We start from the raw sequence: 224758 nt of genomic DNA, 5'->3' as shown, positions 1-224758 counted from the left end.
GTGCCCGTGACGCCGCCGAGCGTGTCGAGCGCCCGCGCGATGCCGAAGTCGATCACGCGTGGTCCCACGGGCGACAGCAGCACGTTCGACGGCTTGAGGTCCCGGTGCACGACCCCGGCTCCGTGGATGGCGGTCAGGGCGGTGGCCACGCTGACGGCCAGCGCGTCGAGACTGGAGCCGCGCAGGGGGCCGGACTGGAGCACGGCGGCTTCGAGGTTCGGCCCGGGGACGTATTCGGTGACGACGTAGAGCTGGTCGCCGTCGAGGGCGGCCTCGATCACCGCGGCCGTGCAGAACCTGCGCACCCTGCGGGCGGCGTCCGCCTCCCTGCGGAAGCGCATGCGGAACTGCTCGTGCTGGGTCAGCTCCGGGTTGATCACTTTGACGGCGACCCGCTGCCCAGCGGGGTCCTCGGCGAGATGGACCGTGCCCATGCCGCCGCGCCCCAGCACGCTGACTAATCTGTAGCGCCCGATGTGGGAGGTTTCGCCGCTCACGCCGCGCAAGCTTACCGATACGCCGCGAGCCACGCAGGTGGACGTGTACGCCCCTGTACGAGGGAAGAAGCCGGGGTGGCGACCCCGGCGCACGACTTGCGCGGGACGCCTTAAGAACATATGTTCGACCTATAAGCACACCCGTCTTCCCCCGGGTGGCTCAGCATACGACCAGAGCCGCGGGGAGAAAGCGTCTTGAGCAGACTCTATGGCGATCCGATAGAGGTGTGGACCAGGGACGGGGAGCCGACCCAGTTCGTCTGGCGCGACCGGCTCTATCTCGTCCGCCGGGTCCTCGACCACTGGGTGGTCGCGCGCGAGTGGTGGAAGACCGGCGACGGCGACCCGGGCGAGCGCAAGTTCTGGCGGGTGGAGGCCGGCCCCGGGCGCGAGGTGGGCTCGTACGAGCTGCGTTACGACACCGCCGGCAACGGCTGGCTGCTCCTGAGGGCGTGGGACTGATGGCGCCGCCGTTCCCGCACCTCAGCGTCTGCTCCGCGTACTCCATGCGCTACGGCACGGCCTTCCCGCAGGCGCTGGTGAGCCGGGCGGTCGAGCACGGGATGGACATCCTCGCGCTGACCGACCGCGACGGCCTCTACGGCGCGGTCAAGCACGCCCAGGCGTGCGCGGACGCCGGGATCTCCGCGGTCTTCGGCGTCAACCTGGCGCTCGACGTCCTCCCGCCGCTGCCGGGGCTCGGGGTGCCCGGGCTGGACATGCCCGGACGCCGCGCGCCCCGCCCCAAGACCGGGCCGAACGCCGAGGACCGTGTCACGGTGCTGGCCCGCGCCAAGGGCTGGTCCCGGCTGTCCCGCCTGGTCACGGCCGCGCACTACGCCGGCGAGCGCGGCACGCCCAAGGTGAGCCGCGAGCTGATCGGCGAGTGGGCCGGCGGGCGCGATGACGGGCACGGCGGCGACCACGGGTTCGGCGCCGAGGACGGGCTCGTGGTGCTGCTCGGCCCCAGGTCCGACGTGGGCCGCGCGGTGGCCGAGCGGCGCGACGAGCAGGCCAGGACGCTGCTCGGGCTCTGGCGTGCCGCGGTGCCCGGCGTGGTGATCGAGCTGGTCGACCAGTACGGCTTCCGCGACGCCACCACGGCCGTGCACATGCTCGGCCTGGCCGAGTCCATGGGCGTCCCGGCGGTGCTGACCAACGCGGTGCGCTACCTCGACCCGGCCGACCACCAGGTCGGCGACGTGCTCGACGCGGCCCGCCAGCTCGTCCCGCTGCACCCGCGCCACCTCGACCGCATGACCTCCCACGCCTATCTCAAGAGCACCAAGGAGATGTGGCAGGTGGCGACCAAGGTCTGCGGCGCGGACCAGGAGCGGGTGGCGCGGCTGCTGTTCACGACCAGGCGGCTGGCCGAGGCGTGCGCGGTGGAGCCGGTCGAGCTGCTCGCGCTGCGGAGCGACCCGCCCAACCTGCACCTGCCCGAGATCGGCCGCGACCCGGTGCCGCTGCTGCGCCACCGGGTGGAGGACGGGCTGATCAGGCGCGGCCTCGACCGCTCCGGCGAGGCCAGGCGGCGCCTCAGGGACGAGATGGCCATCATCGAGCGCAAGCGCCTGTCCGGATACTTCATCGCCGTGGCCGGCATCACCGACATGATCCGCGGCAGGGGCATCCGCTGCGCCATCCGCGGCTCGGGCGCGGGCAGCCTGGTCAACTACCTCATCGGCATCGGCGAGGTGAACCCCATCGACCACGGCCTGCTCATGGAGCGCTTCCTGTCGGAGGGCCGCGTCGGGCTGCCCGACATCGACGTGGACGTGGAGTCGGCCCGCCGCCTCGACTGCTACAAGGCCATCTTCGAGCAGTACGGCGAGGCCCGCGTGGCCTGCGTGTCCATGATGGAGACCTACCGGGCGCGCAGCGCCATCCGCGACGTCGCGGGGGCCATGGGCCTGCCGCCGCACGAGATCGACGCCATCGCGAAGGCGTTCCCGCACATCAGGGCCAAGCAGATCACCGCGTCCCTCCACGACCTGCCCGAACTGCGCGAGAGCCGGCTCGGCGAGGCGGGGCTCGACCGGGTGTTCCGGCTGGCGGAGAAGCTCGACGGGCTGCCCAGGCACATCGCGCTGCACCCGTGCGGCGTGCTGGTCGGCAACGGGGGCCTGCGGGACAGGACCCCGGTGGAGCGCAGCCTGCTGGACTTCCCGATGTCGCAGTTCGACAAGGACGACGTGGAGGAGGCCGGGCTGCTCAAGCTCGACGTGCTGGGCGTGCGGATGCAGTCCGCGATGGCGTACGCGCTGAGCGAGATCAAGCGGGTGGACGACGTCGTGGTCGAGCTGGACAGCCAGAGCGGCGACGAGTCCGGCGTCCAGTACGTGCCGCACGACGACCAGGACACCTACGACATGATCTGCGCCAGCCGCACCCTCGGCTGCTTCCAGATCGAGTCTCCGGGGCAGCGCGAGCTGGTCGCCAAGCTGGAGCCGCGCAGGATGCACGACCTGATCGTGGACATCTCGCTGTTCAGGCCGGGCCCGGTCAACTCCGACATGGTCACCCCCTACCTGGAGGCCAGGCACGGGTGGCGGAAGCCGAACTACCCGCACGAGAGGCTGCGGGACGCGCTGAAGGAGACGCACGGCGTCGTGGTCTTCCACGAGCAGGTGCTCAGGATCATCGAGGTGATGACGGGGCGGGACCTGTCGTTCGCCGAGATGCTGCGGCGCACGCTGGCCACGCCGGAGGGGCGGGAGCTGGTGCGCAAGACGTTCGTGCCCATGGCCAGGGCCAACGGCTTCGACGACGCGGCCGTCGAGCGCGCCTGGCAGGTGCTGGACGCGTTCGGGGCCTTCGGCTTCTGCAAGGCGCACGCGGCGGCGTTCGCGCTGCCCACGTACCAGTCGGCCTGGCTCAAGCGGCACCACGCGGCGGCGTTCTTCGCCGGGGTGCTCACGCACGAGCCGGGCATGTACCCGCCGCGCGTCATCATCGACGAGGCCAGGCAGTGCGGGATCAAGATCCTGCCGCTCGACATCAACAAGTCGGGCAAGGACTGGCAGGTGGAGCGGCTCGGGCTGCGCGTGCGTCCCTCCTCGCTGAAGGGCGCCTCCACCCCGGTGCGCAAGGAGTTCAGGATCGGCGAGATCGGCAAGGGGTACGCGCTGCGGGTGCCGTTCTCGGCGGTCAAGGGGGTGAGCGAGGCCGAGGTCGAGCGCATGGTCGCCGGGCAGCCGTACACGTCGCTGGCCGACTTCTGGGACCGTGCCCGGCCCTCCCGGCCGACGATCGAGCGGATCGTCCAGGTCGGCGGGCTCGACGCGCTCCACGACCTGCACCCGGGCGGGCCCCGCTGGCGTCCGGGCGAGCTGACCCGCCGCGACCTGATCGCCCAGGTGGGGACGCTCGAGCGGGGCTCGTCGATCGGCGTGCGGTCGGGCGCGCCCGCCTCCAGGCGCTACGCCTCGCGGCCCGCCGGCGCGGCGGAGCCGTCGGTGCAGCTCCCGCTGGGCTTCACCGAGCACCTGCCGCCGGGGGAGCTGCCCGAGATGACGGAGACGGAGATGGTCGAGGCAGAGCTGGAGATCCTGGGCATCGACATCAGCCGCCACGTCATCAGCTTCTACGACGAGCTGCTCGACGGGCTCGCGGTGGTACGTTCCAGAGATCTCCTGAAGCAGCGCAACGGAGCGGTGGTGCTGGTCGCGGGGGTCAAGGTGGCCACGCAGACGCCTGCCGTGCGCTCGGGGCAGCGGGTCATCTTCACCACGCTCGACGACTCGACAGGGCCGATCGACCTGACGTTCTTCGAGTCGGTGCAGGGACGGTGTGCGGCGACGGTGTTCGGCTCGTGGCTCATGCTGGCCAAGGGGGTGGTCAGGCGCACGGGGACGCGGGCGGTGTCGCTGCGGGCGGTGGACTGCTGGAACCTGGCGGACCTGGAAAGGCTCTGGCGGGCCGAGGGCATCGAGGCGGTCCGCGCGCTCCTCGCCGAGCCGGCGGCCAAGGCGGCGGGGGTGACGGGCCGCAAGATCGAGTACGCCAACGGCTTCCGCCTCTCGCCCTACTCCGACCTCGGCCCCGCCGTCACCGACCCGCCCAGGCGACTCTGGCACGCCAGCCCCGGCAGCTCCGGCCCCACAGCGGCCTGACGCGCCGCCTTCCCCGCACCGGGGCGGTGAGGCGTGGGGCGGTGGCGGGCGCGTCAGTCCGGGCGCGGGGCCGGGTCGGCGGTCACCGAGCGGAGCAGGGGCCGACTCAGAGCCCCGGCGGCGATCACACCGGCGAAGCCCACGACGACGCAGCCCACCAGCGTGAGAACACCCACCATGCTCATCCCGCCGATCATGAACGGCACCGCGCAGAACACCCCCACCAGGATCGCCCCGCCCCCCATCACCGTCAGCGGGATGAGCGTCTCCGCCCGCCGTGCCCGATCGAGCACCTCCAGCGGCGTGCCCGCCAGCCGCAGCAGCCCGTACGTCTGCCGCCGGTCCAGCACGGACGACGCGGCCGTGATCCCCGAGCTGGCGATGGCCACCAGGAACGACACCGAGAGCACCACGATCGTGCCCACCCGGACGTCGGAGAGGATCTGGATGCCGAACCGCCCGTCGTCGGTCTCCGTCGTCGGGGTACGCCCGGGGACGAGCCCGGCGAGCGCGGTGCGTGCCCGGTCGATCGTGGCCGTGTCGGCGGAACTGCCCAGGGCGGCGACCACGACGGGCGCTGAGGACCGTCCGGTGGCCTTCACCGACGCGGTGATCCCGGCCGCCCGCAGCCGGTCGCGGGCCTGGTCGGCGACGGCCGCCCCCTGCGCGGCGGGCGCGGAGATCCGGAGCTGGGGAGGCGCCTGGCCGTCCTCGAACACACCGGGGCTGAGCAGGCCGAGGAAGCCCGCGACGAAGCCGGTCAGCGCGACGCCGCTCACCGTACGCCAGGCGGAGCGCGGATCGTCGACCAGCCGGCGGCCCGCCAGCAGCCGCGCGGGCGCCCGGGCGCTGCGGGCGGTGATCCGGCCGATCATGCCGACCACCCACGGGCCGGCCAGATTGACGCACAGGAACGCCAGCCCGAGCGCCGCCGCCACGAGCGCGGCGCTGGTTCCCCTGGTCAGCATCGGGAACACCGCCAGCACGGCCAGCAGGACGATCACTCGCAGGAACCGCATGCCGGGCGGCGTCTCGCGCTTGGCCACCCCGAGCGGGCTCACCACGACCCGCCGCAGCCCCGCCACCGCGGACAGGCCCACCAGCAGCGGCACCGCCACCAGCAGCGCGGCCAGGATCAGCGGGGAGGGGAACAGGTCGGAGACGAACGACGGGCCGCCCGCGATCGGGATGCGGGCCAGCAGCGGCGCGGCGACCGCGTAGCCGACGGTGCCGAGCAGCGCGCCCGCCAGCGCGACGATCGCCGCCTCGGCCACCGTCATACCGACCACCTGGCCCGGCGTCGCGCCCACCAGCCGCAACGTCGCCAGCCGCTGGTCACGCCGGGCGACCGTGAGCCTGGCCGCCGCGCCCCCGAACACCAGCAGCGGCACCACCATGAGCACGCTCGCGATCAGCGTGAGCACGCGGTACGCCTCGGAGTCCTCCGACGGGGCGCCCGCGAGATCGGCCACCCGGGCCGGGCCCTTGCCGATGATCCAGTCGTCGCTGCGCGGCGCCGTCATCTCGGGCGCGTCCGGCTTGTGGCCGACGACAGCGACCAGCTCGTCCGGATAGACCAGCGCCTCGTCGCCCAGCACGCCCTTGGGGTCGGGGTAGCGCTTGGCGAGCTGGTCCGCCGGGAGCTCCTTGGCCAGCTCGGCCAGCGCGGGGGAGAGCCACACCTCGCCGGGAGCGGGGAAGCGGGGCAGCCCGGGCGGCGCGTGCACCCCGTTCTTGAGCGCGGCCAGGTCGACGACCGTGATCGCCCGCTCGCCGACGAAGTCGAAGCGGGCCGCCTCGATCGCGACCGCGCCTTCCTTGGCGGGTACGGGATTGCGCCAGGCGCCGCGGTCGGCCCTGGCCTCGAAGGCGTAGTTCGCGGCCACGGCGAACAGCAGCAGCGCCGTGGAGACGGCGACGGCGCCCAGCGTGAGCCAGGTGCCCAGCATCCCCTTGCGGCCGGCGCCCTTGAGCAGCCGCCAGGTCAGGTCGAGGTTCACGCGCGCACCCCGCTCGCGGTCATGAGCTGTCCGTCACGGACCTCGACCGTGCGGTCGCACCAGGCGGCCACGTTCGGGTCGTGGGTGACGACGATCAGGCAGGCGTGGTTGTGCTTGGTCGCCTCCACGAGCAGCCGCATCGTGTCCTGCCCGGTCCGCTGGTCGAGCGCCCCCGTGGGCTCGTCGGCGAACACCACGGCCGGCTTGGTGACCAGCGCCCTCGCGATGGCCACCCGCTGAGCCTGCCCGCCGGACAGCTCACCCGGCCGCCTGGTCTCCATGGAGTGCAGGCCGAGGGGCGCGAACCACTCGCGCGCCTGGCGTACCGCCTGGACCCTCGGCACCCCGCCCAGCATGAGCGGGAGCGCCACGTTCTCCTCCGCGGGCAGCTCGGGCAGGAGCTGGCCGAACTGGAAGACGAAGCCGAAGCGGGTGCGCCGCAGCGCGCTGCGCTTGCGCTCGCCCATCGCGTCGATGCGCTGGCCGAGCAGGTGCACCTCGCCCGCGTCCGGCTTCATGATCCCGGCCAGGCAGTGCAGCAGGGTCGACTTGCCGGAACCGCTCGGCCCCATGATCGCCACGGCTTCGCCGGTCCGTACGGTGATGTCCACGCCGCCCAGGGCGACCGTCTGCCCGAACCTCTTGGTCAGGGTCCGTCCAACAAGTACGTCGTTCATGACGTACAGACTTCCGGCGCGGCAGGGGGCGGCGGATCGGCCGTGCGACCATTTCCGCCTCGGCCGAACGGACGATCCTTAGAGTTGGGGTCGTGACTATTCGGGTTCTCATCGCCGATGACCAGCAACTGGTACGAACCGGCTTCCAGATGATTTTGGCCGCTCAACCGGACATGGAGGTCGTCGCCGCGGTGGCCGACGGCGCCGAGGCGGTGTCCGAGGCCAGGCGGCTCAGGCCGGACGTGTGCCTGCTCGACATCAGGATGCCCAAGCTCGACGGGCTTGAGGTGACCCGGGCGCTGGCGGGTCCCGGCGTGGAGAACCCCCTGCGGGTGGTCATCGTCACCACGTTCGACCTGGACGAGTACGTCTACGGAGCCCTGCGCTCCGGTGCGACCGGCTTCCTGCTCAAGGACAGCGGCCCCACGCTGCTGATCGAGGCGGTCAGGGCCGCCGCGGCGGGCGACGCGCTGGTGTCCCCGTCGGTGACGGTACGGCTGCTGCAGCACCTGGCCCAGCCCAAGCGGGCCGTGCCTGCCATGAACGACCCGCTGACCGACCGCGAGCTGGACGTCGTGCGCCTGATCGCCAGGGGCCGCACCAACCAGGAGGTGGCCGCGGAGCTGTTCGTGTCGCTCTCCACGGTGAAGACGCACCTGGGCAGCATCTTCGCCAAGCTCGGTGTCCGCAATCGAGTTGAAATCGCAGCTTGGGCGTGGGAATCCGGTGTCGTGAGCTGATTAGCAGCGGGGCTCCCGGGATAAAAGTGAATCAGAACCTCAGCGCATGGCCCGGGGGGAGAACAACGTGCGCTACACACAGGCACCACCGACAAGAGCCGCCTTTGCCGTATATGTGACGCTTGCCGCCCAGGTCATCTCCCTCGGTGCCCTCGTGATCTTCGAGCAGATCCGTGGCCGTCACCTCGCCGCCCAGCTCGCCGCCTTCGGGGGCCGCCCGCAGGGGGCCGACGCGGAGGCCGTGGTGGGGGCGGTGACGGCGTTCGCGGTGCTCCTGATGCTGGTGGCGGGCACCTCGATAGCGGCGGCCGCCGCCTACGTGACGTGGCTCGTGCGGGCCAGGCAGGCCAACGACCGCTCGGCGACCTCCGGTCCCGTGGCCGCCGCCTGGTTGATCCCCGGCGTCAACCTGGTGGCGCCCGTGGTGCTGCTGGACGAGGTGTGGCACGGCACCAGGCCGCCCGCGGGGCGCCGGGGGCGGTGGGTGGCGATGCTGGCGGCGTGGTGGCTGACCTGGCTGGCCACGCTCGCGCTCATCACGATCCGGGTGCCGCTCGCCTCGTCCGCCGGCGGCCTGACGGGGGTGGGCGTGCTGGAGCTCGCCTGCTCGGCGGTGGCCGCCCTGCTCTGCGCGGGCACGGTACGCGAGCTGACGCGGCTGCAGCGCGCCGCCCGCGCTCCCCGGGCCGCCGAGCCCGGCACCGTGCACGCGTTCTCACCGCAGCAGCCCCACCCGGCGCCCGGCTCGACCCCGATCGGCCGCACCGGCTGATCCTGGGCGGTGTGCGTGTGCGTGTGCGTGTGCGTGTGCTCAGCCGAGGACCAGGTCGCGGATGAGCTTCAGCGAGGGCTCGTCGCGCGGGCCCATGACCAGGAGGCTCGTGACGGGGCTCTTGTGCCAGAGCTCCAGACGTTCCTTGATCCGCCCGGGCGGTCCGACGAGCGAGATGCCGTCGGCCAGCTCGTCCGGAATCGCCCGGAACGCCTCGTCCTTCCGTCCGGAGAGGTAGAGCGATTGGATGTGTTCCGCCGCTTCGGCGTAGCCCATCCGGCCGATGATGTCGGCATGGAAGTTGCGGTGCCTGGCCCCCATGCCGCCGATGTACAGCGTGAGCATCATCTTCACGCCGTCCAGCGCGGCCCGTACGTCGTCGGAGATGACCACCATCACCATGGCCGCCACGTCGAAGCCCTCGGAAGCGCCCGCGAGCGCCTCGCCGTACATCTCCTCGATCTTGGAGGGGAACGCGAACAGCGGCAGCCAGCCCTGTGCCATCTCGGCGGCCAGGGCGACGTTCTTGGGCCCTTCCGCGCCGAGGTAGACGGGGATGTCGGAGCGGAGCGGATGTGTGATGAGCTTGAGCGGTTTGCCCAGGCCGCCCGCGAGCGGGAGCGGGTAGTGCGGGCCGTCGCTGGTGACCGGCTCCTCGCGGCGCCAGACCTTGCGCATGATCTCGATGTACTCGCGGGTCCTGGCCAGGGGTCTGGCGAACGGCTGGCCGTACCAGCCCTCCACGACCTGAGGGCCCGAGGCGCCCACGCCGAGCAGCAGGCGGCCGCCGGTGAGGTGGTCGATGGTCATCGCCGTCATCGCCGTCGTGACGGGTGGTCTGGCCGACATCTGGGCGATCGAGGTGCCCAGCTTGATCCGGCTCGTCCGTGCTCCGTACCAGGCCAGCGGGGTGAAGACATCGCTGCCGTACGCCTCTGCCGTCCACACCGAGTCGTAGCCGAGCCGCTCCGCCGCGAGCACCGACTCGGTCGCGTCGTCGGCGTGGCGCTGCCAGTAGCCAAGGTTCAGGCCGAGTTTCATGTGACACCTCCGGAATTAAGTTCTATTACGGCCGCCTCGGCCTCACGTGTCAATGGTGGATCTTGCGGGGAAGTGACACTCTGTGATCAAAGGTCTGTGTCGTCTCGCCTGCCTTCTGCTTCTCCTCCAGACGGCGGCCGGGACCGCGATGGCTGAGGGCAAGTCCCGGCCGAACATCGTGCTCGTGATGGCCGACGACCTCGAAACGGGGACGTTGCCGTACTTTCCGAACATCACCCAGCACCTCGTACGCCAGGGCGCCTTCTTCGACCGCTTCTTCGTGACGAACTCCTGGTGCTGTCCGTCCAGGTCGTCGATCCTGCGTTCCCAGTACGTCCACAGCCATGGCGTTCTGACGAACACCGCCCCCGAAGGAGGGTTCGACCGCTTTCACGAGCTAGGTCTGGAACGTTCCACTATCGGGACCTGGATGCAGCAAGCCGGATATCGCACGGCGCTGATGGGCAAATACCTCAATCACTACCCCGGGGGAACGGCCGAGGAGTCGTTCGTGCCGCCCGGGTGGGACGAATGGGACGTACCGGTCCGCGCCCTCTACGAGGAGTACGGCTACCGGCTCAACGAGAACGGCGCCCTGTTCGACTACGGCTGGACCGAGCAGGACTACCTGTCGGACGTGCTGGCCCGCAAGGCCGCCGACTTCATCGCCGGCTCGACGGAGAAGCCGTTCTTCCTGTATCTGGCGCCGATCGGCCCGCACAACCCGGACAATCCGGCCGTCCGGCACGCGAACGCGTTCGCCGGGAGCACGGCGCCGCGGACACCCTCGTTCAACCAGGCGGACGTGAGCGCCGAGCCGCTCTGGCTGCAGGCAAGGCCCGAGATCTCGCAGGAGGGCATGGACGAGATCGACGAGCGCTACCGCGCCAGGATGCGGGCCATGCTCGGCGTGGACGACCTCGTCGGCTCCGTGGTGACGGCGCTCCAGCAGGCCGGCCAGCTCGACAACACCTACATCTTCTTCACCTCGGACAACGGCTTCCATCTCGGTACGCATCGGCTCAGGCAGGGCAAGACCACCCCGTTCGACGAGGCGATCAGGGTCCCCCTGGTCGTCCGCGGCCCCGGCGTCAAGGCGAGCTCCATGATCGATCAGCTGGGCTCGACGGTGGACCTCGCGACGACCTTCGCCGAGCTGGGCGGGGCCACCGTGCCGCCGTTCGCGGAGGGGCGGTCGCTGGTTCCCCTGCTGAAGGGGCGGCCGCCTGCGGAGTGGCGCGCGAACGTGCTGGTCGAGTTCAACAGGCCGGCCAACGCGGCGTCGGCCGCCCAGACTCCGGTGCCCAACTATCGGGCATTGCGTACGGACCAGTACGCCTATGTTGAGTACGGGACGGGCGAGAAGCAGCTCTACGACCTGCACGACGATCCGTACGAGCTGCACAATCTGGCCGCGGGCGCCGATCCCGCGCTGCTGGCCAACCTCGAGGCCCGGCTGTCGGCGATGGCGGCCTGCTCGGGCGCCACCTGCCGGCAGGCCGACATGCGTCAGTGACCGAAAAGCGAGGGGTAGGCGTGTGCCAGGTGCTCGGAGACCGCCCGTGCGGCCTCGCCCGCCTCGCCGCGCTCGATGGCCTCGAGAATGCGTACGTGGTCGGCGCGCAGGATCGACGTGTCGCCCAGGCGCTGCACCGCTTCGACCGAGTACCTCCGCATCGAGTCCCGGAGTGAGCGCATGATGGCGGCGATGAGCCGGTTGCCCGACGCGTCCGCTATCGCGCAGTGAAAGGCCGTGTCGTGCTCCACGAACTCCTCCGCGGACTTCGCCGCGTCCATCCCGGAAAGAGCGGCGGCGAGCGCGGATGTGTCGGCCTGTGTGGAGGCGGCGTGGACGGCGGCCCACTGCTCGATCATGTGGCGGGCGTCGATGACCTCGCGCATCTCCAGACTGGCCAGGCCGAGGTGGAGCCTGAGCAGGTCCGACAGCGCCGTGTCGGGGCGCGAGGTGAGCACGGCCCCCGCGTCCGGCCCCCGCCCCACCTGCGAGGACACCACGCCCAGCGTCTCCAGCACGCGCATGGCCTCGCGTACCGAGGAGCGGCTGACGCCGAGCTGCTCGGCGAGCTGGCGTTCGGCGGGCAGCCGGTCGCCTGCCGTGAGCCCGTCCTCGGTGATGCGCCGCTCGATCTGTGCGAGGACCTCCTCGAACGTCCGCGTTCGCTTGACGGGACGCCAGCCGCCTTCGTCCAACGGAGCCCCCTCATGGTGGCCGGAAAGGAAGTGGTTCGATATGGTCTGACCATACTGTGGTCGGACCATACCTTGGAAGGAGGGTCGTGCGAGTCGCCCTTTTCATCACGTGTGTGAACGACACGCTCTTCCCCGGCACCGGCAGGGCCGTCGTGTCGCTCCTGCGCAGGCTCGGCTGCGACGTGGACTTCCCCGCCGCCCAGACGTGCTGCGGCCAGATGCACGTCAACACCGGCTACCGGGAGGAGGGCGTGCGGCTGGCCCGCCACTTCACCGAGGTGTTCGCTGGGTACGACGCCGTCGTGGCGCCGTCGGGGTCGTGCGCGGCCATGGTCCGGGAGCAGTACCCGAAGCTGGCCAGGCCGGGCAGCAGGGGAGCGGCGGCCATCGCGGAGGTCGCGCCGAAGGTGTACGAACTGTCCGAGTTCCTGATCGACGTGCTGAAGGTTGAGGACGTCGGCGCATATTTCCCGCACCGGGTGACATATCACCCGACGTGCCACTCGCTCCGCGGCCTCCACCTCGGCGACCGGCCCACCAGGCTGCTGAAGAACGTACGCGGCCTGGAGCTGGTCCCGCTGCCGGGGTCGGAGGAGTGCTGCGGTTTCGGCGGCACGTTCGCGGTCAAGAACCCGGCCGTCTCCGCGGCCATGGGCGCCGACAAGACCCGCAACATCCTCGACACCGGCGCCGAAGTGCTCTGCGCGGCGGACAACTCGTGCCTGATGCACATCGGCGGCACGCTGAGCCGCCAGAAGACCGGCGTCAGGACCATGCACCTGGCCGAGATCCTCGCATCCACGGAGGAGGCCCAATGAGCGCCACGTTCCTCGGCATGCCCGGAAATTTCCCTAAAAACGCTGCTAAAGCCGTTCATAACTCGCAGCTCCGCTACAACCTCCGCAAAGCCACTCACACCATCCGAGGCAAGCGCGCGAACGTCGTCGGCGAGCTGCCGGACTGGCAGGAGCTCCGCGCGGCCGGCAAGGCGATCAAGGACCACACCCTCCGCAACCTCGACCGCTATCTGATCCAGCTCGAGGAGGCGGTCACCAGGGCGGGCGGCACCGTCCACTGGGCCAGGGACGCCGCCGAGGCCAACGCCATCGTCGCGGGCCTGGTCAAGGCCACCGGCGAGACCGAGGTGGTCAAGGTCAAGTCGATGGCCACCCAGGAGATCGAGCTCAACCAGGCGCTGGCCGAGCAGGGCATCACCGCGTACGAGACGGACCTGGCCGAGCTGATCGTCCAGCTCGGCGACGACTTCCCCAGCCACATCCTGGTCCCGGCGATCCACCGCAACCGGTCGGAAATCCGCGAGATCTTCCTGGAGAAGATGCCCAAGGTCCCGCCGCACCTGACCGACGACCCGCCCGCGCTGGCCGAGGCCGCCCGGCTCCACCTGCGCGAACGCTTCCTCAAGAGCAAGGTCGCGATCTCCGGGGCCAACTTCATGGTCGCCGAGACCGGCACGTTGGTCGTGCTGGAGTCGGAGGGCAACGGCCGCATGTGCCTGACCCTCCCCGAGACGCTCATCAGCGTCGTCGGGATCGAGAAGCTCCTCCCCTCCTGGCGGGATCTGGAGGTGTTCCTCCAGCTCCTGCCGAGAAGCTCCACAGGCGAGCGGATGAACCCCTATACGAGCATGTGGACGGGCGCCGTCGAGGGCCAGGACTTCCACCTGGTGCTCCTCGACAACGGCCGCACGGACGTGCTCGCCGACGAGGTGGGCCGCCAGGCGTTGCGCTGCATCCGCTGTTCGGCCTGCCTGAACGTGTGCCCGGTGTACGAGCGCGCGGGCGGCCACGCGTACGGCTCGGTCTACCCGGGCCCGATCGGCGCCATCCTCACCCCGCAGCTCAGAGGCATGTCATCGGACCTGGACGCCTCGCTGCCGTTCGCCTCCAGCCTCTGCGGCGCCTGCTACGAGGTCTGCCCGGTCGCCATCGACATCCCCGAGGTCCTGGTGGACCTGCGGGCCAAGGCCCCGCACGCGGCGGCGGAGCGGGCCGGCATGAAGGTGGCCGGCTGGATACTCAACGACCACGAACGGCTCGCCAAGGCCCAGCGTGCGGCGAGTCGCCTGCGCGGGCTCATACCGAAACGTCTGCCCGGGCCGATGTCGGCGTGGACCGACACCAGGGACATGCCGGAAATTCCGGAAGAATCCTTCAGAGACTGGTGGGAGCGCAATGAGCGCGCGTGAGGAGATCCTCGCACGGATCGGCAAGGCGGTCGCGGGTGCGGCGGACGTCGAGATCCCCCGGCACTACCGGACGGCGCCGCAGGTGGAGGATCTCGTAGGCCTGTTCGCCGAGCGGGTGGACGACTACCGGGCCATCGTGCACGTGCTCCCCGCCGCCGAGGTACCCGCGAAGATCGACGAGGTCGTCGCAGGCCGCCGCATGATCGTCCCGGAGGGGTTCGACCGCGAGGGCGGCTGGACCGACCTCGACACCGCCGACGGAGTGATCACGTACTGCGCGGTGGGCATCGCGGAGACCGGCACGATCGTGCTCGACCACGGCCCCGGCCAGGGCACGCGGGCCCAGACGCTGGTTCCCGACTACCACCTGTGCGTGGTGCGGGCCGACCAGATCGTGGGCGGGGTGCCGGAGGCCGTCGCCCGGCTCGACCCGGCACGCCCGCTCACCTGGATCAGCGGCCCGTCGGCCACCAGTGACATCGAGCTGAACCGGGTCGAGGGCGTGCACGGCCCCCGTACCCTCGAGGTGATCATCAGTACCTGAGCACGGCCGCCACGTCCTTGACGGCGTCGGAGAACCACAGCTCCGCGTCCGTCATCGCGGCGGCCCTGGCCAGGGCGGCGTCCGAGCGCTCCTTGACCGGCTCGTTCACGCCCCAGCGCTGCAGCTCGTTCGGGTCGGTGGCGAGCTGGGTGCCGCCCTCGCCGATCCAGATGGGGTTCGGCAGCTCGCCGGGTGTGAGCACCGCGTGCACCCGGCCCTCGCGCAGTGCCTGCGCGACGCGGGCCATCCCGTGGGGCCCCGACATCTCCTGGTGCCGCTCCAGCAGCTCGGCGCGCCTGCGGTCGAGCCACTGGTCGAGCGCCCGCTCCACGTCCTCCTCGAACTGCCCGTGGTCGGCCCGGCTGCCGTGCTCGACCATCATGACCCGGTCGGCGGACTTGGTGCCAAGATGGTGCAGCAGGTACGAGCGGGACTTCGGCTCGCCCGCGACCAGGACGAGCTCCGCGCCGATGCGGCGGACCTGCTCGTCGACCTCGTGGGCGACGGCCACGGCGTTCTTCTCCCAGGCCTCGTCCACCGCGCGCTCGTACCGCTTCTGCGACCAGCCGCCCTGCGCGGTCTTCTGCAGCGGCCAGTCAGCCGCCTCCACGACGGCCCGGCGCGGCGACCCGCCGCCGAACACCGTCAGCTCGGCCCCGGCGTGGTCCACGATGACCCGCAGGTGCGGGACGTTCTCGCCGCGCATCATGAGCATGGGCGTGACGTGCGGCAGCGGCGACCAGCTGCCCAGGTCGTACGGCGCCCTGGAAAGCGCCTCCGACAGCACCACGTCGCCGTGCGTGCCGAACATCGCCCGACCGGGTGCGGGCCGCTGGGACTCCTCCTCCAGCGCCTCCAGGGTGGCCTTGTCGGCCTCGTCCTCGAGCTGGTCACGCACGCCACGCCAGTGGGCCTCGCGCTCCGTCCCCGTGTACGCGCCGAAGTAGACGGACGCGTACGGGCCGCTCCGCTCGTACAGCGGTCGGATGAAGTCGAGCCGCACCGCTCACCACCTCCGCTTCTCGACGCCGAGACCGAGGGCCTTGGCCACTTCGGCCACGTTCGCGTACCGGCGGTCGGGGAGGGATCGCGTCATGTCCGTCACCTCATCCGGTGCGCCGGCGCTCTCCGCGTGCTGCACCAGATCGTCCTTGGACGCGGGCCAATGCGCGTCGCTCAGCCATTTCGCGAGGTCGCTGCGGATGTCGACGCCCCGCTGCGTGATGCCTGACGGGGTTCCGGGCTCGTGCCCCGGCGGGTACGACTGCTGCGGTCCCTCGCCGGGTGCAGGCATGGCCTCGGGCTCCTTCCATTCCTCGGCGTGCGTGCTGCCGCCGCCGCGGACCATGCCCTCGGTCTCGTGCTTCTGCTGCTCGTCAAGGCGTGGACCGTGCTTGTCGCTCCGACGTTGCTCCATAGTCCCCTCACTCCTCTCAATTGCGCCCCTACCCCCGCTTTCGTGGGCAAACATCGCGAATGTGTACGCTGCCGAGCGTGTTCGACGCTGATGTGAGCATCGCCACAGAACGGTTGACGCTCCGGCCGTTCGGCCTCAAAGACGCCGCCAGGATCCGCTCGATCGTGCGGTCCGGCGCCCGGTTCCTCCCGCCCGGCGCTCCCGTGAAGACGTCCGGCATCACCCCGTGGCTGTCGAGCGGCGTGCACGAGCTGCGCCGCTCGGGTCAGGGCCTGCACCTGGCCATGGTCGACGCCGAGGGCCTCATCGTGGGTGCGATCAGCCTGTTCAAGACCTCGTGGACCACGGGCACGACCGAGGTCGGCTACGGCGTGCACCCCCTCTACCGAGGCCGCGGCTTCGCCACCGAGGCGGTGCGAGGGCTGGTGAAATGGGCGTTCGGGACCGTCGGGCTGCGCAGGGTCGACCTGACCGCCAACCTCGACAACCTCGCCTCGCTCCGCGTGGCGCTGAAAGCCGGCTTCACCTGGGAGGGCGTGCTGCGCGCCGCGGTGCTGGAGGACGACGGGGCGCACGACCTGGTCATCTTCGGCCTGCTTCGCGACGACGGCAGCCTGCCCTGCGCCGCGCTGCCCAGGACGGAGCTGCGTACCCAGAGGCTGCTGTTGCGGCCGCCGTCCGCCGAGGACGTGCCCGACCTGGCCGCCACCGCCGCCGACCCCGTCACCCAGGCCAACACGGGCGTGCCGCCCGGCTACACGCAGGAGCACGCGCGGGCGTTCATCGACTATTCCGAACGGATGCGGATGAAAGGCGCGGGCATCGGCTGGACGGTCGAAGAGCTGGAAACCGGCCGTTTCGCCGCGAACCTCGACGTCAGGGACCTCGACTGGATGAGCCGGACGGCCGAGGTCGGCTACATGACCGCGCCGTGGGCCCGTGGCAGGGGGTACGCGGGCGAGGCCGTCGTGGCGATCGCGCGCTGGCTGTTCGAGCGGCACGGCTTCCGCCGGCTCCAGCTCCGCGCGGCCGTGACCAACACGGCCTCCCAGCGGGTGGCGGAGAAGGCGGGCTTCGTCCGCGAGGGCGTGGCCCGCTCCTCACTCGGCGGCGAAGACATGATCGTTTACAGCCTCATCCCGTCCGACCTGGCCTGAGGGGACACCGGACTGACCCTCGTACCCTTTGTGAAACCCCTCCGCACCCGTCACCCTTGTGGTGAGGACGGTGAGGCGCAATGATCACGGTGGTCGGCTGGGACGGGCACGAGTTCTCGGCCAGGGCGGTGGCCAAGCTGCAGGAGGCGAGGCTCGTCGTGGGCCCCGACGCCGTGCTCGGGCAGCTCAAGCTCACCGCGCCGACCGTGGCCGACGACTCGCTGCTGGAGGTCCTCGACGACCACCTCGAGCACGGCGAGGGCCCCGTGGTCGTGGTCGCGGAGGGCGATCCCGGATTCTTCGGCGTGGTCCGCCGGCTGCGGGCGCACGGACTCAAGCCGGAGGTGGTGCCGGCGATCTCGCTCGTCACCCGCGCCTTCGCGTGCGCCGGCCTCAGCTGGGAGGACGCGCTCGTCGTCGCCCCGTCGGGCCCGAGCCGGCTCGACCGGGTCGTGAACGCCTGCCGCGCCCACCCCAAGGTCGCGCTGCTGGTCGCGCCGGGCGTCGGCCCCGGGGAGATCGCCAGGGAGCTGGCGCCGACCACGCCGCGCGCGCTGATCGTCTGCGAGGACCTCGGAGGCCCCGACGAGCGCGTCACGCACAGCCGCATGGGGGAGGCGACGACCAGGCCGTGGAAGGATCCCGACGTGGTCCTCGTCATCGACCCGCTGCACCGGTCCAAGGAGCCGGGCTGGGTGGCGGGTGCGCAGCCGGGCCCGGCCGAGTGGGCGCTGCCGTTCGAGGGCGCGCTTCCGGCGGAGGTGCGCGCGTTCATCCTGGCCAAGCTGGGTCCCCGGCTCGGCGACCTGGTCTGGGACGTGGGCGCGGGCGCGGGTGAGATCGCCGTCGAGTGCGCCAGGATGGGCGCGGCCGTCATGGCCGTCGAGCGTGACGAGGAATCGTGCGCCAGGCTCCGCGCCAACGTGCTCCAACACGGCGTCAAAGTGGCTCTGACCAGGGGCCAGGCACCGCCCGCGCTGGAGCCGCTGCCCGACCCCGACGCCGTTTTCGTGGGTGGCGGCGGCATCGACGTCGTGCTCGCCTGCGCCGCGCGCGGCCCGCGTACGCTGGTGTGCGCGCTCCGGAAGGTCGAGCAGGTCTCGGCCGTGCTCGAACGGCTGCGCGAGCACGGCTACCGTAGCGAGGGCACCCAGATCCTGGCTTCGAAGCTGACGCTCGACCCCGACGGCTCCCACCGTCTGACCGCCTCCGACCCCGTGTTCGTGGTGCACGCGACACCCGCACACACAGCGTGACCTGTTCCCTACCGGGGCGCATCGGTTATCCTCGCGTGTCTTTGTCTACTGGACCGGAGATTCCCTCACGATGAAGCCGCCGCTCCTGCTGATCGGGCAGGGCTCACAGGACGACGCCTACGCCGCGGAGTTCGGCAGGTTCGTACACCGGCTTCGCTGCCGGCTCGACCAGTCGGGCGCCGACGTCTCCGGCGGTTACCTGGAACGTGCCTCTCCCCGGCTGAGCGACTCCGTCGCCTCCCTGGTCGCCAGGGGACACCACCGGCTCGTCGCGCTCCCCCTGAGCCTCAGCAGGATGGGCGAGGAGTTCCCTGCCGCGATGGAGCTGGAGCAGAAGCGGCACCCGACCCTGATGTACGACTACGGCCGCCCCCTCGGCCCTGACCCCCGCGTGCTGTCGCTGCTGGCCGAGCGGCTGAACGAGGCGGCCATCGAGATCTCCAAGCCCCGCTCGCTCGAGCTCGTGGGCGCCAGGCCCCGGCTCCGCGCGGTCGACTCGCCCCCGGCCGACGACCCCCTCGCGCAGGTCGAGCCGGGCGAGACGGCCATCGTGCTGGTCGGCGAGGGCTCCACGGACGCGGTGGCCAACGCCGAGATCCACCGGGTCTCCCGGCTGTTCTGGGAGACCCACGCCTACGACTTCATGACCGTCGAGACCGCGTTCGTGTCGGTCACCCCGCCCGGGGTGCCCGGCGGGCTCGAGCGCTGCCGCCGTCTGGGGGCCAAGCGCGTGATCGTGGTGCCGTACCTGCTGTTCGCGGGCGGCATGCTCGAGCGCGTGTGGGCCCAGGCGCTGGCGTACGGCGCCGGACACCCCGACCTTGACATTCGCTGCGCCGAGGTGATCGGCGACTGCGAGACCCTGGCCGACGTCGTGATCGACCGATACGAGGAAGCGCTCCAACTCGTCCCGTAAGTGGAGGTTTGCCGTGCTCGCTGAGACGCTCGCCGCGATCCGCCCCGCCGATCCTCACGCCATGGCGGAGGCTCAGGCGTACCAGGACCGCCTCACCAAGCCCCGCGGTTCGCTGGGTCAGTTGGAGGAGATCGCGGTACGTCTCGCCGGCGCGGCCGGCGTGACCCCGCCGCCCATGCCCGAGCCCGCCGCGCTGGCCATCTTCGCCGGCGACCACGGCGTGCACGCCCGCGGCGTCACCCCGTGGCCGCAGGAGGTCACGGTGCAGATGGTGGCCAACTTCCTGGCCGGCGGCGCGGTCGCCAACGCCTTCGCCGCCCAGGCCGGCGTGTCGGTCACGGTGGTGGACGTGGGCGTCGCCGCCGACCTGCCCGACGGGCCCGGCCTGGTCAAGCGCAAGATCGGGTACGGCACCGACGACATGTCCAAGGGCCCCGCGATGAGCGTCGACCAGGCGGTCAGGGCTCTGGAGACCGGCATCGGCGTGGCCCGCGACCTGGTGGCGTCCGGCGCCCGCTGCCTGATCACCGGCGACATGGGCATCGCGAACACCACGGCCTCCGCCGCCCTGATCGCCGTGTTCGCCGGCCGGGACCCGGCCGAGGTGACCGGCAGGGGCACCGGGATCGACGACGAGATGTACCAGCACAAGGTGGACGTCGTCCGCGACGCCTTGCGCACGAACGGCCTGTCCGGCTCCCTGATCTCGCCCAGCGAGGCGCTGCGGGCGCTGGCCGCGGTCGGCGGGTTCGAGCACGCGGCCATCGCCGGCCTCATCCTGGGCGGCGCCGCGGCCCGCGTGCCGGTGATCCTCGACGGCGTCATCGCCGGCGCCGCCGCGCTCGTGGCCGCCGCCCTCGACCCCGCCGCGCTCGACCACTGCGTGGCCGGCCACCGCTCGGCCGAGCCCGGCCACGCCGTCGCCCTCGACCACCTCGGGCTGCGCCCGCTGGTGGACCTCGAGCTGCGGCTGGGCGAGGGCTCGGGCGGGCTGCTCGCGCACCCGGTGATCTGCGCCGCCGTACGGGTCATGCACGACGTGGCCACGTTCGACTCCGCGGGAGTGACTGAGAAGCCCGTGTGAGGAGTTGACCATTGTCCCGATACGGCCCCATGTACGGCCCCGACATCACGTTCCTCGGTGTGGACCGTTGCGATCTCGGCGAACCGGCCTCGTACGAGGACGCGGACGTGGTGATCGTGGGCGCCCCCTTCGACGGCGGCACCAGCAACCGCCCCGGTGCCAGGTTCGGCCCGATGGCGCTGCGCCAGGCCTGCTACCTGCCGCACGACGGCTCCAGGCCCAGCCTGGCGCTGCGCGTTGACGCCCTGCGCGACCTGCGGGTGCTCGACGCGGGTGACGTCGAGTGCTATTCGGGCGACGTCGAAGGCTCGCTGGCCGCGATCGAGGAGGCCGTGCACCGCGTGGCCGCTTCGGGGGCGATCCCGCTGGTGCTCGGGGGCGACCACACGGTCGCGCTGCCGGACGCGCGCGGCACCGCCAGGGCCCACGCGCCCGGCCGTACCTCGATGATCCACTTCGACGCGCACGCCGACACCGGGAACATCGAGTTCGGCCATCTCTACGGACATGGGCAGCCGATGCGGCGGCTCATCGAGTCCGGCGCCATCCGTGGCGACAGGTTTCTCCAGATCGGGCTGCGCGGCTACTGGCCGGAGCCGGAGACGCTGAGCTGGATGGCCCGGCAGGACATGCGCTCGTACGAAATGACGGAGATCGTGGCGCGCGGGCTGGAGGAGTGCCTGACGGAGTCGTTCGCGATCGCGCTCGACGAGTGCGACCAGGTCTTCCTGTCCGTGGACATCGACGTCTGCGACCCCGGTCACGCGCCCGGCACCGGGACGCCCGAGCCCGGCGGACTGACCGCCAGGCAGCTGCTCGACTCCGTCCGCCGGATCTGCTACGAACTGCCCGTGGCCGGCATGGAAGTGGTCGAGGTGGCGCCGCCCTACGACCACGCGGACATCACCGCGTACCTCGGGAACCGGGTTATCCTTGAGGCGCTGTCAGCGATGGCCAGACGCCGTAAGGACGAGCAGGGCGGGCCACGCTGGGATCCGCGGCAGCCCCTTCTCGACGGACGTTAACCCGTGCGCAGCAAATGACGCAGTCAGAGCCGGTAGGTTTACGTCCTAACACAAACCTTCGCGAACGGGAGATTCCCCCCATGGGTCCCTACCTCCTCGGCCTGCGGCTTTCCGGCCGCCGGGTCCTCGTCGTGGGCGGCGGGCGCGTCGCACAGCGGCGGGTGCCCGCGCTGCTAGAGGCCGGTGCGGAGGTCACGGTCGTGTCGCCGAGCGTGACGCCGGCGCTCGACGACCTGATCGCCGCCGGCAGGGTCACCTGGCACGCCCGGCCCTACGAGGTCGGCGACTGCGACGGGGCCTGGCTCGTACAGGCCTGCACCGACGACAGGACCGTCAACACCGCGGTCGCCGCCGAGGCGGAGGCCAAGCGCGTGTGGTGCGTACGGGCCGACGACAAGGACGCCTCAGCCGCCTGGACGCCCGCCACGGGTCGGGTCGACGAGATCAGCGTGGCGGTCACCGCGGGCGGCGACCCGCGCAGGGCCGCCGGCATCAGGGACGCGGTCGTGGGCGCGCTGCGCGACGGCACGGTCGACGCCCGGCGAAACCGCACCAAGCCGGTCGGTGTGGCCCTCGTCGGCGGCGGTCCCGGCGACCCCGGCCTGATCACGGTGCGCGGGCGGCAGCTGCTCGCGCAGGCCGACGTGGTGGTCGCCGACCGGCTCGCGCCCCGGGCGCTGCTCGACGAGCTGGCCCCCGACGTCGAGCTGATCGACGCCGCCAAGGTCCCCTACGGGCGGTCGCTGTCCCAGGAGACCATCAACGAGCTGCTCATCGACCGCGCCAGGCAGGGCAAGTTCGTGGTCCGGCTCAAGGGCGGCGACCCGTTCGTGTTCGGGCGCGGCGGCGAGGAGATGATCGCCTGCGCCCGCTCCGGCATCCCCGTGCTGGTGGTTCCCGGCATCACGAGCGCCGTCGCGGTGCCCGCCTCCGCCGGCGTCCCCGTGACGCACCGGGGGGTCAGCCAGGAGTTCCACGTGATCTCCGTGCACGTGGCGCCGGACGATCCCAGGTCCACCGTCGACTGGCCCGCGCTGGCCCGTTCCCACGGCACTCTGGTGCTGCTGATGGCCGTCGAACGGCTGCCCAACGTCGTCGAGGCGCTCCTTCGAGACGGACGTTCCCCGGAGACTCCCGCAATGGTGGTACAGGACGGTACCCTTCCGACCCAGCGGGCGGTCATCGCTTCGCTTTCCACCGTGGCCGACCGCGTGTCCGCGGCTGGGATCCGGCCGCCGGCGATCGTCATCGTCGGCGACGTCGTGAGGGTCGGCCAGGAGGTCGAGATGGTTCGAGCGGAGCGCTTGCCGTGAACACGGCCATGGATGACGGGCGGCAGGAGGCGCCGGGGGAGCAGACGTTGAGCTTCCACGCGGTGCGTGACGAGGACGTGGCCGAGGGCCCGGACGACGACGGCTTCGACGCGTTCGGCACGAAGGGGGCACGGAAGGCCGCGGGCGGCGGGCGCGCTGCCAACCAGCCTCCGGCTTCGGAGGACACCGAGGCTCCGGAGGGAGCTGCTGCTGCTCCGGACGAACCACCGGCTTCCGCCGAGCCGACCGACTCCCAGGTGACGGACTCCGAGGCGACGGACTCGAAGGCGGCCGACTCCGAGCCGGCCGACTCCCAGGTGACGGACTCGAAGGCGGCCGACTCCGAGCCGCTCGGTTCCGACGTGACGGACTTCGACGCGGCCGACTCGGAGGCGACGGACTCCGAGGCCGCCGACTCAGAGCCGACCGACTCCGAAGCGACCGACTTCGAGCTCACCTACCCCGCTCTGGGGGCTTCGGAGCCGACGGACCTCGAGCCGGCCGTGGCGCCGGATCCGCCCGTGTCCTTCGAGTCCGCCGACACGGCGGACCAGCCCACGCCCGATCCCGCCGCCGCAGCCGATGACGCCGTGTCCGAGGAGCCCGTTGCCGGCGTGGCTGAAGGCGTGTCCGCAGGGTCCGACGATCCCGCCGAGGCGCCCGAGTTCGAGCCGCCCTCCCTCTTCGTGAAGCCCGCCGCGCTCGGCGGCCCCGGAGCCCGCAAGGCGCCTGCCGTCGTACACGACGTGCCCCTCGCCGGGGACGTGCTGGACGAGCCTGATGCGCGGGACGAGGCGGAGGAGCCGAGCACCGAAGAGCAGCCCGCCGAGGAGACCCAAGCCGCGGCACCGGACGACGAGCAGGCGCAAGCCGCGGCGCCGGAGGACGAGCAGGCGCAAGCCGCGGACGCCGAGCCCCAGGTGGGGCAGCAGCGCCGGGAGGAGCTGCCGCCCGAGGCCGCCGAGGCGCTGATGGCGGCGCTCGACACGCTCAGGGACACCGTCGCCGAGCTGCGCTTCGGCCTCGACCTGCCCGGCGTCGAGGAGGCCAGGCAGGCGCGAGCCGAACTCCTGGCCCAGCTCGAGGACTACGTGCTGCCGCGGGTCAGGACCAGCACCGCCCCCGCCCTCATCGTGATCGCGGGCTCCACCGGCGCGGGCAAGTCCACTCTGGTCAACACGCTGGCCGAGAAGAACGTCTCACGCACCGGCGTACGCCGCCCGACCACCGGCGTCCCCGTCCTGGTCTGCCACCCGGACGACCGGGAGTGGTTCGCGGAGGGAGAGCTGCTCGGCGGCCTCCAACGTCTCGACAAGCTCTCCCCCGAGGCCGGAATGGGCAGCGTGGTCGTCGTCGCGACCGAGAAGCTCCCGCAGGGCGTCGCGCTGCTCGACACCCCGGACATCGACTCGGTCGTCGAGGAGCACCACGAGATCGCCCACCGCATGCTCGACGCCGCCGACCTGTGGATCTTCGTGACCACGGCGGCCCGCTACGCCGACGCCCCCGCCTGGAACCTGCTGAAACTGGCCAAGGAGCGCGGCGCCCGCCTCGCGATCGTGCTGTCGCGGATGCAGCCCAGGTCCTCCGAGGTCGTTCTGAAGCATTTCGTACGGATGCTGACCGAGTACGGCCTGGGCGAGATCGACAGGTTCGTCATCAGTGAGTCGAAGGTCACCGACGGCAGGCTGCCCGACAGCGAGGTCACCGACCTGCGGCTCTGGCTGGCCGAGCTGTCGGTGGACGAGGCGCGCAGGGCCCAGGCGGTGCGCGAGACGCTCAACGGGGTGCTCAACAGCTTCCGCACCCGCGTACCCGCGCTGGCCAGACACCTCGAGGGCGAGGTCGCGTTCCGGACGGAGCTGCGCAGCGACGTGGAGGCGGCCTTCCGCAGCGCGCTCAGCGAGATCGACAAGGCGTCGAAGAACGGCTCGCTGCTGCACGGCGAGGTGCTGGCCCGCTGGCAGGACTTCGCCGGCTCCGGCGACCTCATGCGCTCGCTGCAGCTGCGCAAGCGCGGCCGGGCGGCCAAGCAGGCCCCGGAGCGGGTGCTGGCGTTCAAGGCGGCGATCCGCGCCGGGCTCGAATCGGTGATCGTCGCCGCCGCCAACCGCGCCTCCGAGGAGGTGGCCGCGCGCTGGCGGCACCGCTCCGAGCTGGGCGCCAAGCTCGGTGATGGCCTCGACAGGCCGTCCGACAATCTCGTACGTCACACCGGCCGTGCCATCGCGTCGTGGCAGGAGCACCTGAGCGAGTTGGTGCGCACCGACGGTGTGGCCAAGCGGTCGGTGTCGAAACTGGTGTCGTTCGATCCCGACGCGCTCGCGTTGATCTTCACAGTGGCGATGTTCAGCGGGAGCAACGGCGAAGGGGTGCCGCACCGGCTGGTCAACGCCCTGCTCGGCGCGGAGTCCCTGCGGGGCATCGGCGCCAAGGCGCTCAGCGATCTGCGCGCCAGGATCGGCATGCTGTTCGACGAGGAGTCCATGCGTTACGTGCAAGCCCTCGACTCCGCGGGCATTCCAGACGAGTCCGCGGCGACCCGCCTCTACCAGGCGTCGTACAACCTCGAGGTCGTCCGATGACGACCATGACCACCAGGCCAGGGCCTGCTTCACGGCTGTCCGCGCTCACCAAAGTGGTCGAGCACGGTCCAGGGCGGCTGGACAGGAAGCTGCTCAACGAGGCCAACGCGCTGCTGCAGCAGGCCGGCGAACGGCTCAAGCTCTCGTCCGAGCACACCGTGGTCGCCCTAGCGGGCGGCACGGGCAGTGGCAAGTCGTCGCTGTTCAACGCCATCTCGGGGCTCGAGCTGTCGCCCACCGGCGTACGCCGGCCGACCACGGCCCGCACGCACGCCTGTGTGTGGGGGCTGGAGGGAGCCGGGCCGCTGCTCGACTGGCTGCAGATCCAGTGGCGGCACCGCTTCTCCCGGGCCAGCGCGCTCGACAAGGGAGACAGTCAGCTCCACGGGCTGATCCTGCTCGACCTGCCCGACCACGACTCGATCAGGGCGCTCACCGACACCGAGGCCGACCGGCTCATCGGCCTGGCGGACCTGGTGGTGTGGGTGCTGGACCCGCAGAAGTACGCCGACGCGTCCACGCACCGCCGCTACGTGACGGAGCTGGCGGGGCACGAGGCGGTGACCGTGTTCGCGCTCAACCAGGCCGACAAGCTCACCAAGGAGGAGCTGGCCGAGCTGGTCATCGACCTCAACGACCTGCTGCGCCGCGAGGGCGTCGAGCATCCCAGCGTCGTACCCACCTCCGCGGTCACGGGCCGGGGCATCGAGAGCCTCAGGAGCGTCATCGCGACGGCGGTCGCCCGCCGGCGTGCCGCCATCCAGAAGCTCGAGGCTGACCTGCACCGGCTGGAGCAGCGTCTCAGCAAGGCGATGCCGCTGGGCGAGGCCCTGTCGGCGCCGTCCACGGTGGACGAGGCCCGCCGCATGGGGCTGACGGACGCGCTGTGCGACGCGGTGGGCGTGCCGGCCGTGGGCGAGGCCATGGAGAACGTCTACGCGGAGCGGTCGAGCCAGTGGGTCGGCTGGCCGTACCCGCGGTGGTTCTCGAAGTTCCGCTCGGACCCGCTGAAGACCCTGCGCCTGCAGGACGTGGGGGAGGAGATCCGCGGCATCACGACCGGCTCGGTCACCGCGCAGTCGGCCGAGGTCGCCAACGCCGTGCAGGCGCTCGCCGACGGGCTGTCCGTGGGGATGCACCCCGTGTGGCGGAGCGCCGTGCACCAGGCGGCCAGGTCCCGCGTGGGCCAGCTCCCGCAGGCCCTGTCCGAGGACCTCGCGGAGGTGGCGCCGCAGCTCGACCGGGTGCCCGCGTGGTGGCGGGTGCTCCAGGTGTGGCAGTACGTCCTGGTGGTGGCGTTCGTGGCCGGACTGGCCTGGCTCGGGGTCGGCCTGCTGATGCCCGGGCAGTTGCCTCCGGCGCTGGAACTGCTGGGCGACAGCGCGACGTTGCCGTGGGTGGGGCTCATGATGGCGTCGGTGCTGGGACTCGGGGCCTTGTCGGGGATCGCGTCCCGCAACTTCGTCGAGCTCGGGGCCTCTCGCGAGCGTGAGCGGCTCGAGCGCGAGATGAGGCGGCGGGTGGGGGCCGTGTCGGCGACGATGGTCGTGGAGCCGGTGGAGCGCGAACTGGCCCGCCACCACGCCTTCTACACGGCCATGAGAGACCTGTCGGCCTGACGCCACGTGGCTGTGGGTGCTGCGACCACCGTCACTACGGCGGATGTCTCCATCCACAGCCCCGGCGAACTGCGACGCCTCCATCCACAGCCTCGGTGAACTGCGACGCCTCCATCCACAGAACGGCGTTCCAGAGCCCGGAAGCAGTCCTTCCCCCGGCACCCTTTTCCCAGATCGCGGGCAGCAGGCCCGCCGCATGGGAGGCACGGGATGAACGACATCTACATCACACTCACCGGCAACGTCGCAGCAGAGCCGAGGCAGTACAGCTTCGAGGACGGCAGCAGGGTCACCTCTCTGAAGGTGTTCTCCTCCCACCGCTACTTCGACAAGAAGACGGGCCAGTGGACGGACGGCGAGCGGGTGTGCTTCACGGTCCGCTGCTGGCGCGCGTTGGGAGACAACGTCGCCGCCTCCATCCGGGCAGGACACCCTGTGGTGGTCTCGGGCAAGTTGCGTATCCGTGAGTTCGGCCCGGAGGGTGATCGCCGTTTCGTGCCCGAGATAGAGGCCAGCGCCGTGGGGCACGACCTGCGCTGGGGCACCGGCGTCTTCGCCAAGCCGGACCGTTCTGGGACGGTGTCGATGAGCAAGGAGATGCGCGACCGCCTGGACGAGGAGACCCGCGACTGGGCCATGGGCAGCACCCGCAGCCTCAGGAGCCTGCCCCGCTCACGCTCCACCACGGAGGCCAACCCGTTCCACACCCTGGAGACCGACAGCTCCCTGGGGACGGACTACGACGCGGCACGCACTCTGACCACGGAAGGCGACACCCCGCCGTCGCCGGGTGCGGCCGTGCGTTCCCTGAACGAGGAGGTCGGCACTCTGCGTCCGCTGAACGGAGAGGGCAGCCCGGCACGTTCCTCGGGAGAAGAGGGCAGCCCGGCACCTTCCTCGGAAGAGGAGGACGGCCTGGCACCTTCCTCGGGGGACGGCACAGTACGCATCCTGGGTGCCGAGGCTGACGAGACGACGCCCCAGATGGATGGCGACGCGGGCGAACTGGCGATGGCGGAACGAGTAGCGGCGTAGGGCACGTCATCACGTGCAGGGGGCATCGACCGCCAACCCGGTGCCCCCGCACCATCGGCACAGGGCATCGCAGCGGCGCAGAACGACCTGGAGGGGGCCGCGAAAGGAGAAGCGCTGGTGGATGCAGCGCAGGGATGCAGAAACGCAGAGAAGGGTTGGATGGAGGGGGGAGGAGGGGGCACCGGCCGTGGTTCCCGTTGACTGACCCCGAGGGCGGCCGGCCGATGGTGTTGTTACTCACGGCAGATGGCCAGAGCATCTGTTCAGGTCCAGATCACGCCCCGCACCATGGTTGCTCCTTTCCAGCACGGCTGTCCAACACGGCCTGCCCTCGGCATGAGCAGGTGTGTGTAGTCATTGCCAACGTATCCGTTCCCATCGCACATCGCACACTCCGCAATTATTGTGTTACACATCGTTAGTCTGAGAGGAGACGAGATGGCGGCGACCAGTCACGCCTCGATCAGATCTGGCGACGGTGTGTCAACCCTGGCGGGTCGCTGGCCGCTGCTGGGGCAACGTCGCCCTCTCGTGGTCTACTTGTGCGCGATCGTCGCTCTCGATCTGGCAGCGATCATGGTCTGCGCCGTGACCACCGTCTTCCAGTGGCGTGACATGCTCACGTTCGGCGCTCTCATGGCATGTGGCGCGGTCTGCATCGAGGCCACCCGGAGGCTGGGCATGCCCGCCGGGGTCTCGCGGGACCTGCTGTCGGCGTGGTGGCTACCGGTGGCGCTGCTTCTGCCGCCGCTCTACGCCATTTTCGCGCCGATCGTGCTGCAGGTCCTGCTGCAGATGCGGGTGCGGGCTACCGTTCTCTACCGCCGGGTGTTCACCTCGGCCGCCATCGGGCTGGCCGGGTGTACGGCCTCCGTCGCGTTCCACCGGTTCGTCAATGATCCGTGGGTGCTGTCACAGGGCAGCGGCCCGCCGATCCTCTACGCGGTGGCGGCGGCCGTGCTGTTCGCCCTGCTCAACATCGCCCTCATCGCGATCGCCGCCCATACCGCCGACCCCGACATCGCGTGGCGGGACGTCCTGTGGAACCGCGAGAGCCTGATGCTCGACATCGTCGAGCTCTGCCTGGGCGTCACTGTCTCGATCTGCTGCGGCCTCAACCTGTCCCTGCTGATCCTGGCCTTGCCGCCGGTGGTGCTGCTGCAGCGCAGCCTGCTCCATGCCCAGCTCCAGGCCGCCGCCCGCACCGATGCCAAGACGGGCCTGCTGAACGCCGCCGCCTGGCAGCGCGAGGCCGACACCGAGATAGTCCGGGCCCGCAGGACCGGCGGCACCCTGGCGGTCCTGATCATCGACATCGACCACTTCAAACGGGTCAACGACGCCCACGGCCACCTGGTCGGCGATCAGGTGCTGGTGGGTGTGGCGTCCACGTTGCGCACCCAGCTACGGGACTATGACGTGGTGGGCAGGTTCGGGGGTGAGGAGTTCGTGGTCCTGCTGCCCGGCGCCGACGGCCGCGAGGCCCGCCAGGTCGCCGAACGCCTCCGCGCCCTCATCGGCCACATGGCGATTCCCGTCGACGACCACCTCGTCAGGGTGACCGTCTCGGCCGGGGTGGCTTTGATGAGCGTTCACGGAGACGACCTGATCGACCTGCTGGCCGCCGCCGACCTGGCACTGTACCGGGCTAAGGAGCTGGGACGGGACCGCGTCTGCATCCCGGTCGTCCAGACACCGCCCCCAGGCTCCCTCCCCAACGACCCCAACCCTTGACCCGTCCCCAGGTACGCCGCTTCCTGGGGCGGTTGCCCAGGGATGCCGTTTTCTGCCTCGCTCCCACAAGCACGCCGCCTTCTGACTCCACCCAAGCGCGCCGCCTCCCGACTCCGTCCCCCTCGGGCACCGACTCCTGACCTGGGGCGGGATCGCCCACTCGGGCCACGCGTTGCCCTGCACCGATCCTCAATGGCGGGATGCCGATTTCGTGTCGATGCCCGATGCCCGATGCCCGATGCCCGATGCCCGACGCCGGACGCCGGACGCCCGATGCTCGAGGCCCGACGGGCGGATGACGGCCGGATGACGGCTCCGCGTCATGTCCGACCTCGCGATGTCGGCGCCGTCCCCATGTCTGACGGTGGGATGTCGGCTGCGTTCCTGTCTGACGGTGGGATGTCGGCTCCGTCCTCATGCCCGCTCTCGCAGGCGTCGTACTGAGCAAAGGGCCGCTTTCCCGCCATCGGCACATCCAGCGCCCAGCCATGGAGCCGGTGGGCTGTGGTCGCTCTTGCAAGGGTGTAGCGGGAGGAGCGGCAGAAGCCTGGGTGCGGAGCCCCTAAGCTAGAGGGCATGCCGGAGTACATCTACACGCTGCAGCGCGTGCGCAAGGCGCACGGCGACAAGGTTGTCCTTGACGACGTCACGCTGTCGTTCCTGCCCGGAGCCAAGATCGGCGTCCTGGGGCCGAACGGCACCGGTAAGTCGACGCTGCTCCGGATGATGGCCGGCCTGGAGCAGCCGTCCAACGGCGAGGCCAAGCTCATGCCGGGCTTCACAGTGGGCATGCTCCAGCAGGAGCCGCCGCTCAACGAGGAGAAGACCGTCCTCGGCAACGTGCAGGAGGGCGTCGCCGAGACGATGGCGATGCTCCAGCGCTACAACGAGATCGCCGAGCAGATGGCCACCGACTACAGCGACGAGCTGCTGGAAGAGATGGGCAAGCTGCAGGACCAGCTCGAGCACCGCAACGCGTGGGACCTCGACAGCCAGCTCGAGCAGGCCATGGACGCGCTGCGCTGCCCGCCGCCCGACGCCGACGTGACGAAGCTGTCCGGTGGTGAGCGTCGCCGGGTCGCGCTGTGCAAGCTGCTCCTCGAGGCCCCCGATCTCCTGCTGCTCGACGAGCCGACCAACCACCTCGACGCCGAGAGCGTGCAATGGCTGGAGCAGCACCTGGAGAAGTACGCGGGCACGGTCCTGGCCGTCACCCACGACCGCTACTTCCTCGACAACGTCGCAAACTGGATCCTGGAGCTCGACCGCGGCCGCGCGTACCCGTACGAGGGCAATTACTCGACCTACCTGGAGGCCAAGGCACAGCGCCTCAAGGTCGAGGGCCAGAAGGACGTCAAGCGGAAGAAGCGCCTGGAGGACGAGCTCGAGTGGGTCCGGTCCAACCCGAAGGCCCGCCAGACCAAGAGCAAGGCCCGACTCCAGCGGTACGAGGAGATGGCGGCTGAGGCGGACAAGTACCGCAAGCTGGACTTCGAAGAGATCCAGATCCCGCCGGGCCCGCGCCTGGGCACCACGGTGATCAGGTCCGACGAGCTGACCAAGGGCTTCGGTGACCGGCTGCTGATGGAGGGGCTGACGTTCGATCTGCCGCGTAACGGCATCGTCGGCGTCATCGGCCCCAACGGCGTCGGCAAGACCACGCTGTTCCGCATGATCACCGGTGGCGAGACGCCCGACACCGGCTCGATCACGGTCGGCGACACGGTCAAGATCTCGTACGCGGACCAGAGCCGCGGCGGCATCGACCCGAACAAGAACGTCTGGGAGGTCGTCTCCGACGGGCTCGACCACATCAAGGTCGGAAACGTGGAGATGCCGTCGAGGGCGTACATCGCGGCGTTCGGGTTCAAGGGCCCCGACCAGCAGAAGAAGGCGGGGGTGCTCTCCGGCGGCGAGCGCAACCGGCTCAACCTGGCGCTCACCCTCAAGCAGGGCGGCAACGTGCTGCTGCTCGACGAGCCCACCAACGACCTCGACACGGAAACGCTGTCGTCGCTGGAGAACGCCCTGCTCGACTTCCCGGGCTGCGCGGTGATCACCTCGCACGACCGGTGGTTCCTCGACCGCATCGCCACGCACATCCTGGCGTGGGAGGAAGGGTCGAACTGGTTCTGGTTCGAGGGCAACTTCGCCGACTACGAGAAGAACAAGATCGAGCGCCTCGGTGCTGACGCCGCCCGCCCCCACCGCGTCACGTACCGGAAGCTCCACCGCGACTGAGCCGCCCCGCCCGTGCGAGCACGGGCGGGACCGCGACTGAGTCTGAAGGTCGAAACCTCACCTCTTGTACGGCAGAAGGCGGGGCGGCATCATTCGCCGCCCCGCCTTCGTCGATCCTGGACGGAGTGGGTGAGCCTACGCTCGGCCTGTGAAGACGGATGCCCATGGTGCGGTGCCGCGCCTCGGACATCCGGAAACGATCCGCGCCGTCGCGCTATCCGCGCGTCCGCCGGGAGATCGCGACGCCGATCAGGCAGAGGGCCCCTCCGGCAAGGGTGAGCCAGCCGGGGATCTCGCTGAGCAGCGCCCACGACATCAACACCACCAGGGTGGGGACGAGGTAGGTGGTGGCGCCCATGTTCCCCGCCGTGGTCCTGGACAGGGCGTAGGCCCAGGTGGTGAAGGCCAGGGCGGTGGGGAAGACGCCGAGGAAGACGACGTTCAGCGTTGCCGTCGTCGGAGCCTGGGCCACCTGGCTCACCAGCTGCCCGGCGAACGGCAGGCAGGCGATCGCACCGATCGCGCAACCGAAGGTGGTCACCTGCAACGCGGAGGCGTGCCGCAGCGCGGGCTTCTGCGCCAGGATGGCCACCGCCCAGGACAGGGCGGCCACCACGCACAGCGCCACGCCCAGGATCGAGGAGGCGCCGCCCTCGGACTTGGAGAGCCCGACGACGACCGCGCCGGCGAGCGAGACGGCCATGCCGATCAGCAGCTTGCGGGGGAATCCCTCGTGCAGGAACCAGCCGGCGAGCAGCGCGATCAGCAGGGGCCCGATGTTGATGACCATCGCGGCGGTGCCCGCTTCCACCTGCGTCTCACCCCAGTTCAGAGCGACCATGTAGACGCCGAACCACAACACCCCGGACACCACGATGCCGGGCCACGCCTTGCGCGCGGGCCACCCCTCGCGCCGCGCCACGAGGATCACACCGAGGGCCAGCGCCGCGACCAGCAGCCGCCCCAGAGCCAAGGCGCCAGGAGAGTAGAACTGCCCGGCGCTGCGGATCGACACGAAGGCCGACGCCCACAGCACGACCGTCACACCTGCGGCGGCGAGCGCCCGCCTGTCCATCCGCGTTTCCATGACCTCTTGCATGGACGAAACGGTATCGGAGTGATGATTCTGGCTAAAACGAACTGTCGTCGTCCGCAGACCCCGGCAACCAGGCGCGCGGGCAGGGAGATCCCTTCGGAAGGCGAACCAAATTCGTAAAATCCAGAAATGTAGGGTCAGCCTGCCGCAAGGCCACATGTCCCGGGCGGGTACGGTGGCGGACGTGCCTGAACGTTCCCAGCCCCAGCGACATGTCCACCCTCGGACGGTGCGATTCGCCGACGTCGACTCCCAGGGCCACGTGAACAACGTGCGTTTCCTCGACTACCTCGAGGACGCCCGCTTCGGCATGTTCCACATCGACCCGTACGTCGCGGGCGAGGAACCGTTCAAGGGGCTGGTGGTGACCCGCCACGAGATCGACTACCGCCGCCCGCTCGGGTTCCGCGCCGACCCGGTGCGGGTCGAGACGTGGGTGACCGAGATCAGGGCGGTGCGGTTCTCGCTCCAGTACGAGATCCGCGACGACAGCGAGGTGTACGTCACCGCGAAGTCGGTCCTCGCCGCCTACGACGTCGAGCGGGCCGGGCCGCGCAGGCTCACCGAGAGCGAGCTGACCTATCTCAAACGCTTCTCGTGAAGCGCTGGCTGATGCTGGCGCTGGGTGTCAACGCACATGCCAGCGTCACCTTAGGTCTCTTCGGCCTGCCCCTCGTCATGCCCGAAATACAGCGACATTTCGGGGTTCCGTTGCCAGTGGCGGGCATCATCGCGAACGCCCCGGCCATCGGCATCCTGGTGACCCTCGTCGCCTGGGGCGCGCTGGCCGACCGGCACGGCGAGCGGCTGGTCCTGGGCACGGGCGTGGGGCTGGCGGCCGTGCTGTTCGCCGCGGTCGCCGTCGTCGGCCAGACGTGGGCGGTGATCGCGCTGCTGGCCATGGCCGGTGCGGCGGGCTCCGCCGCGATGGTCGGCGGCGGCCGGATCGTGCTGCGCTGGTTCGAGCCGCCGGAGCGCGGCGTCGCCATGGGCCTGCGCCAGGTCTCCTTCACGTTGGGCATGGCCGTCGGCGCGTTCCTGCTGCCGCCGGTCGCGCGGGCGCACGGACTGCCCGGCGTGCTCACCGTCTGCGCCGTCGTCAGCCTGCTGGCCGCCGTGCTGGCCGCGCTCTTCCTGGCCGAGCCGCCGCACGAGATCTCCGGGTCCGGCACGGCGCCGGCGGGCACGCCGTACCGGCAGCGGGCCTTGTGGCGCGTGCATGCCACCAGCGCCCTGCACGTGGTTCCGCAGATCGTGGTCAGCACGTACGGAGTGACCTGCCTGGTGCGCCTGTACGGCTGGGACAGCGTGACGGCCGGGCAGCTGTTCGGGGTGGCGGCCATCGGCGGGGCCGTCGTACGCATCGCGGTCGGGCGCTGGTCCGACAGGACCGGCCTGCGCATGCGGCCCCTGCTGCTGATCACCTTCGCGAGCCTGGGCGTGCTCGCGCTGCTGGTCGCCGGCACGCTCGCGCGCACCTGGCTCGGGCCGGCCATGCTCGCGCTGGCCGCGGTGATGACCGTGGCCGGCAACGGGCTCGCCTACCTCGCCGCCGGCGAGCTGGCCGGGCCCGCCTGGGCGGGCAGGGTGCTCGGCACCCACAACACCATCCAGAACACCGTCTCCCTGGCCGCCACGCCGCTGGCCGGCGTGGTGATCGTGCACGTGGGGTTCTGGGCGGGCTTCACGGCGGGTCTGACGTGCGCGCTGCTGTCGCTGCCCGTCATCCCCTTCCGCGGCGAGCGCCCACGAGGGTCATGAGTCGCGCCGCAGCCACACCGCTGTGTCGGGCGGCAGCAGGCCCCGCTTGAGCGGCCCGCTCGACAGCACCACGGCGTCGTGCTCGGGCAGGTGCACCGGCCCGAGACCGCAGTTGATCGCGCAGGTCAGCGCCCCGCGGGTGAAGAAAAGCGCACCCTCGGGGGAATCCAGCCACTCCAAGGTATAAGGAATTGATTGTGCCAGGTCACGGCGGCATGCCAGGGCCCGGCGGTAGAACTCCAGCGTCGAGTCGGTGTCCCCCTCCTGCTTCTCGACACTCAGCTCCGCGAACGTGGCGGGTTGCGGCAGCCACGGCTCGACCCCGCCGGGCGAGAACCCGTACGAAGGGGCGTCCACCGTCCACGGGAGCGGCACCCGGCACCCGTCGCGCCCGGGCAGCTCCCCCTTCGACTGGAAGAAGACCGGGTCCTGCCTGGCCTCGTCGGGCAGGTCGATCACCTCGGGCAGCCCCAGCTCCTCGCCCTGGTAGAGGTAGGCGGAGCCGGGCAGGGCCAGCATCGTCAGCAGCGCCGCCCTGGCCCGCGCGAGGCCCGTGCCGGGGTCGGCCGCGTCGTAGCGGGTGCGGTGGCGTACGACGTCGTGGTTGGACAGCACCCATGTCGCGTACGGCACGGCGGCCAGCGTGTCGTCGATGACCTTCTTGAACGCCGTCGGCGACCAGGGCGCCTGCAGCCAGGCGAAGTTGAAGCTCTGGTGCAGCTCATCGGGGCGTACGTAGCGGGCGAGGTCCTCGGAGCTGTCCGTCCACACCTCGCCCACGGCCATCCGTTCGCCCGGATAGCCGTCCAGCAGCCTGCGCCAGTCGCGGTAGACGTCGTGCACCTCGGGCTGCCCCCACACCGGCGAGATCGACTTGAACGACTGGTCGCCCACGTTGGGCAGCCCCTCGGCCTTGTAGAGCCCCATCGCCACGTCGATACGGAACCCGTCGACGCCCCGGTCCAGCCAGAACCGCAGGATGTCCAGGAACTCGGCGTGCACCTCGGGATTGCGCCAGTTGAAGTCGGGCTGCCCGGGAGCGAACAGATGCAGGTAATACTGCCCGTCCGGCACCCTCGTCCAGGCCGACCCGCCGAACGTGGACTGCCAGTTGTTGGTGGTGTCGCGGAAGATGTACCGGTCGCGCCGCTCGCCGCGCAGCGCCGCCTGGAACCAGGGATGCTCGGACGAGCTGTGGTTGGGCACGATGTCGACCAGCACCCGAAGCCCGTGGTCATGGGCGTCCGCGACCAGCGACTCGAAGTCGGCCAGCGTGCCGAACAGCGGATCGACGCCACGGTAGTCCGCCACGTCATAGCCGCCGTCGGCCATGGGGGAGGGGTAGAACGGTGTCAGCCAGATGGCGTCGACGCCCAGCCGCTGCAGGTACGGCAGGCGCTCGCGCACCCCGGCCAGGTCGCCGACGCCGTCTCCTGAGGCGTCGGCGAAGCTTCGGACGTAGATCTCATAGACGACGGCATCACGCCACCAGGGGATTTCCATGTGGCGTGTCATGCCCGTTATGTAGGTGAGTTCACCAGGCTGTGGGCCGCGTAGACCAGATAGTCCCAGAGCCTGGTTTCCTGCTCCTCCGGCAGGTCGAGCGAGTCGACCGCGTCACGCATGTGCCGCAGCCACGCGTCCCGCTCGGGCTCGCCGATCACGAACGGCATGTGCCGCATGCGCAGCCTGGGGTGGCCGCGCTCCTGGCTGTAGGTGTTGGGCCCGCCCCAGTACTGGATCAGGAAGCCCCGCAGCCGGTCCTCGGCGGCCGCCAGATCGGGCTCCGGGTAGAGGGGTCGCAGCAACGGGTCTTCCGCGACCCCCTCGTAGAAGCGGTGCACGAGGCGTCGGAAGGTTTCCTCGCCACCGACGGCGTCGTAGAAGGAGGTCTCGCTCACGTTCATAGACTATGCGGTGGCGACCAAGGCGATGCCGGCGGTGTCGAGCGCGGCCTTGACCATGATCCTCAGCTCTCTCGATACCTCGGGCTGCGCCGAGGGCAGCGTCTTGGCGGCGATGCGGAAGACCAGCGAGCTGTCGGAGAGCTGCTCGACGCCGAACACCTGCGGCTGCTCCACGATCTTGCTCTCGCGCAGCTCGGCGTCGGCCCAGATCTCCTCGGCCACGTGCTCGAGCAGGGCCCGCACCTTCGTGAGGTCGGTGTCGTAGGCCACCGGGACGTCGACGTAGGCGCGCGACCAGCCCTGCGACTCGTTGCCGACCCTGGTGATGGTGCCGTTGCGGACGTACCAGACGCGGCCGTCGACGTCGCGGAGCCTGGTGATGCGCAGGGTGACTGCCTCGACCGTGCCGACCGCGGCGCCGGCGTCGATCACGTCGCCCACGCCGTACTGGTCCTCGAGCAGCATGAACATGCCCGCGATGAAGTCCTTGACCAGCTCCTGCGCGCCGAAGCCGATGGCCACCCCGAGGATGCCGACGCTGGTCAGCAGGGGCGCGATCGGGATCGTCAGCCGGTCGAGCACGGTCAGCGTCGCGGTGCCCAGGATGACGATGGAGGCGACGTGCTTGAGCACCGAGCCCATGGTCTCGGCCCGCTGCTTGCGCCGCTCGTGCAGCAGCGCGTCGATGCCGTCGGGAACCGCGTTCTTGCGGAACCTGCTGGTGATCGACCCGCCCGTGGCCGCGCGATTGACCACTCTCGTGATGATCCGGTGCACGAGATTGCGGAGCACGAACGCGAGCATGATGATCAGGACGATGGTGATCGCGACGGCCACCAGAGGCGCCCAGGTCGCGTTGTCGAGCAGCCCGGCGAACGCGGAGCAGATCGGATCGTTCTGACAGGTCCCGCCTATTGCTTGGGTCACTTTGTCCACGTCTGACAGTAGCCCGGGATAAGCGAGTGGTGGCGACTGTGTCACCAGCGGTAGCACTGGGTGGATCCCCCTCCGGAAGCGGTTCGGTCGGCTGCTTGGACCGTTTCGATCCAAAAATACAGCCGGCCGGACCGCCCGCCGTCACATCACGCCGGGGAAGACGGGGTCGCCTGCTCTCTGGGCCGCGGAGGGAGAGAGCGGACGCTCCGATGACGGACGGCTCGGGACGGGACACGCACCCGGAAGCATGTCCCGTGCCGGTTCCGGGAGGGATCCCCCGAACACCCGCCCGGCGGACCGGGCGGGTGGCTCTTATACGGGCGCGGCACACCGGGCCGCGCCTGGGCCGGAACCGACGGGGCGACCAGGGCTCCCGCATGGGGGACGCCCTCCGCACCGGCCGCCCCGCCGGCTCCGTTGACGCCGTCGTGGGTGCGGTGAGCCGTGGTGGCTGCGCTCCACCCGGGTCACCGCGTCGTCACTCCCCCACGGCGGCCAGCACGCGTGCGACCTTGGTGGCCGCGCCAGCCGGGTCGTCGGCCTTGTGCATCCGCTCGCCCCAGGACCAGCAGTACCACCAGTCCTGCATGTCGGATGTGCTCGTGGACCGACAGGTGACGTTCTCCGACAGGCTCGTCGCGTTCGGGTTGATGACCCGAGCGAACATGCGCCCGCCCTGTGTCTGGACCACTCGTGCGAGGAGTCCGTGGGCGCCGAGCTCTGACACGAGACGCTTCAGATGCTCGAAGTTGTCGTCCCCCACCGTTCGTCCCCTCCCTCTGGGAATCTGGCTGGTGCGCCAAACATGGCTCATGTCAACGGTGCGCGCAACGGGGGTCCGCGATCACAGGGAGTTGCTTCTCCCTCATGGGTTGTAAGAAACAGTCCCTCGGAGGACGATCCTTAACCGTAGGCTTGGGCACGGGCGTTTCCATCTTGCCGACATTGGTTCACACTCATGGGTAGGCGCACAGCGACGTGGACGCTACGCTGAGTCACCAGTTGTGGACCGGTCGAGACACGCGCGAGAGGGGCCGGGATGGCCGGCAGACAGCACAGGGAAACGGAGATAGCCCGGCGGATCAGAGCCAAGGGTCTGGCCGCGGGGCGCACTTCGGCCCAGATAGCTGACGAGATCCATGAGCAGTGCACGTCGCAGTTCGGCACCAGCCGCATCAAGGCACACCGCCTGTCGTACGGCATCGCGTTGGCAGACGTCGTCGAGCAGATCAGAGCCCTGTTCGAGCGGGACGAGAAGTCGATGCCCGGCATCGGTGAGACGCTGCTGTCCGCCTACGAGAGCGGGCTCAAGCGTCCGGGGCCCGAATACATGCACTACTTGTGCACCGTCTACCGGGTCGAGCCGCACGAGCTCGGCTACGACGGGCCGTGCATCTGCGGCCGCGGGCACCGCCTGCAGGCGGTGCCCACCCTCGAGGTCGCCACGGCGCCGTTATTGCCGACGGAGCGCGAGCTGGTGCTCAGGCCGATGGTCACCGAGCCGGACGCCGAGGAGGACGAGAACATCCTCCGCCGCACGATGCTCGACCTGCTCAACCCCGAGACCAGCTCGGCCACCACGCTCGACGGGCCCGTGCTCGGCGCGTGCGAGGGCATCAGGCGCCGGATGGACGAGACGCTCGTGTCGGCCACCGTGTCGGCCGCGATGCTCGACCAGTGGGAGGAGGCCACGCTCAGCTTCGGCCGCCAATACACGACGACGGCACCGCTGCGGCTGCTGTGCGACGTGCTGCTCGAGATGAGCGCCGTGCGCACGGCGATGTCCCGCCGCCAGCCCATCGACCTGCACGACCGCCTGCTGCGGATGGCGGCCCAGCTGGCGGGGCTGAGCGGCATGATCATGATCAATCTCGGTGACCACCGGCTGGCCCGCTCCTTCTTCAGGACCGGGCGCACCGCGGCCGACGAGACGGGCGACCGCGCGCTGCGCGCCTGGATCACCGCCCGCGAGTCCCTGGTCCCCCTTTACTTCGGGGACGCCCGCGAGGCGCTCAACCTGGCGAAGAAGAGCCGCGACCTGGCCGGCGCCACGCCCTGCCCCGCGCAGGCCATGGCACCGGTCGTGGAGGCCAGGGCGCTGGCCATGCTCTCCGGCACGGAGAGCAAGAAAGAGGTCGTCGATCAGGCCAAACGCGCGCTGGCCAGGGCCAGGACCGCCTTCTCCCTCATGCGGCCGGAGCACCAGGAGGACATGGCCTTCGGCTACACGGAGAAGCAGCTCTACTTCTACCAGGGCGACGTGCTCACCAAGCTCGGGCAGACGCTGGAGGCCGAGGTGGTGCTCGACCAGGCGCTGGAGCAGTACCAGGACCACATCCTCGACCAGACGCTGATCCGGCTCGACCAGGCCCAGTGCCGCATGATCGAAGGCGAGCTCGACTCCGCGCTGGACATCGGCATCAATGCGCTGCGGATGATCGGTGACGAGTATCTGACCGACTTCATCATGCGTCCCGCCGTTGCGCTCGAACAGGCGCTCACCAAGCGTGACGCCAGCCATTCCAAACTCGAGGAGTTCAGGGCCGAGTTGCGCAGGCCCAGGGCCCAGCTGAAGGGGGGCGGTGCATGAAGTTGGAGATCCGACGCTACCGCTGGTCCGATCTCGACACCATTCTTGCGCTCCACCGCATCTGCCTCGCCGAGGTGGGGCTGATGCCGGGCGACGGCGTCTACTACGACGACGACTTCCCACGCATCCAGGAGATCTACGTGGCCTGCGGCGGCGACTTCCTGGTCGGTGAGATCGCCTCACGGGTGGTGGCCATGGGCGGGCTGAAACCGGTCGACACGTGCACGGCCGAGGTCTGCCGGCTGCGGGTCCATCCGGAATACCAGCGGCGCGGCTTCGGCGCGGCCATGCTGCACGCGCTGGAAGGTCGGGCGGTGGAGCTCGGCTTCGAGCGCGTCAGAGGCGACACCACGCTCAACCAGGGGGCCGCACTGGCGCTCTATGCGCGCCGGGGATGGCGCGAACTCTCCAGACAGCGGGTCGGTGACCTGACCGTCGTCTACGGAGAGAAACGGCTGATCCCTCCCGCGGTCATCGAGCTCTGAGATCCCTTCGCACGCAGGCCCCAACCCCACCCCTCCGGGGCTGTGCGGCCGTCGTCCCCGGTGACCACTCCCGGGCCCTCCCGGCGTGACTCTCCGCCGGTGTTCCTTCCGTCACTTGCCGCATCGGGCAGCGATCGTCGTCTCACAAAACGACCCCCTTCTCTCTGCCGCGGATATGGATGTACGAACCCGCGGGTGAGGCTCTTAACACCGAGTTGTAGAGGAACCTCACCGGCTGCTCCCTGTACATCTGCGGCTGCGAATAGTAGTGAGATGCTTTGGCCATGGCAGTCGTGCCCGCTCCCCGCCCCCTCTTGGGAGCTGTGCTTCTGTTGTTCGTCAGCGCCGCCTGGGGGTCGGCCTTCCCGCTGATGAAAGATCTCATCCACCGGTTAGCTGTAGAGGACCTGCTCGCCGAGCGCTACCTGATCGCCGCGCTCACGCTCCTGCTCATCCGGCCGGGCTGCCTTCGGGGGCTGCCGCGTAAGACGTGGATCAACGGGGTCGTTCTCGGGGTCATGTTCGGAGTCGGCCAGGCGGGGCAGGCCGTCGCGCTGCACAGCCTGCCGTCCTCACTGTCCGGCTTCGCCGTCGGCTGCAGCGTGGTGATCACGCCCATCCTGTCGCTCGTCCTGTTCAAGGCGAAGGTGCAGCGGCGGGTCTGGGCCGGGGTGGTGCTCGCGCTGGCCGGCATGACCATGTTCACGCTGCTGCGCGGGGTGGAGGACCACGAGATCTCCGTGCTGGCGCTCGGGGTCACGCTCACCGCCGCCGCCCTCTACTCCGGCCACACGCTGCTGCTGGCACACCTGTCCAAGTGCGGGGGCTTCCACGCGTACGCGCTGACCGTGATCCAGCTCTTCACCATCGGCCTGCTCACCGGGGTCGTCGCCGTGCGGGACGGGATCTCCGTGCCGACGAGCGGTCCCGACTGGCTGATACTCGGGCATCTGGCCGTGGTGTCGTGCGCGCTGGGGTTCCTGGCCCGCTCGTACGGGCAGGCGCACGTGCCCGCCGTGCCTAGCGCGATCCTGATGTCGTCGCAGCCCCTCTGGGTGGCCGCGATCTCGGTGATCTGGTTCCACGAGCCAGTGGGCTGGAGCATGGTCATCGGCGGGAGCCTGATGGGCGGCGCGATGCTGCTCGCCCTCCCTTCAAGGACCGCGTCCCGGGGAAAGGAGCGCTCCCGCGGCGACCGGGAACTGCGCGCCATCACGGCGCGGGCGGCCAAGGCGCTGGCCGATCTGAGGATCAAGCGAGAGGATCAATTGCGGCTCGACGGCGGGTCCGCTCCGTACATCGACAAAAGTGCCTGCGTGAACGCCGCGTCGTGCCCCTGGCACACCCGTTCGCTCAAAGGCGGCGGGGAGCCCAGCCTCGAGCGGCTGATCGAGCGGGCCACCGTCATCGTGCGGGCCCGGAACCTGCCCGGCGTGGGATGTTGCCAGTCGGTCACCCTGCTCGGGCGGTGCCTGTGTGACCTGATGGAAGAGGCCGAGCAGACCCGGACGAAGGCATTGCCCCGCTGGTTTCGTTCCCAATAGGTTACAAGTATCAATCAAAAGGCCAGCGCTTTTTATCCTTTGACCTCTCACTTATTCACCATAAAGCTCCTAATAATGGTTGATTAACCCTATGTGAGAGGTACGTCATGAAGCGCATCGTTGTCCGCAAGCCAGGCACCGCGCGGCTAGGGGGGACCTCCAGCGTCATTCACAAGGGGTGACTGAAGAGAGGTCCCACCTCAGAGTCCAGGGCGAACCGCCCGCTCAAGTGAGGGCCGCGCGGCTGATGACACCGTTGATCGACGGACATCGCCGGTTGCGCGGCCCTTACACAGTCGCCGCCGCCCTTCTGCGTCACCTGGTGCCGCAGGCTCTGGAACGGGACGGTGACCTGGTGGCGGCCCATGACATCGAGATCAGGGCGGCGGCGCCCGAGCTGGCCGACCTCGTGCCGGTCAAGCAGGCCACGATCGACGCCGGCCTGTCCGACGACGAACGCATCCTCGTGCCCGCGCCCCGCCGTACGCTGCGGCTGGCCAACGGGCTCACGGAGTTCTTCCGCGACGCCGTACGCCCTGGGCAGGCGATCGCGGTGTGCAACGGCGCCGAGGCCGACCCCACGGACACCGAGCTGCTCGACGTCATGATGCGGCGCATCCCGCCGGAAACGCTCGCGATCACGTTGTACTCCGGCGGCCCCGAGCCCCCGCCCGACACCCGGGGCGCCGACGAGCTGTGGGCCCTGGTGGACCGGTGCACGCGCGACGGCTTCCTGCACGCCGCCGCCGAGCTGGGGGACTGCGGCATGTCACGGACCGAGCCGGGCGGCGGCCGCTGGTGGCGCTTCGCCCAGCGCACCGCGACCGCGCTCGGCGGGCTCGGCCGCGCCGATGACGCCCGGGCGGTGTGGGACCGGGTGCGGGCGGCCAGCCAGGACCCGGCCATGCACGCCGCCGGAGCGTACGGCACCGCCATGCTCGACGCCCGCCAGCCCGACCCCGCCCGCCGCGACCTGGGCAGGGCCAGGCGCTGGATCAACGAGGCCATCGCCATCTCCACCCTGCTGCCGGACCCCATGGAACGGGCGTTCAAACTGGGCTTCGACCGCAACGGCCTGGCGCTGGTCGAGCTGCGGGAGGGCCGGCTGGGCGCCGCCCTGTCGCTGGTCGAGTCGGCCATTGAGCTGGCGCGCGAGCTGGGGGACCGGCATCCGCTGCACAGGATGGTGCTGCTGGCCAACCGGGCGCAGCTCCTGGCCGCGCTCGGGCACGTCAAGGAGGCGCTGGAGGATTACACGGCCGCAATCAGGTTGGACCCGGCCTTTCCCGACTACTACCTGGAGCGGGGGAACCTGCTGTTCAAGCTCGGCCGGCACGAGGAGGCCCTGGCCGACTTCGAGCGGGCCATCCAGGCCGGGCCGCCGCTGCCGGAGGCGTACTACAACCGGGCGGAGCTGCGTACCGTGCGGGGCGACATCGAGGAGGCGCTGGCCGACCTGGGCCGGGTGATCGAGCTCGACCCCGCCTACCTGGACGCGTACATCAACCGGGCCGGGCTGCTGGCCGCCGTGGAGCGGGACGAGGAGGCCAGGGCCGACGTCGCGGCCGGGCTCGTGCTGGCGCCAGGGAACCCGCATCTGCTCGCGGTGCTGGGGCAGCTGGAGACGGCGGCGGGGCGGCTCGGGGAGGCCCGGGAGGCGCTGGACGCGGCGGTCGATCGCGCGCCGGGGCTCGCGGCCGCCTGGGGGAACCGCGGCGTGTTGCAGTACGCGGCCGGGGACCTGGAGGGGGCGGTGGACGACCTTTCCCGGGCCATCGAGCTGCAGCCCGAGCCCGATCTCTACACCAACCGCGCCGTCGCCCTGCGTGCCCTGGGCCGCGACGCCGAGGCGGAGCTGGACGAGCGCCGGGCCGGCCGCCTCTCCTGACTTTCTTCGGCACTATTGGCTTTATGTGGGGGCGAATGGGGCGGGCGGCCGCGGTGTGCGCCGCCTTGGGGGTGCTGTGGTGGGCCACCGTACGCCTGGCCTGGGCGGGCATCGGCTGCGAGGACTGGGGATGCCTGGTGCCGGCCGTCGGGACCGTGGTGGTGATCACGCTGGCCCTGCTCGCCGGGTCGGCGTTCGCGCTGGAGCGGGTCGACGTGCGGCCGGGGCGGCGGGTGGCGCTGGTGGCGGCCGGGGTGCTGGTGGTGTTCAGGCTGGTCGGCGAGGCGCTGCCGTCGTGGACGTCCTCGTTCGCGCACGCGGTCACGGCCGGGGCGGTCTTCGCGGGCGCGGGGGCGGTGGCGGCGTTCGGCACCGAGCCGCGTGTGGCGCGGCGGTGGAAGGTGACGACCGCGGTGGGCGTGATCGCGCTGATCCCCGCGGCGCTCGTGGTCTCCTGGGCTCGGTTCGGCGCCTGACACCGACGGATCTATCGGAGCGTTCCGCTCCGTCCCCATATCCTGACGGCATGAGCACGCGCGGGCGGCAGGCCGAGGCCAGACGGAACGACCTGCGGCTCCTGCGGGCGGCGCACGAGGTGTTCACGACGCAGGGGTTCGACGCGCCGGTCTCGGCCATCGCCAAGGCGGCGGGCGTGGGCATGGGCAGCCTCTACCGCCGCTACCGCACCAAGGAGGAGCTGTTCCAGCGCCTGTGCGTGATCGCCATGGAGCGCGGGATGGAGGCTGCCGAGGCCGGGCTGGCCGAGCCGGATCCTTGGAAGGGCCTGTGCCTGTACGTGCGCACGTGCGTCGGCTATAGGGCGGGCGCCCTCGCGCCGGTCGCGGGCACCATCACGACCACCGAGGAGATGTGGCGTACGGCGCGCAAGGCCACCGAGCTGGCCGACCGGCTGATCACCAGGGCCCGCGAGACCGGCGTGCTCAGGAGCGACGTGACCACGCTCGACATCTCGCTGCTCATGGAGCAGTTCAGCCACCCGGCCCCCGGGGGTGAGCATCCGCACGCCAAGGAGCGCCTGCTGACCATCGCGCTCGACGGCCTGCGCGCGCCGGGCGCGACCGAGCTGCCCGGCGAACCGCCCGGCATGGAGTGGTACGAAGGTCGCTGGGGGAGCGCCCCTTAGGTCTACGGTTAGAGGCGTGGGCTTCAACGAGCTGCTCAAGGACCTCGATCCCGCCGCCAGCGTCCAGGCCGCGGGCATCAGGCGCGGCTATGGCGGGCCGCCGGCCCGCACGGTGAGCGTCACCTCGGGCCTGGCGCGGCTGCGCTGCGCGTCCCTGCTCAAGCCTCTGTACGCGTGGGTCAGCGCGGCCCGCATCCCCGACGCCGACCAGTGGCGGCGGCACGCCGAGCCCGCCGTGGTCGTGTCCTCCAACGCCGACACGCTCAACCTGTGGCTCGCCGTGGGCCCGCGCGTCATCCTCGACGACCTCCGGCAGCGCACCGGCGTCGCGTGGTCGCCGCCCAACGGCGACCCTTCCCGGTTCGGCTCGGTCGAGGTGGCCGCCGACGAGGTGGCGTCCGCGTACGCGGTGCTCGCCCAGGCCGCCGTCGCGGGCGACTCGGTCGCGGAGACGATCCTGGGATGGATGCGGCAGGTCAGCGCGTCGCAGGCGTTCGGCGTCCGTGAGGCCATCCGGTCGCCTGGGGCCGGGGTCAAGAGCGGCTGGTACGGCGCGCCGGACGAGACGTGCCTGCGCACGCACACCGTGGCCGTCCTGCCCCGGGGCGGCACCCGGGTCGCGGTGGCCGTCGGGATGACCGCGCTGCCCTACACCGACCTGCGTGAGCGCGAGGTGTACCAGGAGAGGGTGGGCAAGGGGCTGCCCATGGAGCCCGAGCACGAGAAGGTGGCGGGCACGCTGCTCCGCGAGCTCCTGGTGACGACGCTGGAGGAGCTCGGCCACTTCCGCGACGGCCCGGCCCATTCCCACAGGGCAACCGCCTGATTCCTACTTCGCAAGAGGGTTATCGTGATATTTACTGTTCTGGGGGGTTGCGGGGCTTGGCCCGCGGCCGGGCAGGCCTGCAGCGGATACGTGCTGGAGGCGGAGGGGTTCCGCGTCTTCATCGACCCCGGGTATGCCACCCTGCCGCGGCTCCTCGAACGCATGCGAGCCGACGAGGTGGACGCGGTGCTGGTCACCCACAGCCACCCCGACCACTGCGCCGACCTGAACCCCCTGCTGCGCGCCCGCGCGCTCGCGGACGTCCCGGCTCCGGCGTTGCCGGTGTACGCCCCGCCGGGCGCACTTGACGCCGTGCTGGCGCTGGACAAGCGGCGCATGCTGGCGGACAGCTTCGTGGCGCACGACCTGAGCGCCGGCGTGCCGTACGAGATCGGCCCTTTCCGGCTGGACGCCTTCGACCTGCCGCACCACGTGCCGAACGCCGGTCTGCGGCTGAGCGCGGGAGGCCGCGTGATCGCCTACACCGGTGACACGGGGCCGTCCGCCGCGCTGGTGGCGCTGGCGGAGGAGGCGGATCTGCTGGTGGCCGAGGCGACATATCCGGAACGGGTGCCGGACGAGGATGCGCCGTATCTGTCCAGCGCGCTGGACGCGGGACGTACCGCGTCGTCGGCGGGCGTGGCCCGCCTGCTGCTCACCCACCTGTGGCCCGACACGCCGTCCGAGCCCGCGCTGGCGGCGGCGGCCAAGTCGTACGGCGGCGACCTGTCCGTCGCCGCGGCGGGCACCACGGTGCGCCTGGGCTGAACGGCGGAGGGTGCGCCTGACCTAACGCGTGAGTTTCTCGATCACCTCGGCCAGCTCGGGCGGCTCGACCCCGTCGGGCAGCTCCTCGGCCCACGTGTGGCCGCGGTAGGTCTCGCGCTCCTCCTCGGTGAGCTCTTTCGGAGCCACCTCCGGCCGGGCCTCGTCGAACGTGGCCAGGAAGAACGGCTCGGTCTTCACGTAGCGCACCCCGAGCCACGTGGAGTCGCGCGCCACCTCGACGAACCGCTCCTGGACCGCCGATCCCGGCAACCCGGTCTCCTCGGTCAGCTCGCGCCTGGCCGCCTCCAGCGCCGTCTCACCGGGGTCGATGCCGCCGCCGGGCGGCTCCCAGACGTCCGTGCGGCCGACCGTGTCGTACCAGTGCAGCAGCAGCACCCTGCCGTCGCGATCCAGGCAGACGACGCGAGCGGCGGGACGGTCGCTGCTTCCTGCTGTCTCTGCGGCGCTCACCGCACAGACGCTACACGGCGCTTCAGGCGTCGGGTCGCTCCTCGTCCAGGACGAGCGCGAGCAGCCCGGGGAACCGGCCGTCGAACTCGTCGCGGCGGAGGCGGTTGAGCCGCCGGGAGCCCTCGTCGCGCTGCTCGAGCAGGCCCACGTTGCGTAACACCGAGAAGTGATGGCTGAGCGTGGACTTGGCCACGGGCAGGTGGGCGAACGTGCCGCAGGCGCGCGCCCAGTCGGGGACGCCCGCCAGCTCCCGCACGATGCGGCGCCGGATCGGATCGCCCAGCGCGTCGAGGGCCTCCTGCAGCGAGACCTCGAGCGGGGACGCGTGCGTCAGACTGCGTGTCCTGTTCGACCGCGGTCGAACATCGGTGTAGTGTTCCATCTCGATCGAACATCCTACGCGAGGGGAGCGGCCGTGGACATCGGGCGCGTCGGAGTGTGGCATCCCATGATCAGCAAGGCCCCCGCCGAGGAGGCGCGGCGCGCGGCGGCCCGGGTCGAGGAGCTGGGCTACGGCTCGCTCTGGGTCAACGAGGGCGTGGGCAGCAAGGAGCCGCTCGCCATGTCCGCCGTCATCCTGGCGGCCACCGAGCGCCTCCCGGTCGGCACCGGCATCGCCAACCTCTGGGCCCGCGACGCCACGGCCATGGAGGCAGGGCGGGTCGCGCTGGCCGACGCCTTCCCCGACCGCTTCCTGCTGGGCATCGGGGTCAGCCACGGCGCCCTCGTCACCGGCCGCGGCCACGACTACGCCAAGCCCCTCACCGCGATGCGCTCCTACTTGGAGGCCATGGACCAGGCCGCCCACACCCTGCCCACACCCGCATCCCCGGCCCCCAGGATCCTCGCCGCCCTGAGGCCCAAGATGCTGGAGCTCTCCAGAGACCAGGCCGACGGCGCCCACACCTACTTCGTCCCTCCGGAGCACACCTCCCAGGCGCGTCAGATCCTCGGGCCGGGTCGCCTGCTGATCCCCGAGCAAGCGGTCGTCCTGGAGCCCGACCCCGCCCGCGCCCGCGAGATCGCCCGCGCCCACCTGGCCTTCTACCTGAAGCTGCCCAACTACCTCAACAACCTGCGCACGCTGGGCCTCACGGACGACGACTTCGCCGACGGAGGCAGCAACCGCCTGGCGGACACCATCGTGGCCTGGGGCGACGCGGGGGCCATCGCCAAGCGCGTCCAGGCCCACCTCGACGCGGGCGCCGACCACGTGGCCATCCAGCCGCTCTCCCCGGAGGCCCCCGACCTCGCCCACGCCCTGAGCCAACTGACCGACCTCGCGGGACCTCTGGGCCTTCAGCGCCGCTCGGGTCACGTGGGTCTTTAGCGCCGTTCGGGTCGCGTACGGCGCGGGTTGCGTGGGTCACGTAGTCCGCGCCACATCGCGGGGCTCGAGCCTGTCAGCGTTTCATCGCGCCGTCGGCGATGGCGTCCGCGGCGTTGCCGATGGCCACCCCGACGATCTCGAGGCGGCGTACCAGCTCCCGCTCCTTCATGGCGTCCGCCGTCAGCTCCCCCGAGAAGATGCGCGAGATCTCGTACTGGTACATCCGCCGGATGGCCCCGCCGGCCTTCTTCGCCTCCAGAGCGTCGCGCACCACGGCGGACGGACGGGAGGCAAGGTCGCGCACGGAGCTCTCCAGGGCTTCGATGCCGACGATGACCTGGTCGAGCAGGGGAGTGAAGCGGATCTGGTCAGGGACCCGATACAGGTGCGATTCGCGGACGAAGTCCCGCAAGGAGTCCAGCACGTCGTCGATCGCACGCGACAAGCGGAACAGGTCCTCCCGGTCGATGGGCGTGACCACGGCGGTCTTGAGCTCCTCGATGAGACGGGCGCGTTCCTCGTCGCCGAGGTGCTCGATGGCGCGCATCTGCTCGTGCGCCCCCGTCCGGCCGACCTCGCCGCCGATCATGGCCATCGCCAGCCAGGCGCCCTCCTTGGTGGCCTTGAGCTGGCCGAGCAGGGCCTCCGTGAGGGCGCTGTCCATGCGGCCGGTCAGGAGGTCGCGGATCCGCCGCAGCCGCTTCACCGCCCGGCCCCCGTCGAAGAGCGAAGGCGCTTCACGTTCGCCGTCCCTTCATGTGACTCCCATGCTCGCGAACCCCTGCACGAGCACCGCCAGCGACCAGCCCAGCAGCGCGCTCGCCGGCAGCGTCAGGCACCAGGCGATGACGATCTTGACGGTGGCGTACCAGCGGACCCTGCCGCTGCCCTGTGCCACACCCGCGCCGATGAGCCCACCGGCGATGGTCTGGCTCATGCTCACAGGCATACCCACGGCCGCGCACGCGATCACCGACACACCGGCGGCCAGCTCGGCCGCCACTCCGTGCGGGGGTCTGGAGGCGATGAGCTCGCGGCCGAGCGAGCGGCCCGCCTTGGGGAGCCCGTACAGGGTGCCGAGCGCGAAGAGGGCGGCCGCCAGCGACGTGTACGGCAGCGGCGCGTCCGAGAACCCGAACGCGACCATGAAGACGGCCAGCATCTTCTGGCCGTCGTTGGCCGCGTACGCGACGGTCTGCAACAGGAACCCCGCCTGGTGCCAGCGCCACAGTCCGTGAGGCGAGGTGGTCACCAGGAGCACCCGGATGAGCACCCAGGCCAGCGACCCGCCCACCAGGGGCGCCGCCACCCCGAACGCCAGCACCAGCAGCACCGACCGGGCCGAGACCGGCAGCCCCCAGCCCAGCCCCGCCCCGGTGAGTCCGCCCACGATGGCCAGCGTGAGGCTGGTGGGGCGGCCCTTCGCGCTCAGCCAGGCCACCACCACCAGCGACGAGATCACCGCGATGGTCATCGCCGTCGCCCCGCCAGGCGCGTGGAACGAGGCCAGCCTGGTCACGAACGTCACCGCCACCTGGTGCGTGACCAGCGGGGCGGTCGCGACGAGCAGGACGAGCACGAGGACGCCGGTGGCCGGCCGGATCGTGGGCAGCTTGAGCCCGGTGGCGAGGAGCGCGCCCCCGTCGTTGATCCCGGACACGACGGCGAAGAGGCCAGCGACCACGATCAGTACGACGGCACCCAAAGAGACGCGCTCCATCCCGGCTCACGGGCACCCCCTCATGACGGAAGGACCGGGCGCCCCTCCATCAACCCGTGATGCTCGATAACTACCCGGGATCGGGGTGGATGATGGACGATCGGCCGCGGAGCTCCGTCGGGTACTCTCTGTGATGGCCGTACGCCCGGCACCTGGCCACAACCGGTCATGCGGCGGCCGACGACCCCCGACCCTGCGAGAGTGAAGGCATGAGCAGCTCCGCCGAATACATCCTGACCCTGTCCTGCCCCGACCGGCCCGGTGTGGTGGCCGCCGTTTCCGGCCTGCTCGCCGGAAGAGGGTGCAACATCATCGAGAGTCAGCAGTTCGGGGACCGGGTCGCGCAGCGCTTCTTCATGCGCGTGCAGTTCGCGGGGCCGCTCGGCGAAGACGAGCTCAACGGCGCCTTCGCGGCGCTCGCGCCGGACTTCGCCATGGAGTTCAAGCTCCGCGACGTGGCCAGGAAGCCGCGGGTGCTGATCATGGTCAGCAAGTTCGACCACTGCCTGAACGACCTGCTCTACCGGGTCAGGTCCAAGGCCCTGGACATCGAGATCGTCGCGGTCGTCTCCAACCACCCCGACCTGCGCCCGCTCACGCAGTCGTACGGGATCGACTACCACCACCTGCCGGTCACGCCGGGGACCAAGCCCAAGCAGGAGGCCGAGGTGCTGGCCCTGGTGGAGCACTACCAGGTGGACCTGGTGGTGCTGGCCCGCTACATGCAGGTGCTGTCGCAGGAGCTCTGCGAGAAGCTGGCCGGGCGGGCGATCAACATCCACCACTCGTTCCTGCCGTCGTTCAAGGGCGCCAAGCCGTACCACCAGGCCCACAACCGCGGCGTCAAGCTGATCGGCGCCACGGCCCACTATGTGACGTCCGACCTGGACGAGGGGCCGATCATCGAGCAGGAGGTGGCCAGGGTCAACCACAGCCACGCTCCCGAGGACCTGGCGGCGATCGGGCGCGACGTGGAGTGCGTGACCCTGGCCAGGGCGGTCAAGTGGCACGCCGAGCAGCGGGTGCTGCTCGACGGACACAAGACGATCATCTTCCCGCGCTGACGCGCGCACGGCCGCTCCGGGGTTACCCCGTGACCAGCAGCTTCCCTCTCACGTGCGTGTGTTCCAGGTCCCTGTACGCCCGCACCGCCTCCGCCAGCGGATAACGGCGGGTGGCGGTGGAGGGCAGGACGCCTTTCAGTACGAGGGCGGCCACCTCTTCCAGGTCGCCGGGACGGGCGTTGGTGTAGACGGTCTCGAAGCCGGTCGCCGGGGCGGGGGCGGGGAAGGCGATGTTCAGCAGGCGGCCTCCCGGGCGTACGACCCGGGCCACGGCAGGCAGAGCGGGCCCCGGAAGGGCCAGGTTGATCAGAGCGTCGATCCCGCCGGGGTGGCGGCTCAGGGTCTCGGCGGCGACGTCGGCCGAGCGGTAGTCGATCGTCTCCGAGGCGCCCAGGCCACGGACATAGCCCTCGTCCGCGGGCAGAGCGGTGGCGATCACGTGCACTCCCTGCGCCGCCAGCAGCGGCACCACCGCGCCGCCCACTCCGCCGGCCGCCCCGATGACCAGGGCCTTCATCCCCAGCGTGAAAGCCCCGGCACGCAGCAGGGGAAGGGCGGTCAGCGCGGCGATGGGCAGGCTCGCGGCGTGCTCGGCGGAGAGCCCGGCCGGCCGGAGCGCGAGGGCGGGCGTGTCGGCGTCGAAGACCGCGTACTCGGCGACCGTGCCCGTAGTGAACGACGGCGGCGTGGACACCAGACTCGCCATGCCGGCGGCCGCCCGCGCCTGGCCGAGTCCGAATATTTCGTCACCTGGGGAGAATCGTTCCACCGCCGGTCCGACGGCCGTGACCGTACCGGCGAAATCGCTTCCGAGGACGTGCGGGAACTCCAGCGGGACCGCTTCCTTGAACGCCCCGCTCACGACCCTGAGGTCGGCCGGGCTGAGCCCGGCCGCCGCGATCCTGACCTGGATCTGGCCGGGCCCCGGCAGCGGGACCGGCACGTCCGCCACCTCCAGGACCTCCACCCCGCCATAACCCCTCGCCACCACTGCCTTCACGGAACCTCCAATAAGCGGACCGGTTGGTCAGGTTAAGCATAATATGACCGTGCGGTCCGGTTGCGGTAGGGTACTGGTGTGGCGAACATGCGGGCGGACGCGGTGCGTAACAGGCGGCGGCTGCTGGACGCGGCGGCGGCCGAGTTCGCGGAGCACGGCATGGAGGTCTCGATCGCGCGCATCGCGGCGCGGGCGGGCATCGGCAAGGGCACGGTGTTCCGGCACTTCGCCACCAAGGAGCAGCTCATGGCCGCGATACTCAGCGACCAGCTCGACGCGCTGGTGGCCAGGGGCGAGGAACTGGTCGAGAGCGCGGGTCCCGGGGAGGCGGTGCTGGATTTCATGGCCGCCGGGGTGCGCCTGCGGTCCTTCTGCGTGGCGCTCACCGCGGAAATGCGCGAGGAGCTGCAGGTCAGGGCCGCGAGCGAGCGGCTGGCCGCGGTCGCCGAGTCGCTGACGGCGCGGGCCAGGCGCGCGGGGGCCGTGCGGGGCGACGTCACCGGGCACGACGTCCTGCTGCTGATCAACGCCGTCGTCCAGGCGGTGGCCCCGCTCGGCGACGCGGCCCCCGAGCTCTGGAGGCGCTATCTGGGCCTGGTCTTCGACGGCCTGCGCCCCGAGGCCGCCCACCCTCTCCCTGTCCCCGCCCCGCGGTCCCTGGCCCCCGACTGAGCACCCCGCCTGCGGCGGGCCAGTGCGTGAAGGGTTCGCAGAGCCTCAGAATGCCGGGCCGGTCGCCGAGAGTCGTGGGCGAACGTGACCTGGCGTCGTGTCGCCCAGCACCCGGAATTCGCGGTTCATGTGGGACTGGTCGTAGAAGCCGCATTCGGCCGCGACCGCCGCGATGTCCCGGCCCGACTGCAGCAGGCGCAGAGCTCGGCCGAACCTGATCACCCGCGCCGCGGCCTTGGGCGGCAGCCCGACCTCGTCGTGGAACCGGGTGACGAGATGCCGGCGACTCCAGCCGAGCGACTCCGCCAGCGACGCCACGCTCAGGCGTCCCCCCGACTCCAGCAGGCGTGCCCATGCCCACGGCACCTCGGGCCGTACGGAGGGCGCGGCCGAGAGCCGCGCGCACAGCAAGGAGTCGACCAGCGCCAGCCGCTCCCGCCACGACGGCGTCGAGGCCAGCCGGTCCAGCGCCGCGACGGCCCACGGACCCGGCAGGTCGTCGAGAGGCAGCACGAGGTTCGTCAGATGCCGCATCGGCACGCCGTACAGCTTCCTGGCCCCGAACGGCGTGAGCATCACCTCCACGCCCTCGCAGGGCCCCACCGCGCGCGTGACCGTGAAGCGGTCGCTGAGCCCGCCGGTGAACGACGTGACCCGCCGCCCGCCCGCCTCCATCGGCGCGCCGAACGCGAGGATGAGCACGGCCCCCGGCATCGCCGTCTGCGAGCGGACGACGGGGGCCGCGTAGTGCTCGCGGTACGCGCACAGCCGCGTCACGTAGGGCCGCAGCGCAGCGCTGGGGTCGGCCTCGACCATGGCCAGCCCCAGCTCGCTCATGCCGCCGAGATTACAGCCCCGTGTGCCGCGCGAGGAAGGTGAGCGTGTCGGCCGACAGATCGACCGTCCTGCTCACCGACCGCGCGCCGTGCCCGACCTCGGTCTCGTTGCGCAGCAGCACCGGGCGGTCGCCCGTCGAGGAGTGCTGCAGCGCCGCACACATCTTCCACGCGTGCAGCGGATGCACGCGCGTGTCGGACTGGAAGACGGTGAAGAGCGTCGCGGGGTACGACACCGCCTCCTTGACGTGGTGGTAGGGCGAGTAGCCAAGCAGCCAGCCGAACTGCTCGGGGTCCTCGGCCGTGCCGTACTCGACGTTCCAGGTGGCGCCGAGCCCGAACTTCTCATATCTGACCATGTCGAGCAGCGGCGCCGAGCAGACGACGGCCGCGTACAGCTCGGGACGCTGTGTCAGCGCGGCGCCCACCAGCAGGCCGCCGTTGGAGCCGCCGGAGATGCCGAGCTGCTCGGGCGTGGTCACGCCGGTGGCGATGAGGTGCTCGGCGGCGGCGTGGAAGTCGTCGAACACGTTCTGCTTGTTGCCGAGCATGCCCGCGCGGTGCCAGTCCTCGCCCTCCTCGCCGCCGCCGCGCAGGTTGGCGATGGCGTAGACGCCGCCGGCCTCGACCCAGGCCAGGACGGACGCGGAGTAGCCAGGGGTCATCGACAGGCCGAAGCCGCCGTAGCCGTACAGGATGGTCGGCCGCGGACGCGGGGTGTCGTCGGCGGGGGAGATGACGAGCATGCGGACATCGGTGCCGTCCTTGGACCGGTAGACGACCTGCGAGGCGCGCACGGGGGGCACCTCGACCGCGCCCGGGGAGGCGGCCCAGAGCGTGGTCTCGCCGGTCCTGGCGTCGTAGCGCTGGACGGTGGGCGGCGTGGTGTTGTCGGTGTAGCCGAACCACGCCTCGTAGCCGCCCTCGGGGCGCTCGGTGATGCTGCCGATGGAGCCGAGCCCCGGCGTGGGCACCTCGCCGACGCGCTCGCCGGTCTCCAGGTCGTGAACGGTGATCTCGCTGATCGCGTGGCGGGTCCAGCCGACCAGCATGACCGGCCGCTCCAGGTCGTCGAGGATCGCGAAGTCGTTCAGCACCGCCTCGGGGTCCTCGGGGATCAGGTCGCGCCAGGTCTCGAAGCCGGGCGCCGTCGGGTCGGTGACGCACACGCGGCCCCTGGACGCGTCGCGGTCGGTGTGGACGTAGAGCCTGCCGTCGCGGCCGAACACCAGCCCCACCTGCGCGTCCACGCCTTCCTGGACGACCCGCAGCTCGGGCCGGTCGAGCGGGGACGCGGTCAGGTCGGCCACCCAGATGTCGTTGCGCGGCGCGGTGCCCTCGTGCGCCGACACCTGCAGCCAGCGCCCGTCACGCGAGACGGAGACGCCGTAGTAGTTGGTCATCTTCAGGCCCTCGCCGAAGATCATCACGTCGTCCTCGGTCGAGGTGCCGACGCGGTGCAGGTAGACCCGGCGGTGGAACTGCGTCTCGTTCTCCGGCACCTCGGTGCTGGGCAGCCTGCGTACGTAGTAGAAGGCCTCCCCGCCGGGCAGCCAGGCGATGGGGGAGTAGCGGCAGCGGTCGATCGGCCCCTCGATCCGCGTGCCGGTCGCGACGTCGATCACGTAGAGGATCGACTCCTCGTCGCCGCCCACGGAGATCTGGTACGCCAGCAGCCGCCCTTCCTTGTCGGGCTGCACGGCGTCCAGCGTGGTCAGCCCCGAAGGGTCGATGGCCATCGGGTCGATCAGCGCGCGCTCGGTGCCGTCAGGCTCGACGACGTAGTAGACGGCGTGCTCCTGGTCGGGCGTGCGGCGGGAGAAGAAGTGGCGCCCGCCGCGCCAGGCGGGCGCGCCCACCGAGCCGGATCTGAGCAGCTCGGCGATGCGGCTCTTGAACCGCTGCTCCCCGCGCTGCCGGCCGAACAGCTCGGCCTGCGCGAGCAGCCATCCCTTTGTCTCTGGACTGTCCGGATCCTCGAGCCATCGATAGGGATCGGGCACGGGCGTGTCGTGCAGGATGTCGACGGTGTCTTCGCGGCGTGCGGTCGGGTACGGCTCCAGCTTCATGCTCGGAACCCTACTGCCAAAGGACATGCGTAAAGCGCTGGTGAAGCGGGCATAAAACGTATCGCGTGTCCCTCTGGTCCATTCCGGCTAGAGGTTTTTGGGGTGGCGGGGACCACGCTGCAGACGCCAGACTTGGTGACAGGACGGTGCCGTGGTGACCATCCGCTGGACCGTCCGGCGGAGGTCCACGTGACGGAAGCAGTAGTGCCCCAGGAGGGGCCGACAGCCGGGACATGCCGCGGCATGTCCCCTTTGATACGCGCGCAGCAGGAAGAGGCCCGATGATGCGCCAGGTCCTGCTGCTCAATGCCACCTACGAGCCCCTGACCACCCTCTCGCTGCACCGCGCGGTGGTGCTCGTGCTGCGGGAGAAGGCCGATGTCGTCCACCGCGACGGCAGGGGAGCGGTGCTCCGCTCCGCGAGCCGCACGCTCGACGTCCCCTCGGTGATCAGGCTCCGAAGATATGTCCGCATTCCCTACCGGTCCCGCATCCCCCTGACCCGGGCCGCCCTCATGCGGCGCGACGACTACCGCTGCGCCTACTGCGGGCAGCGGGCCGAGACCATCGACCACGTCATCCCGCGGTCCAGGGGCGGCACCCACACCTGGGAGAACTGCGTCGCTTCCTGCACCACCTGCAACCACAGAAAGGCCGACAAGTACCTCGAGGAGCTGGGCTGGACGCTCCGCTTCGACCCGTCGGTGCCGAGGGGCGCCCACTGGAGGCTCATCGGCGCCTCGCTCGCCGGAGATCCGCAATGGGCCCCTTACCTCGAGGCCGCGGCCTGAAAACCGCTTTGTCGCTGAGGGCCGCTGCCTGACACCATGAGCAGGCATGTGGAGCTTTACCTCAGACGTTGAGGAGTACGCCGCGGTCGCCGAGCCGTTCCTGCTCGGCGACCCCGTGCGTAACACGGTCGCGCTCACCGTCCTGGCCAACCTGCGGGCCGGCATGCCCGTCAAGGATCCCCGGTTCGGCTGGTGGACGGTCGACGGTGAAATGCGGGGCGCGTTCTTCCACACGCCGCCGCATCCCGTCGGGCTCGCCGACATGCCCGTCGAGGCCGTCGCGCCGCTCATCGGGGCGCTCGGCGGCGCGCTCCCGGCCGTGGTGGGCCGGGTCGAGCTGACGGCGGAGGCCGAGCGGGTGCTGGGCGCGCCCGAGCGGGTGGTCCCGGAGCGCCTCTACCGTCTCGGCACGCTCGACGTGCCCGACGTGCCGGGCCACGGCAGGCTCGCCGTGCCGGCCGACTTCCCGCTGCTCGTGAGCTGGTATCACGCGTTCGGTGACGAGGTGCGCATGCCCGACGCCGACGTGGCCGACCGGGTGGCGCAGCGGCTGGCCGCCCGCGAGCTGTTCGTCTGGGAGGCGGGCGGGGCGCCGGTCTCGCTGGCCGGGCTCTCCCCGGCGGCCGGCGGGGTCTGCCGCATCGGCCCGGTCTACACGCCGCCTTCGTGCCGCAGGAACGGCTACGGCTCCGCGGTGACGGCGCACGCCAGCGCGGTCGGTCTGGCGGAGCGCTGCGACGAGGTGGTGCTCTTCACCGACCTCAACAACCCCACGAGCAACGCGATCTACCAGTCGATCGGCTACGAGCCCGTGTCCGACTACGCGCACCTGACCTATTCTTAGTCACATGCCGCGTTACGACTTCCGCTGCCGCGCCTGCGGCTCCACGTTCGAGGTCTCCCGTCCCATGTCGGCCTCCAACGACCCGGCGAGCTGCCCCGAGGGGCACGACGACACGGTGAAGCTGCTCTCCACGGTCTCGATGACGGGGGGCGCGGCCGCGCCCAAGGCGAGCGGCGGCGGCTGCTGCGGCGGAGGGTGCTGCGCCTCCTAGAACACCTTGGACGCGCTGACGGTCTCCTCGGGCCCTGTCAACGCGTCCACGGCCAGCCGGGCCAGCCGTTCGACCGTGGCGATACCCGTCTCCATGGTCGGGCTGCGCTCCGACAGCACCGCGATGAGCAGCTCGTGCCCGCGTACGTCGAGGCGGCCCACGCTGTTGATCGTCCACAGCCCGCCGTGCGCGTCGGCCGGCAGCCATCCGTTCTTGAGCGCCACCTCGCCTCCGGCCGCGCTGACCCCCCACGCCTGCGACGGCTGCACGGACGACATGAGCTTCAGCGCGTAGCGCCGGTCGGGGGCCGGCAGCGGCCCCTTCGGGTCGGTGAGCTGCTCCAGCACCTTCACCTGGTCGGACGGGCGGCTGAGGGTCGTTCCCCAGTAGAGGCTCGGTCCCGGCTCCGTGTGCTCGACGCCGAGCCGGCGCAGGACCCTGGCGAACCCCTCCCGGCCGCCGATGGTCATGTAGAGCTCTCCCGCGCAGTCGTTGTCGCTGTCACGGATCATCCGGGAGGCCAGATCGCGCTCGTAGTCGCTCAGCTCACCGCGCTTGGTGAGGAGGAACGCCAGCAGGATGTCCACCTTCATCACGCTGGCCAGCATGAACGGCGTGCGCTCGCGGAAGGCGTACCTGGTGCCGGTCGTCCGGTCGTAGACGGCCAGCGCCGCGCGGCCGGGACGGTCACGCAGGTAGCGATCCAGGCTCTGGTCGAGAGCGCGCCGCGCGGCAACGGGCAGCACGCTCTCGACGACGACGCCGACCGGCTGCCGGACGGGAGCGGCCGGGGGCGGTACGGCGATCGACGGGGCGGCGCAGCCGGCCACGGCCAGCAGGACAGAGAGCGAGAGCCTCCGAACACGCATGTGCGGGAGCCTGCCACTCACAATCCCAAAGACCGGGGGCGCGGCTGGTCAAGCGGAGGCCAGTTCCTACGCGGCCCTGGGGCGCTTTCTCCGCTGGAACGGGAGGAACCGGTCAGCCAGGTGCGGGCGGGACGGTGTGAGCGTGGGTTCGACCGCGATGATCCGGTCGAACCTGAACGCCCTGATCGCCCGGCGCATCCTGCACACGCCGACCAGATACCAGTATTCGCGGTGGACTAGGCACGTCACCGGCTCGACGTCGCGCGTGGAGACGGTGCCCGAGGCGTCGCGGTAGTGCAGGCGGATCATGAGGCGGCTGGTGATGGCGTCGGCCATGAGCCTGGCCCTGGAGGCGACCTCCACGGGCAGCGGCTCCGTCAGGGTCGTGAGCGTGGTGGCGATGACGTCGTCGTCGAGCTCCAGGTGCTCGAACGCGTGCTGCAGGCCACGCCGTGCGGTGACGGCCTGGGGGCCCGCTCCGAGGTGAGCGAGGGAGAGGGCGAGGGCGGCGATCTCGGCGGTCGTCAGCGGGCGAGTATCGTGCTTCACGACTGTCGTCATACCCCAAGAATAGGGACCACGACCGACATTTTTCGAAAGCCTGTGCGGCAGGTGACAGTCTTATCGCCTGCCGCATAGGCCATAGTCACTTCGACAACTGGGACAGATCGCGCGAGGCGCCGGTGGACGCGGACGTCGTCATCGCCGCGTACGCCTGCAGCGCCACGCTCACCGGCCGGTTGCGGTCGCGCGGCCGGTATCCGCCCAGGTCCGCCAGGAGCCGCTCGCGCCGCGCGGCCAGCTCGGCCTCGGGCACCCGCAGCTCCATCGACCGGTTGGGGATGTCGATGTCGATGATGTCGCCGTCCTCGACCAGCGCGATCGCCCCGCCCTCGGCCGCCTCGGGGGAGGCGTGGCCGATCGACAGGCCGGAGGTGCCGCCGGAGAAGCGGCCGTCGGTGATGAGCGCGCAGGCCTTGCCGAGCCCCTTGCCCTTCAGGAAGGACGTCGGGTAGAGCATCTCCTGCATGCCGGGGCCGCCCTTGGGGCCCTCGTAGCGGATGACCACCACGTCGCCCTCCTTGACGCGCCCGCCGAGGATGCCCTCGACCGCCTGCTCCTGCGACTCGAACACCACCGCGGGGCCGCTGAACTTCCAGATCGACTCGTCCACCCCGGCCGTCTTCACCACCGCGCCGTCACGCGAGATGTTGCCGTAGAGGACGGCCAGACCGCCGTCGGCGGTGTAGGCGTGCTCACGGTCGCGGATGCATCCGGCCGTGCGGTCGAGGTCGAGGTCGTCCCAGCGGTTGTCCTGCGAGTACGCCTTGACCGTGCGGACGTTGCCGGGGGCCGCGTGCCACAGCTCGACGGCCTCGGGCAGCACCGTCGGCGACTTCGCGTCCCAGGAGGCCAGCATGTCGGCCAGCGTGCCGCCGTTCACGGTGGGCACGTCGCGGTGCAGCAGCCCGGCCCGGTCGAGCTCGCCCAGGATGGCGGGGATGCCGCCGGCGCGGTGGACGTCCTCGATGTGGTACTTGTTCGTGGCCGGAGCGACCTTGCAGATGCACGGTACGCGCCGCGAGATCTCGTTGATCTCCTTGAGCCCGAAGTCCACCTCGGCCTCACGGGCGGCGGCCAGGATGTGCAGGATCGTGTTGGTCGAGCCGCCCATCGCGACGTCGAGCGTCATGGCGTTCTCGAACGCGTCGCTGGTGGCGATAGAGCGCGGCAGCACCGACTCGTCGCCGTCCTCGTAGTAGCGGCGGGTGATCTCGACGAGCTGGCGCCCGGCGTCCTCGAACAGCTTCTTGCGCGCCTTATGCGTGGCCAGGATCGTGCCGTTGCCCGGCAGCGCGAGCCCCATGGCCTCGGTCAGGCAGTTCATGGAGTTGGCGGTGAACATGCCGGAGCAGGAGCCACAGGTCGGGCAGGCGCTCTCCTCCAGCTCCAGTAGCTCGGCGTCCGAGACGGAGTCGTCAGCGGAGGCGATCATCGGGTCGATCAGGTCGAGCTTCTTGCCGGGCGTCTTGCCGGCCTCCATGGGGCCGCCCGAGACGAAGATCGTCGGGATGTTCAGCCGGAACGCGGCCAGCAGCATGCCCGGAGTGATCTTGTCGCAGTTGGACACGCAGATCAGCGCGTCGGCGCAGTGGGCGTTGACCATGTACTCCACGGCGTCGGCGATCAGCTCGCGCGACGGCAGCGAGTAGAGCATGCCGCCGTGGCCCATCGCGATGCCGTCGTCCACGGCGATCGTGTTGAACTCCCGCGGGATCGCCCCGGCCTCCCTGATCGCCGCGGACACCACGTCGCCGACTTCCCGGAGATGCACATGACCCGGAACGAACTGGGTGAAGCTGTTGGCCACCGCGATGATCGGCTTGCCGAAGTCGCTCCCGGCTACGCCGGTCGCCCGGAGCAGGGCCCGGGCACCGGCCATGTTCCTGCCGTGGGTGACTGTACGTGACCTGAGGGCGGGCATTGGGCATCTCCCATCGCTAGCGAGTCTTCACATGTTACGGCCACCTGCCCGGCGACTGAGACACGTGTCCACACATCGGACGGCTGGTTACCGGATCGAGTCCTGAAGAGCGTGGCTAAACGGGGAGCCGTACGGCGGCGAGCTGGGTCGACTGGGCCACCAGTCGCCCCTTGTCGTCCCAGATGTGGGCCGCCTCGTCCATCCGGTCGCCCCCGACGTCCGTGGCCGACATCCGCACCCTGATCGGCCCGGGAGCGGGCAGCCTGCGGATGTACGCCGACAGCTGGATCGTCGGCACCCACCCGGACAGCCCCAGGTCGAACGAGACGGGCGGCACCGGGTCGAGCGCCACCAGCAGGCTCAGCGGGTCCCAGTCCGAGCCGTCGGCCAGCCGCTGCCAGCTCGCGATGACGCCGCGCCTGGTGGGGGCGCCGAACGCGAAGGACAGATGCTCGGGAACGATGCGCTCCTCGATCACGGACATCAGCGGCACCGTGAGGTCCGTGCCCGGGGGATCGGTCGGGGCCAGGAAGCATTCGTCCTCGGGAGGCAGCTCGACCGGCCCGTGCGCCGACCACCAGGGGTCAGAGTCGTCGAGCAGGCCGAGTGTGATGTGCGACTCGACGCGCGTACGGCCGTCCTGCACCAGAGCGGCTCTGACCTGCGCCACGCTCCTGCCGACCCGGAGCGTCTCGACGCGCGCCAGGGCCTCGCCGGGCTCGGGCGGCTCGATGAAGGCGCCGCTGACGGCCGTGACGTGCGGATGGCCCGCGCCCGCCCCGCTCTCGGTCGCGGCCCTGGCGAGCACGGCCAGGAGGTAGCCACCGTGCAGCCGGTCGCCGACGCTCCACTGGGCGTCCAGCACGGCCTCGAACTCGCCGTCGCCTCGAGCGGTCAATGCGGTCGCTTCTCGAAAATTCCCCATTTTTCGTGCTCCTCTCCGCTGGAGATCAGGTTGACACCGTCAACCTGACGGCGTCAACCTGAGACCATGACCATCACCAGACGCGTGCGCGCACGACGCGGAGAGGGAGTGCTCCTGCGGGAGGAGATCCTGCGAGCGGCGGAGAAGCTGCTGGACGAGTCGGGCAGCGAGGACGCGCTCACGCTGCGCGCGGTAGCCATGCGCGCGAGGGTGTCCACGCCGTCGGTCTACATGCACTTCGCCGACAAGGGCGCGCTCGTCGAAGCGGTGTGCCTGCGGGTCTGGGGCGAGTTCGGCCGGATGTTCACCGAGAACCTGGGCGGCGACCCGTTCCTCGCCCTGGGCAAGTGTGCGCGCGCGTACGCCCGCTTTGCCCTGGACCACCCGGTGCAGTACAGAGTGCTGATGATGCGGGCCTCGACGGGACCGGGCGTGCCCCCGGCCGCCGCCGAGTGCTTCCGTCACATGGTGAACGCGGTCTCGGCCTGCGTGGAGACCCGTGTGCTCGAGGGCGATCCAGAGGAGCTCGCGCTGGGCCTCTGGTCGGCCGTGCACGGCTGCGTCTCCCTGCTGATCGCCCAGCCGTCGTTTCCGTGGCCGCGTGACAGGGAGGCGCTCATCGACCAGATCGTCCGCATGGCCGGCTTCGGCACCGCGCTGTACTCGCGCCTGCCGCAGCAGCTGCCGCCGAGCGCGGAGCTGGCCAGGGCCCTGGACGACTTCGGCGCCCGGCTGGTGCCGGACGCCGGGGAGCCGGAGATCTAGTCGTCGCCGTACCGGGCGGGGAGGACCTGGGCCGCGATGTCGTAGATCCGGTCGATCTCGCTGTTGGTCAGCGCCCGCTCCCGCTTGGTGATCCACTTGCGGGCGCGGTCGCCCTGGTAGACGTCCACGCCGCGAATGGTCATGATCTTCCACGGCACCGGGGGGCCGTAGATGGCGAGCGAGGGCACGACCGCCACCTCGCGGCCGAACGACTTGGTGATCAGCTCGCTGGCCTGCGACGCCTCCCATTTGGCCTCGGCGAGGCGGGCCTTCTTGTCGAAGGGGCCGTGGAAGAGCTTCTTGCCCATCTGCACGCGTACGGGCAGCCGCTTGTCCCACTTCTCGGAGTCGACCGCGTACACACCGGTCGGGCCGACCACGAGATGGTCGATCTGGGCCTCGCTGTTGGGGATCGCCCTGGCGTGGAGCGTGCGGTAGCCGCTGCGCTCGAGCTTGCGCAGCTGCGCCTCCGTGCGGCGCTCCGCCACGGACGTGCGCCGCCAGGCGGGCACGGACGAGTGCGAACGCGCGCGATAGAACGCGTCCAGGATGGCCGCGACCACGCCCGCGGTCACGCCCACCCGCCAGTCGCCCACGAGGAAGCCCACCACCACGGCGACGGCGATCGCCAGCAGCGCGCGGTTGCGCAGGCGGCGAAAGCCCGGTTGTTGCAGCAGGTTACGTACGGACGCCCGTTCGACGGGCGCGTACGTGGAGGTGGGCGCCGAAGGCTGCGCGGCGGCGGTCTGCTCGCTCTCAGGCCGGTCGCTCACCCAGATCGGTGACGCGTTGTGACCGTCTTCTCGCTGGTTGTCGGAGTCCACGTAACTCACCGTAGCTCGGAGATCGGAAAGATTCCTAGTGTTGCCCTGTCCATAGTTTTATGGCCCAGCTCATCGTGTTCCACGCGCGTTATGCGGGTATGTTCTACATTCTTCTCTAGAGAAGTCGTCTCACTTTTGATCTTACCTGGTGGACACTCCCAGGGTGGGTCTGGCCCGGTGCGCGCATCGGGATTACGTTCGTTGTGTGCACAGCGCGGGCGAGATTCTGCTCTTCCTCATCGGGGTTTCGTTGGGGCTGTTCGTGTTGATCAGCCTGCTGGTCATGGTGCCGGGGCGCGGCACCCAGCGCCGGGCCGAGTCGGGCCCGGTGTGGCTGGGCGGTCCGTCCAGGAGCGAGCGCGGCGTGAGCACCTCGGGCCTGGTGCTCGCCGACCGGACGGCGCACTGGGCGGAGGTTCCCGAGCACGACTGGGTGGCCGCCGCCGAGACGGCCGAGCCCGGCAGACACGTCGGCGGGGCCTCCGCCGGATGGTGAGGTGACGATGCGAGGACTGAGCGTCGCCCAGGCCGACGACGTCAGACGGGCCCTGCACGCCGCCGAACGGCGCAGCGGGCTCAGGTTCGGCGTGTTCCTCGGTGAGCCGGTGGGCTCGCGCCGCCACTTCGCCGAACGCCTGCACGCCGCCCTGGGCGAGGAGGCCGGCGGCGCCGTGGTGATCTTCGTGGACCTGCGCGGCCGCGCCCTGGAGATCGTGACGGGCGAGCAGGCGAGGAGGCGGCTGCCGGACGGGGCCTGCCGGTTGACGGCGATGTCGATGGCCACGGCGTTCAGTGTGGGCGACCTGGTGGGCGGCCTCCTGTACGGCATCGCCGCCCTCGCCGAACAAGCCACCGCCCGCCACTGACCCCCACGGCGGGCGGCCGGTCAGGGGCGTTCGAGCAGTTTCACGATGTGCTCGCTGACCCCCTGCAGCAGCGTCGCCGGTTCGATCGGCGCGCCCGCGATGGCCGAGAACAGCGCGGGCAGCCCAGGCAGCGGGAACCCGTCGTCCTCGAGCGCCGAGGCCCCGACGGCGTTCTTGTCGAGCGCGGCGCGGCTGCGTTCCCAGGCGTCGAGCACCTCCTCCGGCGACGGCACCCCGAACCCGTGCCCCACCGGAGCCGCGTGCCGCAGCCGCACGAGCGGGGTGTCGGCGAAGGTGAGGGCCGTACGGGCGCGGACCTGGAGGTCGGCGCGCGGCACGGGCGGGATCCAGTCCATGGCCGTGCACGGGTTGCGGCAGGTGGCGACGCAGACGGCGAGCGCGCCGGCCACCTGGCTGTGCTGCCGGTCGAAGTACGCGCGCCAGCCCTCGCCCGGCTCCGTCGCCACCCGCAGCGTCCGGTTGGTGGCGGACTGCTCCGACTTGGTGTGGTCGCACTCCCGATCGCCGATCACACCGAAGCGGCTCCCCGGCGCGCTCAGCCCGTCGGGCCAGCGGGCGGGGTCGCCGGCGTGGCCGAGGTGAGGCTCGAAGGCCAGCAGCGGCAGGTATTCGCTGGCGATGTGGACCGCGGCGATCATCGTGCTCAGCTCGCGACGGTGCCACCGTACGGCGATCACCTCGAGCAGCAGGCCGTACGCGGGCCGCAGCGAGTCGAGCGCCCCGCGGGGCTGCTCGCGCGGTGTCTGCGGCATGTGGCACGCCCGCGCACGCCGCCGCAGGTCGGCCGGGACGCTCCTGGCCTCGGCCGCGAAGTCCTCGGCGTCGAGCGAGAGCAGCCGGTGGCCGAACTCGCACACCTCGGCGACCTCCGCCACCGGCGCGAGCGCGCCGAGGTCGGCGAAGGCGTAGCGGCGGGCAAGGGCGACGAACAGGTCACGAGTCGAGTCCACCCGACGACTCTCTCATGGCCGGCGAGCGGTGAGGGATCCGCCGGATCTCACCCAGGACACGGGGAGCGGATGCACTGGATCTCTCCCGCCGGGCCGCTGGCTGTGGGTTCGGCGGTCGGGGGCGGCTCCTCGGGGCCGGGCGTGGTCGGCTGCTCGGTCGGCTCGGGCTGCGAGGCGGTCGGCGTGGGGTTGGTGGTGGGCGTCCTGGTCGGGGTCGTGCTCACCGTGGCGCTGGGGCTCGGCACGTGCGTGGCGCGGGTCGGCTTGGAGGTCGGGACGCGCCTGGGCGGGGGGGTGGTGGCGGGCCGGGTGGCGTTCGACGGCGGCGGCGGGGAGACGGTGGCCGCGGGGGAGTCCGCGGGCAGCGGCACCTCGCCGGTCGTCGGCTGGGCGGGCCGCAGCCAGACCGAGCCCGCCACGGCCGCCGACACGACCACGGCCGCGGCCATGGTGAGCACCGCCCGCATCGCGCGGCGGGGGCGCGGCGTGGGCGGCGTGTCCGGAGCGGCCAGCGCCTTGCGCGCGGCCTCCGACATCAGCGTGGCCGTCATCCAGCGCCGGTCGGGCGTCTTCTCCAGCGCCCGCGACACCACCTGACGCGGCCCGGGAGGCACGCCGTCGGGCAGGCGCGGCACGGGGGAGTTGAGGTGCTTGAAGATGATCTGTACGGGCGTGTCGCCCTGGAACGGGAGCTGCCCCGTCAGGCATTCGTACGCCACCACCCCGAGGGCGTAGACGTCGACCGCGGGCGTCACGTCGCTGGCCGTGGCCATCTCCGGGGCGCAGTAGCCGGCCGAGCAGAGCATCGTGCCCGTGGCCGTCAGGTGGCCGGCCGAGACCGAATGGGCGATGCCGAAGTCGGTGAGCACCACGCTGCCGTCGAGCCTGACCATGAGATTGGCCGGCTTGACGTCACGGTGGACGATGCCCTGCGCGTGCGCCGCGGCCAGCGCGTCGCCGACCTCCGCGATCAGCCGCATGGTCGCCGCGGAGCCGAGCGGGCCGCGCCGCAGGACGCGGTCGAGCGACTCGCCCTGGATGTACTCCATGACCAGGAAGCTCACCTGGCGGCCGTCGACCTCGCAGACACCGTAGTCGTAGACGTCCACCACGCCCGGGTGCCGGAGGGTGGCCATGGCACGGGCTTCGTTCTGGAAGCGCTGGGTGAACGTCGGGCTCTCGCTCAGCGCGGGCATGAGCACCTTGACCGCCACCGCGCGCCCGAGGACCGTGTCGTCGGCACGCCAAACCTCGCCCATGCCGCCGCCGCCCAGGCGGCCGGCGAGCACGTAGCGATCATTGAGGGTGGTCCCGGCGCCTAGCACGTAACCGAGGCTAACATCGCACCTCAGGTGCCATCGTCAACTCTCTGAACCCGCTCCAGGGCACATGGGCCCCCGTCAGTGCCGGGGACCCATGAAAGCGGCGCGTCAGGCGGAGGCGACGTCCTTCTCCCGGTTGCGCAGGGCCCGGCTGACGCCGTCGGCGCCCTCCAGGATGAGCCGCCGCAGGGCCTGCGGCGGCTGCTCGGCCGCCAGGTAGCCCTCGGCCGCCTTCACCGTCTCCGGCTCGATCAGCAGCGCGGGGAAGCACCCCACCGCGAACGTCGACGCCTGGTCGAACGTCCACTCCCGGTAGATGCGCCCCACCTCGGCGAAGTACTTCTCCCGGTACGGCTCCAGCAGCTCGGGGTGGAGCGGATCCTGGAACCCCAGGATCGTCGTGCGCGCGATGTGGTTGGCCAGCTTGCCGCCCACGACCCGCTCCCAGGCGGCGGCCTTGGCCTCGGCCGTCGGGATCGCGGCCCGGCACTGCGCCGCCGAACGCTCACCCTTCGCCGTAGGGTCCCGCTCGAGCTCGGCGTCGATGTCGGCCTCGCCCAGCCGTCCGCCGGAGACCAGCGCGCCCGTGAGCGTCCAGCGCAGGTCGGCGTCCACGCTGAGCCCCTCGGGGACCTCGGAGCCGTCGAGGATGCGCTGCAGCAGGTCGAGGTCCGCGTCGGAGACGGCCACCGGCGCGAACGCCTGCAGGAACGCGAGCTGCTGGTCGGAGCCGGGATCGGCGGAGCCGAGCAGCGAGCGCAGCTCCGTGGCCAGCACCGCCAGGCCCTCGGACTCCCAGGCGGGGTCGGCGTACTGCTGCACGGCCAGGCGCGCCTGGCGCAGCACCGCCTGCAGGACCGTGATGTCCTTGAGCGTTCCGGCGCCCGAGGTGACCAGCTTGACGTAGTCGCGGGTGGCCATCTCGCCGTCGCGGGTCATGTCCCAGGCCGCCGACCAGCACAGGGCCCGCGGCAGCGACTCGGCGAAGGCCGTGATGCCGCCGTCGACCAGCGTCCGCATCGACCGCTCGTCGAGGCGGATTTTCGCGTACGTCAGGTCGTCGTCGTTGAGCAGCACCAGGTCCGGCTGCTCCTCGCCGACCAGCTGCGTCACGCTCGTACGGGCGCCGACCACGTCCAGCTCGACCCGCTTGGTCCGCTTCAGCTCGCCGTCCACCAGCGAGTACAGGCCGATCGCGACCCGGTGCGAGCGGAGCGTCGGGTGCTCGGCGGGCGCCTCCTGCAGCACCTCGAAGCTGGTGAACCGGCCGCCGGACACCTCGAACGAGGGCCGCAGCGTGTTCACCCAGGACGTCTCCAGCCACTCCTTCGACCAGGACGACAGGTCGCGGCCGGAGGTCCGCTCGAGGGCGTTGAGCAGGTCCTTCAGCTCGGTGTTGCCCCAGGCGTGCTCGGCGAAGTAATCGCGTACGCCGGCCAGGAAGTTGTCCAGCCCGACGTACGCGACGAGCTGCTTGAGCACCGAGGCGCCCTTGGCGTACGTGATGCCGTCGAAGTTGACCTCGACCGCCTGCATGTCCGGGATGTCCGCGGAGATGGGGTGGGTCGAGGGGAGCTGGTCCTGGCGGTAGGCCCAGGACTTCTCCACGTTCGCGAACGTGGTCCACGCGCCCTTGCCCCACCTCGTGGCCTCGGCCTGGGCGAGGATGGACATGTAGGTGGCGAACGACTCGTTCAGCCACAGGTCGTCCCACCAGCGCATGGTGACGAGGTCGCCGAACCACATGTGCGCCATCTCGTGCAGGATCGTCTCCGCGCGCCGCTCGACCACCGCGTCGGTGACCCTGGAGCGGAAGACGTAGTCCTCCAGGAACGTGACACAGCCCGCGTTCTCCATGGCGCCGGCGTTGAACTCGGGCACGAAGCACTGGTCGTACTTCCCGAACGGGTAGCGCACCCCGAACACCCGGTGGAAGAAGTCGAAGCCCTGCCTGGTGACCTCGAGGATGTTCTCGGGGTCGAGGTGCTCGGCCAGCGAGGCGCGGCAGTAGATCCCCAGCGGGATGCCGTCGTGCTCCGAGGTCACCTTGTGGTACGGCCCGGCCACCAGCGCGGTGATGTAGGTCGAGATGACCGGGGTGGGCGGGAACTCCCACCGCTTGGCCGCCGGCACCGTGCCGTGCTTGCCGCTCTGCTCGGGCAGCTCCGCGACCTTGGAGGCGGCGGCGTTGGAGACGACCTCCCAGTCGGCGGGGGCCAGCACGGTGAGCTGGAACGTGGCCTTGAGGTCGGGCTGGTCGAAACAGGCGTACATGCGGTGCGCGTCGGCCGTCTCGAACTGGCTGTGCAGATAGACCTTCTTGTCCACGGGGTCCACGAAGCGGTGCAGGCCCTCGCCGGTGCGCATGTAGCTGCAGTCGGCGTCCACGCGCAACTCGTTGGACTCGGCCAGCTCGGGGAGCGGGAAGCGCCCCTTGTCGGCGTCGTAGGCGGACACGTCGAGGTCCTGGCCGTTGAACGTGACCTTGCGAACGTTGGCGCCGTGCAGGTCGATGAAGGTGGACTCGCCCGGGTGGCTGCTGGCGAAGCGGACCGTCGTGACGCTCTCGAAGCGCTCGTCTCCCTCCGTCAGGTCGAGTGCCACCTCGTACGACTCGACCTTCAACAGCCGGGCACGCTCACGAGCCTCGTCCCGGGTCAGGTTGCCTGCCAAGTTGCGCTCCTTTTCACCACTTCATCGAAGTTTGCCGGTATGTACCCGTGATGGGAATATGCCTTGGTCCACCTCAGGTTATGGCCCCACGTGACTGAAAAGATTCCCGTGGACCTGTGGTTCGATCCTGCCTGTCCCTTCGCATGGGTGACGTCACGGTGGCTTCTCGAAGTCGAGAAGGTGCGCCCCATTGAGCCGCGCTGGCGCATCATGTCCCTCTTCGTGCTGAACGAGGACAAGGACATCCCCGACGAATACCGAGAGTCGACCAAGCGTGCCATGGGCAACGTCCGCCTGGTGGCCGCGGCCGCGGCCAAGCACGGCGAGCAGGTCATCGGCCCGCTCTACACCGAGCTCGGCACCCTCCTCCACAACCAGGGCCTGAGCAAGGAGCCGGAGCGCCTGCGCGAGGTCAGGGAGCGCGCGCTCGAGGCCGCCGGACTCGAGAAGGAGCTCGCCGACGCCGCCGACTCCGAGGAGTGGGACGACGCCATCCGCGCCTCGCACAACGAGGGCATCGACCTCGTCGGACAGGAGGTCGGCACACCGGTCATCCGCGTCGGCGCCAACGCCTTCTTCGGTCCCGTGATCACCAAGATCATCCGGGGCGAGGACGCGGGCAGGCTCTGGGACGGCGTGCTGGCCGTCACGTCCTTCGACGACTTCTTCGAGCTGAAGCGCAGCCGGACCAAACGGCCGCAATTCGACTAAGGGCATCATTTGCCCGGGGCCAATCATCGTACGCTGACGGAAGAACACTGCTTGCGGTGTAGAAGACTCATCCTTTGATCAGGATGAGCCCTCTCGCCGTCCTGAGATCCTGACAGGATGGTGCTATGCGTCAGCTGTACATAGGCGGCTCCTGGACCGCTTCCGCGTCGGACGATGTCATCGAGGTTGTCAACCCGGCCACGGAAGAGATCATCGACCGGGTGCCCGCAGGATCCCCCGACGATGTCGAGGTCGCCGCGGCAGCTGCCAGGAGAGCCTTCCCCGGCTGGGCCGACATGGCCGCCTCGGAGCGCGGCAAGCTCCTCGGCGCCGCCGCCGAACTGCTGAAGCAGCGCTCCGAGGAGATCGCGAAGACCATCGCGACCGACATGGGCGCGCCGCTGGGCTTCGCGCTCAAGGTGCAGACGCTCATGCCGGCCACCGTGCTGTCCTCCTACGCCCAGCTGGCCGAGAGCTATCCCCGCGAGTCGCGCATCGGCAACTCGATGGTGGTCAGGGAGCCGATCGGGGTGGTGGCGGCGATCACCCCGTGGAACTACCCGTTGCACCAGATCGTGTGCAAGGTGGGCCCGGCGCTGGCCGCGGGCTGCACCGTGGTGCTCAAGCCGAGCGAGGTGGCGCCGCTGGCGGCGTACGCGCTGGCCGAGATCTTCGCCGAGGTGGGCCTGCCTCCGGGCGTGTTCAACCTGGTCAGCGGGCGTGGCCCGGTCATCGGCGAGGCCATGGCCGCGCACCCCGAGGTGGACATGGTCTCCTTCACCGGCTCGACCGCCGCCGGCCGCAGGGTGGCCTCGCTGGCCGCGGAGTCCGTCAAACGGGTCGCGCTCGAGCTCGGCGGCAAGTCGGCGAACATCATCCTCCCCGACGCCGATCTGGCGCTGGCCGTCAAGGTCGGCGTGGCCAACTGCTTCGTCAACGCCGGTCAGACCTGCTCGGCGTGGAGCCGCATGATCGTCCACCGCGACCAGTACGACGAGGCCGTCGGGCTGGCCGTCGAGGCGGCGCGCGGTTACCGCGTCGGCGACCCGTTCGACGAGTCGACCAGGATCGGCCCGCTGGTGTCCGCGACCCAGCGCGACCGCGTCGTGCGCTACGTCAACCGGGGCCAGGAGGAGGGCGCCAGACTGGTGGCGGGCGGAACCGAGCGGCCGCACGAGCGTGGCTACTACGTCGAGCCCACGGTGTTCGCGGCGGTGGAGCCCGGGATGACGATCGAGCAGGAGGAGATCTTCGGGCCGGTGCTGTCGCTGATCCCGTACACGACCGAGGACGCCGCCGTCCAGATCGCCAACGGCACGAAGTACGGCCTGGCCGGGGCTGTCTGGTCGGGCGACGAGGACCGCGCGGTCGCGGTCGCCCGGCGGTTGCGGACGGGGCAGGTGTCCGTCAACGGCGGCCGGTTCAACCCACTGGCGCCGTTCGGCGGCTACAAGCAGTCGGGGGTGGGGCGCGAGCTCGGCGAGCAGGGCCTGGAGGAGTACCTCGAGACCAAGGCCATGCAGTTGTAACCACCGCTGTCTGCAACCCTCGCCACACGTCGTCCGCTGGGGTGCGCAAAGCCACGCGCCGCCGTGTGCTCGCGTCCGATGGGGCCCGGCCACGAGCCGGATTCGGTGCAGCACGGTGACAGGGCAGGGCGCCGAGGGCGCGCCGGAGGTACGCGGCGCGCCCGGGGACGGTCAGACGAGGAGGCCGCCGCTGGCGGTCAGGTTCTGGCCGGTGATCCAGCGCGAGTCGGGCCCGGTCAGGAAGGCGACCACGGCCGCGATGTCGTCGGGCTGCCCGAGCCGCTGCAGCGCCGTGAGCGCCGCGGTCTGCGTCAGCGCCTCCGGCGGATTGGTGCCCCGCAGCAGGTCGGTGTCGGTGGCGCCGGACGAGATCGTGTTGACGGTGATCCCCCGCACGCCCAGCTCCCGCGCCGCCACCTTGGTGAACTGCTCGACGGCCCCCTTGCTCCCGCAGTAGAGCGTCAGGGCAGGCGCGGGCACCTGGGTGTTGAGCGTGGAGATGTTGACGATGCGCCCGCCGTCGCGCATCACCCGCGCGGCCCACTGCATGGCGAGGTAGACCGACCGGGTGTTGACCGCGAACACCCGCTCGTACTCCTCGTCCGTGACCTCCGCCATGAGTTTCTGCCCGAGCACGGCGGCGGCGTTGTTGACCAGGATGTCGAGGCCGGGCAGTCGCGACTCGGCCTCGCCGAACAGCCGCGCCAGGTCCTCCTTGCTGCCCAGATCCGCCTGTACGGCGTGCGCGCCCGTCTCCTTGGCGACCTGCTCGGCGGCCTCCGCCGAGCGCTCGTAGCAGAAGACCACCTCTGCTCCCTCGGCGGTCAGCCGCTCCACGATGGCCCTGCCGATACCTCTGGATCCCCCTGTGACCAATGCGCCCTTGCCGGAAAGTATGCTCATCCGCCCAACCTAAGCTCTGAGCATGATCTTGCGCGCTTCGTTTCGCGGCAGGCGATCGACGTAGAGCTTGCCGTCCAGGTGCTCGGTCTCGTGCTGGAAGCAGCGTGCCAGCGAGCCGCGGGCCTTGATCCGTACCGGGCGCTGGAGCCTGTCGATGCCCTCGACGGTCACGCCCGCGGCGCGCCCGACCGAGGCGTAGATCGGCTGGCGCGTCTGGCGGTCGGGCACGGACAGGCAGCCCTCCTCGTCCAGCACCTCTTCGTCGTCGTCGACGGTCAGCACCGGGTTGATCACGTGGCCCTTGCGGCCGGCGATGTCGTACACGAACAGCCGCCGCGACACGCCGATCTGCGGGCCGGCCAGGCCCACGCCGTTGACCGCGTACATGGCCTGGAACATCTCGTCGATCAGCCGGCGCAGCTCGCGGTCGAAGTCCGTCACCGGGTCGGCGGGCGTGCGCAGGACCGGATCGCCGATGACGCGGATCTCACGCATGGGTCTCTACTTTCGTAAGGAGTGGACAACGCTAGGGGTCCTTACTCTAGTCAGCGAGTACCATCGGCGGCGCCTGTGGAAGACTGGGCGGGTGCGTGTCTACATCGGTGCCGACCATGCCGGCTATGAGCTCAAGAACCACCTCGTGTCCTGGCTCAAGGACCACGGTCACGAGGTGACCGACTGCGGTCCTTTCGTCTACGACCCCGAGGACGACTACCCGGCGTTCGTCCTGCGCGCGGCCGAGGGCGTCGCGGGCGACCCCGCGAGCCTGGGAGTGGTGATCGGAGGCTCGGGCAACGGCGAGCAGATCGCCGCCAACAAGGTGCGCGGCATCCGCGCGGCCCTGGCCTGGAGCGAGGAGACGGCCCGGCTGGCCCGCGAGCACAACAACGCCAACGTGGTCAGCGTCGGCGCGCGCATGCACTCCGTCGAGGAGGCCACCAGGTTCGTCGAGGTCTTCCTGGCCACGGTCTTCTCCGGCAGCGAGCGGCACAGCAGGCGCATCGCGCAGCTGACCACGTACGAGACGATCGGCCAGCTGCCCTCGCTGCCCTAGCCCTTGCGCTTGGGGTCGCGTTTGGGCATCTCGTCGCGCAGGGGCCGCCGGTCGGCGGCCTCCTGCTGCTCCTTCGACGGCCTGGACACGTCGCGGGCACGCATGGCGATGGTCGCGGTGATCGGCAGGCTTTGCAGGGCCATGCGTCCGACTCTACGTCAGAACACCAGACCCGCCCACGGTTTCGGGCTCCACGACATCGCGGTGGCCAGCGCGCGCACCGAGCCGGTGGAGTGCTCGCGCAACAGGCCGGCCTCCAGCGACTCGGTGAGCATGCCGGCGCCCAGGTACGCCGAGCCGAGCGCGGCCACCGGCAGCGTCACGTCAGGCTCGTCCTCGACCGGCTTGCACTCGGCGCCCGTCGGGTCGGCGGTGAGCCGCCAGCGCTTCGCGTTCCATGGGCACACGTCGTCCTCGACCTCGATCACCACGTTCACCGCCGCCGAGTAGGCGCGTGAGGTCAGCGCCTTGTCGACCTCCACGAGGCGTACCCACAGCTCGTCGAACACGCTCGCGCGGAGCTGGCGCTGGTCGGCGAGGAGCGCGATCAGCGGGTCGTCCACCGGTCTGGCGCCCGAATCGACCTTGGCGACCAGGTCGCGGTCCAGGATGCCGCGCCAGAGCAGCGCGTAGGCCGCCGGGTCGGTCGCCTCCAGCTCCGTCAGCTTCAGCTCTCCGGAGGCGATGCCGTCGGCGTCCCAGCCCGCCTTGACGCGGAACAGCGCATAGCCACGCAGGCCGCCGTCGTCCTCGGCGAGGAGACAGCGCAGCGGCCCGTCCCCGCGCTGGTCGGCGTCCTCGTCGGCCAGGACGTCGTCCCAGATCGGGGGGTTGCGGTCGTAGCGTCCGGGCCGCCGGGTCGCCACGGAGGCGAACAGCCTCTCCAGGTCCGCGCGTACGTCGGCGGGCACGGCCACCCTGATCCGGAGCGACGGGTCCGTAGGAGCGTGCCCGACGAATGCCGAGCGGGTCTTGTCGATGCGGAAGAACAGGCTCTGGGAGGCGCGGCCGTAGCCGTACCGGCCGTAAATGCCGGACTCGGAGGCGTACAGGGCGGCCACGCTCTCGCCGTGCTCACGGATGTCGGCGAGCTGCCTGCGCATCAGCGCGGACAGGACGCCGCGGCGGCGGTGCGAGGGCAGCACGCTGACGCTCGTCACCCCCTCGACGGGGAGCCGGCCTCCGGGGACCGTCATCGTGAAGCTCTGGAGGGCGGCGACCCCGGCGATCAGATCGCCGTCGAAGGCCGCCAGAGTGCGGTCGAACTCGGTCTGGGCCTTCCACCGCTCCGCCTGCTGCGGGTGCGGCCTCGAGTTGAACCCCTCATCGAGAACCCGCGTGTACGCCGGCCACTCGGACTCGTCAATCGGACGGATCGGGTACGTCATTCGTCCACGGTAGGAGCGGGCAAAGAGGTAGAGCCACCCAATATCCGTGCTTAATGATCAAGGCATTGGTCAAGTGGGCTGCCCAAACACGGGTCAGACCGATACAGTCAGGGCCATCATGAGTTCCCGTCCGGCGCCGCTCATCCCGCCACGGGTCCGTGCGGTCCTGGTGCGGGTGCCCTTTCTGGTGGCTGCTGTGCGGTTCGTCCGTCGCGGACCGTTGGCCCGTGACCGCAACCTGCTCATCACGCTGACCACGCTGGCGCTGGTCATCGGGGTCCTGGCGGCGAAGGTCTCGACCGAGTGGTTCTCGCCGTCGCTGCTCATCCTGGTCACGCTGGTCGGCGGGCTCCAGCTCCGGCTGCGCAGCCTGATCAAGCTGCTGGTCGGGGTCGGGCTAGCGCTCGGCTACATCGCGATCACGCTGGGCGTGAGCCGCATCGGGCTGGGGCTCACGGTGACGGTCGGGTTCACCACCGTGCTCGCCGTGCTGATGGCGCGCACCAGGGGCAAGCTGGGCGTTCAGGGACTGCGCGGCGACGCGATGCTGCTGGAGCTGCGCGACCGGCTCAAGAGGCAGGGCGAGCTGCCCCCGATGCCCAAGGACTGGGGCGCCAAGGTGGTGCTCAAGCAGGCCGGCGGGTCCTCGTTCGGCGGCGACTTCCTGGTCTCCATGCGTGACGGCAACTCCGTCGAGATCGCGCTGGTCGACGTGTCCGGCAAGGGGGTCGACGCGGGCACCAGGGCGCTGCTGCTGTCGGGCACGTTCGGCGGGCTGCTGGGGTCGGTCGACGACTTCCTGCCCGCGTGCAACACGTACCTGCACCGGCAGCGGGGCGACGAGGGGTTCGTGACCGCGGTCCATCTCCGCCTCGACCTGGAGACCGGCGACTACACGATCACCTCGGCCGGGCATCCGCCGGTGGTGAAGTTCGACGCGGGCACCGGCAACTGGCAGGTCGCCTCGGCCAAGGGCGTCGTGCTCGGCGTGGTGCCCGACCTGCACTGCGAGCCCGACAGCGGCACCCTGCGCAAGGGCGACGCGCTGCTGCTGTTCACCGACGGGCTGATCGAGCAGCCGGGCCGCGACATCGACGCCGGGCTCGACCGGCTGCTCGGGGAGGCGGAGCGGCTGCTGCCCTCCGGGTTCCGCGACGGCGCGAGGGCACTGGTGAACGCGATGGCCTCGGGGCACAGCGACGACTGCGCGCTCGTGCTGATCTGGCGTCCGTGAGCTCGATGCTGTAAAAGGCGCAGAGCCGTGACAGGCGGCCTGTTCGACTACTCTGGGGCTGTCGGACCCTTCGTCCGCCCCTGTCGTCGGTTACGGAGCGCGCATAGATGAACTGGCTCTATCTCGTGGGGATCGTCATCTTCCTGCTCGGACTGATGTTCTCCATCGCCTTGCACGAGATCGGCCACCTGGTGCCCGCCAAGATCTTCGGCGTGAAGGTGACCCAGTACATGGTCGGCTTCGGCGCCACGGCCTGGTCGCGGCGGAAGGGCGAGACCGAGTACGGCATCAAATGGATCCCGCTCGGCGGCTACATCCGCATGATCGGCATGCTGCCGCCCCGCCCCGGCGACGACCCCGGCAAGCTCAGGAGCAGCTCTACGGGGCCGTTCCAGGGCCTCATCGAGTCGGCCCGCGACGCCGCGCAGGAGGAGGTCCGCCCCGGCGACGAGGACCGGGTCTTCTACCGGAAGAAATGGTGGCAGAAGGTCATCATCATGTCCGGCGGCCCGGCGATGAACTTCGTGCTCTCGTTCATCTTCTTCACCATCCTGCTGGTCGGCATCGGCCTGCCCACCTTGGCCCCGATCGTGTCGCCCAAGACCAACACGTGTGTCATCCCGGTGTCCGAGCAGCGCAACGTGTGCAAGCCCACCGACAAACCCACCCCGGCCGCCCAGGCGGGCATGAAGCCCGGTGACCGCATGGTCTCCTTCGACGGCCAGAAGATCAACTCGTGGGACGACGCCACGCGCCTGATCCGCTCCCACGGCGCCGGACCCGTCGCGGTCGGCATCGTCCGCGACGGCAAGCCGATGACGCTCAACGTCACGCTCATCGCCCAGGACCGGCCCAACCTCCAGGACGTGAACAAGATCGACAAGAATGTCGGCTTCCTCGGCGTCCTGCCCACCGAGGTCATGCAGAAGCAGAGCATCGGCCAGGTGCTCGGCTACATGGGCGAGCTGACGGGCCGGGTGGCGGGCTCGATCGTCAACCTGCCGCAGAAGATGGTCGGCGTCTGGCACGCGGCCTTCTCCGGCGAGAAGCGCGACCCCGAGGGCCCGGTCGGCGTCGTCGGCGCGGGCCGCATGGGCGGCGAGATCCTCGCCTCGGACCTGTCCAACGAGAAGAAGATCGCCATCTTCGTCAACCTGCTGGCCGGCTTCAACCTGGCGATCGGCATGTTCAACCTCATCCCGCTGCTGCCGCTCGACGGCGGCCACATCGCCGGCGGGCTGTGGGAGGCCGTCAAGCGGGCGTACGCGAAGATCATGCGACGGCCGGAGCCGGGTTATGTTGACATCGCGAAGGTGCTGCCGCTGACGTACGCGATCGCGTTCGTCATGATCATCATGGCCGGCCTGCTGGTCTACGCCGACCTGGTCAACCCCCTCACACTGACCGGCTGACGACTCCGCGGACACCCTGAAGCGGCTGCCGCGGCTGGATCTTGGTGGATAGGGTCCGGTCTGTGCCCGCACCCCCAAGCGCCGCCTGCTGGGTTTCCTCGTCCTTGGCCGGCTGGCGCAGGGCGTCGCCGCGAGCGGCATGGGGACGGTACTCGCACTGCTCGGCGCGCTGCTGGTCACCGGCAACGTGCTCCGCTCGACGAGCCGGCCGCTGGCCGAGCGCGTGGGTCATCGACTCGAAGACGGCCCTGCGTCGACGCGAGATGTCGGTCTTCCTCGGGTGGGCGGCGACCGCGTCGGTGGTGTACGTGGCGGTGGCCACCTCCGGCGAGGTGTCGGTCGGCCGGATCGCCGCGACGATCGGCGCGGTCTCCGCCATGTTCGTCATCTCCATGTCGAGCCAGGGCTGCGCGACCTGTACGCGGCGAGTACCAGCGGCACGCTCGCCCCGCCCGACCGGCTCCACGACGGCATCACCCTGTCCGGCGTGGACTTCTCGTACGGCGGCCCGCCCGTGCTGCGCGGCATCGACCAGCATCTCCCGTCCGGGGCCACGGTGGCGCTGGTCGGCGACCACGGCAGCGGGAAGACGACCCTGGTCAAGCTGCTGTGCGGATTCCACCGGCCGACCGGCGGGACCGTCACCGTGGACGGGACACCCCTCACCGAGCTGGACGCCGCGGCCTGGCGGGAACGCGTGACCTCGGCCTTCCAGGACTTCAGCCGCTTACCCTTCCTGGCCCGCGAGGCCGTCGGCGTGGGCGACGTGCCCAGGATCCACGACATCGAGCAGGCCGCCGAGAAGGGCGGCGCCGCCCAGGTCTTCGCCCGCCTCCCGGAGGGCGAACAGACCCGGCTCGGCAAGGCCCTCGGAGACGGCGTCGAGCTCTCCGGCGGCCGATGGCAGAAGATCGCCCTGTCACGGGCGTTCATGCGGCCCACGCCGCTCCTGGCCCGCTTCGCCACCATCCGGATGGCCGACCTGATCGTCGTGCTCGACGGCGGACAGATCATCGAATGCGGCACGCACGCCGAGCTCATCGACCTCGCGGGCCGGTACGCCCGCTTGTACGACCTCGAGGCATCCGCCTACCAGTGACGACCGCGTTCAGACATTCAGAAGGCCCGTTGAGCCGGGCGGGGCGACAGGACTGAACCTGCGGCTTCGCGGAAACGAGTGTCAGTAAGGGCCCCTACTATCCGGACTGACTGTTGATCAAGCGTGACCACCGCTTCCGGCTGAAGGGGCGCCCCAGCATGACAAGTATCTTCACCGTGTCCGTCGACTCGATCGACGGCTCGACCCTCCGCGGAAGGGTGCACATCATCAACCCCGACGCTCCGTCCGTGCCGGAGGAGATCGTCTTTCCCCTGTCCCTCCTGGTGGACGCCTGGGCTCACCTGGACAAGGGGTTTCTGCACAACGAAGCCGATGAGGAGGACGGAGACCGATACCCCTTCACGGAGGAGGAGGGCAAGGGCATCACGGCAGGCATGCGCCTGAAGGGCGAGTTCTCAAAACTTTGGGAACTCATTCTCGGCAAGCACATACGGGTCACCGAAGACGGATACCTGCTCGCGGAAGACGGCAAGACCGTGCTCGAGCCCAGGCGTCAAGCGAAAGACGTGTACCAGCTGGGCGGCGGCCGCGGCTATGACGGAATCTCCCACTACGTCACGACGCCCGGCGACGATGAGGAGTTCTCAGAACGTGCCGCTGAAATCATCACCTCTTACGACATCAGCCCCTACCGGAACCTCCCGCTACTGAGTGAGGTCGCAGCGCTGGAGCATCCGAACGAGCCCTGGGAGCTGGAGGGGCCGGACGGCCCTGCCGATCTGGAGGAGTATGGCGTATGGGAGGTGTTGGAGGACCGCTCCTTGGCCGAGCTGCCTTATGCAGAGATTGTGGTGACGGTCTGCGACACGGGCTATCTGGAGCACATGGTCGCCGGTATGCGCTGGGCGACGACCATGACAGGGCATGTGTGCTGAGACTCATAAAGTTCTGGGCATGGAGCAAGTCTGAGGCAACTCAGTCACGCAGAAGCCCGCTCCCGATCAAGGGAGCGGGCTTCGCGCCGGTCACGCTGGTCGGGGCGACAGGATTTGAACCTGCGACTTCTTGCTCCCAAAGCAAGCGCGCTACCAAGCTGCGCCACGCCCCGCCTCGCCGAGTGCGCATACGCTCCGGGACTCCGGTACGCTTACGCCCTGACGACCGGATGAAGTCTAGACCAGAGTTCGACCGGTTCGCGCGGACGTAGCTCAATGGTAGAGCCCTAGTCTTCCAAACTAGCTACGCGGGTTCGATTCCCGTCGTCCGCTCCACAGGCGAAAGGCCAGGTCAGCCCCATGAGGCGACCTGGCCTTCGTGATCTCCGCTACTTCTTCCCGATCTTCCGTGCCCGATGCCCTTTTTCCATGCTCCTTCCGTGCCCCGTTCAGCGCCTTGCCGAGCGCCTGTGCGATGGCCTGGGCGCGGTCCTGTGTGGCGTGCTGGGTAGATCAGTGCCGCTCGCGTGGAGGAGCGCCTCATACGGGTCATCCGCTCGCAGAGGCTCGCTCCTGTGGACGCCGCGAGGGTGTTTCCCGCGTGCATCACATCCAAGACCGGCCTCCGCGTGGATCTCCGGCTCCGGGAGCAGCATCGTAGGTGGCCGCGGTATGGGCGGATCGAATCAGTGGTCATCGCCGCGTAGGTCGATGGTGACCGCGTGGTGGGTGACGCGTTCGTCCCATCGGGTCAGAGCGCGGCGGGCTGTCTCTTCGACCACGGCTTGCTCGGGGTCCTCGCCGGCGAACGCGCGTACGTCGTCCATGCTGATGAAGAATGTGATCGAGGTGAACATCACCTCGTCGCCGTCATGGTGGCGGAGCAGGCGGGCACCGCAGAAGCCGGGGACTTGCTGGAGATGTTCGGCTACCTCGGTTCTGTAGTGGTGCTGGTAGTCGTCGGCTGTGGCTTTCGAGGCCCATCCTCGCCATGTCCGCGCGATCATTGCTGTACCTGGCCCCTTCCGTGGTTTGCTGGTGGCATCAGGCCGCCCTGGCGGCGCTGTCGGTGGTTCTCGCACGATCAGTCTGCCGCGCGCAAAACGCGCTCCGGCGCGGACCGGGGCGACCAGGTAGGGGTGCGTTCACGGCGTGCCGACTGCCGCCTTACGGCGAAAAGGCGTTGCAGGAGGAGACTGAGACGCGGAACGCTTCCGGCGTGAAGATGCACGCCAACCAGCTGACGGTGCCGCCGGAGACGGTACGCACATTGGTGGATGAACAGTTTCCTGAGTGGCGGAGCCTGCCGATCGCAGCCGTCGCCTCTCATGGGACGGTTAACGCCATTTTCCGCATCGGCGACCGCTTCGTAGCACGGTTCCCTCTACAGGCCGGGCACGTCGACTCAACTCGGCGCTGGCTGCGGGCCGAAGCCGAAGCAGCCCGCGAGCTGGCAGGTCGCACGCGGTTCCCCACGCCTGAGCCCGTCGCGCTCGGTGAGCCCGGCGCGGGGTACCCGCTCCCCTGGTCGGTGCAGACGTGGCTGTCCGGCGCGGTGGCCACCGACGAGGACCCGAGCGAGTCGGTCGCGTTCGCCCACGACCTGGCTGATCTCATCAACGGCCTGCGCGCAATCGATACACGTGGCCGCACGTTTGCCGGCAAAGGCCGGGGAGGCGACCTGCAATCCCATGACGTGTGGATGGAGACGTGTTTCAAGCACAGCGAACAACTCCTGGACGTTCGCCGGTTTCGCCAGATATGGACAGATCTTCGAAGTCTGCCGCGCACATCCGCCGACGTGATGACTCACAGTGACCTCATTCCCGGAAACGTGCTTGTTTCCGCTGGTCGGCTGGCTGGGATTCTCGATGTCGGCGGCTTCGGGCCGGCTGACCCTGCTCTGGATCTTGTGAGTGCCTGGCATCTGCTTGAGGCCGGGCCGCGGCAGGTGCTCCGCCACGACCTCGAGTGCGACGACCTTGAATGGGAGCGAGGCAAGGCGTGGGCCTTCGAACAGGCGATGGGCCTCGTCTGGTACTACCTGGAAACCAACCCGCCCATGAGCCAGATGGGTCGGCGAACCCTGGAACGCATCCTGGCAGACCAATCGCAACGCTGAGGTTCCGATCCGCTGTAAAGCCGTCGCCAGTGGACGCGCGTGCCCGTCGGGCGGATCGGCGATCCGCATCACCGTTTACGGGCCAGCAGTTGCACGGCTTGCGACGGGTGACCGTTCATCGTGACCACGGAGGTCCGGCGCTCTTCCAGGAGGTCGAAATCACGCAGCAGGGCGTGCAGCTCGGCCATGTCATGGTGTCGCACCACCGCGCCGTCATCGGTGGCGAACACCCCGTACGGGGTTCTGAACCGCTGGGCATAGGCGGCGTAGCGGTCCCGGTTCCGCTCGTCGTCCTGGAGCACCATGTCACTGATGTAGAGGAGCCCACCGGGTGCCAGGACGCGGACGAGTTCGGCGATGAGCGCCCGCTGTGCGTCGTCGTCGGGAATGCACGTCAGCACCGCGAACAGCAGCACGGCGTCGAAGCTCGCCGACGAGTACGGCAGGCTGGGCGGCGACTCCAGCACCTCGAGACGCAGGTCAGGGTGTGACTGGCGGCCGCGGGCGATCAGAGCGGGGGACAGGTCCACGCCGGACACGTCGGAGAAGCCGTGGCCGCTCAGCTCGGCCATGACGCGGCCGTAGCCGCAGCCGTAGTCCAGGATTCGAGCCTCCCGGCCCACGGTCGCCAGCCAGTCGAGGTTCACCGGATGGGTGAACGTCTTCTCGGCTCCGACGGTGTCCCAGTACGCGATCTGGCGACCAAGGTCCTTCATAGCGGAAATCCCCTCATATGCGCGTCGGCCTATACTCCGGGGAATGGTGCCAGAGACGGTCTTCGGGGTCCCCACACGGCACGAGGGCGACCCGGAGCGGGTGGCCGTGCTCCTGCCGGGTGGCGCGTACGTGCCCGCCCGCCCTCTCCTCCACTTCGCCCGCGTGGTGCTCGTGCAGCACGGCTGGACCGTGCAGGAGGTCTGGTGGGAGCCGCCGGCGGGAGACGTCTTCGCCGAACGCGAGGCGTGGGCCGTCGAGCGGGCACGGGAGGCGGTGGCGGCCGAGAGCGCCGCTCAGGTGCTCCTGGTGGGCAAGTCGCTCGGCACGCTCGCCGCACCCATCGCCGCCGAACGGGGTCTGCCCGCCATCTGGCTCACGCCGTTGGTCACCTTCGATTCCGTCGTCGGCGCGCTGCGGCGGAGCGAGGCTCCCACGCTGCTCGTGGGCGGGACAGCCGACAAGTCGTGGGACGGAGAGGTCGCACGGGGCCTGGGGCACCCGTACCTCGAGGTCCCGGACGCCAACCACGGCATGGAGATCTTCGGCGACCCGGTCGCCTCGGCCCGGGCGCTCACGGACGTGACAGAGGCCATGCACCGGTTCGTGGCGGGGCTGCGCGCGTAGACATGCGGTGGCGACCGATCTCCCGTGACGCGCTCGTCGAGGAGCTGGCCGAGAAGGTCGCCGCGCACCAAGGGTGGGTGCGGGTGGCCGTGGACGGCGCGCCGGCCGCGCGTCCCGAGACGCTGGCCGACGAGCTCGTCGCGCCGCTGCGACTGCGCGGGCGGCCCGTGCTGCGGGTGTCGGCGGGCGATTTCCTGCGGCCCGCGTCGCTACGGCTGGAGCACGGCAGGACCGACCCGGACGCCTTCTACGAGGACTGGCTCGACGCCAAGGCGCTCACGAGGGAGGTTCTGGAGCCCCTGGACCCGGGCGGCTCCGGACAGGTGCTGCCGCGGCTCTGGGACAGCCGCGTCGATCGGGCGTACCGGGCGCCGTACCAGGAGCTGCCCCCGGGAGGGGTGGTGATCGTCGATGGGACGCTGCTGCTGGGACGGGGGCTGGCGTTCGAGATGACCGTGCACGTGTGGCTGTCGGCCGGGGCGCTGGAGCGCGGGTCGCCCGAGGACGAGCTGTGGCGGCTGCCCGCATACCAGCGGTACGAGCGGGAGACGCGGCCTCAGCAGGCCGCCGACATCGTGGTCAGGGCCGATCACCCGAACAGGCCGGCAGTCCTGGTCAACGAGAGCTGATCCCGGGTGGCCGCCGGAAAGGCGGCCACCCGGTCAACGCGCCGTGGGGCGCTTGCCGTGGTTGGCCTTCTTCTTCTTGCGTGCCTTGCCCTTGCGTGAGCGCCTGGCCATAGCTCGCCTCCGACGATCGGCTGGAACCCAGAGCGTCTCCCGCCGCGATGACCTGCGCAAGCGCGGCACGCGAACTCACATTCCCCAACAATTCCGTGTCATAATTTGGTGGAATCTGTTGGAAGGAACGGGCGTGCTCGCACAACAGCGTCAGCAGACGATCCTCGAACGCGTGCGCAGCAACGGCGGCGTCCGGGTGGCGGACCTCGTCCGCGAGCTCGGCGTCTCCGACATGACGATCCGCCGCGACCTCGAGGTGCTGGCCGAGCGCGGGCTGCTGGAGAAGGTGCACGGCGGTGCCACGGCACTCGGCCCCGGCTCGACCGAGGAGCCGGGCTTCACCGCCAAGTCGGCCCGCCAGCAGCAGGAGAAGGAGGCCATCGCGCGGCGCGCGGCCGGCCTCGTCCGGCCGGGCACGGCCGTCGCGCTCTCGGCAGGGACCACCACGTGGGCGCTGGCCCGCCACCTGATCGGCGTCCCCGAGCTGACGGTGATCACCAACTCGATCCCCGTCGCCGAGGTCTTCCACCGCAACCCGCGATCGGACCGTACGGTCGTGCTGACCGGCGGCGTGCGGACGCCGTCCGACGCCCTGGTGGGCCCGGTGGCCGTGGCGGCGATCCGCCGCCTGCACGTGGACACGCTCTTCCTCGGCGTGCACGGGATGAGCGCACGGGCCGGGTTCACCACCCCGAACCTGCTGGAGTCGGAGACCGACAGGGAGTTGGTCGCGGCCGCCGGCAGGCTGGTCGTCCCCGCCGACCACACCAAGTGGAACACGGTCGGCATCAGCACGATCGCGGAGCTGAGCGAGGCCGACGTGGTCATCAGCGACGCGGGGCTGCCCGAGGACGCACGCACGGAGCTGGCCGAACGGGCCGGAGAACTGATCATCGCGGAGGGCTCGCCTTGAAACGCACCATCACCCACCTGGCCGACGGCCGAGAGCTGATCTACTTCGACCGGCGTGACGACGCCGACAGGAGCGCGCTCGACCGGAGGACGCTCGACCCCCGGCCGGTGGCCTCCGAGCTGCGTTACGACCCGCTGACCGAGGAGTGGATCGCGATGGCGGGGCACCGTCAGACGCGTACGTTCCAGCCGACGGGGTCGGCGAGCGAGTGCCCGCTCTGCCCGTCGTCGGACACGCGGTCGTCGGAGATCCCGGCGTACGACTACGACGTGGTGGTGTTCGAGAACCGATTCCCCTCCTTCTCCGGAAATTTCGGGACCTATCAGGATGTGGGCGGGTTGAGCGAGGTTCGTCCTGGAGCGGGGAGGTGCGAGGTGGTCTGTTTCACCTCTGAACACTCGTCCTCCTTCTCCAGGCTCTCCGACGACCAGGTCGAGCTGGTCATGGAGGCATGGGCCGACCGTACGGCCGAGCTGTCCGGGATCGAGGGCGTGGAGCAGGTCTTCTGCTTCGAGAACCGGGGCGAGGAGATCGGCATCACGCTCGCCCACCCGCACGGCCAGATCTACGCCTATCCGTACGTCACGCCCAGGACCAGGCTCCAGCTCGACGCCGCCAGGCGCTACACGAAGGGCAACCTGTTCGCCGACGTGCTGGCCGCCGAGCGGGCCGAGGGGACGCGGGTGGTGGCCGCCAACGAGCTGTGGACGGCGTTCGTGCCCGCCGCCGCGCGCTGGCCGTACGAGGTGCACATCTACCCGCACCGGCAGGTGCCCGACCTGGCCGCGCTGTCGGAGGAGGAGCGCAAGGCGTTCGCACCGCTCTACACCTCGGTGCTGCGGGCCTTCGACGGCCTGTTCGGCGTCGTGATGCCGTACATCTCGGCCTGGCACCAGGCGCCCGTACGGCGGGACCGCGATCTGGCGTACCTGCACCTGGAGCTGTTCAGCATCAGGCGGGCGCCGGGGAAGCTCAAGTTCCTGGCCGGGTCGGAGTCGGCCATGGGGGCTTTCGTGAACGACGTGCTGCCAGAGGAGGCCGCGCGTATGCTTCGATCACAAGTAGATCACTATTAGATTTCTAGTTAGGGTCGCATTGCTCGTGATCTACCACTAACATCCCTTTTGCACCGGTTGTCACGACCGTTGCACGCCTAATCCCGGGCGTGTCGCCCGGGAGCCGGGGACCCACCTAGTTCTGGGGTGAGTCCGACCATGTGTCGGTAGGGCACCTCCGCGCCCGAACCCGTCAGCTAACCCGGCCGGCAGAGGGAGAGGAACATTCCACGTGGCGGCTGTGTCTCCGCTGTCCCCCGTGACTCTTGCCATCGGTCTCATCACCGCCGCCGCTGTCGCCTTCCTTCCGGCGACCGCGGCGTCGGCGGCCCCCAAGCCGTCGGAGGCCCAGCTCCGCGCCCAGCTCAAGCAGCTCAACAGCAAGGTCGACAAGCTCATCGAGACGTACAACCTCAAGCGCGTCGAGCTGGCCAAGGCGCAGCAGGCCGCCAAGGCCGCCAAGGAGCGCCTGGCCGTCGCGGAGCAGACGCTGGCCACGGCCGAGCAGCGGGTCGCCGACATCGCCAGCATGCGCTACCAGAGCCACGATCCCTCGGTGCCCGCCGTCCTGCTCTCCGCCGACAGCGGCGGCGTGGCCCTGCTGGAGCAGCTCACAGCCGAGCAGCAGGCCGTCGTCCAGGGGGTGGCCAAGGCCCGCGACGACAAGAAGAGCGCCTCAGACCAGGCCGCCGCGCTCGCCACCCAGATCAGCGCGGACGCGAAGCAGGTGTCCGCGCAGCGCGAGGAGGCCCAGGACGTCATCGACGACATCCAGAAGAAGCTCCAGGACCTGGTGCCGTTCGGTCCGGGCCGCAGCGCGAACGGCAGCTGGGCGCCGGAGCTGCCCACGGGCTCGGACAACATCACGGCCCGTACGCGGCTGATGAAGGCGGAGGTGGGGAAGGCCTTCAAGCTGCCGTTCGAGGTGGGCTGCTTCCGCGCGGGCTCAAGCGGCGAGCACCCGCTGGGACGGGCCTGCGACTTCATGATGAGCACCGGCGGCACGACGCCCTCGGCCGCCAACAACGCCCTGGGCGACCGCATCGCGGCGTGGGCGCTCGAGAACAAGGACAAGCTCGGCGTCAAGTACGTGATCTGGAAGCAGCGCATCAACATGGGCTCGGGCTGGCGGGCCATGGCGGACCGCGGCAGCATCACCGAGAACCACTACGACCACGTACACATCTCCATGAACTGAACGCGGTCCGGCCGCCTCCAGATAAGGTCAACCCCCATGAACGACCCTCGGACACCCCCACCGCTCACCGGCGACGAGCGGACCGTGCTGAACAACTGGCTCGAATGGCACCGTGCCACCCTGGCCTTCAAGTGCGCCGGTCTGTCGGACGAGCAACTGCGCGTGCGCGCCGCCCCGCCCTCGACGCTGTCCCTGCTCGGGCTGGTGAGACACCTGGCGCACGTCGAGCGCGTCTGGTTCCGCCGCGTGCTGAACGGCGAGGACATCCCCAGGCTCTGGGACAAGGACCGCGACAACGACGCCGACTTCAACGACGTGGACACCGCCTCGGTCAAGGAGGCCTTCGCGACCTGGGAGGAGGAGATCGAGCTCGCCCGCGCCATCTCGGCCGCCAAGCCGCTGGACGCCGTCGCCGACCGCAACGGCCGGGACTGCTCGCACCGCTACATCCTCGTGCACGTGATCGAGGAGTACGCCAGGCACAACGGCCATGCCGACCTGCTGCGCGAGCTCATTGACGGGGCGACCGGAGACTGACGGCCCTGACGGCGGGGCCATCCCGGTTCCGCCGTGACAACTGAATCAGGGTTCGGTGCGGAACAGGGCCCAGACGGCCTTGCCGCCGCGGGCGAGGGGGTCCCAGCCCCAGCACTGGCTGTACGTCTCGACGATGTAGAGGCCGCGCCCGTTCTCCGAGATGAAGTCCGGCTCCTTGGGGCGCGGCACCTCGTCACTCGGGTCTGCCACGGCCAGCAGCACGTGCGGCTGTACGCGCATCAGCAGGAGCTCGATCTCGCGCCGGCCCGCCGCGTACATCGCGTAGCGGACCGCGTTCGTCACCAGTTCCGACACCACCAGCGCGGCGTCGTCGCTGAGCTCGTTCAGCCCCCAGCTCCGCAGGGTCGAGCGGGTCACGTCCCTGGCCGTCTTCACGGAATCGGCCTGGAAGGGCAGCGGGCACGCGGTGGTGTCCGGCTTCCCGCCCATGAGCAGGCAGTCGAAGCCCACCTCTCGGGTGATCTGCAAAGCATCGGCAGTGGCCAGAGGATCCTCCACCATGCCGCCGATACCTCCCCGTTCAGCCCGAGTTAGTGCATGTTTGGCCCAATATGCACTAAGCCATCATGGGTCACGATCGCGGCAGCTGCAAGACCCAAATGCACGTGCAGTTGCATTGTGCAGCAGCAGGCGGCGTTTTGGGGCATTAGTCTCCTAATCGGACACGAGGTTGAGACCTTGTCATACCCGGCAATGTGGTGTCACTGTGTGTGCGGACCTTGATAGGAGGCAAAGTGACGCAGAACCAGCCGGGTTCCGGACCGACGGCGCTGCGCATCCTCCTGGGCTCCCAGCTGCGCAAGCTCAGGGAAGCAAAGAACGTCACTCGTGAGGAGGCCGGCCACCTCATCCGGGGCTCGGAATCCAAGATCAGCCGCATGGAGCTGGGCCGAGTGGGGTTCAAAGAACGCGACGTGGCGGACCTGCTGACCCTGTACGGGGTCGTGGACAAGCAGGCCCGTGCCGCCGTACTCGACCTGGTCGCCACCGCCAACGAGCCGGGTTGGTGGCACCGGTTCAACGATGTCCTGCCCACGTGGTTCCAGGCGTACGTCGGCCTTGAAGAGGCCGCCGCCCGGATCAGGACCTACGAAGTCCAGTTCGTGCCGGGACTCTTGCAGACCAAGGAGTACGCAAGGGCCGTCGTGACCGCCGGATCGGCGGGCATCGGGGCCGAGGAGATCTCCAGGAGGGTGGATCTCCGGCTGGAGCGCCAGCGGATGTTCGAGAGGCCGGACGGCCCCGTCTTCTGGGCGGTCATCGACGAGGCCGCGCTACGGCGCCCCATAGGCGGCGTCGAGGTGATGCGGGCCCAGATCGAACACCTCGTCGAGCTGATGCGCCAGCCCAAGATCACGATCCAGATCATGCCGTTCAGCTTCGGCGGGCACAGCGCGGAGGGCGGGGCGTTCAGCATCCTGCGCTTTCCCGACCCCGACCTGCCCGACGTCGTCTATGTCGAGCAACTCGCCAGCGCGCTGTACCTCGACAAGCGGGAGGACGTGGACCGGTACACCGAGGTGATGGAGCGGCTCTGCGCCGTGAGCACCACCCCGGACGAGACGGTCGGGCTGCTGCGGACCATCGCGGACGAGTTCTGACGACGCGCTGCGCATGATCGTGGACGACTTGTGGCGGTGAGGGCGTCGTTGTTGGGTATGCATCTGCCCTAGACTGGCCTTCGGCGTTGGATCCCGCCGTGGCGGAGCATGCCCAACGCCGCACATGTGGGCGCGGCGCGTGAGCCGTACCGATGGACGCGCCCGCGATCACTCGTAGCTTGATCAAGGAGACCATTCCGTGAAGACCGCTGTCGAGGAGCTAAGCCCGACCCGGGTCAAGCTCACTGTCGAGGTGCCGTTCGACGAGCTGCGCCCCAGCATGGATGCGGCGTACAAGAAGGTCGCGCAGCAGGTGCGCGTCCCCGGGTTCCGGCCTGGCAAGGTTCCGGCCCGCATCATCGAGCAGCGCTTCGGCCGGGCGGTGGTGCTGGAGGAGACCCTCAACGACGCGGTGCCCAAGCTGTACGGCCAGGCCGTCGACGAGCTCGACGTGTTCCCGGTCGCCCAGCCCGACATCGAGGTCACGAAGATCGACGACGGTGAGCAGATCGAGTTCACCGCCGAGGTCGACATCCGGCCCAACTTCGAGGTGCCCGACTACCAGGGCCTCGAGGTCACGGTCGACTCCGCCGAGGTCTCCGACGAGGACGTCGACAAGCAGCTCGACTCGCTGCGCCAGCGCTTCGCGACGCTGACCGGCGTCGAGCGCGCGGCCGCCAACGGCGACTTCGTCGTCATGGACCTCCGCGCCGAGATCGACGGCACCAACATCGAGGAGCAGCAGGCCAGCGAGGTCTCGTACGAGGTCGGCGCCGGCTCCGTGCTCCAGGGCCTCGATGCCGCGCTCGAGGGCATGTCCGCGGGCGAGGAGAAGAGCTTCAAGACCGAGCTCGTCGGCGGCGAGAACGCCGGCGAGGAAGCCGACGTGATCATCACCGTCAAGTCGGTCAAGGAGAAGGTCCTGCCCGAGCTGGACGACGAGTTCGCCCAGCTCGCCAGCGAGTTCGACACGCTCGACGAGCTCAAGGCCAGCATCCGCGAGCAGGCCCGCCGCAACAAGCTGATCGACCAGGTCGTCCAGTCCCGCGAGAAGGCCCTCGACACGCTGCTCGAGCAGATCGAGATCCCGCTGCCGGAGAGCGCGCTCAAGGCCGAGGTCGATGCCCGCAAGCACAACCTCGACCACCAGATCGCCGAGAGCGGCCTCAGCCGCGACGCCTTCTTCCGCCTCTACCAGACGACGGAGGAGGAGCGCTTCGACGAGTTCGACAAGAACTCCGCGCGTGCGCTCAAGGTCGGCTTCGTGCTCGACAAGATCGTCAAGGCCGAGGAGCTGGGCGTCTCCGAGCAGGAGCTGACCAACTTCGTGGTGCGCCGCGCCATGGAGATGGGCGTGCAGCCCAACGAGCTGGCCAAGCACCTGGCCGACAACGACCAGCTGACGCTGGCCATGGTGGAGATCGTCCGCGACAAGGCCAAGGCCGTCCTGGGCGACGCCGCCAAGGTCGTGGACAGCGACGGCAACGAGGTGGACCTCAAGGCCATCTACACCGAGCTCAACGGTGAGGAGGTCGTGGAGGAGGAAGCCGCGGCCGACGAGGACAAGCAGGAGGCGTAGCCCCCTCCGCCGACGGTGCGGGCCCTTGGTCCGCGCCGTGGTGGACTGTGGTCCTGAGCCCCCGAACCAGCCGGTTCGGGGGCTCCGCCTTTTCTCAGGGCGGGCGCGGGACCACCGGCGCCCTGCGGCCAGGGGCGCGGCTACGCGCTCGTCCGCCTCCTGACGGGGGATCGGAGGGCCGGCAGGCCGTACGGCGGCTTCAGAGGGCTCGTGGGGGACCTGGAGCGGTTGCGGGCCCGGCAAGCCGCTGTCACCTGGACTCCGCGGTCACCCGGACTTCAGGGGACGGAACGGGTGAGGTCGGGCGGAGGATGGCAGGCAGAGCCTTGTCCGAACCTGCGCCGTCAGCGAACAGTACGGGGGACCGGGCATGAGCTATGCGCGGCGCGCGTTAAGGTCACAAGCAAAGCCAATCGATTACGACGCATCGGAAGGTGACGCTGTGACCAGCCCGCCGACCTTCTATCAGCCTGAGTCTCGAGGCCGTGAGAACGGCTCCGCCTTCCGGCTTGAAGACCAGCTTTACCAGCGCCTGCTCCGGGAACGCATCATCGTGCTGGGGCAGGAGGTCAACGACGAGATCGCCAACCGCATCTGCGCCGAGTTGCTGCTGCTCGCGGCCGACGACCCCGACCGCGACATCACGCTTTACATCAACTCGCCGGGCGGCTCGGTGAGTGCCGGCATGGCCATCTACGACATGATGGAGTATGTGCCGAACGACGTGTCCACGGTCGTGATGGGCATGGCCGCCTCGATGGGGCAGTTCCTGCTCACCGCGGGTGCCAGGGGCAAGCGTTACGCCCTGCCGCACGCCAGGGTCATGATGCACCAGCCGTCGGGCGGCATCGGCGGTACCGCCGCCGACATCGCCATCCAGGCCGAACAGATGCTCTACGTGAAGAAGACGCTCGCCGAGCGGATCGCTTTCCACACCGGCCAGCCGCTGGACCAGATCGAGGCCGATTCCGACCGCGACCGCTGGTTCACGGCCGAGGAAGCCAAGGACTACGGCTTCATCGACCACGTGGTGCGTAGTGCGCGGCAGGTGCCCTCCGCGGGCCCGGTCTCCTAAGGGGGAGTAGAAGTGAACATCCAGAGCCGCTACGTTCTCCCCTCCTTCGTTGAACGCACGTCATACGGCGCGAAGGAGATGAACCCGTACAACAAGCTCTTCGAGGACCGCATCATCTTCCTCGGAGTGCAGATCGACGACGCGTCGGCCAACGACGTGATGGCCCAGCTGCTGACGCTGGAATCGCTCGATCCCGACCGTGACATCAGCATGTACATCAACTCGCCGGGCGGTTCCTTCACCGCCATGACGGCGATCTACGACACGATGCAGTTCGTCCGGCCGGAGATCCAGACGGTCTGCCTGGGCCAGGCGGCCTCGGCCGCGGCCGTGCTGCTGGCCGGCGGCACGCCGGGCAAGCGGTTCGCGCTGCCCAACGCCCGGGTGCTGATCCACCAGCCGTCCACCGAGGGCGGTGGCCAGGGCAGCGACATCGAGATCCAGGCCCGCGAGATCCTTCGCATGCGCAATCTCCTCGAGGAGATCGTGGCGAGGCACTCGGGCAAGACCCCCGCCCAAGTCCGCAAGGACATCGAACGCGACAAAATTCTCAACGCGGACGAGGCAAAGGCGTATGGTCTGATCGATGACATCATCCCGTCCAGGAAGAAGCGAGCTCAGGCCGTAGCTTCCTGACGAGACGTGACGCACCGGGGCGCTGCCCAATAGGGCACGTTCCGGTGCGACTCGCCGCTAGGGGGCTCACTGAGGGCCCAGAAGACGGTAACGTCGAAACCTGAGCGGTTCGGCCTAGTCCGGAGGATGTCCGGAGACACTGCTCGCGGCAGCAGGGCGGTCCCACGCAAAGGAGTATCTGGGGTGGCACGCATCGGCGACGGGGGAGACCTGCTGAAGTGCTCTTTCTGCGGAAAGAGTCAGAAGCAAGTCAAGAAGCTCATTGCCGGTCCAGGCGTCTACATCTGCGATGAGTGCATTGATCTCTGCAACGAGATCATTGAGGAGGAGCTCTCCGAGTCCTCCGAGCTCAAGTGGGACAACCTGCCCAAGCCGAGGGAGATCTACGAGTTCCTCGACGCCTACGTCATCGGTCAGGACAAGGCGAAGAAGGCCCTCTCGGTGGCGGTCTACAACCACTACAAGCGGGTGCAGTCCGGTGACCGGGGCAGAGACGACGGTCTGGAGCTGGCCAAGAGCAACATCCTGCTCCTCGGCCCGACGGGCTCGGGCAAGACGCTGCTGGCACAGACCCTGGCGAAGATGCTCAACGTGCCCTTCGCCATCGCCGACGCCACCGCGCTGACCGAGGCGGGCTACGTCGGCGAGGACGTGGAGAACATCCTCCTCAAGCTCATCCAGGCCGCCGACTACGACGTCAAGAAGGCCGAGACCGGCATCATCTACATCGACGAGGTCGACAAGATCGCCCGCAAGAGCGAAAACCCGTCGATCACGCGCGACGTCTCGGGCGAGGGCGTGCAGCAGGCGCTGCTGAAGATACTGGAGGGCACCACGGCCAGCGTGCCGCCGCAGGGCGGCCGCAAGCACCCGCACCAGGAGTTCATCCAGATCGACACGACCAACGTGCTGTTCATCTGCGGCGGCGCGTTCGCGGGTCTGGAAAAGATCATCGAGTCGCGCATCGGTAAGAAGGGCATCGGCTTCAACGCCATCATCCGGTCGAAGGAAGAGGTCGACACGGCCGACATCTTCGCCGACGTGATGCCGGAGGACCTGCTGAAGTTCGGCATGATCCCCGAGTTCGTCGGGCGTCTGCCGGTCATCACCTCGGTGCACAACCTCGACCGCGAGGCACTCATCCAGATCCTCACCGAGCCGCGCAACGCGCTGGTCAAGCAGTACCGCAAGCTGCTCGAGCTCGACGGGGTCGAGCTGGAGTTCACCGACGGCGCCCTCGAGGCCATCGCCGACCAGGCGATCCTGCGCGGCACCGGCGCCCGTGGACTGCGCGCCATCCTGGAGGAGGTGCTGCAGTCCGTCATGTACGAGGTGCCGTCGCGCCAGGACGTCGCCCGGGTGGTCATCACGCGCGAGTCCGTGCTCGAGCACGCGATCCCGACGCTCGTACCCCGCGACCAGCTCGCCGCCAAGCAGCAGCGCACGCCGCGGGAAAAGTCCGCCTGATCTTCAACCCATCGGCAAGCGCCCCGCGGAGACGATCCCTGGGGCGTTTTGCTTTCCCACCTCCTTAGAATTGGTCACCGTGACAACGCCAGAGCTGCCCACCCAGTACACCCCGGCCGACGTCGAGACCCGGAGCTATGAGCGCTGGGTATCCGAGGGCTATTTCACCGCCGACCCGGGCAGCCCGCGCGTGCCGTACAGCATCGTCCTGCCTCCGCCCAACGTGACGGGTGTCCTGCACATCGGCCACGCGCTCGACCACTCCATCCAGGACGCGCTGACGCGGCGCGCCCGCATGCAGGGGCGCGAGACCCTCTGGGTGCCCGGCATGGACCACGCCGGCATCGCCACCCAGAACGTCGTCGAGCGCGAGCTGGCCAAGCAGGGCAAGTCGCGGCACGACCTCGGGCGTGAGGCGTTCGTCGAGCGGGTCTGGGAGTGGAAGGAGGAGTCCGGCGGCCGGATCCTCGGCCAGATGCGCAAGCTCGGCGACGGCGTCGACTGGTCGCGTGAGCGGTTCACGATGGACCCCGGGCTCTCGCGGGCCGTGCAGACCATCTTCAAGAAGCTGTTCGACGACGGGCTGATCTACCGCGCCGAGCGGATCATCAACTGGTGCCCGCGCTGCCTGACTGCGCTCTCCGACATCGAGGTCGAGCACAGCGAGGACGAGGGCGAGCTGGTCTCGATCCGCTACTCCGACGAGATCGTGGTCGCCACCACGCGCGCCGAGACCATGCTCGGTGACACGGCCGTGGCCGTCCACCCTTCGGACGAGCGGTACGCGCACCTGGTCGGCACGATGGTGGAGCTGCCGCTGACCGGCCGCATGATCCCCGTGGTCGCCGACGAGCACGTCGACCCGGCCTTCGGCACCGGCGCGGTCAAGGTGACCCCCGCCCACGACCCCAACGACTTCGAGATCGGGCGGCGCCACTCGCTGCCGTCACTGACCGTCATGGACGAGCGTGGCGTCATCACCGCGCACGGCCCGTTCCAGGGGCTCGACCGCTTCGAGGCCAGGCCCGCCGTCGTGGCCGCACTGCGCGCCGAGGGGCGGATCGTCGCGGAGAAGCGCCCCTACCTCCACTCGGTCGGCCACTGCTCGCGCTGCAAGACCGTCGTCGAGCCCAGGCTCTCGCTGCAGTGGTTCGTGAACGTCGGGCCGCTGGCCAAGGCCGCGGGCGACGCCGTCCGCGACGGCCGCACCCGCATCCACCCACCCGAGCTGGCCAAGCGCTACTTCGACTGGGTCGACGACATGCACGACTGGTGCATCTCCCGCCAGCTCTGGTGGGGGCACCGCATCCCGGTCTGGTACGGGCCGGACGGTGAGGTCGTGTGCGTGGGCCCCGACGAGGATCCGCCCGCCGGCTACACGCAGGACCAGGACGTGCTCGACACCTGGTTCTCCTCGGCGCTGTGGCCGTTCTCGACGCTCGGCTGGCCGGACGCGACGCCGGAGCTTCAGCGCTTCTACCCGACCTCCGTGCTGGTCACCGGCTACGACATCCTGTTCTTCTGGGTGGCCAGGATGATGATGTTCGGGCTGTACGCGATGGACGGCGAGCCGCCGTTCCGCACCGTCGCGCTGCACGGCATGGTCCGCGACCAGTACGGCAAGAAGATGTCCAAGTCGTTCGGCAACGTGGTCGACCCGCTCGACTGGATCGAACGCTTCGGCGCCGACGCCACCCGCTTCACCCTGCTCCGCGGTGCCAACCCCGGTGCCGACGTCGCGGTGAGCGAGGAGTGGGCGGCCGGCTCCCGCAACTTCTGCAACAAGATCTGGAACGCCACGCGGTTCGCTCTGATGAACGGCGCGGCCGTGGGATCGCTGGAAGGAGCCGAGCTCACCGCGGCCGACCGCTGGATCCTGTCGCGGCTGCAGGCCGTGGTGGGGGCCGCGGACGCGGCCTTCGAGGAGTTCGAGTTCGCCAAGGCGTCCGACCTGCTCTACCACTTCGCGTGGGACGAGGTCTGCGACTGGTACCTGGAGCTGGCCAAGATCCAGCTCGCCGAAGGGCTCGAGCACACCCGGCTGGTGCTCGGCCATGTGCTCGACGCGCTGCTGCGGCTGCTGCATCCGCTGGTGCCGTTCGTGTCCGAGGAGCTGTGGCGGGCCCTGACGGGCGGCGAGTCGATCGTCGTGGCGCCGTGGCCGGCCGTGGAGGCCCGCTACACGGACGCCTCGGCCGAGGCGGAGATCGAGGCGCTGCAGGAGCTGGTGACGGAGGTCCGCAGGTTCCGCTCGGATCAGGGGCTCAAGCCCGGCCAGAAGGTGGCCGCCCGGCTCGGGCTGGCCGGCACTCCGCTGGCCGGCCAGGAGACCGCGATCCGATCGCTGCTGCGCCTTACCGAGCCGGCGGAGTCGTTCAGCGCGACGGCCAGCTTCTCGGTGGGCGGGGTGACCGTGGAGATCGACACCGCGGGCGCCATCGACGTCCAGGCCGAGCGCAAGCGGCTGGAGAAGGACCTGGCGGCCGCGCGCAAGGAGGCCGCTCAGGTGGCCGCCAAGCTGAACAACGAGCAGTTCATGGCCAAGGCGCCGGAAGCGGTGGTGGCCAAGGTCAGGGAGCGGGCTGAGCAGGCTTCCGCGGACATCGCGCGCCTCGAGGCACAGCTTGCCGGGCTCGGTGTTTGAACCATACGTACGCGGGGAAGGTCCATTCGTTACCTAAGATGGACCTCCGACGCCGTCGGGGCTGCTATCGTTTTCAACGTAGGGCGGCAAGCCCGACAACCCCCTCTGATGATCCCCGACTTTCGGGCCGTCCAGCCTCGCGGTTGGACAAACCGCGAAAGTTGGAGTAAGTTAGCAGGGTTGCCTCGGAGAGAGGCGAGTCCGGAAGCTCCCGGATCGGGCGGTTTGACAAGGATCGTCCGGATCGGGTAAGATACGGTAGTGGAATGTGCGCCATGAGCGCTAGGGTCTCCCAAGGATTCTGGCGGGCATGTACGCGTCCGTTTCTTGAGAACTCAACAGTGTGTTAAAAGCCAGTGCATGAGATACACATGCATGACCCCGTCATGATTGACGGTTATTGCTTGGATTCACAATCCAGACGAGACATTGTTTGGAGAGTTTGATCCTGGCTCAGGACGAACGCTGGCGGCGTGCTTAACACATGCAAGTCGAGCGGAAAGGCCCTTCGGGGTACTCGAGCGGCGAACGGGTGAGTAACACGTGAGCAACCTGCCCCTGACTCTGGGATAAGCCCGGGAAACTGGGTCTAATACCGGATATGACCGCCCCTGGCATCGGGTGGTGGTGGAAAGTTTTTCGGTTGGGGATGGGCTCGCGGCCTATCAGCTTGTTGGTGGGGTAGTGGCCTACCAAGGCGACGACGGGTAGCCGGCCTGAGAGGGCGACCGGCCACACTGGGACTGAGACACGGCCCAGACTCCTACGGGAGGCAGCAGTGGGGAATATTGCGCAATGGGCGGAAGCCTGACGCAGCGACGCCGCGTGGGGGATGACGGCCTTCGGGTTGTAAACCTCTTTCAGCAGGGACGAAGTTGACGTGTACCTGCAGAAGAAGCGCCGGCTAACTACGTGCCAGCAGCCGCGGTAATACGTAGGGCGCAAGCGTTGTCCGGAATTATTGGGCGTAAAGAGCTCGTAGGTGGCTGGTCGCGTCTGCCGTGAAAGCCCGCAGCTTAACTGCGGGTCTGCGGTGGATACGGGCCGGCTAGAGGTAGGTAGGGGCAAGTGGAATTCCTGGTGTAGCGGTGAAATGCGCAGATATCAGGAGGAACACCGGTGGCGAAGGCGGCTTGCTGGGCCTTACCTGACGCTGAGGAGCGAAAGCGTGGGGAGCGAACAGGATTAGATACCCTGGTAGTCCACGCTGTAAACGTTGGGCGCTAGGTGTGGGGGTCTTCCACGATCTCCGTGCCGGAGCTAACGCATTAAGCGCCCCGCCTGGGGAGTACGGCCGCAAGGCTAAAACTCAAAGGAATTGACGGGGGCCCGCACAAGCGGCGGAGCATGTTGCTTAATTCGACGCAACGCGAAGAACCTTACCAAGGTTTGACATCACCCGGAAAGCTCCAGAGATGGGGCCCTCTTCGGACTGGGTGACAGGTGGTGCATGGCTGTCGTCAGCTCGTGTCGTGAGATGTTGGGTTAAGTCCCGCAACGAGCGCAACCCTTGCTCCATGTTGCCAGCACGCCCTTCGGGGTGGTGGGGACTCATGGGGGACTGCCGGGGTCAACTCGGAGGAAGGTGGGGATGACGTCAAGTCATCATGCCCCTTATGTCTTGGGCTGCAAACATGCTACAATGGCCGGTACAGAGGGTTGCGATACCGTGAGGTGGAGCGAATCCCTAAAAGCCGGTCTCAGTTCGGATTGGGGTCTGCAACTCGACCCCATGAAGTCGGAGTCGCTAGTAATCGCAGATCAGCAATGCTGCGGTGAATACGTTCCCGGGCCTTGTACACACCGCCCGTCACGTCACGAAAGTCGGCAACACCCGAAGCCCGTGGCCCAACCCGTAAGGGGGGGAGCGGTCGAAGGTGGGGCTGGCGATTGGGACGAAGTCGTAACAAGGTAGCCGTACCGGAAGGTGCGGCTGGATCACCTCCTTTCTAAGGAGCACACTCACCTTGCATCACCGTTCGTGTGGTGGGGTGACAGCTCACTAGTGGAGCACTGGCTAGTCAGTCGGACCGGGTTGCCGGGCCGCTAGTACCGCCCGTGAGGGAGTGGGAACGTGGTTGCGGGGTTTTGGTTCGGGTCTGAACACACTGTTGGGTCCTGAAGGAACGGGCATGCGTGCCTGGTTCTTCTTGGATGACAGGGCCGCTGAAGCAGCTTTTCGGAGTTGTGGATGCGGTTGCTGTTTGTTGTTTGAGATTTGCATAGTGGACGCGAGCATCTTTGTGGCCAAGTTTTTTAGGGCACACGGTGGATGCCTTGGCATCAGGAGCCGATGAAGGACGTGGGAGGCTGCGTTAAGCCTCGGGGAGTCGCCAACCAGACGCTGATCCGGGGATGTCCGAATGGGGAAACCTAGCACCAGTCATGTGGTGTTGCCTCCGCTTGAATGTATAGGGCGGTTGGTGGTAACGCGGGGAAGTGAAACATCTCAGTACCCGTAGGAAGAGAAAACAATATGTGATTCCGTGAGTAGTGGTGAGCGAAAGCGGATGAGGCTAAACCGGGCGTGTGTGATAGCCGGCAGGCGTTGCATGTCCGGGGTCGTGGGACCTTCTTGAGGTAGCTGCCGCTGTCTCGGAGAGTGATAAATCCATCTGATAGTTGAAGCCTCTGGGAAGGGGCGCCGTAGACCGTGAGAGCCGGGTAGGCGAAATTGGATGGACTCTCGGAGGGGATCCCAAGTAGCACGGGGCTCGAGAAATCCTGTGTGAATCTGCCAGGACCACCTGGTAAGCCTAAATACTCCCTGATGACCGATAGTGCACGAGTACCGTGAGGGAAAGGTGAAAAGTGCCCCGGTGAGGGGTCGTGAAATAGTACCTGAAACCGTGTGCCTACAAGCCGTAGGAGCTTACAGCAGCTTGCTGTTGTGTGATGTGACTGCGTGCCTTTTGAAGAATGAGCCTGCGAGTTATGGTGTGTGGCGAGGTTAACCCGTGTGGGGGAGCCGTAGCGAAAGCGAGTCTGAATAGGGCGTTTGAGTCGCATGCTGTAGACCCGAAGCGGAGTGATCTACGCATGGGCAGGTTGAAGCTCAGGTAAGACTGGGTGGAGGACCGAACCCACCAGGGTTGAAAACCTGGGGGATGATCTGTGTGTAGGGGTGAAAGGCCAATCAAACTCCGTGATAGCTGGTTCTCCCCGAAATGCATTTAGGTGCAGCGTCGCGTGTTTCTTGCCGGAGGTAGAGCACTGGATGGCTAATGGGCCCGACAAGGTTACTGACGTCAGCCAAACTCCGAATGCCGGTAAGTGAGAGCGTGGCAGTGAGACTGCGGGCGATAAGGTTCGTAGTCGAGAGGGAAACAGCCCAGATCACCGACTAAGGCCCCTAAGCGTGTGCTAAGTGGGAAAGGATGTGGAGTCGCAGAGACAACCAGGAGGTTGGCTTAGAAGCAGCCACCCTTGAAAGAGTGCGTAATAGCTCACTGGTCAAGTGATTCTGCGCCGACAATGTAGCGGGGCTCAAGTACACCGCCGAAGTCGTGGCACTGACAGCTATGAGCTGTTGGTGGGTAGGGGAGCGTCGTGCAGCTGGTGAAGCAGCAGAGTGATCTAGTTGTGGAAGCTGTGCGAGTGAGAATGCAGGCATGAGTAGCGAATCGAGGGTGAGAAACCCTCGCGCCGGATGACCAAGGGTTCCTGGGGCAGGCTAATCCGCCCAGGGTAAGTCGGGACCTAAGGCGAGGCCGACAGGCGTAGTCGATGGACAACGGGTTGATATTCCCGTACCCGCTTCAATGCGCCCATACTGAACCTCGTGATGCTAAGAGTCCTTAACTCGGGTTGTCCTTCGGGACGGCCGTCAGAGTGAACGCTCGAACCGATCGGGTAGTAGGTAAGCGATGGGGTGACGCAGGAAGGTAGTCCAGCCCAGGCGATGGTTGTCCTGGGGTAAGCATGTAGGGCGGAACGTAGGCAAATCCGCGTTCTTTATGCCTGAGATGTGATGCCGAGCCAATTGTGGCGAAGTGGATGATCCTATGCTGCCGAGAAAAGCCTCTAGTGAGTGTTGTGGCGGCCCGTACCCTAAACCGACTCAGGTGGTCAGGTAGAGAATACCAAGGCGATCGGGTGAACTGTGGTTAAGGAACTCGGCAAATTGCCCCCGTAACTTCGGGAGAAGGGGGACCTCTGCTGGTGATGAGTTTTGCACTCGGAGCTGGTGGGGGTCGCAGTGGCCAGGGGGAAGCGACTGTTTACTAAAAACACAGGTCCGTGCGAAGTCGTAAGACGATGTATACGGACTGACGCCTGCCCGGTGCCGGAACGTTAAGGGGACCGCTTAGTGTGAGTGATCACGCGAAGGTGAGAACTTAAGCGCCGGTAAACGGCGGTGGTAACTATAACCATCCTAAGGTAGCGAAATTCCTTGTCGGGTAAGTTCCGACCTGCACGAATGGCGTAACGACTTCCCCGCTGTCTCAACCGCAGACCCGGTGAAATTGCAGTACGAGTAAAGATGCTCGTTTCGCGCAGCAGGACGGAAAGACCCCGGGACCTTCACTACAGCTTGACATTGGTGTTTGGAACGGCTTGTGTAGGATAGGTGGGAGACTGGGAAGCTCGGACGCTAGTTCGGGTGGAGTCATTGGTGAAATACCACTCTGGTCGTTTTGGATGTCTAACTCTGGTCCGTGATCCGGATCGGGGACAGTGTCTGGTGGGTAGTTTAACTGGGGCGGTTGCCTCCCAAAGAGTAACGGAGGCGCCCAAAGGTTCCCTCAGCCTGGTTGGCAATCAGGTGTTGAGTGTAAGTGCACAAGGGAGCTTGACTGTGAGACTGACGGGTCGAGCAGGAGCGAAAGCTGGGACTAGTGATCCGGCATCGGCGTGTGGAAGCGGTGTCGCTCAACGGCTAAAAGGTACCCCGGGGATAACAGGCTGATCTTCCCCAAGAGTCCATATCGACGGGATGGTTTGGCACCTCGATGTCGGCTCGTCGCATCCTGGGGCTGGAGTAGGTCCCAAGGGTTGGGCTGTTCGCCCATTAAAGCGGTACGCGAGCTGGGTTTAGAACGTCGCGAGACAGTTCGGTCCCTATCCGCTGCGCGCGCAGGAGACTTGAAAGGGGCTGTCCCTAGTACGAGAGGACCGGGACGGACGAACCTCTGGTGTGCCAGTTGTACCGCCAGGTGCACGGCTGGTTGGCTACGTTCGGGAGGGATAACCGCTGAAAGCATCTAAGCGGGAAGCTTGCCTTGAGATGAGGTCTCCCACCACGAGAGTGGGTAAGGCTCCCGGTAGACGACCGGGTTGATAGGCCGGAGGTGGAAGCACGGTAACGTGTGGAGCTGACCGGTACTAATAGGCCGAGGACTTGACCACAAAGCAGACTTTTCGAGTCGTTCTTGCTCGCGTCCACTAGGCAATTCTGAGACAGCAAACAGTTGCTGCTCGAGGGGTTGCGGCGGTTATGGCGGGAAGGAAACACCCGGTTACATTCCGAACCCGGAAGTTAAGCTTCCCAGCGCCGATGGTACTGCACTCGGGAGGGTGTGGGAGAGTAGGTCACCGCCGCACAATATTTAACAAGGAGGGCCACCCGGAAGGGTGGCCCTTTTTGCGTTCCCGGTCAGTCCTCAGCCCGTACGAGTTCGAAGAGCCCGGACTTCGGTGGCTTCATCTCTCGAAGCTTCGTGTAGGCGCCGGTGCGGGTGTCGACCCGGAACAGGATCTCGTGGTGCTGTTCGCCCGTACCGCATCTCACGAGCACGTCCGAGGCGCTCAGCCATCGATTCGAGTGGCAGCCGGCGGCCCTGTCCCGCAGCGGTAGGGAGAGATGCACGTCGTGGAGGACCTTGCCGGTCGCGGTGCCGATGGTGACCAGCCGGGCCGGGCGGATGTCGGCGCCGCCCGCGGGGAAGTTCCTGGACACGACCTGCGTGGCCTGGCCCTTCCCATCGGGCGTCAGGACACCGGAGGCCTGGGCGACACGTAGCCTGCGGGGCAGCGGAGTCTTGGTGGTGCCTGACGGGTCCGTCACGGAGAACGACCTCTCGTCCTCGACCATCAACCGCTTGCCCGCCATGTCGAGGCGGAGCAGGGTCGCATCTCGCGGCAACCGCCAGATCGTCCGCCCGTCGGCCACCTGCGCGATGAAGGGGGCCGGCATCGAGTTCTCCTCATCTTCTCCGTCGTCGGCCTCGAACTCGACATCCAGCCACCGCCCGTTGCCGAGCAGCGTCGGTGAGACACTGAGATGCGCGGGCACGTTCTCGAGAATGGGACGTACGGTGCCGTTGACGAGATCGCGGACGACGATGCGATGGTCGCTCGTCCTCTCGTACGCGATGAGGCGGCCGTCGGCACTCAGGTCGACGGGGTTGCCGCCATCGGCGTCGGTGAGCTCCCAGGTCCTTCCTTCACGGGTCACGATCCGCCAATTGGCGCACTCCTCCTGCGGGCCTTCGGTGGCCGCGCTCTGGCAGAGGTACGCGTACGCGGCCGGTCCTTGAAAGAACGGCTCCGGACCGGCGGACTGCGCTGTGGCAGCCGGGTTCCGTGGGATCAGGGCGGTCAGCAGCATCGTGAGGGCCCCCGCCGTCACGGTGGCGATCGCAATCGGTCTTTTCATGTCATCCTCCCCACGGAGTTGGACGCGACGGAGACCTGCGATGTTCGAGGACGCCCGGGGCGGGAGCGCTTCGGGCAGTCAGTAGGGTTGAGGGGTGGATTATCGTGCGGTCGAACGCGCAATCATGGAGCGCGGCGTCGAGTGGGATTTCGAGCCGACGCTCGACAGGATCGCGGCCCTTCTTGACCTGCTCGGCTCGCCGCAGCGGGCGTACCCGGTCATACACATCGCCGGCACCAACGGCAAGACGAGCACGGCGCGGCTCACCGAGGCGCTGCTCAGGGAGCGCAATCTGAGGGTGGGGCGGTTCACCAGCCCCCATCTCGTGTCGATGCGCGAGCGGATCACCGTGGACGGGGAGCCGCTGAGCGAGGAGCGGTTCGCAGAGGTCTTCGAAGAGATCATGCCCTACGTCGAGCTGACCGACAGCCAGGGGCACCGGCGCATCCAGTTCTTCGAGTTGCTGACCGCCATGGCGTTCGCCGCGTACGCCGACACGCCCGTCGACGTCGCCGTGATCGAGGCGGGCATGGGCGGCTCCTGGGACGCGACGAACGTGGCCGACGGCACCGTGTCCGTGATCACGCCCATCTCGCTGGACCACATGGACCGGCTCGGGCCCGACATCCCCAGCATCGCCTCCGAGAAGGCCGGGATCATCAAGCCCGGCGCGACCGCCGTGCTCGCGCAGCAGGAGCTGGCCGCGGCGGAGGTGCTGATGCGGCGGGCCGCGGACGTCGGGGCCGTCGTGGCCCGTGAGGGCCTCGAGTTCGGCGTGCTCAGCCGCGAGGTGGCGATCGGCGGGCAGCTGCTCACCCTGCGCGGGCTCAAGGGCGTCTACGACGAGGTCTACCTGCCGCTCTACGGCGCGCATCAGGCGAGCAACGCCGTCTGCGCGCTGGCCGCCGTCGAGGCGTTGACCGGCGGCGACGACCCGCTCGACGTCGATCTCGTACGTCAGGCGTTCGCGCAGGCGTCCTCGCCAGGGCGCATGGAGGTCGTGCGCCGCACGCCGACGGTCGTGATCGACGCGGCGCACAACCCGGGCGGCATGCAGGCGACCCTGGAAGGGCTGCACGAGGCGTTCGACTTCGCCAAGGTCATCGGCGTCGTCGCGGCCATGCGCGACAAGGACGTCGACGCGCTGCTCGAGCTGCTGGAGCCCGTGCTCGACGAGATCGTCGTGACCCGTAACTCCTCGCCCAGGTCGATGTCGCCCGAGGAGCTGGCGTCGCTGGCCGAGCCGCTGTTCGGCGAGGAGCGCGTACAGATCGTGGACCGGCTCGACGACGCCATCGACAGGGCCATCGGCATCGCCGACTCCGAGGGAGAGTTCAGCGGTACGGGCGTGCTCATCACCGGGTCCGTCGTCACGGCGGGCGACGCGCGGCAGCTGCTGAAAGCGGATGGTTCGCGATGAATTTCCAGGTCACTCCAGGTATGCGCCGATTGGGCGCGAGCGTGCTCGGCATGGAGGCCATCGTGGCCGGGCTGATCACGCCTGTGGCGATCACCGTGGGCGGCGTCGCGCCGGGGCTGGCCGTGACCGCCGGCATCGGCCTCGCCGTGCTGTGCGTGGTCGCGGCGGGCCTGCTCAAGAGGCCCTTCGGCTACGTTCTCGGCAGCGTCGTACAGGTGCTGGCGATCTCCACGGGATTCCTCGTTCCGACCATGTTCTTCCTCGGCGCGATCTTCACGGCGCTGTGGATTACGGCGATTATCGTCGCTCGCCGTGTCGAGGGCGCTACTTCCCGCTAAAGTCGGCGCATGACCGTCCCCCCGATCCAGCGGTCGGCCGGCCTCAGGTCGCCATGGCTGCTCGACGTGACGCTCGGGCTGCTCGTGGTGGCCGCGCTGCCGTTGGCCATCGTCACCATTCCCAATACGCTCTCCGTCGTCGCCAAGCTGCTGCCGGGCGGCGTCGACCAGGTCGGCCTGATGCGCACGCACGGGCTCGCCCTGCCCGCGCTGATGCTGACCGTGCCGCTGGCGGCCGTTGCGCTGCGGCGGGCGCCCGTGCTCCACGTGCTGCTCGGCGGGCTGCTGCTGGTGGCCCTGTCGGACGCCGCCGGTGGTTTCGCGGGCTCGGAGCTCATGGTCGGGGCGGTGCGGGTGCTGCGCGGCGTGGGCGCGGGAATGGTCGTCCCGGCAACGCTGGCCGCGGTCTGGACCCGCGGACCGATGCTGCGGGCGCTGTGGGTGGGCGTGTTCAGCCTGAGCCTGCTCGCAGCCCAGGCGCTGGCGCTCTGGCCGCTCGACCAGGCGAGCAGCTGGAGGGTCACCCTGCAGCCGTACCCGATGCTGACGGGGGTCGCCCTGGCGCTGGCCGGTGCGTACGTGATCGTCTGGATACTGCTCGGGCGGCCTGACGGGCCGGGGCTCGACGACGGGGAGCGGAGCCGGTTGCTGCTGGCCGTCGTGCCCGCGGCGGGCATCGCGGCCTTGGGGATCGCCACCGCGACCGAGGAGTGGCGGGCCGTACCGGTGATGCTGCTGGCGGCGCTGGCGGTCGCGGCGCTGCTGGCGCTGGCCTCGATCGGCACGGCGGAGAGCCGCACGCTGTCGTACTCCATGGTGGCGGTGGGCGTCGTGCTGCTGCCCAGCGCGGCCCAGGTGACGATGGTGGAGATGGGCGGGCTCGGCGGTCCCGGGCTGAAGGGGCTCTGGGTTCCTTACGGTGTGGCTGGGGTGCTCGCGGTGGCCGCGTCCGTGGCGGTGCGGCGGCTCGCACGGCCATCGGGCCGGTGGTCGGCGCCTCTGGGGCTGCTGGCCATGGTCGTCGGGCTGTGCTCCGTGCGGCTCATGGTGCCGTCCGCCTCCGGGCTGGTGCTCGTCGTCCCGTTCTCGCTGCTCGCTGTGGGAGCGGCGGTGGCGCTGACGTCGGCGCTGCAGGAAGTGGGTGTCGGGGCGGCCGTGTTCGGGCTGTCGCTCGGCCTCGCAGGCGTGCTGGCGGGATTCCTGCTCGGCACGGGCGTGCAGATGTCGATGCTGAACGGGGTCTCCTCGGCCCAGGAGCTGGTCGACAGCTTCGTCGGTGCTCTGCATTCCTGGGCTCTGGTCGGTGGGTTCCTCGTGGTCGTGGTCATCGTGCTGGCCGCGGTGACGGCTCGGCGGAGTGCGAAGAACGTGTCTCAGGTTCCGTGCGCCGGTCCTGGTACGCCCGTCGTCGCGGAGACCGATGACGACGATCCGCCTGCTGCGGAGGGGGCGGCCTCCGTGCCGTCTGCCGGCGCCTTCGGCCAGGCGGAGCCGGAGGGGGACGGCGAGGCCGGTCCGCTGCCCGCCGTGCCGCCGCAGGGCCATTCGCCGGAGGACACCGCCTCCTCTTAGCCGGCTTGGGGCTGTCCGCCCGACTGCGCCGCCTCCTCGCGAGCCGTTCGGCGAAACAGGGTGGCCTGCGCGGGACGGTAAGCTGGGCCGCAAGCCACGGCGACGCGTGGGCCCGTCCCTCGCGGAGCATCCGCGGCCGGGCCGGGAGCCCGTGGCCGCGACCCTCACTCTGTTCGAAGGAGAACTCCAAGTGTCCGAGCGCACTCTTGTCCTGATCAAGCCTGACGGGGTAAAGCGCGGCCTCATCGGTGACGTGATCGCGCGCGTGGAGCGCAAGGGCCTCAAGGTCGTGGCGATGGACCTGCGCACCCTCGACGCCGACACCGCCAAGGCGCACTACGCCGAGCACTCCGAGCGGCCGTTCTTCGGCGAGCTCGTCGAGTTCATCACCTCCGGGCCGCTCGTCGCCCTGGTGCTCGAGGGCCCGCGCGCCGTCGAGGCGTTCCGCGCGCTGGCCGGCGCCACCGACCCGGTCAAGTCGGCGCCCGGCACGATCCGCGGCGACCACGCGCTCGAGATCGGCGAGAACGTCGTTCACGGCTCCGACTCGCCGGAGTCGGCCGCCAGGGAGATCAAGATCTTCTTCCCCGACCGCTTCTAGGCGATCCCGGTTCGCACCGTCGCGCCCGCGCAGCTTCCCGCTGCGTGGGCGCGCGTTTTTGTCAGTGGCCCGCCGTATGTTGGCGGGAGCTTGGCGTGCGGGGCGCCGATTCGTGGAGAAAGCTGTGTCACGGTTTTGTCGGCTGTTCTCTCTATGGTTGGCAGAGTCAGCACGTGAAGTGGGAAGTACATGATCGTGGGCGTGGGCGTTTTGGATCGTTCCAGCAGCTGATCGGGTGTTGTGGTGCAATCCGGGCAAAATTGCGGTTGAGGTAGCGGCTGGAGATTTTTGTGGGGCGCGAGGGCTCATTGCGCCCCTCGGTGGGTACGTCACGTTACGATTCGAATTCGATCCGTAGTCATTCGCGAACGACGTTACGGAGGGCTCCGTTCCCCATGGGCAGCAAGCTCGCGTTTCTCGGCCGTGATATGGCGGTCGACCTGGGCACCGCCAACACGTTGGTCTACGTGCGCGGCCGGGGCATCGTCCTCAACGAGCCGTCAGTCGTAGCGATCAACACCGCCACCGGCAAGATCGTCGCCGTTGGCATCGAAGCCAAGCGGATGATCGGTCGTACGCCCGGCAACATCGTCGCCGTCCGGCCGCTCAAGGACGGCGTGATCGCCGACTTCGACGTCACCGAGCGAATGCTGCGATATTTCATTCAACGGGTGCACCGACGCCGGCACCTCGCCAAGCCGCGCATCATCATCGCCGTGCCGAGCGGGATCACCAGCGTCGAGCAGCGCGCGGTCAAGGAGGCCGGATACCAGGCGGGCGCCAGGAAGGTCTACATCGTCGAGGAGCCCATGGCGGCCGCCATCGGGGCCGGTCTGCCGGTGCACGAGCCGACCGGAAACATGGTGGTCGACATCGGCGGGGGCACCACCGAGGTGGCGATCATCTCGATGGGCGGCGTGGTCACCAGCCAGTCGATCAGGATCGGCGGCGACGAGCTCGACCAGGCGGTGATCTCGTTCGCGAAGAAGGAGTTCTCGCTGATGCTCGGCGAGCGCACCGCCGAGGAGATCAAGATCGCCATCGGCTCGGCCTCCCCGGACGGGGAGGAGTCGCACGCGGAGATCCGCGGGCGTGACCTGGTCAGCGGGTTGCCCAAGACCATCGTCGTGTCGAGCGGGGAGATCAGGAAGGCCATCGAGGAGCCGGTCAACGCGATCGTCGACGCCGTCAAGACCACGCTCGACAAGTGCCCGCCCGAGCTGTCCGGCGACATCATGGACCGCGGCATAGCGCTCACCGGCGGCGGCGCCCTGCTCAAAGGGCTGGACGAGCGGGTCAAGGCCGAGACGGGCATGCCCGTCCACCTCGTCGAGAACGCTCTCGACTCGGTGGCCATCGGTTCCGGCAAGTGCGCCGAGGAGTTCGAGGCGCTCCAGCAGGTCTTGGTGCCGGAGTCGCGACACTGATGAGGGACTCGCGCCGTGCCCGGCTGATCCTCGGAGGGCTGCTGATGGCGGCCCTGGTCATCCTGACCGTCGACCACCGTGCCGGGGACAGCTCGCCGCTGAGGCCGCTGCGTTCGGCTGCGGCCTATGTGTTCGGCACGGCGGAGCAGTTCGGCGGAGGGCTGGTGCGGCCCGTCGGAGGGTTCGTGGGCGCTGTCGTGAGCGCGCCGAGCGCCCAGGAGCGCATCGACGCGCTCAAGGCGGAGAACGCCCGGTTGCGCAACGAACTGGTGGCAGGAAAGCTCGACGCGACCCGCTCCAAGGAGCTCAAACAGCTGCTCGGGCTGACGGGGACGGCTGGATTCAAGGTGGTGCCGGCCAACGTGGTCGCCAGGCGCGGCCTGCCCGGCTTTGAGGACGCCGTCCAGATCGACGCGGGCGCGAGCGACGGGATCCGGTCCGAGATGACCGTGCTCAATGGCGACGGGCTGGTCGGGCGCGTCATCCGTACGTCCCCGCACACCTCGACGGTCGTGCTGCTCAGCGACCCCGCCTCGGCCGCCGGGGCGCGGCTGGAGGGCGGCAAGGAGATCGGGGTGGTGCACGGGGTGGGGGAGCACGGGCGGCTTGTCCAGTTCCGGCTCCTCGACTCCACGGCGCCGCTGACCCGGGGGGCGCGGATCGTCAGCTTCGGTTCGCAGAACGGCAGCCCGTACATGCCCGGAGTGCCGATCGGGGTGATCGAACGGGTGGAGCTGACGCCGGGGGAGCTGACGCGCATCGCGTACGCCCGGCCGTTTGCGGACCTGACGGCGCTCGACGTGGTCGGTGTGGTGGTGGAGGCGCCCCAGCGGACCCCACGTGACGTGGTGCAGCCGACCAAGAAGGAGGGATCGCGGTGATCGGGAGGCGGTCTGGCTCCTGGCCCTTGCCCCCGAAGGGGTGGGGTGGCGGCTGCTGGAGCTGTGGCGGCTGTGTGGGCGCTTGTGGGGAGCATGTGGAGCGTTCCATCTGGCCGGCTTCTGCCGCGTGCGTGAGAGGGGTTGTGGCGGCGTCTGGAGCGGACTCGACGGCTGCGCCCGGCGGTGGGCGGTCGGCGGTGCGGGCCGGGCGCGGTGTCGGTCGGTCGGCGGTGCCGGTGGTCAGGTCTGGTGTCGGGCGGGTGTCGGTGTCGGTGCCGGTGCCCACGTCCGGGGCTGGGCGGGCGTCGGTGCGGGTGGCCGGGTGTCGGATGGTGAGGAGTTCCCGGGAGGGGGCGCGGTGATCGGCGGGTTGTCCGTGTTGCTGGCCTTGCTTGCGCAGGTCATGCTGGTCAACCGGGTGTCCCTGCCGGGCGGGGGCGCTCCCGATCTGGTGCTGCTGGCGGTGATCGGCGCGGCCATGGGGCGGGGTGCGCCGTACGGGGCGGTGCTCGGGTTCTGTGCCGGGCTGCTCGCCGACGTCATGCCGCCCACCGCTCATCTCTTGGGGCAGTACGCGTTCGTGCTGGCCGTCGTCGGCTATGTCGCCGGGCGGGGCGCGGGCGGGCCGGTGACGACGGTGGTGCTGTGCGTGCTGATGGCGCCGTTGCTGGCGGCGTTCGTGGTCGAGCTTCTCTCCGATCCCCGGATGACACTGTCGATGCTGACCGGCCAGGTGCCTGTCACCGTCGTCTACACGCTGCTCGTTTCTCCCCTAGTGATCTGGCTGACCACGCGGGGCAGGGAGGCGAGGTTCTCGACATGATCAGGATGCGGGCCAGGCTGCTGGCGTTGCACGTGCTCGTGGTGATGATGCTCGTCGTGCTGGCCGTGCGGTTGTGGCAGGTGCAGGTCGTACGCGGGCGCGAGTTCGTGACGCGGGCGACGGAGACCAGGACGCGGGCCGTGATCGTGCCGGCGGTGCGCGGGCAGATCCTCGACTCACATGGGCGGCCGCTGGTACGCAACAGGACCGCGCTGGTCGTGTCCGTGGACAGGACCAGGCTGACCAGGATGCCCGACGGCGGTCTCTCGGTGCTGCGCAAGTTGTCGGCCGTGCTCGGCAGGCCGGTCAAGGACCTGCAGCAGCGCATCACGCCGTGCGGGCCCGGGGTGTCCAAGCCGTGCTGGACGGGATCGCCGTACCAACCTGTCCCACTGGACGAGAAGGTGGACACCCGGGAGGCGCTGCAGATCCTCGAGCGGCAGGAGGAGTTTCCCGGGGTGACGGCGGAGATCCACTCCGTCAGGCAGTACCCCGGCGGACGGGCCGGGGCGCAGATGCTCGGCTACCTGCAGCCGGTCACCGAGGCGGAGCTGGAGAAGCGGGAGGGCCTGAAGGCCAGCTTCTCCGGGGTGGACCTGGCCGGGCGGGACGGGCTCGAGTACGTCTACGACGACGCGCTGCGTGGCAAGTCGGGGCTGCGCAGGGTCCAGGTCGACAGGATGGGCAAGGCGCTCGGGGTCGAGGAGCAGATCACGCCGATCCCCGGCGACCATCTGGTGACCAGCATCGACTCGCGGGTGCAGGGCGTGGTGGAGAAGGCGCTGGCCAGGGCGATGAAGTCGGCGCCGGGGGCCGACGGCGGCGCGGGGGTGGTGCTCGACGCGCGTACCGGACGGGTGGTGGCGCTGGCCAGCGCGCCCGGGTACGACCCGGCGATCTGGGCGGGCGGGATCTCCACGCGCGGATACCAGTGGCTGCTGTCGGACAAGTCCGGCAACCCGCTCGTGTCGCGGGCGATCAACGGCCAGTTCGCGCCCGGCTCGACGTTCAAGATCTCGTCGGTGTCGGCGATGCTGCGGTCCGGATACCCGCTGAACGGCACCTACGACTGCCCCGGCTCCTACATGGTGGGCGACCGCGCCTTCAACAACTTCCACGGCATCGGGCTGGGCTCGATGAACCTGCACACCGCGCTGGTCAAGTCGTGCGACACGATCTTCTACCGGGCCGCGTACGAGCAGTACCTCAAGGACGGCGGGCGCAATCCGAAGAAGGACACGAAGGAGGTGTTCGCCAACACCGCCAGGGCGTTCGGGTTCGGCAGCCCGACCGGGGTGGACCTGCCCGGCGAGTCCTCAGGGCGCATCCCCGACCGGGCGTGGAAGAAGGACCTGTGGAACCGGACCAACGCCGTGACCTGCGAGCGGTCCCGCAAGGGATATCCGGAGGTCAAGGACCGGGCGCGGGCCGACTTCCTCAAGCGGCTGGCGCTGGAGAACTGCACCGAGGGGTTCCTGCTCCGGCCGGGTGACTCGGCCAACTTCGCCATCGGCCAGGGCGACGTGCTGGTGACGCCGATGCAGCTCGCCCGGGCGTACATGGCGCTGGTGAGCGACGGGAAGCTGCGCAGCCCGCGTATCGGCTGGGCGCAGGTGCGGCCCGACGGCACGGTGGTCAAGACCATCCCCGTGCCGGTGGTGGGCAAGCTGCCGATCTCCGACAAAGAGCGCCTGTACATCAAGAACGCGCTGAGCGACGTTCCCTCCGACGGCACCGCCGCGGGGGCCTTCGCGGGTTTCCCCATGAACAAGATCCGCATCGGTGGCAAGACCGGTACCGCGGAGGTGTGGGGCAAGAAGGACACCTCGTGGTTCGCGTCGTTCGCGCCGACCAACAACCCGCAGTACGTGGTCGTGGTCATGGTCTCGCAGGGTGGGATGGGCGCGGAGACGGCGGCGCCCGCGGTGCGGGAGATCTATGAGGGGATCTACGGCATCAAGCGGCCCCCGGCCGTGCCCGGCGGGAAGCTCACGACGAGGCTGCCCCGGTTCTCGCCCGACGGAACGGTGGCCGGAGGATGAGCGCCCGGGGGACGGGTGCCCAGAAGGCGAGCGTCCGGGGGACGGGTACTCAGGAGGCGAGCGTCCGGGGGACGGGTACTCAGGAGGCGAGCGTCCGGGGGACGGGTACTCAGGAGGCGTGTGCCCAGGGAGTGAACGCTGTGGCGGGCCGTGGCGGGCGCTCTGGTGCCGGTGGGCGCGGCGATGGCCGGTGGATGGCCGGTCGTGGGGTCGTGCGGCGGTTGGCCGGTCGTGGGGTCGTGCGGTGGGTGGTCGGCTGCGCGGCCGGGTGGGTGGTCGGGTGCGCGGTCGGCTGGCTGGTCGACCGCGCGGCTGGTGAGACGGGGGGTCGGAGATGATCGACCGTGCGGCGGCCATCCGGCGGCCCTCGCTGCTGCGGCGGGTGACCGCCGAGAACTCGACGGTGCGCAGGCTCGACGGGCTGATGCTGGTCGCGGTGGCCGGGCTGTGCGTGATCGGGACGCTGCTCGTGTGGTCCTCCACCAGGACCTGGGCGCCGGGATCCACGGGCCTGGTCAAGAAGCACGTGTTCAACGAGGTCATCGGGGTGGTGCTGTGCGCCGTCGTGGCCATGGTCGATCATCGGGCCATGCGGGCGTACGCGCCCGTGGTGTACGTGGTGTCGCTCATAGGGCTGGGCCTGGTGATCACGCCGTTGGGCGCGACCATCAACGGCTCGCACTCGTGGATCCTGCTCGGCGGGGGATTCGCGGTGCAGCCGTCCGAGTTCGCCAAGGTCGGACTGCTGCTGGTCATCGCGATGCTGCTGGCCCAGCCCGGAGAGGGCAGCGATCGGCCGCGCGGGCTCGACGTGTGGCTGGCGCTCATCGCCGCCCTGGTCACGATGGGGCTGGTGATGCTCCAGCCCGACCTCGGGACGGCGCTGGTGCTGGCGGTGATCACGGCCGCCGGGCTCATCGTCGCGGGCGTGCGCAAGCGGTGGATCGCGGCGTTGGCGATGCTGGGGGTGGCCGGGGTGTTCTCGGTGTTCTACTTCCAGTTGCTCGAACCGTATCAGGTGGCGCGGTTCACGGCGTTCGTCGATCCGAGCGTCGACCCGCGCGGCGTCGGCTACAACAGCACGCAGTCGATCATCGCCATCGGCTCCGGGCAGTTGCTGGGCAAGGGTCTGCTCGGGGGCGGGCAGACGACCGGCAGGTTCGTGCCCGAGCAGCACACCGACTTCATCTTCACCGTGGCGGGGGAGGAGTTCGGGTTCCTCGGGTCCGTGACGGTCGTCCTGCTGCTCGGGGTGGTGCTGATACGCGGGCTGAAGATCGCCAGGCAGTGCGATGACAGGTTCGGAACGCTGGTCGCGGGGATGATCGTGTGCTGGTTCGCGTTCCAGACGTTCGTCAATGTGGGGATGACGATCGGGATCATGCCCATCACGGGGCTTCCGTTGCCGTTCGTCTCGTACGGCGGCACCGCCACATTTGCGAATCTCATTGCGATCGGGCTTCTGCAGGCCATCAGAGTGCGAAGACAGTCGTTCAATTGAGACATGTTCTCGGCGCGGCCCGGCCCCGCCACCGTCTGACCGGACCTGCCACCGTCTGACCGCCGCTACGCTGGACGGTATGCCTGTCGAGTCGATTTTCCCCCGCCTGGAAGCGCTGCTGCCCAAGGTGCAGAAGCCCATCCAGTACGTCGGAGGTGAGCTCAACTCGACCGTGAAGGACTGGGACTCCGCCGACGTGCGGTGGGCGCTGATGTACCCGGACGCCTACGAGGTCGGGCTGCCCAACCAGGGTGTGGCGATCCTCTACGAGATCCTCAACGAGCTGCCCCGCACGCTGGCCGAGCGCACCTACGCGGTCTGGCCGGATCTCGAGGCGCTCATGCGGGCCGAGGGCGTCCCGCAGTTCACCGTCGACGCGCACCGGCCGGTGCGCGCCTTCGACGTGCTCGGGCTGTCGTTCTCGACCGAGCTCGGCTACACCAACATGCTGACCGCCCTCGACCTGGCGGGCATTCCGCTGCTCGCCAGGGAGCGGGGCGAGGACGACCCGATCGTGCTCGCCGGCGGCCACGCGGCCTTCAACCCCGAGCCGATCGCCGACTTCCTCGACGCGGCCGTGCTCGGTGACGGCGAGCAGATCTCCATCGCGATCAGCGAGGTCATCCGCGAGTGGAAGGCCGAGGGCAGACCGGGCGGCCGCGACGAGCTGCTGATGCGGCTCGCCGAGTCCGGCGGGGTTTATGTCCCGAAGTTCTACGATGTCGACTACCACCCGGACGGCCGCATCAAGCGCGTCGCGCCCAACAGGCCCGAAGTGCCGTGGCGGGTGCACAAGCACACCGTGATGGACCTCGACGAGTGGCCGTACCCGAAGAAGCCACTGGTCCCGCTGGCCGAGACGGTGCACGAGCGGTTCAGCGTGGAGATCTTCCGCGGCTGCACCCGCGGCTGCAGGTTCTGCCAGGCCGGCATGATCACGCGTCCGGTGCGGGAGCGCTCGATCACCACGATCGGGGCCATGGTCGAGAACGGCATCAAGGAGTCCGGCTTCAACGAGGTCGGTCTGCTGTCGCTGTCGTCGGCCGACCACTCCGAGATCGGCGACGTCGCCAAGGGCCTGGCCGACCGCTACGAGGGCACCAACACCTCGCTGTCGCTCCCCTCGACCAGGGTCGACGCGTTCAACATCGACCTGGCCAACGAGTTCTCCAGGAACGGCAGGCGCTCGGGCCTGACGTTCGCGCCCGAGGGCGGCTCCGAGCGCATGCGCAAGGTGATCAACAAGATGGTCACCGAGGAAGACCTGATCCGCACCGTCACCACGGCCTATTCGCAGGGGTGGCGCCAGGTCAAGCTCTACTTCATGTGCGGGCTGCCCACCGAGATGGACGAGGACGTGCTCGGCATCGCCGACCTGGCCAAGAAGGTCATCAAGGCGGGCCGTGAGGCGACCGGCAGCCGCGACATCCGCTGCACGGTCTCCATCGGCGGCTTCGTGCCCAAGCCGCACACGCCGTTCCAGTGGGCGGGTCAGGCCGACCACGAGACCGTCGACCGGCGGCTCAAGGCGCTGCGTGAGGCGCTCAGAGGCGACAAGGAGTACGGCAGGGCCATCGGCTACCGCTACCACGACGGAAAGCCTTCGATCGTGGAGGGCCTGCTCTCGCGCGGCGACCGCCGGGTCGGCGCCGTGATCCGCGCCGTCTGGGAGGACGGCGGCAGGTTCGACGGCTGGAGCGAGCACTTCTCCTACGAGCGCTGGATGGCGGCGGCCGAGAAGGCCGGCGTCGACGTCGACTGGTACACCACGCGTGAGCGTGAGGAGAACGAAGTCCTGCCGTGGGATCACCTCGACGCCGGGCTCGATCGCGAATGGCTCTGGCAGGACTGGCAGGAGGCCGTTTCCGGCGGTGAGGTCGAAGACTGCCGCTGGACTCCTTGCTACGACTGCGGCGTCTGCCCGACGATGGGCACGGAAATTCAGATCGGCCCCACGGGGCGGAAACTCCTTCCCCTTACGGTGGTCTAGCGCGCTCAGTGGGCAGCCCGTGCCTCGGCGTACACGTACACGCGTCAGGGCGGCTTATCCTGAGACGAAGGAACTCTTACAAGGGAAGGACGACAAGCTCTGAAACCTGTTCCCGAAGGGCCTCCGCCCGCGCCCACGGTGCAGCGCCTTCGCGTGCGTTACGCCAAGCGCGGCCGCCTGCGCTTCACCAGCCACCGCGACATCTCGCGGGCCGTTGAGAGAGCGGTCCGCCGTGCCGGCATTCCGGTGGCCTACAGCGCTGGCTTCTCGCCCCACCCGAAGATCTCCTACGCGGGCGCGGCGCCGACCGGTGTCGCCAGCGAAGCCGAATACCTCGAGCTCGGCGTCACCAAGCCGTGCGACCCCGAACAGATCAGGCGGGGCCTTGACGGGTCGCTGCCGCCTGGGCTCGATGTGCTCGACGTTGTGGAGGCGGGTCCTGGGGCGTTGGCCGACCGCTTGGAGGTCTCCGAGTGGGAGGTGCGGCTGCCCGGTGCCGATCGCGAGCTCGCCGAGGTGGCGGTGGGGAAGTTTCTCGCGGAAGGTGCCGTGGAGGTCGAGCGCCTCACCAAGAAGGGTCCCCGCCGCTTCGACGCGCGGGAGGCCGTCCTGGGGCTGACGGTGTCCGAGGGAGCAGACAGAACCGCAGCTCAGGTGCTTGGAGGACCGTGTGTCATACTGCGCATGGTTGTTCGGCACATGACGCCTGCCGTTCGACCCGACGATGTGCTCACAGGGCTGCGCCTTGTGGCCGACTTCGCGCCGCCGGTTCCCCCCGAGGTGACCAGGCTGGCGCAGGGGCCGCTCGACGCCAGCACCGGTGCGCTTGCCGACCCGCTCGACCTGGACCGCGATACCACGCGCGGCGGCGAGGCGGGACCGGCGGGTGAGCACGTCGCCGGTTAAGGAAGCGCCCTGCGCGAGCGGGGCACGACCGCTGACAGGACTTGGCGTCGGCGCCTCCTCATCGGAGGTGCCGGCGGACAACGAGACACGAGGGCTCCTGCGCGGCGCGGCGACGCGCCCGGGAGCTGACGGGAGAGCGCCCGCATGCTCGAGAACGAGCCCAACGCCGGGGCCATTGGCCCTGACGGGGAGACAATTGAACAGCCCGAGGTGACCCCACGTCGCCGCTCCGCCAGCCGCCCCGCGGGTCCTCCGCCGGAGCTGCCCGAGGAGCCGGCCTCCGTTCCGGTCACCGTTGTCGCCGCACAGGCCGCGCCGTCCGTGGCGAATGTGCAGGCGATGCAGACGAACGCCGCGCAGCGCGCTGCCGGAGAGCCCGCACCCGAGATCCTGGCCGCCGCGGCGGCTGCTGACGAAGCCGGTGCGGTTCCCGCTGGTACGGCTTCCGCCGGTGTGGTGGATGTGGCGGGTACGGCGTCTACCGGTGCGGTGGATGCCGGGGTGCCTGCCGCGCCCGAGAGCCCGGTCGAGGCGGCCGTGGCGGAGGCGGCCGTGGCGGAGGCGGCCGCTGACGCGGTTGCCGAGAAGCCCAAGAGGGCCACGCGGACCCGGTCCACCGCCACGACGACGCGGCGCCGTACCACGACGAAGAAGGCCGAGGCGGAGGCCGCGGAGGCGCTCCCCGAGGGGGAGACGCCCACTGAGCCCGCCGAGCCGGTGAAGCGCCGCAGGACCCGCAAGAAGGCGGAGCCGGAAGAAGCCGTGACGCCCGCGACGGCGGTCGACGAGTCCGGCGCCGCGGAGGCGGCGGCCGGTGCCGATGAGAGCGCCGTTGGAGCTCCGGCCGGAGCCGGCCAGGGTGCTGCCGGAGCCGTGACCGTCGGCGAGGAAGCGCGCGCTGGTGTCGAGGATGACGACATCCTGGAGATCCTGCCCGAGGACGAGCCGCTCGACGACGAGCCCGCGGGCGAGGACCTCGACGAGGAATCCGTGCGCCCGAGCCTGCTCGCCGACCCGTTCGGGATGACCGCCCGCAGGCAGGACGAGCCCGGCACCATGTTCCAGCGGCCGGCGGCCATCTTCGCGCCGCTGTTCCAGGCGCCCGATCCCAGCCAGGCCAAGCCCGCCGTCACCCGGCGGCCGGAGCCGCAGCCCGCTCCCGAGCCCGAGGAGATCGAGGAAGTCGTCGACGAGTCGGCGACCGAGGACGAGGTCGACGTCGACGTCTCCGACGAGCAGGAGGAGGAAGGCACGGGCCGGCGCCGCAGGCGCAGGCGCGGTGGCCGGGGCCGCGGCAAGTCGCGTGAGCGTGACGAGGCCGACGAGGGCGATGAGCAGGAAGAGGACTCCGAGGAGGAGCCGGCCGAGGAGGGCGCCGCCCAGGACGAGGATGAAGGTTCCTCCTCGCGTCGCCGCCGTCGCCGTCGCCGCCGGGGTTCGGACACGGACACCGAGCCGGCCAGCGACGACCCGCCGAACACGGTGGTCCGCATCCGCGCGCCGCGCGCCGGCCGTACGGCCACGCTCGACACCGCCACCGACGGCGTGCAGAGCGTGCGTGGCTCCACCCGGCTGGAGGCCAAGAAGCAGCGCCGCCGCGAGGGGCGCGAGCTCGGGCGCAGGCGCCCGCCGATCATCACGGAGTCGGAGTTCCTGGCCCGCCGCGAGTCCGTCGACCGGATGATGGTGGTGCGCCGCCAGGGCGACCGTACGCAGATCGCGGTCCTCGAGGACGGCGTGCTCGTCGAGCACTACGTCAACCGCGAGGCCAGCCAGTCCTACGTCGGCAACGTCTACCTCGGCAAGGTCCAGAACGTGCTGCCCTCGATGGAGGCGGCGTTCGTGGACATCGGCAAGGGCAGGAACGCCGTCCTGTACGCCGGTGAGGTGAACTTCGACACCGCCGGGATGGAAGGCCAGCCCAAGCGCATCGAGTCGGCGCTGAAGTCGGGCCAGTCGGTGCTCGTGCAGGTCACGAAGGACCCGATCGGCCACAAGGGCGCCCGGCTCACGTCGCAGATCAGCCTGCCCGGCCGTTACCTGGTGTACGTCCCCGACGGGTCGATGACCGGCATCAGCCGCAAGCTGCCCGACAAGGAGCGCACGCGGCTCAAGAGCATCCTGAAGAAGGTCATGCCGGAGAACGCCGGCGTGATCGTGCGTACCGCCGCCGAGGGCGCATCCGAGGACGAGCTGGCCCGTGACGTGGCCCGGCTGTCCGCCCAGTGGGAGAACATCCAGAAGAAGGCCAAGTCGGCGAGCCCGCCCGAGCTGCTGTCCGCCGAGCCCGACCTGACGATCAGGGTCGTTCGTGACGTCTTCAACGAGGACTTCACCTCGCTGGTCGTGCAGGGCGACGACGCCTGGGACACGGTGGACGAGTACGTCAAGTACGTCGCGCCGCACCTGGGCGAGCGCCTGTCGAAGTGGGACGGCGGCCAGGGCGACGTGTTCGAGTCGTACCGGATCGACGAGCAGCTCGGCAAGGCGCTCGACCGCAAGGTCTGGCTGCCCAGCGGTGGCTCGCTGGTGATCGACCGTACGGAGGCCATGACCGTCGTCGACGTCAATACCGGCAAGTTCACCGGCCAGGGCGGCAACCTCGAGGAGACCGTCACCAGGAACAACCTGGAGGCGGCCGAGGAGATCGTGCGTCAGCTCAGGCTGCGTGACATCGGCGGCATCATCGTCATCGACTTCATCGACATGGTGCTGGAGTCCAACCGCGACCTCGTGCTGCGGCGGCTGCTGGAGTGCCTGGCCCGCGACAGGACCAAGCACCAGGTGGCCGAGGTGACCTCGCTGGGCCTGGTCCAGATGACGCGTAAGCGGGTCGGACAGGGGCTGCTGGAGGCCTTCTCGACGCCGTGCGAGTGCTGCAACGGCCGTGGCCTGCTCGTCTCCACGGAGCCGGTCGAGACCAAGCCGGAGCCGCGCGGCACGCAGGGGAAGATGGCCGTCGAGAAGGCGGTCTCCGACAAGGTATCCGCGGCCAAGGACACCTCGGGCCGTGATACCGTGACCGGTGCGCTTGAAGACGTCCCGGCTGAGGACGACCAGGCCAGCCAGACTTCCGGCAGAGGGCGGCGACGCTCACGCCGAGCCAAGTCGGCCGAGTAGCCCTCGGCAGGCTTCCGACGTTCCGTCCGGTTCGCCTAGGGACCGCTGATCCGGTACCCTAGACAATCGGTGCGTCAGGTGACGTGCCCTGTTGGCGCGCTTACTCGGTTCGTCGGTTTGAGACAGGCCGAATGACAGGCGCAGCATTCGGCGGCCGCCTCTCCGTGAGGCGGCCGATGTACGAGACAACAGTGAGTCAGTAGAAGGGTTCCGCGGTGTACGCGATCGTTCGTTGCGGCGGCAGGCAGCAGAAGGTCTCCGTCGGTGACGTCCTCGAGGTGGACAAGGTCGCCGGCGAGGTCGGCTCTTCGGTTTCGCTGCCGACGGTGCTCGTCGTCAACGACGGCGACGTGACCACCGAGGCGGGTAAGTTCACGGTCAGCGCCGAGATTCTCGGCGAGACCAAGGGCCCGAAGATCCGCATTCTCAAGTACAAGAACAAGACCGGTTACAAGAAGCGCCAGGGTCACCGCCAGCGGTACACCCAGGTGAAGATCACCGGTATCGACCAGGCCTGATCGGGAGTTTGAGAGATGGCACACAAGAAGGGCGCGTCGTCCACCCGGAACGGCCGTGACTCCAACGCCCAGCGCCTGGGCGTCAAGCGCTTCGGTGGCCAGCTGGTCAACGCGGGCGAGATCATCGTCCGCCAGCGGGGCACCCACTTCCACCCCGGCGACAACGTGGGGCGTGGCGGCGACGACACGCTGTTCGCGCTGGCGGCCGGGCACGTGCAGTTCGGTGTCAAGCGCGGCCGCCGGGCCGTGAGCATCGTTCCCGTCGCGGAGTAGGTTCTCTCCTCTCCGTCGACCCTGGTTTGTTGCATTAGGGGTGGATCGCGCTGTCGATCCACCCCTTTTGCTGTTGTCCGGGCACCGTTGATTTGCGCCGCGTGTCCGATGTTGGGATGAGAAGCCCCCGCGAGGGGGATGGAGGAGTGCGGAATGCCGGACTTTGTGGACCAGGTGGTCCTTCATATCGGTGCCGGTGACGGAGGGAACGGGTGCGCCTCCATCCACCGGGAGAAGTTCAAGCCGCTCGGCGGCCCCGACGGCGGGAACGGCGGGCGGGGCGGTGACGTCATCCTCGAGGTCGACCCCAACACGGCGACGCTGCTCGAGTACCACCGCCGGCCGCATCGCAAGGCCGAGAACGGCAAGCAGGGGCAGGGCTCGAACAGGGACGGAGCCAACGGGGAAGACGTGATCCTGCCCGTGCCCAACGGCACCGTGGTGAAGGACGCCTCCACGGGTGAGGTGCTGGTCGATCTCGTCGGCGTCGGTACGCGGTACGTGATCGCCGAGGGCGGCCACGGCGGGCTCGGCAACGCCGCCCTGGCGACGACCAAGCGCAAGGCGCCCGGGTTCGCGCTGCTGGGTGAGCCCGGGGACGCGCTGGACGTCATGCTGGAGCTCAAGAGCGTGGCGGACGTGGCGTTGGTCGGGTTCCCGAGCGCCGGCAAGTCCTCGCTGATCGCCGCGTTGAGCGCGGCCAAGCCCAAGATCGCGGATTACCCGTTCACCACTCTGATCCCCAACCTGGGGGTGGTGACCGCCGGGGAGACCGTGTTCACCGTCGCCGACGTGCCCGGGCTGATTCCAGGGGCCTCGCAGGGCAAGGGCCTCGGGCACGAGTTCCTGCGGCACGTCGAGCGGTGCGACATGCTCGTGCACGTCATCGACTGCGCCACGATGGAGCCGGGACGGGATCCGATCACCGACTTCGAGGTGATCGAGGCCGAGCTGCGGGCGTACGGGAAGCTCGAGGACCGGCCGCGGCTGGTCGTGCTGAACAAGGCGGACGTGCCCGACGCCCGGGAGCTGGCCGAGCTGGTCACGCCGGAGTTCGAGGCCCGGGGGATGCGGGTGTTCACGATCTCGGCCGCCACGCACCAAGGGCTGCGGGAGCTCACGTACGCGATGGGCGAGTGGGTCGCGGCGGCCCGGGCCAACAAGCCCGTCGAGGAGCCCACCCGGCTGGTCATCAGGCCCAAGCAGCTCGGCGACGCCGGGTTCCGGGTGCGGCGGGTCAACGAGACCCTGTTCCAGATCACCGGCGAGAAGCCGGAGCGGTGGATCAGGCAGACCGACTTCACCAACGACGAGGCCGTGGGCTACCTCGCCGACCGGCTCGAACGGCTCGGTGTGGAGGTGGAGCTGGCCAAGGCCGGGGCCACCGCGGGCGCCGAGGTGGTCATCGGGCCGATGGAGGGCGGCTACGTCTTCGACTGGCAGCCCACGCTGCACGCCGAGTCCGTGCGCCAGGGTCCGAGAGGGTCCGACAACCGCCTGGGCTGAGGCCCTTTGCGGGTTGCGAGGCGTTGTGCCGTGCCTGCCCGGCGGAACGCCGTCGCGGCGATGATGGGGGTGTGACGTCGGCCGAGGGGCTCTTCGGCCTCGGATAGGCTGCGAGACGTGCGGGAACAGATCAGCTCAGCGTCGAAGGTCGTTGTCAAGGTCGGCTCCTCCTCGCTCACCACCCCCCAGGGCATGATCGACGTCGACCGTGTCGACGCCCTTGTGGACGTGCTGGCGGCGCGGCGCCGTACCGGGACGCAGATCGTCCTGGTCTCCTCCGGGGCGATCGCGGCGGGCCTCGGCCCGCTCGGACTGACCGCGCGACCGCGCGACCTCGCTACCCAGCAGGCGGCCGCGTCCGTCGGGCAGGGCGTGCTCGTCGCCCGCTACACCTCCTCCTTCGCCCGCTACTCCCTGCGCGTGGGGCAGGTGCTGCTGACCGCCGACGACATGATGCGGCGGGTCCACCACGCCAACGCCCAGCGCACGCTCAACCGGCTGCTCGAGCTGGGCATCGTGCCCATCGTCAACGAGAACGACACCGTGGCCACCGATGAGATCCGCTTCGGCGACAACGACCGGCTGGCGGCCCTGGTGGCCCACCTGATCCACGCCGACGCGCTCGTGCTGCTGTCGGACGTGGACGCGCTCTACGACGGCCCGCCGAGTCGCAGCGGCACCCGGCGCCTGGCGGAGATCCGCGGGCCCGAAGACCTGGTCGGCGTCGAGCTGGGGAAGAACGGCGCGGCGGTCGGCACCGGTGGCATGGTGACCAAGGTCCAGGCCGCCAGGATCGCCACGGGGGCGGGGGTCCCCGTGGTGCTCACCGCGGCCGCTCATGCGGCCCAGGCGCTCGGCGGAGCCGATGTCGGCACCTACTTCCACCCCGGCGGCCGGCACCCCGGCACGCGTCTGCTGTGGCTCGCGCACGCCACCACCGGACGCGGGCGCCTCCACCTCGACCAGGGCGCGGTGGAGGCCATCGTGACGCGGCGCAAGTCGCTGCTGCCGGCCGGGGTGACCTCGGTGGAGGGTGAGTTCGCGGCGGGCGATCCGGTGGACCTGTGCGGCCCTCAGGGGCTCGTGGTGGCCCGCGGCCTGGTCAACTTCGACGCCACCGAGATCCCCGGGCTGCTCGGCCGCTCCACCAGGGAGCTGGCGAGCGCGCTCGGTCCGGAATATGAACGCGAGCTGATCCACCGTGACGACATCGTCATACTGGAAACTCACAGCTAGCGGTCCGGGGGAAGAGTCCATGAAGGTGAGGGCTCGCCCCTCTGGACTGAGCGACCGGAGTGACCAGGGAAGAGCGGGGCTTGGAGAGCCCCGGACAGCGGAGCAATGAGCGTGAGGGGCTCGCCCCGCTCTGGACTGAGGAGCGCAGGGAGCGGAGCGACCGGAGTGACGAGGGAAGAGCGGGGCTTGGAGAGCCCCGGACAGCGGAGCGGAGCGGAGCAATGAGCACAGAGTTCTTGAAGGTCGCCCACGCGGCACGAGAGGCCGCCGCCGAGCTGGCCCCACTGCCGCGGGCGCCCAAGGACGAGGCGCTGCGTGTTGTCGCCGACGCCCTGGTCGCGCACGCGGCGGAGATCGTCGAGGCCAACGCCAAGGACGTCGAGCAGGCCAGGGCGCAGGGCACGTCCGAGGCGATGATCGACCGGCTGCGGCTGGACGAGGCCAGGGTCGGGAAGATCGCCGAGGCCGTTCGCCAGGTGGCCGACCTGCCCGACCCGATCGGCGAGGTCGTACGCGGCTCCACCCTGCCCAACGGGCTCGAGTTGCGCCAGCTCAGGGTGCCGCTCGGCGTCATCGGCATCATCTACGAGGGCCGGCCCAACGTGACCGTCGACGCCGCCGCGCTCTGCCTCAAGAGCGGCAACGCGGTGCTGCTCAGGGGCTCCTCCAGCGCCTACTCCTCCAACACGGCCCTGGTGAAGGTCATGCAGGACGCCCTGGAGGGCACCGAGGTCCCCGCGGGGGCCGTGCAGCTCGTGCCGGGGCAGACCCGCGACTCCGTCAAGGAGCTCATGCGGGCGCGCGGCCTGGTGGACGTGCTGATCCCGCGCGGCGGCGCATCGCTGATCAACTCGGTGGTCGAGGAGTCGACGGTGCCGGTCATCGAGACCGGCGTCGGAAACTGCCACGTCTACGTCGACGCCGAGGCCGACGTCGATCTGGCCGTGCAGATTTTGCTCAACGCCAAGGCGCAGCGGCCGTCGGTCTGCAACGCGGCCGAGACGTTCCTCGTGCACGAGGACATCGCCGACGCGTTCCTACCGCGGGCCCTGTCGGCGCTCGCGGAGGCGGGCGTGACCGTGCACGGTGACGAGCGCGTCGCCGGCCACGGGTCCGGCGTCGTGCCCGTCACCGAGGACGACTTCTACGCCGAATACCTCTCGCTCGACATCGCCGCCGCCGTCGTCGGCTCGCTGGAGGAGGCGGTGGCCCACATCAGGAAGTACGGCTCCGCCCACACCGAGGCGATCGTCACCCGGTCGCAACGGGCGGCGCGCAGGTTCGTCTCGCTCGTCGACTCGGCGGCCGTGGCGGTCAACGCCTCGACCAGGTTCACCGACGGCGGGGAGTTCGGGTTCGGGGCCGAGATCGGCATCTCCACGCAGAAGCTGCACGCGCGCGGCCCGATGGGGCTCCCCGAGCTCACCTCCACCAAGTGGGTCTATACCGGTGAGGGGCATTTGCGCACGTCAGAGGGCACGGTGGTGGCCGGTTAGCCGGCGTGTCGGCCTGACCGGCGCCGGGGAGCGCGGGTTGACTGAGAGGCATGGAGATTGTCGTCGCCCTCGTCTTCTCGGCCGCCGTGCTGTTCGGCACCGACCGGCTGCTGCTCTGGCTGGAGCGCCGGGGTCACGTCAACTGGCGCAGAAAGGGGCGCAGGCAGCTGTCGGAGGCGCCCACGGCCCGGCTCGACAGCATGCTCTCCGACCACACTCGCCGATAATCCTTCGGCGTGCCGCAAGCGTCGAATCGCGTCCCAGCGCTAGGGTTGTGTCCCTTATGAGCGCGCCGGGCGGGAGGGACGGTGACTAAGCTCGGCAAGGTCGGGCCGTACACCCTGGTCGAGCGGCTCGGCCGAGGTGGCATGGGTGAGGTCTACCTCGCCCACAACCGCCGCGGCGAACGCGTCGCGCTCAAGGTCCTGCACGACCTGGCCGAAGACCAGACCCACCGCGTCAGGCTGGAGCGGGAGGTCCGCGCGCTGCGCAGGGTCGAGAGCCCGTACGTGGCCAAGGTGCTCGACGCCGACCTCAACGGCGCCCGCCCCTACCTGGTCATGGAGCACATCGAGGGCGTCACGCTGCTCGACCGCGTACGCCAGAGCGGCCCCCTCGACGTGTCCGAGCTCGTGGACATGGCGCAGGGCATCGCCGCGGCGCTCGCGATCATCCACGCGGCCGGGGTCGTGCACCGCGACCTCAAGCCCGGCAACATCATCATGGGCGCGCAGGGGCCGGTGCTCATCGACTTCGGCATCGCGCAGGTGCTCGACGCGACCCGGCTCACCATGACGGGGACGTTCCTCGGCACGCCCGGCTACACCGCGCCGGAGATCTTCGCCGACGAGCAGGTCGACTCGCCTGCCGACGTGCACGCCTGGGCGGCGACGGTGGCGTTCGCGGCGACGGGGCGGCCGACGTTCGGGCGGGGGACGGCCGAGGCGCAGATGTACGCGGTGCTGAACGGGCAGGCCGACCTCAAGGGCGTGCCCGTCGAACTGCTGCCGCTCGTGCGCGCCGCGCTCAACCGGGAGCCCTGCAAGCGGCCCACGGCGGCGCTGCTGGCCGACCGGCTGTCGCGGCTGGCCAGAGCAACCAGCGGGGCCACCAGCGCGGGCGATGCAGAGCCCGCCCCTGATGAGGGCAAGACGGGCCGTGCCACTCCCGAGGAGAACAAGTCCGCGCGCAGCCGGGCGAACACGGACAGCAAGGTTCCCGCGCCGCGTTCCCGGCCGAACGCTGATGGGAAGGGCTCAGCGGCTCGCACGCCGGGTACGGACGGCAAGACCACCGGAGCGCGGAACCGTACCGGGGCGGACGGGGCCGCGACTCGGAGCCGTACCGGGACCGATGGGAAGGGCGCGGCGGTCCGGAGCCGGGCCGAGGTGCCGCCGCCGCGCGGCCGGGCGAGCGCGGACGGTAAGGCCGCTGCCACGCGGTCCAAGATGCCCGCGGCCCGCCAGCGCACGGCGGCGGCCGTCCGGAGCCGGCCGCAGGTGCGCGGCAAGACCGGGCTCAGGGCCGAGTCGGCCACCACGCTGCCCGCGGGTAACGGCGCGCTGCTGCTGCTCGCCGTGCTGGCCGTGCCGTGCGTGGTGACCTCGGTGATCTGGCCGATCGCCTCCATCGCCATCACCACGGTGTTCGTGGTGCTGACCCGTACGCTCTGGATGAGCCACTGGATGGTCAGGAAGCGCAGCTCGCGGCGTACGCGGGTGGCGCTGCGCGTGCTGCTCTTCCCGTTCGCCCTGGTGGGCGCGGGCTCGACCGCCGCGGTGTGGCCGGGCGTGCCCGTCGCGCTGGCCGCGGGTGGCGCGCTCTGGGTGACCGGCGGAGGAGTGATCGACTCCGACTGGTGGCAGCAGCCCGCGCCCGTGACGGTGGCGGGCGTGGTGTTCGGGATGCTGTGCGGCGGTTTCGCCGGGCGTGAGATCGAGCGGATCGGGCATCGACTGCCTGACCTGCGTAGGGAAGGACTGCGCGCACTGGCCGTGCTGGGCGGGTTCGTCGCCCTGTGCGCGGCCGCCGTGCGCGCCATCGCCCTCTTGCTCTGACCCGTCGGCTCTTCGAGGTGGGTCGTGGTTGCGGCCCGCTGCCCCTTTCACGGTGCGGGTCGTGCGTTCCGCCCGCCGCGCGTCGCCGATCGCGGCGGGTTTTCGCGGCCGATCAAGCTGATCGGCCGCGAACGGCGGTGCGGCCGGTCAGCCCTGGCCGCCGTCGCGGCGCGAGAAGCGGTTGAAGATGCGCTCGCCCGCGTTCACGGCGCCCTCGGCCACGTCGCGCAGAACGCCGATGAACGGGTCCTGCGACTGCGACCAGGACGCGCGGTAGGACTCGGCCGCCGCCTTGATCTCGTCGGTCACTCGTGCGTTGGAGTCGTCCTCCCTGCGCGGGTAGTCCCCGCCCAGGATGCGGTCGTACTCGCCGCTGCGCTGCCACTTGTCCAGCTCGGCCACGCGTACCACCGCGAACGGGTGGGTGGTGCCGAGCAGGTTGAGGACCTTGAGGAAGCCGTCGCGAAGGTCGCCCGCGGTGTCGTATTCCTGGTACTGCTCCAGGAACGCCTCGATGTTCATCTCGTGGGTGTAGTCGCCGCCGGCCAGCTTCATCAGCGCGCGCTTGGCCGCCTCGGGGTTCTGCCCCGTGAGCAGGCCGCCGCGGTCGGACGAGAGCTCGGACTTGCGGTACCACTCCTCCAGGCCCGCGACGATCGCCCGCAGGCCGATGTAGCCGAGCGGGATCCAGGCGACGCGGGTGGCGAGGCGGGTCAGGATGTCGAGCATCGTCCGGTAGACCGCGTGCCCCGACAGGATGTGCGAGGTCTCGTGGCCGATGACGAAGCGCTGCTCCTCCTCGTTCATGAGGTTGAGCAGACCGGTGGTGACGACGATGAACGGGTCGTCGAAGCCGATCGCCTTGGCCTGGACCGCCGGATCCTGCTGGATGTAGATCTCCGGGATCCGGTGCAGGTCGAGGGTGTAGGCGGCGTCGCGGCCCATGTCGTAGATGGAGCGGAACTGGGTCTCGCTCACGCGCACGGCCGACGCCAGGTACATCAGGCGCAGCCGGCGCTCGCTGATGAGGCCGGACATCTGCTTGAGAACCGTGTCGAACCCACTCAACTTACGCAGAGCGACCAGGGCGGACCGGTCTGCGGGGTGTTCGTAGGCTCGGGACGAGATGCCGGGCAGTTGGACGCGGTTGCGGTCCGGGGTGGTCGTCATGCCCGGCATGCTACGTCCGCGACGGAAGCGATGCGCGGCCATCACCAAGGGGGGTGCCATCATGTTGTGGTACGGCGTCCACGTAAGGTCCGTTTCATGATGAATGCGCCTGGTGTGCAGGGGAAGCGGCGAGTTGGAGTGATGGGTGGGACGTTCGATCCCATCCACCACGGCCACCTCGTGGCTGCCAGCGAGGTGGCTCACCACTTCGACCTGGACGAAGTCGTCTTCGTACCGACCGGCCGGCCGTACCAGAAGTCGGAGCGCGAGGTGTCGGCGCCGGAGGACCGCTACCTGATGACGGTCATCGCGACCGCGTCCAATCCGCGTTTCTCGGTGAGCCGGGTGGACGTAGATCGGCCTGGGCCGACCTTCACTATCGACACTTTGCGCGATATTTCGGAAATTTACGGTCCGCAGGTTGACCTGTTCTTCATCACCGGCGCCGACGCCCTCGGCGCCATCCTGGGCTGGCAGAACGCCGACGAGCTCTTCGAGCTGGCGCACTTCGTCGGCTGTACGCGGCCGGGGCACACGCTGCACGATCCCGGGCTGCCCGCGGGCCGGGTGACGTTGCTGGAGATTCCCGCACTGGCCATCTCGTCGTCCGAGTGCCGGCAACGCGTGGCCAAGGGAGAGCCGATCTGGTATCTGGTGCCCGACGGCATCGTCCAGTACATCAACAAGCGGGGGCTGTATCACGGCGAGGGGTGAAGGACTCGTGCCGTAGGTGAGGGGTTTCGGCCCGGAAGGGTACCCTCAACATAAGGGCATGCTGCCGACACAGGAGGACAGACCCGCATCGTGACCGCATCTGACAGAGCCGCCCAGCTCGTGCGCATCGCCGCGGAGGCCGCGGCCGACAAGCTGGCCGATGACATCCTCGCCTACGACGTGAGCGAACAGCTCGTCATCACTGACGCCTTCCTGCTCTGCTCCGCCACCAACGACCGCCAGGTCCGAGCCATCGTCGACGAGATCGAGGAGCGGCTGCGTGCCGAGGCGGACGCCAAGCCCGTGCGCCGGGAGGGCGAGCGCGAGGGCCGCTGGGTGCTGCTCGACTACATCGACATCGTCGTGCACGTCCAGCACGAGGAAGACCGTACGTTCTACGCGCTCGAGCGCCTGTGGAAGGACTGCCCGGCCATCTCGCTGCCGGAGAGCGTCATGCAGGCCAACCTCCAGCGGGCGCGCGCGTGACCGCACTGGCATCTCTCATCTCGGTTCCCAGATCACCCGTGAGGACTCCGCATGAGTAGGCGGATCGTCTGTCTGCGGCACGGGCAGACCTTGTGGAACGTCGAGCAGCGATTCCAGGGGCATTCCGACATCCCCCTCGACGAGACCGGCGTGGCGCAGGCCGCCAGGGCCGCCTCCCTGCTCGCCTCGCTCCGGCCCACCCTGATCGTCTCCTCCGACCTGCAGCGCGCCAACGACACCGCGCTGGCGCTCGCACGCGTCGTGGGGCTCGACGTGGCGGTGGACAAGGACTTCCGCGAGCGTGGCGGTGGTCAATGGGAGGGGCTGACGCGCGACGAGATCGCCGCGCGCTGGCCTGAGGAGTACGTGGCCTGGGAGGCGCCGGACGGAGAGCCTGTCACCGACGTGGCCACCAGAGTGGCCGGCGCCATGCGGCGCTGGGCGGCCAAGCTCGACGACGACGGGCTGCTGGTCGTGGCCTCCCACGGGGCCGCGCTCCGGCTCGGGATCTGCGAGCTGCTCGGGCTGCCCGAGTCGCTGTGGCCGGCGCTGGGCGGTCTGGGCAACTGCTCCTGGTCCGTGCTGCAGGAGGGCCGCAAGGGATGGCGGCTGCTCGAGCACAACGCCGGGACCCTGCCGGAGCCCGTCCACAGCGACGACCGCCCGGACGCCGAGGTATAGGACCGGGCCGGAGCCCGAGGCATGTGACCGGCCCTACGCCGAGGTGTGGGGCCGGCTGGAGGCCGAGGGTGTGCGACCGGCCCTACGCCGAGGTGTGGGGCCGGCTGGAGGCCGAGGGTGTGCGACCGGCCCCGAGGCCATAGGACTGGTCCGACGCTGCGGCATCGGACCGGCCGGGCGCCCGAGGCATAGGCGAGTTCGTACGGCTCGGGGGCCGTACGGCCGGCCGTCGTACTCGCTCTCGGCCGGGGCGCACCGCGCGATTATGCGAATCGTGCGGATGGCTATATGCTCGCGGAGCGCCGCAACGGGTGGACTCGGAGCGGTGACCAGGGGCTATGGCGCAGTTGGTAGCGCGCCTCCATGGCATGGAGGAGGTCTGGGGTTCGAATCCCCATAGCTCCACCCCACACATGGCTCTCGTGGCCGACGGCGGTGCCCATCGGGTGCCGCCGTTTCGCGTTCGAGACGTAGGCCTCTCAGCGATCTTCGTAGTGGTGGGCGGGAGCGTAGAAGGCTTCCTTCGCAAGGAAGGGGCGAGAACCACACCTCCAGCCCGGCCTCGGCCGCGTACCGGGACGCGACGGTGAGCCGTTCGGGGTCGCCGCCGGTGACGCGGACGGCGGTGCGGTACAGGTCGTCGGCGATGACGCGCATCTCGCGTGCCACGGCTACCACGAGGTGACCTACGACGCCGTGGCCGCGCGTGCCCGGACCAGCTACACGAGGAGGCCGCGTGACAGGCGCAGCGGGACCAGGATGACCTCGACCACCAGGGCTTTCCCGGCGTAGTACAACCATGCCATCGCGCCGCTCACCGGCTCCCGGGCCGTCAGTACCAGGACATCGCCATACCCGCGTCCGCGCGAACGGCCGCGCTGTACGCCTCCTTGAGGTCGGCGAAGTACAGCGTGAAGTACTCCTCGTCGTCGCCGTTGACGTTCTCGGTCGTCCGTAGGCCCGTCATGAACTGCCCGACAGTGACGGGCGAAAGGCGCTCCCAGAAGGCTCTGACCTGTTCGGGGGCGAGCCGGCCCACGAGTCCTTCCTCCGACTCCTCGGCGTCGACGCCGTCCGGACCCCCCACCCCGTGAACGATCTCATCGCCGTCGAGCCCCAGTGCCTCCAGCCCCACGCGAAGGTAGTGCGCGCTGTCGTCGAGGTCGTAGCTGCCCAGCTTCTTTCCGTCCCTGACGATGTCGATGTTGATGCAGACCCCCACGGTCGCCTCCCTCGTATACCGTGACCTGGCCTTCGGCGGCGAGCATATATGTGCGTAGATCTTACGATCACCAGTTCGAGGGTTTCGCGGCTGCCCGCTTTGGAGCCGAGGCGTTCGAGCAGCTGAGCTTCGAGTTCGGCGATGCGCCGGTCGGCGACCCCGGGCGTTGGAGCGGGCGAGCCTCCATCCGAAGGTGACGGCGGCCAAGGAGAACCCACTCCCTGGCCGCCGTCGGTCCTCATCTCAGGGCGTAAGCCCGGTCGATGGTCTGGGTGGTCGAGCCGCCCGCCGTGTCCGACGCCGTGACTCGCAGCGACACGAACCCGCCGGTCTGCGCCAGCGCAGGATGCGCCACCTCGACCCGGAAGCGCCCGTCGCCCCGCTTCTTGACCCGCGTCGCGTCATGCCAGGTCGCCCCGTCGTCGACCGAGTACTCCACCCGTACCCGGTTCACGACAGGCGCCCGCCGCACGGCCGAGTGCGCCCCCGCCCGCAGGTCGAACGCGAACGTCTGACCGGCCGGAGCCCGGTTCAGCAGGTCGAGCGGCAGGTCGTACCGGAGCTGGACGGCAGGCTGGAACGCACACCCGGCCCCGAACGAGCACGAATACCCCCGAGGCGCCCCGGAGGAGGGCGGCGGGGAGGAGGTGAACTGCGAGGTCGTGCTCACCGTCCGGGACAGGGCACGGCCGGGAGTGTCCACGGCCTCCACCCGGTACGCCCCGCCCGACCCGGGCACCGTGAAGTACCGAGGCCGCCACCCTTGCGCGGCCACCTCCTGGCCGCCCACGGACAGCCGCGGCTCGGAGGTGACGTGGCTCAGGTCGGTGTAGTGCCGGGGATCGGAGTCCACCCACTGCTCGAAGGGCACGAAACGATCCGAGTCGCGGCAGAGCGAGCAGGGCACCGAAACCGGGTACCCCGAGGGCACGTCGGCGGCCGCGGGCACCAGCGGCGCCTTGAACCACTCCTCGGAGACCCGCCGGTCGTCCCCGGTGAACCGGTCGTCGGAGTGCAGGACCAGCCCGGAGTTCGTGATCGTGCGCGACCACACCACGTCATCGGAGAAGGGCCCGAAGTACTCGGTACGGGTCACCGGCATCGGCAGCGACCCGCCGTACGTCAGGCGCCCCGGCTCCTCGCCGGCCGTCGACTCGCCGTACTCCCAGCCGCTGGTGTCCGGATTGTCGGCATGGTACGCGGTGTTGATCCGTACCAGATCCTTCATGCCGACCCGCTCGGGCCGGGAAGGCACGCGTCCGCGCGAGTCGAAGCGGAGGTGGTAGACCGAGGCCGGCCCCGCGTACGGCTCCAGGCGCAGCGACACCGGCCCCGCGGCCAGCGCGGAGCGCACGGCGCGCCCCTCGGCGGCGCTCAATCCCAGCCGCATGGACGGGCCCAGCGGCACCCGTGCCCGCCCGCCGTCGACGTCGAGGAAGCCGATGACGCCCGCCGCGCCCCGCATGGAGGCCTCACGGCCGGCGTCGTCCATCGCGACGCTCGCGTTGACGTAGCTGCCCTCGACCGGGATTCCGACGAGAACGACCTTCCCGGACACGTCCACGCCCGAAAAGTCCTCAGGTCTACCTCTTCCGACTGAAATAAGGGGATAGGTTGCGGCGGAGGTCAGCCGGCGCATCGCCTCCATGTCGTACGCCGGATGCAAGGTCAACGCCCCTGCGGTCGCAGAGGTGAGCACCGGAGACTCCAGGTTCCACTGGTGCGACAGCCGTACCTTGCCCGCCTTCACCGAAGACGCCGGCGAGACGTACAGCTGCTGCCCGCCCAGGACCGCACCGTACAGCGAGACCGGCTGGGTGCGGTCGGTGAACGTGCGCACGTAGTACGCGCTCCCGCCCCCGTCCAGCGCCTTCGGCGTCTCCGGCCTGATCGGCGCCGTCTTGCGCGCGTCCAGGGTGACCGTCTTGTCCCCGTCGAGCCGGACGTTCTCGATCACCCAGCTCGTCCGGTTGCTGATCCGGCTCTCGTTGGCGACGCCGATCACCTCGTACTCCCCGGCGGGGAGGTAGAACTCGCCGTTACCCGAATAGTCCGTGTGCAGGTAGTAGTACCCGTATGGGTTGAACGGGTCTTCCGGGCTGTTCGTCCGCTTCAGCGGGATCGCGTACACGAGGGGCTCGGCCTGGTAGCCGGGGAAGAACTCCTTGGTCCCGTACGAGTTGACCAGCGACACCCCGAGCCGGTGCGTGGCGGGACCGGTGTAGTAGCTGAACGGCGTCACCAGCCGCACGTCAGAGGTGCCGGAAGTCGCCGTCACCCAGCCGCCGTAGGCGCCGATCGGCCCGGCAGAAGGAGCGACGGTGAGTGAGACGGTGGCGGTGCCGTTCGCGGGCACGGTGACGCTCCGCGCACCCAGCTTGATCGCGTTGTCCGGGGCGGGCTTGCCGCTCCAGCCGCGGGTGACGAGCGAGACGGCCAGTGTGACCGGTGCTGCGCCGATGTTCCGGTAGGTGACCTGCCTCGTGGCGGGCTTGCCGAGGAGCCGGAAGTCGACCACGGAGCTGGCGAACACGCTCTGGGCGGTCGCGCGGGCCACGTCCACCAGGCCGCTGCCCTGCTCGAACCAGTTGTGCCCGTCGTTGCGCCGCGCCGTCGAGGTCAGCGCGTCGCGGAGCTCGCCGGCCTGCCAGCCGGGGTGCTGCTGGGCCAGGATCGCCGCCGCTCCCGCCACGTGCGGGGTCGCCATGGAGGTGCCGCTGAACGCCGTGTATTTGTCGTTGCCCGGGATGCCGGGCAGCGAGGAGTCGGCCGAGCGGGCGGCGACGATGTCCACGCCGGGAGCGACGATGTTCGGCTTGACCGCGGCGTCGTCCAGCCGGGGGCCCTTGCTGGAGAAGCCGGCCAGCGTCGTGCCCGTCTCCTTGTCCACCGCGCCCACGGCCAGCGCCTCGTCGGCCGCCGCGGGCACGCTCACCGTGAGCGGGTCCGACTCGTTGCCCGCCGCCGTCACGAACAGCGTCCCGTACTTCTTCGTGAGCTCGTTCAGCGATTGACTCATCGGATCGGTGCCGTTGCCGCAGCAGGAGCCCAGGCTCATGTTCACCACGTCGGCGCCCTGCGAGGCGGCCCACTCCATGCCGGCGATGGCCCACGACCAGTCGCCGAGGCCGTTGTCCGAGAGCACCTTGCCGACCATCAGGGACGCGGCCGGCGCGACCCCCTTGTACGTCGGTCCCGCGCCCGCGATCGTCGAGGCGACATGCGTGCCGTGCCCGATTCTGTCGGCAGTGCTCGCCGAGTCGGAGAAGTTCTCGCTGGCGATGATCCGTCCGGCGAAGTCCGGGTGGGCGGCGTCGATCCCGGTGTCGAGAACGGCGACCTTGACCCCCTTGCCGTCGAACCCGCGCTCCCATGCGGCGGGCGCGCCGATGAGCGGCACGCTCTTGTCGAGCGACGCCTTCGTCTTGCGATCCAGCCAGATCTTGGAGATCCCGCCGCCGCTCAGCTTGTTGCCGGTACGGAGTCCGGTCCAGAAGTCGTCCGCCCGCTCGGCGCGTACCGTGATCGCCGCGCCGTTGACGCTGTCGAGCACCCGCACGTTCTCGCCGGCCGCCAGGGTCCTGGCCGCGCTCGCCAGCGCGGACGGAGCCGGGTCGCCCTGGTAGGTGACGAGCAGCGGGATCGCCTCGACGCGCTGCTCCCGTGCCAGGGTCTCGACGTCGAACAGCTCCTCGTCCAGGGTCCCCGCGGCGACCATGGAGGCCGCGTCGGAGGGCAGGACGAGGTAGCCGCCGTCCTTGCTGGGCAGCGTGGCGAACGTGACGTCGGCGCCGTCCGGCCTGGGCGCCGGCTTGATGGCTATGGAGGGGATGCTCCCCTGGGACGGCGCGTACTCGACGACGTCGCCGGTGATGAGGGTGAGGGTGACACGTGCCTGCTGGGTCTCAGCGGGCCCGGTGGCCGCGGATGCCGCCTGGTGGGGCGGCACGACAACGGCGGTGAGCACGAGCGCGGAGCCCGATAACACCGCCGATAACCGCGCGTGAAATTTGGACAAGATGTGCCCTTTCGGTCATTAATCGGAGCGCTTTCGGGAGCGCTCCCAACTCTCCGAGAGGGCCAGTATCCATCACATGATCGCAACCGCATCGCGAAAAGGAACATCACCGGGCTCAGCGGATCCCGAGCCCGGTGAAAGGCGAGCCGTCACGTGCAGGTGGCGCCGTTGAGGGTGAAGGCGGACGGCTTGGAGGTGTTCCCGTTGTGGGTGGCCTGGAAGCCGAACGAGGCGGACGCGCCCGGCGCGATCGTGCCGTTGTAACTCACGTTCCTGGCCGTCACCTGGCCGCTCGCGGGCGAGATCGTGGCGTTCCACGCCGAGGTGATCGTCTGGCCCGAGGGGAGCGCGAAGGCGAGCGCCCAGGAGGAGAGTGGGGTGGTGCTCGTGTTGGTGATCGTGACGGCGGCCGTGAAGCCGGTGTTCCAGGTGTTCATCGTGTACGTGACGCCGCATGACCCGCCAGGCGTGGGCGTGGGGGTGGGTGTCGGGGTGGGAGTGGGTGTCGGCGTGGGGGTGGGAGTGGGAGTGGGTGTCGGCGTGGGCGTCGGGGTTCCGCCGCCGGGCTTGTCAAGGCCGAAGAAGGCGATCGCGGCGGCGGCCATCCCGCTCATCGGGAGGCTGTGGCCGACGCCCTGCACGCTGATGGCCTCGACCGGGGACATCGTGCCGGTGCCGCCGTACCTGGTCCTGGTCCAGCCGGACTGGGGCTGGTCGGTGCTGCTCGGCGTCTGGCTCAGGCCGTGGACGTTCGTCCACTGCTTGATCTCCTCCTGGAAGTTCGGGTAGCGCAGCGTGGTGTCCGCCGTGCCGTGCCACACCTGCATGCGCGGCCGGGCGCCGGTGTAGCCGGGGTACGCGCCGCGTACCAGGTCGCCCCACTGCTGCGGCGTCTTGACGACCTGGCCGTTGGCGCAGGCGCTGTTCCACATCGACCCGTCCGTGGTGGCGAAGCAGGCGAACGGCACGCCCGCGAACGCGGCCCCGGCCTTGAAGACGTCGGGGTAGTCACCCAGCAGGACGTTCGTCATCATGGCGCCCGACGAGGCCCCGGTCACGAAGGTGCGGTCGGGGTCGGTGCCGTAGCGCTGCTGGACGTACCTGACCATGGAGATGATCCCCACGGGGTCGCTGCCGCCGTCGTGCCGCAGCGCCTGCGGCGAGGAGACGTCGAAGCAGGAGCCGCTCCTGGTGGCGGACGGGTAGATCACGATGAACTTGTACCGGTCGGCCAGCGAGGCGAACTCCGTGCCTGAGTAGAAGGCCGGGCCCGATCCGGTGCAGTAGTGCACGGCAACCAGAAGGCCCGGGCGGGACCCGACGCCGTCTGGTACGTACAGGTGCATGCGTAGATTTGTCGGGTTTGTGCCGAAGCCGGTCACCTCCGTCAGCTGGGCCGACGCGGCCGGTGGCGCCGTGATCAGCGCCGCGACGACGAGTGTCACGGCGGCGATCAGGGCGCCCGCTATCCGAGCTCTGATGTTCATCGGGTTCCTCTCGTTCGCCTGAAACATTGCGAGTTTGAAGCGAAACTTTCAGCCCTGCAATCGTGGCTGGTTGTCGGCTCTGGTAGGGCGGGGATGACCTGCGGATAAGCGCGAACGAGAGGGCGGGCTCGATGAAAGTTTCGGCTCGCCGGAGCTCAAAAGAATTTTTCAACGATGCGGCTAGGGAGAAAATTAATTCCCGATTCATCTTGACCTTGGCCGTTGTCGATGGGAAAGCTGTGGCAGGAGAGCCAAAGGTGAAAGGACCCTCATGGTCACAGTCCGCGCCTTCGCGTCCGGTGACGAGGCCTCTCTGGTCGAGGCCTGGAACCGCAGCATGCCAGGCGACCCCACTACCTCCGGTTGGTTCCGCGACTGCGTACTGCTCGATCCGAACTTCGATCCCGAAGGCTTACGCGTGGCCGTCCTGGACGGGCGGGTGGTCGGCTGCGCGTACGGCGTCCGCAGGCTGACGCCCCTGGCCCCGGGGACCGACCTGGAGCCGGACACCGGCTGGATCCCGTTCTTCTTCGTCGTCCCCGAGCATCGCGGCGGCGGCCTCGGCAGGAGGCTCGTCGGCGAGGCGCTGGCGTTCCTGGAGGAGAACGGGCGGACGAAGATTGACTTCTCGTCCTACACCCCGAACTACGTGCTGCCGGGCACGGATGCCGAGCTCTACCCCGACGGCCACCGGCTGCTGACCGGGCTCGGCTTCCGGACTCTCTACTCGCCGGTCGCCATGGACAGGACGCTCGTCGGCTACGTGACGCCGGACGAGGTGCACGAGCTGCGCGCCAAGCGGGAGCAGGAGGGGTACGCCTTCCGCAGCCCGGCCGACGGCGAGCTGCCCGAGCTGATCCGCTTCGCGGCCGACGTCTTCAACCCCGACTGGGGCGAGGCGATCCGCGCCCACCGCGACCCCAAACGCATCGTCATCGCGAAAAAAGATCAGATAGTGGGATTCGCCCTCTACGCGGCCTATCGCGGCATCCCCGAACGCTTCGGCCCCTTCGGCGTCGACCCCGGCCAGCGCGGCACCGGCCTGGGCAAGATCCTCCTCCATCTCACCATGACCATGATGCGCGCCGAAGGGCTCCACTCGTCGTGGTTCCTCTGGACCGGCGAGGCCAGCCCGGCCGGCCGCCTCTACACCCAGGCCGGCTACGAGATCACCAGGAGGTTCCAGGTGATGAGGCGGTCCCGTGAGGGAGCGTAGCGAGCGAACAATCGAACACAGCACCCTGGGGTTCGCGGCCGAAGGCCGCGCAACCCATGTGCTCGCCATCGGCGCCCACGCGGGCGACCTCGACCTGACGGCGGGCGCGGTGCTCGCCCAGCACGTCCTGCGCGGCGACCAGGCCACGCTCCTCCACCTCACCCTCGGCGAACGCGGCCACCCCCGCATGCCCGTCGCCGACTACGCCAGGCAGAAGCGCGAGGAAGCCGAGACGTTCGCCGGCAGGATCGGAGCGGGCGTGCGCTTCCTCGACTACGAGGACGGCCTGCTGCCCGAGGACGAAGAGGTCAAGATGCGGGTCGGCGACCTCATCAGGGAGCTGCGGCCGGACGTCATCCTGACCCATTGGAGCGCGTCCATCCACAAGGATCACGCTCGTACCCACCGGATCGTCGAGGACGCCCGCTTCTACGGCGGGCTGAAGACCCTCGAACGCGAGCTGCCCGCCTACTGGGCGGGCGAGCTCTACTACGCCGACAACTGGGAGGACGCCGAGGGCTTCGTCCCCGACGTGTTCGTCGAGCTGACGGAGGAGGCGTACGAGCTCTGGTCGCAGGCGATCACCGGTTACGCCTACGCCAGGGGCGAGACCTACGGCTTCCCGTACGTCGACTACTACCGCGCGCTCACCGTCGTGCGCGGCGCACCAGCCGGATTCGACCGCGCCCAGGCCTTCGCCGCCCCGAAGGGCTCGCGGGACCTCCGGACGAAGTATTTCGGAAAGGCCACCCCCCGATGAAACGCATTGTCGCAGTACTCGCCGCCCTGGCCGTCGCCGGCTGTTCGAGCGGCGGCGGCTCCGCCGGCAGGACCGGTACGAGCGCGCCCCCACTGGTGATCCACGCCGTCGACGCGGGCACGTTCCAGGAGGACTTCAACCCGTACCACCTCGAAGGCGTGAACTTCGGCACGAGCGGGATGATCTACGAGACGCTCATGTACTTCAACAAGCTCAAGCCCGGAGAGATCACCCCGTGGCTGGCTCTGAAGTACGAATGGTCTGACAAGGGCAAGTCGGTCACGTTCACGCTCCGCCAGGGGGTGAAGTGGACGGACGGGCAGCCGTTCACCGCCGACGACGTGGCTTTCACGTTCCGGATGCTGAAGGACCACGCGCAGCTCAACGCGTCCGCGCTCGAGATCAAGGATGCGCAGGCGCTGGCTCCGGACAAGGTGCGCATCGACTTCAAGAGCACCTCGTACGCCAAGCTCTTCAACATCGCCGGCGGCTCGCCCATCGTGCCCAAGCACCTGTGGGAGAAGCAGCAGGACCCGGCGACGTTCACCAACGCCAAGCCGGTCGGCACCGGGCCGTACAAGCTGGCGAAGTTCTCGGCGCAGCTCTACGAGATGGAGAAGAACCCGTCCTACTGGCAGCCGGGCAAGCCGGAGGTGCCGCTGCTGCGCTTCCCCGCGTACACGGCCAATGCCCTGCAGACGGCGCTCCAGCAGGGCGAGGTGGACTGGGCGGGCGCGTTCGTGCCGGACATCCAGAAGATCTTCGTGCAGGGCAAGCCGGAGCAGAACAAGTTCTTCTTCCCGCCAGAGGGCCTGGTGACGCTGCTGCCGAACCTCACCAACCCGATCCTGTCGAAGCCGGAGGTACGGCAGGCCATCAGCCTCGCCATCGACCGGGACAAGATCGTCAAGGTGGCCGAGCGCGGCTACACCAAGGTCGCGCACCCGACCGGCGTGGCGATGCCGGGCGGTGAGGCGTACGTGCCGCCGGAGTACAAGGACGCCGCGTTCAAGGTGGACGTCGAGAGGGCCAAGGAGCTGCTCAAAGGCGTGAACCCGGCCGAGTTGAAGTTCACGCTGCTGGTGCCGTCGCCGTTCACCGACTGGGTGAACGCCGCCCAGCTGATCAGGGAGGACCTGGCCAAGGTCGGCATCACGGTCGAGACCAGGGGCGTGGCCTTCCAGGACTGGGTGTCGAAGGTCGGCAAGGGCGACTACGACCTGTCGATCAGGGGCGCCGAGGCCGGCCCGACCCCGTACTTCCAGCTGCGCTTCCTGCTCTTCGGCGGACTCGCCAAGCCCGTGGGCGAGGCCGCGAGCGGCAACTACGAGCGGTGGAAGGACGCCGAGACCGACCGGCTGATCGACGCGTACGCCGCCACCGACGACCTGGCCGAGCAGCAGAAGGCCACGCAGGGGCTCGGCAAGATCATGATGGCGAAGCTGCCCGTGCTGCCGCTCTTCTACAGCCCGGGGTGGGCGCAGTACCGGACGAACAAGTACGTCGGCTGGCCGTCGGAGCAGGACCCGTACGCGATGCCGTCGCCGTACGCCTCGCCCGACGCCGCCGTGGTGCTGCTGCACCTGAAGCCGGCCGTCAAGTGAGGTTCCTGGCCCGGCGGCTCGGCTTCTACCTGCTGACCGCCTGGGCCGCCATCACGCTCAACTTCCTGGTCCCCCGGCTCATGCCGGGGGACCCGGTGGAGCTGCTGGTGGCCCGCATGAGGGGCAACGTCGACCCGGCCGCCATCGACGCGATGCGGCGGGCCTTCGGCATCAGCGACGCGAGCCTGTGGCAGCAGTACCTGGACTACCTGGGCAATCTCGCACAAGGGGAGCTGGGCCGCTCGATCACCTTCTTTCCCGCCGAAGTGTCCACGGTCATCGCCGACAGCCTGCCGTGGACGGTCGGGCTCGTCGGGGTCGCCACACTGATCAGCTACCTGATGGGCACCTCGCTGGGCGTCCTCATGGCGTGGAAGCGGGGCACCTGGCTCGACGGGGTGCTGCCCGCCGCCACGTTCATGCACGCGGTGCCGTACTTCTGGGTGGCGCTGGCGCTCGTGTTCGTCTTCGGGGTGACGCTGCAGTGGTTCCCCGTGTCCAGGGCGTACGGGCTGGACGTGATGCCCGGCTTGACCGGCGAGTTCGCCGGCAGCGTCGTCTACCACGCGGCGCTGCCGGCCGTGACGATCGTGGTCGCGTCGATGGCCGACCGGATCCTCGGCATGCGCAACGTCATGGTGACCACGCTGGGCGAGGACTACGTGGTGATGGCCGAGGCCAAGGGGCTGACCTCCAGGAGGGTCATGTGGGCGTACGCGGCCCGCAACGCGATCCTGCCCAACATCACCAGCTTCGCCCTGTCGCTCGGCTTCGTGGTGGGCGGCTCGGTGCTGACCGAGATCGTCTTCTCGTACCCCGGGATCGGATCGATGCTCCTCAAAGCCGTCGAGAACGAGGACTTCCCGCTCATGCAGGGCATCTTCCTCGTCATCTCGCTGGCCGTGCTCGTCGCCAACTTCCTGGCCGACCTGGCGTACGTGGTGCTCGACCCGCGTACCAGGCAGGAGGCCGAATGAAGATCAAGATCGGGATCGGGATCCTCGCCTTCTTCACGCTGACGGCCGTGCTCGGGCCGCTGCTCATCGGCGCCGACCCCGCCGCGACCAGCGACGACGGACTCCAGGGCCCGTCGGCCGCGCACTGGCTCGGCACCACGCAGACCGGGCAGGACATCCTCACCCAGATCGTGTACGGCGCCCGCGTCTCGATGGGCGTCGGCGTGCTGTCGGCGGTCATCGCCAACGCGGTCGCGGTCGCGGCCGGCCTGGTCGGCGGCTACTTCGGCGGCGCCGTGGACGAGGTGCTGTCCGTGCTCACCAACATCTTCCTGGTGCTGCCCGCCCTGCCCCTGATCATCGTGCTCGCCGGCTACCTGCCGCAGCGCGGCGTCGCCTCCGTGGCCGTGGTGATCGCGGTCACCGGCTGGGCCTGGGGCGCGCGGGTGCTGCGGGCCCAGACCCTGTCCGTACGGCGCCGCGACTTCGTCCAGGCCGCGCGGGCGAGCGGGGAGGGGCCGTTCCGGATCATCTTCTTCGAGATCCTGCCCGTGCTGCTGCCCGTCATCGCCACCAGCTTCCTGGCCACCGTGGTCGCGGCGATCCTGGCCGAGGCCGGGCTGTCGTTCCTCGGCCTGGCCGACCTGTCCACCGTGAGCTGGGGCAGCATGCTCTACTTCGCACAGAACGGGCAGGCGCTGCTCATCGGGGCATGGTGGTGGTTCATCCCGCCCGGCCTCTGCATCGCGCTCATCGGCACCGGGCTCGCGCTCGTGAACTTCGGCATCGACGAGATCGCCAACCCCCGCCTGCGAACAGTCAAGGTCAAGGCCCGCACATGAACGTCCTGGAGATCCGCGACCTCAGCGTCGACTACCTGTCCGGCAGCGGCGCCGTGCACGCCGTCGCCGGCGTCTCGCTCGACCTGCGGCGGGGCGAGATCCTCGGCCTGGCGGGGGAGAGCGGCAGCGGCAAGTCCACGCTGGCCAACGCCGCCGCCCGGCTGCTGCGGCCGCCCGCCGCGATCACCTCCGGCTCGGTCGTCCACCGCCGTCAGGACGGCTCGTCCGTGGACGTGCTCGGGCTCGGCAGAAGGGAGCTGCGGGCCTTCCGCTGGAAGGAACTGGCCGTCGTCTTCCAGAGCGCCATGAACTCGCTCAACCCGGTCAGCACGGTCGGCGCCCAGATCGACGACGTCCTGCGCATCCACGTGCCCGGCATGTCCCGCAAGGACCGTGCCGAGCGCGCCGTCGAGCTGCTGCAGCGCGTCGGCATCAGCGCCGACAGGCGGCGCTCGTACCCCCACGAGCTCTCCGGCGGCATGCGGCAGCGCGCGGCCATCGCCATCGCGCTCGCGCTCAACCCCGAGATCATCATCATGGACGAGCCGACCACCGCGCTCGACGTGGTGGTCCAGCGCGACATCCTCCACGAGATCAGGGCGCTCAGGGAGCAGTACGGCTTCGCGGTGCTGTTCATCACGCACGACCTGTCGCTGCTCATGGAGATCTCCGACAGGATCGCCATCATGTACGCGGGCCGGGTCGTGGAGACCGGCACCGCCAAGGCCATCCACAGGTCGCCGCGCCATCCGTACACGCTGGGCCTGCTCCGCTCATTCCCGCGCCTGCACGGCCCCCGCGAAGAGCTCCTGGGCATCCCCGGCAGCCCGCCCGACCTGAGGTCGCTGCCGCCGGGATGCGCGTTCCATCCGCGTTGCGGGCACGCCATGGCGGAGTGCTCGTCGGTCCTGCCCGCGTTCGAGGGCGATGTGGCGTGCCTGCTGAACGGCGGCCGTGGTCTGGAGGACGCATCATGATCGTTCTGGAGGGTCGCAACCTCACCAAGCACTTCACCGCCGCCCGCGGCCCACGCGGCCGCCTCGGCAGGCGGCCGCCGGTGCGGGCCGTGGAGGACGTGTCGATCGCGCTGCGTGCCGGGACGGTGTCGGCGCTGGTCGGGGAGAGCGGCTGCGGCAAGAGCACGGTGGCGCGGCTGCTCGCTCAGGTCTATCCGGCCACGTCGGGCGAGGTGCTGCTGCGCGGCGAGCCGGTACGCGCCCATCGCGGAGCGGCCTTCAGGGACTACCGGCGGCAGGTGCAGCTCATCTTCCAGGACCCCTTCGCCTCGCTGAACCCCTTCCACCGGGTGCGCTACCACCTGGCCAGGCCGCTGCGCATCCACGGGCACGTCCGCTCGGACGCGCACGAACAGGAACAGGTCGCCGAGCTGCTCGAACGCGTCAGCCTCACACCGGTCGAGCAGTTCATGGACAAGCTGCCGCACGAGCTGTCCGGCGGGCAGCGGCAGCGGGTGGCCATCGCGCGGGCGCTGGCCGTGCGGCCCGTCGCGCTGATCGCCGACGAGCCGGTGTCGATGCTGGACGTGTCGATCAGGCTCGGCGTGCTGCGGCTGCTGGAGGGGCTGGCCGAGGAGAGCGGGCTGGCGCTGCTGTACATCACGCACGACATCGCCAGCGCCCGGTACTTCGCGCAGGACATCACGGTGATGTACGCCGGGCGGCTGATCGAGAGCGGGCCCAGCGAGGAGCTCACGCAGTCGGCGCGGCACCCGTACACGCGGCTGCTGCTGGAGTCGGCGCCAGATCCCGACAGGGTGACGCCGCCTGAGGGTGGCACGCGGCACGGGGAGCCGCCCAGCCTGATCGACCCGCCGGGCGGGTGCCGGTTCCATCCGCGCTGCCCGGTGGCGCTGCCGGTGTGCTCGGAGGAGGTCCCCGGGCGTACCGAGCTGGGGGAGGACCGCTGGACCCACTGCTGGCAGGCCGACGCGGATGTCGCTCAGGCGGGGCGGTAGCGGGCCGCGATCTCGGCGGCGGCGGCCCCCATGCGCTCGCGCAGCTCGGTGGGGGCCAGCACCTCGGCGTCCGTGCCCAGCCGGAGGAATTCGCCGAGCGCGTGCTCGATCGACTCGATCGGCACCGTGACCCGCGTCCACCCCTCCTCGTCAGGCGGCTCCGCGCTCTCCCTGGCCGCCGCCACCACGCCGGGAGTCATCAGGTCGGCCAGGCGCTCCAGGCCGCTCGGCGACAGCCGCACCACCGCCTCGCCCCACCGCAGCCGGGCCTCGAACTCGGCCAGGTACGCCTGCCAGTAGGCCGCGAGGTCGAAGCCGTCGGGCCGGGTGAAGCCCTCGGGGAGGGGATGCAGGTCGAGGATCTGTGAGACGCGGTAGGTACGCACGTCCTCACCCGCCCGCGCGACGAGGTACCACCGCCCCGCCTTGACGACCAGCCCGTACGGGTCGAGCCGCCGCTCCACCTCCTGGGGCGCCTTCCAGCGGCGGTACCTGACCTGGATGCGGCGCTCGTTCCAGACGGCGTCGGCCACGGCGGACAGGTAGGTCACCGGCTCGCGGTCGCGGTACCAGGTGGGCGCGTCCAGGTGGAAGCGCTCCTGGATGCGGCCCGCGCGGTCGCGGAGCTCGACGGGCAGCGCGGCCATCAGCTTGAGCTGCGCGGCCGTCACCACCGCGCCCAGCCCCAGCTCGGCCGCCGGCCCCGGCAGGCCGGCCAGGAACAGCGACTCGGCCTCGTCGGCCGTCAGCCCGGTGAGTTTGGTGCGGTAGCCGTCGAGCAGCTGGTAGCCGCCCTTCGGGCCGGCGTCGCCGTAGAGGGGGATGCCGGCGGTGTGGAGCGACTCGACGTCGCGGTAGATCGTGCGTACGGAGACCTCCAGCCGGTCGGCCAGATCCTGCGCGGTCATCCGGCCGCGCGTCTGCAGGAGCAGCAGGATCGACACCAGGCGGGAAGCACGCACATTCACTGACACTACCTGTCAGTGACAGCGCCTTAGGTTCTGCGGCATGAACGATTTCGATTTCCTCGCCGGCCGCTGGAAGGTCGCCAACCGCAAGCTCGTGAAGGTGCTCGCCGGCAGCGACGTATGGGAGGAGTTCCCCGGTCACTCGGTGGCCACCCGGCACTTCGACGGGGGCGCCAGCTTCGACGAGATCACGTTCCCGACCAAGGGCTTCATCGGGATGACCGTGCGCGTGTTCAACCATGAGACGCGGCAGTGGTCGATCTACTGGGCCAACAGCAGGACGGGCGTGCTCGACACCAGGCCCATGGTGGGCACGTTCGAGGGCGACCGGGGCGAGTTCTACGGCGAGGAGACCCATGAGGGCCGGCCGGTGCCGTGCCGGTTCATCTGGACGGTGAACGGCCCGGACGCGGCCCGGTGGGAGCAGGCGTTCTCGGCGGACGGCGGGCAGACGTGGGAGACGAACTGGACGATGGACTTCAGCCGAGCGTGAGCTCGGTCCCCGCCTGGAGCGCGCGGGGGGCGGTGTCGGCACTGGCACGCCCCCACAGGACCGCCGCCACCGCGAGGACCGCGATCAGCAGGACGAGGGTGCCCGCCACGATCGCCCACCACCAGGCGGACCTCGGCGGCTTGGACTCGTAGAGCGGCACGTCGGGAAGCATGTCGGGTGTGTACGGGAGCCGCTGCGTGGCCGGCGGCTCCTGCCTTTGACGCGGAGGAGTGGCCGGGCGGGGAGTCTGGGTCGGGCGGGGGTAGCGGTGCCTGATCGTTTCGAGGGGGTCCTGTCGCTCGGGGTCAGGCTGCTCTCGGGTCATGATCACCCCAGGGGTCGCTGCCGGAGTTACGGTGATTTATTGGGTCATTGTCACACTTGCCCCGGCGGAGCCGTCCCGTCACTCGTCAGCCCTGATTCTCGCCGTAGGGCGGCTGCTGCTGCCAGTTCGCGGGGGGCGCGGGAGGCTGCTGCCAGCCGGGGCCCTGGGGCCCGTGAGGCGGCTGGGCGGGCTGCTGCGGCTTCCGGCGGGCGACCACTGCCAGGATCAGCAGCAACGTGCCGCCCGCATCGAAGATCATGGAGATCGGGGTCGTGATACCGAAGACCGCGTCAATGCTCATGCCGAGCGAATCGGCCATCATCGGGATCAGGACCCACGAGCGCAGGATGTTGAAGAGCACTCCCAGCAGGAGCACGATGCAGCCCGCCAGGCCGATCATGGCGGCGGAGCCGTGATCACGCCTCGCTCTCGCGGTCAGGACAACGCCGATGAGCAGCACGATGCCCATCACGAGAACGCTGATGACAGAGGTGACAGTGGATGCGGTGAACCCCATGGGAACTCCGATCTGGGGGTAGGAAACCGGACTCGATGACGTTACGGGGATCGGCGGAGGTCTTCCACTGCCCTGCTGATCGAATGCAGGTCCAGGGGGCCCTGGTAGCGCATGCCGTTCAGGAAGAGCGTGGGGGTGCCGCGCACTCCGCTGTCGCGGCCCGACTCCTGGTGGAGAGCGATCCGCGCGGAGTGGTCCGGCACGTCGGCCCAGGCGTCGACGTCCAGCTGGGCGGCGTAGTGCTCCAGGTCGGCGTCGGTGAGGAAGCGCTGGTTGTCGTAGAGGATGTCGTGCATCTCCCAGAACCTGCCCTGGTCGGCCGCCGCCTCGGACACGATCGCGGCGGCCGTGGCCCGCGGGTGCAGCGTCGGCAGCGGGAAATGCCGGAAGACCAGCCGTATATCGGGATTCTTCTCGAGAAGTTCATCCAGGATCGGGTGGAGCCGCCCGCAGTACGGACACTCGAAGTCCCCGTACTCCACGATCGTCACCGCGGCGTTCTCCGGCCCCCGCACATGGTCCCTGGGCCCGACCGGCACGGTGAGCCGGTCGGGCAGCTCCTCGGCGGGCTCGGCCTCGGGCGGCGCGCACACCCCGCCCCGATCCCACGCCATCCGGAAGATCACCCATCCCATCGCGGCGGACAGCAGCGAGCCCGCCAGGATGCCGATCTTCGCCTGGGTGTGGATGGCCGGGTTGTCGGAGAAGGCCAGGTCCACGATGAACAGCGCCACCGTGAACCCGATCCCGGAGACGGCCGCTCCGCCCAGCAGCTGCCCCCACACCAGGTTCCCCGGCAGGATCCCCCACTTGAACCGCAGCGGCAGCCACGTGCCGAGTGAGATCCCGGCGAACTTGCCCAGCACCAGGCCGAGCGCGACACCGATGGAGACGGGCGAGGTGAGGGCGGAGCGCAGGCTCTCGCCGTCGAGCGGCACCCCGGCGTTGGCCAGCGCGAAGACCGGCACGATCACGTAGCTGCTCCACGGATGCAGCCGCAGTTGCAGCCGCTCGTTCACGGAGACGGCGCGCTGGACCCGCCGCGTGGCCTCCCTGGCAGCCGCCGCGCTCGGCTCGCTGGTGAACTCCTGCACGGCCTCGCCCGCGAGCAGCAGCTTGTGGTCGGTGGGCGCGTAGACGAAGACCAGGATGCCGAGGGCGATGCCGACCAGGGTCGGGTGGATCCCGCTCTCGAGCGTGGCCACCCAGAGCGCGAACCCCAGCACGATGTAGGCGGGCGCCCGCCAGATCCGCAGCCACCGCAGGGTCACGATGGCCGCGAGCAGCAGGGCGGCGGCGATGAGCGCGGGCACGTCGATGGCGGCCGTGTAGAAGATCGCGATGATCATGATCGCCAGCACGTCGTCCACGATGGCCAGCGTCAGCAGGAACGCCCGGAGCGGATCGGGGCACCGGGCGCCGACGACGGCCAGCACGCCCAGCACGAACGCGGTGTCGGTGGCGATCGGCACGCCCCACCCGCCCGCGCCGGGGCCGCCGGCGTTGAGCAGGAGGTAGACGCCGGCCGGGACCAGCATCCCGCCGAACGCCGCGACCGCGGGGACGGCGACGAGCCGCCGGTCCCTGAGCTGTCCGAGCCGCACCTCGTACGAGACCTCGAGCCCGATGAGGAAGAAGAAGACGGTCATGAGGCCGTCGTTGACCCAGTGCCGCAGGTCCAGCGAGAACGCGGCGTCCCCGAAGGAGATCCCCATCCGCGTGTGCCAGAACGCGTCGTAGGTGCCGGCCCACGGTGAGTTGGCCCAGAGCAGGGCGAGCACCGTGGCGACCAGCAGCACGCTCGTGCTGCCTGCCTCGGTCCTCAGGAACGCCCGCAACATCTCAGATCTCCCCCCGAAGATCCAGCGGAGGCATCCGATCCTATGGGCTCCGGAAGAACAGATAGAACGCCGCATCCCGGGCCAGCAGGAAACCGACGATGGCCAGCCCCCAGCTCAGGGCCGACGCCGCGTGCCTGCTCATCCAGGCTCGCAGGCGCTCCAGCTTCGGCTCCAGCCAGGCTCCCGCCAGGCCGCGCAGCCCCATGAGCGCCAGCGGCGGCAACATCATGACGAGCACGTACGCGGCCAGCACGGGCACCCACTGCTCGGCCGGCAGCTCCGACGTGGTCATGATGCCGATCGCGGCGAGGTAGGGCACCATCGTGGCCACCTCCAGGGCTCCGGCGCTCAGCCCCAGCAGCACCATCACCCGGGGACCGCCCACCCGGGGCTCGAAGCGCCGCTCGGGCCTGCCGAGCTTCGCGCGCCGCTTGGGATCGAACCGGAAGCTCAGCGCGAACAGCCCGGCGCCCAGCGCGAGCTGCACCCAGTACGCCGGTCCGCTGCGCAGCGTGTCCCCGAAGCGCTCCATCGCCGTCGAAAGCCCCAGCATGAGCGCGACTCCCACCAGGAAGTAGAACGCCGCCAGCGTGGCGAGGTAGATCGACAGCCGCGGGCGTTCCGAAGCAAGCAGCAGGTACACGGGGATGCCGAGGGTGCCGAAGCTGGTGCTGTCGACGAGCGCGAGGGCGGCGAGCGTGAGCAGCAGTCCGATCGTCATGCCAGGATCATGCCGCCGCGGGCCGGGGCCCCGCCTCCTCCGGCGGGCTGAACCCGGCGTACACACTTCTTCGCACCCCGGCGCCGGGAGAACGGGAATCTCCGCAGGTCATTCGGGGTTATAGAAGTAAGATCGACTGACCGAACAGGCCAGCCTCGCAAACGCCGTTGGCGGAGGTTCTCATGAAGGCATGGTCGCGCTGGCAGGACTGGGTGACCCTGATCGCCGGCATCTACGCGCTACTCTCCCCGATCTGGGTCGCGAGCGCCTCGGGCGCCGCGCCGTCCCTGATCGTGCTGGGTATCCTCATCGCGCTCACCTCCCTCGCGTCGCTCGCCAGGCCCGGCCTGGTCGCGACCGAGTGGCTGAACACGCTGTGGGGCGTGCTCCTGTTCGTCGCCCCCTGGGTCATGACCTACACCCAGGAGCGCGGCGCGTCCTGGACGTCCTGGGTCGTGGGCGTCGTCACGGTGGTGCTCAGCCTGACCGCGGTGCCGGTCAGCCGGGCGGCGCACCGCCACGTGATCCAGCACTAGGCACTCACCGAAAAGGCCGGGCCCCGAACGAGGTCCGGCCTTTTACGTGCGCGGTGTTACAGATTGCGCAGGTACGCCAGGGACGGCGCGAAGAAGTACTCGCCGCCCCTCATCGTCACCGTCTGAGCCACCTGAGCCTGCGGGGTGGACATCTCCGGCTTCCCCCAGACCTTGGGGAACGTCACCTTGATGTCCCGCGCGCCCTGCCCGATGACCGGATCGTGACCGGTGGCCGGGTTGAGGAAGTCGGGGTTGTTCGCCCACGACTGCTGCGTGAACTCGAACTGGCTCACCAGGCTCCCGTTGAACGCCATGAAGAGCAGCCCCACCTCACCGCTCGGCCGCGTCTCCGGCGGCGAGTCGTCCCACGGCTGGTCGGTGCGCTCCCCGTACGTCTGTCCCCGCCGGGCCATGAGCACCTCTCGCCCGAACGAGCGCGGGTTGGTCTTCCTGATGTGCCCGCTGAACGGGCACTTGGTGCCCTCGCCATCGTCGTCGAAGGTGAAGTCGTTGCTCACCGGCCCGCCGCCGGCCTTCGCCTTGCTGGTCAGGGGAGTGCCGTCCCTGAACCGGCCGACGATCATGGCTCCCGCCCGGTCGCGGTCGGCGCCGGCCAGGCCGAGGTTGTCGGCCAGGTCCCGCTCGATCTCCTTGAACGCCCGCACGTTCTGCTCGAGCTTCCTGAACACCAGGTAGCTGCCGTGGTGACGGACCGGGTTCGGCGCGAAGGGGTCGGGCACGAGGACGTTGCTCAGCGGGAACGCCGGGTTCCAGTGCTTCTTCGGCTCCTTGTCCACCTCGTCCTTCACGAACAGCGGTTGGCTGCGGCCGTCCACGTACCCGAAGTGCTCGATGCCGTCACCGGCGGGGTTGCGCATGCCCTGCCCGGTCTCCTCGCCGAGCAGTCGCGCGCTCTCCGGCAGCTCGCCGAGGATCTCCTCGCGCAGCGCCGCCACCCGCTCCGGCTCCGCGTCGCCGATCATGATGACGGCGTGGATCTCCCGCTGGTACGTGCGCTCCCACATCTCCACCGGCGGGTCGTTGACCTCCGCGATGCGCCGCTTCATGCCGTCGCGGAACACCTTGTCCCCGAACTTGCGCAGGTCCTCGACCGAGTGGCCGAGGTCGCGGTATCCGGCCTTGCTGATGCCGACGCCCACGTACGGCGTGCCGCGACGGCCCTTGGCGGCGAAGTCGCGCACCTCCTCCAGGTGCTTGCGCGCCGACTTCATCTTGGTGGTCGCGACGTGCCGCAGGAACGCTCTCCCTTCCTTGACGTCGTTGAACCTGACGAACAGCACGGACAGGTGCTCGCGCACGTGCGCGCGCAGGATGTTCGGCTGGAGATTGTCGAGCATCGCCTTGGTGTCCGCGTCGAGCGTGGCCGAGTCCCAGGCCAGAGGTTGTGCGTTGTTCAGGTCGACAGGCATTGCCGAGTCCCTTTCCCCGTTTCGATGTGAAATCGGGCCCCCTACGCGCCGCATGAGAAACGTTCTTCGCGAATCCCCCGACGCGCCCCAATTCGTACGACTCCCAAGAGCGCGAGAAAGTTTCCCTGAATACGGCCGGTTGGATTTCCCGATCCGGGCGGCCTACCGCTCACGTGGTACCCGCGCCGCCTCCCCAGGGACGATTACGCGGTCACCGCCGGGTGCGAACGTGGAGCCCATGGACGCACTCCGCACGGCTCTGGGCCGGTTGTCGCTGCTCTACGCGCTGGTCTTCCTCTTCTTCGCGCTGATGCACGCGGGGATCGCGTTCGGGCCGGTGGGCGAGCCCGTGATCGTGCCGGCCGCGATCGTGGAGACGCTCTGCGCCGCGGCCATGCTCACCGGGGCGTACGGCGTGCTGGCCGGGCGGGCCTGGGCCTGGGACGGGCTGATCTACAGTCACGCGGCCGCGCTGGCCGGGGTGCTGCTGGGGATCCTGTCGCTGGCGCTCGGGCCGGGCCCGGAGAGCGCGCCGCTCGGCTGGTATCACAGCGTGATGGCGGTCGCGCTCGCCGCCGGGCTCACGGGAGCGTTCTACGTCTCCAGGGTGCGCAGGTAGTCGGCGGCCTCGTCGATCTGGTCCTCGCCGAAGACGCGGATGCCGTTCTGCTCCAGCAGGGCCGTCGTGACGCCCTGTCCCGGGGTGCGGTGGCCCGTGAACGTGCCGTCGTAGATCGACAGCGCGCCACAGGACGGGCTGCCCTCCTTCAGCACCGCCAGCCGGATGCCGGACGCCTGGGCTGCCGCGAGCGCCGACCGGGCGCCCGCCAGGAACTCGGCCGTGACGTCGGACCCGTCGCTCGCCAGCACGCGGGCGGCACCGGACAGGACGGCCGCGCCGCCCGCCCCGCCCTCGATCTCGGCGGCCGGGCGCGGGATCGGCAGCCCGCCCGCGACCTCCGGGCAGTGGGGCACCAGCCTGCCCTCTTCACGCCACGTCGCCAGCCGGGCGTCCGCGCTGGTCTTGGCGCGGCCGTCGTAGCGCACCCGGCGGCCCATCAGGCAGGCGCTGACGAGGACTTTCTCCATGTCTTCGATCCTATGAGCGCGATCGGCACCAGTGAGACGGCGGCCAGCGCGATCGCGACGCCGAACGCGTACCCGAAGGGCCGCTCCACGCCGGTCCTGGTGAACACCTGCAGCAGCACCGCGAGCACCGCGACGCCGAACGGCGAGGCGAGCCGTACCAGGATCGTGCTCAACGTGGTCGCGGCCGGGATGGCGACCGGCTCCAGCGTCTTGAACGCCGCCGCCATCACCGACGTCGACACCAGCCCGTGCCCGAGCCCGAGCACGAACATCGGCACAGGGCCGCCGAAGGCGGCGAATGCCGCGATGCCCGCCACCGCCACGACCACGCCCGCCGCGCCGATGCCGCGCGGACCCCTGGCGTCGCTCAGCCTGCCGCCGATCGGCATCGTGATCGCCGCGCCGATCCCCATCGGGGCCATCAGCAGGCCCGCGTCCAGCGCGCTCCCGCCCTGCGCGAGCTGGCTGTAGAGGGGGACGAGCACGGTGAAGCCGAACATCGCGGCCGAGTAGCACACGAGCGCGGTCACCGCGGAGGCGAACGTCCTGTTCCCGAAGAGCCGCAGGTCCAGCAGCGTCCCCGTCCTCCGCAGCGCCCGCACCGCGAACGCGGCGACCAGCGCCACCCCGGTCCACAGCGCGGGGTGCAGGGGCGAGGCCCCGTCGCCGATCTCGGACAGCCCGTAGACCAGCGCGGCCAGGCCCGGTGACAGCACCGCCAGGCCCAGCACGTCGAGGCCCTGCGGGTTCGCGCCCGGCTCACGCGGCAGGAGCAGGAACGCGGTCACCAGCGCCACCGCGCAGACCGGCACGTTGATCAGGAACAGCCACCGCCAGCCGAGTCCCTCCACGATCATCCCGCCCAGCGGCGGCCCGAGCACGGGCACCAGCATGGCGGGGACCGAGATCGTGGCCATCGCGCGGCCCATCCGCTCCTTGCCCGCCGCCTGGGCCAGCATCGTCTGGCCGACCGGCAGCAGCAGGCCCCCGCCCAGCCCCTGCACCGCCCGGAAGGCGACCAGGCTGCCGACCGACCAGGCGGCGGCGGTCAGCGCGGAGCCCGCGACGAACAGCACGAGCGAGACCAGCCAGACGTTCCTGCTGCCGAACCTGCCCACCGCCCAGCCGGTGACCGGGACCGTCATCGCCAGGGCCAGCAGGTAGCCGGTCACCGCCCACTGCATGGTGGCGAGCGTCGAGTGGAAGTCGCGGGCCAGGGTGCCGAGGGCGACGTTGACGATCGTGGTGTCGAGCATCGTCATGACGACGCCCAGGAGGACGACCAGGCCCGTGGTCCAGAGTGGATTTCGTACGGCGTATCGCATGTCGTACACCGTAGCAGTTTCGTACACTGTCTAAAATCGGACGGTGAGTTCGATCTGGTCCCGTCCTTCGCCGCCCCGCCGCCCGGTGCTGACCAGGGAGGCGATCGTGGCCGCCGCCGTCGCCGTCGCCGACGCCGAGGGGCTGGCCGCGGTCTCGATCCGGCGCGTGGCCGCCGAGCTGGACGCGCGGGCGATGACGCTGTACTCGTACATCGAGCGCAAGGAGGACCTGCTCGCGCTGATGCTCGACGAGGTGAGCGCCGAGGTGCTCGTCGAGGAGCCGCTGCCGGCCTCGTGGCGCGAGGCGCTGCTGCTGCTGGCGCGGCGCGAGCGCGAGCTGGTGCTGCGCCACCCCTGGCGCGTGGAGCTGATCTCGCAGCGGGTGGAGATCGGGCCCAACGGGCTGCGGCACGTGGAGCAGAAGCTGTCCGCCTTCGACGGGCTCGGGCTCGACCGGCTGACGTGCTGGCGGTTCCTGGCGGTGTTCAACGACTACATGACCGGGTTCGTGGTGCGGGAGTCGCTGGAGCGCGGGGCGCCCAGGTCCGAGGGGATCAACGACGCGGAGCGGGCGGCCGTTGCGGAGCCGCACATCAAGGAGCTGGTCCGGAGCGGCGAGTTCCCGCGGCTCGCGCCGATGATCGAGCAGGGGGTGCGCGGCGCGGACGACAACTTCGAACGCGGCCTCAACTGGGTGCTCGACGGCATCGAGCGGGCGCTCCCCGGAAGGTAGACTGCCCGCCCCTGGGGATAGCCTTGGCCCCGATGAACACCGTCGTCTCCACGATCGTCATCGTCGCCTCGCTGCTGCTCACGCTGGCGAGCCTGATCGTCGCGATCCGCAACCGGCCGATGGGCATGGTCCTGCTGGTCGGGTTCGCCGTGCTCGAGGTGGCGATACTCGTCCAGGCGGGCTTCGTGATCGCGGCGGTGGCCGGGGGCGAGGGGCCCGACGAGAAGGTCACGCTGTTCGGCTACGTCGCCGGGCAGGTGGTGATCCCGCCCGCCGGGGTGTTCCTGGCGCTGGCCGAGCGGAGCCGGTGGGGGTCGGCGATCCTGGTCGTGGCCGGGTTCGCGATCGCGGTGATGACGGGCCGGATGCTGCAGATCTGGCAGGGGGGCGCGTGACCACCTCCATCAGCACCGGTCCCGGCCGTGCCCTGATCGCGGTCTACGGGCTGTTCTCGCTGGCCGCCGGGGCCCGCGCGGCGGTCCAGATCCTGACCAAGTTCGGCGAGGCGCCTCTGGCGTACTCGCTGTCGGCGTTGGCGGCCGTCGTCTACATCGCGCTCACCGTCGCACTCTGGCGCGGGGCCCGCACCTTCGCGCTGGCGGGGCTGGTCATCGAGCTGGCCGGCGTGCTGGTCATCGGCACGCTGAGCCTCCTCGACCCGGCCGCCTTCCCCGACGAGACCGTCTGGTCGGTGTACGGCAAGGGCTACGTCTTCATTCCGCTCGTGCTGCCCGTGGTGGGTCTGTACTGGGTTCTGCGGCGCAGGCGTTAGCCCGCGGGGCGCTCGGGCAGTGCAACCTGCTATGAGCACGATCGAACACTCAGTGGACGTAGAGGTCCCCGTCAGGGTGGCCTACAACCAGTGGACGCAGTTCGAAAGCTTCCCCGAATTCATGGAGGGCGTGGAGTCGGTCAAGCAGATCGGCGACACGCGTACGGCCTGGGTGGCGGAGATCGCCGGGGTCAAGCGCGAGTTCGAGGCCGAGATCACCGAACAGCATCCCGATGAGCGCGTCGCATGGCGCTCCCTCGACAAGCCGCGCCACGCGGGCGTGGTGACCTTCCATCGGCTCGACGACTCGAGGACACGGGTCACGCTCCAGATGGAGTACGACCCGGAGGGCTTCCTGGAGACGGCGGGGGACTGGCTGCAGCTCGTCCGCCTGCGCGTGGTCAACGACCTGGACCGTTTCAAGGCGTTCATCGAGTCGCGCGGCAGTGAGACCGGCGGCTGGCGCGGCGACGTGCCGGGGCCTCACCAGCGAGGCTCGACGTACGACGACTCGACCCAGCCCACGCCACCCGGGCCGGTGGGCGGGGATCCGCTCGTACCGCCCGGCACCGTGGGCGGCGGGGACCCCCGGCCCGGCGGCACTCTGCCGCCGCCCGGACCGGTCCCGCCCCGCACCGAGCCCCCGGGGGGCGCCGGCCCGGTCCTGTGACCTGAGCCGACGGCCGGCCGGGCCGGCACCACGCAGCCCGGCCGCGCCACCCTCCACCCCTCTGCGCCACGCCTCGCGATGGCGCAGTGTCATTCCCCCTCCCCCCCAATTCACCTTCCGGGCGGCCCGCGCCGCTCGTGCTGCATGTCACCTGCGCCCCGCCGATGCACGGGTGCTCCACTCCACCCGCGGCACAACCCCATCCCATGAGGCGAGACGGTCAGGAATAAAGGGGGTTTCGGGCCCGTTAAGATGGCGATTCGTCCCATGACTTGATGAGTGGAGGACTCGCCCCGCATGAGCGTGCTCGCCCCGGAAGCCCGCCGCACCACCACCGGCCCCCTAGCCTGGCTCCTCGTGCTGGGGATCGTCCTCGCCGCCCTCAATCTCCGCACCGCAGTGACCAGCGTCGGCCCTCTCCTCGACCAGCTGGCCGGCGCGCTGGGCATGTCGAGCGTCGGCACCGGACTGCTCACCACGCTCCCCGTGCTCGCGTTCGCCAGCGTGGGCGCCCTCACGCCCACCCTGGCCAGGCGCGTCGGCGAGCACCGGCTGCTCCTGCTCGCCCTCGTCACCTTGGGCGTCGGCATGCTGGTCAGGTCGCTGGTCGGATCGGCCCCCGTGTTCCTCGTGAGCAGCGCCGTCGCGCTCTCCGGTGGCGCGGTCGGCAACGTGCTCATCCCCACGCTGATCAAGCGTCACTTCCCGGCCCGTACCGGAATCATGACCACCGTCTACACCACGGCCCTGGCGGCGGGCACCATGCTGGCCGCCGCCGCGACCGTGCCCATCGAGCGCGCGTCAGGCGACTGGCACATCGCGCTCGGCGTGTGGGCGGCCCTGGCCGCCGTCGCCGCCATTCCGTGGCTTGCGCTTCTGCGCAGTGAGCCGGAGCGGGACACGGGCAGCCGGGACGCGGGCATCCGCGGCCTCCTCAGGAGCAGGCTGGCGTGGATGGTCGCGATCTACTTCGGCACCCAGTCGATGATCGCTTACGTCATGTTCGGCTGGCTCGCCACCATCCTGACCGACAGCGGGTTCAGCACCTCGCAGGCGGGGGTTATTCTCGGCGTGTTCACCGCGCTGAACATCCCCGTCTCGATCTTCGTCCCGATGGTCGCCGCCCGTTTCCGTGACCAGCGTCCGGTCGTGGTCGGGCTGGTCGCCTTCTACGCGGCCGGGTTCCTCGGGCTGTGGCTCGGGCCCGCCGACCTGGCGCTGGTCTGGGTGGTGCTCATCTCCGTGGGCATGGGGTCGTTCCCGCTGGCGCTGACGATGCTGGCCCTGCGCACCCGCACGCCCGAGGCCACGGCCGCGCTGTCGGCGTTCGCGCAGAGCGCGGGATACCTCATCGCCGGCGCCGGTCCTCTCCTCGTCGGCGTGCTGCACGAGGTGACCGGCGGGTGGGCGCTGCCGTTCACGCTGCTCCTCGTGGTGCTCCTCGCCCAGCTCTTCACCGGCCTGTACGCGGGCCGCAACCGCTACCTGGAGGACGAGTACGCGGCGCCTGCGAAAATGACCGGGTGAAGACAACCCTCGTCACCTTCCCCGACGGCCGGACCAGCGGCCGTTCCCAGATCGTCGGGGCCGTGCCGGTGGGGGACCGGCACGGTCTCGTCGTCACCGAGACGCCGTTCCACCCCCTCAACCATGCCTGGCCGGACCAGCCCGCGGACCGGGGCACGATCGGGGGCCTGCCGGTTCTCGACTGCGTGACAGGGGCCCAGTCGAGCACCGGCGAGGTCCTCGTCGGCGACGCCATCCCGGTGCGGCGGGGCACCGAGGGCTGGGAGTGGCTGGTCGTCCACGTCACCGAGGAGCCGCTGCCCGTGGGGGCGGAGGTGGAGCTCGAGGCGGACGCCGATTTCCGCGCGGCGGTCTCGGCCGGTCACACCGTCTGCCACCTGGCCGCCCTCGCCCTGAACTCCGCGCTGGCCGATCGCTGGCGCAAGGAGACGGCGCCCGACCCGCTCGGCAGCCCCGACTTCGACCACGCGGCGATCGTCTCGTCGCGGATCCTCCCGCACGGGAGCGTGGACGTCTACCGCCTGGGCAAGTCGCTGCGCAAGAAGGGGTTCTCCGCCGAGGGGGTGGACTTCGAGAAGGTCGCCCAGCAGGCCAACGAGCGGTTCGCGGCATGGGTGGCCGCCGACGCGCCGGTCTGGTTGGACATCCCGGGGCCGGAGCTGACGGATCGCCGTACGTGGCACTGCTCGCTGCCGGACGGCGAGGCCTCCATGGCGTGCGGCGGCACCCACGTCAGGAGCACGGCCGAGCTGGGCCGGGTCGAGGTCGAGCTCACGCTCGAGGAGGCGACCCTGACCATGCGCGTCACCTGCGGCCTGCCCCTCTGATCATTTCCGTCAGCATGTGTTGACAAGCACCCGCTTGTCAGCACATGCTGACATCATGGAAGTCACCGAACTGGCCGAGGCGGCCGCCGATCGCGACCCAGGAGTGGGGCTGGCGGCCGTGGCCGCGCTCAGGGCCCTGCTGGAGGAGCTGGAGGCGACGCACGTGTCGAACGCCCGCGCCCAGGGCTGGTCGTGGGAGCAGATCGCCGACGCGCTGGGGGTTCGGCGGCAATCGGCTCATCGCAAGCATGCTCGCAGGACGGGGAGGTAGTCGCGTGTTCGCCAGATTCACCGAGGGCGCCCGCAGGGCCGTGGTCAAGGCGGGGATATCCGCGCTCGACGCGGGGCGGTCCGCGCTCGACGCCGATCTGCTGCTGCTGGGGGTGGCCGAAGTGCGGCCGTTCTCGCTGTCGTCGTTCACCGCCTCCGCGGCCGACGTGCGGGCGCGGGTCGACGTGGGCGACACGCGGTCGCTGTTGGCCACGTTCGGGATCGACCTCGACGCCGTGCACCGCCGGACCAGGACGGGCCTGGACGCCCCGGGGCTGTGGCACCTGCGGCGGTCACGGCTGCGGCCCCTGCGGGTGACCCTGTATGGGCCTCTGGGTGAGATCCCGCTGGCCATGCACGCCAGGAAGGCGATCGAGGTGGCCATGTGGTGGCGCCCCGGGCCGGTCACGGGGGAGGGTCTGCTGTGGGGGCTGCTCGCCGACCACGCGAACGGCGCGGCCAAGATCCTCAGGGACGTCGGGGTGGACCACTCCGCGCTGGTACGCGAAGTCCGCATGCCTGCCCGGCGAAGCGCCTGACCCCCGTCCCCGCGTGCCTCAGACGGGCTCCAGGTGGGAGATCTTCTCCGGATTCGCCATGAGGAAGATCGTGTCGATCAGGCGCTGACGAACCGCTCGGTGATCCGCCTCCGCTCGTCCCTGTCCACGTCGAACCGCGGCCGCCTCTCCCGCACGTGCTCCCGCGCCCGCCGCGCGAGCTGGGCCCTCGGTGTGACACAGGGGCTCCGGAACTCCGATACACTTGGTGATCGCAAGGGGCTATGGCGCAGTTGGTAGCGCGCCTCCATGGCATGGAGGAGGTCTGGGGTTCGAATCCCCATAGCTCCACCCCAACGGTGTTACTCGCACACCGCCTTCCAGGGCGATGGCGAGTAGCGCCGAGGTCCGCTGCACGGCGGTGTCCCTAGAGACACCGCCGTTTTTGCGTGTCTGAGACCTGTGGACGTGCAGCGACCAAGTCTCCCTTCACCGCTCCCAGCTCCTGGCAGGAAGGAGCGGCTCTCGTGAACGAGCAATCAGACCTGCGCTGGGCAGAAGGGACCCGCGCTTTCCCACTGGAGGAGGGTGTGGGCTACGTACGCGCGTGGGCGGAGGCCCAGCATGCCGCCACCGGCTAAGAGCAGCCGGCCGGGTGGCAGGTCGATCTCTCCGGCCACCGCGGCCGCCCCTGACCGCCAGGGATGACGATGACGCGCAGGCGGCCACCTATCGGCTGCCGCCTTCCGCATCGCCAGGAACGCCGCGGGGCGGCGCATTCTGGGGCCGGTAGAAGAGTTCGAGCGCGATGCCGTCGGGATCGGGGAATGCGATCGCCAGTCCGCCCCGGCCGGTGCCGGTGATCGGCGTATACGAAACGCCTAGCGCGGCCAGTCGGTCCTGCCAGGCGTCCAGGTCGGTCCGGTCGGCGACGCTGAGAGCAAGATGGTCAAGGCCGGCTCGCCGTTCATCGAACTCGCCGCCGCCGAGCAGGTGCTGGTGGAGGACCAGGATGATGCCACTGGCGGGGTGTACACAAAGGGTGCGTTTCCACTGGTCGGTGGTTTCGGTCGCGGTCGGTTTGAAACCCAGGACCGTCTCGTACCAGCCGACGCTGCGATCGTGGTCGCGGACCGACAAGGTCACATGAGCCCAGCCCGTGATCATGCGGCTCACCCCGTTCAGGCGGTACGGGAGGGAAGGACGCAGAACTCGTTGCCCTCCGGGTCGGCCAAGACGACCCATGAGGCGTCGACGCTCTGGCCGACCTCCGCGCGAGTGGCGCCGAGCGCGACGAGGCGGGCGACTTCGGCTTCCTGGTCATCGGGGCGGAGGTCGAGATGCAGCCTGTTCTTGGTGGCCTTGGTCTCGGCCACGGGAGTGAAGGCCAGCCAGGGCATGGTCTGCTCGTCTTCGGCGATGAGATGGGCGCCGTTGGGTAAATCACGACGGGCCTTGTAGCCCAGGGCTTGGGACCAGAAGTCGGCCAGCCGGGCCGGGGCGGTACAGTCAATGGTGACGCACAGTATCGAGCTGGACATGAGGAGCCTCCGAAAATAGCGATGTTGCTACGGCGCGACGATGTGGCGTTGTACCCGCGCGGGGGCGTGTGGCACCGCCAAAGCAGGACAAGCAAACTTTTGGCGCGAGTGACGTAGTTGTCCAGCGATGCTCGACAGTGTGGGGCCTTTCGCCCAAGGCGTTTCATCTGTGCTACATGACACTCACGGAACCGCCCCGATGTGGGGTGGGCTGCTGATGAACACCCACTATGGCCAGCTCGCCTTGTCGTGGTACGTCGTGGTACGGCGCGGGTGCCATTAGGGCATGGATGCTCAGCGGTCTCGTCCGGCTGAGGTGAGCGTGCGGCAGTTCGTCAACGACTCCGGTAGCGTCACGCGCGGCTTGCGCGAGGGGAAGCGGTACATTTTGACGATCAACGGTGAGCCGCTTGCCGAGGTGAAGCCGATCAAACGTCGTCGCTTCGTCCCTACGGCCGAGGCGCAGGCCGTCTTCGCCACCGCCCCGGTTGTTGACTGGGATGAGGTGCGGGCTGATCTGGAGACGGCTATCGATGATGAGCTGCGTGATCCGTTCGAGGGGACGGGCTTGTGATCCGGTATGAGCGAGGCGTGCTGGACACCAACATCGTGGCCGCTTTCAAGCTCTTTGATCCCGCTGAGCTGCCCGTGGAGTCGACGATCACCGCCGTCACGCTCGGCGAGCTGTCGCGTGGGCCGTACGCCACCGATGATCCGGTCAAGCGTGCCGGAAGGATTGCGGTGCTTCAGCATGCCGAGGCGGCGTTCGGTGATCCGCTGCCGTATGACGCCGAGGCGGCCCGGATGTTTGGTCAGCTTTGTGCCGTCGTGTACGCGCAAGGTCGGCAGCCACGGAGCCGGACCGCCGGCTTGATGATCGCCGCGACAGCCGCCAGCAACGAACTGCCGTTGTTCACGGCGAACCCCAAGGACTTCGACGGCTTGGAACGGCTGGTGGACGTGGTCGCCGTGATGCGACCTCACGGCGCGACGGGCTAGCGCAAGTGGCGGGTCAGCCTTGTCGAGAGGATGATGGCGCATGGCCGTTCGCCGGTCTTCCGAGGAGCCGTTTGTCGCGCCCCATTCGGTCACGCATGGCCAGTTCTCTTCAAGGGCTCGATCGCCTGACGCAGCTCAACCACCTGCGACATCGTGTTCGAGTAAGCGGTAAGCAGGTCCACCTAAGTGGTGTTATTTCGCTCAACGGCGGTGTCCTTCGGGGTGCCGCCGTTCTTGCGTCTGGTCAGCCGCGGTAGAAGTCGGCCAGTGCGGTGAAGGCGGCCTTGGGCTCCCATGGCATGTCCGGATACGTGTCGCCGTTGCGGTCTTCGAGCACCTTGACGATGCCGGGACTGGCCAGGTCGAGGTCGCGGCGAGGGTCGTCGGGGCGGTGCGGGAAGCCGTCGAGCGCGAAGAGATACACGAAGGCGCTGTCAACGCCTTCGGCCTCGAAGATCTCCAGCAACTCGCGCAGGTAGGCGGCCTGGCCGGCTTCGTCGCGGACGTAGTCCCCGTTCAGCCCGACCGGGCGACCGGTCCTGTCGTACTCGACGATCTCCATGCTGCGCGGTGCGACGTCGCCGGCACCCCGCCAGGTGGCCGTGCCGAAACCGGTGATCGCGACCGGCTTTCCCTGCGCGACGAGGTTGCGCACGCCGTCCCGGAACTGGTCGGCCACCTCGGCAGACCGGATGAGTTCGACCGACATGATGTCGAAGAGGGTCCAGTCGACGCGCTCGAACGGTATGCCGGCATAGGTGATCTTCCCCCGGAAGCACTCGCGTACCGCCGTGACGGCCTCGCCGAGAAAGTCGTTGAGGCGGGCACTCACCTCGGCGAGCCGCTCGGCCCGGCCATCGGGCCGGCTCAACAGCAGACCGAGCCGCTCCTCCAGGTTGTCACCGGGAAAGAACCCCTGGTTCATGACGCTCAACTCGACACCGGCGACGAACACGACCTCGGCTCCCGCCTGCCGGACCCGCTCCGCCCGCTGTGCGCAGTCGGCGAACAGCGACAGGATCTCCGCGGCCGTCAGTTCCAGCGGATAGGGCGAGAACCAGACCTCCAGCCCGAGCTCGGCGGCGCAGCGGGCAGTCAGTTCCAGCCGCTCCGGATCGCCGCCGACGATGTGGACGGCGTTGCAGTGCAGGTCATCACGGATGATGGCCAGCTCCCGCCGGACCACGTCGAGATCGAATCGCTCACGAGAGATCTCGCCGTCACGAACGAAGCCGGTGTCGTACGCGATGCCTTTGGCACGCATGGTTGTGGTCCTTCCTGTGGGTTTCCGACGGCCCGACAGTAGGACAAAAAAGTGCGTGCACGCAAGTTTGCGTGTGCGCATATTTGCTGGGATGCTTGGACGGTGACGACGCGACGGACGGGGCTGCGCGAGCAGAAGAAGCAGGCCACCAGGGAGGCGCTGCGCGAGGCGGCCCTGCGGCTGGCCCTGGAACATGGGCCGGAGAACGTGCGCGTCGACGACATCGCCGAGGCGGCCGGAGTCTCGCCGAGGACCTACAACAACTACTTCTCCAGCCGCGAACAGGCCATTGTCGCCGCCGTCACCGCCGAACGAGAAGCACGGGTCGCGGCGGCGGTCGCCGCCCGGCCCACCGTCGGCCTCGCCGACGCCGTGGTCGAGGCGATCGTGGAGCAGTACACCGACCCGGGAGAGCGCCATCGCGACGCGCTGCTGCTGATCACCACCCGCCCCGCGCTGCGCGAGGCGTTCGTCGACACCGCCGGCGCGGTCGAACACTCCCTCGCCGATGTGATCGCCCAACGCCTCGGCGACACCGACCCGCACGCCCCCCGTGTGCTCGCGGCGAGCGTGGCCGCCGCGATCCGGGTCGCGCTCCACCAATGGGTGCAGCCGAGGACCGCGTCCCCCACGGCCGGCGGGCTCGTCGTGCCGTCCGGCTCGCTGCCCGACCTGCTCCGCGCCGCACTCGCACCGCTGGCGCCCGCACTCGACGCGGCCGAGCAACGAGCACGGCGACACTCGGGTTCGAAGAGCACGGCCCAGTAGGCTCGGACGCATCACCCTAGTTCGAGGAGAGCCCATAATTGGTGGTCATTTCTCAGGAGACGTCGTTCGACGAGGCCGAGCTGTACGAGCTGTACGACTCCGTGGGCTGGAAGCCCTGGACGCAGGACATCGCCAAGGTGCGCCGTGCCCTGGCGAACTCGCACCTCGTCATCACCGCCAGAGACGAGGCCGGGCGGCTGCTGGGCGTGGCGCGCACGGTGTCCGATGACGAGATCATCTGCTACGTGCAGGAAGTGCTGGTCAACGAGAGGTACCACGGCCGGGGGATCGGGCGGCGGCTGATGGAGCACCTGGTCGAGCGGTACGCGCACTGCCGGTACTTCATGCTGACCACCGACCACGAATCCACCCCTGAAGGGGTCGCCAACCACGCCTTCTACCGGCGCATGGGCCTGATCGAGCATCACGAGCAGGGGCTGTCCGCCTTCGGGCTGCCGGTGCACGGCTCCTGAGGCGGACCGGGACACGTCACTTCCCGAGCACGTCCAGGTAATGCTGGTTGTACATGATGCCGAGGACGTTGCCGAACGGATCGATCACGGACGCGGTGACGAACCCCTCGCCGTGCTTCGTGATCGGCCGGTGCTTCTTGGCGCCCATGGTGAGCAGGCGCTCGAGGGTGGCCTCGAGGTCGTCCACGTGCCAGTGCATGATCGTGCGTCCGGGCCGGTCCGTATCCCCAGCCGGGGCATAGCGGCTGTCGATGATGCCCAGCTCGTGCTGGTAGTCGCCGACGCGCCACTCGATGTAGCCGGGGACCTGGTAGTACGGCTCCAGCCCGAGCAGCTCGGTGTACCAGGCCTTGGCCGCCTCGAGGTCGGCTGCGTAGAAGTTGAGGGTGGCGAGTCCGCGGAGCATGTGTCTGGTCCCTTCTTTCCGGTGATGAACACAATCCTTCCGGACAAAGTGCTCACCGAATGAGCACTTTTCAGGGGAGAATTTCCGACCATGCGAGCCGATCGACTTGTCGCCGCCCTGCTGCTCATGCAGGCCCGCGGCCGGGTGACCGCGGCCGAGCTGGCCGTGGAGCTGGAGGTGTCCGTGGCCACCGCGCGGCGCGACCTCGAAGCGCTGTCCGCGGCGGGCATCCCCGTCTATCCGCAGGCCGGGCGCGGGGGCGGCTGGTCGCTGCTGGGCGGCGCGAGGACCGACCTCTCCGGGCTCACCGCGAACGAGGCCCAGGCGCTCTTCCTGATGGCGGGGCCGGCCGCCTCCGCCGCGCCAGAGGTCAAGTCCGCGCTGCGCAAGCTGCTGCGGGCCCTGCCCCAGACGTTCAGGGCCGAGGCCGAGGCGGCCGCCGACGCCGTGGTGGTCGACCCCGCCCGCTGGGGCGAGCGCGACCGCGAGCGTCCAGAGCTGGTGGAGGCCCTCCAGAACGCCACCGTACGGCGCCGCAAGGTCAGGCTCGTGTACGAGGGCCGCTCCCGCGAACAGACCCACCGCCTGGTCGACCCCTGGGGCCTGGTCGACAAGGACGACGTCTGGTACCTGGTGGCCGGCACGGAGGCCGGGCAGCGTACGTTCCGCGTGGACCGGATCGTCGACGCTGCCGTGACGGACCTGACCTTCGAGCGGCCCGAGGGGTTCGAGCTGTCGCAGGCGTGGGGGAAGGTCGTGAACGAGATGGAGCGGCGGCGCTCGCTGCTCTCCGCGACCGTGCTCATCGCCGAGAGGTTCCTGCCGGTGCTGCGCTCCCAGTTCGGACGCCACTGCGAGGTCGTGGGGACCGAGGACGACGAGCGGGTCAGAGTACGGGTGGCGGCGCCGATGGCGTTGACGATCGCTGAGCAGCTGGCCGGGTGGGGCTCGCGGGTGGAGGTCGTGGAGCCTGACGACGTCCGGGCGCAACTGGCCAGGATCGGGTCCGAGCTCGTCGAGCGTTACCGCACCTGACCGCCGCTAATACCGCCGGTGGCGCCGGCCGCCGAACGACTTGCCGACGTGGAAGCCGCCGGGCAGGTGTACCGAGACGTGACGACGGCCGTCTGGAGAGGTGGTGACGCGGAAGCGCCGGTTGCCGACGCTGTGGCCCACGCCATGTCGAGATAGGTTGATCCGGAACGGTCCTACTTTGATGGTCTTTCGGTAGTGCCAGCCCATGTTCCTCCTTCTCTCATCTTGACAACGACCGGCGCGTCCGGCTGGTTCCGGCGAGCACCTGTGCCAGGGCTTCGAGGGCGTGCGGATAGGCGCGTTCCGACGGGGCGGCGTACCCGATGAGCAGGCCCTCGCGGCCGGCGCCCCGCCAGAGAGGGGAGGCGCCGCGCAGGGCGATGCCTCGCCGCTCGCAGGCGGCGAGGAGCTCCGCCTCCGTGGGGCCGGTCTCGGGGAGCAGGAGGAGGGCACGTAGCCCCGCGGCCACCCCGGGCAGGACGACGCCGGGGAGTGGCTGGTCCGGCCCTGGGCCGAGCCGGGCGAGCAGGAGTTCGCGGCGGCGGCGGTAGCGGAGGCGGGCGGCGCGGATGTGGCGTTCGTAGTCGTGGGTCTCGATCATCCTGGCCAGGACGAGCTGGCCGAGCACCTCGGTGTGGGCGTCGGCGTACCGCTTGGCCTCGGTCACCGGGCCGATCAGCGAGGGCGGCACCGCCATCCAGGCCAGGCGGAGGGCGGGGGAGAGGGACTCGGAGGTGGTGCCGACGTACACGACCTGCTCGGGCGCGGTGCCCTGGAAGGCGCCGACCGGCTGCCGGTCGTAGCGGAACTCCCCGTCATAGTCGTCCTCGACCACCGGTCCGCCCCACTCGCGCAGCGCGCGTCGGCGGGACGGGTGCAGGGGGACGCCGATGGGGTACTGGTGAGCGGGCGTGACGACCGCCGCCGCGGTGGCCGGGGTGAGCGTGTCCACCTGCGCGCCGAGCTCGTCCACGGGCAGCGGTACGGTGCCGCGCCCGGCCCGGCGCATCACCTCGCGGTAGAAGTCGTGCCCCGGCTCCTCCATGGCGAAAGGCCCGTCGATCACGCGGGCGAGCAGGTTGAGCGCCTGGACGAACCCCGTCGTCACCACGATCAGGTCCGGCGTCGTGATCACGCCGCGTGTCCTGCCGAGATAGCCGGCCAGGGCCGCCCGCAGCTCGATCCGGCCGCGCGGGTCGCACGGGCCGAAGACCTCGGCGGGCGCGGTGGCGAGCACGTGCCGGGTCGCCCGCAACCAGGCCCGCGCGGGAAAGGCCGACACGTCCGGGTGACCGGGCCGCAGATCGTGCGGCGGCGCAGGCGAGGGCCCGGACGGCTCAGGAAGGGGCGGCGCGGTCCGGGTCACGCCGGCGACCTCGGTGGCGGAGCCGGGGCGGGCGGTCAGGTAGCCCTCGGCGACGAGCTGGTCGTACGCCGCGCTCACCGTGCCGCGCGAGAGCCCCAGCTCGGCCGCCAGCGCGCGCGTCGAGGGCAGCCGCGCGCCGCGCGGCAGCCGCCCGTCCCTGACCGCCTGCCGCAGCGCCTCCTCCAGCCCGCGTCGCCGTCCGCCGGCAGTGGAGACCTCCAGATGCAGATCCACGCCGAAACCGGCCCAACTTTTCCGCACAGAACCGGATCTTACGGATGGTCCGGTATCTCGGCTTACGGTGGGTGAGCTGGCCATATCCGGAAGGACCCCATCACATGATCGTGATCGCTCACCTGAGCGACATCCACATCGGCGCGACACCCCAGAGCATCGGCCGTGCCGCCTCCGTCATGCGCTACCTCGACGCGCTTCCCTACGACCTCGACGCCGTGCTGGTCACCGGCGACATCGCCGACCACGGGCTCGCGGAGGAGTACGAGGAAGCGCGCAAGCTGCTCACCTCACGCCACCCGGTCCTGGTCGGTCCGGGCAACCACGACGTACGCGGACAGTTCCGGCGCGTCCTGCTCGGCGAGCAACAGCCGGAGGACGACGGGCCGATCAACCAGGTGCTCCGCACCTCCAAGGCCGTTTACGCCATGTGCGACTCCTCGATTCCCGGCGAGGACGCGGGGCGCCTGGACGAGGAGACGATCGCCTGGCTGGAGGGCGTGGTCGGCGGCGCTGACCTGCCGGTCTTCGTGGCCTTCCACCACCCGCCCGCCATCCTGCACAGCCCGCCCGTGGACGACATCCGGCTGCACGCGCCCGAGCCGCTGGCCGAGCTGCTCGGGCGGCACCCGAACGTGCCCGCCGTGCTGGTCGGCCACGCCCACACGCCCGCCGCCACGACCTTCGCCGGGCGTCCGCTGCTGGCGGCCCCGGGCGTCGTCTCCACGCTGAAGCTGCCGTGGGAGGGCGGGACGTCGTTCGACAACTGCGTGGACTTCGATCTTCCGCCGTCGGTCGCCTTCCACGTCCTCGACGACGAGGGCCGGGTGACCACCCACTACCGCGTCGTCCAGTGAGAAACAGGGGCGGACCTGTTGCTCGGGTCCGTCCCTGTCAGCCCGGATCCGTGTAACCCGACCGTAATGCCGGGAGCCCTTGACGTGCGTGTTGTTAGCGTTCACAGTCGGCAGAGCGACCCCGTTACGCGGGAGCTCGAAGCGATCGGCAGGCGCGGCTATCGCCGTCACCTCGTCGTGCGCGCACTCCAGGAGTGATCAGCTTCGACACCACGCGGCCCGGTCGGGCCGGGGTGCGGGCGTACAGGAAGGCAGGGGAGCGCCGCCATGCCAAACGGCATGTTAGCGCTCACATAGGAAGGAACCCCCCAACGTGTTCAAGAGGATCTCGGCGCTGGTGCTCGCCGGGCTCACCGCGATGACGGTGACTTCGTGCGGCGGCAGTGGTGGCGGCAGTGGCGGTGGCGGTGGCTCGATCACCATGGGCTTCTCCCAGGTGGGTGCGGAGAGCGGGTGGCGGACCGCGAACACCAAGTCGGTGCAGGACTCGGCCAAGAACGCGGGCATCACGCTCAAGTTCTCCGACGCTCAGCAGAAGCAGGAGAACCAGATCAAGGCCATCCGCTCCTACATCCAGCAGAAGGTGGACGTCATCGCCTTCTCGCCGGTGGTGGAGTCGGGCTGGGACACGGTGCTCAAGGAGGCAAAGGACGCGAAGATCCCGGTCATCCTGACCGACCGCGCCGTCGACTCCAAGGACACCTCCCTGTACAAGACCTTCCTCGGCTCCGACTTCGTGGAGGAGGGCAAGAAGGCCGGCCAGTGGCTGGTCAACGAGTACAAGGACAGCAAGGACCCGGTGAACATCGTCGAGCTGCAGGGCACGACGGGCTCGGCGCCGGCCAACGACCGCAAGGCCGGGTTCCAGGACGTCATCAAGGCCGACCCGAAGTTCAAGGTCATCGCCTCGCAGACCGGCGACTTCACCAGGGCCAAGGGCAAGGAGGTCATGGAGGCCTTCCTGAAGTCCAACCCCGACATCGACGTGCTGTACGCGCACAACGACGACATGGGCCTGGGCGCGATCGAGGCCATCGAGGGCGCGGGCAAGGTGCCCGGCAAGGACATCAAGATCGTCACCGTGGACGCGGTCAAGGACGGCATGCAGGCGCTGTCCGACGGGAAGATCAACTTCATCGTCGAGTGCTCGCCGCTGCTCGGCCCGCAGCTCATGGACCTGGCCAAGAAGGTCGTCAAGGGTGAGCAGGTGCCTGCTCGCGTGGTGACCCAGGAGACCACGTTCACGCAGGAGCAGGCCAAGCAGGTGCTCTCCTCCCGTCAGTACTGACCGCCTTGTCGGGGGTGTCGCTCCCCGTACTTCGGCCGGGGTCTTTCGGGGACCTCCATCGGCCGGGGTGCGGGGCGCGCGGCGGACCCGACACAACATGGAAAGGGACGAAATGGCCACACCCGCGCCGGTCCTGACGATGAGCGGGATCGGCAAGCAGTTCCCTGGCGTGAAAGCCCTGGACGGCGTCGACCTCAGACTGCTGCCCGGCGAGGTGCACGCGCTCATGGGAGAGAACGGCGCGGGCAAGTCCACCCTGATCAAGGTGCTCACCGGCGTCCATCCCGCCGACGCGGGCACCATCGAGCTGGGCGGCACGCCCGTGGCGTTCGGCAGCCCGCTGGAGGCGCAGCAGGCCGGCATCAGCACGGTCTACCAGGAGGTCAACCTCTGCACGAACCTCTCGGTGGCCGAGAACATCTTCATCGGCCGCGAGCCCCGCCGCGCAGGCCGCATCGACTGGAAGCGGATGCGGGCCAGGGCCGGCGAGCTGCTGGCCCGGCTGGAGCTGAGCCTGGACGTGTCCGCGCCGCTGTCGGCGTACTCGCTGGCCATCCAGCAGATGGTGGCCATCGCGCGGGCGATCGACATCGAGGCGAGGGTGCTGATCCTGGACGAGCCGACCTCCAGCCTGGACGCGGACGAGGTCGAGCAGCTCTTCCGGGTGATGAGGAGGCTGAAGGAGGAGGGCATCGCCATCCTCTTCGTCTCCCACTTCCTCGACCAGATCTACGAGATCTCGGACCGCATGACGATCCTCAGGAACGGCAGGCTCGTCGGCGAATATCTCACCAGGCAGCTCCCGCAGGTCGAACTGGTCGCCAAGATGATCGGCCAGGAGCTGGCCGCGCTGGAGCGGCTGCACGGCGAGGCCAAGGTCTTCGACCGGCCGCTGGTCGAGGCGCGGGAGCTGGGCCGGCCGGGCGCCATCGAGCCGTTCACGCTCACGATCCACGAGGGCGAGGTCGTGGGCCTGGCGGGGCTGCTCGGCTCCGGACGTACGGAGATCGCGCGGCTGCTGTTCGGCGCGGACCACGCGGGCACGGGCGAGATCGCGGTCGGCGGGTCACCGGTGTCGTTGCGCACGCCGCGCGCGGCCATGAACCACAAGATCGCGTTCTGCTCCGAGAACCGCAAGGCCGACGGGCTCATCCCCGACCTCACCGTGCGCGAGAACATCATCCTCGCCCTCCAGGCCACCAGGGGCTGGACCAGGCCGGTGCCGCGCGAGCAGCAGGACGAGCTGGTCGGCGGGTACATCAAGGCACTGAAGATCAGCCCGCCCAACCCGGAGCACCTCGTACGGAACCTCAGCGGCGGCAACCAGCAGAAGGTCGTGCTGGCCAGATGGCTCATCCTGGAGCCCAGGCTGCTCATCCTGGACGAGCCCACCCGGGGCATCGACGTGGGGGCCAAGACCGAGATCCAGCGGCTGGTGGCCGAGCTCTCCGACGGCGGCATGGCGGTGCTGTTCATCTCCGCCGAGCTGGAGGAGGTGCTGCGGCTCAGCCACAAGGTCGAGGTGCTGCGCGACCGGCGCCTGGTGGCCGAGCTGCCCAACGACGACTCCCTGACGACGGACGTGCTCATGGAAACGATCGCAAGCGGAGGCCGGGCCTCATGAGACGGCTGCTCTGGCCGGTGGTGGTCCTCGCGCTGCTGCTGGTCCTGAACGTGTTCTTCACGCATGGCTTCTTCTCGATCCAGGTCAGGGACGGCCACCTGTACGGCAGCCTGATCGACATCCTCAGGTTCGGCGCGCCGCTGATCCTGGTCTCGCTCGGCATGACGCTGGTCATCGCCACCGGCGGCATCGACCTGTCGGTCGGCTCGGTGGTCGCGATCTCGGGAGCGCTGGCGTGCCTGCAGATCAGCCAGGACGCGAGCGTGTTCACCGCCGTGGCGGCGGCCCTCGGGCTCTGCCTGGTGCTCGGGGCCTGGAACGGGTTCCTGGTCGCGACTGTCGGGATTCAGCCGATCATCGCCACGCTCATCCTCATGGTGGGCGGGCGCGGCCTGGCCCAGCTCATCACCGACGGGCAGATCATCACCGTCAACAGCCCGGCGTACAAGCTGATCGGCGGTGGCTACTGGCTGACCGTCCCGTTCGGCATCCTCATCGTGATCGCCGTGCTGGCGATCACCGCGTTCCTCACCCGGCGGCTGGCGCTCGGCATGCTGATCGAGTCGGTCGGCGGCAACGCCGAGGCGAGCAGGCTGGCGGGCATCAGGGCGCGCGGGATCATCATCATGGTGTACGCCTTCGCCGCCCTGTGCGCGGGCGTGGCCGGACTGATGATCAGCTCGAACGTCTCCAGCGCCGACGGCAACAACGCCGGCCTGTGGATCGAGCTGGACGCCATCCTGGCCGTCGTGATCGGCGGCACGTCGCTGTCCGGCGGCCGGTTCTCGCTCGGCGGTACCGTGCTGGGCGCGCTGATCATCCAGACGCTGACCACCACGATCTACTCGATCGGCGTTCCGCCGGAGACCACGCTGCTGTTCAAGGCACTGGTCGTGACGGCGGTCTGCCTCATCCAGTCCCCGTCCTTCCGCGAGAAGGTCTTCCGCAGACGCGGGCGGGCGGCGCCTTCCAGTCCTGCGGCCGAGGAGAAAGTGCGGATCACCGCATGACCACGCTGACGATGGGGCGGGCGAGCGTGCCCGCCAAGTACCTGCCGGTCCTGGTGACCGGGTGCCTGTTCCTGGCCATGTTCGTGGTCGGAGGGATCCGCTACGAGGGGTTCGCCAGCGGCCAGGTGATACTCAACGTCTTCATCGACAACGCCTTCCTGCTGGTGGTGGCGGTCGGGATGACGTTCGTGATCCTGACCGGCGGCATCGACCTGTCGGTGGGGTCGGTGGTGGCGCTGTCCACGATGATCTCGGCCAGCCTCATGAAGGGGCCGGGGTGGCCGCCGTACCTGGTGATCCCGCTGGTGCTGGTCATCGGGGCAGGGCTGGGGCTGGTCATGGGGTACATCGTGCACGCCTTCGACATCCAGCCGTTCATCGTGACGCTGGCGGGCATGTTCCTGGCCAGGGGGCTGTGTTACACGATCGGCACGGACTCGATCCCGATCGAGGACCCCACGTTCACGGCGTTCGCGCAGGCGCGGATCGATCTGTTCGCCGACATGTGGATCTCACCGAGCGTGATCGTCGCCGTGGTGGTCGTGCTGGTGGCGGCGTACGTGCTGCACTACACGCGGCTCGGCCGCGCGGTTTACGCCACCGGCGGGAGCGAGCAGTCGGCGCTGCTGATGGGGCTGCCCGTGGGACGGACGAAGATCGCGGTCTACACGATCAGCGGGTTCTGCTCGGCGCTCGGTGGCGTGCTGCTGTCGTTCTACATGCTCTCCGGTTACGGGCTGCACGCCGTGGGCATGGAGCTGGACGCCATCGCGGCGGTCGTCATCGGCGGTACGCTGCTCACCGGCGGCAGCGGCTTCCTGCTCGGCACCGTGCTCGGGGTGCTCGTGCTCGGCCTGATCCAGACGATCATCAGTTTCGAGGGCACTCTGTCGTCATGGTGGACCAAGATCTTCATCGGAATGTTGCTTTTCGTCTTCATCTTGCTGCAGCGCCTGTTCTCCGCCCGATCCCGGCGCTGACCTGCGGTGAAAGTTACCCGAAAGTTTCCGGTAGGTTATGCGCGCCCGTTGACACGAGCGTTGTTAGCGATAACAATCGGCGGATAGCGAATGAGAATCTTATTCTGATTCGTCACGCTCTGTGATCGAATCTCGCTCTACCGGCAGCTGCCGCGTCCAGCGCTGCCGCGACCCCCATCGCAAGGAGATGACATGAGGTTGGGACGAATCGGGGGCGTGGTGTCCGTCATCGCGCTCGCCGCGACGATGACGGCCTGCGGCTCGAGCACCAAGACCGTCGACGCGAAGGCCTCCTCCTCGGCCGCCGCCGGTAACGCGGGCGCCATGATCGGCGTCACCATGCCGACGAAGTCGTCGGAGCGCTGGATCCACGACGGCGACAACGTGAAGCAGCAGCTGGAGAAGCTGGGCTACAAGGTCGACCTGCAGTATGCGGAGAACGACATCCCGACGCAGGCCAACCAGATCGAGAACCAGATCACCAAGGGCGCCAAGCTCCTCATCATCGCCTCGATCGACGGCACCGCCATCACCTCGCAGCTGCAGCAGGCCGCCGACAACAAGATCCCGGTCATCGCCTATGACCGCCTGATCCGCAACAGCCCGAACGTCGACTACTACGCCACGTTCGACAACTTCAAGGTCGGCGTGCAGCAGGCGACCTCGCTGCTCAAGGGCCTCGGCGTCGAGGACGGCAAGAAGGGCCCGTTCAACGTCGAGTTGTTCGCCGGCTCGCCCGACGACAACAACGCCACGTTCTTCTGGAACGGCGCCATGTCGGTGCTCAAGCCGAAGATCGACGACGGCACCCTCAAGGTCGCGAGCGGCCAGACCGACTTCAAGCAGGCCGCCATCCTGCGGTGGGACCCCGCCACGGCGCAGAAGCGCATGGAGGACATCCTCACCAAGACCTACACCGGCGGCAAGAAGGTCGACGGCGTGCTCTCCCCGTACGACGGCCTGTCCATCGGCATCCTCTCGGCGCTGAAGAGCTCCGGCTACGGCAAGCCGTACCCGATCGTGACCGGCCAGGACGCCGAGCTCCAGTCGGTGAAGTCGATCATCGCTGACGAGCAGTACTCCACCATCTTCAAGGACACCCGCAAGCTCGCCGAGCAGACCGTGAAGATGGCCGACTCCGTGCTCAAGGGCCAGAAGCCCGAGGTCAACAACGAGAAGGACTACGACAACGGCAACAAGGTCGTCCCGTCGTACCTGCTCGACCCGGTGATCGTGGACAAGAGCAACTACAAGGAAATCATCATCGGCAGCAACTACTACACCGAGGACCAGCTCAAGTAAGGGCCGAGCCCCGGGGACCCCACCAGTCCCCGGGGCTTCCTCTCTGAGCGAGGGAAATATGACCGAGCACATCTTGCGGATGAGCGGCATCACCAAGACCTTCCCCGGTGTCAAGGCGCTGGAGAACGTCAACCTGTCCGTCCGGCGGGGCGAGATCCACGCCATCTGCGGAGAGAACGGCGCCGGCAAGTCGACGCTGATGAAGGTGCTCTCCGGGGTCTACCCGCACGGCGAGTACGAGGGCGAGATCACCTTCGAGGGCAGGACGGTCGAGTTCGGCGGCATCCGCGACAGCGAGCACGCCGGGATCGTCATCATCCACCAGGAGCTTGCGCTCAGCCCGCAGCTGTCGATCGCGGAGAACATCTTCCTCGGCAACGAGCGCGCCAAGCGTGGCTTCATCGACTGGAACCGCACCAACTACGAGGCCGGCGAGCTGATGAAGCGGGTCGGCCTGCGCGAGAACCCGACGACGCCGATCGCCGACATCGGCGTGGGCAAGCAGCAGCTCGTCGAGATCGCCAAGGCGCTGTCGAAGGAGGTGCGGCTGCTCATCCTCGACGAGCCGACCGCCGCGCTCAACGACGACGACTCGGCCCACCTGCTCGACCTGCTGCGGGGACTGCGGGACGAGGGCATCACCTGCGTGATCATCTCCCACAAGCTGAACGAGGTCACCGCGATCGCCGACTCCGTCACGATCATCCGCGACGGGCAGACGATCGAGACGCTCAACATGGCGACCGACAACGTCACCGAGGACCGCATCATCTCCGGCATGGTCGGCCGCGCGCTGGACAACCGCTTCCCGCCGCACGAGCCGACGATCGGCGACGAGGCGCTGCGCATCGAGGACTGGACGGTCTACAGCCCCAGCCAGCCCGGCAGGAAGGTGGTCGACGGCGCCGCGCTCTCGCTGCGCCGCGGCGAGATCGTCGGCCTCGCGGGCCTGATGGGCGCCGGGCGCACCGAGCTGGCGATGAGCCTGTTCGGCCGCACGTACGGGGTGCACATCTCGGGCAAGATCTTCAAAGATGGCAAGCCGATCGAGATCCGCAACGTGCAGGACGCGATCCAGCACGGCATCGCCTACGCCACCGAGGACCGCAAGAGGTACGGCCTCAACCTCATCGAGGACATCAAGCGCAACATCTCGGCGGCCGGCCTCGCCGGACTGTCCAAGAACGGCTGGGTCAACGAGAACGAGGAGTACAAGGTCGCGGAGCAGTTCCACAAGAGCATGAACATCAAGGCGCCCAGCGTCAACAGCGTCGTCGGCAAGCTGAGCGGCGGCAACCAGCAGAAGGTCGTGCTCTCCAAGTGGATCCTGACCGAGCCTGACGTGCTCATCCTCGACGAGCCCACCAGAGGCATCGACGTCGGGGCGAAGTACGAGATCTACACGATCATCAACCGCCTGGCCGACCAGGGTAAGGCCGTGCTCGTGATCTCCTCTGAGCTGCCCGAGCTGCTCGGCCTGTGCGACCGCATCTACACCCTTTCCGAGGGCCGCATCACCGGTGAGGTGCCGCGCCAGGAGGCCACCCAGGAAAACCTCATGTACTTGATGACCAAGGGACAGAAATAATGAGTAGCATCACGCCCACCAACATAGAGGTTGGGGCCCAGGGCGACGGGGGAGCGCCACGGCAGCCGGGCAGGGTGTCGCTCGGCGGTCTGTCGCTCAACCTGCGATCCAGCGGCATCTACATCGCCTTCGCGCTGATCATCGCGCTGTTCACGGTGCTGACCGACGGCGCGATGCTGGAGCCGCAGAACATCTCCAACATCATCGTCCAGAACTCCTACGTCCTGATCCTCGCGATCGGGATGATCCTGATCATCATCGCCGGGCACATCGACCTGTCGGTCGGCTCGGTGGTGGCGGTCACGGGAGCGCTGGCCGCGGTGCTCATGGTGAACATGCACTGGCCGTGGCCGCTGGCCCTGCTGGTCACGGTGGTCGCCGGGGCGGTGATCGGGGCCTGGCAGGGGTACTGGATCGCGTACTTCGGCATCCCGGCGTTCATCGTGACGCTGGCGGGCATGCTGCTGTTCCGGGCGCTGACCCTGACCGTGCTGGGCAACCAGGGCATCGGCCCGTTCCCCGACCAGGTCCGCACGCTGGCCAACGGCTTCACCAACGGCTACCTCGGCAACATCGGTCTCGGCCCGCTCGGCGGCGCCGACCTGTTCAGCCTGCTGATCGGCATCGTGGCCATCGCCGGCATGGCAGCCAGCCAGTGGCGCACCCGCAACGCCCGCCGCGGCTACGGCCAGGCGGTCGAGCCGATGGCGCTGTTCGTGCTGAAGCTGGCGGCCGGGGCCGCGCTGATCCTCTTCCTGGTCGTGCAGCTCGCCCGCTTCAAGAACCTCCCGTGGGTGCTGGTGCTGCTCGCCATCCTGGTGCTGGCGTACTCGCTGATGGCCAACCGCACGGTCTTCGGCCGGCAGATCTACGCCATCGGCGGCAACCTCCAGGCGGCCGTCATGTCCGGCGTGAAGGTCAAGTCGGTGGTCTTCTGGATCTTCGTGAACATGGGCGTGCTGTCGGCCATCGCCGGCATCATCTTCGCCGGCCGGCTCAACCAGGCGGGTCCCACCGCGGGTAACAGCTTCGAGCTGGACGCCATCGCGGCGGCCTTCATCGGCGGCGCGGCCGTCCAGGGCGGTGTCGGCAAGGTGGTCGGCGCGATCACCGGCGGTCTGATCATGGCGGTCATCAACAACGGCATGTCCCTGATCGGCTCCCCGAGCGAGCGGGTCATGCTCGTCAAGGGCGCCGTGCTCCTGGCGGCCGTCGCGTTCGATGTCTGGACGAAGCGTAGGGCGGGTGCTTCGCGTTAGTAAGATCCCCTGAGCCCAGCGAAAGGAGAGACCGTGACGACCCCCAAGCGCCGCCTGCCGGTCATGGCCGACGTGGCCAAGGAGGCGGGCGTGTCGCACCAGACGGTCTCCCGGGTGCTGAACGACCACCCGAACGTCCGGCCCGACACCCGGGCCCGGGTGGAGGAGGCGATCACCCGGCTGGGCTACCGACGTAACCTGGTCGCCCGCGCCCTGGTCACCAAGCGGTCGCGGACGCTCGGCGTGGTGAGTTTCGACACCACGCTGTACGGCCCGGCCAGCACGATCTACGGCATCGAGCAGGCGGCCAGGACCGCGGGCTACTTCATCAGCATCGTCAGCCTCAAGTCGATCGACGCGGCGAACGTGCGCGACGCCATCGAGTACCTCGCCGAGCAGGGCGTGGACGGGGTCGTGGTGGTCGCGCCGCAGCGCTCGGCCGGGCGCGCCCTGGAGAACCTGCCGCCGGGCATGCCGGCGGTGGCGGTCGAGGGCACGCACAGCGCCGACGTGTCGGTGGTCTGCATCGACCAGGTCCAGGGCGCCAGGCTCGCCACCCGCCACCTGCTGGAGCTGGGCCACGAGACCGTGTGGCACGTCAGCGGCCCGCCCGACTGGCTGGAGACCGAGGGCCGGATGGAGGGCTGGCGCGCCGCCCTGAGGGAGGCGGGCCGCCCGGTGCCCGAGCCGCTGGCCGGCGACTGGAGCCCCCGCGCGGGCTACGAGGCGGGCAAGAGCCTGGCCGCGATGGAGGGCGTCACGGCCGTGTTCGCGGGCAACGACCAGATGGCGCTCGGCGTGCTGCGGGCGCTCAGCGAGGCGGGCGTGCGGGTGCCCGACCAGATCAGCGTGGTGGGCTTCGACGACATCCCCGAGTCGGAGTTCTTCTCGCCGCCGCTCACCACGGTCAGGCAGGACTTCGACATGGTGGGCAGGCACTGCATCGAGGTGCTGCTGCGGCAGATCGACGTGGGGCCGACCGCGTACGAGCGTCTGGTCGTGCCGCCCAGCTTCGTCGTGCGGTCGAGCACAGCGGCGGCTCGTAGGTGATGATTGGCATGGAAGTAACCCCCGGGAGTGAAATGTGAACGCTAACAGTTACGTGGTCGGAGTCGACTTCGGCACGCTCTCAGGGCGTGCCGTCGTCGTCCGCGTCAGCGATGGCGCGGAGCTCGGCAGCGCGGTGCACGAGTACGCCCACCGCGTGATCGAGCACAGCCTGCCCGGCTCCGGCAAGAGACTGGGACCGGACTGGGCGCTGCAGTCGCCGCAGGACTGGATCGACGTGCTGAAGATCGCCGTGCCCCAGGCGATCGCCGCCGCGGGAGTCGCGCCCGAGGACGTCATCGGCGTCGGCACCGACTTCACCGCCTGCACCGTGCTGCCCACCACGGCCGACGGCACGCCGCTCTGCTTCGAGACGCCCGACGAGCCGCACGCCTGGCCGAAGCTGTGGAAGCACCACGCCGCGCAGCCGCACGCCGACCGGATCAACGAGCTGGCCGCGCGCCGGGGGGAGAGCTGGCTGCCGCGCTACGGCGGCAAGATCTCCTCGGAGTGGGAGTTCGCCAAGGGCCTGCAGGTCCTGGAGGAGGCCCCCGAGGTGTACGCCAGGGCCGAGCGCTGGATCGAGGCGGCCGACTGGATCATCTGGCAGCTCACCGGCGTGGAGAGCCGCAACATCTGCACGGTCGGCTACAAGGGGATCTTCCAGGACGGCGGCTACCCGTCCGAGGAGTACCTCGCCGAGCTCAACCCCGGCTTCGCCGGCTTCGCGAGCAAGCTCGCCACCGGACAGGTCGGCGAGAAGGTCAACGGCACGACGCTGGCCCCGCTCGGCGGTCTCGCCGGCCGCGTGACCGCGCAGGCGTCCGAGTGGACCGGCATCCCCGAGGGCGCCGCCGTGGCCGTCGGCAACGTGGACGCCCACGTCACCGCGGCCGCCGCCGACGCCGTCAGGCCCGGCCAGATGGTGGCCATCATGGGCACCTCCACCTGCCACATCATGCCCAGCGACCGGCTCGCCGAGGTGCCCGGCATGTGCGGCGTCGTACGCGACGGCATCGTGCCCGGCCTGTGGGGCTACGAGGCCGGCCAGTCGGCGGTCGGCGACATCTTCGCCTGGTTCGTCGACAACTTCGGCGGCGAGCTGGATCACGAGCGCCTGACCGCGCTGGCCGAGAAGCAGGCCGTCGGCGAGCACGGCCTGGTCGCGCTCGACTGGTTCGGCGGCAACCGCTCGGTGCTCGTGGACCACAACCTCTCCGGCGTGATCATCGGCCAGACCCTGGCCACCAAGCCCGAGGACGTCTACCGGGCGCTCATCGAGTCCACCGCGTTCGGCGCCCGGATGATCGTGGAGACGTTCGAGCAGTCGGGCGTGCCGGTCGAGGAGTTCGTGGTCGCCGGCGGCCTGCTGAAGAACCGCTTCCTCATGCAGGTCTACGCCGACGTGCTGCGCCGCCCGCTGTCGGTCATCGGCTCCGACCAGGGGCCCGCGCTCGGCTCGGCCATCCACGCGGCCGTCGCCGCCGGCGCCTACCCGGGCATCGAGGAGGCCGCGGCGGCGATGGGCAAGCGCACCGAGGCCGCGTACGTGCCCGACGAGGCCAGCGCCGACGCCTACGACCGGCTCTACGCCGAGTACCGCAGGCTCCACGACTTCTTCGGAGACGGAAAGATGCTGCACACCCTCCGCGCGATCAGGAACGAGGCCCAGGCATGAGCGTAAGGAAGATCGTCGCCGACCTCCATGCCGAGCTGGTCCGTTACAACCTGGTCGTCTGGACGGCGGGCAACGTGTCGGGGCGGATCCCGGGCGAGGACCTGTTCGTGATCAAGCCGTCCGGCGTCTCCTACGACGAGCTGACGCCGGAGAACATGGTGGTGTGCGACCTCGACGGCAACCTCGTGGAGGGCGAGCACGCGCCGTCCAGCGACACCGCCGCGCACGCGTACGTCTACCGCAACATGCCCGACGTCGGCGGTGTCGTGCACACCCACTCCACCTACGCCTCGGCCTGGGCCGCGCGCGGTGAGGCCATCCCGTGCGTGCTGACCGCCATGGCGGACGAGTTCGGCGGCGAGATCCCGGTCGGCCCGTTCGCGCTGATCGGCGACGACTCGATCGGCCAGGGCATCGTCGAGACGCTCAAGGGCCACCGCTCCAAGGCCGTCCTCATGCAGAACCACGGCGTGTTCAGCATCGGCAAGGACGCGAAGGCGGCGGTGAAGGCCGCCGTGATGTGCGAGGACGTGGCCCGTACCGTCCACGTGGCCAGGCAGCTCGGTGAGCCGCTGCCCATCCCGCAGGACGACATCGACCGCCTGTACGACCGCTATCAGAACGTCTACGGACAGAGGAGCCCGCGTTGAAGATCTGGTTTCTGACCGGCAGCCAGGGGCTGTACGGCGAGGACACGTTGCGCCAGGTGGCCGAGCAGTCCCAGCGGATCGCCGAGCAGCTCCCCGTGACCGTGGAGTGGAAGCCGGTGCTCACCGACGCCGCGGCGATCAGGCGGCTGATGCTGGAGGCCAACGCCGACGACGAGTGCGCCGGCGTGATCGCGTGGATGCACACGTTCTCCCCCGCCAAGATGTGGATCGCGGGGCTCGACGCGCTGCGCAAGCCGCTGCTGCACCTGCACACGCAGGCCAACGTGGAGCTCCCGTGGAGCTCCATCGACATGGACTTCATGAACCTCAACCAGGCCGCGCACGGCGACCGCGAGTTCGGGTTCGTGCAGACCCGCCTGGGCGTGCCGCGCAAGACCGTGGCCGGGCACGTCTCGGACCCGGTGGTGGGCGAGCGCATCCTGGCCTGGGAGCGCGCGGCCAAGGGCCTGGCCGAGGTCCGCACGCTGAAGCTGGCCCGCTTCGGCGACAACATGCGCGACGTGGCGGTCACCGAGGGCGACAAGGTCGAGGCGCAGCTCCGCTTCGGCGTCTCGGTGAACACGTACGGCGTGAACGACCTGGTCGAGGCCGTGGACGCGGCGTCCGACGCGGACGTGACGGCGCTGGTCAAGGAGTACGCGGAGCAGTACACCGTCGCGCCCGAGCTGCTCGGCGAGCGCAACGAGTCGTTGCGCTACGCGGCCAGGATCGAGCTGGGCCTGCGCGGCTTCCTCGAGGCGGGCGGCTTCAAGGCGTTCACCACGAACTTCGAGGACCTCGGCGGCCTGCGCCAGCTCCCCGGCCTGGCCGTGCAGCGGCTCATGGCCGACGGGTACGGCTTCGGCGGCGAGGGCGACTGGAAGACCTCGGTGCTGCTGCGCACGCTCAAGGCCATGACGCCGGGCGGCACGTCGTTCATGGAGGACTACACCTACGACCTGACGCCCGGCCAGGAGCTCATCCTGGGCGCGCACATGCTCGAGGTCTGCCCCTCGATCGCCTCCGGCACGCCGTCGTGCGAGATCCACCCGCTGGGCATCGGCAACAGGGAGGACCCGGTCCGGCTGGTGTTCGACGCCGAGCCCGGCCCCGGCATCGTGGTGGGCCTGGCCGACATGGGCGACAGGTTCCGGCTGGTGGCCAACGAGATCGACCTCGTGGCGCCGCCCCAGCCGCTGCCCAAGCTGCCGGTCGCCCGCGCGGTCTGGACCCCCCGGCCCAACTTCCGGACGTCCACGGAGTCGTGGCTCACGGCGGGCGCGCCGCACCACACGGTGCTGTCCACGGCCGTCGGCCGCGAGGAGCTGACCGACCTGGCCGACATGCTCGGCGTGGAGCTGGTGGTCATCGACGCCGACACGACGACCGAGCGCTTCGCCAAGGAGCTGCGCTGGAACCAGGCGTACTACCGCCTGGCCCAGGGCTTCTAGCTCTCGGGAGGCTTCTTCGGTGCGTTCCTGCGCTGCTCCTCGGCGCGCTCGCGGCAGCGGCGCAGGAACTCCTCGTCGTCATCGGGGTTGGTGGCGGCGAAGCGGCCGGGACGGTCGTACTCGGGGAACGCGCTCGGCTGCGTCACCGACTGCGCCCGCTCCGGGCGCCCGGCCACCAGCCAGGCGACGGAGCCGATCAGTGGGAAGATCAGCACGATGACCACCCAGGCGATCTTCGGCAGGTTCCTGCAGAGCACGTCGGGCGTGGTGATCACGTCGAAAAGGCAGTAGAGCCAGAGCACGAGCGTGACGAGGCTGATGGCCTCGGACAGGTAGAGCACGGCGCACCTCCGTCAGCGGCACTCGAAACTAGCGGCACCCGGCCGAGGCTGACAAGGTGGGCTATGGGAAGGTATGGCCGTGACGCTGACCAATTGGGCGGGAAACACCGCATTTCGGGCGCAAGATGTCCACCATCCGACCTCGCTCGACGAGCTCCAGCGGCTCGTCGCGGCCGGTTCCCGCGTGCGGGCGCTGGGCAGCGGTCACTCGTTCAACGACGTCGCGGACACGACCGGTGACCTCGTGGTGCTCGACCGGATGCCGGACACGGTGGAGATCGACAGCGCGGCGGCCAAGGTGCGGGTGCCCGCGCGCATGACGTACGCGCGGCTCGCCCCGCTGGTGCACGAGGCCGGTTTCGCGCTGGCGAACCTGGCCTCGCTGCCGCACATCTCCGTGGCGGGCTCGGTCGCGACGGGCACGCACGGCTCCGGTGACGCCGTGCCCAGCCTGGCCGCCGCCGTGTCCTCGCTCGACCTCGTCACCGCCGACGGCTCGGTGCTGACGCTCTCCCGCGGCGACGCCGACTTCCCCGGCGCGGTGGTGGCGCTCGGCGCGCTCGGCATCGTCACCTCGGTGACCCTCGACCTGGTGCCCGCCTTCGAGGTGCGCCAGTACGTACGCGAGGGCCTGTCCGTGGACGCGCTGGCCGACTTCGACGAGATCATGGCCGGCGGCTACAGCGTCAGCCTCTTCACCGACTGGCGCGACACCCGCGTCTGGCTGAAGCGCACGGAGGAGCTGACCAGCCCCGACTGGTACGGCACCACCCCGGCCGACGGCCCCCGCCACCCGCTGCCCGGCATGCCCGCCGAGAGCTGCACGGTCCAGCTCGGCGTGCCGGGTCCGTGGTACGAGCGGCTGCCGCACTTCCGGCACGACGCCGAGCCGAGCGGCGCGGGCGACGAGCTGCAGTCGGAGCTCATCGTGCCCAGGGAGCACGCGGTCAAGGCGCTGCGCGAGCTGTACGCGATCGGCGATCGGATCCGGCCCGTCCTGCACATCTCGGAAGTGCGCTCGATCGCGGCCGACGACCTCTGGCTCAGCCCGTTCCACGGCCGCGACAGCGTGGGCATCCACTTCACCTGGGTGAGGGACGTCGCCGGGGTGCTGCCGGTGCTGAAGCTGGTGGAGGAGACGCTGGCGCCGTTCGAGCCACGGCCGCACTGGGGCAAGCTGTTCACCCGGTGGCCCGCCTGCCCCGACCGCTTCCGCTCCCTGGCCCGGCGGCTCGACCCCCAGGGCAAGTTCGCCAACGACTTCACGCGGATACTGCTGGGGGAGTAGCCTCCCGCGCGGCCTTGCGCCCCCGGGTGTAGTGGGCCACCGGCCCGGCGGACGATGTGCCCGGCCCGCGCGTCGGAGATCGTTGGTGGCATGACCACTCACCCGTTCAGGTTCGGCGCGGTCGCCGGACATGCCACCGACGCCGCCGCGTGGACCGGCCTGGCCCGCCGGGCGGAGAGCCTCGGCTACTCGACGCTGCTGGTGCCCGACACGCTCCGCACGCTGTCGCCCTTCATCGCCGCCGCCGTCGCCGCGACGGCCACGACGACCCTGCGCGTGGGCACGTTCGTGCTGAGCGCCGCCAACCGCACGCCCGAGACCGTGGCGCGGGAGACCTCCACCCTGCACACGCTCACCGGCGGCCGCTTCGAGCTGGGTCTGGGCGCAGGCCGCCCGGACGCGGAGCAGGACGCCGCGGCGCTCGGCGTGAGGTACGGGACACCGGGCGAGCGCATCGAGCGGCTCTCCGAGACCATCGGCGCCGTCAAGGACGTTCGCGTGCTCGTCGCCGCCTCCGGGACCAGGCTGCTCAGGCTGGCCGCGCAGAAGGCCGACACGGTGGCGCTGGGCGTGCCGCGGCACTACACGGAGGACCAGGTGGCGGCGAAGCTGGACGAGCTGTACGAGCTGGCCGGCGACCGCTTCCACGACCTGGAGCTCAACATGAACCTCGCGGCCGCCGGCGCCGAGCCGCCCTCCTGGCTGTCCGTCACGGCGGGCGGCACCGGGTTCCTGCTGGGGACGGCGGACGAGATGGTGGACGCGCTCCGCCGGCGCAGGGACAGGCTCGGCGTCTCGTACGTGTCGGTGAACGCCCAGTACCTGGACGAGTTCGCCCCGGTGGTGGAGCGGCTCACCGGTACCTGACGGGACCTGACAGGTACGCCCGGCATGATGAGGCACATGTTCGCCAAGGGAACCTTCGACACCGCCGGCTGGGACGCCAAGCCGCCCTTCGAGGAGCGTGACGGCGTCTCACTCGGGCTCGTGACCATGTCCAAGACCTTCCACGGGGACCTGACCGGCACCAGCGTCGTGCATCTGCTGGTGGCCGCGACGGAGGTGGAGGACTCGAAGTCGTACGTGGCGCTGGAGCGCATCGAGGGCACTCTCGACGGCCGCTCGGGGGCCTTCGTCGTGCAGCACAACGCGGTCAGCGACCGCGGGAAGCAGTCGCTGACCGTCTCGGTCGTCCCGGACTCGGGCACCGGGGACCTGCGGGGGCTCAGGGGCGAGATGAACATCCTCATCGGACCCGACGGGGGCCACTCCTACACCTTCGACTTCACCCTCTGAACCGCCACCAGCAGGAGAGCCAGCGCCGCCAGCCCGAACACGACGTGGCTCACGAGGTCGAGCACGGCGGAGGACGGCACCACCGGGTGCGACAGGAACGCGTGCCAGGCGTAGGTCAGCAGCGCCCCACCGGCCAGCGCCATGCGGTGCCTGCCGTCCCATCCCTCGCGCGCCGACCAGGTGAGCGCCAGCCAGCCCATACCCGCCTCGGCCACGACGAGCGAGACGATGGTCACCCAGACCGGCAGCCCGTCGATCACGGTCTGCAGCTCGAACACCGCCCCGGCCAGCAGCGTCGCTCCGAGCACCAGCCACGGCGAGGGCGCCCGCCCGGCGGCGCTCCTGCGCCGCGGCAGCCGGAACGCCGCGACCACGAGCAGGACCACGATCACCACGATCGACACGAGCTGCGGCACGGACGCCAGGAAGTGCCCGTTGCGTGGGGACGAGCAGGACCAGGAAGTACAGGTACGTCAGGGGGAAGTCGCCGAGCAGGAACTCGGCGATCAGCGGGGCGAGCAGGGCGAGCCCCAGGGCCGGGAGGATTCGTCTCATGACTCGATCTTCCGGCGGTTTGCCGGCCGTGACAGGTGCCGTCGATCCTGACCTCGGCATGACATTTGTCCTATGCCGCCGACGGAAAGCAGAAAGCCCGGGCGCTGAGCCCGGGCTTCGTGTGGGTGGAGCTATGGGGATTCGAACCCCAGACCTCCTCCATGCCATGGAGGCGCGCTACCAACTGCGCCATAGCCCCTTGTTGCGTGTATGAGTGTAGCCGATTTCGTGACCCCCGAAGCACACCTTAAAAAGGTTGCATACGGAGAGTAAAAGCTTGCTACTGTCCGTGCCGTGATCGGCTTCGACCCAGTACCCCTGACCTCACGCTGCGCCCAGATCCTCGACGGGCGGGAGCATGCCGTCGTCGGCGTCAGCGCCCTGAACGGCTACTTCGCCCCGCGGACCATCAGGCACCTGCTCGACTGGGCGACCCGGACGTTCGCGCGGGTCCACGTCCTCGTGCCCGGCGTCGAGCTGGCCGGGACGCTGGTCGCGAGGGGCTGCCCGGCTGCCAAGGCGGGGGCCAAGGCGCGGTCGGCCGCCAACAACACACGTAACCGGGTGATCCGCGCGCTCGACGCCCTCGATCCGTCGAACGCCACGGTGTCCGACTGGAACGAGCTGGCTCCGAACCGGGCCTACGGCGAGGCGCGAACGGGCCTGGAGCGCCTTTTCGCGACCCATCCGGCCTTCGCGGAGCACTGCCTGGACGCGGTGCGGCCCATCGTCGGAGTGCCGGAGCTCTCGCGCGAGCAGGCCGAGCAGGCGCTGCCCTTCCTCCTGGCCGAGCTGCCCCTCGTCATCGACACCCCGTCGATCCTCGGCACGGGGTCGTCGGTGTTCTGCTATCCCCGGCCGATGCCGATGGTCGACCTGCTGTACGCGGGCGTGCTGCCGATCCATCCGGCTCCCACTCAGGGATTCGTGTCCACCGCGTTGACACAGGCCGTCCGGTCTGATCAGTATTTAAGTAACGTTCGGTAAAGACACAGTTACCAAAGGTGGCCGTCATGGATGAACGTGCCCGAAATGTTGGACATGCGTTCGACACCAGCGACATGGACCACGACGGCTACCTCGATCACCGGGACATCATCGTGGTCGCCACCTCCCTCTGCGAGCGGCTGGGGCTCTCCGACCAGGGCAGCCGGCTGGTCAGGAACGCGTACGAGCGGGTCTGGCGGTATGCCGTCCGCCACATCGGCACCGACTCCCACGGCCGCATCAGCAGGGAGTCCTACATCGACTACGCGCTGGCCCCCGAGCGCGACCGGACGGAGTTCGTGGCCAACGTGGTCTGGCCGATCACCAACGCCCTCTGGGACGCGCTCGACGCCGACGGGGACGAGCGGCTCGACCGGGCCGAGTACCTGCGCCTGTGGGCGGCGTACGACGTGGCGGCAGAGGCGTCACGGGAGTCGTACGATCGGCTGCGCGGCAAGAAGGTCGCGCACGTGTCGAAGGCCGGGTTCGCCCAGGCGATGTACGACTACTACTACCGTTCCGCCGCTGCCGCCCCCATACTCGGCGACGGCTGGATCAGCCCACGGAGCGGGCCTTGTTGATGAGCGTGACCAGCTCCGACACCATCGGGTCCTCCGACGCCGCCGCCAGCCGCGTGGCCTGCTCCATGAGCTCGGGCAGGTCCATGCCGAACGCCTTGCGATCACGCAGGTAGACCGCGAACGCGGCGACCGCCACGTCCACCTGGAGCCGGACCGGCGCCTTGTCCCACACCGACGGGGCCAGCTCGTCGGCCTGCAGCGCCTTGCTCGCCTCCGAGGCGTTCCTGGTGTCGGGGTCCTGCCAGCGTACGGTGGCCTGGGCGAGCTGCCCCTTGGCGCCCGGCTTGAGGTGCAGCGAGTAGAGCGCGGTGACCGAGTGGCCGGGGCCGATCTCCCCGCCGTCGCGGCTGTCGTCGCGGAAGTCCTCGGTGGCCAGCGCGCGGTTGTCGTACCCGATGAGCCGGTAGCTCTCCACCACCGACGGGTTGAAGACGACCTGCGCCTTGGCGTCGCGCGCCCGCAGCTCGATGTTCGCGGGGAGCTGCGTGGCGAAGATCTTGTCGGCCTCCTCCTGGCTGCTGACGTACACGGCCATGCCGTCGCCGTTGTCGGCGAGCTGCTCCATCAGCTCGTCGCCGTAGTCGCGGCCGACGCCGACGGTGAGCAGCGTGACCTGCCTGCCGGCGTACTCCTTGGCCCGGTCGAGGATGGCCTGCCACTCGGTGCTGCCCTGGTTGGCCAGGCCGTCGGAGAGCAGGATGACCCGGTTCGTGGCGGCGGGGCGGAACGCCTTGGACGCCTCCTGGTAGCCGGTGACCAGCCCGGCCTCGAGGTTCGTGCCGCCGTTGACGGTCAGCTCGTCCACCGCCTCGCGCAGCTCGTCCCTGGCGGTCAGCGGGGTCATCGACGCCAGCACCTTGGCCTCGTCGCTGAACGACACGATCGAGACCTGGTCGCCGGGCGCGAGCTGGTCGAGCAGCTTGAGCAGGGCCGACTTGACGAGGTCCAGGCGGCCGGTCTCGGCCATCGAGCCGGAGACGTCCACGACGAACGTGAGGTTGGCGGGCCGCCGCCCGGCCGCGTCCGACGCGCGCGTCTGCAGGCCGACGCGCAGGACCGCCTCGTCGCGCGACGGCAGCTTCGCGCCGTCCACGTGCACGGCGAACCCGTCGTCCGGCGGCTGCGCGTAGTCCTGCCGGAACGCGTTGACCCACTCCTCGGGGCGGATCTCGGCGGGCGCGGGCCAGCGGCCCTCCTGGAGGGTACGGCGGGCGTAGCCGTACGAGGCGGTGTCCACGTCCAGAGCGAACGTGGAGATCTGGGCCGTGGTCGTGTCCTGCTCGGCGTCCTCCTGCTCCTGCTGGGCGGGGGATTGGGACGGGCGTACGGGTTGCTGGTTGGCGTTGGCGGGCTGGGGCGCCCGCTCACCGCTCGTCGAGCCACCGGATCCGCCGCACGCGGACAGGGTCAGCAGCGCGACGAGCCCGGCACCCGCCGCTAAGGGGCGAATTTTCATGGCAACCACCTCCAAGCCGTACGACGAAACTTGATCTGCGGCCGGCCGGGCCGGTGACGGAAGCGAGCGCAAACCGCGACCGAGGCGTGATCGCTTGTGACGGGTGGGGTAGTTGAGGCAGTCCTGGGCGCTGTGCGCCTATCCGGGCAAGCAGCCCGAGGGTTTCGAGGAGATCACGGTTCCCCGGCCGGAGCCCGCCGCCCGCTGAGCGCCGCGTTCTCGACGCGTATGCGTACGGTGAGCAGCACGGCGTTGGCGGCGGTGAAGCACAGCGCGGTGAGCCAGGCGGTGTGCACCAGGGGGAGCGCGAGGCCCTCGGCGACGACGGCCACGTAGTTGGGGTGCCGCAGCCACCGGTACGGCCCGCCGCGCACGAGCGGCATGTCCGGGACCACCACGACGCGGGTGTTCCACTGCCTGCCCAGCGTGCCGATGCACCACCAGCGCAGCCCCTGGGCGAGGACGGCCACCGCCAGCATCGGCCAGCCGAGCAGCGGGACGAAGGGGCGGCCCAGCAGCCACACCTCGGCGGGCGCCGCCGCCAGGAGCGCGGCGTGGGCCACGACGATCCAAGGGTAGTGCCGCCTGCCGTACTCGATGCCGCCCCTGGACCTGGCCCAGGCCAGGTTGCGGCGGGCCACCGTCAGCTCGGCCAGCCGCTCGAGTACGACCAGGCCGATGAGGACGAGGTACGCGCTCACCAGTGCAGGAGCAGCAGCTCGGCGGAGAAGCCCGGCCCCAGGGCGAGGAGCACGGCTGGCGCGCCCGGCCGGCCCCGGGTCTCCTGGAGCACGTGGAGCACCGAGACCGAGGACAGGTTGCCGTGCTCGCGCAGCGACCGCCAGGTCACCTCGAGCGCCTTCTGCGGCAGCCCGAGGGTTTCCGCGATCTTCTCGATGACCTTGGGGCCGCCGGGGTGGCAGATCCAGGTGGCGACCTGGTCGGGGGTGAGTCCGTAGTCCGCCAGGAACGTCTTGATGTCACCGCCCAGCGCCTGCTCCACGAACCCGGTCAGGTCCGGGTCCAGCACGATGCGGAAGCCGTGCTGCCCGACCTCCCAGCCCATGAGGTGCTCGGTGCCGGGATAGAGCCGGCTGCGGGTGGCGACGACCTCGGGACCCTCGCCGCGCCCGGTCGCGACGACGGCCGCCGCGCCGTCCCCGAACAGGCCGCTGGCCACCAGGTTCGCGATCGAGGTGTCGTCCCGCTGGATCGTCAGCGAGCACAGCTCCACGCACACCAGCACCGCGACGTGGTCGGGCCAGCCGCGCAGGTAGTCGTGCAGGCGCGACAGCCCCGACGCGCCCGCCGCGCAGCCCAGGCCGAACACGGGCACCCGCTTGACGTCCGGCCGCAGCCCCACCCGCTGGGCCAGCCTGGCGTCCAGCGAGGGCGTCGCGACGCCGGTGGTGGAGCAGAACAGCAGGTGGTCGACCTTCTCGGGGCGGATGCCGGCCTTGCGCAGCGCGCCTCTCAGCGCCTGCTCGGCGAGCTCAAGGGCGACCTCGAGGTACATGTCGTTCGCGCGCTCGAAGGAGTCGAGCTTGGCGTAGTCGGCCAGCGGGAGTGCGAGGTTGCGGCCCTCCACGCCGGTGGCCGTGTGGAAGCGTCTCAGCAGGTCCTCGTCACAATCGGTCAGCCGGGAGAACGCTTCGGTGATCTCCGCCTGCGTGTAGCGGTGATCAGGCAGAACACTCTGTACCCCCGAGATGTGCATGCATCTCTCCTGCCGCTGAGAGGCCGCGGCTAACATCGGCCCCCGGCACGCGAGCCTCCGGAGCCGTCGGCTGAGGCCGTCGGCTCGGCGGCGCGCGAGGTCCTCAGAGCCATCGGCTCGACGGCGGAGCCGTGGGAGCCATGCCATCGGGGCTGCGGCGCGAGCCGTGGGAGCCATGCCATGGGCTCAGCGGCGCGCGAGCCTCCAGAGCGAGGTCACCTCGGCGGCGCGGGCGGCGTGCAGCGGGTCCTGCTCGTCCTGCGGCCGGTTGTGCTGGGGCCGCGCGTCCAGGCGTCCGGCCACGCGCAGCCCCGCCCGCTCGAACGCGGCCAGCAGGTCGGCCCGGGTACGCAGGCCGAGGTGCTCGGCGAGGTCCGACAGGATGAGCCAGCCTTCGCCACCCGGCTCCAGATGCACGGCGAGGCCGTCGAGGAAGCCGCGCAGCATCCGCCCTTCAGGGTCGTAGACCGCCTGGTCGAGGGGAGAGACCGGCTTGGCGGGAAGCCATGGCGGATTGCACACGATCAGCGGCGCCTCCCCGGGCGGGAACAGGTCGGCGCGTACGATCTCCACCCGGTCGGCCAGGCCCAGGCGGGCGACGTTCTCGCCGGCGCAGTCCACGGCCCGCTGATCCATGTCGGTGGCCACGACGTGCCGCACGCCCCGCCTGGCCAGGACGGCGGCCAGCACCCCCGTGCCCGTGCCGATGTCGAACGCCAGCCGGTCGTCCGGCAGCGGCGCCTGCGCGACGAGATCGATGTACTCGCCTCTGATCGGCGAGAACACGCCGTGGTGCGGATGGATGCGGGCGCCGAGCGCGGGGACGTACACGCCTTTGCGCCGCCACTCGTGGGCCCCGATCAGGCCGAGCAGCTCCCGTAGCTGGCCCACGGCGGGAGGCGCCTCGGGGCCGTACACCTCGGCGCACGCGGCCCGCACGTCGGGCGCCCTGCGCAGCGGCACCACGTGGTCCTCGGCGAACGGGATGAGCAGCATGCCCAGCGTGCGCGCGCGTTGTGACCGGGCCTGGCGGTAGCGGTGGAAGTCGGCGCCGGGAGCGGCGGGCTTGCACCGGCGTCCCATGGCCGCCAGCAGCTGGCGGGCGTTCTGGAAGTCGCCCTGCCACAGCAGCGCGGTGCCCTCACAGGCCAGCCGGTACGCGGCGTCGGCCGTCATCCGGTCGTCGGCCGTGATCACGCGCCTCGGTGGCGGCATGCCCAGCGCGGAACGCCAGACCGCCGACCGTTCCTGTCCCGCCTCGGTCCAATGGATCATGGGAAGCGACCGTTTCACGTTCCGCACCCGCGTGGCCACCGGTTTTCGGGTGTTGGTGTCAATCAACACCGTACGCCTGCCGCGTGGACCATGCCCGCATCGCGACGCCGCAGCGTCATGAGCGCGCGGCGATCACATGCCGTGTCCGGGCAGTCAGCCGGGCGTCATCCCGCGCGGAGCGCGTCGAGCATGAGGGTGAAGTGGCGACGCCAGCGCTCCGGATCCTGCTCGGCCACCCGGGAGCAGGCCATCATGAAGAACGCCAGATCGATCGGCCCCACGTCCAACCGCAGCGCACCGGCCCGCTGGGCCCGCTCGATCAGCTGGCCGATCAGTCGGTTGACCTCGGACCGGTCGCTCTGGTGCTCCTGGCACACCAGCTCGGTGAAGGCTCTGTCTCTGGCCTGCAGCTCGCAGGTGCGCTCGAGGAACCCCACGAGCCCCTCCCAGGCGTCGGCGGCTGCCACCGCCTGCCTGGCCAGCTCGGCCCAGCCGGCCAGCTGCTCCTCGAGGATCGCGTCGATGAGCTCGCCCCGCTCGGGAAAGTGCCGGTAGAGCGTGCCGATCGCGACCCCGGCCCGCTTGGCCACGGCCTCCAGAGGCGCGCCGACGCCCCGCTCGGCCAGGACCTCCCGCGCCGCCACCACGAGAGCGTCACGGTTGCGCTGCGCATCACGGCGGATCATGCACTCATTCTAGTGAAGTCGAGGGTGTGGCTCCGCTTGTGTTAACGTGAGGGCCACCCTCGACTTAAGGAGTGCCACATGAAGATCGCGATCATCGGTGCGGGTCCCGGCATCGGCCTCGCGGTCGCCCGCCGCTTCGGCAAGGAGGGCTTCGAGGTCTCGCTCGTGTCCCGGAGCCAGGCCAACCTCGCGGCGCTGGCCGCGCAACTGGACGACGTCCGGGTCTCCACGCATGAGGCCGACATGACGGACGAGGCCTCACTGGCCGCCGCCCTGGCCGGCATCGGCCCGGCGGACGTCCTGCTCTACAACGGCGTGGGCGCGGTCAAGGCCCTCACGCCGGTGCTGGAGATCACCAGGGAGAGCGCCCAGGACGCCTTCGACAGCGGGGTGCTGGGCGCGGTGACGGCCGTCCGCGCGGTGCTGCCGCCCATGCTGGCGCGCGGCTCCGGCACCTTGCTCTTCACCTCGGGCATCTCGGCCGTCCACCCGCTGCCGTTCCTGGGCAACGTGGGGCTCGCCGCCTCGGCGCTGCGCAACTACGCCCTGTCCCTGTCCGAGGCGCTCGCCGGCAAGGGCGTCCACGTCGGCCATGTGCCCATCTCCGCCGCTGTCGCCCCCGGCTCTCCCGCTTCCCCGGAAGCGGTGGCCGAGACCCACTGGCGCCTCCACGCGGATCGCGACCGCACCGAGGTCGTCCTCGGCGATCTGGCCACGATCAAGGCGGCGATCAGCCGGCTCTGACCCCCGTGCGCCATCAGTGTCCTGGCCGACGCCCCCTTGCCGAATATCGACCGACAGGTTCTCGGCAAGGTCCTCCTTGAGGGCGGTCACGGCATCTGCGGCAGCCCCTTCAAGCCCCAGGGCAAGGACTCGTTCTCGACGACCAGAGGCAGGGTCCGGCCATGGTCTGGCGACTGGACCGATGCACCGCCGCGTCTACGTGGCCTGTCCCCGGCGCACTTGGCATCTGTCGCGAGCAGCGGCGCGAAGGCGCCGCCCCCGTGGCATGTTGTCCCGACATCAACGCGGCAGCGGTCGCCGCACCAGTCGTGGAGTCCGGCATGGCGTTCCGGCTACTCGCGGGAAGCTTTCTGGTGTGCCAGGTAGAGCTGGCCGAGGCGGTCGATGCGCCAGAGCTGGCCGATCGTGATCAGCGTGGCGCCGAAGACGGTCGGCCAGGGCTCCAGCGCGATCAGCCCCCAGATGAGCAGCGCGAAGCCCGCCACGCCGACCGCGATGAGCAGCCGCTGCACGCTCCGGTGGTCGCCGGTGACCAGCGACCGGTCCCGGAGCCACAGCTTCTCGCCGTAGATGCCCCTGGCCGTCCAGCTGTCGGGCTGCTCCACGGCCGGGAAGACGTGCGGGTTGAGCGCCAGCCAGACGACCACCAGACCCACCGGGACCAGCGCCCACCAGCCGATCCACTCCCTGCTCCAGATTGCCGCGATCATCAGCGGGATGGCCGCGAACCTGGTCCAGACGCTCCACGGGTTGGCGTGCCGCTTCCAGGCTTCGTCCGTCATCCCGGCCGCCTGCGCGTACCTCTTCAGAACACTCATGCGACGAGCCCCCTTGCCAGCGCGTTGACGGTGGCCTCGACCACTTGGGCGTGGTCCGGCCCGAACCTGTCGCGGTTGAGCACCAGCAGCCCGGCGGTGCGCAGCACGCCGACCAGCACCTCCGGCGGGGCGTCCGCGACGATGACACCGTCGGCCTGTCCCTGGGCGAGATAGTCGAGCAGCGGCGTCAGCAGGTGAGGGGTGACCCGGGCGATCTCCTCGGCTCCGACCCTGCGCGCCACCGCCTCCAGCTCGTCGGGGCGGGTGAGCAGCCGCCGGTAGAACGGGTCGGTGGTGAGCACCTCGATCATCTCCCGCATGAGGGCGCCGAGGGCCTCGGCGCTCGGCGGCCGGTCCAGGGCGGCGGCGAGCCGCTTGCCGAGCATCGGCGCCCTGCGGATCATCACCTCCTTGTACAGCTCCTCCTTGGAGTCGAAGAACGCGTAGAAGCTGCCCTTGGCGATGCCCGAGGCGGCGACCAGCTCGTCGAGCGAGGTCTTCTTCAGGCCCTGGGTGGCGAAGAGCTCTTCGGCGGCGTCGAGCAGGGATTCGGTGATGCGCGCCCGGTCTTCCGCCGTGAATGCCACAGCCATGCGTATCCCTATGACTAGATTGGATATTGAGTCATAGCCTAGCATTCCGCGCGAATCGAATATGTGTTCGTATAATGGTTGGTATGGATCTGAACACGCGGGATCTGCCCGAGCTCTGGCGGCCGCCCATCGTGGAGCACGCCGCGTCGGCGCGGTATTTGCTGGCCTGGGGTGATGACACCGAAGGGGTGCGGTGGGGCTACCTGCTCTGGCCGCCGAAGGCGAGTGAAGGCGCGCGGTGGGTGCACTGGGAGGAGATCTGCCCCGTCGCGGGCGAGGACTACAGCGCGGTTCCGGTCGCGGAGCCGTGGATCTGGGCGGGCTGACAGGCGGCGGAAAAGGCGCTGACTCACACTCACCGTAGTGCCTACAATGCGTTGCGACGCGGTCCTCCAGCTGCCTTGAGAGGTGGCCCATGGTGAGTGAGACGACCAGGTTGCTCCTGCAGGTGGTCGATGACGCCGCCGATCCGCAGGAGCTGGACGAGGCCACCGCGCGGCTCCGCGCCGAGCTGCTCGAGCTCGATGTGGCGGCGAGCGCGGCCGAGGCGGGAGCGGTGCCCGAAGGTGCGAGGGCGGTCCTGTCGTTCACGGTCGGCGGTCTGGTCGTCGCGCTGGCCGGCACGGAGCTGCTCGGCGCCATCGTGAACGCGGTGACCGCCTGGCTCACCCGCAACCAGCACCGCTCCGTCAAGCTGGACATCGAGGGCGACGTGCTTGAGCTGACCGGCATCGCCTCCGCCGAGCAACGCCGGCTCACCGAGGTCTGGTTACGGCGAAGGCAACCGGGCACGCCCGCGCGGGCAGGCAGGCGTATGGCCCTGGTCGTGGCCAACGACGAATACCGGGATCCCGGGCTGCGGGGGCTGCGGGCGCCCGCGCTGGACGCCGAGGCGCTGGCCAGGGTCCTGGGCGACGAGGCCATCGGCGGGTTCGACGTGCGCACGATGCTCAACGAGCCCACCGCCGTCATCAACGAGGCCGTGGAGGAGTTCTTCGCCGATCGACACCCCGACGACCTGCTCTTGCTGCACTTCTCCGGCCACGGGGTCAAGGACGACAGCGGCGAGCTCTACTTCGCCACCCCGAGCACCAAGCTCAACCGGCTCGCCGCAACCGCTGTGTCCGCCGAGTTCGTCAACCGGCGGATGAGCCGCAGCCGGTGCAGGCGCGTCGTGCTGCTGCTCGACTGCTGCTACGCGGGTGCGTTCACGCGCGGCGCGCTGCCGAGGGCAGGGGCGGACGTCCACGTGGAGGAGCAGTTCGGCGGGCGCGGGCGGGTGGTCATCACCGCTTCCAACGCGATGGAGTACGCCTTCGACGGGACCGACCTCGCCGACACTCGCGAGACGTCGCCGTCGGTCTTCACCAGCGCGCTGGTGCAGGGGCTGGAAACGGGCGACGCCGACCGCGACCTGGACGGTTACGTGGGCATCGACGAGCTGTACGACTACGTCTACGACCGGGTGCGCGCGGTCACGCCCAACCAGACGCCGGGCAAGTGGACGTTCGACGTGCAGGGCGACCTGGTCATCGCGCGCCGCAGCCGGCCGGTGGACCGGCCGGCGGCGCTGCCTCCGGAGTTGCAGGAGGCGATCGACCACCCGATCGCCAAGATCAGGGCCGGTACGATCGACGCACTGGAACGGCTGCGGCACAGCCGGCACGCCGGCCTCGCGCTGGCGGCCCGGCTGGCGCTGGAAGAACTGGCTGACGACGACAGCCGGATGGTCTCGGCCGCCGCCGCCCGCGTCCTCGCGATTCCCCTCCGCGACCCGGGAGCGGGGCCCGTCCACGCGTCCGCCACTCCACCTCCCGGCCCCGGCTCGGGCGCCACCCGAAGCCCGGCCGCACCGCTGCCGCCTCCCGCGCCGTCGGGGACGTCGGACGTCGGGCCGCCGACGCGGCGATCGAAGGCCGGCCCACCGAGCACGCCGGCCAAACCGGCGCCACCGCCCAGGGCAGGCGCAGCGGCGGGATCCGGTACGGCCACGCCGGGCGCGGCCGGGGAGCCGGCGCTCGCCGGCGACGGGCCGTCCGCTGCCGGCGATGGGCCGTCCGCTGGGGGCGGTGGGCCGTCCGCTGGGGGCGGTGGGCCGTCCGCTGGGGGCGGTGGGCCGTCCGCGCCGATGACGGAGCCCGCCGTCGTACCGGAGCCGACGGCTGTCGCGGAGGCCGCGCAGGCGCAGCCGGCACCTGGCGGCGCCGGGGCAGGGAGTGACACGTCAACGGCCCACGTCCCGGCGCGTGCGGGGATCGCCGACGACGGCGTGGAGCCGGTGGCCGTCGTCCCCAGACCGGATCGGGCTCCGGGTGGGCGGCGCTGGGAGCTGGTTCGGCGTGCGTCCGCCCTCGTGGCCGCGCTCCTCCTCATGGTCGGCCCGGCCAACAGCAGCCTCGGCACGGCACGCTTCCCCGCCGATCTGCTGGGCGAACTCCCGCTCTGGAGCATCCTGACGGCCGCCGCGGCGGCTGCGATCGGCCTCTTGCCGGACGGGCGCAGGCGCGCGGCGCTTCTGGGTGTGGCGGCCGGGTCGGCCGCGCTCCACCTGGGCCTGGCCGCCCAGCTTCTCCGGACAGGATTCCCCGCCCAGCCGATGACGACGTTCGTCGCGGGCGCGCTGCTGATCCTCGTGGTGGTGCTCACCGAAACGGCCCTGGCCCACGAGGGTGTGGGCAGGGCCGTGGCGGCGGTCGCCGGGCTGCTCATCCTGTCACTGATCGTCATCGACCTGAAAGCCCCGAGAATGGTCGGAGAGACGGACGGCGAGAGGCTCGTACTGGCGGTCGCGGGTGTCCTCGTTCTCGCGGTCGTCGTCCGCGCGGTCACGGACTGGCGGGCAGGCCACGCTCGACGACCCGTCGTGCTGAGCACGGCGGCCTCGATCCTCATCGCCGCTGCCATGCTCTCCATGTACGTCGACGGCTCCTACGAGCACGAGGGAGCTCCCGCCTATCTCCCGGTCATCGTGGTCCTGCTCGTCATGACGGCCCAGGCACGCCGCCCCCGGCCCGAGTCGCTGACCGTGGTCCAGTTCACGTTGATCGTCGGCTTGGTGCACAACACGGCGCTGTTGGACACTCTGCCGGCCTTCATGATCACGCTCTTCGTCGCGGCGATCTGCGCGGGCACCGCGGCCTTCCTGGACAGAGACGCTAGACCGGTGGGTTGAAGCGGTGGTAGCCGGGAGCGGTCCAGCCGGCCGACACCGTGTCGGTCAGGTGCGCGTACTCGTCCAGCTCGAAACGCACCACCCGCCGCTCTCCCCACTCCACCCGGGCCCGGCCCGTGAGCTGCAGCGTCTGCCCGCGCTCCCAGTCCACGAACAGCAGCCCGGCCGCCGGGTCCAGCTCCAGGTTCCCGAGCGTCATGTACATCGAGTTGCCCTGGTAGTCGAGGAACTCCAGCGAGCGCGCTCCCGTGACCTGGACGAACCCCGGGTTGCCGCCCCGGTGTGACACGTCCGCCCCGAACCCGGCGGCTCGCGTGCCGATGAAGAACGTGTCCGCCTCCGCGATCCACCTCCGGTGCCGGTCGGACAGCGAGGTCCCGCGCCCCAGACCGGCAGGGGTGCCCGGAGCGGAGGTGGGGGAGCGGGTCTGAATGTACTTGGGGCAGTTCGAGTAGACCTGCTCCGTCCACACCACCAGAGCATCACCGGCCTGTACGGCGGTGCCGTTCACGCGCATCCTGCGCCGCGTGTGCGGCTCGATGGCCAGCAGGCCGATGTCGCGCTCCCGTGCGAACATCCCGTGAAGGGGATCGGCGGCGTCCGGCACGGCGTTCAGCACGATCGTCCGATCGTCCGACGGCGACGCGAAGCCCGTGGGACCCGTCAGCACGCCGGCCCAGACGCGCCCGCCGTCGTCGGTCGCGCCCAGGACGATCATGTGCTGGTTTCGCAGGAACGCGGCCGCCACCTCCGGGATCTGCGGGCGCGTCCGCGAGCTGCCGTGGTCCTCCGCCCGCACCCCCGCCCGCCGCTGTACGGCAACCTCTCCCGGATGCCTCATTAGAAGAAACCGCAGGTCGGCGCGTCGGAGGCGGGTGCGGGACGGTCGCCGGCGCCGTCCGGGGAGGAGACCTCCAGCCGGATGCCGTCGGGGTCCTCGAAGAACACGCCGCCCGACGAGGCGCCCTCACGGTGCGGCACGATGCCGTCGTGGTGCAGGGTGGCGCCGATCTCCCTGAGCACGGTCTCCACACGCCGTACCGCTTCGAGGTTGGCCACCTGGAAAGACAGGTGATGCAGCCCCGGCCGGGCGGTGGCGAAGCGGCCCTCGCTCTGCTGCCAGAGTGTCAGCACGAGCGTCCCGTCCTGCGTCAGGAACGCGTACCTGCGGCCGTCCTCGTGCGACTCGCCCGCCACCGTGAACCCGAAGACGCGCGTGTAGAACTCCTTGGACTTGTCGAGATCGGTGACGTTGAGCCCGATGTGTCCGGTCTGAAAGGACATCCCACTCTCCTCTAACGCATGCATGGCCGTCTTGCCGTTAGATCGAGAGCATATAACGGCAAAGCGGTATTGCAAACGTTAGATTTTCCGGCGCTCCTTGTAGTGCCTGGCCGCTCGGGCGCGATTGCCGCAGGCTGTCGAGCACCACTCCTGGCGCGGGTGCTCCTTGAGGAAATAGAGCACGCAGCGCGGCGCCTGGCAGGTGCGGAGCAGGGCACGCTCCGGCCCCGCGAGGAACTCGACGGCTGCCGTGGCGAGTCTGGCGCGCAGCCGGGTCCCCGGGTCGGTCTCCATGGCGGGCGCGATGACGAGGGCCGGCTCGCCGTTCCAGCGCAGTTGGGGTGCGGTGGGTGCGGCCAGGGCGGTGGCGTTGACGAGAGCCAGTGACTCCTCGAATCCGGGCAGGGTCGACGCGTCGGCGCGGCTCGGCGGCTCCGGCGTCACAGCCCTGGCGAACAGCGCGCGTACGGCCTGCCGCAGGCGCACCGTCTCCTGTCGCAGCTCCTCCGTGACGGCGAAGTCGCCGAGGTCGGCCGCGTGCGTACGCGTCCAGGCCGTCAGGCCGTCCACGTCGGACAGCTGGTCGATCAGGCCGGACCGCTCGGCCCTGATCGTGCTGACGAAATCGAGGGTGAGGGACACCCCCTCAATCTAACCGGGGAGACGACGCAGGCTGGAGGTGGCGGCCTAGGCCGGGCGGCGGCCGACCCCGGCCAGGATGCCGCCTTTGGCGAGGTCGTACGAGCCACCGGGGGCGGCGTCGGGCGTCCAGTCGGCCACCGGCACGACGCCCGGGCCGAGCAGCTCCAGGCCGTCGAAGAAGGAGGCGATCTCGTCGTAGCCGCGCCGCGCCAGGCCTCCCGAGGTCGTTCCGGAGTAGACCTGCTGACCGGCCGTGGCCACATCGTCCATGTCGTGGCCCGCGTACAGGAGGTGCGACAGCACCAGATGGCCCCCGGGCCTCAGGCGCTCGCGGATGCGCGCGGCGATCCGGTCGGCCTCGCCGTTGTCGGGGATGAAGTGCAGCACCGCGACCAGCAGGACGGCGTACGGCTGGGAGAGGTCGAGATGCTCCGCGACGCGCGGGTCGTCCAGGATGGCGTCAGGGTCCTTGAGATCGCCCTCGATCGCCAGGACGTCCGGGTCCCTGGCCAGCAGCGCGCGGGCGTGGATCAGCACGATGGGGTCGTTGTCCACGTAGACGACGCGGGAGCCGGGGGCGTGCCGCTGGGCTACCTGGTGCACGTTGTCCTGGGTGGGCAGGCCCGCGCCGATGTCGATGAACTGGCGCACCCCGGCCTCGGCGAGCATGCGTACGGCGTGGCCGATGAAGGCGCGGTTGGCCAGGGCGATCTCGCGGGCGTCGTTGCCCATCCTCCGGCCGATCTCCATCATCTTCTCGGCCGCCTCGCGGTCGGCGGCGAAGTTGTCCCGGCCGCCGAGGTAGTAGTCGTACATGCGGGCGACGCTGGGCACGTTCGGGTTGATCCCCGCGGGTAAGTGGTCCGCGTCGGCCATGTGACGACCCCTCCTTGCCGATCTTCTTCTTGCGGCGATTCTAGGGGGAAATGCGGCTTTTGCCGCAAGAAACTCAGGGTCGGCGGAACGTATGCCGGTACGCCAGCGGCGAAACCCCGACGGCGGCATGCAGATGCTGCCGGAGCGAGACCGCCGTCCCGAACCCCGCCTCCCTGGCCACCTCCTCCACGCCCAGGTCCGTCGTCTCCAGCAGGCGCCTGGCGTGCTGGACGCGCTGCCCGTTCAGCCATCTGGCCGGGCTCATGCCGGTCTCGTCGCGGAAGCGCCGGGTGAACGTGCGCACGCTCATCCTCGCGTGCCCGGCCAGCGCGGCCAGGTCGAGCGGGCGGTCCAGGTGGGCCAGCATCCAGTCGCGCGTGGCCGCCGTGCCGCCGCCCGCGTACGGCAGGTGCCGGTCGATGTACTGGGCCTGGCCGCCCTCCCGCCACGGCGGCATGACGCAGCGGCGGGCCGCCCGGTTGGCCACCTCGCTGCCATGGTCGCGTCTGATGACGTGCAGGCACAGGTCCATCCCGGCCGCCACCCCGGCCGAGGTCAGCACGTCGCCGTCGTCCACGAACAGCACGTCGGGGTCCAGCTTCACCTGCGGGAACAGCCGGGCGAAGAGCTCCGCGTCGCGCCAGTGCGTGGTGGCCGGACGGCCGTCGAGCAACCCCGCCGCCGCCAGCACGAAGGCGCCGGTGCAGATCGACATCGTACGAGGCCGCCCCTGCAGCGCCTCGGCCAGCGTGGGAGAGATCGTGCCGTACCGCATCGCCCGGCCCGCGTGGATGCCGGGCACCACGACCGTGTCGGCGGTGTCGAGCACGTCGAGATCGTGGTCGGGCAGCACGCTGTAGCCCGCGGAACAGCGGACCGGCATGCGCCCCTCCGAACAGGTCACCACCTCGTACAGCTTCTCGCCGCCCGCTGTCTCGGCCACCCCGAACACCTGTCCGGGCACGCCGAGATCGATCGGGGCGAAGTGGTTGAGCGCGACGACCACGATCCGATGTGTCATGGCCTGATTCTTTCACATATTGGCTTTCCGGCCACTCGTGACCATGTAAGGGGATAAAGCAGGATTGGCGCATGACGTTGAGCACCACCCCCACGCGCGGCCGCGTGCATCGTGCCTGGTTCGTCGCGGCCGTCGCCTTCGTGGCGATCCTGGGCGCGGCCGGGTTCCGCGCCACCCCCGGCGTGCTGATCACCCCGCTCCAGGAGGAGTTCGGCTGGTCGGCCGGCACGATCTCACTGGCCGTCTCGATCAACCTGGTGCTCTACGGCCTGACCGCCCCCTTCGCCGCCGCCCTGATGGACCGCTTCGGCATGCGCCGGGTGGTCGCCGTCGCGCTGCTGCTGATCGCCGCGGGCAGCGGCCTCACCGTCCTGATGACCGCGAGCTGGCAGCTTCTGCTGTTCTGGGGTGTGCTGGTCGGGCTCGGAACGGGCTCGATGGCGCTGGTGTTCGCCGCGACCGTGGTGGACCGCTGGTTCGTGCGGCACCGCGGGCTGGTCACCGGCGTGCTCACCGCGGCAGGCGCCACGGGGCAGCTGATCTTCCTGCCGGTCCTCGCCCAGCTCGCCGAGGGGCCGGGGTGGCGCTTCGCCTCGCTGACCGTGTCCGGGGCGGCGCTGGCCGTGGTGCCGTTCGTGTGGTGGCTGCTGCGCGACCGTCCCGAGGACGTGGGCACGACGGCATTGGGCGCGGACCCCGGCGCCGTCCGCACTCAGCCGAGCACCGTGAACGCCGCCGTCAGGGCGGTCACCGTGCTCGCCTCGGCGGCGAGGACGCGGCCGTTCTGGCTGCTCGCGGGCGGCTTCGCGATCTGCGGGGCCAGCACGAACGGCCTGGTCGGCACCCACTTCATCCCGGCCGCGCACGACCACGGCATGGCCGAGCCCGTCGCGGCCGGGCTGCTGGCGGTCATCGGGATCTTCGACATCGCGGGCACGATCGCGTCCGGCTGGCTCAGCGACAAGATCGACCCCAAGGTGCTGCTGGGCGTCTACTACGCGCTGCGCGGGCTCTCCCTGATGGTGCTGCCGAGCCTGTTCGCGGCCACGACCGAGCCCAGCATGCTGATCTTCATCGTGTTCTACGGGCTGGACTGGGTGGCCACCGTGCCGCCCACGGTGGCGCTGTGCCGGCGGATCTACGGGGCCGACGGGGCCGTGGTGTTCGGGTGGGTGTTCGGCTCGCACCAGGTCGGCGCCGCGTTCGCCGCCGTGGGCGCCGGGCTCACCCGCGACCATCTGGGCGCCTACGACCTCGCCTGGTACGGCGCCGGCGCTCTGTGCCTCCTGGCCGCCGGCATGTCGGTGGCCATCGGGCATGCTAGAGGGCGATGAACTCCGAGAACTCCGAGAACTTTGAGCTTTATGTCCTGCCGCTGGTCGTCAGGATCGAGAGAGCCGCTCCCCCCGAGCGGACAGACGCCCTGGAGGCGGCCGCCATGGCCGTGCTGAGCCTGCTGGACGACCCGGGGGAGTGGACCGCCGAGCTGCACGCCTGGCAGTCGACCGGCAAGATCCGCAAGGTGGTGCGCCGGGCCAGGGGCGCCGAGTGGCGCAGGGCGGCCGCGCTGCCGGGGCGCACCGTCGAGCACCGCACGGCCGAGGTACGCGTGCACCCGCCCGTACCGCTCGACGGCTGGCCGCGTGACCTCGCGCGGCTGCAGGTGGGCGGCACCGAGTTGAGCGACACCGCCGACCCGCCGCCCGCCGAGCCGCCGATCCTGTGGGCCAACCCCGAGCTCGCCATGTCCGCGGGCAAGGCCATGGCGCAGGCCGGGCACGCCGCCCAGCTCGCCTGGTGGGCCAGCGACGCCGCCGAACGGGACGCCTGGCGCGCCCGGGGCCTCGCGGTCTCCGTGCGGACGGCGGCCTCGCAGGCCGACTTCGACGCGATGGTCGCCGAAGGGCTGCCGGTGGTGCGCGACGCCGGGTTCACGGAGATCGAGCCGGGCTCGTGCACGTTCGTGGCGGACGCGCCCTGGCTCAAGGGGCGCGTGGCTAGATCGTGAAGACGTCCGCCAGCACGCCGCCCGCCGGGGTGATCCGCGCGGGCGACGGGCTGTCGTACACGACCATGAGCCGGCCGTCGGCCAGCCGCACCAGTCCTTCGGGATGGTCGCACCCCAGGCCGTAGGGCAGCTCGGTCACCGTCTCCAGGTCGTCCTCGGGAACGACCTCCTGCCGCTTGGGGCGGGGCCGCCAGCGCACGACACGTACGGGACCGTCGAGGACCATGGTCGGCCCGGCGAGCACCAGCAGCGAGTCGCCGTCCGGGCACAGGTCCCGCACGCCCAGCCCGCCCAGGTCCAGGAAGTGCTTGCGGTACGGCTCGCGCAGCCGCATCCGTCCCTTGCCCGCGTCCTCGAGCCGCAGCTCCAGCACCACCGCCCAGCCCCGCAGCACGGGACCGCGGAGCCCGATGTAGACCCGGTCGGACACGACGGCGATGCCCTCGATGTCGAGCCCGTTGTCCTTGCCGGGCAGCTCCAGGAACGGCGCGAGGTGCCGGTCGTCGCGCAGATGCGCGGTCAGCGCCTCCTTGCCCGACAGGATCGTTCCAGGGCCGGGCGTCTCGCCGTGGAGCGGCAGGCGTGCCAGGATGAAGCGGTTCTCCTCCCTGACCACCGTGGCCAGCCGGTCGGCGGCCTTCTCCGGGTCCTTGGACTTGACCTTCCTGCGCTTGAGGCTGTGCGAGCCGACCAGCCAGAGATGGCCGTCCGCCCTGGCCAGGCCCTCGATGTCGGCCTCGTCCTCGGGGCCCGCGGGCAGAGTGACGTAGTCGGCCAGGCGGAACGTGCGCTGCCCGCCGTAGTGGTCGCCTGTCCACGTCAGATGCTCGAAGGTGGCGGTCTCGTCGCCGGCCACCCAGAGGCCGGTTGAGCTCTGCCGGATCGCCGAGAGGTTCGTGTGGGTCTGGGACGCTCGCGAGGCGTGGTCGAATCGCAGCTCAACCTGTTGCACGAAGCCATGATTGCACTTCGGTAGCTTCTAGGACGCGATGGCGGGATATGTCGTACGCTCCGCTCGTGCTCGATGGGGAAGAAGAGATCAAGGGTTCCCGAGTGAGGACCAAGGTGCGACCGGGAATCCCTGCTTCTCCGCCCAAACGCTCCCGTATCGGAGATATTCGGATGCGGGTGGTGTACCGGGGGCTCGCCGTGGTCGGCGCAGTCGCGGCCGTGGCCGTGGCGCTGGTCGCAGTGCTCCCGTCAGGGCCGGACGAGGTCGCGGCGGGGCCGGTCACCGCGCCGCCGGCCGCACCGTCCTCGTCCGGTCCCGCACCCTCCCCTGTCCCCACGGTTACGCACACGCCCTCTCCCGAGCCGTCGCTCGCGCCGGGCTACACGGCCATGGAGGCCCTGTACGCCGACCGGCGCGTGCCCAGGCTGACGCGCAAGGTCAAGCGGGCGGCTCTCCCCAAGCCGCCGCGCCGGGTCGTCAAGGACGCGCGTACGGGGCTGGCCGTCCCGGACATGCCCAGGCCGTGGAAGACGTACGGCGCGGCGCCGTTCACCTCCAAGCAGGTGCTGCCCAGGAAGCGCGGCGCGAGCCTGCGTGGGATGTTCGTCACATGTCCGCTCCCGATCATGCGGCAGAAGTCGGCGCGCGACACGGCGCTGCTGGCCGCCCGCTGGACGCTCAATCACCACCCCCAGGGCTCCAAGATCACCTGGCTCGCCTCGCAGCCGGTCAAACACGGCTGGAGCCTGATTTATCGGGTCAAATACGGAAGACATCAGTCTCGTGCGGCCGTCATCGTGATGGACGGGGGAATGAGCAAGCCGGGCCTGGCGTTCGTCACAGTGCCTGACTCGCAGCGCAAGCAGTGGCGTGACATCGGCCGCGTGGTCGCCGGGGTGCGTGTTCTAGGCTAGAAAGATCATGTATGCGGCGATGTGGGGAGTGACGCCGTGGAACGCTCTGGAACGCCGCAGGCACCGAAGAACGGCAAGGGCAAACCGCCCTGGCGCTCGGAGGGCCTGCCCGGCACGCCCGGAGGCCGACCCAAGATCAACTGGTGGCGATTCGTCGTCACCTTGCTCGTGGTGTACGCGGGCTTCTTCTTGGTGTCCTCCTTCGTCGACAGCGGATCCGTCGAGACGATCTCGTACACCGAGTTCACCAAGCAGGTGAACGCCAAGAACGTCAAGGACATCTACGCCCAGGGCCTGTCGGTCGAGGGCGACCTGAGATCGGCGGCGAAGAACCCGGAGGGCGGCTCCACCTACACCAAGTTCGCGACCGAGATCCCGGCGTTCGCCAACACCGACCAGCTCGACCAGCAGCTCACCACCGGCCAGGTCGAGATCACCTCCAAGCCGCTCACCCGCGGCTTCTTCTCCAACCTGCTGCTGTCGCTGCTGCCCGTGCTGCTGCTGGCCGCGCTGTGGATCTGGGTCATGCGCCGCGGCGCCAGCCTGATGGGCGGCGGGCTCGGCGGGATCGGCAAGTCCAAGGCGGCCAAGCCGGTCGAGGCCGGGAAGGTGCGGGTCACGTTCGACGACGTCGCCGGCATCGACGAGGTCGAGAACGAGCTCGTCGAGGTCGTCGACTACCTCAAGGACCCCGGCAAGTACCGCAGGCTCGGCGCGAAGCTGCCCAAGGGCGTGCTGCTCGCCGGCCCTCCCGGCACCGGCAAGACGCTGCTGGCCAGGGCGGTCGCGGGCGAGGCCAAGGTGCCGTTCTTCTCGGCCAGCGCCTCCGAGTTCATCGAGATGATCGTCGGCGTGGGCGCCTCGCGGGTGCGCGACCTCTTCGAGGAGGCGCGGAAGGTGGCGCCGTCGATCGTGTTCATCGACGAGATCGACGCCATCGGCCGGGCGCGCGGCGGGGCCGGCGGTCTCGGCGGCCACGACGAGCGCGAGCAGACGCTCAACCAGATCCTCACCGAGATGGACGGCTTCTCGGGCGCCGAGGGCGTGATCGTCATCGGGGCCACCAACCGTCCCGAGGTCCTCGACCCGGCGCTGCTGCGTCCCGGTCGCTTCGACCGTACGGTCCAGGTGGGCCTGCCGGACGCGGCGGGACGTACGGCGATCCTGGCGGTGCACACGCGCAGCGTGCCGCTGGACGGGGAGGTCAGCCTCGACCAGCTCGCCAAGACCACCCCCGGCATGACCGGCGCCGACCTCGCCAACCTCGTCAACGAGGCCGCCCTGCTCGCCGCCAAGCGCGGCAGGGAGAAGGTCACGACGTCCGACTTCGCCGACGCGCTGGAGAAGCTGCAGCTCGGCGCGGCCCGCAGCATCGTGATGCCGGAGGAGGAGCGCACCAGGACCGCCTTCCACGAGGCCGGTCACGCGCTGCTCGGCATGCTCCAGCCGGGCGCCGACCCGGTCAGGAAGATCTCGATCATCCCGCGCGGGCGGGCGCTCGGGGTCACGCTGTCCACCCCCGACACCGACCGGTACGCGTACGACGAGCAGTACCTGCGCGGACGCATCACCGGAGCGCTCGGCGGGATGGCGGCCGAGCAGGTCGTGTACGGCGTCATCACCACGGGCGCCGAGAACGACCTGGAGCAGGTGACCATGATCGCCCGGGGCATGGTCGGGCGCTGGGGCATGTCGGAGAAGGTCGGCCCGCTGACCATCCTGCCCAACGACGGCCAGCAGCCGCAGGCCTCGCCCGCGACGCTCGCCACCGTGGACGAGGAGGCGCGGCGGATCGTGGACGAGTGCTACGAGCGCGCGATCCAGATCCTCACCGACAACCGCGACAAGCTCGACGCCATTGTGGCGGCCCTGCTCGAACACGAGACGCTCGACGAGGCCAGCGCGTACGCGGCGGCGGGCCTGATCAGCTCCGCCTCCGTGCCGGAGGTCCAGCCGGCGGGCTTTTCCGAGAATTAGCGCAAATCGGGCGTTGGCTCGGTCCTGATCGGGGAACCCTCCCGGACAACGATCGGGGGTGTGTCGATCGAGGGGCCTAGCGAGCGGGGGACTGTCGTGACGCTGACGGACGAGCTCCTCGCCGAGCTCGGAGACCCAGGGCTGGAGCAGATCGCCGGGATGCTCGGCACGGGCACGACCACGGCCCGCGACGTGGTCCAGGCCGTGTCGGGCGTCATCATCGGGGGCCTGGCCGCCAACACCCGCTACCTGGACGGGGCCGAGGCCCTGCGCGGGGCGCTCGACGACCACGTCGACACCGACCCGTTCAGCGGCGACGTGGCCTCGCTGACCCGCGACGGGCAGAGCATCCTCGGCCACGTGCTGGGCGGGCAGGGCACGGAGCACGCTGCGGCCGGATTGGCGCGGTTCGCCGGGATCGACTCGGGGAGCGTCATGAAACTGCTGCCCCTGATCGCGCCCATGGTCATGTCCCTGCTCGCCGACCGGGCCGCCGGCCGCGACCTGGACGCGGACGCCCTGGCCGACGACCTGAGCAGGGAGCAGGCGGCCGTACCCGACGATCTGAGCGACCTGATCGACGGGCTGCTGAGCACCATCTTCGGCGGCGGCGTGCCGCAGCAGAGCGGGCCGTACGAGCCTGGCCCGCGCGCCGGCGGGCACGGGGCACCGGACGGTCACGAGCTGGCCCCGGGCAGCTCCAACTCGGACTGGTGACGTACTGCTCCCCTGGTCGCCGGTAGGCTGGTCGCGTGATCGTTCTGGCCTCAGCCTCCCCCGCACGCCTGACCCTCCTCCGCAGCGCCGGCCTCGACCCCAAGGTGATCGTCAGCGGCGTCGACGAGGAGTCCTTCTCCGCGCATTCCCCGGCCGCCCTCAGCCTGGCGCTGGCCAAGGCGAAGGCGGAAGCGGTCGCGAGCGGGCTGGACGAGGGCCTGGTCATCGGCTGCGACTCGATCCTGGAGCTCGACGGCCGCCCGTACGGCAAGCCGGCCACCCAGGAGGAGGCCACCGAGCGGTGGCGGCTCATGCGGGGACGCACGGGTCGCCTGGTGACGGGCCACTGCGTGATCGACGTCGCCGCCGGCAGACAGGCGGCCGAGGTGGCCAGCACCGTGGTGCGCTTCGGCCGGCCGTCCGACGAGGAGATCGCCGCGTACGTCGCCACGGGTGAGCCGCTCGGCGTGGCGGGGGCGTTCACCCTCGACGGGCGCGGCGGGTGGTTCGTCGAGGGCATCGAGGGCGATCACGGCAACGTGCTCGGCATCTCGCTGCCGCTGGTGCGAGACCTGTTCGAGGAGCTCGGCTACGCGGTGACGTCCTTCTGGCGCTAGCGTCTCGGATCAGCTTGTCGATCCTGTGTCAGGCACGCTGTCTGGGATCGTTTCCCAGCGTGGTGGCGAGGCATGGGCATGCAGATGGAATCCTGCGCCCAGCTCGGCGCCTCGTGGCCTGTGTCGGGGGATGGCTGTGCTGATCGTCGTCCCGCCCTGGTGCCGGTGGGCTGCGCGGGGCAGCCGATGCCGGTCCGTTGGTACGGGTCCCTCCGGACGCTGGCCAGCAGAGCCGGTGGGCCATGCTGGGGAGGGTGCCCTGCGTCGCCTGGGCGCAGGGCGTGTGGTGCGGCGCCGAGTGGGGCCGGTCTTCGACCGATCCGTTCGGCGGGTCGGGGTGGGGGATGGGGTGATGACCGCCTTGGCTTCGAGTGTGTCGACCACCGAGCGGATCATCATCTGCCCGCTGACCCGGTCTGTCACAGTGGTGGCTTGGTGGGTGAGCCCTCTGGCGGCGATCCGCCGCCAGGCGCCCTGGTCGCGGTCACCTTGCCAGCCACAGCACGGACACATGGCCCACTTCCACCCCGCAACCGTCGGTCTATCAGGGGCTTTGCGGTGCCGCAGCGGGGTCAGGCAGTGCGGACAATGCTTGGAAGTGTTGCGTGCGGGCACGATCACGACGGCGATGCCTGTCTCGGCCGCTAGGTGCCGGATCCGATCGACGATCTGTCCCCGCACGGTCTGCGACAGCCGCGTGTTCAAAGTGCGGCTCAGGTGCTTGGCTTCAAGTGAGCGCAAGTCCTCAACATAGATTACCGTGGCGCTGGCGGCGATCGCCTGATCCACGGCCCAGCGGGCGGCCGCCCATGCCAGAGCCCGGTTGAGGCGGGAGCGGCGGGCGGACAGGTGTCGGAGTTCCTCGGCCAGCAGCGCCTGCTTGTCCGCAAGCGTCGGATCAGGGGCGCGCCCATCGATCAGGCGCCGGTAACGTACGGACTTGGCGTGCAGTAGCTGGCTGTGTCTGCGCAGACGGTGCAGCTTGGCCAGCACGCCGGCGGCGCGGAACTGGCCGCCTGCGCCGAGCGCCGTGATCTCCCCATCGCGGTGCAGGCGGACGGCACCGGCTGACAAGAGCGTGTTCAATCCCCAGTCCACACCGAGCGCCACCGTATGACCGCTGCGCCGAGTCTGGGGAACGGCATGGGTATAGGCTACTTCGGCACGTACCGTGCCGTCCCGGACGCGCAGAGTGGGCAGGTGCAGCACTCCGTCACGGGCGATAGTGGGCGCCAATGTGATCGAACAGGCGACCCATCTCCAGTCTGCGTATCCACGCGGGTCGGGCCGGGTGGGTAGTTGCAATCGCAGCAGCGCCCGCTGCGGGTCGTCCTCGCTGCGCTCGATGGTGGCCTGCTGCCGGTCGCAGGCAGCTAGCAGTAGCATTGCTAGGGCCTTGGGTGCGCTCTCCAGCGCGAACAAATCCGCAGGCAACCGTCTGTTGGCCTTCAGGAACGCCGCGATCTGCCGGGTGCGAGCCTTGATGATCCCTGCAGGTAGGTCCTGGCCGCCGACAACAGCGGTGCGCACCTGTTCCCACTCCTCGGCAGTGCGCTTACGTGGATCGACTGGCCAGGTGGCCAGCACACCGGCGATCAGGCCGGCCCGCCAGACGGCTGAGCGCAGCAGCCGTCCAGCCTGTTCCTGAGCCATCCGAACGATCCGGTCATTGACCGTGACACCCTGCGGCGGACTGGTCGTCCAGCCTAGCCGCCGCATTGCCATCCATGCCTGCGACGGCAGTCGCCGCCCGGTCGCGTCCACTCCGCGTGCCAGTAGCTCGATATCGGCGCTGTTCCAATGCTCGTTCATCAGCCTGGTGACCATGCCGTGGACCAGGTCTACGAACCAGCCGACCCGTTCGGCCAACACCGCCGCGGACACCAGCTCGCCGGTCTTCTCCTCACGCCGCCACGCAGTAGCACGTGGACACACGCCATCCGGCAAGTCTGGCCATCTGCCGATACCCGTTTCGACGTCACCGACAGCTTTCTCCAATGGCTCGGCCGCGTTTGGTCGGCGCGCGACGCCTGGCTCGACCGAATGCGTCCTCGACGGCAGTCCGGTGCATCCGGTGGGTCGCGTGGGCCAAGCTGGCGACGTCGTCGAGGAGTCTGTCCCAGTGGACACCATCGACCCTGTAGGAGCGCTCGGCAACTGCTGCGCAGGCTTCGCCGGTCCTCACGCCAACCCAACGGCCGCCATATGTTGCAGCGCCATATGCGGTTGGCGGGGCTGCGTGACGCGGCACCATATCGCGGGCAAACCACCAGCATTCCAGCACGGCCTGCACTCCACGGCTACGACCTTCACTTTAAGTGATTGGCAGATTACCATCTATGCACTCTGCCCGATAGAACATGTGGGCGATGCATAGACGTCGGCGGGGACGGACGGCTACCCAGCACTATCAAGATTTTCGCGAGTGGATCCTAAGCATCACCTGGATTAACGCGGAGGCTGACTAACGCCTGCCGATCAAAACGGCTAGCCTGCCGGGCATGCGATCAGTGCGCGATTTCACGTCCGGTGTCGGCTTCTTCTTCCAGGGGTTGGGGTGGGTCGCCAGGAACGGTCGGTGGTGGCTGTTCGGGTTGATCCCGGCGCTGATCGCGTTCTCCGTGTACGTGGTGGCGCTGATCTTCCTCGGCAACAACGCCACTGAGGTGGCCACGTTCCTGACGCCGTTCGCGGATTCGTGGAGCTGGCGGGAGCTGTTCCGTACGGTGGTGGGGATCGCCCTGTTCCTCGGCGGGCTGGCGCTGGCGGTGCTGACGTTCACCGCGCTCACCTTGGCGATCGGGGAGCCGTTCTACGAGCGGTTGTCGGCCGCGGTGGACGTGCTGGGGTCGGCGGACGAGCAGCCGTGGTGGCGGACGTTGCCGCGCTCCATCAGGGACAGCCTGGTCACCCTGTTCTATGTGCTTCTCTTCACCGTGCCGCTGTTCTTCCTGGGGTTCGTGCCCGTGGTGGGGCAGACGGTGGTGCCGGTGCTCGGAGCCCTCGTGTCCGGATTTTTCCTGACAGTGGAGCTCACCACGCTGGCTCTTGAGCGCCGGGGGATGGCCCGCAAGGCACGCTTCGCGCTGCTGCGCGCCAACAAGGCCAGTGCGCTGGGGTTCGGGGTGGCGGTGTTCCTGCTGTTCCTGGTGCCGTTCGTGGCGGTCATCGCGATGCCCGCCGCCGTCGCGGGCGCCGCCCTCCTCGTACGCACCCGCCTGACTTCCACTCCCTAGCCCTGCGCCACCCGACTTCCTGATCACCACGCCGCGCCCGTGCCGGCCGGTAGTCGTACAGGACAGAAGCTGTTATCCACAACCCCGGCCGTGCTTGTCGCCCTATCCCCAGAACGGCTTTCGGCCCGACGCCCCACCGGCCGTCCCGGGCACCCTAGGGCCCCATGACGACCAACCACCCCGCCCCGGCCTCCTCCCACCCCACCGCCTCCACCTCCGACTTCACCTCGGAGCCTTGCCTCACCCTCACCAGCCCCACCGACATCCTGGCCGCCGTCCCCTACCTCGTCGGCTTCCACCCGAAGTCCAGCCTCATCGTGATCGGTATCCACCGCCGCCAGGCCAAGGTGGTGGCCAGATGGAGTCTCCCGTTCCCGCCCGGCACCCTTGCCGCATTGGAGCCCGCCTTCGAGCGGGAAGGCGTGACGGAGATCGTCATCGTCGGTTATGGCCCAGGAGACCTGGTCACGCCGGCCGTCGACGAGGCGAGGCTCCTCGCGGCGAAGACGGCGATCCACGTGGGCGAGGCGCTGCGGGCCCACGAGGGCCGCTACTGGTCCTACCTCTGCGACCTGCCGGCGTGCTGCCCCGCTGAAGGCACGCCCTACGACCTGTCCACCAGCCAGATCGCCGCAGAGGCGACGGTACGCGGCCTGGTGGCCCTGCCCGACCGCGAATCCCTCGAACGCATCATCGCCCCCATGACGGGCCCCGTACGCCTGGCGATGCGCCGCGCCACAGCCGACGCGGTCGCAGAATTCCGAGCGGGCCTGACAGCCGCCCCGGACCTCGACACCTTCGCCACCCACTACGTGGCAGAGAGCCTGGCCAGGGTGCGATCAGCCCTGCGAACCCATGAGGAGGGCGGCCGCCTGGACGACGCGCAGGCCGCGAAGCTCGGCCTGGCCCTGGCGATCACCAGGGTCCGCGACGAGGCCTGGACCCTCATGCAAGATTCCCACGCACTCCTCTGGAGGGACCTGACCCGCAGGCTGGAGCCGCGCTTCACCCCACCGGCGGCAGCCCTCCTGGCCATGGCCGCCTGGCGCGAGGGAAACAGCATCCAGGCCACCATCGCCTTGGAGCGCGCCCTGACCATCGACCCCGGCTACTCGATGGCCAACCTTCTCATGCACGCCCTCCAGAATCTCCTCTCGCCCGCCATCCTCCGGGGCCGCCTCCCCACCCCGGCCGAGCTCGACGCCGCCATGGGGCCGCCTCATCCATCCTGGCTCCTCCCCCTGGTCAACCTGCTGGACGACGAGGATCCCCAAACGCCAAGCCGGTGAGCCGTTAGTCGGTGAGGCGACAGCGAGTGGAGGTAGGGGGTGCCGCTTGGGAAGGGCAGGTCGGTTACAAAGTGTCTTCCTCGCGGCGGCGGCGCTCGTTGTAGGCGCGCATGCGCGGCGGATACCCAGTGAGTTGAACGTCGTACACCGGGAGGGCGAGATCACGAGCCACCTTGTGGATCACGGCGGGCGAGCCGACCCTGCGCCTGGTCCACTCGCCGTCGTCGGCGACCGCCACGGCGGTCGTGTCAGTGGCGAAGGTCTCTGGTTCGACATAGAACTCGACGCCACGCCGTGAACGGGCGAAGGCGATGAGCGCTTCGATGTCGGCGTCTGTCGCCTCGCGGTCGAACTTCGCGACCTTAGGGCCGCGCAGCCGACGAATGCCGTAGCGGTCTCGCCATCTCATGAATCCTTTTTATACCGTCTGGAGCCGCTGCGCGTCGGGGATGATCTAGGGGACACCTCCGGGATTTTCCCGATACCACGGAGGCTTCCGGCGGCGCACCATGAGAGGTGACTATTCGATGCACAAGGGAGAGGCATGGCGATTATGGCTGGGGTACCGAAAACCCCTGGGCCGGGACAGGTGCCGCCAGCTCATCTGCGCGTCACCAACCAGGACCGAGAGCACGTGGTCGAGCACGTCAAGGTCGCCTACTCGGAGGGGCGCTTCGACAAGTTCGAGTTCGACGACCGGCTGGAGCGCGCGATGACGGCGCGCACGCACGGTGACCTGATGCCCATCATGACCGAGCTGTACGGCGCCCAAGCCGCACCCCGGCTCGCCCCGCTCCCGCCCCCGGTCCGCCACGAGCGCGCACCGGAGAGCAACGAACGTCTGGGCGCCGCCGTCGGTCACCTGCTGATGGTCGTGGGCATCCCGATCGTCGGCCCGCTCATCCTGCTGCTCGCCGGTGGCAAGACCTCGCCCTATATCCGGAGGCAGGCGCTGGAGGCGCTCAACTTCCAGATCACGGTGGTGGGGGCGACGTTCCTCCTGCCGTTCACGGTCATCGGCGTCGTCCTGCTGCCGGTCATCTGGGTCGCGGCCGTCGTCCTCTCCATCGTCGGCGGCATCTCGTCGTTGACGGAGGGCAACTTCCGCTATCCCTTGACGGTGCGCCTGGTGAAGTGAGGGGCCACGTCATGCCCGTACGGCCGAATGGTCCTGGTGTGAGCCGACGCACGTGCGGTCATGGGCGGCGGGGCTTGAGGCGCTTCATGGCCTGACCCGTGCCGGCGGGTTGTCAGCGGGACAGGACCTCGTACTTGACGCGCATCACCCCGGCGCCGGTGTTGCCGATGGCGGCGAAGGCGGCTTCTGAGAGGTCGAGGCAGCGGCCGCTCACGTACGGGCCGCGGTCGTTGATGCGGACCGTGACAGATTCGCCGTTGTTCGGGTTGGTGACGCGGACCTTGCTGCCCAGCGGGAGCGTCTTGTGGGCGGCGGTCATGGCCGAGGGGTCGAAGCGTTCGCCGCTCGCCGTCATCTGGCCCTCGGCGTAGTACGAGGCGCCGCAGGTCCCAGAGGCGAGCACGCGGGTCTTCGGCTTGTGGGCCGGGGACTTCGTCGTCTTCGGGGCGGCCGTGGCATCGGTGGCCGGCTTCGAGTGGCTCGCCACCGCGGACTTGGTGGTGTCCGGCTGGTCTGCCTTCGGGGTCTTGGTGCTCTTCGGGATGGCTGCCGTCGGCGTCTGGGTGGTGTTCGGCAGTGTCGTGGTGGTCTTCGGACGGGCCGCCGCGGGGGGCTTGGGGGCCGGGGCAGGCGATTGGGGCGCTGCCTGGCGGGCGGCTTCGTTCAGAGGCTTGGCCTGGTCCGGAGTGGTGGCGGCCGCGGCACGTTCGGGGGAGTCCGCGTTGCCGATGGTGGCCCAGGCGGTGGTGGAGGCGGCGGCCACGACGGCGGCGCCCGCGGCGATGGCGGTCCAGCGGCGCTTGCCCGCGATCAGCTTGCGGAACTGAGGGGATGGCTTGACGGAATGCTGACCCAAGGTAAACCACAGTCCTGGCTAGGGGATAGGGAAGGGAAAGGCCGCTCTCGCAGGGGGTGAGGGCGTATTGCGGCCGATCCATGGGCGAGGCCGGGGGTCCCGCGCGATGGGGTCGAACATATGCGACAAAGCCCAGGTAAAGGCAACTTAATGCCACATCCAGTGATATATCTCACCTACGCCTCAAGATCGCCTATAATGCCCCGCGCAAACCGTGGATCTTCGGGAATTCGGTAAAACACGAAAGAGCGGCTTGATCGGGTGGGAGGTAATGTCACCCCCGGCTAATTCCGATCAAGCCGCTGATCTTCAGTGACAGTGATCTCAGAGTTCGTCGATGCCGACACCGCCGCGGCGAACGGCGGCAGCGCCTAGAACATCAGCGAGCGCACCGTATCGACCGTGTCCGCATCTTCGACCCGCTTGTCCGGGCGGTAACGGAGAACCCGCGCGAACCGGAGGGCCATGCCGCCGGGATAGCGCGGCGAGCGCTGGACCCCGTCGAAGGCGATCTCCACCACGAGCTCGGGCCGCAACGTCACCGTCCACCGGTCGGTCGGCCCCTCGGCCAGCTCGAGGAAGCGCTCGGTCTGCCAGGCCAGCAGCTCGTCCGTCAGCCCCTTGAACGTCTTGCCGAGCATCACGAACCCGCCTTCGGGATCACGCGCCCCGAGGTGGAGGTTGGAGAGCTTGCCCTCGCGCCGCCCATGGCCCCACTCGGCGGCCAGGACCACCAGGTCGAGCGTGTGACGCGGCTTGACCTTGATCCATCCGGCGCCCCGGCGGCCCGCCGCGTAGGGGGAGGCCAGTGACTTGACCACCAGGCCCTCGTGGCCCGCCTTGACCACGTCGGTGAAGAACTTCTCGGCCTCGGCCACGTCGCCCGTCACGAGCCGCGGCGTCAGCAGGCCCTGGGGGACCGCGCGCACCAGCGCCTCCTGGCGCTGCGAATAGGGCAGGTCGAGCAGATCGGCGCCGTCGACCCGCAGGGCGTCGAAGAAGAAGACGCTCAGCGGCGTCTGCTCGCGCAGCTGCGCGACGTTGGTCTTGGTGGTGACCCGGCTCGCCGTCACCTGGAACGGATGCGGCCGCCCGTCAGGACGCAGCGCGAGCACCTCGCCGTCCAGCACGAGATCGTCGTACGGCATCTCGAGCACGGCCTCGACCAGCTCGGGGACCTGCGGCGTGATGTCGTCGAGCGTGCGCGTGAAGACCTTCACCTCCGGGCCCGAGCGGTGGGCCTGCACGCGGATGCCGTCGAGCTTCCACTCCAGCGCCGCGGGGGCTCCGGCCTTCTCCAGCGCGGCGGCCACGTTGGGCGCGCTGCCCGCCAGCATGGGCGAGACCGCCCGCCCCACCTCGAGCCGGAACGCGCGCAGCGCCTCGACCCCGCCGCTCAGCGCGGCCGCGCCCACGGCGGGGAGCCAGCCGCGCAGCGTGAGCGCCCGCCGCACGTCGGCCGACGGTGCGCCGGACGCCTTGGCCACCGCCTCGATCATGACGCCGTCGAGCGCGCCCTGCCGCAGCTCGCCGAAGAGCAACCGGCGCATGAACTGCTGCTCCTGGCTCGTCAGCCCGGCGAACAGCTCCGCCACCAGTGTCCTGCGCGCCGCCTGCGAGCCCGGCCCGGAAACCGCCTTGATCCTGCTCAGCAGCTCGTCGACGGCGCTCAGCGTGGCGGTGGCCGCCAGCTTGGGCTGGGGGATGTCCTCCAGCGTGCGCCAGCCCACGCCCACCTGCCGCTGGGGCAGCTCACCCGAGAGGTACGAGATCGCGATCTCCGCCTCATCCGGGCCGACCCGGCCGAGCAGCTCCGCCAGATGGCCCACTTTGCCGAGCCGGGCGGACGTGCGCGTCACCGCCTCGGAAACCCGGACCACGTCGATCAGAAGCACACGCCTATGGTGCCTCACCACGCCGACATTTCCCCACCCGATATCGACCAAGTGTCTGCCTTGTTCCCGGCACGGCACCGGACATCGGCGGGAAATCGGGATTCGACGGGCGGGACGGAGACGCCGCCTGTCACGCCTGACCGGGATGACGAGGCCGTCTGCCACGCATGATCACAGGAGGCCGCCTGACGCGCGTGACCGCAGTGATGAGGCCGCCTGACGCGCGTGACCGCGGTAAAGGCGCCGGAGGCGAAGAAAACGGGGGCGGGCCGCCGTGAAAGGCCGTGAGAGGCCGTCAGGCTGCGGCCCGCCCCCGTGAGAGCCGCTAGCTGACGCCGAGCAGGTCGACGACGAAGATGAGCGTCTCGTTCGGCTTGATGCGCGCGCCGGCCCCGCGGCTGCCGTAACCGAGGTGCGGCGGGATGACCAGCTTGCGCCGCCCGCCGACCTTCATGCCCGCGACGCCCTGGTCCCAGCCGGCGATGACGCGCCCCGCGCCCAGAGGGAACTCGAACGCCTCGCCGCGGTTCCACGACGCGTCGAACTCCTCCCCGGTCGAGAACGCCACGCCGACGTAGTGGACGCGTACGTTGTGGCCGGGCTTGGCCTCCGGGCCGTCACCCACGGTCAGGTCGACGATCTCCAGGTCGGCGGGCGGGTTGCCCTCGGGGAAGTCGATCTCGGGCTTGTCGAGTGCCACGAAGTGCTCCAGTTGATGTTTGCTGACAATGAGACCCGACGACTCTATGCGGTCGGGATATCGTCATCGTTCATGGCCGCCGTTTCTCCCGATGCGATTCTGCTCACCGACCGCGTGGCCGTGGTCACCGGGGCGGCCAGGGGCATCGGGCTGGCGATCGCCGAGGCGTTCGCCGCGTTCGGCGCCCACGTCGCCGTCTGCGACCGCGACAGGCCGCACGCCGAGCTGGCGATGACCCTCGACGTACGCGACCACGTGGCGGTGGAGATCTTCGCCCAGGCCGTACGCGAGCGCTGGGGCCGCGTGGACGTCCTGGTCAACAACGCGGGCGGCACCTTCCACGCCGCGTTCACCGACACCTCGCCCCGCGGCGAGCAGATCCTCATCGAGGAGAACTTCACGCAGGTCACCGGCATGACCCGGCGGCTGCTGCCGATGATGCGGCCGGGCGCCTCGATCATCAACGTGACGTCCAGCGAGGCCCACCAGGCGGCTCCGGGCTTCGCCGTGTACGCGGCGATGAAGGCGGCCCTGGAGAGCCTGACGAAGACGCTCGCGCTGGAGCTGGCCCCCAGGGGCATCCGGGTGAACGCGATCGCGCCAGACGCCGTCCAGACCGAGGGCGAGTCAGGCGTGCGCGAGCGCATGCTGGCCCGCCCGCTGCCCTACGACCCGGTACGCGTCCCGCCGCTCGGCCACCTCGGCACCCCGGGGGACGCCGCGGGGGCGGCCGTGTTCCTGGCCAGTGATCTGGCCAGGTTCGTCACGGGGACGACGCTGCACGTGGACGGCGGGATCCACGCCGCAGGCGGCTGGCGGAGAACCTGACAGACGCGGCCGGCTACCAGCTCTGGTGCAGCGGCATCCCCTCGGCGTAACCGGACGAGCCCTGGATCCCGATGACGGCCTTGGCGTGGAACTCCTCCAGGCTCGACGCACCCGCGTACGTGCACGCCGACCGCAGCCCCGCCACGATGCCGTCGATCTGGTCCTCCACGCTCGGCCGCTTCGGGTCCAGGTACATGCGGGAGGTCGAGATACCCTCCTCGAACAGCGCCTTCCTGGCCCGCTCGAACGCCGAGTCGTCGGCCGTCCGCAGCCGCACGGCCCGCGCGGAGGCCATGCCGAAGTTCTCCTTGTACTTGCGCCCGTTCGCATCGGTATGGGTGTCGCCGGGCGACTCGTAGGTCCCCGCGAACCACGAGCCGATCATCACGTTCGACGCCCCAGCGGCCAGCGCCAGCGCCACGTCGCGCGGGTGGCGCACCCCGCCGTCCGCCCACACGTGCCGCCCCAGCCGCCGGGCCTCGGCCGAGCACTCCAGCACCGCCGAGAACTGCGGCCGGCCGACCCCGGTCATCATCCGCGTGGTGCACATCGCGCCGGGACCGACCCCGACCTTGATGATGTCGGCCCCCGCGTCCACCAGGTCGCGCACGCCCTCCGCCGTCACCACGTTGCCCGCCGCGACGGGCACCCCGGGCTCGACCGCCCTGACGGCGCGCAGCGCCGAGAGCATCTTCTCCTGGTGGCCGTGCGCGGTGTCCACGACCAGGCAGTCGATCCCCGCCTCCAGGAGCTCCTTGGACTTGGCCACCACGTCGCCGTTCACGCCGACCGCGGCCGCGACGCGCAGCCGTCCCTGGTCGTCGACCGCGGGCTGGTAGAGGGTGGCACGCAGCGCGCCCAGCCGCGTGAGGATGCCCACCAGCCGCCCGTTCCCGTCGACGATGGGCGCCAGCCGGTGCCGCCCTCCGTGCAGCCGGTCGAAGGCCGTACGCGGGTCGAGCCCGGCGGGCAGGGTCAGCAGCTCGCTCGACATGACCTGCGAGAGCTGGGTGTACATGTCGGTGCCCTGGCAGTCGGCCTCGGTCACGACGCCGACCGGCCGGTTGTCCCAGTCGACCACGATGATCGCGTCGTGCGCCCGCTTGGGCAGCAGTTGCAGCGCCTCGCCGACCGTGTCGTGAGGGGTGAGGGTGAGCGGCGTGTCGTGCACGAGGTCGCGCTTCTTGACCCAGTCCACGACGTTCGCCACCACGTCCAGCGGGATGTCCTGCGGGATCACGGCCATGCCGCCCCGCCGTGCCACGGTCTCGGCCATACGACGGCCGGCGACCGCGGTCATGTTGGCGACGATGACGGGGATGGTGGTGCCCGTGCCGTCGTGCGTCGAGAGGTCGACCTCGAGCCGGGAACCGACCGAGGAGCGCGACGGGACCATGAACACGTCGCTGTAGGTCAGGTCGTGATGAGGCTCAAGGCCGTTGAGAAACTTCACGTTCGTCCATCTTATGCGGTGATGCCGCTCTTATGCGGTGATGCCGCTATGAGCGGTTCCACGTTTGGCGGGGGGCTTATGATCAGCCGGGACACTTTTGGGGGAGGAGGGCCTGTGGACGTCATCGAACGGGCCGAGTTGATCGTGGTCGGCTTCGCCGTACGTACCACGAATGCCGATGAGATGGATCCGGGGCGGGCCAAGCTGCCCACGCTCTGGCAGCGGGCGGGCGCTCCCGGGGCTTTCGCGCATGTGCCGGGGCGAGTTGACGAGAACCTCTATGCCGTGCTGACCGACTACGAGAGCGATCACAACGGGGCCTACACGCAGATCGTCGGCACCGGCGTGCGCACCGTGCCGCGGCTGCCGGAGGGCATGGTCGCCGTACGCGTGCCGGCCGCGCAGTCGCTGAAGCTGGAGGTCCGCGGCCCGATGCCGCAGGCCCTGGTCGACGCGTGGCAGCAGGTGTGGAAGCACACGGAGTCGGGGGGCACGCCGTCGCGCGCGTTCACCACGGACCTCGAGGTGCACCACCCGGAGGGTGCGGACCTCTACATAGCGGTTTAGGTCAGAGGCCGAGCGCGGCGGCCGCCGCTTCGACGGCCGCCGGCTTGACCTCTTCCATCGGGAGGCTCGCGTACTCCACCGAGCAGTCGGACATGCCGCCCAGCGCCACCGTCGCCCGGATGTGCTGCGCCTGCGTGAGGCCGGGGCCCAGCAGCAGCGCGATCACCTGGCGCCGCCAGTCGAACATGCGCGTGCCCAGGTCGAGCACGCCCAGCACGGACAGATCCCGCACCATCATGGTGATCACTTCGCGGTGCCGCCAGATCAACTCGAAGTAGTCGCCGAGCAGCTGCCGCGGATCGCCCGGCTGCCGCGCGGACACGAACCGTTCGATGTCCTCCACCATCGGCTCGACGATGCTGCGTACGAGGTCGTCGCGCGAGGCGAAGTGGTAGTAGAGCGCCGGCTTGGTGATGCCCAGCCGGTCTGAGATCTGACGCAGGCTGGTGTTCTGAACGCCCTGCGAGACGAAGAGCTCACGGGCCACCTCCTGGATGCGGGCCTTCGTGTCACTGGGCATGGATCAAGAATACCTCTTACCTACCGTTAAGTAAGCTGCTAGCCTCGTACTTACCATCCGTTAAGTAAGGAGGCGTCATGCGCATCCTCATCTCCGGCGCGAGCGTCGCCGGCCCGGCCCTCGCGTACTGGCTCACCAGGTACGGCTTCGCCGTCACCGTCGTGGAGCGGGCCCCGGCGCTGCGCAAGACGGGCGGCCACGCCGTGGACCTGTTCAGGCCCGCGATGTCGATCGTGGAGAAGATGGGCGTCCTGGAGCAGGTCGTGGCGAAGAAGACCGGCATCGAGTGGCTCACGATGCACAGGGAGGGGGAGTCGCGGCCCGTGGAGCTGGAGCTGCGCCGCGTGATGTCGGCCGTCTCCGACCGGCACGTCGAGATCATGCGCGACGACCTGAGCGAGATCTTCTACGACGCCACCCGCCACGACGTCGACTACGTCTTCGGCGACTCCATCGCCTCCATCTCCGAGGACGGCGAGGTCGCGTTCGACAGCGGCAGGACGGACGTGTTCGACCTGGTCATCGGCGCCGACGGCCTGCACTCGAATGTGCGCCGCCTGGTCTTCGGCCCCGAGTCGCGGTTCACCACCTGGATCGGCGCCTACCTGGCCGTCGTCTCCGTGCCCCAGCACCTCGGGCTCGAGGGCCGCATCGAGAGCGTCGCGGGGATCGGCAGGATGGCCGGGGTCGGCAGGACCAGGCACATGGACGACGCGCGGGCGGTGTTCCTGTTCAGGACGCCGGAGCAGCTCGACTACCACTACCGGGACGTCCCGCGGCAGAAGGAGTTGCTGCGCGAGCGCTTCCAAGGGCTGGGCCGGCAGGTGCCGCGGCTCCTGGAGGAGCTGGACCGCACGCCCGCGTTCTACTTCGACTCGATCACGCAGCTCCACCTGGACAGCTGGTCACGCGGCCGGGTGACGCTCGTGGGCGACGCCGGCTACTGTCCCGGCCCGGCCGTCGGCGGGAGCACGAGCCTGGCGGTCGTGGGGGCGTACGTCCTGGCGGGCGAGCTGGCCGCGTACGGCGGCGACCACACGCGGGCCTTCCCCGCCTACGAGGCGGAGATCGGCGACTACGTACGCCGCAGCCGCACGTTCGCCGTCAACGCGGCCAAGCGCATCGTCCCGGGCACCCGGTTCGACCTGTGGGCGCTCGCCGGGCTCGTACGGCTGATCAACCATCTCCCGATGGCGCTCACCACGGCGGCCTCCAAGATCAGCAGCAAGGGCGTGCGCCTGCACGACTCGATCGCGCTGAAGGACTACGACAGCACCCCCTGGCCGCGCAGCTTCTCCGCCTCCTCCTGAGACAGCCCCCATCGGGAGAGGTCGGTGAGCCGGGTGGCGGGGGAGAGGTCCTGCACCGGGACGCCGAGCAGGCGGGGCGCGGGCACCGGCTGGGTGACGCCGCCGACCTCGACGAAGGAGCCCCGGGCGGTGTTGTGCGCGTAGGAGGCGGCCTCGCCCATGGACAGGACGGGGAAGACGCACGCGTCCGAGCCCTCGAACAGCGCCTCCCACTCCGCCCGCGTCCGCTTCCCGAACTCCTCCGCCAGGCGGGCCCTCAGCGCCGGCCACTGCGCCCTGTCCTTCCGGTCGGGCAGGTCGGTCAGGCCCATCAGGGTGACCATCGCCTCCCAGAACTGCGGCTCCAGCGACCCCACGGCCACGAACAGGCCGTCGGCCGTCTCGTACGTGTCGTACTGCGGTGCACCCGTGTCGAGGAGGTTCGTCCCGCGCGGCCCCCAATGACCGCTCTGCGCGGCCTGGTAGAACATCGAGAACAGGATCGCCGCGCCGTCCACCATGGCGGCGTCGATCACCCGCCCCTTGCCGGTGCGTTCGCGCTCGAACAGGGCGAGCAGCACCCCGTACGCGAGCATGAGGCCGCCGCCCGCGAAGTCGCCCAAGATGTTGATCGGCGGGGTCGGCTTGCCGCCCTCGCGGCCCAGCATCGACAGGACGCCGGAGACGGCGATGTAGTCGATGTCGTGCCCGGCCGTGGGCGCCAGCGGCCCGTCCTGCCCCCAGCCGGTCATCCGGCCGTAGACGAGCCGCTCGTTCACGGCGTGCAGATCCTCGGGGCCGATGCCGAGCCGCTCGGCCACGCCCGGCCGGAACACCTCGATCACCACGTCGGCGTGGCGTGCCAGCTCCTTGAACGCCGCCACGCCCTCGGGTGCCTTCAGGTCCAGCCCGATCGTGTGCTTGCCGCGGTCCATGACGTCGCCGCGCGGCCGGTCGGAGACCGCCGTGACCCGGTCCACCCGCAGCACCTCGGCACCGTGGTCGGCCAGCATCATCCCGGCGAAAGGCCCTGGGGCGAGTCCGGCCAGCTCCAGCACGCGCACTCCGGCCAGGGGGCCGCTACGAACATCAGGCATCCCCCCAGTAGAACAACCTTCGGTGATCTGTTGCAAGCGGCCTTGGCGACCTTCCGGCGAAGGCGTGGGAGGTATGGGAAACTTGCCCACTATGTTCGGGTGGTCTACAGGGGTAGGACATGGTTTCGGATAGCAACCGGCTCATCGCAGCCCGCTACCAGTTAGTGCGTGAACTGGGCCGTGGCGGCATGGGCGTGGTTTGGGAAGGGCAGGACACCCTGCTCAACCGGCAGGTCGCCATCAAAGAGGTGCTGCTGCCCGACGGGTTGTCACCGGGCGAGCAGGAGCGCCAGCTCTTGAGGACCGCCCGCGAGGCCCGTACCGCGGCCAAGCTGAACCACCCCTCCGTCGTCGCGATCTACGACGTCGTCGAGGAGGGCGGCCGGCCGTGGATCGTGATGGAGCTGCTGCGCCACCCCACGGTCGAGGAGGTGGTCCTCACCTCGGGCGCGCTCCCGGTGCGGGAGGCGGCCGACCTGGGCCGGCAGGTGCTGTCCGCGCTGAGGACGGCCCACGAGGCGGGCATCCTGCACCGGGACGTCAAGCCGGCCAACATCCTGCTGGCCGACGACGGCCGGGCCGTGCTCATGGACTTCGGCATCGCCCAGGTGGAGGGCGACCCCTCGCTCACCAAGACCGGCATGGTCACCGGCTCGCCGAGCTTCCTCGCCCCCGAGCGGGTCCGCGCCGAGAACGCGGGGCCGCCCTCCGACCTGTGGTCGCTGGGCGCCACGCTGTACGCGTGCATGGTGGGGCGCTCGCCGTTCGAGCGGGGCGACCCCATGTCGACGCTGAACGCGCTGCTCAGCGAGGAGCCCGACTACCGCAGGATCCCGCCGGCCATGCACCCGGTTCTCAAAGGCCTGCTGCAGAAGGAGCCGGAGCAGCGGGTGAACGCCGAGGAGGCCGACCGGCTGCTCGCCGCCATCCTCGCGACCAGGCCCGCGTACGACGACCGGGACGTGCCGGAGAGGAAGCCGGGCGGAGGCCGGGGACGGACCCTGCTCGCCGCGGCCGCGGCCGCGGTGGTGGTGCTCGCGGGCGGCACGGTGGCGTACTTCAAGCTCGCCTCCCCGGCGGAGGGCGCGCCGCGCGCCACCGCCCAGCCCGCCGCCGCGACCAGCCCGCTCACGCCGACGGCCGCGCAGACACCCGAGCCGAGCGCCACGCCCACCCCGACGCCGACCGTGACGCGGGCCGTCCCGGTCATCCGGATGTGGAAGTCGCGCGACGGCTGGTCGATCATGCGGCCGACCGGCTGGCGGGGCGCGCTCAGCGAGGCGTACACCGAATGGACCCGCAGGGACAGGACCGCCCACTTCGGTGTCGAGGCCGTCTACTCCCGCACCGACCCGAACCAGGTGCTGCGCGACTCTGAGGAGACGGTCAAGCAGAACGCCCAGGACATCGTCAACCGCGGCCGCAGGATGGTCGTGCACCAGGGCACCAAGGCCGCGGAGTGGGAGTTCTCCTGGACCGCGGGCACCGGGGGCGACGCCCGCTGGGTCACGCCGGGCACCCGGTACCACGAGGTGCGCAGGGTCGTGGCGATCGGCGACGCCGCGTACATCCTGTCCTGGACG

The 224758-nt window shown here is 69.8% G+C and carries 214 protein-coding genes, 5 tRNA genes, 3 rRNA genes, 1 pseudogene and 1 riboswitch (2 of these 224 cut by a window edge); of the genes and pseudogenes, 142 read left to right on the top strand and 81 right to left on the bottom strand.

Annotated features, from left to right (window positions below; genetic code table 11):
- Positions 1-497, bottom strand: partial view of a serine/threonine-protein kinase gene (locus tag ABD830_RS21190; protein WP_344989858.1) — the 5' portion only. It extends 1129 nt beyond the left edge of the window; 497 of the gene's 1626 nt are visible here — the first part of the coding sequence; its start codon is at positions 495-497; its stop codon lies off the left edge, out of view.
- Between the two features lie 195 nt (positions 498-692).
- Between ABD830_RS21190 and ABD830_RS21185 the strand changes: the two genes are divergently transcribed.
- The gene (locus ABD830_RS21185) at positions 693-959 is read left to right on the top strand and encodes a DUF6504 family protein (RefSeq protein ID WP_344989855.1); all 267 of its coding nucleotides are present in this window, start codon (positions 693-695) and stop codon (positions 957-959) included.
- Positions 959-4612: a DNA polymerase III subunit alpha gene (locus ABD830_RS21180; protein WP_344992964.1), complete on the top strand. Its 3654-nt coding sequence runs from the start codon at positions 959-961 to the stop codon at positions 4610-4612. The genes ABD830_RS21185 and ABD830_RS21180 overlap by 1 nt, the downstream gene beginning before the upstream one ends.
- 53 nt (positions 4613-4665) lie before the next feature.
- On the opposite strand, the gene ABD830_RS21175 is transcribed toward ABD830_RS21180, so the two are convergent.
- Both ABD830_RS21175 and ABD830_RS21170 read right to left on the bottom strand, forming a co-directional pair.
- On the bottom strand, positions 4666-6612 hold the full coding sequence (locus ABD830_RS21175; protein WP_344989853.1) for an FtsX-like permease family protein: 1947 nt from the start codon (positions 6610-6612) through the stop codon (positions 4666-4668).
- Complete coding sequence (locus ABD830_RS21170) at positions 6609-7289, bottom strand: ABC transporter ATP-binding protein (RefSeq protein ID WP_344989851.1); 681 nt, start codon at positions 7287-7289, stop codon at positions 6609-6611. Before ABD830_RS21170 ends, ABD830_RS21175 begins: the two co-directional genes overlap by 4 nt.
- A gap of 92 nt (positions 7290-7381) precedes the next feature.
- Between ABD830_RS21170 and ABD830_RS21165 the strand changes: the two genes are divergently transcribed.
- Both ABD830_RS21165 and ABD830_RS21160 read left to right on the top strand, forming a co-directional pair.
- On the top strand, positions 7382-8029 hold the full coding sequence (locus ABD830_RS21165) for a response regulator (RefSeq protein WP_344989848.1): 648 nt from the start codon (positions 7382-7384) through the stop codon (positions 8027-8029).
- A gap of 46 nt (positions 8030-8075) precedes the next feature.
- Complete coding sequence (locus ABD830_RS21160; protein WP_344989845.1) at positions 8076-8801, top strand: DUF4328 domain-containing protein; 726 nt, start codon at positions 8076-8078, stop codon at positions 8799-8801.
- Positions 8802-8840: 39 nt separating this feature from the next.
- Here the strand turns inward: ABD830_RS21160 and ABD830_RS21155 are convergent, their stop codons facing one another.
- Positions 8841-9842 (bottom strand): LLM class F420-dependent oxidoreductase, encoded by a 1002-nt coding sequence (locus ABD830_RS21155; RefSeq protein ID WP_344989842.1) that lies wholly within the window; start codon positions 9840-9842, stop codon positions 8841-8843.
- A 148-nt stretch (positions 9843-9990) separates the two neighbouring features.
- Between ABD830_RS21155 and ABD830_RS21150 the strand changes: the two genes are divergently transcribed.
- Positions 9991-11358 (top strand): sulfatase family protein, encoded by a 1368-nt coding sequence (locus ABD830_RS21150; RefSeq protein ID WP_344989839.1) that lies wholly within the window; start codon positions 9991-9993, stop codon positions 11356-11358.
- On the opposite strand, the gene ABD830_RS21145 is transcribed toward ABD830_RS21150, so the two are convergent.
- Entirely contained in the window at positions 11352-12053 is a 702-nt protein-coding gene (locus ABD830_RS21145; protein WP_344989836.1) for a FadR/GntR family transcriptional regulator, read from the bottom strand. The two genes, ABD830_RS21150 and ABD830_RS21145, sit on opposite strands and share 7 nt — an antisense overlap.
- Positions 12054-12139: 86 nt before the next feature.
- Between ABD830_RS21145 and ABD830_RS21140 the strand changes: the two genes are divergently transcribed.
- Genes ABD830_RS21140 through ABD830_RS21130 form a run of 3 tightly spaced genes read left to right on the top strand, consistent with a single transcriptional unit; the run spans position 12140 to position 14803 of the window.
- Positions 12140-12871, top strand: coding sequence for a (Fe-S)-binding protein (locus tag ABD830_RS21140; protein WP_344989834.1), 732 nt, complete (start codon positions 12140-12142; stop codon positions 12869-12871).
- Positions 12868-14259, top strand: coding sequence for a lactate utilization protein B (locus tag ABD830_RS21135; RefSeq protein ID WP_344989833.1), 1392 nt, complete (start codon positions 12868-12870; stop codon positions 14257-14259). The genes ABD830_RS21140 and ABD830_RS21135 overlap by 4 nt, the downstream gene beginning before the upstream one ends.
- A complete protein-coding gene (locus ABD830_RS21130) occupies positions 14246-14803 on the top strand; it encodes a LutC/YkgG family protein (RefSeq protein WP_344989830.1) in 558 nt (185 codons plus the stop codon). Before ABD830_RS21135 ends, ABD830_RS21130 begins: the two co-directional genes overlap by 14 nt.
- On the opposite strand, the gene ABD830_RS21125 is transcribed toward ABD830_RS21130, so the two are convergent.
- A complete protein-coding gene (locus ABD830_RS21125) occupies positions 14793-15806 on the bottom strand; it encodes a baeRF2 domain-containing protein (RefSeq protein ID WP_344989827.1) in 1014 nt (337 codons plus the stop codon). The two genes, ABD830_RS21130 and ABD830_RS21125, sit on opposite strands and share 11 nt — an antisense overlap.
- Positions 15807-15809: 3 nt before the next feature.
- The gene (locus ABD830_RS21120) at positions 15810-16220 is read right to left on the bottom strand and encodes a DUF2795 domain-containing protein (protein ID WP_344989824.1); all 411 of its coding nucleotides are present in this window, start codon (positions 16218-16220) and stop codon (positions 15810-15812) included.
- 77 nt (positions 16221-16297) lie between these two features.
- On the opposite strand from ABD830_RS21120, the gene ABD830_RS21115 reads away from it, so the two are divergent.
- The 11 genes from ABD830_RS21115 (at position 16298) to ettA (ending at position 32185) form a co-directional block, all read left to right on the top strand.
- Complete coding sequence (locus ABD830_RS21115; protein WP_344989821.1) at positions 16298-17377, top strand: GNAT family N-acetyltransferase; 1080 nt, start codon at positions 16298-16300, stop codon at positions 17375-17377.
- A gap of 80 nt (positions 17378-17457) precedes the next feature.
- Entirely contained in the window at positions 17458-18633 is a 1176-nt protein-coding gene (locus ABD830_RS21110; RefSeq protein ID WP_344989818.1) for a bifunctional cobalt-precorrin-7 (C(5))-methyltransferase/cobalt-precorrin-6B (C(15))-methyltransferase, read from the top strand.
- Positions 18634-18703: 70 nt separating this feature from the next.
- Positions 18704-19549 carry a sirohydrochlorin chelatase gene (locus ABD830_RS21105; protein WP_344989815.1) on the top strand — a complete coding sequence of 282 codons (846 nt, stop codon included), beginning with the start codon at positions 18704-18706 and terminating at the stop codon, positions 19547-19549.
- A gap of 13 nt (positions 19550-19562) precedes the next feature.
- Positions 19563-20633: a nicotinate-nucleotide--dimethylbenzimidazole phosphoribosyltransferase gene (cobT, locus tag ABD830_RS21100; RefSeq protein ID WP_344989812.1), complete on the top strand. Its 1071-nt coding sequence runs from the start codon at positions 19563-19565 to the stop codon at positions 20631-20633.
- A gap of 11 nt (positions 20634-20644) precedes the next feature.
- Positions 20645-21658, top strand: coding sequence for an agmatinase (gene speB, locus ABD830_RS21095; RefSeq protein WP_344989810.1), 1014 nt, complete (start codon positions 20645-20647; stop codon positions 21656-21658).
- Positions 21659-21738: 80 nt separating this feature from the next.
- Positions 21739-22971 (top strand): uroporphyrinogen-III C-methyltransferase, encoded by a 1233-nt coding sequence (cobA, locus tag ABD830_RS21090; RefSeq protein WP_344989807.1) that lies wholly within the window; start codon positions 21739-21741, stop codon positions 22969-22971.
- Positions 22968-25556, top strand: coding sequence for a dynamin family protein (locus ABD830_RS21085; protein WP_344989804.1), 2589 nt, complete (start codon positions 22968-22970; stop codon positions 25554-25556). The genes cobA and ABD830_RS21085 overlap by 4 nt, the downstream gene beginning before the upstream one ends.
- On the top strand, positions 25553-27175 hold the full coding sequence (locus ABD830_RS21080) for a GTP-binding protein (protein ID WP_344989802.1): 1623 nt from the start codon (positions 25553-25555) through the stop codon (positions 27173-27175). The genes ABD830_RS21085 and ABD830_RS21080 overlap by 4 nt, the downstream gene beginning before the upstream one ends.
- Before the next feature lie 210 nt (positions 27176-27385).
- The gene (locus tag ABD830_RS21075; protein ID WP_344989799.1) at positions 27386-28210 is read left to right on the top strand and encodes a single-stranded DNA-binding protein; all 825 of its coding nucleotides are present in this window, start codon (positions 27386-27388) and stop codon (positions 28208-28210) included.
- Between the two features lie 438 nt (positions 28211-28648).
- A complete protein-coding gene (locus tag ABD830_RS21070; protein WP_344989797.1) occupies positions 28649-29944 on the top strand; it encodes a sensor domain-containing diguanylate cyclase in 1296 nt (431 codons plus the stop codon).
- Between the two features lie 576 nt (positions 29945-30520).
- A complete protein-coding gene (ettA, locus tag ABD830_RS21065) occupies positions 30521-32185 on the top strand; it encodes an energy-dependent translational throttle protein EttA (RefSeq protein WP_344989795.1) in 1665 nt (554 codons plus the stop codon).
- A gap of 214 nt (positions 32186-32399) precedes the next feature.
- Here the strand turns inward: ettA and ABD830_RS21060 are convergent, their stop codons facing one another.
- A complete protein-coding gene (locus ABD830_RS21060) occupies positions 32400-33284 on the bottom strand; it encodes a DMT family transporter (RefSeq protein WP_344989792.1) in 885 nt (294 codons plus the stop codon).
- Between the two features lie 154 nt (positions 33285-33438).
- On the opposite strand from ABD830_RS21060, the gene ABD830_RS21055 reads away from it, so the two are divergent.
- Positions 33439-33882 (top strand): acyl-CoA thioesterase, encoded by a 444-nt coding sequence (locus tag ABD830_RS21055; RefSeq protein WP_344989789.1) that lies wholly within the window; start codon positions 33439-33441, stop codon positions 33880-33882.
- Positions 33883-33893: 11 nt separating this feature from the next.
- On the top strand, positions 33894-35042 hold the full coding sequence (locus tag ABD830_RS21050; protein WP_344992961.1) for an MFS transporter: 1149 nt from the start codon (positions 33894-33896) through the stop codon (positions 35040-35042).
- Here the strand turns inward: ABD830_RS21050 and ABD830_RS21045 are convergent.
- The 4 genes from ABD830_RS21045 to ABD830_RS21030 form a co-directional block, all read right to left on the bottom strand.
- Entirely contained in the window at positions 35037-36545 is a 1509-nt protein-coding gene (locus tag ABD830_RS21045) for a glycoside hydrolase family 13 protein (RefSeq protein ID WP_344989787.1), read from the bottom strand. The genes ABD830_RS21050 and ABD830_RS21045 overlap by 6 nt on opposite strands.
- A 17-nt stretch (positions 36546-36562) precedes the next feature.
- Positions 36563-36943, bottom strand: coding sequence for a globin (locus ABD830_RS21040; RefSeq protein ID WP_378520917.1), 381 nt, complete (start codon positions 36941-36943; stop codon positions 36563-36565).
- A gap of 9 nt (positions 36944-36952) precedes the next feature.
- Complete coding sequence (locus ABD830_RS21035) at positions 36953-37885, bottom strand: mechanosensitive ion channel family protein (RefSeq protein WP_344989781.1); 933 nt, start codon at positions 37883-37885, stop codon at positions 36953-36955.
- Positions 37886-38363: 478 nt separating this feature from the next.
- Positions 38364-38552, bottom strand: a complete 189-nt coding sequence (locus tag ABD830_RS21030; protein ID WP_344989778.1) for a hypothetical protein — start codon at positions 38550-38552, stop codon at positions 38364-38366.
- 372 nt (positions 38553-38924) lie between these two features.
- Here ABD830_RS21030 and ABD830_RS21025 point away from each other — a divergent pair, with 372 nt between their 5' ends.
- The 8 genes from ABD830_RS21025 (at position 38925) to ABD830_RS20990 (ending at position 47130) form a co-directional block, all read left to right on the top strand.
- The gene (locus tag ABD830_RS21025) at positions 38925-40475 is read left to right on the top strand and encodes an NsdA family TPR-like regulatory protein (RefSeq protein ID WP_344989776.1); all 1551 of its coding nucleotides are present in this window, start codon (positions 38925-38927) and stop codon (positions 40473-40475) included.
- The gene (locus ABD830_RS21020) at positions 40472-40960 is read left to right on the top strand and encodes a GNAT family N-acetyltransferase (RefSeq protein WP_344989773.1); all 489 of its coding nucleotides are present in this window, start codon (positions 40472-40474) and stop codon (positions 40958-40960) included. The genes ABD830_RS21025 and ABD830_RS21020 overlap by 4 nt, the downstream gene beginning before the upstream one ends.
- Positions 40961-41283: 323 nt before the next feature.
- Complete coding sequence (locus tag ABD830_RS21015; protein WP_344989770.1) at positions 41284-42504, top strand: DMT family transporter; 1221 nt, start codon at positions 41284-41286, stop codon at positions 42502-42504.
- A 247-nt stretch (positions 42505-42751) separates the two neighbouring features.
- Positions 42752-44392 (top strand): tetratricopeptide repeat protein, encoded by a 1641-nt coding sequence (locus tag ABD830_RS21010; protein ID WP_344989767.1) that lies wholly within the window; start codon positions 42752-42754, stop codon positions 44390-44392.
- Positions 44393-44415: 23 nt separating this feature from the next.
- Positions 44416-44868 carry a hypothetical protein gene (locus ABD830_RS21005; RefSeq protein ID WP_344989764.1) on the top strand — a complete coding sequence of 151 codons (453 nt, stop codon included), beginning with the start codon at positions 44416-44418 and terminating at the stop codon, positions 44866-44868.
- Between the two features lie 50 nt (positions 44869-44918).
- On the top strand, positions 44919-45536 hold the full coding sequence (locus ABD830_RS21000) for a TetR/AcrR family transcriptional regulator (RefSeq protein WP_344989761.1): 618 nt from the start codon (positions 44919-44921) through the stop codon (positions 45534-45536).
- A gap of 16 nt (positions 45537-45552) precedes the next feature.
- Positions 45553-46362, top strand: coding sequence for a hypothetical protein (locus tag ABD830_RS20995; RefSeq protein ID WP_344989759.1), 810 nt, complete (start codon positions 45553-45555; stop codon positions 46360-46362).
- 24 nt (positions 46363-46386) lie between these two features.
- The gene (locus ABD830_RS20990; RefSeq protein WP_344989756.1) at positions 46387-47130 is read left to right on the top strand and encodes an MBL fold metallo-hydrolase; all 744 of its coding nucleotides are present in this window, start codon (positions 46387-46389) and stop codon (positions 47128-47130) included.
- 21 nt (positions 47131-47151) lie between these two features.
- Here ABD830_RS20990 and ABD830_RS20985 read toward each other — a convergent pair whose 3' ends face one another.
- Positions 47152-47601, bottom strand: coding sequence for an NUDIX domain-containing protein (locus ABD830_RS20985; RefSeq protein ID WP_344989753.1), 450 nt, complete (start codon positions 47599-47601; stop codon positions 47152-47154).
- A gap of 22 nt (positions 47602-47623) precedes the next feature.
- A complete protein-coding gene (locus ABD830_RS20980; protein WP_344989750.1) occupies positions 47624-47983 on the bottom strand; it encodes an ArsR/SmtB family transcription factor in 360 nt (119 codons plus the stop codon).
- Positions 47984-48016: 33 nt separating this feature from the next.
- On the opposite strand from ABD830_RS20980, the gene ABD830_RS20975 reads away from it, so the two are divergent.
- Positions 48017-48931, top strand: a complete 915-nt coding sequence (locus tag ABD830_RS20975; protein WP_344989747.1) for a TIGR03620 family F420-dependent LLM class oxidoreductase — start codon at positions 48017-48019, stop codon at positions 48929-48931.
- Between the two features lie 73 nt (positions 48932-49004).
- On the opposite strand, the gene ABD830_RS20970 is transcribed toward ABD830_RS20975, so the two are convergent.
- Complete coding sequence (locus ABD830_RS20970; RefSeq protein WP_344989744.1) at positions 49005-49637, bottom strand: DUF47 domain-containing protein; 633 nt, start codon at positions 49635-49637, stop codon at positions 49005-49007.
- Positions 49638-49685: 48 nt separating this feature from the next.
- On the bottom strand, positions 49686-50636 hold the full coding sequence (locus ABD830_RS20965; protein ID WP_344989742.1) for an inorganic phosphate transporter: 951 nt from the start codon (positions 50634-50636) through the stop codon (positions 49686-49688).
- A 224-nt stretch (positions 50637-50860) separates the two neighbouring features.
- Here ABD830_RS20965 and purU point away from each other — a divergent pair, with 224 nt between their 5' ends.
- Positions 50861-51715 (top strand): formyltetrahydrofolate deformylase, encoded by an 855-nt coding sequence (gene purU / locus ABD830_RS20960; protein ID WP_344989739.1) that lies wholly within the window; start codon positions 50861-50863, stop codon positions 51713-51715.
- A gap of 22 nt (positions 51716-51737) precedes the next feature.
- Here purU and ABD830_RS20955 read toward each other — a convergent pair whose 3' ends face one another.
- Entirely contained in the window at positions 51738-52715 is a 978-nt protein-coding gene (locus ABD830_RS20955) for an NADP-dependent oxidoreductase (RefSeq protein WP_344989736.1), read from the bottom strand.
- Positions 52716-52802: 87 nt separating this feature from the next.
- Here ABD830_RS20955 and ABD830_RS20950 point away from each other — a divergent pair, with 87 nt between their 5' ends.
- Complete coding sequence (locus tag ABD830_RS20950; protein ID WP_344992958.1) at positions 52803-53387, top strand: TetR/AcrR family transcriptional regulator; 585 nt, start codon at positions 52803-52805, stop codon at positions 53385-53387.
- Between the two features lie 45 nt (positions 53388-53432).
- On the opposite strand, the gene ABD830_RS20945 is transcribed toward ABD830_RS20950, so the two are convergent.
- Together ABD830_RS20945 and ABD830_RS20940 are read right to left on the bottom strand one after the other, a co-directional pair.
- Positions 53433-54224: a helix-turn-helix domain-containing protein gene (locus tag ABD830_RS20945; RefSeq protein ID WP_344989733.1), complete on the bottom strand. Its 792-nt coding sequence runs from the start codon at positions 54222-54224 to the stop codon at positions 53433-53435.
- 10 nt (positions 54225-54234) lie between these two features.
- The gene (locus ABD830_RS20940; protein WP_344989731.1) at positions 54235-56292 is read right to left on the bottom strand and encodes a prolyl oligopeptidase family serine peptidase; all 2058 of its coding nucleotides are present in this window, start codon (positions 56290-56292) and stop codon (positions 54235-54237) included.
- 284 nt (positions 56293-56576) lie between these two features.
- Between ABD830_RS20940 and ABD830_RS20935 the strand changes: the two genes are divergently transcribed.
- Genes ABD830_RS20935 through ABD830_RS20925 form a run of 3 tightly spaced genes read left to right on the top strand, consistent with a single transcriptional unit; the run spans position 56577 to position 58138 of the window.
- On the top strand, positions 56577-57083 hold the full coding sequence (locus ABD830_RS20935; RefSeq protein WP_344992955.1) for an HNH endonuclease: 507 nt from the start codon (positions 56577-56579) through the stop codon (positions 57081-57083).
- A gap of 46 nt (positions 57084-57129) precedes the next feature.
- Complete coding sequence (locus ABD830_RS20930) at positions 57130-57927, top strand: GNAT family N-acetyltransferase (protein WP_344989728.1); 798 nt, start codon at positions 57130-57132, stop codon at positions 57925-57927.
- Positions 57928-57931: 4 nt separating this feature from the next.
- Positions 57932-58138, top strand: coding sequence for an FmdB family zinc ribbon protein (locus ABD830_RS20925; protein WP_344989726.1), 207 nt, complete (start codon positions 57932-57934; stop codon positions 58136-58138).
- Here ABD830_RS20925 and ABD830_RS20920 read toward each other — a convergent pair.
- The 4 genes from ABD830_RS20920 to ABD830_RS20905 all read right to left on the bottom strand — a co-directional run bounded on the left by ABD830_RS20920 (position 58135) and on the right by ABD830_RS20905 (position 62390).
- Positions 58135-59007, bottom strand: coding sequence for a serine hydrolase (locus ABD830_RS20920; protein WP_344989723.1), 873 nt, complete (start codon positions 59005-59007; stop codon positions 58135-58137). The genes ABD830_RS20925 and ABD830_RS20920 overlap by 4 nt on opposite strands.
- Positions 59008-59073: 66 nt before the next feature.
- On the bottom strand, positions 59074-59568 hold the full coding sequence (locus tag ABD830_RS20915) for a helix-turn-helix transcriptional regulator (RefSeq protein ID WP_344989721.1): 495 nt from the start codon (positions 59566-59568) through the stop codon (positions 59074-59076).
- 85 nt (positions 59569-59653) lie between these two features.
- The gene (gene ilvD, locus ABD830_RS20910; RefSeq protein WP_344989718.1) at positions 59654-61492 is read right to left on the bottom strand and encodes a dihydroxy-acid dehydratase; all 1839 of its coding nucleotides are present in this window, start codon (positions 61490-61492) and stop codon (positions 59654-59656) included.
- 115 nt (positions 61493-61607) lie between these two features.
- Positions 61608-62390 (bottom strand): thioesterase family protein, encoded by a 783-nt coding sequence (locus ABD830_RS20905; RefSeq protein WP_344989715.1) that lies wholly within the window; start codon positions 62388-62390, stop codon positions 61608-61610.
- A 93-nt stretch (positions 62391-62483) separates the two neighbouring features.
- On the opposite strand from ABD830_RS20905, the gene ABD830_RS20900 reads away from it, so the two are divergent.
- Positions 62484-63182, top strand: coding sequence for a TetR/AcrR family transcriptional regulator (locus tag ABD830_RS20900; protein WP_344989712.1), 699 nt, complete (start codon positions 62484-62486; stop codon positions 63180-63182).
- Here ABD830_RS20900 and ABD830_RS20895 read toward each other — a convergent pair.
- Complete coding sequence (locus ABD830_RS20895) at positions 63179-64006, bottom strand: nuclease-related domain-containing protein (protein ID WP_344989709.1); 828 nt, start codon at positions 64004-64006, stop codon at positions 63179-63181. The two genes, ABD830_RS20900 and ABD830_RS20895, sit on opposite strands and share 4 nt — an antisense overlap.
- A gap of 205 nt (positions 64007-64211) precedes the next feature.
- Between ABD830_RS20895 and ABD830_RS20890 the strand changes: the two genes are divergently transcribed.
- Both ABD830_RS20890 and ABD830_RS20885 read left to right on the top strand, forming a co-directional pair.
- Positions 64212-64502: a hypothetical protein gene (locus tag ABD830_RS20890; RefSeq protein ID WP_344989707.1), complete on the top strand. Its 291-nt coding sequence runs from the start codon at positions 64212-64214 to the stop codon at positions 64500-64502.
- Between the two features lie 7 nt (positions 64503-64509).
- The gene (locus ABD830_RS20885; RefSeq protein ID WP_344989704.1) at positions 64510-64872 is read left to right on the top strand and encodes a DUF5130 family protein; all 363 of its coding nucleotides are present in this window, start codon (positions 64510-64512) and stop codon (positions 64870-64872) included.
- A gap of 20 nt (positions 64873-64892) precedes the next feature.
- Here the strand turns inward: ABD830_RS20885 and ABD830_RS20880 are convergent, their stop codons facing one another.
- The 3 genes from ABD830_RS20880 to pepN all read right to left on the bottom strand — a co-directional run bounded on the left by ABD830_RS20880 (position 64893) and on the right by pepN (position 69838).
- The gene (locus tag ABD830_RS20880) at positions 64893-65843 is read right to left on the bottom strand and encodes a hypothetical protein (protein WP_344989702.1); all 951 of its coding nucleotides are present in this window, start codon (positions 65841-65843) and stop codon (positions 64893-64895) included.
- Positions 65844-65890: 47 nt separating this feature from the next.
- A complete protein-coding gene (locus ABD830_RS20875) occupies positions 65891-67168 on the bottom strand; it encodes a serine/threonine-protein kinase (protein ID WP_344989699.1) in 1278 nt (425 codons plus the stop codon).
- Between the two features lie 105 nt (positions 67169-67273).
- Positions 67274-69838, bottom strand: coding sequence for an aminopeptidase N (gene pepN / locus ABD830_RS20870; RefSeq protein WP_344989696.1), 2565 nt, complete (start codon positions 69836-69838; stop codon positions 67274-67276).
- Positions 69839-69928: 90 nt separating this feature from the next.
- On the opposite strand from pepN, the gene ABD830_RS20865 reads away from it, so the two are divergent.
- Complete coding sequence (locus tag ABD830_RS20865; RefSeq protein WP_344989694.1) at positions 69929-70549, top strand: mycothiol-dependent nitroreductase Rv2466c family protein; 621 nt, start codon at positions 69929-69931, stop codon at positions 70547-70549.
- A gap of 125 nt (positions 70550-70674) precedes the next feature.
- On the top strand, positions 70675-72078 hold the full coding sequence (locus tag ABD830_RS20860) for an aldehyde dehydrogenase family protein (protein WP_344989691.1): 1404 nt from the start codon (positions 70675-70677) through the stop codon (positions 72076-72078).
- A 171-nt stretch (positions 72079-72249) separates the two neighbouring features.
- Here ABD830_RS20860 and ABD830_RS20855 read toward each other — a convergent pair whose 3' ends face one another.
- Positions 72250-72981, bottom strand: coding sequence for an SDR family oxidoreductase (locus tag ABD830_RS20855; RefSeq protein WP_344989688.1), 732 nt, complete (start codon positions 72979-72981; stop codon positions 72250-72252).
- Positions 72982-72990: 9 nt separating this feature from the next.
- The gene (gene def / locus ABD830_RS20850) at positions 72991-73476 is read right to left on the bottom strand and encodes a peptide deformylase (RefSeq protein WP_344989685.1); all 486 of its coding nucleotides are present in this window, start codon (positions 73474-73476) and stop codon (positions 72991-72993) included.
- Positions 73477-73567: 91 nt separating this feature from the next.
- On the opposite strand from def, the gene ABD830_RS20845 reads away from it, so the two are divergent.
- Positions 73568-74035: a ribose-5-phosphate isomerase gene (locus tag ABD830_RS20845; protein ID WP_344989682.1), complete on the top strand. Its 468-nt coding sequence runs from the start codon at positions 73568-73570 to the stop codon at positions 74033-74035.
- Here the strand turns inward: ABD830_RS20845 and ABD830_RS20840 are convergent.
- On the bottom strand, positions 74032-74178 hold the full coding sequence (locus ABD830_RS20840; RefSeq protein WP_344989678.1) for a hypothetical protein: 147 nt from the start codon (positions 74176-74178) through the stop codon (positions 74032-74034). The genes ABD830_RS20845 and ABD830_RS20840 overlap by 4 nt on opposite strands.
- Positions 74179-74193: 15 nt before the next feature.
- A complete protein-coding gene (locus ABD830_RS20835) occupies positions 74194-75423 on the bottom strand; it encodes a GNAT family N-acetyltransferase (protein ID WP_344989675.1) in 1230 nt (409 codons plus the stop codon).
- Between the two features lie 118 nt (positions 75424-75541).
- Here ABD830_RS20835 and ABD830_RS20830 point away from each other — a divergent pair, with 118 nt between their 5' ends.
- Together ABD830_RS20830 and ABD830_RS20825 are read left to right on the top strand one after the other, a co-directional pair.
- The gene (locus ABD830_RS20830; RefSeq protein WP_344989673.1) at positions 75542-76657 is read left to right on the top strand and encodes a PP2C family protein-serine/threonine phosphatase; all 1116 of its coding nucleotides are present in this window, start codon (positions 75542-75544) and stop codon (positions 76655-76657) included.
- A 107-nt stretch (positions 76658-76764) separates the two neighbouring features.
- Positions 76765-78069, top strand: coding sequence for a M50 family metallopeptidase (locus ABD830_RS20825; protein WP_344989670.1), 1305 nt, complete (start codon positions 76765-76767; stop codon positions 78067-78069).
- Here ABD830_RS20825 and ABD830_RS20820 read toward each other — a convergent pair.
- Positions 78053-78448, bottom strand: a complete 396-nt coding sequence (locus tag ABD830_RS20820; RefSeq protein WP_344989668.1) for a hypothetical protein — start codon at positions 78446-78448, stop codon at positions 78053-78055. The genes ABD830_RS20825 and ABD830_RS20820 overlap by 17 nt on opposite strands.
- Before the next feature lie 108 nt (positions 78449-78556).
- Here ABD830_RS20820 and ABD830_RS20815 point away from each other — a divergent pair, with 108 nt between their 5' ends.
- Both ABD830_RS20815 and ABD830_RS20810 read left to right on the top strand, forming a co-directional pair.
- Complete coding sequence (locus ABD830_RS20815) at positions 78557-79168, top strand: ATP-binding cassette domain-containing protein (protein WP_344989665.1); 612 nt, start codon at positions 78557-78559, stop codon at positions 79166-79168.
- A 158-nt stretch (positions 79169-79326) separates the two neighbouring features.
- Positions 79327-80064, top strand: a complete 738-nt coding sequence (locus ABD830_RS20810) for a hypothetical protein (RefSeq protein WP_344989662.1) — start codon at positions 79327-79329, stop codon at positions 80062-80064.
- Positions 80065-80160: 96 nt separating this feature from the next.
- Here ABD830_RS20810 and ABD830_RS20805 read toward each other — a convergent pair.
- A tRNA-Pro gene (locus ABD830_RS20805) sits at positions 80161-80237 on the bottom strand.
- Between the two features lie 89 nt (positions 80238-80326).
- Here ABD830_RS20805 and ABD830_RS20800 point away from each other — a divergent pair.
- A tRNA-Gly gene (locus ABD830_RS20800) sits at positions 80327-80400 on the top strand.
- A 350-nt stretch (positions 80401-80750) separates the two neighbouring features.
- Here the strand turns inward: ABD830_RS20800 and ABD830_RS20795 are convergent.
- On the bottom strand, positions 80751-81071 hold the full coding sequence (locus tag ABD830_RS20795; protein WP_344989659.1) for an antibiotic biosynthesis monooxygenase family protein: 321 nt from the start codon (positions 81069-81071) through the stop codon (positions 80751-80753).
- 218 nt (positions 81072-81289) lie between these two features.
- Here ABD830_RS20795 and ABD830_RS20790 point away from each other — a divergent pair, with 218 nt between their 5' ends.
- A complete protein-coding gene (locus ABD830_RS20790; RefSeq protein ID WP_344992952.1) occupies positions 81290-82186 on the top strand; it encodes an aminoglycoside phosphotransferase family protein in 897 nt (298 codons plus the stop codon).
- A gap of 68 nt (positions 82187-82254) precedes the next feature.
- On the opposite strand, the gene ABD830_RS20785 is transcribed toward ABD830_RS20790, so the two are convergent.
- Positions 82255-82902 carry a class I SAM-dependent methyltransferase gene (locus ABD830_RS20785; RefSeq protein WP_344989656.1) on the bottom strand — a complete coding sequence of 216 codons (648 nt, stop codon included), beginning with the start codon at positions 82900-82902 and terminating at the stop codon, positions 82255-82257.
- Positions 82903-82945: 43 nt separating this feature from the next.
- Here ABD830_RS20785 and ABD830_RS20780 point away from each other — a divergent pair, with 43 nt between their 5' ends.
- Together ABD830_RS20780 and ABD830_RS20775 are read left to right on the top strand one after the other, a co-directional pair.
- Entirely contained in the window at positions 82946-83527 is a 582-nt protein-coding gene (locus ABD830_RS20780; RefSeq protein ID WP_344989653.1) for an alpha/beta fold hydrolase, read from the top strand.
- 2 nt (positions 83528-83529) lie between these two features.
- Positions 83530-84156, top strand: coding sequence for a nucleoside/nucleotide kinase family protein (locus tag ABD830_RS20775; RefSeq protein ID WP_344989650.1), 627 nt, complete (start codon positions 83530-83532; stop codon positions 84154-84156).
- A gap of 33 nt (positions 84157-84189) precedes the next feature.
- Here ABD830_RS20775 and ABD830_RS54280 read toward each other — a convergent pair whose 3' ends face one another.
- Positions 84190-84267 carry a 50S ribosomal protein bL37 gene (locus tag ABD830_RS54280; protein ID WP_376776135.1) on the bottom strand — a complete coding sequence of 26 codons (78 nt, stop codon included), beginning with the start codon at positions 84265-84267 and terminating at the stop codon, positions 84190-84192.
- 133 nt (positions 84268-84400) lie between these two features.
- Here ABD830_RS54280 and ABD830_RS20770 point away from each other — a divergent pair, with 133 nt between their 5' ends.
- The 4 genes from ABD830_RS20770 (at position 84401) to ABD830_RS20755 (ending at position 87970) form a co-directional block, all read left to right on the top strand.
- A complete protein-coding gene (locus ABD830_RS20770) occupies positions 84401-85180 on the top strand; it encodes a DeoR/GlpR family DNA-binding transcription regulator (RefSeq protein WP_344989647.1) in 780 nt (259 codons plus the stop codon).
- Positions 85177-86256: a galactose-1-phosphate uridylyltransferase gene (gene galT, locus ABD830_RS20765; RefSeq protein ID WP_344989644.1), complete on the top strand. Its 1080-nt coding sequence runs from the start codon at positions 85177-85179 to the stop codon at positions 86254-86256. The genes ABD830_RS20770 and galT overlap by 4 nt, the downstream gene beginning before the upstream one ends.
- 64 nt (positions 86257-86320) lie before the next feature.
- Positions 86321-86461: riboswitch (cyclic di-AMP (ydaO/yuaA leader) on the top strand.
- A 33-nt stretch (positions 86462-86494) separates the two neighbouring features.
- Positions 86495-87433: a coiled-coil domain-containing protein gene (locus ABD830_RS20760; RefSeq protein ID WP_344989641.1), complete on the top strand. Its 939-nt coding sequence runs from the start codon at positions 86495-86497 to the stop codon at positions 87431-87433.
- Between the two features lie 36 nt (positions 87434-87469).
- Positions 87470-87970: a DinB family protein gene (locus ABD830_RS20755; RefSeq protein WP_344989638.1), complete on the top strand. Its 501-nt coding sequence runs from the start codon at positions 87470-87472 to the stop codon at positions 87968-87970.
- Between the two features lie 45 nt (positions 87971-88015).
- Here the strand turns inward: ABD830_RS20755 and ABD830_RS20750 are convergent, their stop codons facing one another.
- Entirely contained in the window at positions 88016-88492 is a 477-nt protein-coding gene (locus tag ABD830_RS20750) for an ATP-binding protein (RefSeq protein ID WP_344989635.1), read from the bottom strand.
- 233 nt (positions 88493-88725) lie between these two features.
- Here ABD830_RS20750 and ABD830_RS20745 point away from each other — a divergent pair, with 233 nt between their 5' ends.
- From ABD830_RS20745 to rrf, 9 genes are all read left to right on the top strand, one after another.
- A complete protein-coding gene (locus tag ABD830_RS20745) occupies positions 88726-89592 on the top strand; it encodes a helix-turn-helix domain-containing protein (protein WP_344989632.1) in 867 nt (288 codons plus the stop codon).
- A gap of 199 nt (positions 89593-89791) precedes the next feature.
- Positions 89792-91171, top strand: a complete 1380-nt coding sequence (gene tig, locus ABD830_RS20740) for a trigger factor (RefSeq protein WP_344989629.1) — start codon at positions 89792-89794, stop codon at positions 91169-91171.
- A 442-nt stretch (positions 91172-91613) separates the two neighbouring features.
- On the top strand, positions 91614-92246 hold the full coding sequence (locus tag ABD830_RS20735; RefSeq protein ID WP_344989627.1) for a ClpP family protease: 633 nt from the start codon (positions 91614-91616) through the stop codon (positions 92244-92246).
- Positions 92247-92258: 12 nt separating this feature from the next.
- Positions 92259-92882 carry an ATP-dependent Clp protease proteolytic subunit gene (locus ABD830_RS20730; protein ID WP_344989624.1) on the top strand — a complete coding sequence of 208 codons (624 nt, stop codon included), beginning with the start codon at positions 92259-92261 and terminating at the stop codon, positions 92880-92882.
- A 183-nt stretch (positions 92883-93065) separates the two neighbouring features.
- A complete protein-coding gene (clpX, locus tag ABD830_RS20725) occupies positions 93066-94349 on the top strand; it encodes an ATP-dependent Clp protease ATP-binding subunit ClpX (protein ID WP_138691280.1) in 1284 nt (427 codons plus the stop codon).
- 70 nt (positions 94350-94419) lie between these two features.
- Positions 94420-96993: a valine--tRNA ligase gene (locus ABD830_RS20720; RefSeq protein ID WP_378520919.1), complete on the top strand. Its 2574-nt coding sequence runs from the start codon at positions 94420-94422 to the stop codon at positions 96991-96993.
- Between the two features lie 430 nt (positions 96994-97423).
- Positions 97424-98942 (top strand): 16S ribosomal RNA (locus ABD830_RS20715).
- A 296-nt stretch (positions 98943-99238) separates the two neighbouring features.
- Positions 99239-102342, top strand: a 23S ribosomal RNA gene (locus tag ABD830_RS20710).
- 78 nt (positions 102343-102420) lie between these two features.
- Positions 102421-102537: ribosomal RNA gene (rrf, locus tag ABD830_RS20705) — 5S ribosomal RNA — on the top strand.
- The 16S, 23S and 5S rRNA genes sit together here, the layout of an rRNA operon.
- A 52-nt stretch (positions 102538-102589) precedes the next feature.
- Here rrf and ABD830_RS20700 read toward each other — a convergent pair.
- On the bottom strand, positions 102590-103591 hold the full coding sequence (locus ABD830_RS20700) for a TolB-like translocation protein (protein ID WP_344989615.1): 1002 nt from the start codon (positions 103589-103591) through the stop codon (positions 102590-102592).
- Positions 103592-103715: 124 nt separating this feature from the next.
- Here ABD830_RS20700 and ABD830_RS20695 point away from each other — a divergent pair, with 124 nt between their 5' ends.
- From ABD830_RS20695 to ABD830_RS20605, 19 genes are all read left to right on the top strand, one after another.
- Positions 103716-105011 carry a bifunctional folylpolyglutamate synthase/dihydrofolate synthase gene (locus tag ABD830_RS20695; RefSeq protein ID WP_344992949.1) on the top strand — a complete coding sequence of 432 codons (1296 nt, stop codon included), beginning with the start codon at positions 103716-103718 and terminating at the stop codon, positions 105009-105011.
- On the top strand, positions 105008-105349 hold the full coding sequence (locus tag ABD830_RS20690; protein ID WP_344989613.1) for a DUF4233 domain-containing protein: 342 nt from the start codon (positions 105008-105010) through the stop codon (positions 105347-105349). Before ABD830_RS20695 ends, ABD830_RS20690 begins: the two co-directional genes overlap by 4 nt.
- Positions 105350-105358: 9 nt before the next feature.
- Positions 105359-106921 (top strand): hypothetical protein, encoded by a 1563-nt coding sequence (locus tag ABD830_RS20685; RefSeq protein ID WP_344989611.1) that lies wholly within the window; start codon positions 105359-105361, stop codon positions 106919-106921.
- Between the two features lie 190 nt (positions 106922-107111).
- Positions 107112-107522 (top strand): nucleoside-diphosphate kinase, encoded by a 411-nt coding sequence (gene ndk, locus ABD830_RS20680; RefSeq protein WP_090773482.1) that lies wholly within the window; start codon positions 107112-107114, stop codon positions 107520-107522.
- Positions 107523-107917: 395 nt separating this feature from the next.
- A complete protein-coding gene (locus tag ABD830_RS20675) occupies positions 107918-108949 on the top strand; it encodes a rod shape-determining protein (protein ID WP_344989608.1) in 1032 nt (343 codons plus the stop codon).
- The gene (gene mreC / locus ABD830_RS20670) at positions 108949-109830 is read left to right on the top strand and encodes a rod shape-determining protein MreC (RefSeq protein ID WP_344989605.1); all 882 of its coding nucleotides are present in this window, start codon (positions 108949-108951) and stop codon (positions 109828-109830) included. Before ABD830_RS20675 ends, mreC begins: the two co-directional genes overlap by 1 nt.
- Before the next feature lie 322 nt (positions 109831-110152).
- Positions 110153-110653, top strand: a complete 501-nt coding sequence (gene mreD, locus ABD830_RS20665; RefSeq protein WP_344989602.1) for a rod shape-determining protein MreD — start codon at positions 110153-110155, stop codon at positions 110651-110653.
- Entirely contained in the window at positions 110650-112695 is a 2046-nt protein-coding gene (mrdA, locus tag ABD830_RS20660) for a penicillin-binding protein 2 (RefSeq protein ID WP_344989598.1), read from the top strand. Before mreD ends, mrdA begins: the two co-directional genes overlap by 4 nt.
- Before the next feature lie 334 nt (positions 112696-113029).
- On the top strand, positions 113030-114196 hold the full coding sequence (gene rodA / locus ABD830_RS20655) for a rod shape-determining protein RodA (RefSeq protein ID WP_344989595.1): 1167 nt from the start codon (positions 113030-113032) through the stop codon (positions 114194-114196).
- Positions 114197-114275: 79 nt separating this feature from the next.
- Entirely contained in the window at positions 114276-116186 is a 1911-nt protein-coding gene (locus tag ABD830_RS20650) for a TIGR03960 family B12-binding radical SAM protein (protein WP_344989592.1), read from the top strand.
- Positions 116187-116339: 153 nt separating this feature from the next.
- The gene (locus ABD830_RS20645) at positions 116340-117092 is read left to right on the top strand and encodes a TIGR03936 family radical SAM-associated protein (RefSeq protein ID WP_344989590.1); all 753 of its coding nucleotides are present in this window, start codon (positions 116340-116342) and stop codon (positions 117090-117092) included.
- 144 nt (positions 117093-117236) lie between these two features.
- Complete coding sequence (locus ABD830_RS20640; RefSeq protein WP_344989587.1) at positions 117237-120212, top strand: Rne/Rng family ribonuclease; 2976 nt, start codon at positions 117237-117239, stop codon at positions 120210-120212.
- A gap of 215 nt (positions 120213-120427) precedes the next feature.
- On the top strand, positions 120428-120730 hold the full coding sequence (rplU, locus tag ABD830_RS20635) for a 50S ribosomal protein L21 (protein ID WP_049575732.1): 303 nt from the start codon (positions 120428-120430) through the stop codon (positions 120728-120730).
- Positions 120731-120745: 15 nt separating this feature from the next.
- Positions 120746-121003 carry a 50S ribosomal protein L27 gene (gene rpmA / locus ABD830_RS20630; protein WP_012893687.1) on the top strand — a complete coding sequence of 86 codons (258 nt, stop codon included), beginning with the start codon at positions 120746-120748 and terminating at the stop codon, positions 121001-121003.
- 153 nt (positions 121004-121156) lie between these two features.
- Positions 121157-122509, top strand: a complete 1353-nt coding sequence (gene obgE, locus ABD830_RS20625; protein ID WP_344989574.1) for a GTPase ObgE — start codon at positions 121157-121159, stop codon at positions 122507-122509.
- A gap of 117 nt (positions 122510-122626) precedes the next feature.
- Complete coding sequence (gene proB / locus ABD830_RS20620) at positions 122627-123745, top strand: glutamate 5-kinase (RefSeq protein ID WP_378520862.1); 1119 nt, start codon at positions 122627-122629, stop codon at positions 123743-123745.
- 221 nt (positions 123746-123966) lie between these two features.
- The gene (locus tag ABD830_RS20615) at positions 123967-125241 is read left to right on the top strand and encodes a glutamate-5-semialdehyde dehydrogenase (RefSeq protein ID WP_344989571.1); all 1275 of its coding nucleotides are present in this window, start codon (positions 123967-123969) and stop codon (positions 125239-125241) included.
- A gap of 50 nt (positions 125242-125291) precedes the next feature.
- The gene (locus ABD830_RS20610; protein WP_344989568.1) at positions 125292-125468 is read left to right on the top strand and encodes a hypothetical protein; all 177 of its coding nucleotides are present in this window, start codon (positions 125292-125294) and stop codon (positions 125466-125468) included.
- 81 nt (positions 125469-125549) lie between these two features.
- Positions 125550-127298, top strand: a complete 1749-nt coding sequence (locus ABD830_RS20605) for a serine/threonine-protein kinase (RefSeq protein ID WP_344989564.1) — start codon at positions 125550-125552, stop codon at positions 127296-127298.
- Positions 127299-127445: 147 nt separating this feature from the next.
- On the opposite strand, the gene ABD830_RS20600 is transcribed toward ABD830_RS20605, so the two are convergent.
- Entirely contained in the window at positions 127446-128477 is a 1032-nt protein-coding gene (locus ABD830_RS20600) for a M48 family metallopeptidase (protein ID WP_378520863.1), read from the bottom strand.
- An 87-nt stretch (positions 128478-128564) separates the two neighbouring features.
- Between ABD830_RS20600 and nadD the strand changes: the two genes are divergently transcribed.
- From nadD to ABD830_RS20580, 4 genes are all read left to right on the top strand, one after another.
- Positions 128565-129182, top strand: coding sequence for a nicotinate-nucleotide adenylyltransferase (gene nadD, locus ABD830_RS20595; protein ID WP_344989558.1), 618 nt, complete (start codon positions 128565-128567; stop codon positions 129180-129182).
- A 90-nt stretch (positions 129183-129272) separates the two neighbouring features.
- Positions 129273-129668 (top strand): ribosome silencing factor, encoded by a 396-nt coding sequence (gene rsfS, locus ABD830_RS20590; protein WP_344989555.1) that lies wholly within the window; start codon positions 129273-129275, stop codon positions 129666-129668.
- Positions 129669-129719: 51 nt separating this feature from the next.
- Positions 129720-130349 carry a histidine phosphatase family protein gene (locus ABD830_RS20585; RefSeq protein ID WP_344989553.1) on the top strand — a complete coding sequence of 210 codons (630 nt, stop codon included), beginning with the start codon at positions 129720-129722 and terminating at the stop codon, positions 130347-130349.
- Between the two features lie 332 nt (positions 130350-130681).
- Positions 130682-130754 (top strand) — tRNA-Ala (locus tag ABD830_RS20580).
- Positions 130755-131181: 427 nt separating this feature from the next.
- On the opposite strand, the gene ABD830_RS20575 is transcribed toward ABD830_RS20580, so the two are convergent.
- From ABD830_RS20575 to ABD830_RS20565, 3 genes are all read right to left on the bottom strand, one after another.
- Positions 131182-131571, bottom strand: a complete 390-nt coding sequence (locus ABD830_RS20575) for a DUF1877 family protein (protein ID WP_344989551.1) — start codon at positions 131569-131571, stop codon at positions 131182-131184.
- A 238-nt stretch (positions 131572-131809) separates the two neighbouring features.
- Positions 131810-135589: a S8 family peptidase gene (locus ABD830_RS20570; RefSeq protein WP_344989549.1), complete on the bottom strand. Its 3780-nt coding sequence runs from the start codon at positions 135587-135589 to the stop codon at positions 131810-131812.
- 149 nt (positions 135590-135738) lie between these two features.
- Positions 135739-137076, bottom strand: a complete 1338-nt coding sequence (locus ABD830_RS20565; RefSeq protein ID WP_344989546.1) for an extracellular catalytic domain type 1 short-chain-length polyhydroxyalkanoate depolymerase — start codon at positions 137074-137076, stop codon at positions 135739-135741.
- Between the two features lie 271 nt (positions 137077-137347).
- On the opposite strand from ABD830_RS20565, the gene ABD830_RS20560 reads away from it, so the two are divergent.
- The 7 genes from ABD830_RS20560 to ABD830_RS20530 are packed head-to-tail and all read left to right on the top strand — an operon-like array spanning position 137348 to position 144429.
- Positions 137348-138292: a GNAT family N-acetyltransferase gene (locus tag ABD830_RS20560; RefSeq protein WP_344989543.1), complete on the top strand. Its 945-nt coding sequence runs from the start codon at positions 137348-137350 to the stop codon at positions 138290-138292.
- A complete protein-coding gene (locus tag ABD830_RS20555) occupies positions 138279-139052 on the top strand; it encodes a PIG-L deacetylase family protein (protein ID WP_344989540.1) in 774 nt (257 codons plus the stop codon). The genes ABD830_RS20560 and ABD830_RS20555 overlap by 14 nt, the downstream gene beginning before the upstream one ends.
- Complete coding sequence (locus ABD830_RS20550; protein ID WP_344989538.1) at positions 139049-140656, top strand: ABC transporter substrate-binding protein; 1608 nt, start codon at positions 139049-139051, stop codon at positions 140654-140656. Before ABD830_RS20555 ends, ABD830_RS20550 begins: the two co-directional genes overlap by 4 nt.
- The gene (locus tag ABD830_RS20545) at positions 140653-141633 is read left to right on the top strand and encodes an ABC transporter permease (RefSeq protein ID WP_344989535.1); all 981 of its coding nucleotides are present in this window, start codon (positions 140653-140655) and stop codon (positions 141631-141633) included. Before ABD830_RS20550 ends, ABD830_RS20545 begins: the two co-directional genes overlap by 4 nt.
- Entirely contained in the window at positions 141630-142454 is an 825-nt protein-coding gene (locus ABD830_RS20540; protein WP_344989532.1) for an ABC transporter permease, read from the top strand. The genes ABD830_RS20545 and ABD830_RS20540 overlap by 4 nt, the downstream gene beginning before the upstream one ends.
- Entirely contained in the window at positions 142451-143431 is a 981-nt protein-coding gene (locus ABD830_RS20535; RefSeq protein WP_344989530.1) for an ABC transporter ATP-binding protein, read from the top strand. Before ABD830_RS20540 ends, ABD830_RS20535 begins: the two co-directional genes overlap by 4 nt.
- A complete protein-coding gene (locus tag ABD830_RS20530; protein ID WP_344989527.1) occupies positions 143428-144429 on the top strand; it encodes an ABC transporter ATP-binding protein in 1002 nt (333 codons plus the stop codon). Before ABD830_RS20535 ends, ABD830_RS20530 begins: the two co-directional genes overlap by 4 nt.
- On the opposite strand, the gene ABD830_RS20525 is transcribed toward ABD830_RS20530, so the two are convergent.
- Positions 144414-145391, bottom strand: a complete 978-nt coding sequence (locus tag ABD830_RS20525; protein ID WP_344989524.1) for a helix-turn-helix transcriptional regulator — start codon at positions 145389-145391, stop codon at positions 144414-144416. The genes ABD830_RS20530 and ABD830_RS20525 overlap by 16 nt on opposite strands.
- 46 nt (positions 145392-145437) lie before the next feature.
- On the opposite strand from ABD830_RS20525, the gene ABD830_RS20520 reads away from it, so the two are divergent.
- Positions 145438-145890 carry a hypothetical protein gene (locus ABD830_RS20520; RefSeq protein WP_344989521.1) on the top strand — a complete coding sequence of 151 codons (453 nt, stop codon included), beginning with the start codon at positions 145438-145440 and terminating at the stop codon, positions 145888-145890.
- Here ABD830_RS20520 and ABD830_RS20515 read toward each other — a convergent pair.
- From ABD830_RS20515 to ABD830_RS20500, 4 genes are all read right to left on the bottom strand, one after another.
- Positions 145877-146215 (bottom strand): hypothetical protein, encoded by a 339-nt coding sequence (locus ABD830_RS20515; protein WP_344989519.1) that lies wholly within the window; start codon positions 146213-146215, stop codon positions 145877-145879. The two genes, ABD830_RS20520 and ABD830_RS20515, sit on opposite strands and share 14 nt — an antisense overlap.
- Before the next feature lie 85 nt (positions 146216-146300).
- The gene (locus ABD830_RS20510; RefSeq protein ID WP_344989516.1) at positions 146301-146684 is read right to left on the bottom strand and encodes a hypothetical protein; all 384 of its coding nucleotides are present in this window, start codon (positions 146682-146684) and stop codon (positions 146301-146303) included.
- An 89-nt stretch (positions 146685-146773) separates the two neighbouring features.
- Entirely contained in the window at positions 146774-148573 is a 1800-nt protein-coding gene (gene nhaA / locus ABD830_RS20505) for a Na+/H+ antiporter NhaA (RefSeq protein WP_344989513.1), read from the bottom strand.
- A gap of 40 nt (positions 148574-148613) precedes the next feature.
- The gene (locus ABD830_RS20500; RefSeq protein WP_344989510.1) at positions 148614-149294 is read right to left on the bottom strand and encodes a GAP family protein; all 681 of its coding nucleotides are present in this window, start codon (positions 149292-149294) and stop codon (positions 148614-148616) included.
- A 182-nt stretch (positions 149295-149476) separates the two neighbouring features.
- On the opposite strand from ABD830_RS20500, the gene ABD830_RS20495 reads away from it, so the two are divergent.
- Complete coding sequence (locus tag ABD830_RS20495) at positions 149477-149830, top strand: SPW repeat domain-containing protein (protein ID WP_344989508.1); 354 nt, start codon at positions 149477-149479, stop codon at positions 149828-149830.
- Positions 149831-149886: 56 nt separating this feature from the next.
- Here the strand turns inward: ABD830_RS20495 and ABD830_RS20490 are convergent, their stop codons facing one another.
- The gene (locus tag ABD830_RS20490) at positions 149887-151260 is read right to left on the bottom strand and encodes a Dyp-type peroxidase (RefSeq protein ID WP_344989505.1); all 1374 of its coding nucleotides are present in this window, start codon (positions 151258-151260) and stop codon (positions 149887-149889) included.
- Positions 151261-151498: 238 nt separating this feature from the next.
- On the opposite strand from ABD830_RS20490, the gene ABD830_RS20485 reads away from it, so the two are divergent.
- Positions 151499-151879 (top strand): hypothetical protein, encoded by a 381-nt coding sequence (locus ABD830_RS20485; RefSeq protein ID WP_344989503.1) that lies wholly within the window; start codon positions 151499-151501, stop codon positions 151877-151879.
- Here ABD830_RS20485 and ABD830_RS20480 read toward each other — a convergent pair.
- The gene (locus tag ABD830_RS20480) at positions 151855-152349 is read right to left on the bottom strand and encodes a 2-thiouracil desulfurase family protein (protein ID WP_344989501.1); all 495 of its coding nucleotides are present in this window, start codon (positions 152347-152349) and stop codon (positions 151855-151857) included. The two genes, ABD830_RS20485 and ABD830_RS20480, sit on opposite strands and share 25 nt — an antisense overlap.
- Positions 152319-153674 (bottom strand): DHA2 family efflux MFS transporter permease subunit, encoded by a 1356-nt coding sequence (locus tag ABD830_RS20475; RefSeq protein ID WP_344992943.1) that lies wholly within the window; start codon positions 153672-153674, stop codon positions 152319-152321. The genes ABD830_RS20480 and ABD830_RS20475 overlap by 31 nt, the downstream gene beginning before the upstream one ends.
- A 43-nt stretch (positions 153675-153717) precedes the next feature.
- On the opposite strand from ABD830_RS20475, the gene ABD830_RS20470 reads away from it, so the two are divergent.
- The 8 genes from ABD830_RS20470 (at position 153718) to ABD830_RS20435 (ending at position 159012) form a co-directional block, all read left to right on the top strand.
- Positions 153718-154407 (top strand): TetR/AcrR family transcriptional regulator, encoded by a 690-nt coding sequence (locus ABD830_RS20470; RefSeq protein WP_344989500.1) that lies wholly within the window; start codon positions 153718-153720, stop codon positions 154405-154407.
- A gap of 32 nt (positions 154408-154439) precedes the next feature.
- Complete coding sequence (locus tag ABD830_RS20465; RefSeq protein WP_344989497.1) at positions 154440-154802, top strand: hypothetical protein; 363 nt, start codon at positions 154440-154442, stop codon at positions 154800-154802.
- Entirely contained in the window at positions 154799-155179 is a 381-nt protein-coding gene (locus tag ABD830_RS20460; protein ID WP_344989495.1) for a hypothetical protein, read from the top strand. The genes ABD830_RS20465 and ABD830_RS20460 overlap by 4 nt, the downstream gene beginning before the upstream one ends.
- 31 nt (positions 155180-155210) lie before the next feature.
- The gene (locus ABD830_RS20455) at positions 155211-155849 is read left to right on the top strand and encodes an SRPBCC family protein (RefSeq protein ID WP_344989492.1); all 639 of its coding nucleotides are present in this window, start codon (positions 155211-155213) and stop codon (positions 155847-155849) included.
- 297 nt (positions 155850-156146) lie between these two features.
- Positions 156147-157376 (top strand): CynX/NimT family MFS transporter, encoded by a 1230-nt coding sequence (locus ABD830_RS20450; protein ID WP_344989489.1) that lies wholly within the window; start codon positions 156147-156149, stop codon positions 157374-157376.
- Positions 157373-158203 carry an alanyl-tRNA editing protein gene (locus ABD830_RS20445; RefSeq protein WP_344989486.1) on the top strand — a complete coding sequence of 277 codons (831 nt, stop codon included), beginning with the start codon at positions 157373-157375 and terminating at the stop codon, positions 158201-158203. Before ABD830_RS20450 ends, ABD830_RS20445 begins: the two co-directional genes overlap by 4 nt.
- 55 nt (positions 158204-158258) lie before the next feature.
- Positions 158259-158474, top strand: coding sequence for a helix-turn-helix domain-containing protein (locus tag ABD830_RS20440; RefSeq protein WP_185078147.1), 216 nt, complete (start codon positions 158259-158261; stop codon positions 158472-158474).
- A 4-nt stretch (positions 158475-158478) separates the two neighbouring features.
- Entirely contained in the window at positions 158479-159012 is a 534-nt protein-coding gene (locus tag ABD830_RS20435) for a Clp protease N-terminal domain-containing protein (RefSeq protein ID WP_344989483.1), read from the top strand.
- A gap of 80 nt (positions 159013-159092) precedes the next feature.
- On the opposite strand, the pseudogene ABD830_RS20430 reads toward ABD830_RS20435, so the two are convergent.
- Positions 159093-159194, bottom strand: a pseudogene (locus ABD830_RS20430) (RNA polymerase subunit sigma-24); the annotation flags it as partial.
- Between the two features lie 54 nt (positions 159195-159248).
- Between ABD830_RS20430 and ABD830_RS20425 the strand changes: the two are divergent.
- Positions 159249-159321: transfer RNA gene (locus ABD830_RS20425), tRNA-Ala, on the top strand.
- A gap of 378 nt (positions 159322-159699) precedes the next feature.
- Here the strand turns inward: ABD830_RS20425 and ABD830_RS20420 are convergent.
- Positions 159700-160137, bottom strand: a complete 438-nt coding sequence (locus ABD830_RS20420; protein WP_344989480.1) for a VOC family protein — start codon at positions 160135-160137, stop codon at positions 159700-159702.
- A 14-nt stretch (positions 160138-160151) separates the two neighbouring features.
- Positions 160152-160511: a VOC family protein gene (locus tag ABD830_RS20415; RefSeq protein ID WP_344989477.1), complete on the bottom strand. Its 360-nt coding sequence runs from the start codon at positions 160509-160511 to the stop codon at positions 160152-160154.
- Between the two features lie 322 nt (positions 160512-160833).
- Here ABD830_RS20415 and ABD830_RS20410 point away from each other — a divergent pair, with 322 nt between their 5' ends.
- Both ABD830_RS20410 and ABD830_RS20405 read left to right on the top strand, forming a co-directional pair.
- A complete protein-coding gene (locus ABD830_RS20410; RefSeq protein WP_344989474.1) occupies positions 160834-161085 on the top strand; it encodes a hypothetical protein in 252 nt (83 codons plus the stop codon).
- 17 nt (positions 161086-161102) lie between these two features.
- Positions 161103-161510: a type II toxin-antitoxin system VapC family toxin gene (locus ABD830_RS20405; RefSeq protein ID WP_344989471.1), complete on the top strand. Its 408-nt coding sequence runs from the start codon at positions 161103-161105 to the stop codon at positions 161508-161510.
- Between the two features lie 244 nt (positions 161511-161754).
- Here ABD830_RS20405 and ABD830_RS20400 read toward each other — a convergent pair whose 3' ends face one another.
- Positions 161755-162774 (bottom strand): glycoside hydrolase family 113 protein, encoded by a 1020-nt coding sequence (locus ABD830_RS20400; RefSeq protein WP_344989468.1) that lies wholly within the window; start codon positions 162772-162774, stop codon positions 161755-161757.
- Between the two features lie 102 nt (positions 162775-162876).
- Between ABD830_RS20400 and ABD830_RS20395 the strand changes: the two genes are divergently transcribed.
- A complete protein-coding gene (locus ABD830_RS20395) occupies positions 162877-163542 on the top strand; it encodes a TetR/AcrR family transcriptional regulator (protein ID WP_344989465.1) in 666 nt (221 codons plus the stop codon).
- A gap of 41 nt (positions 163543-163583) precedes the next feature.
- Positions 163584-164015, top strand: coding sequence for a GNAT family N-acetyltransferase (locus ABD830_RS20390; protein WP_344992937.1), 432 nt, complete (start codon positions 163584-163586; stop codon positions 164013-164015).
- A gap of 16 nt (positions 164016-164031) precedes the next feature.
- Here ABD830_RS20390 and ABD830_RS20385 read toward each other — a convergent pair whose 3' ends face one another.
- Positions 164032-164421: a VOC family protein gene (locus tag ABD830_RS20385; protein WP_344989462.1), complete on the bottom strand. Its 390-nt coding sequence runs from the start codon at positions 164419-164421 to the stop codon at positions 164032-164034.
- Between the two features lie 90 nt (positions 164422-164511).
- On the opposite strand from ABD830_RS20385, the gene ABD830_RS20380 reads away from it, so the two are divergent.
- The gene (locus ABD830_RS20380) at positions 164512-165456 is read left to right on the top strand and encodes a helix-turn-helix transcriptional regulator (protein ID WP_344989460.1); all 945 of its coding nucleotides are present in this window, start codon (positions 164512-164514) and stop codon (positions 165454-165456) included.
- Positions 165457-165462: 6 nt separating this feature from the next.
- On the opposite strand, the gene ABD830_RS20375 is transcribed toward ABD830_RS20380, so the two are convergent.
- Both ABD830_RS20375 and pdxR read right to left on the bottom strand, forming a co-directional pair.
- Positions 165463-165663: a DUF4236 domain-containing protein gene (locus ABD830_RS20375; protein ID WP_344989457.1), complete on the bottom strand. Its 201-nt coding sequence runs from the start codon at positions 165661-165663 to the stop codon at positions 165463-165465.
- A gap of 13 nt (positions 165664-165676) precedes the next feature.
- On the bottom strand, positions 165677-167056 hold the full coding sequence (gene pdxR / locus ABD830_RS20370; RefSeq protein WP_344989454.1) for a MocR-like pyridoxine biosynthesis transcription factor PdxR: 1380 nt from the start codon (positions 167054-167056) through the stop codon (positions 165677-165679).
- Positions 167057-167160: 104 nt separating this feature from the next.
- On the opposite strand from pdxR, the gene ABD830_RS20365 reads away from it, so the two are divergent.
- The 12 genes from ABD830_RS20365 to araA all read left to right on the top strand — a co-directional run bounded on the left by ABD830_RS20365 (position 167161) and on the right by araA (position 181790).
- Entirely contained in the window at positions 167161-167913 is a 753-nt protein-coding gene (locus tag ABD830_RS20365) for a metallophosphoesterase (RefSeq protein WP_344989451.1), read from the top strand.
- A 313-nt stretch (positions 167914-168226) separates the two neighbouring features.
- The gene (locus tag ABD830_RS20360; protein ID WP_344989449.1) at positions 168227-169201 is read left to right on the top strand and encodes an ABC transporter substrate-binding protein; all 975 of its coding nucleotides are present in this window, start codon (positions 168227-168229) and stop codon (positions 169199-169201) included.
- Positions 169202-169298: 97 nt separating this feature from the next.
- A complete protein-coding gene (locus ABD830_RS20355) occupies positions 169299-170825 on the top strand; it encodes a sugar ABC transporter ATP-binding protein (RefSeq protein ID WP_344989447.1) in 1527 nt (508 codons plus the stop codon).
- Positions 170822-171835 (top strand): ABC transporter permease, encoded by a 1014-nt coding sequence (locus ABD830_RS20350; protein ID WP_344989445.1) that lies wholly within the window; start codon positions 170822-170824, stop codon positions 171833-171835. Before ABD830_RS20355 ends, ABD830_RS20350 begins: the two co-directional genes overlap by 4 nt.
- A complete protein-coding gene (gene yjfF / locus ABD830_RS20345) occupies positions 171832-172815 on the top strand; it encodes a galactofuranose ABC transporter, permease protein YjfF (protein ID WP_344989443.1) in 984 nt (327 codons plus the stop codon). The genes ABD830_RS20350 and yjfF overlap by 4 nt, the downstream gene beginning before the upstream one ends.
- Positions 172816-173007: 192 nt before the next feature.
- Entirely contained in the window at positions 173008-174117 is a 1110-nt protein-coding gene (gene chvE, locus ABD830_RS20340) for a multiple monosaccharide ABC transporter substrate-binding protein (RefSeq protein WP_344989441.1), read from the top strand.
- Between the two features lie 58 nt (positions 174118-174175).
- The gene (gene mmsA / locus ABD830_RS20335) at positions 174176-175705 is read left to right on the top strand and encodes a multiple monosaccharide ABC transporter ATP-binding protein (RefSeq protein WP_344989439.1); all 1530 of its coding nucleotides are present in this window, start codon (positions 174176-174178) and stop codon (positions 175703-175705) included.
- Positions 175705-176964: a multiple monosaccharide ABC transporter permease gene (gene mmsB, locus ABD830_RS20330; protein WP_344989436.1), complete on the top strand. Its 1260-nt coding sequence runs from the start codon at positions 175705-175707 to the stop codon at positions 176962-176964. The genes mmsA and mmsB overlap by 1 nt, the downstream gene beginning before the upstream one ends.
- Positions 176965-177027: 63 nt before the next feature.
- Complete coding sequence (locus ABD830_RS20325) at positions 177028-178014, top strand: LacI family DNA-binding transcriptional regulator (protein ID WP_344992934.1); 987 nt, start codon at positions 177028-177030, stop codon at positions 178012-178014.
- A 52-nt stretch (positions 178015-178066) separates the two neighbouring features.
- On the top strand, positions 178067-179689 hold the full coding sequence (gene araB / locus ABD830_RS20320) for a ribulokinase (RefSeq protein ID WP_344992932.1): 1623 nt from the start codon (positions 178067-178069) through the stop codon (positions 179687-179689).
- On the top strand, positions 179686-180339 hold the full coding sequence (locus tag ABD830_RS20315; RefSeq protein ID WP_344989433.1) for an L-ribulose-5-phosphate 4-epimerase: 654 nt from the start codon (positions 179686-179688) through the stop codon (positions 180337-180339). The genes araB and ABD830_RS20315 overlap by 4 nt, the downstream gene beginning before the upstream one ends.
- Positions 180336-181790: an L-arabinose isomerase gene (gene araA, locus ABD830_RS20310; protein WP_344989431.1), complete on the top strand. Its 1455-nt coding sequence runs from the start codon at positions 180336-180338 to the stop codon at positions 181788-181790. Before ABD830_RS20315 ends, araA begins: the two co-directional genes overlap by 4 nt.
- Here araA and ABD830_RS20305 read toward each other — a convergent pair.
- Positions 181787-182131 (bottom strand): PLD nuclease N-terminal domain-containing protein, encoded by a 345-nt coding sequence (locus tag ABD830_RS20305; protein WP_344989428.1) that lies wholly within the window; start codon positions 182129-182131, stop codon positions 181787-181789. The two genes, araA and ABD830_RS20305, sit on opposite strands and share 4 nt — an antisense overlap.
- Positions 182132-182204: 73 nt before the next feature.
- On the opposite strand from ABD830_RS20305, the gene ABD830_RS20300 reads away from it, so the two are divergent.
- From ABD830_RS20300 to ABD830_RS20290, 3 genes are all read left to right on the top strand, one after another.
- Positions 182205-183419 carry an FAD-binding protein gene (locus ABD830_RS20300; protein WP_344989425.1) on the top strand — a complete coding sequence of 405 codons (1215 nt, stop codon included), beginning with the start codon at positions 182205-182207 and terminating at the stop codon, positions 183417-183419.
- A 90-nt stretch (positions 183420-183509) separates the two neighbouring features.
- Positions 183510-184286 (top strand): LLM class flavin-dependent oxidoreductase, encoded by a 777-nt coding sequence (locus tag ABD830_RS20295; protein ID WP_344989423.1) that lies wholly within the window; start codon positions 183510-183512, stop codon positions 184284-184286.
- A gap of 36 nt (positions 184287-184322) precedes the next feature.
- Positions 184323-184715, top strand: a complete 393-nt coding sequence (locus tag ABD830_RS20290; protein WP_344989420.1) for a DUF3224 domain-containing protein — start codon at positions 184323-184325, stop codon at positions 184713-184715.
- On the opposite strand, the gene ABD830_RS20285 is transcribed toward ABD830_RS20290, so the two are convergent.
- Complete coding sequence (locus ABD830_RS20285; RefSeq protein WP_344989416.1) at positions 184691-185131, bottom strand: hypothetical protein; 441 nt, start codon at positions 185129-185131, stop codon at positions 184691-184693. The genes ABD830_RS20290 and ABD830_RS20285 overlap by 25 nt on opposite strands.
- Before the next feature lie 265 nt (positions 185132-185396).
- A tRNA-Ala gene (locus tag ABD830_RS20280) sits at positions 185397-185469 on the bottom strand.
- A gap of 95 nt (positions 185470-185564) precedes the next feature.
- On the opposite strand from ABD830_RS20280, the gene ABD830_RS20275 reads away from it, so the two are divergent.
- Together ABD830_RS20275 and ABD830_RS20270 are read left to right on the top strand one after the other, a co-directional pair.
- A complete protein-coding gene (locus ABD830_RS20275) occupies positions 185565-186257 on the top strand; it encodes a tRNA-dependent cyclodipeptide synthase (protein ID WP_344989413.1) in 693 nt (230 codons plus the stop codon).
- 26 nt (positions 186258-186283) lie between these two features.
- Positions 186284-186838 (top strand): EF-hand domain-containing protein, encoded by a 555-nt coding sequence (locus ABD830_RS20270; protein ID WP_344989410.1) that lies wholly within the window; start codon positions 186284-186286, stop codon positions 186836-186838.
- Here the strand turns inward: ABD830_RS20270 and ABD830_RS20265 are convergent.
- The 5 genes from ABD830_RS20265 to ABD830_RS20245 form a co-directional block, all read right to left on the bottom strand.
- The gene (locus tag ABD830_RS20265) at positions 186813-188294 is read right to left on the bottom strand and encodes a vWA domain-containing protein (RefSeq protein WP_344989407.1); all 1482 of its coding nucleotides are present in this window, start codon (positions 188292-188294) and stop codon (positions 186813-186815) included. The two genes, ABD830_RS20270 and ABD830_RS20265, sit on opposite strands and share 26 nt — an antisense overlap.
- A gap of 173 nt (positions 188295-188467) precedes the next feature.
- Entirely contained in the window at positions 188468-188995 is a 528-nt protein-coding gene (locus ABD830_RS20260; RefSeq protein ID WP_344989404.1) for an isoprenylcysteine carboxyl methyltransferase family protein, read from the bottom strand.
- Positions 188992-190011 (bottom strand): type III polyketide synthase, encoded by a 1020-nt coding sequence (locus tag ABD830_RS20255; protein ID WP_344989401.1) that lies wholly within the window; start codon positions 190009-190011, stop codon positions 188992-188994. The genes ABD830_RS20260 and ABD830_RS20255 overlap by 4 nt, the downstream gene beginning before the upstream one ends.
- 186 nt (positions 190012-190197) lie before the next feature.
- Complete coding sequence (locus ABD830_RS20250) at positions 190198-191286, bottom strand: methyltransferase (protein ID WP_344989398.1); 1089 nt, start codon at positions 191284-191286, stop codon at positions 190198-190200.
- Between the two features lie 164 nt (positions 191287-191450).
- Positions 191451-191972: a TetR/AcrR family transcriptional regulator gene (locus tag ABD830_RS20245; RefSeq protein ID WP_344989395.1), complete on the bottom strand. Its 522-nt coding sequence runs from the start codon at positions 191970-191972 to the stop codon at positions 191451-191453.
- Positions 191973-192050: 78 nt separating this feature from the next.
- Between ABD830_RS20245 and ABD830_RS20240 the strand changes: the two genes are divergently transcribed.
- Positions 192051-192716, top strand: a complete 666-nt coding sequence (locus tag ABD830_RS20240; RefSeq protein WP_344989392.1) for an SDR family NAD(P)-dependent oxidoreductase — start codon at positions 192051-192053, stop codon at positions 192714-192716.
- A 332-nt stretch (positions 192717-193048) separates the two neighbouring features.
- On the opposite strand, the gene ABD830_RS20235 is transcribed toward ABD830_RS20240, so the two are convergent.
- Positions 193049-193534: a DUF6653 family protein gene (locus ABD830_RS20235; RefSeq protein WP_344989389.1), complete on the bottom strand. Its 486-nt coding sequence runs from the start codon at positions 193532-193534 to the stop codon at positions 193049-193051.
- Positions 193531-194127, bottom strand: a complete 597-nt coding sequence (locus tag ABD830_RS20230) for a TetR/AcrR family transcriptional regulator (RefSeq protein WP_344989386.1) — start codon at positions 194125-194127, stop codon at positions 193531-193533. The genes ABD830_RS20235 and ABD830_RS20230 overlap by 4 nt, the downstream gene beginning before the upstream one ends.
- Before the next feature lie 83 nt (positions 194128-194210).
- Here ABD830_RS20230 and ABD830_RS20225 point away from each other — a divergent pair, with 83 nt between their 5' ends.
- Together ABD830_RS20225 and ABD830_RS20220 are read left to right on the top strand one after the other, a co-directional pair.
- Positions 194211-194453, top strand: a complete 243-nt coding sequence (locus tag ABD830_RS20225) for a hypothetical protein (RefSeq protein WP_344989383.1) — start codon at positions 194211-194213, stop codon at positions 194451-194453.
- Between the two features lie 89 nt (positions 194454-194542).
- Complete coding sequence (locus tag ABD830_RS20220) at positions 194543-197299, top strand: caspase family protein (protein ID WP_344989380.1); 2757 nt, start codon at positions 194543-194545, stop codon at positions 197297-197299.
- On the opposite strand, the gene ABD830_RS20215 is transcribed toward ABD830_RS20220, so the two are convergent.
- From ABD830_RS20215 to ABD830_RS20195, 5 genes are all read right to left on the bottom strand, one after another.
- On the bottom strand, positions 197283-198140 hold the full coding sequence (locus ABD830_RS20215) for a pyridoxamine 5'-phosphate oxidase family protein (protein ID WP_344989377.1): 858 nt from the start codon (positions 198138-198140) through the stop codon (positions 197283-197285). The two genes, ABD830_RS20220 and ABD830_RS20215, sit on opposite strands and share 17 nt — an antisense overlap.
- Positions 198140-198583: a VOC family protein gene (locus tag ABD830_RS20210; RefSeq protein WP_344989374.1), complete on the bottom strand. Its 444-nt coding sequence runs from the start codon at positions 198581-198583 to the stop codon at positions 198140-198142. Before ABD830_RS20210 ends, ABD830_RS20215 begins: the two co-directional genes overlap by 1 nt.
- Positions 198584-198661: 78 nt before the next feature.
- Positions 198662-199225 carry a CGNR zinc finger domain-containing protein gene (locus tag ABD830_RS20205; protein WP_344989371.1) on the bottom strand — a complete coding sequence of 188 codons (564 nt, stop codon included), beginning with the start codon at positions 199223-199225 and terminating at the stop codon, positions 198662-198664.
- A 45-nt stretch (positions 199226-199270) separates the two neighbouring features.
- Positions 199271-200101, bottom strand: a complete 831-nt coding sequence (locus ABD830_RS20200; RefSeq protein WP_344989369.1) for an SAM-dependent methyltransferase — start codon at positions 200099-200101, stop codon at positions 199271-199273.
- Positions 200102-200174: 73 nt separating this feature from the next.
- Positions 200175-201122 (bottom strand): GlxA family transcriptional regulator, encoded by a 948-nt coding sequence (locus ABD830_RS20195; protein ID WP_344989366.1) that lies wholly within the window; start codon positions 201120-201122, stop codon positions 200175-200177.
- A gap of 71 nt (positions 201123-201193) precedes the next feature.
- Between ABD830_RS20195 and ABD830_RS20190 the strand changes: the two genes are divergently transcribed.
- On the top strand, positions 201194-202456 hold the full coding sequence (locus tag ABD830_RS20190) for an MFS transporter (RefSeq protein ID WP_344989363.1): 1263 nt from the start codon (positions 201194-201196) through the stop codon (positions 202454-202456).
- Positions 202453-203130, top strand: coding sequence for a peptidyl-tRNA hydrolase (locus tag ABD830_RS20185; RefSeq protein WP_344989360.1), 678 nt, complete (start codon positions 202453-202455; stop codon positions 203128-203130). The genes ABD830_RS20190 and ABD830_RS20185 overlap by 4 nt, the downstream gene beginning before the upstream one ends.
- Here the strand turns inward: ABD830_RS20185 and ABD830_RS20180 are convergent.
- Positions 203120-204082: a DUF3616 domain-containing protein gene (locus tag ABD830_RS20180; RefSeq protein WP_344989357.1), complete on the bottom strand. Its 963-nt coding sequence runs from the start codon at positions 204080-204082 to the stop codon at positions 203120-203122. The two genes, ABD830_RS20185 and ABD830_RS20180, sit on opposite strands and share 11 nt — an antisense overlap.
- A gap of 170 nt (positions 204083-204252) precedes the next feature.
- Here ABD830_RS20180 and ABD830_RS20175 point away from each other — a divergent pair, with 170 nt between their 5' ends.
- The 4 genes from ABD830_RS20175 to ABD830_RS20160 all read left to right on the top strand — a co-directional run bounded on the left by ABD830_RS20175 (position 204253) and on the right by ABD830_RS20160 (position 208307).
- Positions 204253-204996 carry a hypothetical protein gene (locus ABD830_RS20175; RefSeq protein WP_344989354.1) on the top strand — a complete coding sequence of 248 codons (744 nt, stop codon included), beginning with the start codon at positions 204253-204255 and terminating at the stop codon, positions 204994-204996.
- Between the two features lie 36 nt (positions 204997-205032).
- Positions 205033-206973, top strand: a complete 1941-nt coding sequence (gene ftsH / locus ABD830_RS20170; RefSeq protein ID WP_344989351.1) for an ATP-dependent zinc metalloprotease FtsH — start codon at positions 205033-205035, stop codon at positions 206971-206973.
- Positions 206974-207069: 96 nt separating this feature from the next.
- Positions 207070-207690: a DUF937 domain-containing protein gene (locus tag ABD830_RS20165; protein WP_344989348.1), complete on the top strand. Its 621-nt coding sequence runs from the start codon at positions 207070-207072 to the stop codon at positions 207688-207690.
- Between the two features lie 35 nt (positions 207691-207725).
- Entirely contained in the window at positions 207726-208307 is a 582-nt protein-coding gene (locus ABD830_RS20160; protein WP_344989345.1) for a Maf family protein, read from the top strand.
- 9 nt (positions 208308-208316) lie between these two features.
- Here ABD830_RS20160 and ABD830_RS20155 read toward each other — a convergent pair whose 3' ends face one another.
- Positions 208317-210191, bottom strand: coding sequence for a zinc ribbon domain-containing protein (locus ABD830_RS20155; RefSeq protein WP_344989342.1), 1875 nt, complete (start codon positions 210189-210191; stop codon positions 208317-208319).
- Positions 210192-210808: 617 nt separating this feature from the next.
- On the opposite strand from ABD830_RS20155, the gene ABD830_RS20150 reads away from it, so the two are divergent.
- On the top strand, positions 210809-211543 hold the full coding sequence (locus ABD830_RS20150) for an EI24 domain-containing protein (protein WP_344989339.1): 735 nt from the start codon (positions 210809-210811) through the stop codon (positions 211541-211543).
- A gap of 164 nt (positions 211544-211707) precedes the next feature.
- On the top strand, positions 211708-212832 hold the full coding sequence (locus ABD830_RS20145) for a DUF4192 domain-containing protein (protein WP_344989337.1): 1125 nt from the start codon (positions 211708-211710) through the stop codon (positions 212830-212832).
- A gap of 64 nt (positions 212833-212896) precedes the next feature.
- Here the strand turns inward: ABD830_RS20145 and ABD830_RS20140 are convergent, their stop codons facing one another.
- The gene (locus tag ABD830_RS20140; RefSeq protein ID WP_344989334.1) at positions 212897-213241 is read right to left on the bottom strand and encodes a hypothetical protein; all 345 of its coding nucleotides are present in this window, start codon (positions 213239-213241) and stop codon (positions 212897-212899) included.
- Between the two features lie 180 nt (positions 213242-213421).
- Here ABD830_RS20140 and ABD830_RS20135 point away from each other — a divergent pair, with 180 nt between their 5' ends.
- Positions 213422-213970 (top strand): DUF1707 and DUF4870 domain-containing protein, encoded by a 549-nt coding sequence (locus ABD830_RS20135; RefSeq protein ID WP_344989331.1) that lies wholly within the window; start codon positions 213422-213424, stop codon positions 213968-213970.
- A gap of 112 nt (positions 213971-214082) precedes the next feature.
- Here ABD830_RS20135 and ABD830_RS20130 read toward each other — a convergent pair whose 3' ends face one another.
- From ABD830_RS20130 to ABD830_RS20120, 3 genes are all read right to left on the bottom strand, one after another.
- Positions 214083-214826, bottom strand: coding sequence for a septal ring lytic transglycosylase RlpA family protein (locus ABD830_RS20130; protein ID WP_344989328.1), 744 nt, complete (start codon positions 214824-214826; stop codon positions 214083-214085).
- A 371-nt stretch (positions 214827-215197) separates the two neighbouring features.
- Positions 215198-216721 carry an ATP-dependent DNA ligase gene (locus ABD830_RS20125; protein WP_344989325.1) on the bottom strand — a complete coding sequence of 508 codons (1524 nt, stop codon included), beginning with the start codon at positions 216719-216721 and terminating at the stop codon, positions 215198-215200.
- A 325-nt stretch (positions 216722-217046) separates the two neighbouring features.
- A complete protein-coding gene (locus tag ABD830_RS20120) occupies positions 217047-217421 on the bottom strand; it encodes an FKBP-type peptidyl-prolyl cis-trans isomerase (protein WP_344989322.1) in 375 nt (124 codons plus the stop codon).
- A 72-nt stretch (positions 217422-217493) separates the two neighbouring features.
- On the opposite strand from ABD830_RS20120, the gene ABD830_RS20115 reads away from it, so the two are divergent.
- Positions 217494-218249 carry an SDR family NAD(P)-dependent oxidoreductase gene (locus tag ABD830_RS20115; RefSeq protein WP_344989319.1) on the top strand — a complete coding sequence of 252 codons (756 nt, stop codon included), beginning with the start codon at positions 217494-217496 and terminating at the stop codon, positions 218247-218249.
- A gap of 13 nt (positions 218250-218262) precedes the next feature.
- On the opposite strand, the gene ABD830_RS20110 is transcribed toward ABD830_RS20115, so the two are convergent.
- On the bottom strand, positions 218263-219702 hold the full coding sequence (locus ABD830_RS20110) for a GuaB1 family IMP dehydrogenase-related protein (protein WP_344989316.1): 1440 nt from the start codon (positions 219700-219702) through the stop codon (positions 218263-218265).
- A 114-nt stretch (positions 219703-219816) separates the two neighbouring features.
- Between ABD830_RS20110 and ABD830_RS20105 the strand changes: the two genes are divergently transcribed.
- Positions 219817-220269, top strand: a complete 453-nt coding sequence (locus tag ABD830_RS20105) for a GyrI-like domain-containing protein (protein ID WP_344989313.1) — start codon at positions 219817-219819, stop codon at positions 220267-220269.
- Position 220270: 1 nt separating this feature from the next.
- Here the strand turns inward: ABD830_RS20105 and ABD830_RS20100 are convergent, their stop codons facing one another.
- The gene (locus ABD830_RS20100; RefSeq protein ID WP_344989310.1) at positions 220271-220789 is read right to left on the bottom strand and encodes a TetR/AcrR family transcriptional regulator; all 519 of its coding nucleotides are present in this window, start codon (positions 220787-220789) and stop codon (positions 220271-220273) included.
- 77 nt (positions 220790-220866) lie between these two features.
- Between ABD830_RS20100 and ABD830_RS20095 the strand changes: the two genes are divergently transcribed.
- Positions 220867-222099, top strand: a complete 1233-nt coding sequence (locus ABD830_RS20095) for an FAD-dependent monooxygenase (protein ID WP_344989307.1) — start codon at positions 220867-220869, stop codon at positions 222097-222099.
- Here ABD830_RS20095 and ABD830_RS20090 read toward each other — a convergent pair.
- Positions 222054-223175: a CaiB/BaiF CoA transferase family protein gene (locus ABD830_RS20090; protein ID WP_344989305.1), complete on the bottom strand. Its 1122-nt coding sequence runs from the start codon at positions 223173-223175 to the stop codon at positions 222054-222056. The two genes, ABD830_RS20095 and ABD830_RS20090, sit on opposite strands and share 46 nt — an antisense overlap.
- A 119-nt stretch (positions 223176-223294) precedes the next feature.
- Between ABD830_RS20090 and ABD830_RS20085 the strand changes: the two genes are divergently transcribed.
- Positions 223295-224758 carry the 5' portion of a serine/threonine-protein kinase gene (locus ABD830_RS20085; protein ID WP_344989302.1) on the top strand. It continues 75 nt past the right edge of the window, so only the first 1464 of its 1539 coding nucleotides appear in the window; its start codon is at positions 223295-223297; its stop codon lies off the right edge, out of view.

Origin of the sequence: Nonomuraea helvata (assembly GCF_039535785.1) — a bacterium.
Classification (GTDB): domain Bacteria; phylum Actinomycetota; class Actinomycetes; order Streptosporangiales; family Streptosporangiaceae; genus Nonomuraea; species Nonomuraea helvata.
The sequence above is the reverse complement of the archived record's forward strand: the minus strand, read 5'-3'. Positions and strand labels throughout refer to the sequence as shown.

What these genes read in the sequence shown, in the direction of transcription:
- ABD830_RS21180 (WP_344992964.1), top strand. Translation starts at nt 959, where the DNA reads ATGGCGCCGCCGTTCCCGCACCTCAGCGTCTGCTCCGCGTACTCCATG.
- ABD830_RS21170 (WP_344989851.1), bottom strand. Translation starts at nt 7,289, where the DNA reads ATGAACGACGTACTTGTTGGACGGACCCTGACCAAGAGGTTCGGGCAG.
- ABD830_RS21160 (WP_344989845.1), top strand. Translation starts at nt 8,076, where the DNA reads ATGGCCCGGGGGGAGAACAACGTGCGCTACACACAGGCACCACCGACA.
- ABD830_RS21155 (WP_344989842.1), bottom strand. Translation starts at nt 9,842, where the DNA reads ATGAAACTCGGCCTGAACCTTGGCTACTGGCAGCGCCACGCCGACGAC.
- ABD830_RS21150 (WP_344989839.1), top strand. Translation starts at nt 9,991, where the DNA reads ATGGCTGAGGGCAAGTCCCGGCCGAACATCGTGCTCGTGATGGCCGAC.
- ABD830_RS21135 (WP_344989833.1), top strand. Translation starts at nt 12,868, where the DNA reads ATGAGCGCCACGTTCCTCGGCATGCCCGGAAATTTCCCTAAAAACGCT.
- ABD830_RS21130 (WP_344989830.1), top strand. Translation starts at nt 14,246, where the DNA reads ATGAGCGCGCGTGAGGAGATCCTCGCACGGATCGGCAAGGCGGTCGCG.
- ABD830_RS21120 (WP_344989824.1), bottom strand. Translation starts at nt 16,220, where the DNA reads ATGGAGCAACGTCGGAGCGACAAGCACGGTCCACGCCTTGACGAGCAG.
- ABD830_RS21110 (WP_344989818.1), top strand. Translation starts at nt 17,458, where the DNA reads ATGATCACGGTGGTCGGCTGGGACGGGCACGAGTTCTCGGCCAGGGCG.
- ABD830_RS21105 (WP_344989815.1), top strand. Translation starts at nt 18,704, where the DNA reads ATGAAGCCGCCGCTCCTGCTGATCGGGCAGGGCTCACAGGACGACGCC.
- cobA (WP_344989807.1), top strand. Translation starts at nt 21,739, where the DNA reads ATGGGTCCCTACCTCCTCGGCCTGCGGCTTTCCGGCCGCCGGGTCCTC.
- ABD830_RS21080 (WP_344989802.1), top strand. Translation starts at nt 25,553, where the DNA reads ATGACGACCATGACCACCAGGCCAGGGCCTGCTTCACGGCTGTCCGCG.
- ABD830_RS21075 (WP_344989799.1), top strand. Translation starts at nt 27,386, where the DNA reads ATGAACGACATCTACATCACACTCACCGGCAACGTCGCAGCAGAGCCG.
- ABD830_RS21070 (WP_344989797.1), top strand. Translation starts at nt 28,649, where the DNA reads ATGGCGGCGACCAGTCACGCCTCGATCAGATCTGGCGACGGTGTGTCA.
- ettA (WP_344989795.1), top strand. Translation starts at nt 30,521, where the DNA reads ATGCCGGAGTACATCTACACGCTGCAGCGCGTGCGCAAGGCGCACGGC.
- ABD830_RS21060 (WP_344989792.1), bottom strand. Translation starts at nt 33,284, where the DNA reads ATGCAAGAGGTCATGGAAACGCGGATGGACAGGCGGGCGCTCGCCGCC.
- ABD830_RS21055 (WP_344989789.1), top strand. Translation starts at nt 33,439, where the DNA reads ATGTCCCGGGCGGGTACGGTGGCGGACGTGCCTGAACGTTCCCAGCCC.
- ABD830_RS21050 (WP_344992961.1), top strand. Translation starts at nt 33,894, where the DNA reads ATGCTGGCGCTGGGTGTCAACGCACATGCCAGCGTCACCTTAGGTCTC.
- ABD830_RS21045 (WP_344989787.1), bottom strand. Translation starts at nt 36,545, where the DNA reads ATGGAAATCCCCTGGTGGCGTGATGCCGTCGTCTATGAGATCTACGTC.
- ABD830_RS21030 (WP_344989778.1), bottom strand. Translation starts at nt 38,552, where the DNA reads ATGTTCGCTCGGGTCATCAACCCGAACGCGACGAGCCTGTCGGAGAAC.
- ABD830_RS21025 (WP_344989776.1), top strand. Translation starts at nt 38,925, where the DNA reads ATGGCCGGCAGACAGCACAGGGAAACGGAGATAGCCCGGCGGATCAGA.
- ABD830_RS21020 (WP_344989773.1), top strand. Translation starts at nt 40,472, where the DNA reads ATGAAGTTGGAGATCCGACGCTACCGCTGGTCCGATCTCGACACCATT.
- ABD830_RS21010 (WP_344989767.1), top strand. Translation starts at nt 42,752, where the DNA reads ATGACACCGTTGATCGACGGACATCGCCGGTTGCGCGGCCCTTACACA.
- ABD830_RS21005 (WP_344989764.1), top strand. Translation starts at nt 44,416, where the DNA reads ATGTGGGGGCGAATGGGGCGGGCGGCCGCGGTGTGCGCCGCCTTGGGG.
- ABD830_RS21000 (WP_344989761.1), top strand. Translation starts at nt 44,919, where the DNA reads ATGAGCACGCGCGGGCGGCAGGCCGAGGCCAGACGGAACGACCTGCGG.
- ABD830_RS20980 (WP_344989750.1), bottom strand. Translation starts at nt 47,983, where the DNA reads ATGGAACACTACACCGATGTTCGACCGCGGTCGAACAGGACACGCAGT.
- purU (WP_344989739.1), top strand. Translation starts at nt 50,861, where the DNA reads ATGAGCAGCTCCGCCGAATACATCCTGACCCTGTCCTGCCCCGACCGG.
- ABD830_RS20950 (WP_344992958.1), top strand. Translation starts at nt 52,803, where the DNA reads ATGCGGGCGGACGCGGTGCGTAACAGGCGGCGGCTGCTGGACGCGGCG.
- ABD830_RS20945 (WP_344989733.1), bottom strand. Translation starts at nt 54,224, where the DNA reads ATGAGCGAGCTGGGGCTGGCCATGGTCGAGGCCGACCCCAGCGCTGCG.
- ABD830_RS20940 (WP_344989731.1), bottom strand. Translation starts at nt 56,292, where the DNA reads ATGAAGCTGGAGCCGTACCCGACCGCACGCCGCGAAGACACCGTCGAC.
- ABD830_RS20935 (WP_344992955.1), top strand. Translation starts at nt 56,577, where the DNA reads ATGCGCCAGGTCCTGCTGCTCAATGCCACCTACGAGCCCCTGACCACC.
- ABD830_RS20930 (WP_344989728.1), top strand. Translation starts at nt 57,130, where the DNA reads ATGTGGAGCTTTACCTCAGACGTTGAGGAGTACGCCGCGGTCGCCGAG.
- ABD830_RS20925 (WP_344989726.1), top strand. Translation starts at nt 57,932, where the DNA reads ATGCCGCGTTACGACTTCCGCTGCCGCGCCTGCGGCTCCACGTTCGAG.
- ABD830_RS20920 (WP_344989723.1), bottom strand. Translation starts at nt 59,007, where the DNA reads ATGCGTGTTCGGAGGCTCTCGCTCTCTGTCCTGCTGGCCGTGGCCGGC.
- ABD830_RS20915 (WP_344989721.1), bottom strand. Translation starts at nt 59,568, where the DNA reads ATGACGACAGTCGTGAAGCACGATACTCGCCCGCTGACGACCGCCGAG.
- ilvD (WP_344989718.1), bottom strand. Translation starts at nt 61,492, where the DNA reads ATGCCCGCCCTCAGGTCACGTACAGTCACCCACGGCAGGAACATGGCC.
- ABD830_RS20900 (WP_344989712.1), top strand. Translation starts at nt 62,484, where the DNA reads ATGACCATCACCAGACGCGTGCGCGCACGACGCGGAGAGGGAGTGCTC.
- ABD830_RS20885 (WP_344989704.1), top strand. Translation starts at nt 64,510, where the DNA reads ATGCGAGGACTGAGCGTCGCCCAGGCCGACGACGTCAGACGGGCCCTG.
- ABD830_RS20860 (WP_344989691.1), top strand. Translation starts at nt 70,675, where the DNA reads ATGCGTCAGCTGTACATAGGCGGCTCCTGGACCGCTTCCGCGTCGGAC.
- ABD830_RS20855 (WP_344989688.1), bottom strand. Translation starts at nt 72,981, where the DNA reads ATGAGCATACTTTCCGGCAAGGGCGCATTGGTCACAGGGGGATCCAGA.
- def (WP_344989685.1), bottom strand. Translation starts at nt 73,476, where the DNA reads ATGCGTGAGATCCGCGTCATCGGCGATCCGGTCCTGCGCACGCCCGCC.
- ABD830_RS20840 (WP_344989678.1), bottom strand. Translation starts at nt 74,178, where the DNA reads ATGGCCCTGCAAAGCCTGCCGATCACCGCGACCATCGCCATGCGTGCC.
- ABD830_RS20835 (WP_344989675.1), bottom strand. Translation starts at nt 75,423, where the DNA reads ATGACGTACCCGATCCGTCCGATTGACGAGTCCGAGTGGCCGGCGTAC.
- ABD830_RS20830 (WP_344989673.1), top strand. Translation starts at nt 75,542, where the DNA reads ATGAGTTCCCGTCCGGCGCCGCTCATCCCGCCACGGGTCCGTGCGGTC.
- ABD830_RS20825 (WP_344989670.1), top strand. Translation starts at nt 76,765, where the DNA reads ATGAACTGGCTCTATCTCGTGGGGATCGTCATCTTCCTGCTCGGACTG.
- ABD830_RS20820 (WP_344989668.1), bottom strand. Translation starts at nt 78,448, where the DNA reads ATGGCGGAGACCGCGCCGATCGTCGCGGCGATCCGGCCGACCGACACC.
- ABD830_RS20810 (WP_344989662.1), top strand. Translation starts at nt 79,327, where the DNA reads ATGACAAGTATCTTCACCGTGTCCGTCGACTCGATCGACGGCTCGACC.
- ABD830_RS20795 (WP_344989659.1), bottom strand. Translation starts at nt 81,071, where the DNA reads ATGATCGCGCGGACATGGCGAGGATGGGCCTCGAAAGCCACAGCCGAC.
- ABD830_RS20790 (WP_344992952.1), top strand. Translation starts at nt 81,290, where the DNA reads ATGCACGCCAACCAGCTGACGGTGCCGCCGGAGACGGTACGCACATTG.
- ABD830_RS20785 (WP_344989656.1), bottom strand. Translation starts at nt 82,902, where the DNA reads ATGAAGGACCTTGGTCGCCAGATCGCGTACTGGGACACCGTCGGAGCC.
- ABD830_RS20780 (WP_344989653.1), top strand. Translation starts at nt 82,946, where the DNA reads ATGGTGCCAGAGACGGTCTTCGGGGTCCCCACACGGCACGAGGGCGAC.
- ABD830_RS20775 (WP_344989650.1), top strand. Translation starts at nt 83,530, where the DNA reads ATGCGGTGGCGACCGATCTCCCGTGACGCGCTCGTCGAGGAGCTGGCC.
- ABD830_RS54280 (WP_376776135.1), bottom strand. Translation starts at nt 84,267, where the DNA reads ATGGCCAGGCGCTCACGCAAGGGCAAGGCACGCAAGAAGAAGAAGGCC.
- ABD830_RS20755 (WP_344989638.1), top strand. Translation starts at nt 87,470, where the DNA reads ATGAACGACCCTCGGACACCCCCACCGCTCACCGGCGACGAGCGGACC.
- ABD830_RS20750 (WP_344989635.1), bottom strand. Translation starts at nt 88,492, where the DNA reads ATGGTGGAGGATCCTCTGGCCACTGCCGATGCTTTGCAGATCACCCGA.
- ABD830_RS20700 (WP_344989615.1), bottom strand. Translation starts at nt 103,591, where the DNA reads ATGAAAAGACCGATTGCGATCGCCACCGTGACGGCGGGGGCCCTCACG.
- ABD830_RS20695 (WP_344992949.1), top strand. Translation starts at nt 103,716, where the DNA reads ATGGAGCGCGGCGTCGAGTGGGATTTCGAGCCGACGCTCGACAGGATC.
- ABD830_RS20690 (WP_344989613.1), top strand. Translation starts at nt 105,008, where the DNA reads ATGAATTTCCAGGTCACTCCAGGTATGCGCCGATTGGGCGCGAGCGTG.
- ABD830_RS20685 (WP_344989611.1), top strand. Translation starts at nt 105,359, where the DNA reads ATGACCGTCCCCCCGATCCAGCGGTCGGCCGGCCTCAGGTCGCCATGG.
- ABD830_RS20675 (WP_344989608.1), top strand. Translation starts at nt 107,918, where the DNA reads ATGGGCAGCAAGCTCGCGTTTCTCGGCCGTGATATGGCGGTCGACCTG.
- mreC (WP_344989605.1), top strand. Translation starts at nt 108,949, where the DNA reads ATGAGGGACTCGCGCCGTGCCCGGCTGATCCTCGGAGGGCTGCTGATG.
- mrdA (WP_344989598.1), top strand. Translation starts at nt 110,650, where the DNA reads ATGATCAGGATGCGGGCCAGGCTGCTGGCGTTGCACGTGCTCGTGGTG.
- rodA (WP_344989595.1), top strand. Translation starts at nt 113,030, where the DNA reads ATGATCGACCGTGCGGCGGCCATCCGGCGGCCCTCGCTGCTGCGGCGG.
- ABD830_RS20650 (WP_344989592.1), top strand. Translation starts at nt 114,276, where the DNA reads ATGCCTGTCGAGTCGATTTTCCCCCGCCTGGAAGCGCTGCTGCCCAAG.
- ABD830_RS20640 (WP_344989587.1), top strand. Translation starts at nt 117,237, where the DNA reads ATGCTCGAGAACGAGCCCAACGCCGGGGCCATTGGCCCTGACGGGGAG.
- rpmA (WP_012893687.1), top strand. Translation starts at nt 120,746, where the DNA reads ATGGCACACAAGAAGGGCGCGTCGTCCACCCGGAACGGCCGTGACTCC.
- obgE (WP_344989574.1), top strand. Translation starts at nt 121,157, where the DNA reads ATGCCGGACTTTGTGGACCAGGTGGTCCTTCATATCGGTGCCGGTGAC.
- ABD830_RS20615 (WP_344989571.1), top strand. Translation starts at nt 123,967, where the DNA reads ATGAGCACAGAGTTCTTGAAGGTCGCCCACGCGGCACGAGAGGCCGCC.
- ABD830_RS20610 (WP_344989568.1), top strand. Translation starts at nt 125,292, where the DNA reads ATGGAGATTGTCGTCGCCCTCGTCTTCTCGGCCGCCGTGCTGTTCGGC.
- ABD830_RS20600 (WP_378520863.1), bottom strand. Translation starts at nt 128,477, where the DNA reads ATGCCGGGCATGACGACCACCCCGGACCGCAACCGCGTCCAACTGCCC.
- nadD (WP_344989558.1), top strand. Translation starts at nt 128,565, where the DNA reads ATGATGAATGCGCCTGGTGTGCAGGGGAAGCGGCGAGTTGGAGTGATG.
- ABD830_RS20585 (WP_344989553.1), top strand. Translation starts at nt 129,720, where the DNA reads ATGAGTAGGCGGATCGTCTGTCTGCGGCACGGGCAGACCTTGTGGAAC.
- ABD830_RS20565 (WP_344989546.1), bottom strand. Translation starts at nt 137,076, where the DNA reads ATGAACATCAGAGCTCGGATAGCGGGCGCCCTGATCGCCGCCGTGACA.
- ABD830_RS20560 (WP_344989543.1), top strand. Translation starts at nt 137,348, where the DNA reads ATGGTCACAGTCCGCGCCTTCGCGTCCGGTGACGAGGCCTCTCTGGTC.
- ABD830_RS20550 (WP_344989538.1), top strand. Translation starts at nt 139,049, where the DNA reads ATGAAACGCATTGTCGCAGTACTCGCCGCCCTGGCCGTCGCCGGCTGT.
- ABD830_RS20540 (WP_344989532.1), top strand. Translation starts at nt 141,630, where the DNA reads ATGAAGATCAAGATCGGGATCGGGATCCTCGCCTTCTTCACGCTGACG.
- ABD830_RS20535 (WP_344989530.1), top strand. Translation starts at nt 142,451, where the DNA reads ATGAACGTCCTGGAGATCCGCGACCTCAGCGTCGACTACCTGTCCGGC.
- ABD830_RS20530 (WP_344989527.1), top strand. Translation starts at nt 143,428, where the DNA reads ATGATCGTTCTGGAGGGTCGCAACCTCACCAAGCACTTCACCGCCGCC.
- ABD830_RS20520 (WP_344989521.1), top strand. Translation starts at nt 145,438, where the DNA reads ATGAACGATTTCGATTTCCTCGCCGGCCGCTGGAAGGTCGCCAACCGC.
- ABD830_RS20515 (WP_344989519.1), bottom strand. Translation starts at nt 146,215, where the DNA reads ATGACCCGAGAGCAGCCTGACCCCGAGCGACAGGACCCCCTCGAAACG.
- ABD830_RS20510 (WP_344989516.1), bottom strand. Translation starts at nt 146,684, where the DNA reads ATGGGCATCGTGCTGCTCATCGGCGTTGTCCTGACCGCGAGAGCGAGG.
- nhaA (WP_344989513.1), bottom strand. Translation starts at nt 148,573, where the DNA reads ATGTTGCGGGCGTTCCTGAGGACCGAGGCAGGCAGCACGAGCGTGCTG.
- ABD830_RS20500 (WP_344989510.1), bottom strand. Translation starts at nt 149,294, where the DNA reads ATGACGATCGGACTGCTGCTCACGCTCGCCGCCCTCGCGCTCGTCGAC.
- ABD830_RS20495 (WP_344989508.1), top strand. Translation starts at nt 149,477, where the DNA reads ATGAAGGCATGGTCGCGCTGGCAGGACTGGGTGACCCTGATCGCCGGC.
- ABD830_RS20490 (WP_344989505.1), bottom strand. Translation starts at nt 151,260, where the DNA reads ATGCCTGTCGACCTGAACAACGCACAACCTCTGGCCTGGGACTCGGCC.
- ABD830_RS20485 (WP_344989503.1), top strand. Translation starts at nt 151,499, where the DNA reads ATGGACGCACTCCGCACGGCTCTGGGCCGGTTGTCGCTGCTCTACGCG.
- ABD830_RS20480 (WP_344989501.1), bottom strand. Translation starts at nt 152,349, where the DNA reads ATGGAGAAAGTCCTCGTCAGCGCCTGCCTGATGGGCCGCCGGGTGCGC.
- ABD830_RS20475 (WP_344992943.1), bottom strand. Translation starts at nt 153,674, where the DNA reads ATGCGATACGCCGTACGAAATCCACTCTGGACCACGGGCCTGGTCGTC.
- ABD830_RS20465 (WP_344989497.1), top strand. Translation starts at nt 154,440, where the DNA reads ATGAACACCGTCGTCTCCACGATCGTCATCGTCGCCTCGCTGCTGCTC.
- ABD830_RS20455 (WP_344989492.1), top strand. Translation starts at nt 155,211, where the DNA reads ATGAGCACGATCGAACACTCAGTGGACGTAGAGGTCCCCGTCAGGGTG.
- ABD830_RS20450 (WP_344989489.1), top strand. Translation starts at nt 156,147, where the DNA reads ATGAGCGTGCTCGCCCCGGAAGCCCGCCGCACCACCACCGGCCCCCTA.
- ABD830_RS20440 (WP_185078147.1), top strand. Translation starts at nt 158,259, where the DNA reads ATGGAAGTCACCGAACTGGCCGAGGCGGCCGCCGATCGCGACCCAGGA.
- ABD830_RS20420 (WP_344989480.1), bottom strand. Translation starts at nt 160,137, where the DNA reads ATGATCACGGGCTGGGCTCATGTGACCTTGTCGGTCCGCGACCACGAT.
- ABD830_RS20415 (WP_344989477.1), bottom strand. Translation starts at nt 160,511, where the DNA reads ATGTCCAGCTCGATACTGTGCGTCACCATTGACTGTACCGCCCCGGCC.
- ABD830_RS20400 (WP_344989468.1), bottom strand. Translation starts at nt 162,774, where the DNA reads ATGCGTGCCAAAGGCATCGCGTACGACACCGGCTTCGTTCGTGACGGC.
- ABD830_RS20385 (WP_344989462.1), bottom strand. Translation starts at nt 164,421, where the DNA reads ATGCTCCGCGGACTCGCCACCCTCAACTTCTACGCAGCCGACCTCGAG.
- ABD830_RS20380 (WP_344989460.1), top strand. Translation starts at nt 164,512, where the DNA reads ATGCGAGCCGATCGACTTGTCGCCGCCCTGCTGCTCATGCAGGCCCGC.
- ABD830_RS20375 (WP_344989457.1), bottom strand. Translation starts at nt 165,663, where the DNA reads ATGGGCTGGCACTACCGAAAGACCATCAAAGTAGGACCGTTCCGGATC.
- ABD830_RS20365 (WP_344989451.1), top strand. Translation starts at nt 167,161, where the DNA reads ATGATCGTGATCGCTCACCTGAGCGACATCCACATCGGCGCGACACCC.
- ABD830_RS20355 (WP_344989447.1), top strand. Translation starts at nt 169,299, where the DNA reads ATGGAAAGGGACGAAATGGCCACACCCGCGCCGGTCCTGACGATGAGC.
- ABD830_RS20350 (WP_344989445.1), top strand. Translation starts at nt 170,822, where the DNA reads ATGAGACGGCTGCTCTGGCCGGTGGTGGTCCTCGCGCTGCTGCTGGTC.
- yjfF (WP_344989443.1), top strand. Translation starts at nt 171,832, where the DNA reads ATGACCACGCTGACGATGGGGCGGGCGAGCGTGCCCGCCAAGTACCTG.
- chvE (WP_344989441.1), top strand. Translation starts at nt 173,008, where the DNA reads ATGAGGTTGGGACGAATCGGGGGCGTGGTGTCCGTCATCGCGCTCGCC.
- mmsA (WP_344989439.1), top strand. Translation starts at nt 174,176, where the DNA reads ATGACCGAGCACATCTTGCGGATGAGCGGCATCACCAAGACCTTCCCC.
- mmsB (WP_344989436.1), top strand. Translation starts at nt 175,705, where the DNA reads ATGAGTAGCATCACGCCCACCAACATAGAGGTTGGGGCCCAGGGCGAC.
- ABD830_RS20325 (WP_344992934.1), top strand. Translation starts at nt 177,028, where the DNA reads ATGGCCGACGTGGCCAAGGAGGCGGGCGTGTCGCACCAGACGGTCTCC.
- ABD830_RS20315 (WP_344989433.1), top strand. Translation starts at nt 179,686, where the DNA reads ATGAGCGTAAGGAAGATCGTCGCCGACCTCCATGCCGAGCTGGTCCGT.
- ABD830_RS20300 (WP_344989425.1), top strand. Translation starts at nt 182,205, where the DNA reads ATGGCCGTGACGCTGACCAATTGGGCGGGAAACACCGCATTTCGGGCG.
- ABD830_RS20295 (WP_344989423.1), top strand. Translation starts at nt 183,510, where the DNA reads ATGACCACTCACCCGTTCAGGTTCGGCGCGGTCGCCGGACATGCCACC.
- ABD830_RS20290 (WP_344989420.1), top strand. Translation starts at nt 184,323, where the DNA reads ATGTTCGCCAAGGGAACCTTCGACACCGCCGGCTGGGACGCCAAGCCG.
- ABD830_RS20270 (WP_344989410.1), top strand. Translation starts at nt 186,284, where the DNA reads ATGGATGAACGTGCCCGAAATGTTGGACATGCGTTCGACACCAGCGAC.
- ABD830_RS20265 (WP_344989407.1), bottom strand. Translation starts at nt 188,294, where the DNA reads ATGAAAATTCGCCCCTTAGCGGCGGGTGCCGGGCTCGTCGCGCTGCTG.
- ABD830_RS20255 (WP_344989401.1), bottom strand. Translation starts at nt 190,011, where the DNA reads ATGCACATCTCGGGGGTACAGAGTGTTCTGCCTGATCACCGCTACACG.
- ABD830_RS20250 (WP_344989398.1), bottom strand. Translation starts at nt 191,286, where the DNA reads ATGATCCATTGGACCGAGGCGGGACAGGAACGGTCGGCGGTCTGGCGT.
- ABD830_RS20245 (WP_344989395.1), bottom strand. Translation starts at nt 191,972, where the DNA reads ATGATCCGCCGTGATGCGCAGCGCAACCGTGACGCTCTCGTGGTGGCG.
- ABD830_RS20240 (WP_344989392.1), top strand. Translation starts at nt 192,051, where the DNA reads ATGAAGATCGCGATCATCGGTGCGGGTCCCGGCATCGGCCTCGCGGTC.
- ABD830_RS20235 (WP_344989389.1), bottom strand. Translation starts at nt 193,534, where the DNA reads ATGAGTGTTCTGAAGAGGTACGCGCAGGCGGCCGGGATGACGGACGAA.
- ABD830_RS20230 (WP_344989386.1), bottom strand. Translation starts at nt 194,127, where the DNA reads ATGGCTGTGGCATTCACGGCGGAAGACCGGGCGCGCATCACCGAATCC.
- ABD830_RS20225 (WP_344989383.1), top strand. Translation starts at nt 194,211, where the DNA reads ATGGATCTGAACACGCGGGATCTGCCCGAGCTCTGGCGGCCGCCCATC.
- ABD830_RS20220 (WP_344989380.1), top strand. Translation starts at nt 194,543, where the DNA reads ATGGTGAGTGAGACGACCAGGTTGCTCCTGCAGGTGGTCGATGACGCC.
- ABD830_RS20215 (WP_344989377.1), bottom strand. Translation starts at nt 198,140, where the DNA reads ATGAGGCATCCGGGAGAGGTTGCCGTACAGCGGCGGGCGGGGGTGCGG.
- ABD830_RS20210 (WP_344989374.1), bottom strand. Translation starts at nt 198,583, where the DNA reads ATGTCCTTTCAGACCGGACACATCGGGCTCAACGTCACCGATCTCGAC.
- ABD830_RS20200 (WP_344989369.1), bottom strand. Translation starts at nt 200,101, where the DNA reads ATGGCCGACGCGGACCACTTACCCGCGGGGATCAACCCGAACGTGCCC.
- ABD830_RS20195 (WP_344989366.1), bottom strand. Translation starts at nt 201,122, where the DNA reads ATGACACATCGGATCGTGGTCGTCGCGCTCAACCACTTCGCCCCGATC.
- ABD830_RS20190 (WP_344989363.1), top strand. Translation starts at nt 201,194, where the DNA reads ATGACGTTGAGCACCACCCCCACGCGCGGCCGCGTGCATCGTGCCTGG.
- ABD830_RS20185 (WP_344989360.1), top strand. Translation starts at nt 202,453, where the DNA reads ATGAACTCCGAGAACTCCGAGAACTTTGAGCTTTATGTCCTGCCGCTG.
- ABD830_RS20175 (WP_344989354.1), top strand. Translation starts at nt 204,253, where the DNA reads ATGCGGGTGGTGTACCGGGGGCTCGCCGTGGTCGGCGCAGTCGCGGCC.
- ABD830_RS20150 (WP_344989339.1), top strand. Translation starts at nt 210,809, where the DNA reads ATGCGATCAGTGCGCGATTTCACGTCCGGTGTCGGCTTCTTCTTCCAG.
- ABD830_RS20145 (WP_344989337.1), top strand. Translation starts at nt 211,708, where the DNA reads ATGACGACCAACCACCCCGCCCCGGCCTCCTCCCACCCCACCGCCTCC.
- ABD830_RS20140 (WP_344989334.1), bottom strand. Translation starts at nt 213,241, where the DNA reads ATGAGATGGCGAGACCGCTACGGCATTCGTCGGCTGCGCGGCCCTAAG.
- ABD830_RS20115 (WP_344989319.1), top strand. Translation starts at nt 217,494, where the DNA reads ATGGCCGCCGTTTCTCCCGATGCGATTCTGCTCACCGACCGCGTGGCC.
- ABD830_RS20100 (WP_344989310.1), bottom strand. Translation starts at nt 220,789, where the DNA reads ATGCCCAGTGACACGAAGGCCCGCATCCAGGAGGTGGCCCGTGAGCTC.
- ABD830_RS20095 (WP_344989307.1), top strand. Translation starts at nt 220,867, where the DNA reads ATGCGCATCCTCATCTCCGGCGCGAGCGTCGCCGGCCCGGCCCTCGCG.
- ABD830_RS20090 (WP_344989305.1), bottom strand. Translation starts at nt 223,175, where the DNA reads ATGCCTGATGTTCGTAGCGGCCCCCTGGCCGGAGTGCGCGTGCTGGAG.